The following is a 230,686-nucleotide window of genomic DNA, read 5'->3' as shown; positions in this document are numbered from 1 at the left end:
ATTAATGTCCACACAGCATGAAATTGATGGGGAGAAGCTGCTGTTAACCAAGGGCGGACCAGATATTGTCATTAACCGCAGCAGTCATATTTTGCTTGATGGCGAAGTGGTTCCTATGACAGAGGAGCACAAGCAGCTGATTCAGCAGCAGAACGAAGCTTTCTCAGAACGAGCTTTACGGGTTTTGGCCTTTGCTTACAAGTCATTAGCGGATCATGATTTAGAGTTTGAAGACGAACAAGAGTTGGTTTTTGTGGGGCTGTTAGCGATGATTGATCCTCCCCGTGAGGAAGTTTTCCAAGCCGTTATTGATGCTAGAAACGCCGGCATGAAAACCGTGATGATCACTGGCGACCACAAAACGACCGCCGTGGCGATTGCTAAAGAGATCGGAATTTTTGCTGAGGGGGATCAGGCGTTAACGGGAACCGAGCTGGATCAATTAAGTGAGTTAGAATTAAAGGAACGCTTGGAAAAAATTACTGTTTACGCTCGAGTTTCACCAGAGAATAAAATCCGAATCATCCGTGCTTGGCAAAACAAAGGCAAGATCTCTGCCATGACTGGTGACGGTGTGAATGATGCACCAGCCTTGAAGCAAGCCGATATTGGGATTGCCATGGGTACCGGAACTGACGTAGCGAAGGATGCTGCGGCGATGGTGCTAACCGATGACAACTTTGCCTCAATTATTAGTGCTGTAAAGGTTGGGCGTAACGTTTATGACAACATCAAGAAGGCGATTGCCTACTTGTTTGCCGGTAACTTAGGGGCGATTATTGCGATTGTGTTTGCTCTAGTTATGGGTTGGAATAATCCCTTTACTGCTTTGCAGCTGTTGTTCATTAACCTAGTGAATGACTCACTGCCAGCAATTGCTTTAGGAACAGAGAAGCCAGAACCGACGATCATGCAGCGGGCACCTCGTGATCCTGATCAAGGAATTTTCACTGGCAAGACTTTAAGCTCAGTAACTTATCGCGGCATTCTGATTGCAGCTGCTGTGATTTTTGCCCAATGGCTAGGCATGCAGGAATCAGTAGAAATTGGTGTTGCTATGGCCTTCTCTACCTTGATTTGGAGCCGGACCTTGCAGACCTTGCCAGCTCGTTCTAATACCCAGACTTCTTGGCAAGCTGGATTCTTAGAAAACAAACTGGTTTGGTTGGCGATTGTCGTATGTGGGGCTTTGTATAGTGTCACGTTGATTCCAGGCGTACGCGAAATCTTTGCCATTCCTCAAAACTTTACTTTAAGTCATGTTGGTTTGAGTATGTTGTTAGCCCTAGCAGCGGTACTTTTGATGGAGATTACTAAGCTGATCCTGTTGAAGGTGCAAAAAGATCCAGCCAAGGTTGGCAAGACTGCCGATGTTAAAGGGTAAGTGAATCTAGTAAAATTAGAAACAACCAAATAGGAATCAGGGGTCTCCTGGTTCCTATTTGTCTACAGTCTGAGATCCCCACGTTGATGGGGATTTTCTTTTGCTTAATGTTCCTGTGGAGGCAAGGTTTGCATAAGCGCGTAAAAGTGTTCTGGCTTGCCAATGCTGAAATAGTCATACCATGCTTCCACAGTATTCTCTTGAAAAACATCCAGTCGCTCGATCAATTGCTTTGCCCACAGCAAACCTCCAGTAGAACTTGCTGTAATGAGGTTGTTGTCTGCTACAGAAGGCTGATCTACATAGAATTCTTGTCCTTTATAGCTAGGAACAAACATGTCAAGAAATCCTGGACCATTACTGGTATGGGGCCGATTATCTAATAGTCCAGCATTGGCTAGAGCAACGGTAGCTCCACAAATTGCGCCGACTGTCGCACCCAAGGAAAGAAGCTCACTTGTTTTTTCGATAATTGCGCTATGCTTCGGATCACTCCAAGTATCTGCTCCCGGCAGCAATAGCACACTGGTCTCGTCCATGGAAATATCTTCAATCAGGCAATCAGGTACAATAGTCATTCCACCCATTGTTTTCACGGGTTCTCTGGAATAGCCGACTGTTTTGAGGGATACAGGCTGTGCATCCTTCTTAAAAAAGCGAGCGGAATTCAACTCGGCAGTAACATACCCCAATTCCCAGTCTGCTAAAGTATCAAGAATATAAACATAAATGGTAGTCATAAATTTCCTCCGATTTCCTTTTTATACCCTTAGTATACCTGGCAATTGTTGACACCTGTATGGCAACAATTCTACAATGGAAAAAAGAAATTTCGGAAGGCGGTTCTTAGATGAAGGTTGATCGGCTGGTTAGTATGATTATGATACTCCTAGAAAAAGAGCGGGTTGGGGCGCAGGAGCTGGCGGAAATGTTTGAAGTATCACCCCGGACTATTTATCGTGACATTGATTCCATCAACACGGCGGGGATTCCAATTCGCTCAACTTCAGGAGTCGGTGGCGGCTTTGAAATCATGCAGAATTATAAGCTGGATAAGAAGGTTTTTTCCACAACGGATCTTTCTACCATTTTGATGGGGCTGTCCAGTGTTTCCAACATGGTACGCGGGGAGGAGCTGGTCAATGCGCTTGCAAAGGTAAAGAGCTTTGTTCCAGCTGAGCAGGCGAAGGATATAGAGGTAAAAGCCAATCAGCTGCATATTGATTTGAGTCCTTGGATGGGGAATCGCAATATACAAGCGTATTTGGAATTGATCCAAAAGGCTTTGCTGAAAAGCCAGCTGCTTTCCTTTGAATACGCTGACAGCCACGGAAATAAAACCAGTCGAATCGTCGAACCCTATCAGCTAGTATTGAAGGGTGGACACTGGTATTGGCAAGGGTATTGTCACGAGCGAAAGGATTACCGTTTATTCAAGCTAACCCGCATGACGAACTTGCAATTATTGGAAAAAACGTTCGTTCCACGGGAATATCAAAAGCCCCAGTTAGAATTTAATGATGTTTTGGCCACGATACAGGTGGAAATTACGCTGCGTGTTCATCGATCTGTGATGGATCAGGTACTTGAGTATTGTGCGTATGAGAACTTCTCACCGGATGGCGAAGAGTATTATATCGCTCGTTTTCCGTTTATCGAAAATGACTACAGCTACAATATCCTGCTTAGTTTTGGGAATAGATGTGAGTGTTTAGAGCCAAAGCACATTCGAGAGGGAATGCGACGACGGGTGCAGGAGATGGTTGAGTTGTATGGGGATAAAGCTGAATAACCTCTGAAAATATTCAGTGGTAATCCTTGAAAGTTAACAAAAAACCGTATATATTTAAGGTGCAAGGTAAGTTAAAACTTATCAAAAAAGACGTGACTGTAATCACGTCTTGGGAATATAGTCAGCTACCTACTTAGAAGTAGGCAATGCTCTTCATTTCCAATACAATTGCTATATTAGAATGATTTGCATCAGTTTTGCAGACGTGTGCAAATCAATTCCGCAAAAATACTCATTTTAGTTAATGGGTATTTTTTTGTCCTTCAGTTTGGCTAATTCGTGTGCTTGTCATAAATCCTCCCAATCAATATCGTCAACGGCGGTAACGCCACTACCGTCCTTTTCACGAGCTCTAACGGTACCTAAAGTACCCGTTTGCTCAAGGAAGAGTGTTTCTTGAATAGATTTCCAATCAGATAAACTCACTAAAACGGCATTGTTGCCAGCAGCCTCATCAATAATTTCGACAATCATACGGATTTCATTTACTTCCTGTATAAGCTGTTCAAGATTATTTTGTGCTATAGCGGAAGTTACTGTTTTTTTAATCATCGCAGCCGATCCTTTCCTGTTAAATACATTATACCTTGTTTAGCCGATCTTGCTGCACAAAAACAGGAACCAGTCACACTGATTCCTGTCTCTTTGCTAGTCGTATTTTTCGCAGTGATTCGACTCATTTTTCCTGTTTTTAGAAAAACGAATCTCTTTATAAAGAGTTAGCTAGCTTATGCTAAGGAATCATCAACACCTTCAATTCCTCTCCATTCATCGCTAGCTGGAAAGCTTCCTCCCATTGATCCAAGGGCAATGTTTTGGTCACAATTGGTGTGAGATCGACCTTCTGCTCCTGAAGCCAAGCCAGAGATTGCTTCCAGGAAGTTGGCTTCTGAGTCCGAGAACCAATATACTCAAGCTCTTTATGAATCAACAAACTCATATTGATTTCGTTCATATCTTTGGCAAATAAACCTTCCTGAATTAAACGACCTTTTTTCTTCAAAATTTTCATCGCCTGCAGGACAGCGATTGGACTGCCTGAGCATTCGAAGACTTGGTCAACGCCATGTTTGTCAGTGTGTTCGCTGATATAGGTTTCCAAATCTTGCTGCTGACTATCTATAATGTGCTGAACACCTATTTGAGAAGCCAAGCTGAGTCGTTTTTGGTCTTTGGTAATCCCGATGAGAAAGACCTCGGCATCTAATGAGACCAGTACAGCAGCTAATAACATCCCAATCGGTCCTGGACCAAAAACAGCAATCTTTTCGCCTGGAATAATAGTAGATTTCTCCATCACCGCATGGACACAGCAGGACAAGGGTTCCATCATAGCAGCCACCTTTGTATCAATTTCTGGGGGGACTAGGTGACAGCGAGCAGCTTTGACAATAACATATTCGGCGAAGCTGCCATCCACCTGAGTACCGATTCCTTTTCGCTGGCTGCACAGGTTGTATTCTTCGGCTAAACAGTACTCACATTTTTCACAAACTTCAAAAGTGGTCTCACTAACTAATCGGTCTCCCTGTTTAAATGCTGTTACATTTTCTCCAACCTCGACCACCTCTCCCACAAACTCATGACCTAGAGTTAAAGGGATCTGTTTGTTATATTCTCCCTTGAGTGCATGGATGTCTGACCCGCATATACCGGTGGCAAGTACCCGAATCTTCAGTTCCCCTTTAGTAGGAGATATTTCGTTTAAATCAACAATTTCCATGTTTCCATAGCCTGGTTTTATTTTTCTCAATGCTTTCATATAAATAACATCCTTAATTTATTGTAGAGGGACATGTGTTATTCTATAGAGAGAAGCATTCATTGGTTTCAGCCTAACATGGCTGGCTTTTTTTGACAATAATTGTTCTAGTACAATTTTTTTGGACGCGCAGTAAAAAGGATTGGTCTTGTGAATAATCTGGGGAAAAATATAATGAGAAGTGTAGAGGTGATAGGTGTGAATCGAAGAATCAATAAAATTTTATTGGATATTTTGCATGAGAAGAAGCAAACATTGCACAGTTACGCGAGTTTATTCAAAGTTTCCGAGCAAACGATTCGTAATGACATCAAGGAAATCAATTTTCAATTAGAGAAGGACAATGATGCCCGCATCATTTTTGATGAAGGAGGGCATTTGCAGATTTCAAAGGAGGTTGATCTGAACGAACTGCTGAAAACGTACGGTTCCTTTCAGGATTATCATTTATCTCAGGATGAGCGGCGGACGATTTTAGCTTTGTTGCTGGTTACCAGCAAGGACTATGTAACCACGTATTATTTATCAGAATATGTTTTGGTCAGTCGTAATACATTGGTCAGCGACATTGAAGAGCTGAAGCTGTGGTTTGAACGGAATAACCTCACTTTATACTCGGCAGTCGGTAAGGGCTACAAGGTTAAGGGTGATGAACAAAGGATTCGGACAGCTATGACTAAGCTGATTATCTTTAATGGATTGTTTGACAATGACTATGATTATGCCTTTAGCAGTGAGAATAATATTTTCCAAAATCTTCTGCTGGATATCATTGACAAGCAAACCCGTTATCGTGAAGTAGGGCAGCTATTGTTGGAGGTGGAAAAGCATGAGGGCGTGGAGCTATCAGACTTTTCTTATCAGGAAGTGGTTTGTTACCTGTTGATTATGTTGGAACGTTTGCAGCTGGGGTTCCAGATTGCTGATTCCAACGAACTGCACCGCTTAAGAGAGAGCTCGAAGTACGGCTTTGCTCAGGCGATTAGTAGGAAGCTAAGTGAACATTATGCAACGACAATTAATGAAGGGGAGACCGACTATTTAGTCTCAATTCTTCGCAGCAAAAGTTACATCAAGAACAACAGTCGTAAGATCGATTCGATTGAAATGCAAATTTTAATTAATGAGTTTATTTTCAATTTAACCAAAGAGCTGGGTATTAAGTATTATTTGAACAGCGATTTGTTCGAATTATTGGAAAATCACCTCAAATTACTGATTTACCGTATCAAATTAAACAGCAGCGTGAAAAATGCTCTATATGATGAAGTTTATCACTCCTACACCGATATTTTTCCGCTGGTAAAAAAGCACCTGCAAAAAATTGAAGAGTATTTAGGCAAAGAGGTAACCGACGATGAATTGTCTTTCATTGTCATGTATGTCATGGCGATTCTGGAAAATACGATCAACTCTACGTTTCAAGGTCCGATTCGGATTCGTTTGGTTTGCAACTCTGGCAGCGGAACGGCCCAGCTAATCAAAGTGAAATTATTGGCGGCCTTTCCTCATTTGGAAATTGTCTCAGTGGATTCTTCCCACACGCTGCAGAAGATTCAGCCGGAAAATCAAGACCTGATTGTTTCCACGGTTCCTTTGCAGTTTAAAAAGTCGCCAGTAGTCTTGGTTCACCCGATTTTAACGGAAGAAGATATCGTATCAATACAAAAAGCAATTTATAAAATTAAACCGCAACAATTTATTGATCAGAATTATTTGATTACTAAGGAAGAGAAATTGATACAAAGTTTTTTACCGGTGATTGAGAAGTATGTAGATGAAGAAAATCAGCAAAACTTTCTGCGGGATTTGGAACAGTTTTACCGTTTGAACGAGCAGATGACCATGGATCCTCAAGAAGTAGTGCGGCTATCTTCAATCTTGCGTTTGGACCATATTGTGTTGGATCAAACAGCAACAAATTGGCAGAAAGCGGTAAGCCAGGCAGGAGAGATTTTGCAGAAGGATCACTACATTGATCCCGAATATATTGAGGGAATGATCGATATTATTGAGGGAAATGATCCATATATCGTCATCTCACCGGGGGTTGCGATTCCTCATGCGGAGGCCGCCCAGGGAGCACGACGAATTGGTGCCAGCTTATTGCGCTTGAAGGAAGCAGTTTGTTTTAACCACAAGCAAAACGATCCGGTGAAATATGTGATTGCTTTTAGTTTGCCAGAAGGAAAATCAATAGGCACTTGTTTGTATTATTTTACTGAAATACTGGCAACTGAGAACTTTTTAGAACGAATGGATCAATGCCAAACGCCAGAAGAAATCATGCTTGAACTAAAAAAAATGGAAGACAAAGTGATGGGATTCTCTTATGAAAAAAATATTATGTGATGAAAAGCAAAAGTATCTTTATTGTACTTTTGATGAAACCGACAAAGAAATGCTATTAAAAAAAATGAGCGACGTGTTGTACGATCACGGGTTCGTTAAAGCCAGCTATCAGGAAGCAGTGATTGAACGAGAGAAAAAATTCCCTACCGGACTGCCTACAGCTGGAATCTGTGTTGCAATACCTCATACAGATTCAGATCATGTAGAAAAGGAAGGCTTCTTAGTTGGGGTATTGAAGCAGCCAGTGACTTTTGAAATCATGGCCAGTAATCATGAGTATGTAGATGTCGAGCTAGTGTTCATGTTAGCGATTAAAGAACCCGAACAACAGCTGGTTATGCTGCAGCGGCTGATTGCTTTATGTCAAGATGAGAAGAATTTACACCTGTTGAAGCAAGGGAAACAAGTAGATGAAGTAGAGCAATTGTTAGAGACAATTAATTAGGGTTGTTACTAAGAATAAAAATGCCAGTCCAACTTTTCGCAGCAGACTAAGTACGAAGTGATCACTACAAATTTAGCTAAACAATAAAACGAACCACATAGTTGGATGGTACACGGCATGAAAATAGGACTATTTTTTGGAACAAAAAATAATTCATTAATAGGAATAAGGATGCCAGTCCAACTTTTCGCAGCAGACTAAGTACGAAGTGATCACTACAAATTTAACTAAACAATAAAACGAACCACATAGTTGGATGGTACACGGCATGAAAATAGGACTATTTTTTGGAACAAAAAATAATTCATTAATAGGAATAAGGGGATGAATGAAATGCTAGATATTATCAAAGGCGGGGTTAACTATATTTTGGATTTAGGAGCAGCGGCAATGCTGCCGATTATTTTAACAGTTTTTGGGGTTGTGCTAGGCCAAAAGCTGAGCCGATCGTTTCGAGCAGGTTTAACAGTTGGTATTGGATTCACTGGGTTGAATCTAGTTATTGGCTTGCTATCTGATTCGGTTGGTCAAGCCTCAACAGCTATGATTGAACGATTGGGCTTGCATTTAGATATTTTGGACGTTGGTTGGCCGATAGGGGCGGCGATTACCTTTGCAACACCGATTGCGGTTTTGCTAATTCCAACCATTTTTATCTTTAATATGGTGCTGCTGCGTTTTAATCTAACGAAAACAATGGACGTGGATATTTGGAATTATTGGCATTTGATTTTCCCTGGAGCAATGATTTATTATGCAACAGATTCGATTGTTATTGCCGTTGTTTGTGCATTGATTAATACGTTCGTCATCTTCAAGCTGGCTGACTGGACAGCACCAGCAGTGGAGCATTTCTACGGCTTACCTGGAATCTCGCTGCCGCATGGTGAGACGGTCAATTTTGCACCGATCACATACGCGTTAAATCGGGTATGGGATAAGATTCCTGGTATTAACAAAATTGATATTAATGCGGATAACTTGAAGGATAAATTAGGTATCTTCGGCGAACCGATGATGATCGGCTTGATTCTAGGGGTTGGTATGGGCTTCTTGGCTGGGTATGATTCACAGGCAATTATTCAATTAGGGATTCAAATGTCAGCGGTTATGATTTTGATGCCAAGAATGGTAGCGCTTCTAATGGAAGGCTTGTCTCCAATTGCGGAAGCAGCAAAATCCTTCATTCAAAAACGTTTCCCAGGAAAAGAAGTATATATCGGTTTGGATGCAGCGGTTGTTACGGCTCATCCAGCGATTATCACTGTTGCTTTGATTATGGTTCCAATCACTATTTTGTTAGCAGCCACTTTACCATACAACCGGTTGTTGCCATTTGCTGATTTAGCTGTATTGCCGTTTACTGTCATTTGGTCAATTGCCGCTTCCAAAGGAAATATTTTCCGCGGCTTGTTAAATGCGATTGTCTCTGTTTGTATCGTCTTCTTCATTGCGACTAACCTAGGTGCTTTGACTACAACAATGGCTCACGCAGTAGGCTTTGCCTTCCCAGAAGGAGCAACCATGATTTCAGGGATTGATATGAGCAGTCACATTACCTTGTGGATTATGCTGAAATTAATTGATCCATCCAATGTACCTGCTTTTGCTGCGGGTGTGATTGCTCTGGTAATGTATGGAGGACTTTGGTTCTGGACAAGAAATGATATCAAAAAACAATTCAACATTGAACCAGATAAAAAGAATGTAGAAGGAGTCGAGACAAATGAATAAAAAACATGTATTAATTGCTTGTGGAACTGGGGTAGCAACATCAACAGTGGTTTGTATGCGGGTGAAAGAAGAATTAGAGAAAAATAATATCACAGCAACTGTTGAACAATGCAAAGTAGCTGAACTGCCATCAAAAATTGGCAATGCCGATCTAGTGGTAACCACGACTTCTTATGAAAGCAACGACATTCCGGTTATTCGTGCCTTATCCTTTTTGACCGGTGTTGGCATGGATGAAGACATTAAAAAGATTATTGAAATTTTGCAATAAGGACGTGGACCTAGTGGAAAAAATGCAGGGAAAAGTTGCGGTTGTTACCGGAGCGGCTAAAGGAATCGGGCGATCTATTGCGGAAAAATTTGCGCAGGCCGGTGCACACGCTGTTATTGTTGATTTCGATCAAGCGGCTGGTGAAGCGACTGCCGAGCAATTAAGTCAAGAGTATGCTCAAGCAATGTTTGTTAAAGCAGATGTGTCTGCTGCAGAAGAATTACAACAGGTAAGGGAGCAGGTTTTTACGGAATTTGGGCGAATAGATGTGTTGGTAATTAATGCTGGGATAAGCTATCGTCATTCAGTTGAAGAGATTAGTATTGAAGAGTGGCAGCGAGTTCTTCACATCAATCTGGATGGTTCCTTTTATACTATCAAAGCTTTTTATGAAGACTTCCTGTCTAATCAAGGCAAGATTATTTTCGTCACTTCTGGATCGGCTATCACTGGAACAGGTGGAGGGGCTCACTACGCCTCTTCCAAGGCCGGTCAGCATGGTTTGATGCGCACCATTTCAAAAGAGCTGGGACCAAAGGGCGTCAATGTGAATGCCATCGCACCAAGGGTAATTCAAACAGAGATTTTGGACCATTTGTATCCCGACGAGGCTAGTCGAGCTGAGCTGTTGAAGAAGATTCCGATCTCACGCATTGGACAGCCGGAGGATATTGCCAATCTGGCTCTGTTTTTAGCCAGTCCAGAGAGCTCATATATCCATGGTCAGATCATTTTAGCCGATGGCGGCAGAACATATTAATGGAAAAGGAAGAATATGCATGAAGAATATTTTAGTAGCAGCTGGAACCTCCGATAACAAACGCAACTTTGCGGTCAATTTTATCCAAGACTATTTGACTCAAAAGGGTATAGAAGCAACGGTTACCGGAAAAAGTATTTATGAAGTAGAAGCACTAGACCCTTCAACTGATGCTGTAGTCGTAATTGGTCAGCCCCAATTTGCCATTGATGTGCCCAAAGTAGACGGGACTCCTTTTATTACTAAATTTGGGATGGAAACTTGTTGTGATCAGTTGATTGCGGCAATCCAGTAATAGATAGAAAGCATTCTGCAGATAAAGCCATTGAATCCAAACGATAGTAGACTGTCTTTCTAGTCAGCTCTACTGCGTGGATTCAATGGCTTCCTCTTGTCACTTTCGATATGCTACGTAACATATGTCACTAGACAATCTCAAAACAGAACATACTGTAAACATTTACATTGGCGTCATAATAGCGTTGACAGCAGACTCAATCCGACCTACTATTAACTTGTAACATATGTCACGGTATATCACATATGTTCGAAAGTGCACAAAGTTGGTAAATGCTGCTTAGTAAAAAGTTTTTTGGGGGTAGGACATGAGTTATTCAGATGATCGAAGGCTGTTGACAGAAATGGCATCAATGTATTACGAAGAAGGAGCCAAACAGTCTGAGGTAGCCAAACGGTTTAACATCAGCCGCTCGCTGGTTTCTAAATATTTAGCGAAGGCTCGTGGTTTGGGATTAGTAGAGATCATTATTCATGACGATATGGCTCATCCTTATCGAGGATTAGAAGAAAAAATTGCTGAAAAATTTAAGTTGCAGGAAGTCATTTGTATTGCCCCTACTGGTGTTGAGATGTTAAGTAAGCGCATTGGAATAACGGCCGCAAAATACCTGGCAAGAATTTTACAGCCTAATCAAACGGTAGGTGTGTCAGCAGGTACAGTGGTTCACGAAGCAGCCATGAACTTCTCGCCCAAGAGTCAATTGGAGTCAGTGAAATTTGTTCCATTGGTTGGTGGATTGGGCCAGCAGCATATGGCCTTACAAGCGAATGTTGTCTGTGAATTGTTCGCTAAGAAGTGTGATGGTATCGCAGTTGAGCTGCATGCACCGATTACAGTAGATTCTGCAGAAGCCAAGCAAGTATTCATGGAACAGTCCTTTATCAAACAAGTATTCGAGGAAGCGAAGGAAGTCGATGTTGCCTTGGTAGGTATTGGTGGTTTGCCAGCTTACTCGACCATGACTAAAACGTATTTGCTGGCTGATTCGGATCAGCTGCAGATAGAGCTGTCGGATCGCAAAGTGGCTGGAGATATTTGTTATAACTTTATTGATGAGTCAGGAAATTTAGCTGCTTGTACTTGGAATAACCGGGTACTGGCACTTGATTTGAAAGAGTTGAAAAAGATTCCGATTCGCATTGGTGTCTCGGGTGGAAAAGAAAAAATCGGTGGTATCCAAGCAGCTTTAAAGGGCAGATTGGTAAATGTACTGATTACCGACGAAGAAACAGCAAAAACTTTACTTAAGTAGAAATACAAAGAAGTCCACTTTGATTTTACTGGAATCAGTGAAATTGGTGATAGATGAATCAAGAAAAGGAGCGTAAATTATGTCAGAGACAAGTAAAATGTCCGTACCGAATCGTGCAGGTTTGACTGACGAAGATCTCAAAAAAGTATTCAGAACAATGTGGGAAATTCGTTACTTCGATGAAAAGGTGGATCAATTGTTTGCAAAAGGGTTAATTCACGGAACAACTCACTTAGCAGTTGGGCAGGAGTCATCCTCAGCTGGGAGCGGGGCAGTATTACGTAAAACCGACTGGATTACCGCAACACACCGAGGACATGGTCAAACGATCGCTAAAGGGTGCAACATCAACGAAATGATGGCAGAACTTTTCGGTCGAACAACTGGCACAAACAACGGCAAAGGCGGATCAATGCATATAGCTGATTTAGATACAGGAAACTTGGGCGCCAACGGAATTGTTGGTGGCGGCTTCCCGATTGCTACCGGTGCTGCCTTAACAGCTAAGATGAAGGGGCAAGACAACGTAGCCTTGGCTTATGCTGGCGATGGCTCTACCAATGAAGGAAGCTTCCATGAAGCAGTAAACTTAGCAGCCATCTGGGATTTACCAGTTGTCTATTTTATTGAAAATAACCAATACGGCATGAGCGGTCCATTCAAAACGATGATGAAGGTTGATAAATTATCTGATCGATCAAAAGCTTATGGTATTGAGGGGATCACAATTGATGGCAACGACCTAATCGAAGTGATCAACACAACTTATGATGCAGTAGAAAAAGCTCGTCGTGGAGAAGGACCAACCTTGATCGAAGCCATGACTTATCGTTGGAAGGGTCATTCAAAATCAGATGCTAAGAAATACCGTACTAAGGAAGAAGAAGAAGATTGGCGCAAAAATCGTGATCCAATCAAGCTGGCAAAGGACAAATTTGTTGCCGCGGGAGTGTTCACAGAAGAAGAAGCTGAAGCGATTCGCGTTGAATCCAAACAAGCAATCGAAGACGCGGTAAAATTCGCTGAAGAAAGCCCAATGCCAGAACTCGAAAGTATGTACGAGGATGTTTATTCGGATTAATCGTGCGTTCTTGAAATCAAAAGCTACGAGCTAAATGAGAATACGGGCTACTTAGTAGAATGGTATACGGCGTTAAAATCAGACTCATTTTTCAGAGAAAAATGATTACCTTAGTATTAACAAGGAGGAGCAAGTTGATGAGAGAAATCACTTATTCAGAAGCAGTAAGAGAAGCAATGTCTGAAGCGATGCGAGAAAACGAAGACGTTTTCTTGATGGGCGAAGATATTGGAATATATGGCGGGGCTTTTGGGGTTAGCCGAGGAATGTATGAAGAGTTTGGGGAAGAACGAGTTCGTTCAACACCGATTGCTGAGTCCGTTATTGCGGGAGCTTCTGTGGGAGCAGCCATGACTGGTATGCGTCCGATTTTTGAAATTCAGTTTTCCGATTTCATTACGATCGCTTTAGATCAAATTGTTAACCAAGCAGCGAAAATTCGTTACATGTATGGCGGTAAAGCTAAAATTCCTTTGGTTATGCGTACACCAGGCGGATCGGGAACAGGAGCAGCTGCTCAGCATTCCCAAAGCTTAGAGAACTGGACAGCTCATATCCCAGGATTGAAAGTTATCCAACCAGCAACTGCTTACGATGCGAAAGGGCTATTGCATGCGGCGATTGAAGATGATAATCCTGTGATGTTCTACGAGCATAAACTGTGCTATCGAACTACTTCTGATGTACCTGAAGGCAAATACACAATTCCAATCGGGGTAGCGGATGTGAAACGTGAAGGAGCCGATGTTTCTGTCGTAGCAACAGGAATCATGGTTCATAAAGCATTGGAAGCAGCGGATATTTTAGCTGAAGAAGGTATTGATATTGAAGTGGTTGATCCAAGAACCTTGGTGCCACTAGATAAAGAAACAATTGTTGCTTCTGTTATGAAAACTGGAAAAGCTGTTGTGGTTACTGAAGCGGTAAAACGCAGCGGTTTCAGTGCTGAATTAGCTAGTGTGATTGCTGAGGGCGAGTCCTTTGATTTCTTGGATGCACCGATTATTCGTTTGGCGGGGAAAGAAATTCCAATGCCTTATCATCCTGAACTAGAGAAAAAAGCCGTTCCGCAGGTGGAAGATATTGTTGAAGCTTGCCGCGGATTAATGTAGGAAGGGAGAAAAACGATGGCACATGAAGTACTAATGCCCAAATTAAGCTCGACGATGGACGTGGGAACCATCACCACTTGGCTGAAGGACGAAGGCGACTCAGTTGAGGTGGGCGAGGCAATTTTCGAAGTCATGACTGACAAAATTGCGATCGAAGTAGAAGCCTATGAAGAAGGAATTCTACTGAAGAAATACATTGGCGACGATGAAAGTGCGCCAGTTAACTCCGTGATTGCCTACATTGGTGAAGCGGGAGAAGAAGTCCCAGATGAAATGCCAGGCAGCACTGAAGAATCAGCGCCAGCCGAAGAAAAAGCGGTAGAACCAGAAAAAGTTGAAGAAAAGACTGTCGAAGCAGCACCAGTTGCTGCTAAAAATATTCGTGCGACTCCTGCAGCTCGTCGAATTGCCCGAGAAAAAGGAATCGATTTACAAAAAGTAGCGGGTTCTGGTCCAAAAGGCCGTATCCAGGCACAAGATGTTGCTAAGTATCAAGAAAAACCAGCAGTACCAGAAGCATCTGCTGAGACAAGCAGTGGTGAGTTGATTCCATGGAGTGGTATGCGCAAAGTGATTGCAGATCGTATGCTTAACAGTAAAACTACGATTCCACATGTCACCATGAATGCAGAAGTAGATATGACGAAGCTGAAAGAATTACGGGGGCAATTATTACCGATGGTGGAAGAACAAACCGGTAACCGTATTTCCTTCTTAGAAATTATCATCAAAGCTTCAATGGTTGCCCTGAAATCGTACCCTGAATTCAATGCTCATGGTTTGGATGAAGGTATCCAGCGATTTGACGAAGTAAATATGGGCGTAGCAGTAGCTGTTTCTGAAGGTTTAGTGGTTCCAGTGGTGAAAAATGCCAGCCGTATGGGCCTAAGCGAGTTAACTAAATCCGTCAAAGAAGTAACACAAAAAGCTCGCGACGGTCAGTTATTACCACAAGAAATGAGCGGCGGTACCTTTACAGTCAGCTCATTAGGTCGCAGTAAAGTTCAGACCTTCAATCCAATTATCAATGCACCAGAAGTAGCGATTCTAGGAGTTGGCGGAATGTACGACAAGCTTGCTTTAGATGCTTCCGGTGAAGTGAAGACCATTTCTGCCTTGAATCTTTCACTATCCTTTGACCATCGTGTCGCTGACGGCGCACCAGCGGCAGCTTTCTTGAGCATGATTGTAGAGATGCTGGAAAATCCGATGAGCCTATTGTTATAGGAAAGAAGACGACATTATGTGAATACGAGGAGTAAGCTATGACGAAAAAAACAGATACAGTAGTAATCGGAGCTGGTCCTGGCGGCTATGTCGCTGCGATTCGCGCCGCACAAATGGGACAGAAGGTAACCGTTGTCGAAGCGGAGCATGTCGGCGGTGTATGTTTGAATGTCGGATGTATTCCATCCAAAGCCCTGATCACAGCTGGTCACCGTTACCAAGAAGCGCAGCATTCCGACTTTTTAGGCTTGAAGACCAAGGAAGTAACCTTGGATTTTGAGAAAACCCAAAAATGGAAAAACGAAAAAGTCGTCAAAACCTTGACCACAGGTGTGGCGATGCTGTTGAAGAAAAACGGCGTAGAAACGATTGATGGCCGGGCTCGATTTGTCGGTAAAAATACCCTTGAGATCGAAACGAAAAAAGGCAAAGAAAAACTGGACTTCAAGCATACGATTATTGCTACCGGCAGTCGTCCCATCGAAATTCCTGGCTTCAAATTTGGTGGTCGGATTCTGGATTCGACTGGTGGGCTGAATCTGAAAGAAATTCCGAAGCGCTTTGCGATTATCGGCGGCGGAATTGTAGGCTCTGAATTAGGTGGAGCATATGCCAACCTTGGCTCAGAAGTAACGATCATTGAAGGCACCCCAAGTATTTTGCCTAATTTCGAAGCAGATATTCAGCAAATGGTTACTAAGAAATTCAAGCAAAACGGTATCCAGGTTCACACGGGCGCCAAAGCGAAAAGAGCCATTGAAAAAGATAACAGTGTGGTTGTTGAGTTTGAGGTTAAGGGGAAGACGGAAACGGTTGAGGTCGATTATGTTATGGTAACGGTTGGCCGCAGACCAAACACGGATGATCTTGGCTTAGACAAAGCAGGCGTTCAAGTTACCGAACGTAATTTAGTGAAGGTGGATGAACAATACCGTACTACCCAAAAGAACATTTTTGCAATTGGAGATATTGTTCCCGGTTTAGCCTTGGCTCACAAAGCCAGCTATGAAGCGAAGATTGCGGCAGAAGTCATCGGCGGCAAAAACGTTGCCAAGGATTACCGGGCAATTCCGTCCATCTGCTTTACCGATCCAGAAATTGCGACTGTCGGTTATACCTTAGCCGAAGCCAAAGAACAAGGCATCAAAGCTAAATCTGTCAACTTCCCAATGCAGGCCAATGGTCGAGCGTTGTCCTTGAATGCAACGGAAGGATTTGTTCGCTTAGTCTTTGAAAAAGATACCGAGCTGGTTCTAGGTGCTCAAATCATTGGAGTAAACGCCAGCGATCTGATTGCCGAAGTAACCTTGGCAATCGAATCCTTCTTAACCTTGGAGGATATTGCTTTAACTATTCATGGACATCCAACCCTATCAGAAATGGTAATGGATGCTACTGAAGTTGGTTTAGGATTGCCGATTCACATGTAGAATACAAAAGAGCGTGGACACTGGTTCATGCTCTTTTTTTCCGACTTGTATTGTTGCAGCAATTTTGGAATAATTGTGGGAAATAGGGAAATAGGGAAATAGGGAAATAGGGAAATAGGGAAATAGGGAAATAGGGAAATAGGGAAAAGGAGAAAATCCATGAAAATACGGGAAGATTACACTTGTCCCTTGGAAATCACCCACGATGTAATCAAGGGCAAATGGAAGCCGATTATTTTGTGGCAGCTAAGCAAAAAGACCTGCTCTCTTTCAGAGTTAAAGCAAGCAATTCAAGGAATTAGCGAAAAAATGCTGCTGGAACAGTTGGCTGAGCTGCAGGCTTACCAATTTGTCGGCAAACAAAGCTTTGGGGGTTATCCTCTTAAGGTATCGTACTTTTTAGAAGAACGAGGGCAGAAAATATTTGCAGCGTTAACGATCATGCAGGAGGTAGGCACAGAATTGTTAGAAGAGATACCCACAAAAAAGTAAGTAATGTACAGCCGGCAGGTCTCATGCTATCCTCAAAATAAAAATGGAGGAAACAGAAATGCGACGAATGATTGAAAAGCTGGTGCAAGAACAGGGTACTTGTTTTCTAGGTTCCATTACAGAAGAGGGCTACCCGATGATTCGAGCCATGCTTCAGCCGATTAAAATAGAAGAAAACTGTTTTTATCTTCACACGAATACTTCTTCCAACAAGGTGCAGCAATGGATTAAAAACGAAAAAGCTTGCCTTTATGTTTGTAATCCAACGACCTTTGAAGGTGTGTCGCTTTTGGGCGAAATGGACGTCTTGATTAAAGATGAAGAGAAGCGTCCGTTTTGGAAAGAAGAGTATCGAATCTACTATGCTAAGGGAGAAGGCCTGTCGGATTTTACAGTCTTGAAATTTGAGGCAAGCAGTGGGGAATATTATCAGAATTTCTCAGTTCAAACCTTTGATTACTAGGTAAATTCACAGTCCACGTGATGAATGGCAAGTGTCGTATCCTTCATAGCTAAAAAGGGAATGACTAGCAATTTCGATTGCCGAGTCATTCCCTCTTTGCGTCTATTTTTGATTCAATTCTAGGTCTTTTTGGATGGTCGCATCAATGCCCTTAATGACGGTTGAAATGAAGGCATTATTTTCTAATTCGACAATACCGGCTACGGTTGTTCCACCTGGTGAGCTGACCCGGTCGATGAGAGTCCAAGGATTTTCTCCACTGGATGCTAGCATTTCAGCACTTCCCAGAATTGCCTGGGTAGCCATTTCGAGAGCAATGTCCTTTGGCATACCATTCTTCACCGCTGCTCGAGCAATCGAGTCGATGAATAAGAAAGCGTAGGCAGGTGAACTGCCGGCAATAGCGGTGAAGATAGAGAAATAATGTTCATCTAGCGGCCAAGCTTTTCCAATCGCATTGAACAAAGCAATCACTTTGTCCACGTCTTCCTTCGCGGCATATGGATTCCCGCAAACAGCAGCAGCCCCTTGACCCACCATCGCATTTACATTCGGCATTACCCGAACAATGCGGATTGGCTGATCAGTTTCAAATACGTCATAAATAGCTTCTGTACTTGTTCCGGCTGCAATTGAAACAACCAATGGCTGATTAGTCAAAATTTCTTCTTTGGCTTCCAACAGTGCGCCTTTGATTACATTCGGTTTCACTGCTAGGATGACCATATCAACTGTTTGGATCAATTCCTGGGGATCAGCTACAGCATGAGCTCCTAATTTTTCACAAAAGGCCTGAACCTTTTCTGTTGCAATATCATAAAGATATAAATCCTCTGCTTTACTAAAGCCGTTATCCACGACGCCTTGAGCGATCGCAGAAGCCATATTTCCAGCACCGATAAATCCAATTTTCATAAGTAATCCCTCCAAAAAGTGTTTGATTCAAATATTCCATGTTATACTGATAGAGTTATTATAAAGTCTTTTGATCCGATGAGAAATAGTGTAGATAAAGTAAAAAGTGTTTGATTATAAGGTGGTGTAACCATGGCGTATTTCAATGAAGCTCATTATGAGGCGTTTTATCAATTTTTAGTAACCTTAGATTGTTACCTGCATGATAATAGAGCAATGGCCAAGGAAGTGTCTGACTTTGCTGATAATCCTAAGCGGGAAATTGCGGCGTTCGTTTCTCAGTATTCCCAAGGAGAAATCGAGGTTCCGCAAGGCTATACTCGGATTTTATATATTTTAGAAGGAGCTGCTCAGGTAGAAATCGATGGTATCGAGCACACCTATCAAGCAGGACATTTGTTTTTGAGCAATTCTCGTACGAAAATAACTTATAGAGAAAGTAAGGATACAGCAGTTGTTTGCTTCTATTTTAAAGACAGCTATTTTACCGATTCCCTGTTGACACAATTTGTCGAAGAACAGCGGCTCTATCGTTTTTTTGTTGAAGCGATTAGTGAAGAGTTCCAGCAGATCAGCCGCTATTTGATTTTTCATTTTGATCAGTTGACCGATGTTCATGTCTATTCGCTCCTGCTGTTGAAGCAGGTAGTTAAGATGTCTTATTTCAATAATAAAGTGACGAAGGCCGCCTTTGTTTTGTTGATTGTTGAGATCAGTCAGGGAGCAGACCAAGCCATCGTGAGAAAGGATCATTATGTTGCCAATGATCAGCTGATTGAAGAGGTGCTAGCTTATATAGATACGATGATTCGGGTCGTGAAGCTGGAGGAAACGGCGGCGTATTTCCATTTTCATCCGAATTATCTATCTGCTTTATTAAAGGAGAAAACTGGGCAGACCTTTACTGAGATTGTTTTACAAAAAAGGCTCCTGCTGGCACAGAAAAACTTGGCCCAAACCAATCTGTCTGTACAAGAAATTGTGGAACATCTAGGCTATAAGGACAAAGCCTTCTTTTATAAAAAGTTCAAACAAGTAGTGGGGATGACACCTCGTATGTACCGAATAAAGTGCAAAGAACAGGAGGAAGCATAAATGTACGAAGAAATTTTCCAAGAGCTTCATTTAACCGTGATTGAACTGCCCATTGAATGGGCGGCAGAAATTCCTGTGTATTCCGGCTATCTAAAGGAGCTGCCTTTTATTACAGGTGAAGGCCATTCGAAAAAGGAACTGTATCGGCAACTGATACAGCAGTATCAAACGTATCGGGCGGAGCAGGAGGAAGAAGAGGATGAGGAGACGTTACTGAGTGCTAAAGACTTTCTGCGCTATTACGACGGTGAAACACCAGATGATTTCTCTTGGTTCAAGCAGGAGGAAAATGAATGACCACGATTCAATTATATGTTCATGAAACACCAACACTAACCTTTGAAAAAGCCAGCTTACCCTTATTAGGAGAGCTGTTAACAGTTGAAGTAAACAAAAACTTCCGTTTAACTGAACGAGAAGAGCTATTTCAAGAATTAGAAAGTACCTGTGTAGAACTGCTTCAGCAAGGGCGTGAGCTTTTGGAAAGTATTGGTGAAGCTGAAGATTTTATCGATTTCGTCTATGTAAATTACGAAAATCGGCTTTCTTCACCGACTTTGAATCAATTGCTTCACTTTCCTTTTCAGCAGGTTCAAGCAATTTTGGAAGAGGTATTTAGTGAAGTAGTGGATGAGGTAGCAGATAAATTTTTTGAAGAACTGAGTAATCGTTTAGAAGAGGCTACCGATGATGAGCTGGTAATGGAGGCACATGTTGGTGAAAAAGAATTGCAGCTGGAGGTTTTTCTACCACGTAGTTTTACTGAGACGATCCTTCTAAAAGATTTGATGAATGATTATCGAGGTATGTTAGAAGAAGTTACTCGCTGGTTTTTAGAAGAATTAATGTAAGCGAATGGTTGGACAAGGTAGGTATTTTTTATAAGCAAGCAGAATCTATGATAAATCAGTTTTACAGATTGCCTATCAGTGATAGGAGCCATGGAAAGGGAGAAGATCGATGACCAGTATGGAGAAAGTCAATCAGTTCCGAGATGAGCGCAACTGGCGCCAGTTTCACAATGAAAAAGATTTAGCTTTATCTATTTCATTGGAAGCTGCTGAATTATTGGAACTGTTTCAATGGAAAACCTCCGAGGAGGCACGCAAAAAACCTGAACGTTTAAAGGAAGAGTTAGCAGATGTACTAATTTATTCTTATATGTTAGCTGATAATTTAGATTTTGATATTGATGAGATTATTACGGAGAAATTAGCTAAGAATGCACTAAAATATCCAATTTCCAAAAGTAAAAGCAGTAAACAAAAATACAATGAACTAAAGCAGTAGATGTTAGTTTGTTCGATGGTCGCAGGGAGTCCGGCTATCGAACAGACTGGGATCTGCTGATTTTTTTGTTTCAGTTTTTATTGAATGATCACTTATTCGTATAACAAGAATTCCATTATGATTGGCATGCAATATTTCAAAAATGGCGGTTTGGTAAATAATTTAGACTTTTTACACAAGTGAAATTTACAAAAATATAAAAACCTGATACTCTCAAATTGCAGGATAATTTAAAAGGGGGAGATAGGAATGGACTTTCGCGATATTCTTAGTACAGGTAATAAACGGAAGCTAAAATTGGTTGAACTCTTATATTATAAGCGAGATGGACTGCCCAGTGATCAGCTGCTGAGTGAACTGAATTGTTCACTGCCAATATTGTTAGAGGATGTCAGAATAATCAATGAACGTCTGGGCTATTTTCATATTGACAAGTATAAAGGACTTTATCGTTTAACGATGAAGGATAGGGTTAGTATCGGTAATTTGTACGCAGATATGCTTATCCGATCGCAGGAATTTCAGATTATTGAGCAGTTGCTGTATGAGGAATGCGACAATATCACAACTTTAGCAGAACGACTGTATCTAAGTGTGTCAAATACACAACGTTACTTGAAAAAGGTAAAGTATACACTGGAAAAGGCAGGAATGTATCTTCAATACCGTCCTTTAAGGATTGAAGGAAAAGAAAGTGTCATAAGACATTTTTATTATCGCTATTTTATCGAAAAGCAAAATGCCTTTGAGAATATTTTGCCTATGTTGAAGGATTACCAATTCAATGCTATCGAGCAGTTCGTGGTTGAGTTCATTGAAGAAAACAACCTGTATAAAAAATATATCTTTCAAAAGCGCCTGATTTATACGATTTATGTCAGTTTATGGCGTATAAAGAATCGCCATGCGTATCCACCATCAGAGTTACGTAAAACAGGTTTTGTTGTTCCAGCAAAGCAATACTATGATGCGCTGAGCAAGACAGCCTATGAGTTATTCCACATACGAATGACTGATGAAATTATGCAAGATTGTATGTGGCTGGTATATGCGGATGCGGTTGTTTTTAGTAATGAGCATCGAAAGCTAGCATTGTCTGACAACTTACTTTATCAGGATTTGTACGCCAAACATTATGAGCTGGCTGAAAGCTTTAACGAGCTGTCAGGTGGGAAAATGAGCAAGCAGCGGCTAATTAATATGGCTTCCGTATTATCGAATGACCATTATCTCTATGATCAAGCCGGTTCATTTATCTCGATTTTGCGTCGAAGCCGGGATACTTTCCTTGAGATGACAGCGATCATGTATCAAAAACCAATTGAGCGAGTGTCCAACATTGTTCAGGATTTTGTAGATAAATATAAAATGTATCGCGAAAAAGATTTTATCATGAATTATATCTATCTGCTTTTGACAGCAGAAGTAGATAGCTTACAGATGCTGGTCGAACAAGATCAGACCATTCGACTCCTGCTCTTATCCGATTTGACGCCGACAGAAGAATCGTTTTTAGCCAAGCATATCCGACGAATTGTTCATGGTAATTTTGACATTTCATACTTTGAGAACGTGGTCGATCATAAGCATGGAATGTATGAAGAAATGTTTCAATATGATGGACTGATTACTACGGGGTCAGTGGAGGGGATCCCTGATGATTTCCCGGTTATTGTAATGGACCCATATGTTACGCCAAAGGCTTTAGTAGTCATCCAAAATTTAGTAAATGATCTCTCCTTGGAAAAAGAATTAGGGAAGAAAATCGAATAAGGCCAGCAGCTTTTGCTGACTTTATTCATGTAATTCTAAAGGCAAGCCGTCAGGGTCGAAGAAGAAGGTCATTTTTTCACCAGTAAATGCATCGATGCGGATGGGTTCACAGGCGACTCCGCAGCTTTCTAAGTAAGCGATCGTTTCTTCAATGGCATCTGTTTTAAAAGCTAAATGACGTAAACCGCTAGCCTCAGGATAGCTTGGGCGTTTTGGTGGACCTTGCAGAGCAAAGATTTCCAATTCAGCACCATTAGCCAGCTGCAAATCCAATTTATAGTCCTGACGTTCCTCTCGATAGTTTTCTCTTAAGATGGGAAGCTTCAGAATATTCACGTAAAAGTTGCGAGCTTTTTGGTAATCAGAAACAATTATCGCAATATGATGGATTGTGGAAAATGTTGGCTCTTGCATAAAAAGCTCCTTTCTATGTGGTAAGGATAGCACAGCTTTTAGGATAAATCTGCTGAGATACCTGTTAGAATGAAAAAAATTATGCTATACTTTAACCACAATTTCATAAATAGAAACATTTGGGGTGCTGCAAAGCTGAGATTATACCCATGGAACCTGAAACAGTTAGAACTGGCGCAGGGAAATGTCGTACAACCATGAATCTCGCCCGTCCATTTATTTGGTCGGGCTTTTTTTAAGACTCCTCTTGCTTCTATTTAGTGAGGAGTCTTTTTTGTTTTTGAAGTTAAGGAAGGATGTTGAAGGTTGCAAAGAGAGAAGCTGCAGAAAATGATGTTGTTGGCAATGATGATTGCTCTAGATGTAGTTTTGTCGCCACTTTTCCGAGTAGAGGGGATGGCGCCGATGTCGAGTGTGATGAATGTGCTGGCAGGGGGATTACTAGGGCCTTTATATGGAACCTTGATGGCACTGTGCTGTGGAATTATCCGAATGTTGTTGTTTGGAATTCCACCATTGGCATTAACAGGTGCCGTTTTTGGGGCATTTTTAGCTGGACTGTTGTTTCGAATGACCAATAATTTATACGGAGCTATTTTGGGAGAAATTATCGGAACGGGAATTATTGGTTCGTTACTATCGTATCCAGTAATGGTCTTGTTTACCGGAAGTCAGCAGGGAATGTATTGGCTGATTTATACCCCTAGATTTGTCGGGGCTACCTTGATTGGATCAATGGTCGCCTACTTTGTATGGAAGCTTTTGTATCGGGTGCCTGTATTTAAAAGATGTCAGCAATTATTTTTGAGGAGTGATCAAGCATGAACGAACTATCTGAAATAGTAAAAACAGTGTTTCCATTGTCAACGTCGCCTTTAGTACAATGTATTACCAATGAAATTACCTGTGAGTCAATGGCGAATGCCTTGTTGTATATCGGTGCTAAACCGGTAATGGCTGATGACGCCCGTGAATTTCCGGCCTTTTTCCAGCAGACAGACAGCTTGCTGTTGAATTTGGGGCATATTTCACCACAGCGGGAGGCTAATATTTTAGAAGCCAGCCGTTTTGCTGAGGAGAATCATAAGTCGACGGTGATTGATGTGGTTGGTTTGGCAGCCAGTCCTTTGCGAGCAGAGCTGACGCTGCAATTAATGAAAAAGCAGCCTGAGGTAGTGAAGGGGAATATCTCTGAGATGCGGGCATTATGTATGTTGGAAAGCCATGGACGAGGAGTTGACGGGAGTTCGTTGGATCAATCGGAAGCAGTGCTAAAAGAATTAACAGCAGCGCTGGAAGTCTTAGCCGGTGAGTATCCACACACGACTTTTCTTGCTACAGGCGCAGTAGATGTGGTTGTAAATCAGACGACTAATTGTTTGCTGCAAAATGGTGTGTCTGAGCTTGACTGTTTTACCGGAACTGGAGATATCGTGGGGGCTTTAATTGCGGCATTATTAGGGATAGGATTAGAAGCTTTTCCGGCGGTTGCAGCAGCAGTAAGCTATTTTAATTGCTGCGGTGAAAAGGCGAAGGAGCTGGTGCCAGAGGGCTTGGCTGATTTTCGTCAAGCTACATTGAACCAATTGTCACTATTGATGAATCAGGAATGGTACAAACAAGTGAAGGGGATAATACGATGAAAAAAGAGCTGCTAACACTCTATTTAGTTACTGGACGTTATGATTTCACAGAGGAACAGTTTTTAACTGTCATTGAAGAGGCTTGTCAGAATGGAGTGACCCTTGTTCAGCTGCGGGAGAAGGAATTATCTACGTACAACTTTTATCAGCTAGCTTTAGAGGTAAAAGAAGTTACGTCACGCTATCGTGTTCCTTTGATTATCAACGATCGCTTAGATATCTGTTTAGCTGTCGATGCCGATGGATTGCACATTGGGGATGACGAGCTTCCTGTGTCGGTAGCCCGCTATTTATTGGGACCAGATAAGTTTCTAGGGGTATCAGCTAAGACATTGGAACGAAGCCTAGAAGCCCAGGCAGAAGGGGCTGACTATTTAGGAGTCGGAGCAATCTTTCCTACACAGACGAAAGATTCCCAGCTGACACCCATTGCTACGTTAAAAGAGATTACGAAGTCAGCGGCTTTGCCAGTAGTAGCCATTGGCGGGATTAACTTAGAAAATCTTTCAGTGCTGACTGATTCAGGGATTGCTGGTATATCAATAGTCAGCGAGATTATGAAAGCAAACAATGTCCCTCAAAGGGTTCAGCAGCTGCGAACTGCGGCGGAGGCATTATAAATTAGGAGGATGTCTCATGATTAGTTATCAAAAGGATCAAGTATTCCAACAAGTAGATGAAAATACTGAGCGCTGCGTAGTAACGCATAGTGAGGAAATAATGGTTGTTCGCGTTCGTTTTAGGAAAGTTGCTGAGGAGACTACCTTGCACAGTCATCCTGAAGAACAGGTAACATATATCGTAAAAGGAAAATTCAAATTCTTTGAAGGGAATCAAGAATATTTAGTAGGTCCTGGCGATTTCCTCCGATTTGAATCCGAGGTTCGCCATGGATGTATTCCATTAGAAGCTGGATCAGAATTAATCGATACTTTTACACCGATTCGCAAAGATTTTTTGTAAAACTGTTAAACACAAAGCAGTGAGAAAGACGATTTTATTTGTCTTTTTCACTGCTTTTTTTCAGATACTTCATCATAAAATACGTAGAACGTACCAGTGAATAACTGCAATTTGTTTATATTTGGTCTGAAAACGTATTCAAAAGGATGCGAATTTTTATTAGACTATGGATACACAAAGGGGGAGTAAATCGTGTTGATGGAGCAGCAAAGAAAACAAATTGTAGAGTATGGTAAACGACTGATTACTAGTGGGTTAACTAAGGGTACAGGAGGGAATATCAGTATTTATGATCCAGAGTTGGATTTAATGGCCATCAGTCCAAGTGGCATTGATTATTTTGAAACTTTGCCAGAAGATGTGGTGGTGGCAAAACTATCTGGTGAAGTCGTTGACAGCGAGCGCAAGCCATCTAGTGAACTAGACATGCATCGCATTTACTACATGCGACGACCAGATATACGTTCTGTGGTTCATACACACTCACCATTTAGTACAACGATGGCTACGTTACGTTGGGATTTGCCAGCGTCCAACTATTATATTGCTATCGCAGGTGGCAAGGATATTCGTTGTGCTGATTATGCATCCTTTGGAACGTGGGAGCTGGCAGAAAATTCTTATCAAGCAATGGAAGATCGTTATGCATGCTTTTTAGCTAATCATGGGTTGCTAACAGCTTCCTACGATTTACCAAATGCTTTTTCAATTGCTGAAGAAACAGAACGAATGGCAGAAGTCTATTGGCGAACAAAATCAGTGGGCGTACCAGTAATTTTGGAAGATGATGAAGTAGCATTCATGCTGGAAAAATTTAAGTCTTACGGTCAAAAATAGTGTAGTTAGGTGGAGGATGAGTTTGAGCTTAAATAAGATTTTGAGAGAAGATCTGATTGATTTATCTGTAGAAGCAACTAGTCGGACAGATCTATTTATGCATATATCTGATCATTTGTTCAACAAAGGATATGTTGTAAAAGAATATGGGCAGCAGCTTCAAAAGAGAGAAGATTCTTTTCCTACTGGTTTAGCGACGAAAACAGTTGAAGTAGCTATTCCTCATACAGATGCGTTGTTTGTCAAAGAACCTTTTATTTATGTCTTGAAGCCAGCGGAAAAAATTGTTTTTCACCAAATGGGAACTTTCCCAGAAGACAAAGTTCTCGTCTATCCAGAGTTAATTTTTGTTTTAGGATTCAGTAAAAACGATATGCAATTATCATTGTTGCAAACATTGATGAAGATTTTTAATAATGAGGCTGCCATGGATCAGTTGATGAAGGCAGATACTGAAAAGGAACTGTTTGAACTGCTAAGTAAACAAATTGGGTGTATCGGAGGAGAAGTAAAATGAAAACATTAAATATTGTCTCAGTGTGTGGGTCAGGGACTGTAACGAGTTCCATGATTGCCAACAAGGTAAAGGATTTGTTGGAGGACAATGGATTCAATGCAAAAACGGTAGAGGTGAATCCAGGGGGGGTAGATGGAGTGTTAAGCAGCGGATCATACGATATGATTGTTCACACTAGTCCGTTAATCAGCACTTATGATATTCCAACGATTAATGCGGTGGGATTTTTAACCGGGATGGGAGAAGAAGAGTTTATCGAAGAGTTGTTAGCTACTGCTAAAGATTTAGTGGGATAAGGGGGATAATTATGTTACAGGTATTATCAAATATTATGGACGCCTTTGGTGCATCGATTGTTGTTCCATTTGTGATTTTTATCATTGCAATGTTCTTAAAGGTAAAACCGAAACGAGCGTTTCAAGCTGCGTTGAATGCAGGAATTGGTTTGACAGGATTTAATATGCTGATTGGCGCGTATACCCCTATCGTTACGCCAGTAGTTAATAGAATGGTCGAGCATACAGGAGTGAACCTACGGATTCTAGATACGGGGTGGCAAGCAACGAGTGTAGTAGCTTATTCCACTCAAGTAGGAATGATCTTTTTAGGTTTTGGCTTGTTAGTCCAAGTACTTCTATTCTTATTAAAATTTACCAATATTTTTATGGCTTCTGATTTATGGAATAACTATTCATTTATGCTTTGGGGTTCTATGCTATATATCGTAACAAATAATTTAATCCTATCCATTGGATTAATGCTATTAGCAAATCTATTTACATTACTATTCACTGAGGTATTAGCAAAACGATGGAGTAATTACTATGGCTATCCAGGCACCACTATTGCAGCCCCCCATGATGTGACACAGGTTCCTTATGCAATTGTAATGGACTGGATTTTGAATAAGCTTGGGGCGAATAAAATAAAATGGAATCCTGAAAATGTTCAAAAACGTTTAGGATTTCTAGGTGAACCAGTAACACTGGGTCTGGTTTTAGGTTTGCTGCTGGGCTTGGCAGGGAATTTTATGCGCTTGAGCGATCTGGCAGCCTGGGGTGAAATTGCTAGTGTAGGAATAGCAACAGCTGCTATTATGGCAATTTTTCCAAAAATTGCTGGTATCTTTGCTTCAGCATTTACCAGTATTACCGATGCGACCAAGAAATCTGCGAAGAGTTCTGGCAAAGGCAGAGAATGGTATTTGGCTATCAATGACGCAGCTGGTTATGGAGAACCAGCTACTCTTCTAACTGGTTTATTGTTAATTCCAATTATCTTGATATTGGCTATGGCATTGCCTGGGAATGAGACCTTGCCAATGGTAGATTTAATCGCCATTCCGTATATTATTCAACCGATTATCGCGATTTCGAAAGGGAATATCTTTAAATCCTTGATTTCTGGAACCATCATTCTATCTGTTAATTTATATATCATTACTGCGGTTGCACCGATATTTACTGAAGTGGCCAAAAGTGTCGGGGTGTCTATCCCTGAAGGCGCGTTATTGATTGCTAGTTTTGTTGTGTTAGGAAATTATTTCTTGGGTTCACTGTTCTTGATTTTCTTAACTCAAAATCCTTTGTTTATCGGTTTGACAGTTGTGGTGTATGTTCTTTTGTTTATCCTAGTAAAAACGAAAAAGGAAAGCATTACAGACTATCTAGAACGAGCGGGTGAACTAAACGAAACAGAAAAGCTTGACACTAAACAAGAAATATAAAGGAGCTTGTGATATGAAAGTCGTTGTAATTGGAGATGCCCTGGTTAAAAGTGAAACATTGATTGAAGCAGTTAAAGAGATGGCGTTTGCTAAAGATCAAGCATTAGATATTGTTGTATATGAATGGCATTCTGAATTAAGTAAAGATGAATTTCAAGAACACATTTTGGCAATTGAACGTGGCGGCCCTGAAGCAGTAGAAATTCCAGAAGGCATATTAGCGGATTTACCTGAAGCTGATTATCTATTTTGCCATTATGCACCAATATCTAAAGCGATGCTTGAAGCGGGGAAAAAGCTCAAGCTGATTGGTACCTGTCGAGGTGGCATCGAGAATGTTCATGTAGAGACAGTCAGAGAGTTGAAGTTGCCCTTTCTACATGTAATTCGCAATGCTGAGCCAGTGGCCGATTTCACGGTTGGTTTGATGTATGCAGAAACCCGGAATATCGCACGAGCACATGCAGCGATCAAGAATGGCAAGTGGGAAAAAAGTTTTGCCAATGATCCTTACAAAACGATTTTGCCTAACTTAACGGTTGGGATTGTAGGTGTGGGGTATATCGGAAAACAAGTCATAGAGAGATTAAACGGGTTAAAGGTTCCAGTAATCGTCTATGATCCCTTTGTAGATCAGCAGCGAGTTCAATCAGAGGGATTAATTGTGAAGTTTGTTTCAGACCTTGCAGAATTGTTCCAGCAAGCAGATATTATCTCCCTTCATATGCGAGTGACAGAAGAGACAAAAGAGATGGTGAATCAACATTATTTGAAATTAATGAAGCCTGGCAGTTATCTGATTAATACAGCACGGGCAGATTTGGTTTGCAAAGACGATTTGATAAAGGTATTAGCTGAAAAGAAAATTGCTGGAGCAGCCTTGGATGTTAGTTGGACTGAACCAATTACGGCTGATGATCCACTATTAAAATTGGATAATGTCACGTTAACGCCACATATTGCGGGAGACACAATAGATGCGATACCTCGATCTCCCTTTTTATTAAAAAAAGTCGTTAATGATTATTTAGCTAAAGGATATAGTGATATGGAAGTGCGATAAATGATAAGCTAGGATAGAGTCTATTGACTTTATCCCAGCTTGTTATTGTTTTTGGAGGCGATACGTGATGAAAGATGAAACACTTGATATGTTAGCTGAAATTGTTCGTTCACCAGGTATTGGCTTGGGTAGTTTGCAGAAAAAGCTAGTCTTAGATACAGGAAAAAGTGAAACAATATTAAAGAAAATTAATGTGCTGTTAGAGGAGCATGGATACCCGCCGATTGTCAGGAAAAACAAACGGCTATGGGTCAGCTTAGATCTAGAAGAATTAGAGCAACTGGAGCATTCGGTGGAAACGGAACAGCTCTATGCATTGAGTCGGAAAACCCGGTTAATCTTAATGGCATTGATTATTTTTACACAAAAATACACTTCCTTGAACGTATTAGCAAATCAGTTGCATGTAAGTAAAAATACAGTCGTTAATGATTTGGCCTTAATTAAGGAGCAGCTAGTAAAAGAGGATATTCAAGTAGGGTATTCTAGAAAAACAGGCTATCATTTTTTAGGGAAAGAGATTGCTATTCGAATTATGCTGATTCGACAGCTCCATTTATTGATTGACGGAAAAGCGCAGGAAAAATTGTTGGTAACCTATACAACTATTGAATTGACTGAAATATACCAAGAAAAAGAAAAACTGCTTAAGCTGGAAAGGTTGCTGCACACACAATTTTCAAATCGACAATTGAAGCTGCTTTGTTTATTAATCCCTCTGTTAAGAGTACGATGTTTAAACTATCAGGAAATTTCAACTGGAGAATATCAAGCAATTATCCAAATTATAGCTGCCTCAGATTATCAAAGGATTACTCAAGCAATGGCTGGTGCGAATCTTTGCAATGAAGCATCTAAGAAGGAAAAAGCCTTTTTAGTCATTCAATTATTAAGTGCGAATGTTATCAAAAGTCGCGGAGAGAAAATGCCCCAGCTAGGGGAAGTGATTGATGCGGTAATTGAACGCTTCGAAAGACGGTCAGTAATCTTTTTCGAAGATCGAAAACGACTGAAACAAATGCTTTATCAGCATCTTGGTCCAGCTATCTATCGAATAAAGTATGGAATTCCTTATGAAGATCATGACATCGAACCAATAATTAAGGAATATCAAGCTGTTTTTCCCATGGCCAAACAAGCGTTGCGTCCCCTTGAAAATTACTACCAAATTCAATTTACTGAGATAGAAACGGTTTATGTTGGATTGATTTTCCAAAGTTTTTTAACTAAAGGATACTTAATGGAGCAGCAACAAAGAGTTCGAGCAATCGTCGTATGTGAGAATGGTGTATCTGTTTCAAACTTGCTTTACCAGACACTTGGTCAATGTTTTCCCATGATTGATTTTGTCTGCAATATTTCGGCCCGTGAATTTTATGAAAATCCTTTAGTTTATGAAGACATTGAAGTTGTTTTCTCCACCATTTATTTACGAACGACTAAGAAAATCTTTGTAGTGTCCCCCTTACTTACGCAAGAGGATCGGCAGCGTTTAATACGCATGGTTAATAAAGAGCTCTACAATAGAGAGCAAGGGATAAGTGTGGAAGACATTTTAACCCTAGTTAAGAAAGAAGTTCGTTTGCCGGATGAAGAGAAACTGAGAAGCCGATTGAATGAGTATTTCAATTTGCCAAAGAAACAAGAACAGTTAATCTTGGATTCAAAATTCCATCGTTTATTACCAGAGGAACGGATTAAGGTATCGAAGCGGCAATTTTCATTTAATGAAGCAATTCAATGTGTTGCTGAACCTTTGCTTAAGAGTCGTTTTATTGAACAAGCCTTTGTTGATAAGATTATTGAAAAATATGATGAACGGTTCCCCTATTTTGTCATCGCTCCAGGTGTAGCAATTCCTCATGCTGGCTTTAATGATGGCGTAAATGAGCTGGGATTTAGTTTGCTAAAGCTGGATTACCCAGTACGATTTTCGAATAAACTCTCTGCTAAGGTTCTGCTGATGATTGCACCAGTTGATAATTATCTTCACCAGACAGCAGTGCAAGCTTTTTATAACTGTATGCTGAAGGAAGAGTATCGGCAAGAACTATTCGGTTTGCAAACTGCAACGGAGATCAAACAATTTTTCCTAAAGAACATTCAGTAGGGAATAAATACTTGTCTAGAATCGGACAAACAAAAAAGACTTTGCCAGCATTTCTTCTGCTGGTTTTTGGGGTTAAAAGCCTTATAGCCCATTGTTCTGGCAATTGTAGCGTATAATGATTTTACACCAACGGCTTGCAAAGGAGTAAAATTATGTTAGAAAAAAAGGTTATCAACACAGGTGGAAAATCGCGAACCTGGCTGTCTATTATTGAACCAACGGAAGAACAAATTCAGCAATACACGGTCCAGTTCGATTTGCCAAAAGATATTTTTACGTTGCATCCTTTTACGGAAGAGGTCTCAAGAGCAGAAACACTTTCATCAAATGAGCTGGGGAGCTGTGTCAGTCTGGTATTGGTCAGCTATCAGGTTGAAAAAGATGCTTCCAATTCGGTGGAGGGCGCATTGCTGCCGATCTCTTTTTTATTCTCCGATGAGCTGATAATTACGGTGTCTTCTGGAAACTTTGAACGATTGAAGATCCAACGGATGTTTGAGGAGTGTGAAGGTGAAGTAGCTCCATTTATTATTTCCTATCTCCTTTACACCTATCACAATTATTTAGTCGCATTAAATAAACAAAAACGAATGATTGACGAAGTGAATGATGTATCAAAAAATAGTACAGAAAAAGAGAATTTAATCCTGCTGCGAGATATTGAAAAAAATCTCGTTTACCTGGAGCATACTCTAGATGATCAGAAGCAGACAACGGATCATCTTTTAGAAAACGAACAGATTATCAATCAGATTTCTAAAGATGTATTGAACGATGTCCGGATTAGCTGTCGGAGGGTAGAAAAACTGGTTCATTTGTATCGAGGCTTGGTTGATTCAACTAGCGGCATGGTTTCAGCGTTAATGGATAATACGTTAAATCACCTGATGAAATATTTGGATTCGGCAGCGTTAATTATATCCATTCCAACATTAATTTTCAGCTTGTGGGGAATTAATACGGGGGGATTACTTTGGAAGGACTCAATTTTAGGATCATTAGGCGTGGTTTTATTGGCAGTAATCGTTACAGTCATTGGCGTCATATTATTGCGACGTAAAGATTATATGGGCTAAGTTCAAAAATTTTTTTAAGTAAAAAAGAGAAACTTTATTTGGTAAAACAAGGATAACGTATTGTGGTAAGATGAAAGTGAGAAACAAAACAGGGGGAGTTTACTATGCTGTGGTTAGCTGTCGGCTCATTAATCATTTTTTTTCTTATCCTTATTTTGGTGCAGGGTAAAAAAATCCAACTAGCAGATATTTCTTTTTCTAGAAAGGTAATTGCACAAAGGCAAGATGGATTGACTCGGATGTTTCTTTTCTTTACCAAACTTGGAAAAGCTTTACCCACTATTTTTCTTTGTTTATTGCTGGTTCTTTTTACACGAACCCGGGAAACGGTCGCCTTAAATGTAGGGATTACCATTATGCTAACGACTGGACTTACTTATATAATTAAGCGAATTTTCAAACGTGAACGCCCCAGAGAAAATCGCTTAGTGGAAGAGCAAGATCATAGCTTTCCTAGCGGACACGCTTCTACAGCAGCGGCTTTTTACATGGGATTATTTCTTAATGGTTATTTATATGCGGGTGAATTTTGGTGGTTGGTTATTCCCGCTCTAATCATAAGTTTTCTAATTGGCTTTAGTCGAGTATATTTGGGTATTCATTATTTCACTGATATTTTAGGTGGTTGGTTTTTAGGTCTTGCGATTGTCTTTTTGGTTCCGCTCTTGATGAATTAGTTTATCTAAAATTCTTTAGCAGCAATAGGTAATCCTTTTGTGAGAAGGGTTTAAGTGTTTAGAATAGATTCCTCTACTTATAACAGAAGTAGAGGAATCTATTTTTTTGTGCTATTTAAAGCAGCTGCTAATTTACGGTTGGTATAGTTAGAATAGAAATAAAAGCCAATCAAATGACCAATCAAAGTAAGCAGCAAGACAGGGAAGAAAAATGATCGGATTTGGCTAAATAGCTCGACAGAATAAAGATAAACAACGGCGAAGCCGCAAAGCGTATTAAAAAGAGTGCTAAGCAAAATAGTTGTTCGTGCTTTGAAAATGGAATACTCCCATAAGTATGGATAAACAACACCAAAAACTAATCCAAATAAACTGCCAATGGCTAACAAGCGCCAAATAAAGGAGACGGGCACGGTTGGTTGATTAGTGAAAACCAACGTGAGAAAAGCGATCCAAACAGTGCTGCCAAATGCAGCCTGCATAAAATTATTTTTTAAGTGTTTGATCATTGTAATTGCTCCTTAACTAGTTTGGCATAATGACGACTGACAATATATGTTTGCTGATTTTTTGTGAATACTTCTAGCCGGGCATGCTGGCCAGCCGAGAATGCAGAGATCTGCTGAATATTTAGAATGGTTGAATTATTAATGCGATAAAAGCCGGATGCTTCCAGATAGGTAAGTTCCTTTAATTTCTTTTGCAGCCAAAGAACATCGCCAGAAAGCATGTGAATTTTGCTCATATGTCCCATGGTTTCAATCGCTTCTATCTCCTGCAAAGCTACCAGCAGAGTTCGCTGATTGGATGGTTGAATGGCTTGCAAGGTCGCAGCTTGCATCCACTGACTTTGCCAACGGGTCACTATTTCATGATTGATGGGATGACTAATAATGTCGATGCAGTCTTTTCCCTTTTGGTTATTCCAGATAATATTGAGTTTCATGTGCTCCTCCTTCTGAGATAAGCATAGCAAGTCTGCCTATTTAGCAATAGTACTATTTGTTTTGTTGCAAAGGAAGCAGTGTTTGTTGCAAAAAGCAGAGAAAAGAAGAAAAAAATCGATGCTTTTATACGAAACAGTCAAAGCGTCTTTTCACTATTGAGGTCTATCATTCCAATAATAGTTTGTCTACAGATTAATTTTCCAGAGCACCGTCTATTAGGGAATGATCTGCAGGCAGCTGTTTCAAACGGACTACTATTTTTCGTTTCGCGGAATCTTGTGCTGTGGACGTGGATTGGAAGGAAGCACTGAAAAGTCAGCGAATAAAAGAGAACTATGTTGAAATAACTTAAAATAGAAAGCCAAAGAAGAGTTAGCGGAAAAATGCTAGCTCTTCTTTTTTATGGAAAAAGAGCATTGGAGTGCAAGCCGAGGGGGAGATTATTGGGTATGATAAAAGAAAAAGCAGGTGATGAAATGACTTGGAAGAAATGTTTTCCGGCTAAGACTCAGCCAACTAAGGAGCAAATAGTTGCCTTCATTGATAATCCCCTTTGGATTCAATTCAACGATTATCTTCAGCAGGCCTATGAAGTAGAACCTAAGTATAGTTACAGTGGTTGTTCCATGCAGGCGGGCTGGAATATAAAGTATGTCAAATCTGGAAAGTCTTTATGTACGCTTTATCCAATGGAGGGCTATTTTATCTCATTAGTAGTAATTGGGAAAAAGGAGATGGCGTCAGCTGAGGAGCTAATGCCGCTAGTATCTCCTTATGTTCAAAAAGTATTTACAGGAGCCAAAGTAGGGCAGGGTCAAAAATGGTTAATGCTGGACATGAAAGAGGTGGCAGTTCTAGAAGATACGCTGAAGCTGATAGCTTTGCGTCAGGAGCCGCAGCATCAAATAGAATGGAGGATAAACAATGACGAGGATTAGCAAAATCATGGTGAAGCAGCTGCCGGAAATGCAACTACTTTCTCTTCGACGAACGATTCATTTCTTTGAGGAGTACTCGGACTTTGTGGGAGAAGCTGTGACGGAGATTTCTAAACTAATTGCTGAAGCCGACAGCTTTCCTAGTAGTGGCCCGATTGTTTGCTTTCACACGATTGATTTAGAGGAGCTAGACGTTGAAATTGGTTTTCAAGTGGCTGAAAGGATTGCGGGGACAGATAGGATTACAAGTGCCAGCTTGTCAGCTCGGACAATTGTTGCAGCTATTGACTTAGGTCCTTATGAGCAGTCAGATCCTGTAGTGGAGGAATTGATGAGCTGGATACCTGCTCATGGATATCAGCCAGCTGGTGGCATATACTATTACTACCTGAATGACAATGACCGGCCTGAATCGGAGCTTTTGACCGAAATGTATATTCCTATTACACAATAGAAAGAAAAGATAAATCCCTCTGTAATAAAGAAAGAGAGGATTTGTCTTTTTGCTATCTATTCTAAAGTGAAATCTATTTTACCGCTGAATGAACAGTTGCCTTAGTTTTCTCCTACTGAAAATTCTTTTTTTGCTAACAACCCATCAATAAGCTTCTGATGGGTTGTTTTATTGTCTTCCATGTAGGACGCCATTAATTCGACTGTTTCAATAGAAGTTTGAGAGGTAATTGGTAATAAATGGCCCTTTTTATCAATTTCCATAAGATAATCAGCATCTGTTAAGAGTACTTCTTTAGGAATTTTCACATAGAGCTGACCTGCGGAATCAAGTTGAGTTTCGCAGTGGTCCACTTTAGCAGCTAGAGTAAATTGATTTTTTAAGTAGAATAGATTCGCTGCATATACACGCGTGGTAGAAGCAAGATAAGTAATTTCTTTTTCAGTTTTTTCATAAACGGTTAGATACTCTTCATTAGGTGTCCAACCTTCTTGGGATAAATATTCATTATAATGATCGGCTTGTTTAGTCAAATACTGACCATATATCACATGAACCAAAAGAAGAATAATGGCGCCAATAATGATTCGTTGATAAATCCTTCCAGCTCTCAAATTTTTCGAGAGGTGATTTGTCATCTTATGATCCTCTCTCAGCAATTGATCCAGTGAAATATCCAACAGGTCGCTAAGTTGAACAATGGTTGTCAGATCTGGATAATTCCTCCCCACCTCCCAACCAGAAATTGTTGACCGTGAGACGTGCAATCGTTCAGCCAATTCTTCTTGGGTCCACTTTTTCTCGGTTCGTTTCTCTTTAATTTTTTCACCAATAATCATTTTCTCACTCCTCAATGTTAGTGTAGATAAAAAAGGAGAAAGATACTAGATGAATTATGTGTCTGAGGGAAAAAAAGCTGACACGTATCGTATCATTGCCAATAATCAACGAAAATAGCGAAGCACCTGCTTAATAAAGCAAGTTGCTTCGCTGGTTATGCTTTAGCCTTAAGATCAAAAGGACGAGTGCACCTTAGCTTAGCCGGTTAAAAGGCTTGAAGAAGCAGTAAGCTTGAAACTAAAATTGACAGGCATAGAACGAAAGAGCCCAGTAGAAAAAAGGCTTTTGGTTGTTTAGTAGCAGCCTGACTGGACGTCGGTTGGTCAAGGAAATACTATGAATATTAAAGCTGACTAGCACGTATCGCTCATTTTTTCTTAGCCGATCCCTGTTACAAAATAGAATAATTTATCGGCATAGGTTGGATCCTTCAGATCAGTTTTAATCGTCTGATTCAACAATTCCAAATTATCTGTCACAATACCATCCACTCCATAAAACATCATCCGAGTCATGGTGTCCTCGTCATTCACTGTCCAAGCAAAAACATCTTTGCCATCATCATGGGCAGCATCAATAAAGTTGCGATTCAAGGTGGTGTATTCCATCGTAAAAAAATCCACTTTGGAAATCGGAGGACCGACAATATTGAAAGGCATGATATAGCCAACATAAAATTCCGGTGCCTTTTCCTTCAATTGCGTGGCAACATTAAAATCTAGTGTCTGTAAAATAGAATGATGATCTAAAATCGCCTGCTTGTATTTTTCAATAAAACGATCTACCATATCAGGACTGTCCTGAGGAGTTGCCTTGATCTCGATCATCAAAGGTTGATTGATTGCTTCAGCCTCTGCCATATAATCGTCAAAAGAAACCAGTGGAGCACTTTGACCATTTTCTTTTACCTCAAGTTTTTCTAGTTCATTTAAAGTCAGTTGATTGGGCCGCTTGTTGACACCTGTCAAGGCTTGCAAATTAAAATCATGCATGACGACAAATTGCTTATCCTTGGTTTCTTGAACATCCATCTCAACATAAGAAGGGTGCAATTTCGCAGTTTTGCGCAGTGCAGTTAAACTGTTCTGGACGCCATTACCGTCAGAAACACCACGATGGGAAACTGTTTGAGGCGCCTTTAAGGAATAATTGCTAAGGTAGTTAGTATTGTAAGTACCAACACCGATTCCAAAGAGTACAGCCACAACAACAAATAAAGAAACTTTCCCAAAAGACCAGACTTCCTTAGGTGTATCCTGTTGAAACCAGTCAGGCAGCGTGTTTAGCAAATTGTTGTCATCCATGTAGGAAATTGTAATGTAAAAAATACCAACTGTTGAAAGAACAATATTCGCCAAGAAAATAAATTGCATTACTGTCATGGCAACCACTGCACTAGGTAGAGCATATTCAGGCAATTTCATCTCAATTAGGCTTAATACTAAGAAGACGGCACCATAACTAAGTGAGGCCAAAAGTACAACAGATGCACTAATCAAAAGGAATTGTCCCAAGATCCTCAGGAAATTCCAACCCTTAGTAGCCTCCCAGCTTTCCTTAACGGCTTGCTTAAACCGGCGATCTCTCAGAATCATTTCCGGTAAAGCAAAAATGAAACGAATTGAAAAGTAGATCAAGACTAGATAAGCTACTACTACTGAAGCAATGATGGCCACTCGATTAGCAAAAATATAATCTAAAATGAAGGCGGGAATTTTTACCTTCGCCAGCAAATCCGAATTAAAGTTCAATCCACTAAAGGGTAAAATCAACAGGAAATACACTAAGAAAAATAAGATTGTGGATACCCGAATTTTTTTTAGCTGAATTAAAGTACCGGTTAAAAGCTGCCTCAAGGAAATGGGTTCTTTCTTTTTAATAAAGAAAACACTAATCAGCAAAAAGGTAAATTCGAAAAATACCCCAATCAAAATCGCCAACAAGACGGCAATCAAGGAAACCAATACTCCCGGATGATCTCGAAAAATAATTCCCAAAGAATCATACGATAAATAATCAATGTGCCCGCGCCTTAAAATAAACTTAATTAGGCTGGTTAAAAAGGGCAAAAGTACAAACAGCATAAAGCCGTGCAGCAGCAGAACATCCCGAAAATAGGCCGTCGTATTGCGTAGAAAACGAAATAAGTGCAGAAAACTATTCTTTACATAAACCATTCAAACATCTCCAATTGTCATAAATCCAATCCATATTCTACTAGAATCCGTAGAACAAGTCCTCTTATTATAGCAAGGAATTCGATTTTTATTGAATATTTTACTTTGAGGAACGAAATCAGTTGACAACTGTTCGGTACCGAACTATAATGAAGAACGTTAAATAGTTCGGCACCGAACTAAAAAGGAAAGAGGAATCTATTATGAGTCAATTTACCGATAATTTAATGAAACAGATGCGTTTTATTAGTTCAGCAAGTAATGCCTTCATGGGTCAAAGAAAACAACACTTAACTGGACAGCTACGGGTTTTAGCTATTTTAGAAAAAGAAGATGGATTAATCCAAAGCCAGCTGGCTGAAATTTTAGATTTGCGTCCCAGCTCGCTAGCAGAGCTGTTGAAGAAAATGGAAAAAAGTGGCGATGTTGTTCGCAAAGAAGAAGAACAGGATCGCCGTTTGAAACGGGTCTTTTTAACTGATCAAGGCAGAGAAAAAATTTCTAGTTTAGCAGGCAGTGGTAAAGATCAAAGCGAAGATTTCTTTGCTGGTCTAACTGAGGAGGAAAAACAGCAGTTCAGCGAGTATTTACAGAAGATTGCAGCTGGCTGGGATAAAAAGTTTCAAGAACAAGCCGAGCGCTTTGTTGACCCTATGGACCGTTTGCGGCAAATGCAGGATTTCCGGGAACAGTTTGGTGATTTTGATGGTGACTGGCGCAATTTATCACGGGACGATCGTCGCAAATTCCGTGATGAGATGCGTAAGGAAATGCGAAACAATCCGTTTTGTGGGGGACGTCGCGGTGGATTCCCTAATGGTTTTCCACGAGGAGGCAAGCCTGAGTTTCCACAAGATTTCTGGGGCGGCGGCTTTGGTGGCGGCCCTCGTGGACCGAAGCCTTTTGACGAAGACCATCGTACAGATGAAAACGACGAATGGAAAGATTTTTAGTAGAGAAGACTTCTGGTGAATGGCTCAGAAGAGGAGGATTCAAGATGGATCGAAGGATTGAAGAGGTAACGGAAATGACGGGGAAACCCGCCTTTAAATTAAGAGATTTTATTCGCTTAATTAACAGTGTCAACCCTAAAAAGTTTTTATTCTTTTTGGGCATTGGCTTAAGCTTAGTCACGAGTGGTGCCAGCTTAATTGTACCGCAGCTGACTAAAGGACTGATTGATACTAGTGAGTTGGCCCGAATTGACAGTAAGATGCTGGTTGTATTGATCTTAGCCTTTGCTGCGCAATTGGGATTTGGAACGATTGGCGGTTTTTTATTGCGTTATGTTGGTGAAAGTGCTGTAAAGACTTTGCGAGAAAGACTGTGGAGTCATCTATTGAAATTACCAGTGGGCTATTTTGATGATCATAAATCTGGTGAAAGCAGTTCACGGTTAGTCAATGATACATCGGTAATTAAAGAATTGGTGACTTCTCAATTTCCTAACTTTATTACCGGAGCCATTCAATTAGTTGGATCCATGATTATTTTGTTTGTAATGGATTGGAAAATGGCAGCCTTGATGTTTTTGGCGGTACCAGTGATGGTTTTAATTATGCTGCCAATTGGTCGAATCATGATGAAAATAGGCAAGCAGCTTCAGTCAGCTACGGCAGATTTTAATGCTGAAGCTAGCGAAAAGCTGTCAGAAATCCGTTTGATTAAATCCAGTAATGGTGAAGAATTTGAGAAACGCAGTGGTGGCGAGTTTATCAATCGTATTTTTCGCCTTGGGGTAAAAGACGCTAAGGTAGAAGCTGTGTTGCAGCCAATCATGATGACTGCAATGTTGGGTTTATTCGTCGGAATTCTTGGCTATGGTGCGGTTCGGGTCCAAGCTGGTACTTTAAGCAGCGGTGAATTAGTAGCTTTCCTTTTATACTTGTTCAATATCATTATGCCAGCAGCCACATTTGCTACCTTCTTTTCACAGGTACAAAAAGCTATGGGTGCTACAGAACGGATTGAACAAATTCTAGAAACGTCAGTTGAACCAGTAGGTCAAGGCAAAGAAATCGTTGTTGCAGGAAAAAACATTGGGGCTGAAAACCTCTCCTTTGGTTATACTGCTGAACGTCCTGTTTTATCTAACGTTTCTTTTGAAGCCAAACCTAATACGGTGATTGCTTTTGCTGGACCAAGTGGGGGCGGAAAATCCACGATCTTTGCTTTGCTGGAACGTTTTTATCAACCAACCAGCGGGAAAGTGCTGATTGATGGTCAGGATATTCAGGAGCTTGATTTGACTCATTGGCGTTCTCAAATAGGGTACGTCTCTCAAGACAGCGCTGTTTTTGCGGGGAGTATCCGTGACAATCTGCAGTATGGATTAGAACGAACCTTGACCGATGAAGAATTGTGGCACGGCTTGTCTTTGGCTTATGCAGACCAATTTGTACGAGACTTTCCAGAGCAGCTGGAAACTGAGTTAGGAGAACGAGGCGTCAAACTATCTGGTGGTCAGAAACAACGGATCGCCATAGCTCGGGCTTTTTTGCGAGATCCCAATGTATTAATGCTAGATGAAGCTACTGCCAGCTTAGATTCCCAGTCTGAGGAAAAGGTACAACGAGCACTGGAACAACTGATGGAGGGACGAACAACATTAGTGATTGCTCATCGTCTTTCTACTATTGTAGATGCTGATCAGATTTACTTCATCGAAAAAGGTGAGGTTACCGGACATGGCTCTCATAGTGAATTGATGCAAACCCATCCGTTGTATGCTGAGTATGTAAAAGAACAAGTAGTGAACTAAACAAAAAGACCATCGTTTTCCCGTAGGGAGCGAAGGTCTTTTAAGCTGTAATCAAACACTTACAATAATATACAGAAATAACCCGCTAATACCTAGTAGCGCAATGCCAGCATAAATTAGAAATTTGTACTCTGTATTTTTCCACCCCTGCAGGCCTAAAATCAGACACAACAGCGGTAAAATTAAAACGGCAATATTTTTGGAAAGTGTGTAGTTGACGGAACCATCTGCTGCCCATTGCATCGGAACAGAGGTCGGTAAAAAGTACCAGAAGGTTCCTGCGAGAATCAACGTGCCAAGAATAATCAGAGCAAAGATCGTTCTATAGTTGGGATTCATGTCCTAAGCCTCCAATTGAATTATTTTGTGTTGATCCTATAGAAGCAAGCATAATAAAGGAGTATCCTTGATTCGACCATCCTTTTTTTGCTAGGATCAAAAATACTGCCAGCGAGCAAACGATGGTCTATCAGCCACTGGAAATCCCCTGCAGCAGAAGCTGCATTAAGCTCTGGGAAAGACCGAAAATGTCCCTACTTAAAAAAATGATAGGTGAAACCGAGAACGGTAAAAAAACTATCGTGGTTTGAAGACATCAAAGGTGGATCCAATAATCACCGCTTTAGTTAAAAGCAAACTTAGCAGCTAATGATTTGAGTCAGCATTTCCTTAAAATCGAAGGGAAATTAAAAAGAATAGCTTCGATTTTAAGGTTTTCAACTGCTTCAGCCTTTGATTTTAAAGGTAGTTAAAATTGTGAGAAGATCAAATCATTAACACCAATAAAATTGAGTACATATAGAAAAAGCACCAGACCGTATATAATAGTTGAGAAGAGGATCAGAGCATAGCGAATCGAAATATAGTGATAAGCCGGATTTGTTTGGATTTTGGCCGAGCGTTTTCCCTGATAGCTGAAGCTCATAACTAAAAGAATCAACGTGAACAGCACTTGGAAGACAATACCCAGTAGGTAAACACCGCTAAAGGGCAGGCGTAATTGCAGGAAATAGACAGCCGCAGTGATCAGATCAATCACGATCGCTAAAATAGGCATTCTGGAAACCTCGTTTCGTAAGTATTGACTCACAATATAGCATAAAAAGGCCGAAAAAAATACGAACAGAATTGTTCTCCTGTTTAAAGCTTAGAACTTATCCTGTGGATAAGTTGTGAATAAAATTCAGGGTTGCATCTCTTATCCTAGAATCAAAGATAATTCAACAGAAAAACTTTGATTCTAGGTCAAATTCAGCTTCTATATGTAGTTTTGCACATGTGGATAGAGAGAAAATGAGGAGGGATAGTGTGGATAGATAAGGTATTTTCCACAAGTTATTCACAGGTTATCCACAGTCGGTGGATAACCTGTGAATAAAAGGAAATCGCTTTGAATAACATACGAACGTTCCGAAGGCAAAAGCTCCAATAAATTTTTAGTATCCAATAAATTTTATCACCTAAGTGAAAATACAAATAAAGCCAATGCTAAGGCTGCTGCACCAAAAAGGCTAAATAGAACAATCAGCAAAGTTCGACCAGTTTTGTTAGGTATAGTAGTAGAAAGCTTAATGCCGCCAACAGAAAGCAGGACAATCAATCCAAACAAACTCATGCTAATGAGCGGGAAAAGTCCAACTTCCATTGAAAAATAAGCACCGACAAAAGGGAACAGACACTGAACCCCAATCAAAAATAAGATCAGGAAACTCACCAGCAGCAGATATTTAACGGTCTTATTTTTTATCGTCATGGCCGCTGCACCACCAATAAGACTTAGAACAACCGTTACGATCCCAAATAAGATTAATGAAGCAACAATTGCCAAAAGAACGAAGAGAATCAACGGCATTAGAACGAGTATGACATGAAACATCGAATCCACTCCTAGCTGAAAGATTTGTTAATAAAGATAGGTAAGCAGCAAAATAATCAGGAATCCAATGAAAAAGGGTGGGATATACTTGAGAATGAAATGGCTAAATTTTTTGCCAGCCTGTCGTTCAAGCTCATACTTTGGATCAGTGCTGTCTTTAATAAATTCATGGGGGAACCGAGCAAGAAAAAGTCCTTTGGTGATCCTTGTTAAAATAGCTAAGAGCAAGAGAATTCCCGTACAGGCAAGGCCTGCAAATACAATTTGTTGAATTGAATAGATATCCATGCTAATTACTATCCTTTATGTAGGTGAGAGATAAATGAGTTCTTTACTGATAGTATAAGAGAATAGTTGGTGAATGTATAGAGCGGGGGCGACTTTACCCGCCAGAAGATGTGGACTGCTTTTAGAAATAAGACTACTGAAAAAAACGATCTCTTTTTTAAGGCTTTGAAGTAGGGAGACTAAAGAGTGTAAAAGAGATTCTGAAATGAGAATCTAACATAAAAAAACCGATGTTGCTTTACCTGAAAAGGAATGCCTATAATAAAATGAATAGTTAGTGTCACGTAGAAGGAGGGACTGTGTTGGAGAATAATTTTTATGATCAGTTCATTAAGCGATTTGCGGCTGCTGGAAAAGAACGATCTGATTTAAATGCTGCTTATGTAATTGGTTCTCGCGCAAGAAAAGAGCATCCAGCCGATCAGTGGTCTGACTTGGATATTTTGCTGTACACGGATCAGCCAGAGTATTATTTGGAAGCAGCCGACTTTGTCTCTTCTTTTGGAACCATTTGGAGTTCTTTTTCTACTAAAACCTTAGGCAATGATGCGGAACGATTAATTCTTTTTGAAGGTGGTTATCAGGTAGATCTAGTGGTAAAAACGGCTGTAGAATTTGAACGCTACATTACCGAAGGGAAAGTTCCCTGGCTGTTTAAACGGGGAACACAAATAATTGTAGATAATACAGGGACAGCGGCTAAGCTTTTGCCAGAAAAAACAGTACTGCCGGAAAAGCAGCCGCTTAACCAGCAGAACTTCGATCAGGTTAATCAAATGTTTTGGTTTGTAACGATGTATATCGCTAAGCAATTGCTGCGAAAAGAGAATTGGTCGGCTAAGGTTCGTGAAATGGAATACAAAATGATTCTTTTGCAGGTAATTGAATGGTATGAACAGTCGTTACATGGTTTGGAGTACGATACTTGGCACGGTGGTCGGTTTCTTGAAAAGTGGGTCGAGCCAGACCTTTATCAGGCCATTGCTGGTACGTATGGAAATTTTGAATTGGCTAGTCTTTGGCAGGCTTTGATAGAATCTATGGAGTTGTTTACCCAACTGACACAGGCAATCTGTGCGAGAGAACAGCTGACTCTGGATAGTAATTTAGGTGAAAACATAACGAATTGGATAAATGGAAAAAGAGCAAAATAATTAGAAGGCTTCCTGATCAATCAAAATCAGGGAGCCTTTTTCTGAAACAGATTCCAAATACTGAAACGCATTCCTGTGTAAGCGTTATCCATATGATTTACAAAGTTTCTTCCCTATAATGAATCCATCAAAGACAAAAAAGGAGACAGTGAAATGAAAGCGAAGATAATGGATACCATGCAGAAATTTTCCAAGGCGATGTTTGTGCCCGTCTTGATTTTGCCAATTGCTGGTTTGTTGATCGCAATTGGGAATGTATTTACTAATCCGCGATTGATTGAGCAATTTTCATTTTTAGATAATCCAATCACGATGGGATTCGGCAGTATTTTATCAGCTTCTTTATTACCAATTTTAACGAATTTAGGTATTATATTTTGTGTCGGAATTGCCTTAGGTTTAGCTAATAAGAAAAAAGCAGAGGCAGCCTTTACTGCTTTATTGGGTTACCTAGTGTTTTTGTATGCTATGAATAAATTTATGGAGCTGCGAGGCATGCTGGTGGAACCAGATGTATTGCAAGGCTCTGGACAAGCGATGGTCTTAGGAATACAAGTGCTGGATATGGGGGTTTTTCTAGGAATCATTTTGGGGATTGTGGTGGCCTTAATCCATAATCGCTTTATTGATACGAAATTTAATAATGCTTTTCAGGTATACGGCGGTGCTCGTTTTGTCTTTATCGTATTGATTCCAATTTTAGTTTTGTCAGCGATTGCACTTTCTTTTATCTGGCCGATAATTCAGCAAGGAATTGACAGTTTAGGCGGAGTGATCAAAGAAACCGGCAATTTCGGAATCTTCTTATACGGTTCTTTAGAACGCTTGCTGATTCCAACAGGCTTGCATCACTTGATTTACACACCATTCCTGTACACTTCGTTGGGCGGAGTAGCAGAGGTTGGCGGACAAGTTTTCGAAGGCGCCCGCAACATCTACTTTGCGGAAATTGCCGATCCAGCTGTTCGGGTATTGTCTGGCAGCGTCATCTGGGATGCTCGCGGAATTTCGAAGATGTTTGGTTTGATTGGTGCGTGTTTAGCAATGTATCAAACAGCCAAGCCTGAAAATAAGACGAAGGTGAAAGCAATTTTGATTCCAGCAGTAGTTACTTCCTTCGTAGCTGGAGTTACAGAACCGATTGAATTCTCCTTTATGTTTGTTGCACCGATTTTGTTTGTGATCCATTCGGCTTTAAGCGGATTAAGTATGGTAGTACTAAACATTTTTGGTTCACGAGCAATTGGTCCCAACGGCTTTGTTGATTTCTTGCTTTACAATTTACCGTTGGGAGTAGAGAAGACCCGCTGGCCAATTTATATTGCAGTTGGCATTGCGTTTTTCTTTATCTACTATTTCACTTTCCGTTTGTTGATTACTAAGCTGAACTTGAAAACAGTTGGTCGAGAAGACAGTGGAAAAGAAACGAAGCTGTATTCGAAAAAAGAGTACAACGAAAAAAATGCGGCAGTTCCAGCTGGGGTATCCGCTGTTGCGTTAGAAGCAGCCGATACAGGAATCTCAGCAACGATTGTTGAAGGCTTAGGCGGCGAAGCAAATATTAAGACGATTGATAATTGCTACACTCGTTTGCGTTTGAAGCTGCAAAATCCTGAACTGGTAGATGAAGCCTTATTAAAGGATCAAACCAGTGCTAAGGGTGTCATCAAAAATGGTGAAAATGTTCATGTGGTTTATGGATTGACCGTACCACAAGTGCGAGAAGACTTAGAGAAATATTTAGGCAGAGACCCAGAAGGAGACGAATAAATGATGAATAAATTTTCAGTAGTAATTGCCGGTGGCGGCAGCACCTTTACACCTGGTATTGTGATGATGTTACTAGACAACAGTGATCGTTTTCCATTGAGAAAGCTGAAGCTGTACGATAATGATGGTGATCGTCAAGGGATTTTAGGTGAAGCCTTAGCGATTCTCTTAAAGGAACAGGCACCAGAAATAGAGTTTTCTTATACTACCGATCCTGAGGAAGCCTTTAGTGACATCGATTTCTGTATGGCCCACATTCGTGTCGGAAAATACGCTATGCGGGAAAAAGATGAGAAGGTGCCGTTGAAGCATGGTGTCTTTGGCCAAGAAACCTGTGGACCTGGTGGGATTGCTTATGGCATGCGCAGTATTACCGGCATGCTGGAGATCATTGACTATATGGAAAAATATTCACCTGAGGCTTGGATGCTGAACTATTCCAATCCAGCAGCGATTGTAGCAGAAGCCTGTCGTGTCCTGCGTCCTGCTTCTAAAGTCCTGAATATCTGTGATATGCCAGTAGGAACGCTGCGCCGAATGTCGCAAATTGTCGGTAAAAAGCCAGAAGAATTAGAAGTTCGCTATTTCGGGCTGAATCACTTTGGCTGGTGGACCAGTGTGAAGGACAAAGAAGGAAATGAGTATTTGGATCAAATTCGCGAGTACGTCGCAGAAAATGGGTACTTGACTCAGATTGAAGTAGACACGCAGCACACGGATCCAAGTTGGCAAGAAACGCACAAAAAGGCTAAAGATATTTTAGCTGTGGCACCGGAATATTTACCAAATACCTATTTGAAATACTACCTATATCCTGATTACGTAACGGATCATATGCAGGAGCATCCTGAATATACTCGGGCTAACGAAGTCATGGCAGGTCGGGAGAAAACTGTTTTTGATCATGCAAAAAACATTATTGAGAATGGCTCAGCAAAAGGAATTGCTTTTGATATCGATGCGCATGCGTCGTTTATTGTAGACTTAGCGCGAGCAATCGCCTACAATACTCATGAACGGATGGTTATGATCGTTGAAAATAATGGGGCAATTACCAACTTTCCAGACGATGCAATGGTAGAAGTACCATGTATTGTAGGCGTGGATGGACCTGAGCCGTTGACACAGGGCTATATTCCAGCCTTCCAACAAGCATTAATGTTCCAACAGGTTACGGTGGAGAAATTAGTGGTCGAAGCGTATGTGGAAAAAAGTTATCAGAAAATGTGGCAGGCTTTAACTTTGTCTAAGACCGTGCCAAGTGCTCAGGTTGCTAAAGAATTACTGGATGATCTCATTATTGAAAATGGCGATTTTTGGCCAGAATTAAAATAGAAGCGAAAAAGGCACGCCGCGGGCTGCCTTTTTTGAGATTGAAGGGTGAGCAAAGTGACAAAGGCTTTTTTAGGAATTGATGTAGGAACAACGGCAATTAAATTAGGAATAATTGCTGAAAACCAGCTGCTTTATCAGACGGCGATTAACTTGAAAACCTACGTAGAAGGACCGATAAAATATCAGCAGTCAGCTGAGCTGGAGCAGGCGTTTGTTCAGGGGATTAAAGAGATTCCCACTGAGCTGCGGCAACAGGTTGAAATGATCAGCTTTAGCACAGCAATGCACAGTGTCATGCCGGTAGTGGATGGTGTGAAGGGAAAGATTTTTATCTGGTCTGACGAACAGGCCAGTCAGGTGATCGAGGAATTTAAACCCACTGACTTGGCGAAGCATTTTTATCAAAGAACGGGTACACCCATTCATCCTATGTCACCGTTTGCCAAAATCCTATACTTTGGTCAACAAAAAAGCTACCCGAAAAATGTTCATTGGTGGGGGATTAAGGAGCTGTTGATGGAATACTTTACGGGAAAAGCTCGAGTGGACTATTCCATCGCCTCGGCCACTGGCTTGTTTAATTTGGAAACCCAAAAATGGGATTCGGAAATATTGGCGTATTTAGAGGTAGCTCCAAAGCAATTGGCAGAACTGACGGACACAACGGCGGCCTTTCCTATCCATTCAGCAGCTGCAGCTAATCTAGGTTTGCCTGCTGAAGCAAAGGTTATTACAGGAGCCAGTGACGGTTGCTTGACAGCCTATGCCAGCTTTTATCGTACCGGTAATACCAGCAGCTTAACCATCGGAACCAGCACGGCTGTCCGCAATATTACCGAGCAAGCTCATTTTGATGAGGAAAAGCAGAATTTCTGTTATTATCTGGATCGCAAGCATTATGTAATTGGTGCACCGTCTAATAATGGCGGCTGTGTTTTAGCTTGGGCAGCTCAAGCCATCGGTGAGCCAGCTACTTTTTATCAGCAGCTGCCGAAAACTTTGGCAGCCTCTCCTCTTGGAGCAAAAGGCTTACGATTTTTCCCTTATTTAAATGGGGAACGCGCCCCTTTTTGGTCATCGAATAAAAAGGCTGAATTTAAACATTTGACGATTGAACATACGAAGGCCGATATGATACGTGGAGTGTTAGAGGGCATGCTGATGAATGTTCGTATCCTAACTGGTATGGTAGGTGCCCGTGGTGCTTTATCAGTTAGCGGCGGATTTTTTCAAACGTCAGCTTTAACTCAGATGACTGCGGATCTTTTAGGTCTGTCTTGTATGTATGCGGAAGAAAACGAACCCCTTTTTGGTTTGTATTATTTGATTCAGCAGCCCGAGCGGATAGTAGAGGCAGGTAAGACCTTTGTGCCAGATGAGTCTTGTGCCAAGGAGTATCAGATGCTTGCAAAGGAATATTTTAAGGAGTAAAAGCAAAAACTTCCTACTGTTTTGGGGGTTCTTTCTGAAGTTGTGTACCAAAATTTCAGAAAGAACCTCTTGAGACAGCAGGAAGTTTTTTTAATAAACCAGCTCTACTTTATCATTCATAATTTCATTTACTCGATTGATGAAGTAGTCTCGTGACATGTCTTGTCCGTTGTAAATATGCAGCATGTGCTGATTAGCTAATTCATCTGTATAGTCCTTTAAAGCATAAACTTCATAAGTTTGATAGTTATCGCCGATATAGGTAATGGTTGGCCAAAAAGTGACATCTTGGAAGCTGACCTCTTCCGTGGCTTTGTTGTAGCTGATTTTCCCACGGGCCATCCCTCCTAGCATTTGGTCACTTTCGTTTTGAGAAGAAAGAAAATTACCTAAGGAATAGATTACTAAGGTTTCATTGCCGCTGCTGCCAGAGATATAATCCATCGGTTGAATTACGTGAGGGTGTCCGCCAATAATTACGTCTGCGCCTGCATCACTTAAAAGTTGTGCCAAGCGTTCTTGTTCGGCATCTTGAACAGACTGATACTCTTGGCCCCAGTGCATGCTGACTATTTGGACATCGCTGATTTGATTCAGCTCCTCCATGTCTGCTTTCATTGTTTCATCATCAATAAGATTCACCAAGTATTCTTTGCCTAAGGGCAGCGCATAGCCGTTCAAGCCATAAGTATAGGTGGTAAACCCAACTTTTACTCCGTTTATTTCTTTTACCTTCAAGCGGCTGTCCCGTGCCGATCGCTGCGAGCCGGTGACCGTCATATCCGGATAATTCTGTTCTAGATAATTCAACTGACTGACAACACCGTTTTCGCCGCGATCCATTGAATGGTTAGAAGCTGTTGCCAGCCAGTTAAAACCTGCGCCATGAACGGCATCCAAGATTTCTGTAGGACCATTAAAGGATGGGTAACCGGATAAACCTAGTGCTTCGCCGCCACAAATTGTTTCCTGATTAATGTAGGAAATATCAGCCTCACTGGTTAAATAGCGGGTTGGTTCGTACATATAATCAAAACGGTAAGTTCCGTCTGCATTCTGATTGTTTTTATAAATAAAATCGTTAATCAAATTGTCCCCAACTGCTGAGAAGTATATTTCTACGGGTTTTCCGTCACTTCTACTGTCAATCTGCAAGTCTCTTTTTTCAACCTTGCCTTTGGAACACCCAGACAAAACAATCACTAAGACAATAAATGCTAACAACTTTTTCATTTGCCAAAAACTCCTTGTTTTTTAATTAACCCAACTTCTCATTCCTGAACAAATTCCTGAACGATATATTCTAATAACAGCATCAACTTCCCAAAAAAACTGTTGTATTTTATATTTTGACTATCTAACGGTCGCTCATCTGCTACCTCAAAGCTGATAGTAGCCAATTGTTCCGCTCGTGAATGTAAATTGCCAGTAAAAAGAATATTGGGAATATTCCTTTCCTGACAGAAGGTCATCTTCTCAATTACCTTTTGAGTTTCACCTGATTTGGAAATACTGATGAGCATGCTGATATTATCGGTATTGTTGCTGATGATCCCCGAAGAATCTCCTGCACTGACAAACAATGTTTTGATCCCATTAACCAGCAGCTTCTTATGTAAGTAATCGGCAATAATACTAGAAAAGCCAGTGGCGTAGATAGTCACAAATTTATCCTTATTAAGGGCGTAAATTTCCTTCATTACGCGGATAGAAGGCTCGATCTTCTTAGTATCAATATTAAAGTCAATGGTCGCTGAAACGCCTTGGCTGCTAGGACGAAACTGATTTTTGAGAAAATAGAACAGCTCCAGATAGCCCGAAAATTCCAATTTTTGTGCCAAACGGACAATCGCTGCTGGTGAAGTGAATAAGCGTTGAGCCAGTTCACGTAAGGAAATTCCTTCCAACTGATCTACATGGCTGATCAAGTATTCAAGTATTTCCTGCTCATTGGCCGAAAGCTTTTTCCCCTTCATAATAAGGTCTAAATCCATCTTGCCCCAACTCCCTTAAAAATAAGTATAGCATAACAAGCATTATTGAATAGTAAAAAATAAGGGATCATCTGTGGGTAAGAAGGATTAATTTTTTATTAAGAAATGCTGAGACTAGCGTTATAGATAGGGTAAACTAGAGAGAAGGCAGAGGAGGAATTCCAATGATGAACTTGAAATTTGTATCTGAGAAGAAGCAGCTGCGTAAACAGCCGAAACGAAATACAGAACTGCTGACCGCGCTGCAGAGGGGAGAATAGCATGTCAAAAAAGCAACGTCCACCTACTTTTGGGAAAAATTACCGAGCTGTTTCATTCGTATACAACAGTTCTGCGAATTTTTGCACTCTTCGCAGCTGTTGGCTTCACAGCATCGCTTCTTATTCGGGCAACCATGAAACATTTAGGGAAGAAAAAGGCTGCTCAGAGCAATGAACTTCATAGAGTAGCAATGCATAAAGGAAAACAGTAGAAGGAGAGGCCTCAGAGTAAAATCTGTGGTCTTTTTTTTAGGGATGAGAGTCCTAAATTCTTCAGAAACAAATTAGAAGAGAGTAAATTCAGGCTAAAAGCTACAAAATACGAAAGGAATATATTCATTTTATAAAAAAAGCTGAAATCTGTTTATTTTGCGTTATATTTTGTACTCAAATAAAACGGACTAAAAAAATCTGGTAAGATTATACCTAAAAAAATTGAAAACGAGTAATTTTCATGTAAAATATAAATGGGAGAGAAAAAATGAAAATTGGAAAGAGGTTAATTATGAAAAAGAAAATGGTTTGTATTTTTTTTGCCACAGTAACAATGTTAAGTCTAACAGCCTGTACAGGCAACCCAAGAAGGGCATCTAGGCCCAAGCCAACGGAAGAAACTTCATCGACTGTTGTTGAGTCCACAAAGGAAACATCAAGCTCAGAATTACTAGAATCATCTAGTTCAGAGCTGCCAGAGACTGGAACTACCAGTTCATTTGGAAATTCTAGTAATTTCTCCCTAATGGTGGAAGCTGCCCAGTCGCAAGTTCCAAGTTTGATGCAGCAAGTAGGAGGCATGTATTCAGATATTGCTATTTCTGAGGGAGAAAATAGTACGCTTATCTATACGTATACCTTTGCGCAAGATCCAGGAGTTGAGGTTGATGGCGAAGCATTAAAGCCAACAATGGTAAAAGGATTGAAACCAGTAATTGATGGAATGAAGGGTATGTTCCCAGATGTCAAAGTGCAAGTAATCTATCTGAGACCTGATGGATCAGAGCTTGTGAACTTTGTTATTACTCAAGAGGATACCAATCAGCTAGCCGATGAGCCAGCATAAAGCAACTTTCTTAAATTGAGTTATACCAGATAGGAAAAGCCAGCAATATACAATAAATAACCAGACAGATTTTCTGTCTGGTTATTTATTGTATCTAGACTGTTTGTTTAAAGCTGGTTTACTTCTTTCATTAAAAAAAGTTTGTCGGATAAAATTGCTCAAATTTGAGCTAGTCACTTATTAACTACCTGTTTGTCTCATCTGCGGATAAAACAGCGAACAAAGCGAATGCAGGATAAGTCCTAGTAAAAGCATTGCAGGCATCCAAGGCAAAAGCATCATCAGCATTGCAGGTATAAGCAATCCGATAATCGCAGAACCTGCCGCAAGATTGAGTGTTGCTGAAATAATAATTTTCCAAGCTCTGTTCAATTTAGTACCTTCCCAAATTAACGGATAAAGAAGCGTGAGTACACTACTAGCAATCATTCCGCAAACTACGGTTGTTAGCAGAATTCCCAACAGTTGGTCTGTTCCCCTTACTATCACCATAATTCCCGTTAACCAACCAAATATACCTAACACTGCCTGTCCAAATTTCACACTGTTTTTTTTCATAATGAATTCCTCCAAATAAGTTTTTCTTTTGATTGAATTTAGAATAGCACGGGAAATTTAATGAGAATATCTATTTTTGATTTGTTGCAAGATTTGATACGTTTGTTGCAAGCAAAAGGAATACATTTTTTTAATCCTTTAAGGGGTCTATTTGATAGCCTTTTCTTAGATATCTAAGTTATTTAAATAAAAAGATAAGGAAATTCATTGACAAAGGTTAGGTACCTAAGTATAATTCGATTTATCAAAGGTTAGGTACCTAAGTAAATGAGGAGGAATCACTATGAGTGAGTATACAAAAGAATTATTGCAGCGGTTGTCCTATGTTGGTCAGGCTAGTCGTCGAGTGATGGATGCTGGAAAATGTGAGAAAAAAGCTCCTACACAACAGCTTATTTTAGATATTTTGGCAGAGGAAAATGGATTAACTTCAGGTGTTTTGGCAGAAATACTGGATGTTCGACCAAGCTCATTAACGGAAGTGTTAAACAAATTAGCAAGACGTGGGGAAATTGAACGACGCGAGGATGAAACAGACAAACGGATTAAGCGTGTGTATATCACAGACGAAGGTCGTAAGAAGGTCAGTCCTTCGAAGCAAAAAGAAGAACGATCAGAAAATTTCTTTGCTGGTCTAACGGTAGAGGAACAACATACATTGGATCAATTGTTGAATAAAGTAATTACTGGTTGGAGTGAAGAGTTTGGTGATGGTCCTGATTTCCCGAACAATCCTTTTGATGCCATTGAAGCCTTAAAAGAAATTCGGGTGCAATTTGATCCAATGATGAATGATTTCGGCCGCATGACGCCTCATGAACGACGTAAATTGAAACGAGCGTGGAAAGAAAAAATGCGCAATGAATTCCGGGGGCGGGGTTTTGGTCCTAATCACTTTGGGCCTTGGGACAATGATCCAAGAAACAATGCTTCTGACGATCAAGCCCCCCATGAAAATGATTGGGAAAACTGGTAAAAAGCAAGGAGGTTTAGTGGATGGAGATAAGAATTGCTGAACATTTTAGTAAAGAACATTTTGGTGCCGTGAAATTGCGAAAACAAGTACTCGGCAGCAAAATCGATTATAAACAAGAAGAAAAGTTGATTGTTTTTGTAGCAATTGAAAATGGGGAAGTCGTCGGTACAGCTTCTGTCCAGCTGTACCGCTGGCGGGTCGCCCGTGTGCGGCAGGTCGCTGTGTTACCAGAATATCAAGGCCAATCTATCGGTGATCAGCTGATGGCCAGTTGTGAAGCTTTTGCCAAGGCACACAATCATCCGAGATTGGTATTAACAGCTCGCAAGGTTTCAAGCTTGTTCTATTTGAAGAGAGATTACCATATTTTTCTATTTTCTTTCAAGCGACAAGCGATTGATTTCTTTTGGATGACGAAACGACTTGATACGCTGGAAACAATTGAAGCTTAAGGATTATTTGACTGTCAGTAAAGAATTATTCGTGCCCCTCCCAGTATTTGATCAGGAATAAAGGATATGAATGTCGATTTTTTCCGCACCCAACGATTCAAAAGCGGATTGTTTTCAACCAGAGGGCTTCGCGCTGAAAATCAAAGGTATCTTTTAGAATAAGCAGCGATTTTACTATCGGAGTAGGAGGAATTAATGATGAAAGAATTATTTGCACCAAAAAGAGAACAGCTTAAAGAAAACAAGCTGACGTTTAAAGAATTGGAAAAATTGAGGATCGAACTTGAGGCCAAATCTTGGCTCTTTGCCACCTCAATCGGATTGGTGAAATCCAATCGAGAGTATGACTTTGGATAAGAAAACATAGCGATTCGTCCAGACTTGTAAAGGTGATGGAGGGGTTGCTTTTTATTTTTTCGTACTGAAATTAATTTTCAAAGGCAAGACATCCCTATTCATCGATTTAAAGGGGCTTAAAAGTAATATGAGTTGAAATAAGTCCATATCCCATAGTAAAATCACGCAACCTTTTTTGATCTGTTTTTTTTAGTTCATCGAGGATGTACAGATATAACAGTCTATTTTCTTTCGGAAAACTCATAGGTACCATAAATTCTCATTATAGCTCTTATAAATGCGCGCACAAACACTCAGCTCATCAGAACCCTCATGCAGCATTTTTGCACTCTCCAAAAGGGTTTCCTTGTACTTTGCCGGCTGATTTGAGAGATCTTCGTTGTATGATTTATCAATCAATTCGAATAGTTTACTGTCTTTCAAATAAAAAACTTCCTTCCCAGAATTTATTTTTGACGTATATTTTGCAAGCCGCCAACTAGAGAATTGCCCCATTAATCTAAGCTTTCATTCCACGATTGGCCCCAATTAACGGTACAAGTATATTTTCCGCAGTTCACTCCATTGCCATAATAGATACCACCAATGATTTTTTGTGTTTCACGGATAGTTAATTTGTGTACCTTTTTTATAGATACTCACTTTCTTTCCTGCTAATTTTTTGATACAAGCTGATTATACGGCTTAATGTTTCCGTATAGTTAAAATAATCCTGAACCTATGAAGAATCAATCGTGAATAGTTTTTCGAATGATTGTACTTCCTGATAAATGAGTAAGATCCTTTCGGTAGATTTAGGTATAGGATGATTGATGATATAATTGTCTTGATCGATCACTGACAAGTTGCTTATCTAAAAGTGAAAGAGGAGTAGTATGAGAAAAAGGAATGGATTAATAGTTGTTGGTTTTATCGTATTTTTATTTATACTTTTTGGAATGAGCAGTATTGGAAAAGATTCTTCTGTGCCAGCCCCTAACCGATCATCTGGGTCTTCTTCAAGTAGCAGTGCTAATGGCCAGCCAGTTGAAAGCAGTTCTACATTGTCAGAAGAGAGTAGTTCTTTAGAAGGCTACTATTGGGAGGGTTACCTAGATCAGCGGGAAAAATTTCAGAATCCTTTAGAGGAAAAGGAGTACAAGGATATTCTATTTTCTAGTGAGTTAACGGATGCGATAGCAGGATCAGGGTATATGTGGTATAGAGTAGATGACGTGGTTACTGAGATTCCGGATGGTAGTTATGTGAAGGTTACTTATGAAGGACCCATATTGGAGGTATATCCAGCCATTTTTGCTAAGGTTGTAAAAGTAGAAATACTAGAATAAAAGACTGAAAAGCTGATCGTGCACTAGATCCGGCTTTTCAGTCTTTTTTGAATTTAACCAGCTAACAGTTTACAACATAGTATTGAAATTTTTGGTATTGGCCGGTTGTTTCCCAAGTTTGGGAAGAAGCAGTAGATCAAAAAAACTATGTTATATGATAGAAGTGGAAAGATCTTCTACTAGGGAGAGCAAGAAGTCTCTTATAAAGAATTTTTGGATGTGAATTATGAAGAAAAAGGCAGTCGTTTACTGTGTTACTGGGCCCCACATACAATTAGCTGCAGTATCAATTGCTTCAGTTGTACACAATTATGAGGGGGAAGAACCTCTGGATATACTAGTTGTTGTTAGTGAGCTGGGAAACCAAGAAATAATAAAATTGAAAAGTATCGCTAAATTTTATGGAGAGAAAAACGTATCTATTAGTATCTGGTATCCCCCTGAAATAGTAACAGGAATAAAAAATTATAGTAATTCGCGGTTTCCAGAAGTCACATTGTGGCGATTATTTCTGCCTTCATATTTTAGCAGCTATGACAGTATTCTGTATTTAGATAATGATACGATTGTTTACGGTGATGCAACTACCTTTTTTGAGCTTATATCCGAAGAAAAGGCGATTGCTGCAGTTCGAGATTTTTATTTTACGATTATTAGCGATAAAGAGGATAGTGCAGAGCATTTCGGTGTTCAGACGATGAAGAACTATTTTAATTCCGGGTTTATCCTTTTTAATGTTGCTAAGTTCAACGAGTTGATCACTCCTGAAGAAATTTTAAGTCTGATAAACAAAAACGAGTTCCTTTATTTAGATCAAACAATCCTAAATATTCTTTGTGAAAAAAGTGTTCGCTTATTGCCTTATGAGTATAACTATCAAAAAGACGATCGTTGGTTATTTAATTGGGCCCAAAGTACAAATCCAAACAAATTCTTAGAAATACATAAGGCTAGAGAACAGGTAAAAGTAAGACATTTTGTTGAATTTGAAAAACATTCGATGCCATGGGAGCATCTTTCTACACTGGATCAGTGGGAAAGAGATTTTTGGGATTATTTGTATCTTGAATTTACAATTTAAGTGCAACACATAAAAAATGACTCATAACGAATTTCCAACTAGAATAGGTCTGTCGAAGAACACTATCAGGAGGAATTCAATTATGAGCCACTACACCCATCTTACCATAGTCGAGCGAGAAAGGATTTTTCTGCTCCATGAAAATGGCTGTTCTCTTAGAGAGATTGGTTCTGACATCCATCGAAGCCAATCGACAATCTCTCGTGAACTGAGTAGAAATAGTGAAAAAGAATACTCACCTTCCCATGCGAATAAGAAATATAAAGTACGCAGAAAAAATTGTGGACGACATAAAATCCTAGATGATTCACGGATTTGGTCAATCGTCCGCCGGTTATTTGTCGATCTTCAATGGTCGCCAGAAGAGATTTCTAATCGATTAGCTTATGAGCAAGCCGATTTTCACATCAGTTTTGTGACGATTTATCGGGCAATTTATAATGGAACGTTTGACATCACTCCATTGTCTAAAGGAAATCGCGGTTTAGTTCGTTCTTTACGTCATAGAGGAAAAACGCGTCATACTAAGAACCATACAGAAACTCGTGGGAAAATCCGAATCACTCACTCTATTCACGACCGTCCTGAAACTGCTGAAAAACGGAGTGAAATTGGGCATTGGGAAGCTGATACAGTGGCTGGGAAAACAGGAGGTGCTTGTTTAGTGACGCTAACTGACCGGAAATCTCGTTTTCTTATAGCAGGGAAAGCACTCAAGAAAAATTCTCTTTACGTTTGCGAAAAGATGACAGAACTATTTAATACTGTTGATAGAGAGCTTGTCAAAACCATCACTCCAGATAGAGGAAAAGAATTTTCTAAACACTTCGATGTCACCCAGTCTTTGGAAGGCGTTCCGTTTTATTTTCCTGATCCTCATGCGCCATGGCAACGCGGAACGAATGAAAATACGAATGGATTGATTAGGGAATATCTACCGAAAACAAAAGAAATGGATACCGTGGAAGATACAACGATCTATCGAATGGTTGAAAAACTAAATAGCAGACCAAAAAAATGTTTAGGTTGGAAGACACCTTATGAAGTCTTCTTCAATAAAGTGTTGCACTTGATTTGACAATTCGCCATACAATAAAGAAAATGGATGAGGGGGCAAATAAGTCAAACCTCTGAGCTGATTAGGGAGAAAGCATGAGAACGATTGAAATCACCCCGGAAATTAGGAATTATTTTAAGAGAGAAGAAATATTTTTTTCAGTATATAAGCAGGAGGGTCTGGCAGATAGTCATTATTTAACAATTGATGAGGCTTTTTTTATGGAGAGTAATTGTATTTACACAGTAAATTCATTTGATAAAACATTACCAACTATGGGAATATACAGTTATTCCTCAAGTATGTTTCCTTCAAAAACTATCATTGGACGGTATTGTTCAATTGCTTCGAATGTTAAACTGATGTCCGCACAGCATCCACTTACTCGATTTACCACGTCGCCTGTAACTATCCCTAGAGAAATTATTGGTCAATCTTGGAATTTTGACCAAAAAGCCCAAGTCGGTGGCTTTTCTCAAACATCCTTTGATCAACAAAAAAGTAACGAAACAGGAGTAACTATCGAGAACGATGTTTGGCTTGGGGAAGATGTATTATTGAAATCAGGGATTTGCATTGGAACTGGCTCAGTAGTTGCGGCTGGTTCTGTAGTAACCAAAGATGTCCCTCCATACGCAATTGTTGGAGGAGTGCCAGCTAAAATTATTCGTTATCGGTTTAGCGAAGATATCTGTCATGCTCTATTGAAGTTAAGATGGTGGGAATATCCTGTCTGGAATTGCTCAGCTATTTCTGGGGATGAGCCTATTGAATGGTTTATTGAAAAACTTTCAACCTGGGTATGTCGAGAATCAATCGAAACGATTAAACCAAGGCGTGTTGATGCGGTAGATTTGATTGGTTTAGGTCAGAGACGTTAGAAGCGAGAAGGAATTTTAGTTAGGTATTCATTTTTCACAATTGTGAGATGACTGGAAAAATACACCTAATGTATTATAATGGAGTGAAAAAATCTGATCAGCTGAAACTAATAATTTAATATGAATTTTTCTGCATATCAGATTTTTACATTCTCTAACTGGAATAAACAAATAGGAAAAACACAAAGAGTAAAGCCTACTCAATCTGAGTAAGGCTTTTTCTGTAGACGTAGAACATTTTTTACTAAACAAAGGATGCTTTAAGATAAAGTTCTCTGGGTTCAGGATGGTTTTTCACGCGAACAAATTAGCTGTGATAAAGTACTTTTGTGCTAAAATAACTTGAAGGAGCATGCCGAAATATGCAAAACGTTAAAGAATTAAGTACTAAAGAACTGAGAGAAATAACTGGTGGAAAATACTACGGCAACGGTCTCTCCTGCGGGAAATATTCGTGCTCAGTAGATTGGGGCAAAGCGATTGGGATTATCGGGAACAATGCCGCAGCAAATTGGGCTACAGGTGGTGCTGCTGGCTGGAACAAAGGATAGCTGTGTGCAATTGAGATAGGTATTTTTTATAGGGATTTTAAGTGATAAAACAAGCAGTTTGAAGGAAGTGAAAGAGTATGAGCAAATTGAAATGGTTCTCAGGAGGAAAAGATCGAGGAGAACAAGCACTAGCTATCATTACCGACTTATTGAATGAATTAGCTGACAATTCAGACAATAAGTCCCTGCAGCAGGTGTTAGGGACCTATAAAGAAGAGTTAACCAAAAAAGAATCCTCTGTGCCCTTTATTTTGAGTCGGATGAATCTAGATATTTCAAATGCACTTAAAGAAGATGGAGTTACTTTATCGGCGGGTCAATCGAGCAAGCTGGAAAAATTATCTTCTCTATCGAACATTAGATATGGCTATTAATAAATTAGAGCTGCTAATCAGCATAAAAGCTAAACCTAACACACAGAGGTTTAGCTTTTTTTGTGATGTCAGCAACGAAGAATACCTTTATTTGCAACTGCAGATGTATGTTTTTAGAACTAAATCTACTACGATTAGACGGAGTAGATTTAGTATTGGTTTGGTGAAGGGACGACACTGATACACGACTTTTTGCTAGGAAAGTTCTTTATTTTCTAAGGGATCAATTGGATAATAAAGTTGTCGACTATTTTATTTTAATAAAATGAGCTTGATACTTTGTAGAATCAAAGATAGTGCATGTTTTATGCAAAGGTAAGGCCTCTTTAGTATAAGCAAAATGAGTAACCTCAAGAAGAGGAGAGTTCAGTGAAACCTTAAGATAATCGTGCAGTTTTTCATCAGCAAGAATTGCATGTACGATTTGTTGGCTATAAACTAGGGAAAAATTTCGTTCATCCTCGATGTATTTCATTTTTGATCCTGTAAGATTGGTTATAGTAAAATCGGGAAAGTATTTTGTTGGCATATAGCCATATTCGAAGCAATAAGGTTCCTCATCCGCAAACAGAATCCTCTCGTAATAAAAAAGGGGGTCCTTTTCTTCTAGATCCAACTCTTTTGCTAATTGATTTGATGCGAAAACCAATTCAAATTTAAGAACCTGAGCTGAGGGAATTTTCTGAATGCTGAGCATTTCCTCAGAAAAGGAACGAATTTTTGAAGAACGATCCAATGTTGTTTTTACAGGAGAGTAGGTCACATGACTGCCGCTTCCCTGTATTTTTTTTACATAATCATTCTCAGCTAGCAGCTGCATCGCCTGGCGAATGGTCACTCTGGAGACATTGTACTTTTTTCCTAATTTTGCCTCTGTCGGTAAAATATCTCCCTTTGAAAAAACCCCCTCTTCAATTTGTTTACATAGATCGTTAAAAATAGATTTATAGAGTGCTTCTGAAGTCATTGGTATCAATCCTTTCTTACTTTGTTAAGATGAATAGAGGGATCAAATAAGCAATTATAGGAAAATTTGTCTCATTTCTTTACAATTTGTATTATACCAAAAAAATTTATTGTATCAAAATGACCGTGACCTATTGTTATCGTTTTCACAGGGTGCTATATTTCAGGTGAAATCAAAAGAAGGAGGAAGTTTATGAATATCATTTATATTCATACCCACGATACAGGGCGGGTGATAAGTTCTTACGGTTATGGCGTGCATACGCCAAACTATCAGAGCCTATGTGAAGAGTCTCTTTTATTCCAAAATGCTTTCAGCGTTGCACCGACCTGTTCACCTAGTCGTGCGGGTTTGTTGACAGGGGTATTTCCTCATCAAAATGGCATGCTGGGACTTGCTCAGAGAGGCTTTAGCTTAGATAAGGAGCTGCATCTCGCACATTTGTTAGCAGAAAATGGGTATCGTACAGCGCTATGCGGCGTACAACATGAGATTGGCTACTATACAAGTCATGAAATGGCCATCGGTTCGTTGGGTTACCAAGAGGATTTGAGTGGGGATCATTCGAACTATTCTGAGAAGGATTTAATTTACTGGGATGAAGCCAATGCGGATAACTTGGTGAACTGGCTTGCTGCATATGACTCTGAAAAACCATTCTTCGTTTCTTATGGGATGCATGCAACACACCGAGCATTTCCAGATGAGATACACGAAGGGGAGGATCCTAATTACACCCAACCACCCATTAATATTCCTAACAATGAACTGACGCGAGAAGATTATGCCCGCTTTAAAACGAGTTTGAGAACGGCGGATGAAAATGTTGGAGCAGTAATAGAAGCACTTAAGAAAAACGGCTTGTATGATGAAACAATTATTCTTTTAACTACCGATCATGGGCTGGCTTATCCGTTTGAAAAATGTACATTGAATGATAGTGGAGTGGGCGTGCTGTTGGCTATGCGTGTGCCTGATTCCAAACAGAGAATGAAGAGCTTTGACGGCCTGATTTCTCATATTGATGTACTGCCAACGTTATGTGACTTAATTGGTCTGGATAAGCCCGAATATTTAGAAGGAGAGAGTTTTGCTCCATTATTTACAGGAGAGGACTACGAGGGAGACGATGCTGTTTTTTCAGAGATTAACTTCCATACGTCTTATGAACCCGTTCGTTCTGTAAGAACAAAGAGATATAAATACATTCGTTTTTTCGATACAGAGTATCTGAAGATCAATCGATCGAATATAGATAGCTCCCCAGTGAAAGAGTTTTATGCTGAGAATGGATTGGACGAAGTAACCAAAGACACAGAATGTCTGTACGATCTTTATTACGACGTTTATGAAAAAAATAATTTAGCAAAAGATGAGCAGCACAAAAATGAATTGCTCAAGATGAGACAACTGTTGAAGGATTTTATGGTCCGTACGAATGATCCGCTTCTAAAAGGACCAATTGAAGTACAAAAAGAATGGAGAGTGAACAAACGAGAAGCTTATTCAGCGGGATCAAAAAATGCAAATGATTATGATAGTTTCGGGGGTTAGAAAAGGGGGAGTTATATGAGAGCAATAGTTTTTGTAGGTCATGGAGATCTGCCTAAAGGGATGAAGCATTCCATTGAGATGATCACTGGCATGAAAGAACATATCTTTGTAGTTTCGTTGTCGCCGGAAGATGGGAAAGAGGAATTTCAAAACAAATTAGCCACTCTAGATTCTCAATTGACAGAGTATACAGAAATACTGTTTTTTGCTGATTTACTTGGTGGATCACCTTGTAACGGGGTTGTTGAGAGATACTTTGACAATGAAAAAGTGCAAATAGCAGCGGGAATGAATCTTCCAATGGCGGTTACGGCTGTACTAGGAGATTTGCCCATTGAACAGATTATTCAAGAAGGCAAGACTGGAATTAGTAATGTAAAAAATCCTCAGCAAACAGTACCAGTTCAAACAGAAAAACACCTTACTCAGTCAGCTCGGGCGAAAAGCGGAGAACCGTTTGAAGTTAAGAATGTCCGAATTGATGCACGTGGTATTCATGGGCAAGTTGCGACTGCTTGGACACCTAAACTAAATATTGATCGAATTATGGTGATTGATGATTGTGCGGTGAAGGACGAGATGCAGAAGATGGCGTTAAAAATGGCTAAGCCGAATTCAGTGAAGCTGTCGATCTTATCTTCTAAAAAAGCGGTGGAGCGTTTGAACAATAAGGATTCTTATCCTGGAGAAAAGTTATTGGTGATCCTTCAACGGGTTGAAACCTTGAAGAAGTTAGCGGAGCTGGGGTATCGCTTTGCGGATGTAAATGTGGGGAATGTACCTAACCGTCCAGGAACTACTTCTTATCGGAAGACCGTGCACCTGACGGAAGAAGAAGTAGCGATTATTAAAACGTTGATCCATGATGGCACGCATTTTACTGCTCAAATGGTTCCCAATGATGCGAAGGTCGATTTTGATGAAATTATCAATAAATAAAAAGGGATAACAGGAGGAGAAAAAATGGCATTATGGCAAGCACTTTTAATTGGGTTATTTGCTTATCTTGGACGTAATCAGGTACCGTGGTTGTTTGGTACAACGGGTGGATGGTATGGGATTGGCCGTCCGTTGGTAGCAGGACTGATTTGTGGGTTGATTTTGGGTGACGTGAAAGCTGGGGTCCTTTGCGGGGTAGCCGTGCAAGCCATTTTTATTGGACAGATCACACCTGGCGGAGCAGTGCCTTCTGATTTGAACCTTGCAGGCTTCATTGGGATTCCACTAGCGATAGCAGCTGGCGGTAGTGCTGAGACAGCAGTGGCTTTTGCTGTTCCACTAGGAGCATTGGGTGTAGCTTTACACAATTTTACTATGACTATTCAAGCGGCATTTTCCCACAGAGCAGACCGCTGTGCGGAGCAGGCTGATGCACGTGGGGTTCGCATCTCTAATATTATGGGAACATCGGTGTCCTTTGCTGAACGGTTTCTAATTGTATCTTTGACTTGTTACTTTGGCGCACCATTTGCTGAAAAATTATTGAATTCGCTGCCAGAGCTTGTTCTAAACTTTTTGCAAATTGGTGGACGTATGCTGCCGGCACTAGGTTTTGCCATTTTGTTGAAGCAAATTGTTGAGGAGAAGTGGATGATTTTCCTATTCATTTTTGGTTGGGTGTTTGCCTCGTCTTTCCAACTTACAACAACAGCATTAGTTTTTATAGCAATCGCAATTTCCTTGATCTATGTGATGGCCAGATACAACAAAAATGATAGTGGGACACAATCGACTTCGGCAGCCATGAATGATTCATTGCCGTTTTATCAAGACGAGGAGGGAAATTATGAAGACTAATGTGAAACTATCAAAAAAAGATGTGTCGGTTGCTTCATGGCGTTGGATGTTCTTTGCCCTAAGCTCTCATAACTATGAACGTATGATGGGAACTGGTTTTGCTCATTCACTTTCGGGGTCGTTGGAGAAATTGTACAAGGATGATAAGGATGGGCTGCGGACGGCACTTAAGAGGAATTTGGCGTTCTTTAATACTGAACCGCAACTTGGTGCAATCATTCCAGGAATTTCGTTAGCATTGGAAGAAACGTATGCGAACGATGATTCCTTTGATGAAGACATTTTAACGAGTACAAAAAATGCGCTAATGGGTCCCTTGGCAGGAATCGGAGACTCAATTTTAGTTGGAACCTTGAACCCCATTTTACTGAGTATTGGAATCGGTTTGTCGGCTAATGGTTCTGCTGTAGGTCCTTTGACCTTCTTGATTTCTTGGTTAGCGATCGTCGTCACGATGAAGTATTGGCTATTTGTGAAGGGCTACTCATTAGGATTGGATGCAGTGAAGGTACTGACTAATGAAGCAATGAAGGTCAAAATTACTACGGCTTTGACCATGATTGGGTTAATCGTAATTGGTGGAGTTGCTTCTAGCACGATTCAAGCACCTATTGCTTTTCAATACGTATCTGGGGACATGACGATCAACATTCAAGAGATTCTTGATAAAATCATGCCCAATTTAATGCCGTTAATCGTCGCACTTGTCAGCTATTTATTAGTTGATAAAAAAGGCTGGTCAACCAATAAATTGTTAGTGGGTATTTTAGTATTTGCTGCTGCCATGGTTGCGCTAGGTATTATGTAGGAGAAAGAGGATAACGAATGGACTATCAAGATTATATTACTGATTTGCACTTGAATCTTCATCCTGATCAAATTGAGCGATTGCCTAAGTGGTATGAACATAGTAAACGCGTAGTAGACTTCTTTACTCTCGCTTATTATCCGTATCATATGGTGCAGTGTCCTGGAGGCTTCAAGGCAGAAGAAGAGATTGATTCTGAGCTGATGAAAGAGCAATGGGATTTTATCAAGGACTGTCTGGGGACTAAAAATAAAACAGAAAATTATATCAGCTTTATTGGTTATGAATGGCAGGGAACTGGAGAAGATGGTGATCATAACATTTATTTTAAGAACGACCAGCAGGCGAATATCCAGTTATCCCCACGTTACCAGGATCTGGTAAAACTTTTTCAGGCTCAAGCGGTGATTGGTATTCCTCACCACTTAGCTTATTCATTAGGAAATCGCGGTAAAAATTGGCAGACACATGATGAGCATTTTTCTCCGTTTGTAGAAGTCTATTCGCACCACGGCAGTTCTGAACGAGACAGGACGAATCTAACGATGGAACGCCATATTCATATGGGACCGAGAATAGAAGACACATCGGTGGTCTCAGGCTTGAAGCAGGGCCAACATTTTGGCATCATTGCTTCTGGCGATAACCATGAGGTACCGGCAATGGTAAAAAATGGCAGAGCAGGTGTTTGGGCGGCAGAATATTCAAAAGAAGCGATCTGGGAGGCCTTCACTGAGAGAAGAACCTATGGATTTACAGATTCGAAAATTAGTGTCTGGATGCAATGTGACGATCATCCAATGGGAAGTATTTTTACTACTGATCAGAAAGAGCTGGCTCTGGACATTGCCACAGTAGCGAATGGAAAAATCGAACGAGTAGAGTTATACAAAAATGGTGAATTGGATCAGATTCATCTAGGAAAGCTAGCAACCCAGACGGATACTAATACTCCGGTTAGAGTGAAGTTTCGCATGGAATGCGGTTGGGGACCCAATATCAAATTTTTCCCTGAGTTTAATGAAAAGATTTGGCAGGGAGAACTTACGGTCGATGGCGACGTAATCTCTGTTGAGCAGGTCTATAGCAGTTTTGATAATTCGTATGAAATGCTTAATAAGCAGAAAGTCGCTTTTCAAGCAAAATCACAAAAAAATGGCGGCGATCATTGGATGAGAGATGCGGCTATGCGTAATGAAGGGTTTATCTTTGAAATTGAAGCACTCCCTTCGGCTAAGATGAGCTTAACGATCAATGGACGACAAGAAGACTATCTAATCTCTGACCTGCTTCGTACCAGTCATTTAATTGTTTTTGAAGATGAAGCGAAAGAATTGCTGAAGGAACATGTTGGATTAGAAAAGTACTATCGTAGCGACAGTTGGTATCATAATGCGTACAAAGTAAAGCTCTACCAAGCCGCTACTGAAGAACAATATGCAATCTCGGATCAATTTGTAATACCTATAACTAAAGAAGAAACCAGTTATTTTGCGAAAGTTGTTCAAAGCGATGGGCAGGTTGCCTGGGGATCACCGATCTGGATTTCCAAAGTGTAACAGGTACATTCAATTGTGAGCTACAAATAAGATGAGGCAGATTATTTATTAATAGTTAAGGTGAGGGTGCTGCACGGAACGGTGAGTACCTTTGCCTGTTTTTACAACCTTAGGGAGAATCGTACAGTCGAGTATGGAAAAGAATTAACTAGGAAGTTAGACAAGGGGAAACAAGATGAAGCACATTTCAGTTCTGATAAAGCCTGCATCATCCTTATGCAACCTGCGCTGCAGCTATTGTTTTTATGCTAATATTAGTTCGTTAAGAGAAGTACGCTCTTACGGAAGAATGAAGACGGATGTTACAGAAAGTATGATCAAAAACATCTTTGTTGATTTGGAAAATGGAGATTCTTTATCTTTGGCTTTCCAAGGAGGCGAACCCACACTGGCTGGCTTGGAGTACTTTAAGAATGTAGTGGCATTAGTGAATGCACAGGAAAAAAGAGTGCAAGTGAACTATGCGATACAGACGAATGGCGTCATTATTAATCGTCAGTGGTGTCACTTTTTGAAAGAAAATAATTTTCTGGTGGGTTTATCGATTGATGGTCATCCGCTTTATCATGATATGAATCGAGTAGATCCGCGTGGACGTGGAACCTTCATAAAGGTTATGCAGACTAAGGAACTATTCGATAAATATGGGATTGAGTACAACATCTTATGTGTATTAACGAAACCTTTAGCTAGAGAACCACAAAAAGTTTTCCAGTTTATCAAAGAACAAGCAATTGATTTTATCCAGTTCATTCCTTGTTTAGATGATCTGAATGCGACGAAGAGAAGCACGTATGCTTTGACACCAGAAAGCTTTGCCGATTTTTATCAACAGCTGCTGTGTTTGTGGTTGAAAGAATTAGAACAAGGCCATTACATTAGCATCAAGCTGTTCGATGACATTGTTAACCTGCTAGCAAGAAGTCAAGTAACGGCCTGTGGGATATTAGGAAATTGCCAGGTGCAGTATGTAATAGAAGCAGATGGCAGTGTTTACCCATGTGATTTCTATGTATTGGATGAGTATCGAATGGGCTATATTCAAGAAAGCACATTACGAGAGTTGTTTGAAAAGGATATCGCGCGCGAATTTTTATGTTCCCGAACAACGTTGCCACAAAAATGCACTACCTGCCCTTTTAAGGATCTTTGTCGTGGCGGCTGCAAACGAATGAAGGATGCAATGTATGTAGATGAAAGAACAGATTTTTGCGGTTATCAGGCTTTATTAAAAAGCTTTATTCCGCAGATTCCTAAAATAATGAAGTTAGTGGAAGGTGCTAAGCTATGATCGTTGGGTTGCTCTATTTCATTGTGATTATACTAGCCAATACAGTCGGGGCCATTTCTGGAATGGGCGGTGGTGTCATCATTAAGCCTGTCTTTGACTTTATTGGGGCTGATTCGGTAACAACAATATCGTTCTATTCGACTGTTGCGGTATTCACCATGTCATTGGTCTCTACATTCCGACAGATAGGGAGCGGCGTCAAATTCAACTGGAGTTTGATTGGCTGGATATCTGGTGGAGCAATCATTGGTGGTGTTCTAGGGAATTTAACTTTTGAATTTTTCCTGCAAGTCTTTGCAGATGAAGCACTAGTAAAATTGATCCAGATTATCTTGACGATCGTGACGTTAGTTCTAGCATTTTTGTACACGAAGTACGATTGGAAAAATTTCGAATTTTCTGGTGTTTTATGGTATTTAGCCTGTGGGCTGATTTTAGGATTTTTAGCCAGCCTGCTAGGGATTGGCGGCGGACCAATCAATGTAGCCCTTTTGATGCTGCTATTTTCATTGCCAATCAAAGATGCGACGCTTTATTCTATCGCCACAATCTTCTTTTCTCAACTGTCTAAGCTTGTGACAATTGCGGTTACTTCTGGATTTGCCCGCTATGATTTATCCATGCTGGCTTTTCTTGTCCCAGCAGCAATTATCGGAGGGCTATTAGGAAGTAAAGTTCGCACTATCCTATCACCAGAAAAAGTGACCTTGGTTTTTCAAGGAGTGATCATTTTAGTCTTGTTAATCAACTGTTACAATGGATGGCAAATTATTCATTCAATTTCTATGTGAGTATCCTAGTGATCAGTGATGTGACAGTCATGGATCGTGATAGGGTCTGAGAGGCAGGATCGTAACGTAATTTATTAGGCTCCTTCCGAGGACTTTATAAATAGCTCAATGATTCTCTTAAAATCCTCCTGAACCTGCAGAGGCGTTTTTCGAGGCGTCTCTTTGATCCACTGTTTGATATATTTTTCAAATCCTCCAAAGCTGAAAAGCAGCGTATTAGCGATTGTCATTTCTCCAAACTGCTCGAAGATTTCTGCTTTCTTCTTTTCGTAAATCAAAAGTATCTCTTCATACAGCCTATCGGTTAATAAGTAAAGAAGATTATTTCTTACCAATAACTCGATAAATAGAGCATGCTCTTCAGCTGTTGAGAATACCAATAGGACGACAGTTTCAAAGCTCAAATTTGTCGCTTCATTGATCCTTGAAATGTATGCCGCAACGATAGCGTCAACCTCTAATACCAACACCTCGATTTTAGAATCAAAATTTCTATAGAAGGTTTTTCTAGAAACTTCCGCCTGATCTACTATTTCCTTAATAGATATCTTCTCAAATTCTTGATTGCGCATGTTGTCAATTAACGAAACAAGAATTTGATTTTTAGAATAATCTGATTTCGCATTTCCTTTATTCTTCATTGGAGCCTCCTTTTAGCCTGCTAAAGTAGACACAAAATAAGCAATATGTATCTATTTCCCAATTTCCTTGAACTCACCATAAGGATACTTTATCATAATAGACACACTTGAGTCTATTTTGAGGGGAGAATATTATGTTAAGTAATTATTTGTGGTTGCCAATTTTGTTTGTCATTCATGATTTTGAAGAAATCATCACGGTTCCAAAGTGGGTGATGTCTCATAAGGAACAAGTCTTTTCTAAAAAAAGACCGCTTTTTGGAGGAGTTACGGACGGCTCAGTGCTGGCAATCGGAGTAGTAGAAGAACTTTTGATATTGGTTGGTGTTTCATTGTATAGCTCTTATGCAGGCACTAATTCGTTGTATTTTTATGTGATGATTGTTTATACTTTGCATCTGGTCGCACATTTGTTTTTTTGCCTGCAGTATCATACTTATGTACCGGGAGTAGTTACAGCAGTCATGCAACTTCCTTTTTTATTCGTAAGTATCCATCAATTATTTCTAGCAATTGAACCCACGCTATTTTCTGTGTTCTGCAATTCTTTTCTTCTGTTTTGTCTTCTGCTTTTAAATGTTTTGGTACTCCATAAAACAATGGATAAACTAGCAAGGCGTTTATTTCTGATTTTATAACTACTCGTAAGAATCTTGCAGCTACGACTTTAAATGCAGGATTCTTTTTTGTACCACACGCGTTTACCCTCTGAAAGACAATTTCCATGTTCCGATTATGACCCCACAAAAAATGAGACCGGCCAATAAAGCCGATCTCCCTCCATAAAAAGACCCTTACTCTTGATTTAACAAGATATCTCTAATCTTCTGCCAATAACTTTTCTTGCCGACAACTAAGGACAGGTCGCCAGTCAATCCATAACGAGTGATTGCCTGATCTTCGATGGAGAGTTGTCCCTCCACCTGATAGAAGGCGCCGTCTTTTGTCAGATCGCTGGTTTCCGCAATTCGCGTTAGTGTGCCATCGATACTTTTTTCAGAAACCCCTTTTTTATCTAACTTAAAGTGAACAGGCATCCCTATTTTGACATGACTCATTTGGTTCGCAGGAATTTGAGCAGTAAAAGCCATCGAGTCTTTTGGCTGATTTGGGTACAGCTCTGCCACCAGACTTCCCTTTGGCAGCTCAGAGATATTTTTACTTTCTTCGTTTAAGTGAAGAACACCATCTGAGGGAGCCAGCAATTGACTGTTTTTTAATTGCTCGTTTAGGGATTGCAGGCTGCTGTTGTTGTGAGCAATTGTTTCGGTAATTTCTGATAGTTTTTGCTTTGTCTCAGAGATAGCCTGCTCTTTGCTTTGGGTATTCTTAGTGGCTTGTCCATTGATCTCGTGTTCAGCCGATGGAGGTGCTGCTAACTTTCCTTGTTCCAGCTGCAGCTGTTCGATTTCATTTTTGAGCTGACTTAGCTGTGTATCGATTGTGCTTAAGATATTGGCCTTCTGCTCTTCCTTTTGTTCATCAGGACTAGCAGCCAGCTGTGCCTGCCAAGTCTGATATTTAGACGTGATGTCTGAAGGAAAGCCTGCCAAAGCTTGCTGGCCGGCCCAAGCAGATCGAACCTGCTGCCACTGGCTTTGTTCAGTTTGTCGTTTAGTTAATTGATCCGTCAACTGAGTATTGGTTTTGTTGAAGGCATCCTGTTGCTGCTGCTGATTGGTTCGCAGCTGTTGATTGCTTTCCTGAATTTCTTCCTTTGCTGCTAAATAGGCATTTACCCGATTGGCGTAACCGTAAGAATCTTCTGCCGCAAATAGATTTTTTTCCTGATTCAGACTGTCAATAAAGGTGTGAATCGCTTGTTGTTGCTCCTGTAAGGAAGTATTTTGCTGCTCCAGCTGCTGTTTTTCGATCTCGATCCCGGTTGTATCAAAGGACAGCAGCAGCTCGCCTTTTTTGACTTCCTTATTTTCAGTTAGATGATTTTCTTTTATTTTTGCATTTATTGGTGTTTGCAGCTTCTTTGTTTCTAAGGAGGTAATCCGAGCCTTGGCGCGGATGACTACCTCGGTCTTGCCAAGAAACAAAAACAAGCTGCCTAATACTAAGACCCCAATTACTGGATAGAGAATCCAGCGATAGAAGGTAGAGTGGTGTTGGGCATAGACGGTGGAATGATCCAACCATTGATTGTTTTGCATCACAGAGTCCTCCTATATTTCCCACAAGCGTTGATACATTCCATGATTGCAGCGTAATTCTTCATGGGTTCCTTGTTCCACCAGCCGTCCTTCATGCATAACCAGGATTTGTTCACAGGCTTTAGCTAAGGATAGGTGATGGGCAATGAATAGAATTGTTTTATCCTCCAACTGCAGTAAGCTTTGCATAATAGCATGCTCCAATAAGGTGTCCAATCCGCTGGTAGCTTCATCTAAAATCAGAATATCTGCATCCTGCAGCAGTGCTCGAGCAATCGCTAAACGTTGGCGTTGGCCACCAGATAAGTTCGCGCCGCCTTCCTCTAATAGAGTCTCAAAGCGTAAAGGCTGTTGATCGATAAAGGAAGTGAGCTGAACCTGCTCACATACTGCTAAAATTCGCTCAAAAGGCGGCAGAGATGCTAAGCCAAAGGTAAGATTTTCCAAGATTGTTCCGCTGAAGAAAAAAGACTCTTGGGGAACATAGGTCACTCGCTGCCGTAATTCTTGCGACTGAATATCCAGGATATTGACGTTACCAAAACGAATCTGCCCCTCACTAGGAGCATAGAAATTAACCAGCAGCTTCGCTAAGGTTGATTTTCCTGAACCGCTGACACCAACAATCGCAATTTTACTATTGGGTGGAATAGTGCAGGTAATATCTATTAAGGTAGGCAGCTTCATCGTGTAGGAGAAAGAAAGCTGGTCTAGCTGAATTCCTTGCTGGAAGATAGTAGAAGAGAAGTGTTTTGCGGCACCTTGTTCTTCCTTTTCAGAAGAAATAGCAAAGATTTCGTTCAACCGTTTGTTGGCAACCTGAGCTGTTTGCATTTTCACCTGCAGATTAATGATATTTTGCAGCGGATCAGTAAAGAAGACCAGTAGTGCGTTGTATGTAATCAGCTGCCCAATACTAATTGAGCCATCGATAACGTAGTAAGACCCTAGCCACAAAATCAAGGCGCTGCTCACCAACTGGATGGCTTGCTTGATTCCTTGTTGAACATTATCTAAAGTGACCGTCTTAAAGGAGGACTTCATCAATTGGATAAACTCCCGATCCACCCGATTATAGACTTTTTCTTCGCCATTGTAGGCTTTAATCGTTTCAATCCCCTTTAAACTTTCAATAATACTGGAATTCAAAACTGCACCAGCCGACATTTCTGCCTGATTCGCCTTCTCGTAGCTGCGGACAAAGGCTAAGATCGCAGCCAAATAAAAAGGAAGAGAGGCCAAGGTTATCAAAAAAAGCGGTCCGTTTTGAATCGCTAAGGTTGTTCCTACAATGAAAACCATCCCGATATCCAAAAATACTGATAATGTGGCACTGGCAAGCGCATCGATAATTTTATTTGCATCTAAAAAGCGAGAAATAATTTCCCCTGATTTCCGAGTAGCAAAAAAACTCATCGGTAAAGTCAGCACATGCTTAAAATAGCGGAGCATAACTGCCATACTCATTCGCTGCCCTAAAATCACCAACAGATAATTACGGCTGTACTCAAACAATACTTTAAACAAGTACACAGCGATTAATCCTGCTGAGACGATATTTAAGGTAGACATTGCTTGATTCGGAATAAAGAAATCAAGTATTCCTTGAAAATAATAAGAGCTGGCAATACCAAACAAGGTAATAAATAAGGCTGCTAGAACAATATGAAAAATAAGTCCTCTTTGCTGCCACAAAACCGGGAGAAAAGAGGTCAGGCCAGCGACTTTTTCTTTGCTCGGCTGATACTCTGCTGCTGGAGTCATTAGCAAAAGTACTCCAGTCCACTCATGGTCGAAATCGGTAATCTTCTTTTTAAGCTTTCCTTGACCAGGATCAGCAATGAGTAAGGTATCCCCTTTTACGCCGTACACGACAACATAGTGCATATATGTATCATCAATAATCACATGAGCAATTAAGGGAAAAGGCAGCTCTTTTTCCTGCCACACGCCTTGATCAGCTTGAATCGCCTGGCAGTCGAAATTCAGCTGCTCAATGCACTTTTTCAAGCCAAAGGCGGAGGTTCCTTCTAAATCGGTTCCCGACAGCTCCCGCAGCTTATGGATCGGGATTTCGGTTTTGTATTGCTTTAGAATCATGGCGATGCAGGCAACGCCGCAATCCTTTTCATCCTGTTGAGGAATAAATGAGATAGCAGTCATTTGAACAAGGCTTACTCCCTTCAATAAGTTACTTCATTTTTTCTAACCGTTCCTTTAGCTTCTTAGCTTTACCTAAAGCAAAGGTACGGCTTAACTCAGCATTGAAATGAATTGTACGGTTAGCAAAATCTATTTCTCGAGCCTTTGTTAAATTCACCAAACAAGAACGGCTGGCACGAAACAATGCGGGATAAGCTTTCTCCAAATCCTGCAGCTTGCCGTAGAATTCATAGTGGCCATTCACAGTGTACAAAACCACACGATGAGGAATAGTTGAAGGCTCTAGGAACAAAACCTCAGCCAAATTAAGGTTGAAGGTCTGAGTACCAATAGAAAAGGTAAAATTCTGACCCTGATCATTCTTAGCTGTCGCAATTCGCTCTTGAGCTACTGACAACAGCTCCATAATCTCCGTCCGATAATCCTCCAATGGTTGGTCCTTAGTAATGAAGCCTAATGCCTCCACTCGCCTTTTTAAAGTAAGGGGAGCCAGCTCCTCGTGAGTTGTAATAAAAATAATTTTCGCCTGTGCATCAGCATTACGAATGGTTTCGGCCAAGTCGATGCCATCAATCGTATGGTTCAAATCGATATCTAAAAAATAAACCCCGTTTTTTGGTTGAAATTGCTGCAGGTATTTCTTTACCTCCAGCGGATTCTGAGTCTTTAAGACTACCTCAAAGGGATCATTGTGAAACAACAAATAGTTTTGGATGATCGTATCCAGCTGCTGCAGCTGAATCAGTTGATCCTCACAAATAATAATTGGATAGCTCATGCAGCTACTTCCTTTCAAAAACGGTAATAATTTGAGTTGAGAAGGTATGTTCATCCTTTTCATACTGCACGTATAAGTTTGGATACTTTGTTTTAAGTTCTTGGATGTTGGAGAGCCCTAAGCCTAAATGATCTTGTTTGGAAGAGAATCCAGGCTGCATCAGCTGAGGAATACTTGCACCTGATTCCTGATACGTATTCTGTATCAAACATTCCAGCTGCTGATTGTCCTGATAAAGCAAAATGGAAAGCGCAGGTTTTTCAAGCCCTCGGGCCGCTTCAATCGCATTGTCCAGTGTAATTCCTAGAATACGAATAAAATCAAATACTGGAATCGGCAGCTCTTCAATTTCTTGTCGACATTCCAAAGTACAAGCAATCTGATGCTCCTGAATGACCGACAGTTTACTAATTAGCAAACTCTTCAGGTATGTGTTTTTTACGTTTTTCAAGTCATTATAGGACCAAGCAATTGAAGCAAAATACTTATCCGAATAATTCTCCAAGCTAATTACTTGTTGCAGCAGCTCCGTGTCTTTACTTGCGACAGAAGATTCTTTCAAGCTTAAGATTAGATTTTTATAGTCATGCTGAAACTTGCGCATTTTCTGCTGATTATCTTCTAATTGATCGGCGTATTCCTTAAGATCGGTTAGCTGCTGCTTGAATAATTGCTGCTCGAAGGTTTCCTTTTGGCGAGCTGTTTCGCGAGCAAAAACAATAAGCAGGAAAATGGTTTGAACCACTAAGAAAATGACCAAACCGACAACAAACCGATCAAAGGCTTCATAATAATGAGCGGCGTAAGTAATCAGTAAAGCTACTAAAAATAAATACCCTAAGAGAATGGAAGAAAACTGAGAACTGTATTTCTTGAGCAATCGTTCTGCTGAAAAGCGGAAAAGGGCAAAGAGAAGCACTAGTAAGGCAAGAATATCAAGAACAATCTCTCCTATCACCAATGTCCAGCCCTTTACTCCTGAAAATGAAATGAATGGAATTATTCCAGCAGAAACTAGGAGTGGAACAAAGTAGCTGAGCAGCATACTCAAAATGATTGTATTCAAAAGAATATAGTTTGTTTTTTTCTTCGATTTTAGCAGGTAGTAGCATCCAACGATTGTTAGTACATCAGAAAAATCACTGAATACTTCTACTAAAAAGGTAATTGGTAAAAGAACCAGTAACAAGATCATCTTTTTCTTAAGGGGTATTCCACGATATAGCCTGAAAAAGATGCCATAAAAATAGAACGAAGATAAAAACATCCGTAAAATGTACGCTTTCGTATCAATTTGTACCATTTGATTCACCTCTTGAATATGAGTATATCAGAGGCAGTAAAATCTAACACTTTCTAAAAAATGACCATAAACATTGTGCAGGATTACCCGAGCTTTTACCGAATTGTCCACGGTTTCCCCCTTGTACTTGCTTTAGTTGCTTTTCCGATAATTGTTGAACGTTCATAAGCTCACTCCTTTCATTGATTGAAATTAGTATGGCATAAAGCATTCCTGTATATAAAAATATGTCCTGAAGGTAGCCAAATGCTGTCTTGAACGGTTGATGAAGTAGAAAATAATCGTTTAGGATGGAAAAATACAGGTTCAGGATGTTTTTCTCAAGCTTCGAAAGAAAAGAAGTACGATAGAGGTATCAGATAAGGGGAGGTGAGAATATGGACAAGTATACACAATTATCTGCTGTGCAATTACGAGCAACTGTCGGTGGAAAAAGAACCTGGAAAAACTTTGTTAGCTACATGGGCAGCTATTACAAAGGATTGTGGGACGGCTTAGTCGGTTAAGTTTCTCAACAAGTAATTAAATCAAAAAAGGAGTGAAGAAGAGATGAACTATCAAGTACTTAATGAAAAGGATCTTCAAGCAATTACTGGTGGCGGTCAATACGATAAGACGGGTTACAAGATAGGAAAAACAGTAGGCACGATCGTAAGAAAAGGATTTGAAATCTGGAGTATTTTTAAATAATTTTCGCTTCCCCACATACTTAAACCCTAGGCAGACAATTCCCCAAGCTCTCCGTTGTCTGTCTAGAGTTTGAGCAGGACGAGCGTTTAGAAAGAGAGAACCAATGAAAAAAAGCCGCTATCTATTCGTTATCATCCAGTTTCTTTTTGCACTTATTCCCCAAATTTGGATTTATCTTTTTATTACTAAAATGGGCTGCAGCTTTACCTATGGACTTAGCGCATTCTTTGCTGCTGTGATTCTGATAAATCTCTACTTGGCGATCTATTTTTTTGAACAGATAACAGCTATCAAATTAACCATTAGAGGGATTCGCTTGAAGCAGCTGCTTTATTATACTTTTTTAGCAGTAGGGTTAAAGATTCTTTTTGGTCTTCTGGCGTATTGGGCTGGTTACACAACACCAGACAATGAAGAGGCAATTCAAGGATTGTTAGGAGAAATGCCCAAAGTAATTTTTACACTATTTGCCGTAATCAGCGGTCCTATTTTAGAAGAGTTGGCTGCTCGAGGATTCATCATGGGATACATATTTAAGCAGCATAAACCACTGGGCTTTTTAGTAAGTGTTGTCCTATTTACTGCGCTTCATCGCCCAACTAGCCTAGGCCAAGTATTGATCTACTTAGGTCCATCAATAGCCTTTTGCTGGATTTATTACGCCAGTGATCGACTGGAATATTCTATTGCTGCGCACGTTATAAACAACTTGCTTGTTTTACTATAGCTCTTAGACATGAATGGCTAAAAGATAGAGAGGAGGAATTCAGATGTTTTTATTGAGAATTCTGCTATTGATTGTACTGATTGGATTAATTGTCTATATCAACAATAAAAAGCAGACTCTGCCACGAAATTATAGCTGGCTGCTTATCGCCGCTATTATTTGTATCATCATTATAGAAATTGTCACCAGCTCTGTTGCTACCAGCTTTTTACAGGGATTAATGGACGGTCTAACTCAGTAAAGAGGGAAGAAAGGTGAGGCACAATTTTATACCAAAAGATTCAGAAATACGCCACAGGAATAGTCACTTTTTTCGGGATGGTGATTATTTCACAGGTGCCGGATATGGTTGCTTTACGCGCAAAAACAAGTCTTAAGGATTTGCTGGTACCGCTAATCGCTGCTTCACTTCTATGGATAATGATCCTCGTATGCCAAAGTCTTGGAATTTTTCAGCTCAGAGATTGGCGAGTTCATTTGTCTGATATAAAGCTAGTCCTAATCGGGTTCCTGATTTTTATCATCGTAAAAGCAGCCGGTGGGGCACTTCTGTTTCTACTGGGGGAGACAACGACTCATAATCAGCAGCTGGTGGAAAGTGCTTATGCTGCTCATCCTGTTTGGATTCAATTTTTACTGATCGCAATTGTGGGTCCGATTATGGAAGAATTTATCTTTCGAGGATTTCTGATTCATTACTATTTTTCTGCTAATTATAAGGTGGGGATAGTAGTTAGTAGTTTGCTTTTCGGTCTGTTCCATCAACCAACTGATTTAGTCAGCTTACTTATTTATGCATCAGGTGGTTGGGTACTGGGGATAATCTATCAAAGAACGAAAAGGATTGAGATTGTTATTCTTATCCATTGCTTGAATAATTCACTGATGTTTCTTCCTTACTTGTTTGGAGGGTAAAGGGATAATAGAAAGGTGAGTATCGTGAAAAATACTGATTACTTTAGTAATGTTTTGACACTAACTAAAACAACTTTGGAAGATTCTGATATCCAGAAAGATATAGTACTATGTAGTATTTTAGAAAGAATCAAAATGAGTGCTCTTAAGGAGGAGTTTTTTTATGATTACAAGAAAGAATTTCAACCAGCAGTTAGTAGATTTACGATTAGAAATGGATTTTCTACTCCCAAAGTGTTATTGGACTTGTTTTCTGTGATACATATGCCGAAAGCTTGGTCAGGGTTATAATCAAAAAGCTTTAAAACGTATCCAGTAGGTGAACGGCGTTTTAAAGCTTTTTTGCATAAATCTTTTTTTAGAGATAACTTATCAACTATGAATCTATGTTTTCACCTAACACACCTTTAACTAAACAGCCGTTTTTCCACGTAATTGACGTTTAGGGAAAACAATCAAAAAGACCATGTAGCAAACAGACAGAAGAGAGACCGCCCAGATGTTTTGCTGTAAAGAACCGCTCATAGACAATGAGGCCAAGATATTGAATGCTGCATGGAAACCGATGACTAAATAAAGTGAGCCAGTTGAATAATACATAAGCGAAAATACACCACCTAATAATAAAGCATTAATGATTTGCAGAATAACCAATACCGATGCTGTATCTGGATTCAATCCGCTAGCGATATGCAAAATACCGAAGATACTGCTAGAAAACAGTAAGTAAAACGTTGGACTTTTGTCTTTCAAAAAATAGAAAAAGATTCCCCGAAAGAGTGTTTCTTCTACAAAACCTACCAAAAGCATCTGAAGCCCAATCAATAAAATTGTTGAAGTCGATAAGGAACGATTGAAGCCCAAAATCACTGGTTGAATAAGTACGATCAGTGCGATGAAGCCTATCCAATAGATGGGCACGGTCCCTTTTTTAAAGCCAAACGGTTTCAGGCTAAGCTCTTTCTTCTTCATATAAAAAATTAAAAAGAGAGCGTACAATGCAAACGCCGCTATTTGAGACAGAATAATTCCGTTAGTATCCATTGCTAAAATCACACTTGCTGCTGAAAAAAAGCTGATAACCAGTGTTAATCCGATTGCTAAACCTACCAATTTAAAATATGTTTTACTCATTTTGTTCCTCCTGTAATTCGTTTTTTACACTATAGCATGGGCTTCTTAGTGAAATTCCGTTATAATTCCTGTATACAGGAATTATGAAATGGAGATAGCTATGTACGGCGAAATCATCAAGCAAATTCGGAAAGCAAAAGGATTTACGCAAAAAGAAGTTTATACCGGGATTGTTTCAAAAACCTTCTATAGTGATTTTGAGGCAGGAAAATATTCTGTGGAAATTACTAAGTTTGAAGGGTTCATCAAAAATTTAGGGATTACCTATCAAGAATTCGAGTATTTCAAGAAGCAATCACAAGAGGATGAAGCGAAAGTTTTAGAAGATAAAATTGATCGGCTTTATAAAAGCGGCAAATTTGAGGCACTTTATGATATTTACGAAGAATATAAGCAGCACCAAGCGATCGAGCTGCGCTATTTGGCGATTCAGGCCTACCTCTTAGTACTAATTACCAACACCAATTTTTACAAATTTTCCCGAGAACCCTTTAATGAAATTCTGGCTGAATTAGAAAATGCCAAGATGTGGACATTGAAAGAAATTAAGCTGAGCAAGCTGGTATTGTTGTCACTTTCTGAAAAGTACAAAGAAAAAGCTGCCGCGATCTGCCAGCGGATTGGGCAGGAATTGGAGAAATATCAGTCATTTGACGGCAAAGTTTACTATGAGGAAATGGGCGATTTGTATTTCAACAGAGTCCAAAGCTTGTTAATCACCAATGATGTTCCAGCTGCTCAAACAGTTTTCAATGAATACCAGCAAACGATCCAGCAGTCAGATAATCTGCATTTGATGATCCAGTTGAAGTTCAGTGAGAATCTGTTGCAGCTTTATGTAGATTATCCGGTTTATCAGCCTAAAATGAAAACCTTGCTGCAGCACTTAAGTGAGACGGCGACTTCGGAAACACATTTTTATGGAATCATTTTCCAAATTCATCAGGAAAAAGCTAAAAGTTATTATGCACGTTATCGGAAAAAGTAGGTCGTATGAAAAGTATCGCTTTATTATAAAAGATTTGTTAAAGTACCATGTCATAAAGATAGTACGAAATGAGCTGAGCGGGTACAGGTCTAACAGCACCTCCCTTTTAGGCAGCTGCCAAAGAATATTGCAGCATTTCTTGATAGGCAGTTTCTCTGTATTGCTCGCGGTTAGTGCTCATCAAAAGGTATTTTTTAGCTCACGGATGTTGAAAAGCTGTTTAGAGGACTTTTTAAGATGTTTTTTGTGACTATCCCTTGGTTATTCTTTCGTTATTTTTGAGCATTCAATCAGTCAATATCTTCTTGACAACTACTGAACATGAATGCTAATCTTTTTGGTAGTCGAAAGCGTTTTATTTTAATTAAAAAACGCTGATAAAAACATGAAGATATGAGGTGAGAAAATGATCTTGAACGTTGATTTCAATAAAACCATTCGTTATTGCTGAACAAGCACTGAAATCTTAGCGTGCTCTAAGTCAGTATGTAAAGAAGCATTTTCTCATTTTATTCTATCCGATAGATAAACCGTTATTCTCGGGGGATTTTTTGCGCCCATTTTTTCTAATGTCTTGTTTTTGGTGACGTTCCGTGAATGCTGGCTTTTTTTGATGTGTTCGAAAACCGTGTCTACTGAACGGCTTCGTCCACTGACTGGTTATTGAGAATAGATGAGAAAGCATGCTGTTGATTTGGGATGCTTTTTTCGTGCGCCAATAGGCCCTTAGAAAAGTAGATATTCTTGTGAATCAATATACTATGCTTCAGTCAGAGTTGTTTTTTTGTAATCAACCAATCTTTTAAATTACTTTACTAAGAATGAAAAATCAGAGGAGATGTTAGTGTTGAAAAAGTCAGTTTGGAAATATTTAGCTGTATCATTTTGTATGCTTGTACTATTAGCCGGTTGTGGTGGTTCCGGAGGGGATAAAACCGAAGGCAGCAAAGATGCAGCGTCTGCTAAAAAAGACGAGCTTCGTATTGCCGTGTCTGCGAATCCACCTTCTTTAGATGCTCAGATCGCAAACTCTAATATTACAGCTCAAATCGGGTACCACATTTTTGAACCGTTGTTTGCGATGGATGGGAATTTTGAACCCCAGCCAGTACTTGCTGATTCTTATGAAGTAAGCGAGGATGGCAAAGTGTACACGATCAAACTTTTGAAGGGTGTTAAATTCCATAATGGCAAAGAAATGACTGCGGATGATGTAGTGGCATCACTAAGTCGTTGGGTGAAAGACTCACAAAAAGCAAGCACCTTGATTGGTGGATCGACATTTGAAAAAGTAGATGATTACACAGTGAAGATGACTGCCAATGAAGCGTCATCGGATGTGATTACCGTACTTGCGAATCCAATTATGTTTGCGGCTATTTACCCTGCCGAAATTGTAGAAAAAGCTGGCGAAAAAGGTATCAGTGAATACATTGGAACCGGTCCTTATAAATTAGCCGACTGGAAGCAGGATCAATACGTTGAATTGGAAAAATTTGATGATTACAAAGTTAGAGAGAATGCAACTACTGGTTTAGCGGGCAAAAAGACAGCAGCTACCGATAAGCTTGTTTTTGATATTGTAACCGATGCGTCAACGCGAATTGCCGGTGCTAAGAACGGACAGTATGACATTGTAGAGGAAGTTCCTCAAGATAATTATGAAGAATTAGAAAAAGCATCTAACCTAAAACTAGATGTTACTAAAGGCGGAACTCTGAACCTGTTCCTTAACACTACAGTAGGAATCATGGAAAAACAGGATATGAGACAGGCTGTATTGGCAGCACTTAATATGGATGATATTTTGCTTGCCAGCTATGGAAACAAGAAGCTCTTTGAAGAAAATCCAGGCTGGTTTAATCCAGAGGATGCTCAATGGGGAAGCGAAGCAGGGAAAGAATACTACAATCAAAATGACCCGGATAAAGCAAAAGAGCTATTGAAAAAAGCTGGATACAACAATGAAAAATTGGTACTTGTAACGACACCAGACTATCCAGAAATGTACAATGCTACACTAGTTGTACAAGAGCAGCTTAAAAAAGTAGGAATAAATGCCGAAGTTGAAAGCTATGACTTCAGTACGTTTATGGAGCACCGAGCAGATCCTAACCAATGCAGTATGTTTATCACCAGCAACAGCTACAACGTTCTTCCGATTCAATTAACGGTACTAGACAAGACGTGGGCTGGGATGGACCGACCAGAGGTTACAGACGGAATTAAAGCAATGCGCTCAGCCAATTCCCAAGAGGAAGCAAAAGCAGCATGGGATGATCTACAAGAGTTTATCTATGAATATGGCGGCGCAACTGTCCTTGGTCACTTTACTGGGGTGAATGCGGTCAGCAATAATGTAGACGGCTACGAATATATGAGATTCCCAATCTTCTGGAATGCAACAGTCTCAGAATAAGCGATCGACGCGGTGAGCTGCTACGGCGGCTCGCCGTTTTTTAACAGAAGTATAGATAGGAGCACATTATGGTTTCTTATATAGTAAAACGAATATTGTCATTGATTCCGGTCTTGTTTATCGTATCAATTATTGCCTTTCTGATCGTTTATCTCATACCAGGTGGGCCAGCTACGGCCATTCTAGGGATGGAAGCAAGTCCTGAACAGATTAATCAAATGAATGCACAGATGGGCTTTGATCGGCCATTTCTCGTTCAATACGTGGATTGGTTAGGAGGCATCGTGCAAGGGAATTGGGGCGAATCGTTCTTTTTACGGCAATCGGTACTTTCTGCAATTGGCGAATATTTTGGACCAACGCTTAGTTTAGCTATTTTGGCTCAAATTTTAGCGGTTATCATTGCCATGCCTCTTGGAATATTGGCTGCTTATAAACGGGGAACGGTCATAGATGTGGTCTCAGTATCTGTGTCGCTTTTAGGCTCAGCTCTGCCGGGATTTTTGCTGAGTATGTTTTTAATGCTGGCCTTTAGTGTGTACAATCAGTGGTTTCCAGTTGCGGGTTATGCGGATCTTTCGGCAGGAATTGGCGAGCACTTGAAATACTTATTTCTTCCAGCTTTATCACTTGGTATCGTGCAAGCAGCGTATCTAACCCGGATGATAAGATCCTCGTTGCTAGAGGTCCTACATAAGAGTTTTATTCAAACTGCTCGTGCAAAGGGATTAAAAGAGAAGCGGGTCATCTTAACCTATGGATTGAAGAATGCGGCGCCTGTCATCTTGACAGCGATCGGACAGTCTTTCGGCAGTCTAATAACTGGAACAATCGTTACAGAAACCCTTTTTAATATTCCAGGACTGGGAATGCTCACAATGTCTGCCATCAATCGTCGGGATGTCTTTGTGATCCAAGGAGTCGTTTTATTTGTGACTTTATTATATGTATTCGTTAATTTGATCGTCGATGTGCTGTATGGATTTGTTGATCCAAGGCTGCAGCCGGGACGGAAGTAGGAGGTGAGAGCATGTTTTTAACAAGAAAAAGTATGTCTGAAGCAGGTATAGCGATTGTTAAGGAACAAAAGCAGCTTCGCAAGGAAAAATTACTCACGAATCCAGCTCTCATCATTGGACTGATTGGTTTTGCGGCCATTTTTGCAGCGGCGATGATTATTCCCATCATTAATAAGACCGATCCTAATGCCATGGCAGTGACGGAACGTTTTAATGCTCCCAGCGCTGCTCATAGATTTGGTACGGATGAATTCGGTAGAGATATTTTGATCCGCTTAATGTATGGAGCCAGAGTTTCCCTGTGGGTAGGAGGTTCTGTAGCAGTATTTTCTTGTGTGATTGGCACGATTATTGGAATATATGCCAGCTACTTTAAGCTGTTGGATCATATTCTGATGAGAATTTGCGATGCGCTGATTGCGATTCCCGGGATTCTGTTGGCCATTTCTCTGATTACGACTTTCGGCACCTCAAGCTGGAATGTGGTCTGGGCACTGACCATCGTATATACACCAAGTGTCGCTCGTACCGTTCGAGCCAGCGCGCTGGTTATTAAAGAACAGCCCTATATAGAGGCCGCTAAGGTACAAGGCTTCAGCAATTTTAAAATTCTATGGAAACTAATTTTGCCAGGGGTTATTTCGCCGCTGACAGTTCAAGCTTCCTTCATTTTTGCTCAAGCGATCATTGCCGAAGCCTCACTAAGCTTCTTAGGGGCAGGTATACCAGCACCTGCGGCAAGCTGGGGCAATATGTTACAGGATAGCAAGCCGGTCTTCTCCAAAGCTCCTTGGACTATGATTGCTCCAGGATTGGCAGTCATCATTTGTGTGCTGAGCCTAAACCTTCTAGGTGATGGGATTAGAGATTACCTTGATCCAAGGGTAAAAGGAGGGAACAAAAAATAGTGAATAAGCCAGCTGATAAAGCAACTAAAATACTAGAAATCAAGCAACTCAAAGTAAAGTTCCCGATTCATAAAAAGTGGCTTCCAGCAGTAGATGAAGTGGATTTAACGATTCATGCTGGAGAGATTATTGGCATCGTTGGCGAATCAGGTTCAGGAAAAAGTGTGATGTCCCAATCGATTTTGCGGCTGAGAGATCATGATACAGCAGTACAATATGAAGGCGAGATTCTCTTTGAAGGCAATGATTTATTGCAGAACTCACTGTCTCAGCTTAGAGAGATTCGTGGAAACGACATCTCCATTATTTTTCAAGATCCATTGAACTCATTAAGTCCGGTGCATACGGTTGAAAAGCAGTTAAGTGAAGTGATTACGCTGCATAAGCAGGTATCCAAGGATGAAGCCAAAAAGCGCAGTATTGAAATGCTAAATTTAACTGGGATTCCTGATCCGGCAGCCTGTTTAAAAAAATATCCCTTTGAGTTGTCCGGCGGCATGCAGCAACGAGTAATGATAGCCATGGCACTTGCCTGCGAACCAAAGTTGTTGATTGCAGACGAACCAACGACTGCCTTGGATGTAACGATCCAAGAACAAATTCTGCGGTTAATTAAAGAGTTGAACGAAAATCTGGGAATGTCGGTACTTTTTATTACCCACGATATGGGGGTTGTGTCCAAGCTCTGCCATCGGATTAAAGTAATGTATCTAGGGCAAATTGTCGAGGATGCCGCAACAGAAGAACTATTTGCAGAACCCTTGCATCCTTATACAGAGGGCCTAATTTCATGTATTCCTCATCTGGAAACAAAACGTGGAGAACCTCTTCCAACCATACCAGGAACGGTTCCGTCACTTTCAGAGATACCAAAAGGCTGTCACTTTTGTACCCGCTGCAAATATGCCGATGAACGTTGCTTCCAAGAACAACCGCCGATGATCGAAGCGCGGCCAGATCACTTTGTAAAGTGCTGGAGATATGACGAAGCTGCTAATGTAGGGGAGGGGTAGTGATGGATAATCATTTAGTAGAGATTAAAAACCTTCAAAAATCATTTCCTGTACGAAGACAAAAGGCTGCCCTTTTTGGTCCGAAAGAACAAATGCTGGCAGTGGATAACTTATCCTTCCACATAAAAGAAGGTGAAACCTACGGACTAGTAGGTGAATCAGGCTGCGGAAAAACAACGACCGGGCGAATGATTGTTGGGCTGGAAAAGCCCAGCAACGGTTCGATCATTTATGAAGGAAAAGACCTAGGCACACTTAATGACAAAGAATTTTTCCCATTGAGAAAAGATTTACAGATGGTCTTTCAGAATACCTTGTCAGCACTAAATCCAAGACAAAGAATCGGCAGTATTCTCGAGGATATTTTGAAAGTACATGGCGTATCGGATGCTGCTGAACGGCGAGATCAAGTGGTTGAAGTTTTGGAGAAAGTTGGTTTGTCTGAATATCATTATTTCAGATTCCCTCATGAATTATCCGGTGGACAAGTCCAACGATTGGGAATTGCCAGTGCCCTAGTGATCAAACCGCGATTGATTATCTGTGACGAACCAGTATCTGCGCTGGATGTTTCCATTCAGGCACAAATCTTAAATACTTTGATGGAATTACAGCAGGATCTAAACTTAAGCTTACTCTTTATTTCTCATGATATCGGAGTAATTCGCTATATCTCCGATCGAATCGGAGTAATGTATCTTGGGACTTTAGTAGAAGAAGCCGACACTGACGAACTCTTTAACAATCCTCTTCATCCTTATACCAAGGGGCTGTTTGCTTCTGTGCCAGATCCTTATATTCGAAAAGAGGAAACCCCTGACTTTAGTGGAGAACAGCCAGTTAGAACAAGTGATTTTAAGGGCTGTGCATTCTACAACAGATGTCCTTTTGCGATGGATAAATGTGTTGAGGAGGCACCGGAGTTTTTGGAGGTGTCTTCGGGACATAGGGTTGCTTGTTATTTGTATGAGGGTGAGTGAGGTATAGAAGTTTGATGTTTTGTTGAATGGTAGTTGAGTTAACTATAATGATGCTGTGAGATGTGAGAATTATGGAATCACTGCTTTAGCAGCAAACTAGATTAAACAAAAATACACTAATTTTCTACTGGAGACATTAACATGGTATAATACAAACGAAAAGAGGAGTTGCGACAACAACTCCTCGAGTGTAGACCCGTTTCAGAATGGTGGCTACAAATAATTTTATAGCTTGACCACCTAAAAACTCAGCGAAGAAGTGATTAGGTGGTTATTTTTTTTGGTTATGATTGTTTATCAGTAGTATCCATGTTGATAGCGTAATCATATGTTGCAACATTTGAGAGAAATGTGAATTGAGTAATGATATAATAATCATTGGACAGTAAAGGAATTATTTTAATGACGGTGGCTATCTTTTCGGAAGTGAGGTGGTTCGTATGAACATACTCCGAAAATCTGAAGAAAGGAGCAGCCTTTTGTCAGCATATGAGACAATTCAGGTCATTCTAGGCTTTGGTATGTTTACCATTGCCTTGGTTAGCTTGATTGTTAAGTTGCTAAACAACGACAAAAAATAGCCGTCACTTTAGCGGAGCCGACTATTTTTTGAATTTAAAGATTTAGTTTTCTGCCACCGTCTTTAACGGTGCTGTCTAAAGGGAGGTTGTTGACGCAACTTCCCTTTTCGTACTCATTATAGCATATATCCTCTATTTTTGGTGCTAAAAGTGTATCATGAAAATAAGACGTACAAACAGGGCAGTGGGAACAAGTGTAAATTCCACTACTTGTATAATGGTCAGGAAAAATTTTTCCAAGAGTTTAGGTATACTCTTCTGAGAATGCAATCACAATAAAATTTTATAGATGTTATGACTTAATGTATGTAGTTTTTTATAGTTCTAAGTTTATGATGAAAGAATAGCAATTAGGGAGAATGAATATGAAAAGATTTTTTATTTCTTTGCTACTTTTGATAGCTCTCACAGCTTGTAATAATCGTATTGATGACAGAGAAAACACAAACCTGGAAAGAGAATTTTCCAATTCTTCCAGTAACAAAACATTCATAAGCAGCAGTCAAAGTGATTCAGAAGATAATATTATTATCAACGCAAAACAAGAGCCTGATCAGATTGATCGGAGCACTATTGCTGCGAATGATTTTTGGGAGCATGTTTATCAGGACAACAGATTCTCGTGTCCTTTTGATGATTTCATTATTAATATTTATGAGAGGCAAGATACTACAGATGACTTTGCAACTTGGTATCGTAAAAATCCTGATGATACTTACGTTGATTTAGGTAACTTAAATTACCAAGTTCTTTCCACGCCTAGTTGGTTTGAATTATTTGGAGAAAGTAGTCGAGGTACAGAAACATTCAATTCATGGATACACAGAGTATATGATATTCAATATTCGCAACTAAATTTTGAGGAATGGTATGAAGATAATCCGACACCTGAGAATATTTCAATGTATCCATAAGCATTCACTATCATGTAAACGAGCAGCATACTGAAATGTATGCTGTTCGTTTACATGTGGAAAGCTTTATTCTTTGAATGTGAAAACCACATAAGATAAACAGGATTTAGTTACTTTCTAAGCCGATTAGGTGAAGTATAAAATAGCATCCTTATACTAAAAACGTTCGTTTTCCTGTGCAATCGACTCCATCAAAATTACAGTTCAATATATATTAATCATTCTTATATTTTTCTTTGGAAAAAACTTTAAATTCAGAGAACAACTTCTTGTTTTTGAATTCATTCGCGCCCAAAAAGACTATATCTTCAGATTCTTTATATGAGTGTATAAATTTGATGAAATCACTATAAATTTCTTCCATATCGGTTTTCACTTTATCGATGGATACGGTTCTGTTATTGCTCTCATCAGCGTTCTTAATAGCAATATTGGAATACTCCCATTTTGAAAAATCTGAGCTATCGTAGCTATTTTCTTTATAAATATATGTTGCTATCAAAAAGTATCGACCAAATTTACTCAGTGCATTTAGATCATCGGAAATTCTCGAATTATTTTTGGGAGTGGAGCTCTTTATTTTAACGGAATCTGTTACCTGTTGTAGAAATTGATCAGTTAGTATACTTTTCAATTTGAAGGCGAAATTTACTGGCTTATAGTTTTTTAAAAATGCTTCTTCAGAGTTCTCTCCAGATAATGTTTTGAAAATCGTTTGATCTTTAAATGCAATATCATCAGTTGAGTTTTCTGCTAATTCTCCTTTCAGTAAAGTATTTGCTCCACTAGATCTAGCACTGCCCGGATTTTCTGCTAGGTAAGCTTTTACTAGTCTAGCGAAAGTTATTAAAGAATACCTATGAGAGAGGATGCTTTCAGCTTCTCCACGTCTAACAAAGCGAAAGTTATATTCCTCGTTTTCAGGAGACAACTGTAAGTTATTACAATCAGAAACGAAACTGTAAGTATAAGCGATATCTTCTGTTTTAATTGGCTTTTGCCTATTTAATGCAACTGTGATTTCATCTAAAGACTTGTCTACTAGTTCCTTATTACATTCTTTTTCATCTCTTGAGAAAATGAATAAACGTAGTAATACATAAGGATCACTAGTTTTTATTAAGGCCTTCGAGCTGGCAGTAATAGTCTGGGCCCCGTTTATTATAGAAGGCAGTTTGTCTTTGTTTATCGTTATTTTTATTTTGTCATATATAGAGAAATCAACTTGACTAACATCGTTTATATATAAACTAATACCATTATTCAAAAACCAAAATTTTTCATTCTCTTGTTCAATCGTCTTTTTTATGGACTCATTAACTCCTAATTGTTCTCCAATATTAAATCTTAAGTTTTTTTCGAATAGTGTGTTCCCCAGGATATTATATAGTTCCAATATATCTTTTAGGCTGGCAGAAAAAACATATCCTTTTAACCGTACGCCATCACTAATTTTCATTTCACGTTCTAAGCTTTTTATCCTACTATCAATTGAAACATATATTGTTTCTTCATCGGGTATTTTGGTTATTACAGAAGAGCTATACACAATATTTCTTATATAAAAGGTTTCGCCATAACATTCACTTAAGAATTTTTGGACATTCTTTTTTATTTTTAAAATATCTTTATCTGATTTTCCTCGAGAAGTAACGGGTCTTTGTAGTACTTCAAAAATAATAAACTTTTGAAACTTCCTCTTTTCTTTAAAATTCACTTGAGATAGATAATCATAAATTTCTTCAAGTGATAAGTTTTCATTTATTACGATAAAGAAAATTTCTTCATTAGCGAGATCAATATCTTCGGATGTGAAAATATAAGGTTTTTCATTATTTAAAAAATATGCTGCAGAACTTTCAAATTTTTCTTTGTCAAATTCATCAATATCATATTGACTCAACCAATCGATCAACTGGGTAATCATAAATTTCCCCCTACTAGTTTTTTCAAATTATCTAATGACATTGTTGTCATGTTGGATGGTATTCTCTTGGATAACTCGTCTAAAAAATCACCAATTAATTTATAACATTTTGCGGATTGATCATTGAAATTATTAGCTTTGCAAGGTTTTGAGATTTCAATAACATCTTCAAAGGACTGCATGAATCCTAACAAATATAGTTCTATTTCAAGTATTTTATCCAACATAAATTTATTAGAGCATTTAGAATGCATTGCTTTTAATATTAAGGAATTAAAATATTCGATATTTTTTTCTAGTTCATAATAAATTTCACTGCTTTGATCTTCACTGTTTTCAACTAAAATTTCAGCTTTTTCTGTTAAGTACCCAACAAGGTTGTCAGCTTCGGGATAGATAGAGCCCATTGTTATACCAAATATTTTTTTTAAGTCCTTACGGATTTTTTGTTTGAAATTTTTGTCGATTATTATTTTCTTTTGTCTCCATTCAGGAATAGGTATGAATTGATTTCCTGAAAAAAGGACAAAGCCCCCCTGTTGTGATTTTATTCTTGAATTTATATCGCTGTGATCAATAAATTTATGGGCATAACCATTTATTCTGCTGGAATTTAATAAATTGTTGGGAGTAATTATATTTTCAAAGAATTTTTGTATTGTGGAAGAATTTGAAGAATACATTTTTTCGACCGCATATACTAAAACAACCCCGTCAGAATTATCTTGGCTATCAATGGATTTTGTAAAATGTGGAGTTGTTGCAAAAAATAGAGCGATTAATGAATTAAAGGTAGTATCTAGTAACCTACTAGGAAAACCGCCATGTTGAGCGTCCATGGCAGCCTGCAGATATATTTTATGTGAAGATAATTTATTCATAATAACTTCATCAATAACATTTTTCTCATATATAGGAGACTTTAGAATTTTCATGTAAGTATCATCCCTAAAGATATTTGGCATGCCAGAGGTTGAATAATTCTTTTGTTCACCTCGAAATACAAACATACGACAAGAAGTTGATCGTTCTAACTCGGAACTTCTTTTACTTATCTCTTCAATAAACTCGTGTATTGATGTTACTTTAATATCCATTTTTACACTCCTGTATTCTAAATACAATAATATTTTTAGTCTAGATAGGGAATTTGATAATGATAATTTAAAAATACTTACTATTAGATAATCAAACAAGAAGTTTATAGAAGGCACTATGATTAGAGTATCTAAAAAAGTAGAATAGCAACATGCTTGTGACGTATATATATTGGGATTGTAGCATATATATTCAATTTAATAAAATTTATTATTAGTGGTTTAGTAATTTGAAAGTTAATAGAATAGCTACAAGAATAAGAAAATTCAACTCGCATACCTCACCTATAGAGAAACAACGAATAAACATTGATTTATAGTTTCAAAATATAGAGATTTCGTTACAGTATAGTTTAGACGGTTGTGAAATAGTCTCACAGGTGTATAAATGATCTATTAAGGAACGATTATGATGTAACTGAATCTCGAAACTCTTTATATGGTAAAATAGTTATGTCCAGTTTCAGTTGATAGATATTTTTAGTTAAAAAATGAAGTGTTTTAAAATTCCTTTGTAAAAAACGAAATAACTAGGGGATTTTCGAACGTGTAAAATAATACAATAGTACTTAATATCTTTTAAAAGATATCAAGTACTCGAATTAAAGGCGGATTAGTGATGTACAAAGTTATAGATTTATTTTCAGGAGCTGGTGGATTGAGTTATGGTTTTCACCAGAATGTTTCTTTTAGAATTGTTGCTGCTGTTGAAAACAATAAATATGCACAGAAAACTTATGAAGCAAACCATAAAAAAGATTTTGAAATGTTGTCAAATATAGAAGATGTTAATTATAAGGCATTGATAAAAAAATTTGGGAATATTGACATAGTCATTGGCGGTCCTCCATGTCAAGGGTTTTCAAATGCAAATAGGCAAAAAACAGGGATAGTAAGTTCAAATAATAACTTGGTTAAAGAATATTTTAAGGCGATAAAACAATTAAAACCTAAAGTGTTTGTTATGGAAAATGTAAAGATGCTTAGTTCTGAAAAGCACAGATTTTATAAAGCAAAAGGCGACAAAGGAGAAGTAGATTCTTTTGGTATTGAGCTAAGGAATGAAAGAATTGTTATTAGTGAGCACAATATATTTAGATTTGATGTTTTTCTAATTGCTGAAAAACAGACATATAGGGAATACATAGTCGACGAAAAATTATTCAAATCTCTAAATACACTATGTAATAAAAGGAGAGATATAGAAAAGATTGAAAGGTTCTTAATCAAAAATTCCAAAATGCTGATAAAGTTGATGGGAGAGGAAAAGATAGGCTATTTCCAGCCGGAATTTGAAATATTTAAAAGAGCAATCGAAGGAAAAACATATTCCACCTATTTCTTTGAGACTTTAGAACAGTTTATACTTTTTGAAAAATCTATGAAGATCCTTGAGGAAATAGAAATTAATCGCTTAGTTAGAAAATATGGAGAAGATAGAAATACGGTGTACGCGGAGGTATCATCATACTCTGTAATTGAATATATTGATAAAATTTTAGGTGAAGAATATGTTCAAACTAAAAAGGTTATAAATGCTATCGACTATGGTGTTCCCCAAAAACGTCAACGATTTATTTTAGTAGGTGCAAGAAAAGATTTACCTAATACAAATATTTCGGGTTTCTTTGAATACGAGTTAGAAAAGATATTTACAGTTAGAGACGCTATAGAAGATTTGGAAAAATTGCCTATTAGTACATCTAATATTCCAGAGGAAACTATTCTTTCAAGTGAATATAATTGCATGCAAAACGAATATAGAAGGGATATTTGTGATTCTGAAATAATATATAATCATGTTGCTACTAAAACAACAGATGTAGCACTTCAGAGATTTAAGCTTTTAGGGGAGGGGCAAAATTTCCATGATCTTTCCAACGATATGAAAAGTACCTATACAACACCTGAAAGAACACAGAATACTATATATTTAAGAATTGTATATGATAAACCAGCAGGAACTGTTGTGAATGTAAGAAAATCAATGTGGATTCATCCTAAAAAAGATAGGGCAATAAGCATAAGAGAGGCTGCGAGGCTACAGTCTTTTCCTGATAGTTTCATCTTCAAGGGGACTAAGGATTCTCAATATCAGCAAATTGGAAATGCTGTACCGCCAAAAATTTCACAAATATTGGCTGATGAAATCCAAAAGATGTTATCTAAATGAAGGGGTTACAAAAATGAAAAAGTATTATAATTGGTCATTTCCAAGGTTAGATGGTGGTGGTGTGGAAGGACTCCACGATTCAGGAGTTGAAACTTTTAAAAATGATATATATGAAAGTTTAGCAAAAGAGGTATTGCAGAATTCTATTGATGCAAGACTAGATATGACGAAACCTGTAAAAGTAAAATTTGACCTAGCTAAGGTCGAGGCCCATTCATTTCCAGATTTCAAGGAATATAGGTATATATTGAAAGACTGCTTAGAATCATGGAAAGATAATCCAAAAACTAAAACCTTTTTTGAAAGAGCCTTAAAAAGTTTAGACAGTGATTTCATAAATGTCCTTAAAATTAGTGATTTCAATACAACTGGTTTGAAAGGATCTAAAGACTTAAAGGATAAGAATAGTAATTGGGTGGGGTTAGTAAAATCAATTGGAAATTCTAACAAGACAATGGGAGCTGGAGGAGCTTTTGGTATAGGAAAACACGCTCCATTTGCTTGCTCTTCAATAAGAACTGTTTTTTACAATACCTTAGATATTCAAGGGAATAGAGCATTTCAAGGAGTGACCAGATTAGTGAGTCGCACTTCCGAAAATCAAGAATATAGGGGTACAGGTTTTTATGGTGATTCTAGTAAAGATAATGCACCAATATATGATGAAGAGATTGAAGGGGTGGACTTCTACGATCAAGCACTTTTTTCTAGGCAGCAAACAGGTACAGATGTCTTGATATACGACTTTTTGCTCGACAAAAAATGGATTTCAAAAATTATTCAGTCTACTTTACGAAATTTTTTTGTTGCCATTTTTAATGGTTCATTGGTAGTTGAGGTTGGAAAAACAAGAATTCATAAAGGTAATATTTTGCAGATTATTCAAAAACAATCAACTAAAGAAACATATTTACCTTATCTATACTATTTAGCAATGACTGAGGGGAAAAAATTTCCTAAAGAAGGTTATGAGTACGGGGATGAATATGATGGCTTAGAACTATATCTCATAGAGGGGAAAGATTATCCTAAACAAGTGGCTATGTTTAGAAAAATTGGGATGAGAATATTTGATAAAAAAAGGTTCGTTGGAGCGACAAATTTTGTTGGTGTATTTTATACTAGTGGTTCTGATGTTAATCAAAAACTAAGTGAAATGGAACCAGCAGCTCACGATAAATGGGAACATCAAAGATCTAAAGATCATAAAGGCAGAGAAAACTTTAATTCACAGAAATATCTAAAGGGAATTTATGATTGGATGAAAAAATGTGTTCGTAGTTTAGTTGAATTATCTGAGGAAGATTCATTGGATTTTGAGGGAGCGGGACAATATTTACCTCTTGATAGAGAAACTGATGATATAAATAATAAAAAAGACAGGAAAGATATTTATCCTAAATTATCAAAAGACGATGTTCCAATTAAGGATGAAGGGTTAGACAAATTAGATTTAAAAGATTTCACAAAGGATGATAGCGAAAAAAGATTAGGTGAAAAAACAGCAAGAAATAGAAAAATGAGTGATGAACAACATGACAAAGGTAATGAGAATAATAAAAATGAAACTGATGAATTGGATGGAGAGTTAACACCAGTAGACTCTTATCATAATGTGATAGATGTAGCGATCAAAAGAATTATTTCCATCGACAAAAGAAAATACAGAATAAGTCTATACTCGAATGTACAAGGAAAAGGAATAATAGAGTTAAGCATCTCTGATGAGACCAATCGTATCCTAAAATATAATATTGCTAGAGCAAAAGATTTCTATGGTGGGAGTATTAGAGTCAGTAAAAATAAAATAGGACCGATAAAATTCAAAAAGGGAAAAACTACTACTATAGAAGTTGAGTTCGAAGAAGAAATTTTAGCAGCATTTGTTGCTATAGTTAGGAGTCCGTAAGATGATAATAAAAGAAAAACTTTATCCCTATCCTGTTCTAGCTTATTTTAATGACGATATAAATGGAAAATTTGAAATAACTACTATAGATGCTGCAATAACCATAGATAAAAATAAATACGTGGTTCAAGGGGAAACCTATTTATCCAATCCTAAAATTGAAGAGTTAATTCAATCGAGGTCAGCTAATATAATAGTACACATCGAATGTAGAAAAACGAGATATCGTCAAACTTTTAATATAGATAGCAATAAAGAATTCAAGTGTGAAATAGCTGCAACCAATTTAGAAGGAAATGTGGATATTCAATTAATAATAGTTGCTACAAAGAGATTGGCAGAATATAAAAATAACGATTGTCATCTAGACTTTGAAGGGTTAGTCTTTCCGATAGAAGCAGGACAGATTTTAGCGGTATGTAAACCTTATAGTTTTCAAGCACAACGTGAGCCAAGCAAAGTTAAGAACTTGCCATCTATTTTTATAGTAACTAGAAATTTAACTGATGAAGATAATCCACTTGAATATGAGCTGGGAAACGATCAAATAATCATAAAGTTGTCTAAAGAAAATTATTTAAGTTACAAGACTTTAATGAACAATACCTATGCTCAACCCATAATGTCTTCTATGATTATAGTACCTGTCTTAGCGAATATTCTGAACTCCTTTTCTGATGAGAAAGATTTTAATGAGTCTAGTAGTGAACAGTGGTTTATGAGTATAAGAAAACGAATGGAGGAGTGCCATTTAGTCTTTGAAGAAGTTGACTGGGAACATGAAGCTCTATCTGTAGCAAATCAGTTGATTGGAGATCCCATCACACTTGGATTAAAGAAAATACAGGAAGGGACTGATTAGAGGTGGGATTGAAAATATTTAAAGAAAGCGCGTTAATACAAATAAATGATTTTGTTGGTAGAGAAGATTTTGAATTATTGGAATTATCTGAAGATGTTAAATGGGCGTTGAATCTTTTTTCGGATTTTGACGAAAGTGATTACCTCTTCGAATCGAATGTTGTATTTGATACAAATATTATTCTGGAATCTAAAGTTGAAAGTGATTTTGATAACGCTATTTTACTATATGAAAACTTAGCATTAACAAATGTACAAGCTGTGGATGAGAGATTGTGGAGCTATCTTTCTCTTGTTGAATTTTGGAATTATACATTTAAAAGATGGATTGAAGGAAAAAAATCTTCAAAAAGAGTCATTCTGGATAGAGGTATACTTAAGTCTAACGAACAGACTGATAGAAGGTTTGTAAGAAATTGTATTTCGAGATTATGGTGGGGAGTTCACTCAACGATTTGTGACGATAAAGAAGATAAATATGAATTAACTAAATTGTTATTTTCTTATCAAGATATCCATCAGCAAGTTTTAGAACGTAGTTATAGTAAAAACCCTAGTATCATTAAAGCAGTATTAACCTATATAGGTATTATGGAGACTAAAGGGGAGTTAACAAGAAAGAATTATAGGTGTTTGCTAAAAGAAATTACTAGACTAAGTGGTGTTATTGTAATAGATGCAGTATCGCAAGATGAGCTACTTGAATTACTATTACAATCTGAGGATCTAAATAGAATTTTTTCTAAAGAAGAAATGGCACAGTAAGGTTACTTTATTAGGATAAATATTTTAATTAGAAGGAGTAGATTAATACTGAATGTTTTAGAAAGTTTGAATGATTTTTTTCTTAATACAGAAGAGCTTGAAAAAAAAAGATTTGACCCTATCTTGATAAGAGTTGCTGAATTCATCAATAAATATGAAGAGAGTGGAGACAAGCAAATAAGGTATGATATATTAAGGCTTCTCAATTTATATAGAGATGCGCGGGTTTCGGAGGATTCGAATGCTTCACTTGCAATTCTTCGACAAGATAAAGATATAATAAACGAGAATAATCTCTTGCATAAAAAAAAATATTTAGTGAGCACTTTGACAACCTCCTGTGATTTTTATGAGAAGATTGATAATGCTTTAAGCCTTATAGGTATATGCGTTGAAGGAATGATAAAGTTTCATTATAAAGAGATTTATCAATTGTTAGTACTAAAGAATAAGTCAAAAATTTTATCCGATAAACAATTGGCAGATATTAGGTTAGGTGTTTTAAATGATTATTTACTCATTAAATGTGGATCTGAATTAAAACACTTATTCCAAACTTCTCCTCCTTTAGAATATCGACTGAGTGATTGGAGAAATATGATTTTGCATAAAAACTACTTAGTTCAAGGAGATAGAGTAATTGTAACATTTAGTGCTGGTAAAACAGAAGCGAAGTTCAATCTTTCTTTCGAAGACGTGATTAAGTATTATGCAGAAATAAACAGGATAGCCACTGTATTACAAATTGTTAGGACTCTTTTTTTATCAGAAGAGGTTCTAATTTTGTCAGAAGATACTGCTAATTATGCATTTGAACAAGAAAAGAACAATCCCCAGATAAAGAATGAATTACTGATAAAGGATTTTGAAATAGTATTAGCTTCACTAAAAATTGATGTAGAGGCTTATATAGAAACTGAGGCTAATACACGAATAATTGTTAAATCTATGCTTAAAAAAACAAATCATGTTGAGGTGTTAGTTTATTTAATCCCCCTGTTATATAAAGCCTGGGAAATATCTAGAAAGAAGAAAATTCAGATTCTTTATAAAGAGAAAGATGGGGAAAAAATTTGCTTACTGGAAGCTGACAATTTGATATGTGCTGAAGTTGAACAGAAGAAAGATCTGGATATTATAAGGGAGAATTATAGTGTGAAATTTTATAAATGAGTTTGGTTGATGATTGCCACTTTTCAGGTAAGTGGCTCTTTTAGTGGTATTTCTTATCATGAACCCTCTTCAAGACTATTTCCACACACGCCTCTAGATCTTTCATCACTTGATGCTTTTCCCAAAAACGTAATACAGTCCAGCCTAGATCCTGCAACTCCTCATTTACAGTCTTATCTCTTTCCATATTCTTCTCAATTTTTGGAATCCAATAATCTCTATTTGACTTAATTCTTTTAACCTTTTGATTTTTCCAATCATAACCATGCCAGAATTCACCATCTACAAAAACAGCAATTTTGTATTTTGTGATCGCTATGTCTGGTTTCCCAAGGAGTTTCTTATAGTTCCTATAATATCTAACACCAGAGTGCCATAATGCTTTAGCTAATACAGTTTCGGCTTTGCCGCCAGTAGATCGTATTTTTGACATCATTTGTGATCGATATTCTTTTGATTCAACCATACTGATCCCTCCAATAAAGCTAAGATAGTTTAATTTTTAGCACCTTGTTGTAGATTTTATAAGCAAAACCCAACTATTCATTATACTTAACGGGTAAATGGCAAGGTTATTTTGAAGCGAGCACTTAAGATGTTTTTGAATAAAAAGAATTTTTTTTAGATAATTTGCTTTAGATAATTACATAGTTAGGAAATGGTGATGATCGACTGAAAGAGATCATCACCATTCTCTTTGAACGGTAAAGACGAAATGGTAAACAAACATCTATTTTTTCAAAATCACCTACCTAACTCCATCCATTCATCCTATAATATACATACAGAAAGGCAGGCAAACACTATGAAAGCATTTAAAATTCAAGGAAACTCTAAAAAGTATAAACTAACAAGAACCAATAATAACGGAACTATAACTCTGCCTTTTGATATAAAGAAACGAAGTGGACTGAAACTGGACGATGGTACAGACAATGTTTCAACTGACCGTTATCTTTATACTACAAAAAATATCAAGTCCATTAACTCAAACAGCATTGACACCATCATAGATGCGTCAATAGAACAAAATTTAGATGCAATAAAAGATCTTGTAGATTTATAATATTTTAGCGAAAATGCCTACTGTAGAAATTACGACATCAGTAAAGCTGCAACACTAAAACGATATTTTTCACACATGAAAAGAGGCTGTGACATAAGTCTTAAAAAAATGCCGGTGAAATGACGATTATCGTTCATTTCACTGGCATTTTTGGGTAAAATAAAAGAGTATAGGTGGCCGCCTATACTCAAACTTTAATCCTCGAAAGGACCAAAACACATGACTAATTATAACATGGCTCAGCTTACTTTGAATATATCTACTTCCTATGTTCCCAAAAAAGAGAATACTGCCTGGTTTATTCATGAATTAGTTGAGGCTCTTCAGTTCAAGGATCCTTATCTTTTTGGTAGACCTCGGGAGTACGATCTTAGTTTAATGCTAAAACTCGTTTTATTTGCTTATACTCGCAGCGTATTTACTAGTCGTAAAATTGAACAACTTGCGGAAGAAAGTTTGCCAGCACGCTGGTTGACGCAGGAACGTGTGCCTTCTTATCGCACTATTGCACGTTTCCGTATTTCCAACGATGTAGAAGCGTTAGTCAATCAAAGTCTGGAATCATTAACCAGCTATTTACGGGAACGTCAATTAATTGATGACGCCCTCTTTATTGATGGCACAAAGATTCTGGCCGATGCGAATAAATACAGTTTTGTTTGGAAAAAGAGCACACTTCGGTATGATCAAATGAATCGTGAAACGATCTTGGCCTTGATGACCGAGCTAAAGGAAGCCTATCAAGTAAAACATATTCCTGAAGGTTCAGACCTTACCTTGGACCGATTGGATGAAGTTCTAACACGGTTAGAGCTGCGTTTAGAAGAGGTAGAACAGGAAGTACAAGAGACCAAAAAGGTCTCACCTAATCCTGCAAAACAACAACGCCGAACAGTGAAATCACAAAAACGAAAACTAACGGAACGTCGCGAAAAAATGGCTGAGCATCACCTTCGTCTTACTCTTTGTGGAACTCGCAATAGTTATTCAAAGACGGATGTAGACGCTACTTTCATGCGGGTTAAAGAAGACCCAATGCGTAATGGCCAGTTGAAACCTGCCTATAATCTACAACTTGCCACTTGTAATCAATATATAGTAGGTTATGATGTTTATCAAAATCCGACAGACACAAAAACGTTACTTCCATTTTTAGACAAAATGAATTTGGTTGAAGAAACCGTGATTGTTGCTGATGCAGGATATGGGTCAGAGAAAAATTATCGACAATTGGAGGATCAGTACGCACAACATACTGCGTTAATTCCTTATGGAACAATGCTCAAAGAACAAAGTAAAAAATGGAAAACAGATGAACGAAAAGTCATGAACTGGACCTATTATGAAGAAGACGATTATTACGTGGATCTAAAGGGAGTCCGCTTCAATTTTCATGCCTACCGTCAACGAACGGATAAGGAAGGATTCGTAAAAGATTTTAAAGAATATCAAGCGGAGAAATATGATCAGAATAAACAAGTTATTCCAGCCGCATTAACACAAAAAGGATACACCAGAAAAATAAGCGTCAACCCTTCCTGGGAATATTTTAAAGCGAAACAAGTCACACTGCTTTCAACTCCTGAAACAGGAAAAATCTATGCACGAAGAAAAATCGACGTAGAACCTGTTTTTGGTCGGATGAAAGCTTGTTTAGGTTTCACTCGTTACCATGTTCGAGGTATGGAAAAAGTGAAGAGAGAAACCGGCCTCCTCGTGTTGGCCCTCAATAGGATGAAGTTGGCAGTTGCAGGACGAACTTCAGGACTTCTTACATAGAAAAATGCCCCCCTCACTGAAAATCATTGATAGATTTTCGGGAGGGGGGCATTTTTTGTTCGTTTAGAGACTACTTATGTCACAGCCTCTTTCTTGTAGCTGAGTGAAAACTGATTTGACGAGTTTCATGTTAGCTAAATACTAAATATATTTACAAAAGTTAGAGTTAAAACCTTTGACGATACATACTATAGGAATAGCAAGACATCCTATGCTTTGTAGACAATTGTCCTATTCTATAAAGCATGAGATTAAGAATGACAAATAGCAGGAAGTATGTCAGTTTAATAAATAAATGGCTTGTTTTATGTGTTATCGAAGAAACCTGACAGATTACCATGGCATCTAATAGCAGGTAGTCATTGAAAAGATGGAAAGAGGAACAGCTATCGACTAAATATAGGGAAAAATTATGTTGACAGTTCATTACTCCAAAAATTTATTCAGGACCAATTTTTCCTGCATTCAGGAAGTTTTTAACCACAACGAAGTTCGTTGTGGTAAGTTGGTTTCGTTCCAAAAATAAAATAGAAGGAGCGTGTTTAAACATGAAAGATGTGAAAGGACTAAGTGCTAAAGAAATGCAGCAAGTTCAAGGAGGAGCTACTCATAGCGGGAAGTATTATGGTAATGGAGTTTATTGCGGAAAAACTAAGTGTACTGTAGACTGGGCTAACGCTGGGACATGTATTGCGGGAATGTCTATTGGAGGGTTCTTAGGCGGAGCCATTCCTGGTAAATGCTAAAATGGAATTAGATTCTAAGATGCTTGTTCACCAACTTTATAATGATATAGCTAAAAATAATAATTCTCAATTTGGAGAAATTCTCAATGTTTTGCAAAAAGTTTTTATCAAACTAGATAATATCAGTAATGTTAATGATGAAAGTCCATTAATTAATAGACTAGTTAATTATCTATACTTTACTGCATATACAAATAAACTCACTTTTAATGAGAAGCAAGAAGGTTTAATAAGAGATTTATGTAAAATAGGAAGATATGCAGGATTAAATGGTATTTACAGAGGAGACTATGGAGATATCACTCAATTTTAGGTAATAGAATTACTTTTAAGACTTGCTTAAATCAGAGAGTTAGGATACAAATCGCTTTGTCTCCTTTTTAGTTGTGTGTCAAAAACTTAAAAATTTTTGAACGATTCTTTTTCTTGATAGAGTTGACTTTGTAAATCTCAAGTAAAGAGGGCAACATTCTTTTACCACAACCAACAGATTTACTTATGGCAGTAAATCTATTTCTCCCTACTTGTTTAGTCGCTATAGCAATAGTAACAAACTGACTGATATATCTGAATTAGCACTGCTCAGACACTGATAAAAAAGCGGAAAAGAAAAAATAAATTCGTGTTCTTCTCCGCTTTTTTGCGCTATTCTATCTTAAATTATTTTGAAATTTCGCTCTGTTCAAGATCAGACATTTTTGTTAGAGATTCGATTTCACTTAACAACCTATAGTAGCTTTCTTGTTGAGATTGCATGCATCACAGAATGAAAGAGAAAAACTAGAAATAGCCACTATCTTCTGACCACTCGTTCCTAGAATTAATCATTCCGGAAAATATGTACTTTTCGGAATAATGGGTAGATATCGAATGATGAGAACGACCTATTTCTTCGTTCAAGAAGAAAAAAACAGTGTTCAAGATAAATTTCGCTATGAACAAAATAGATATGTTACATTTTTTTTGTACATGTACAAAAAATGTTTATAAGGAGTGTGTTGAATCATGCAAAACGTAAAAGAATTAAACATTCAAAAAATGCAAAAAATTATTGGGGGTAATAGTTGTACTAATGGAACTATTGGCGGCGCTATTGGTGGTGCTCCTGGAGGTGCTTTAGGTATCTTAGCTGGAGCAGCCGGTGGTGCTGTAGCGGGCGGTTGTATTAAATTTGGTTATAATAAGACTCCAAAACATGGCTGGAATTAAAAGAGCTGTTCTCAAAGGAATAATCCAAATAATAATGTTCATGTTAATTATTTGGATTCTCCTGTCTAAGTCTTCGGATTTTTCGATGCAAACTTTCTTAGCAGGAACTCTAATTTTTACATTGGGTGTTATAGCAAATATTTACTCAGAAAATCTCAAATAGAAAAAGACTTACGCAACAGTAGTTTTGGATTTGGGACAAACGCAATTATATTATTAATTGCGTTTGTTTTGTATATTTACGAAAAGAGCCGTTGATCATTTTAAAAAGATAATTTTTTTCGGAATGATTAACTGTATAATATTTGTACTAGAAATAATGTTAAAAAGAAGTAGCAGCAAGCCCTAGGCTTTACTGCTACTTCTTCTTTCTGTTCTAATTATTCCCCCACATACCCCGTCAGCAAATCAACATACAAATCAATAAACTTCAGATACACATCCTTATTCACATATTCATCTACCTGATGGGCCATCTTGGTTTCACCAGGACCAAACATGATGAATGGGAAGTTCGCTGACTTGTCTCTTAAGAAGTTTGAGGCATCAGTTACACCGGGTGAAGCGGCAGTTTGGATTTCTTGGTTCAAGTGTTCTTGGCCTAGTTTGGCTGCGAGTGTTGATAATTTTGATTCTTTTGCGGCTAGGACACTAGGCAAGGACATGTAGATATCCAGTGACAGCTTGGCTCCGGTTTTGTTTTGGTCTGCCACGAGCTTTTCAAGGTCTTTGGCTACTTCGTCGTTATCGAATTCTGGAATGGTGCGAATGTTCATTTCCAACACAGCTTCTTCGGGAATCGAATTGACTTGATTACCGCCTTGGAAGATGGTGGTGTTCATGACTAAATCGCCCATAATGGCATTGGTTCTATCGGTAGTACGGAAGAAGTTGTTGGCTTCGTGTACAAATTCGATCAATGGATCAATGGCGTTGTAACCAAGCTGAGGCATTGAGCTGTGGGCAGCTTTGCCTTTTGATTGGATGCGTGCGTCCATCGAGCCTTTGTGAGAATAGATAATCGTGTCTTGGGATGGTTCCGCAATTACTAAGGCATCAACGTCTTTCATAAAGCCATCTTTATAGAAATGGTAAGCGCCTTGACCGCCGACCTCTTCACCAGTTGTTGCCATTAGGCGAATGGTGCCTTTTTTCAACAGCTTTTGTTCATGGATTTCGATCATAGCAATGACTAAAGCGGCTAAGCCGGATTTCATATCGGCTGATCCACGGCCGTAAAGGTTGCCGTCTCGTTCGGTTAATTGGAAAGGATCAGAGGCCCAGTTGGATTTGTCGCCGGCTGATACGACATCCATATGACCAGATACACCAATTACTGGTGCCCCTTGTCCGATTTCGGCAACGAGGTTTGCTCGGGTGTCGGTTAATTTAATCATTTTAGCCTCAATTGAATGGGCCTTAAATAGGTCAATTAAGTATTCGGCTACGGTTACTTCATGGTCGTTCACGGATTGGATCGCAACCAAATCAGCTAAAATTTTTACTTTTTCTTCATTATTCATCATTTTGCTTCCTCCATCTTTCTTGGGATAATCACTACAACTGAGACAATCGCTAACAGACAAAATAGAATATTAACAAACAAACCGCTGGTTGCGCCAGCAGCGAAGCTTGCGCTTTGGCTAAGGCCGCTGTAAATCGAAGAAGAAATTGCCACGCCTAAGGCACCGCCTAGAGAGCTGGCCATTTTGTAAATTCCAGAGGCAACGCCGGCTTTTTCCAGCGGCACACTGGAAATGGCGGTATCAGTAGAAGGGGTGGCATAGATGCCTAGACCGGTTCCGAAGAAGGAATAGCCGATAAAGACTAGTACTAAATAGGCAGTGCCTTGTACAAAGGTCAAAGACATTAGCAACACACCAAGGCCGGATAATAATGCTCCCCAAATCATTGGTTTTTTAGCACCGATGTTTTGCAGCAGCTTTTCACCGATCCGAATCGTGACTAGGACAGTGATCAGGTAACCAATGGATAAAAGGCCCGTTTTGGCGGCTGAAAGTCCTCGTCCTTGTTGAACGTAGGAGTTGATAATGATCAAGGTTCCGGCAACTGCGTTCAGTAAGAAGTTGGAAATAGTGGCACCTAGATATCCTTTATTTTCAAACAAGGAGAAATCCACGAAGCTGTTGTCTCGGCTGCGTTCGATTCGATAAAATAAGAACGTTCCTATCAACACAACGGCAATTAATCCAAGCGTGATAGGATTTCCCCAGCCTAATTCGGTTCCTTTTGAGACTACGATATTCAATGACAGCATCGAGATAACAAACAAAACCAGACCTAAACTGTCAAAGGCTTGCTTTTTGTTATCGGTTGAAACGGATTCTGGCGTTCCCAGCATCAGGATTGCGCTAAGGATCGAGATCACAATCGAGAACACGAAGACATAGCGCCAGCCTAGAGAGCTGTCGACTGCTCCTCCGAAGAATGAACAAAGACCAGAGCCGCCCCAAGAACCAATTGACCAATAGCTAAGTGCGCGTTGGCGATCTTTTCCATGGTAGTAGGATTTTACGATAGCCATGGTGGCTGGCATGATGCAGGCAGCAGAGAAGCCTTGCAGAACCCGGCCAACTAAGAACATGGCGGCATTGCCGGTCAGAATGAGGGCTAAAGAGCCTAGAATATTTAATAAAATGCCTAAATAGGTAACCTTCACTCGGCCGAATTTGTCAGCGAATCCGCCGGCAACGACGATGAAAATACCAGAAATTAATCCGGTAATGGAAACACCGATGCTTAAGATACCGGAGGAGATGCCCAAATCAGATTGGACATCTGGTGCCATATTCAACAGCGATTGGGCGAACAGCCAGTAGGTTAATACACTGAAAACAATCCCGATTAATAATCGATTGTTTCCTCTAAAGGATCCTTCTTGAGTCACACTTTCGGTTCTCATTTCGCCACTCCTTCAAACAAATAAGCTAAAACAGCACTAGCCATTGATTTTGCGGCAATTGGCAAGCAGTCTTCGTCAATTTGAAAGTTCGGATTGTGGTGAGGGTAAATCGGTGTGCCTTTTTCATGAGCACCGACAAAGAAAAAGCAGCTTTGTCGTTCCAGCGCGTAATAAGAGAAATCTTCTGAGGCAGTTTGTGGACCAGAATCTTCTACGCCTTCTACTTCCGGAATCTTCGCTTCAGTTACGGCATTTTTCACTAATTGAGTCATTTTTGGATCATTCATGCAGACGGGATAATCGTTTAAATAATTCAGCTCATAGGTAATATTGAAGGCTTGGCAAATGCCATCGAGAATTTGCTTGAATTCTTTTTCGATCACCGGACGTAAGTTTTCATTCATCATGCGGACGTCTCCCTGCAATTCGACGGTTTCCTTAATGACGTTCGCAGAGCCTTTGCCATCAAAGGAACCAATTGTTACGGTAGCATTGTCAAACGGACTAATCCGTCGGCTGACAATCGTTTGAACCGAAGTAACAAACTGAGCAGCAGCGACAATCGCATCGTTGGCATCTTGAGGTGCTGAGCCGTGTCCGCCTTTGCCGTGCATTTTAATTGAGAAGGTGGCCCGACCTGTGTGAACCGCTCCTTCATGGTAAAAGACCTTGCCTACATCCATCGTACTCATAACGTGAATGCCTAATACGTTGTCAATACCGTCCAAACAGCCGGCTTTAATCATGGTTTGTGCGCCACCGGGTGGTACTTCTTCAGCTGGTTGGTGAAGAATCCGGATGGTGCCAGGCAGTTCATCCTTAAACTCGATTAAGGTATCAGCTAAAATCATCATGTAGGCGGTGTGACCATCGTGGCCGCAAGCATGCATGACGCCGGGTATCTTCGAAGCAAAGGGAAGATTGGTTTCTTCTTGAATAGGCAAAGCATCAAAATCGGCCCGAATGGCTAAATGCTTTCCTGGCTTGCCTCCTGTAATGTCTACCCAAATCCCATTTCCGCCACCAACCTGAGTATGGACCTCACAATCCTTGCCTTGGTAAAATTCAGCAATAGTTTGTGCTGTTTTTGTTTCGTGGAAAGAGAGCTCTGGGTATTGATGGAAATGGCGTCGCAGCTGGATCATTTCATCCTTACGTTCATTAATCCGCTGGAAAATTTTTTCTTTTAATTGAGTCATTGTTCTTGCTCCTTTCTCTGATCACTTTGAATTTTAGAAGATATCGTTAGTTTTACAAGGGAGTATTTTTCAACTATTCAAACTATTCTTTTAATTGTCAATTTAAGAAAGAAAAGGATAGTAAAACGAACAATATTTTCAATAAAATGATAAACTAGATGAAAAAGGAGAGCTTATGGAGACCAAAACAACTTATTCTATCCGTTATCAACGACTGGCAGCGGCGGATCATTATTTCGCTGACTGTTTTACGCTGCTGATGCCGTTAAAAGGGGAAATGATGATCGAAGACGATGGACAGCCGGTTCAGCTGCATGCGGGCACAATATATTGTGTCAATTTGCATCATTTGCTCTCAATTGTGTCTGCGGAGGAAGACAATGTCGTGCTCTTTCTGCGGATTGACTCGATTTATTTTGCCTCGCAGTATCCGGCCTTCTTCAACAGTCTGTTTGCTTGTCCCTTTGAGCATAATCTGCAGGGGAAGCAGCAGGCAGTCGCTGAATTGAAAGCTGCGATGACCGAGCTGTGTATCAATGAATTCAATACCCAAGCGGAACACACGATTTATGAAACCATCAAATTAGAGATGATCTTGTTGTTGCTGGTGCAGCATTTTATGACTAGCAAGCACCAAGGAACCGTTCATTCTGAGAAGCATCAAATAAAAGAAATTATTGAATTTATTGCTGAGAATTGTACTAAGGGAATCACAGTGAAGCAGATCGCGGACCATTTCTTTTTTGCTGAATCGACTCTGTCGAAGCTCTTTAAGGAAGAAACCGGCGAGTATTTGTCTCAATATTTGAAAAAAATCCAGCTGCGCAAAAGTATGGATGATTTGACCCATTCCAAGAAAAGTATCGAGCAAATTGCGCTGGACAACGGGTTTAAAAGCGCGAAGGTTTATCGCGACCAATTTAAGCGATTATATACGATGACTCCGACTGCCTACCGCAACAAAGGCGAGCTGGAGGAACATCCTGTAAGAATAGCGTTGAATCCTGCGATGGACCTGACGTCTGGACAAATTATTCAGCTGCTGTACAGTGTGCTGCAGGAAAGTCCACCGGAACATGCACCTACTCATTTATTCAGGCAAACAAAAGAGCTGCTGATTCAGGAGGTCTCAGAAATCAGACCTCGCTCGGTTGCCAAGGTGATCATTCAAATTGGCAATCTAACTGATCTGGCTAAACAGAATATTCAAGCAGAGCTGCTGGAATTAAAGCAGATTCATGCATTGGATTCTATCAGCTGCTTCCATCTTTTCCCTGAGCTGCCGCTTAGCTATACCTTAGCCAAGCAGGCCAAGCTGAATTCTTTTCCAGCCTTTGCTGAGCTGGATCAGGCAATGGAGTTCATTTGTCAAAATAATTTGCAGCTGATGCTGACGCTGTCTAAGGAACGCTATGACAAATACGGCCCTCTGATCTATCTGCAGGTCATGCAACGAATGATTAATAAATTTGGTCAGCAGATTTTTTCATTGCTGTCGGTTAATTTCGAATGGAGCGCCAAATATAGCGAACAGGAACAAGCCCACTATTTCGCACTGCGGAAAAAAATCCAAAGCTTCTCAGCACAGTTTCGAGTAGGCTTTTGTTTTCCTTTGCCTGATCCTTACGAAGAAGAGGCTGTCCGGCAAACGGCTCAAGTGTTTTTAAGACAGATGGCCGGTCAGGCTGATTTCGTTACCTTTACGGTGGAGCCGAATGTCGTGTTGCATCAAAAGCACGACTTTTCAGAAGAAACCGCCTTTTATCATCAGTATGTTCAGGCCAAAACCCGATTTGTTTTGCAGCTGCTGAAGGAAGCGAAAATGAATGTGCCGCTTTATTTAATGGAATGGAACACTCTGACTGGTACGACAATCAACTTCAATGGGTTGTTCTTCCGAGGAGCGCTGATTGTGCAGGAATTGCTGCAGCTGGATCAATTAGTGGATGGCTATGGCTTTTGGTTGGATTTCTATCTCCATGAACAGAACCGGAATTTCGGTTCGACCGACAGCTCTGGATTGGATCTTTTTCACTTTCACGGCCATCGCCGACCGTCCTTTTTCTGCTTGCAGCTGACACGGCGGGTGACCGGCACCATTTTGTCTGAAGGGCCAGAGCATCTTCTAACCAAACAGGGAAGAAAATACCAGCTGCTAGTATGGAATACTAACTATTTTGATCCGCAGCTGTCTTCAGAAGAAGCGTTTTTAGCCAGCCAATCACTGGATCTCAGTGTGCAGCTTCGGCAGGTGCTGAACGGCCGCTTTCAAGTAAAACGGTTAGTCTTGGATCGAAATCATGGAGCACTCTTTTATGCCTATTCAAAATTTCAAGAAGCCCAGGAGTTGGACGAGGAAACGGAAGCCTATATTCACAAGACAAATAAGCCAAGCTTGCGCGTTTTTGATACCAAAATTACCGATACCTTTTCTTATTCCTTCCACTTGGATACAAACGCAGTGGTTCTCTTTGAATTTACACCGATTGTTTATTTGAACTAGGGTGTGTCTGAAAATTCAATAGAGATAGGGTAAGCTCTGATAAAAACGATTGAAGCAGGGTAATTAATGACACAGCCACGATGATATGAATTGAATGATGAGCAATGGGATCAGATTGTTGGATAAACTCACGATGCTGTTGCGATGATCCCAATGCTGGACCAATTTAAAATTGTAGTAACCCATATTTTGGGCGATAAAGCCTACGGATCAGAAACGATTCGTGACTGGATTTCTGCACAAGGCGGCGCCTATACAATCCTCTCAACAGAAAATGTCGAGAATCCGTGGAAAGTAGATTGGTTCTTGTACAAAGAGCCCCATTTAATAGAGTGCTTTTTCAACAAGATAAAACACTCTACTAAATGGCGTTACACGGTATGATAAATTGGCAAAGTCGTTTTTATCGTTTGTTTATGTGGCTGTCCTCTTTAAATTAACTCAGTAACAAGTTTTCAGACACGTTCGGTTTGTTTATCTTGGATAAGTCGTCCTAGATTCAGTATAAAAGACTTTTTTGTACATCAATAGTCATAGAACAAGGAAGTATACCGATTTGAATCTTTGAAATACTAATGAGATATTATATACTTAATAAATGCGTATTGAATGGAATGACTTAATTTTTAGGGAGGGACTGCATGGCGCAGCTTGAAATAATTTTTTTAGGAAATTTCTTTAACTTAATGCTAATTAACTTTTTTTCTTTGTTTCTAACCAATATGTTTTTAGGGCAAGTGTTTCTTTGGAAAAAACATAAGTGGCATTTCTTTTGTAACAGTCTGTTATTCTCTCTACTAATTTCTTTAGTTTCTCTGCTGGACCTGAGTGATCGAAATCAGGTTGGCTTTTTAATATACAGTATTATTTTAGCTATACAATTTATCAGTGGTTATTTATTGATCCGTTCATTTTATCCAATGATAAATTATGCTCAGAATGTAATGATTCAAACAATTTCAGCTGCTATTTTAGCTGTTTTCGAGTATGTACTACTAAGTCTTTTTCTTGGATATATCCAAAGTTTGCCTCGATTAGCGATTCTGTTCGCAAGTATTCCGATATCTTTCGTTCAAGTAGGAGCGGCAACTCTTTTTTGTTATATGGCACGAAGAAGTCAGGTGTTAATGGCAGTCAAAGGGATTCTAGACTATCCCACATTTATGTTGCTATTTGCTGGTTCATTTTACTTTAGTGACCTAATTGTCTATTTTCGCTTTTTTTTAAACAATGATGATCGACAGGTTAATTCATGGTTGTTATCATTAACCTATTTGATTCTATTAATTATTTTTGGACTATGGAATCTCACAATTGACCAGAAAAAGAAATGGGAAAATACCCAGCTTATGCTAATTCAACAGCAAAACTATCTGAGACAAATGGAAGAGGTTCAAAAGGAAATCAAAAGCGTTCACCATGATTATAAAAACATGCTTGCTGGTATTTATATGCATGCGAGCGAAGGAAATACTAAGGAAATTCAAAAATTTTTAACAGACAAATTTTTTCAACTTGATCATCGAATAGAAGAAAAATTAAAATGTCAGAATCAGTTATTGCTTATTGAGAACCCAGAGATTAAAGGATTACTAATTAGCAAACTAGCAAAAGCAGAGTCACAAGGAATTACTATACAGCTAGAGATATCGGATATCTTTAGAAATTTACCAATGGATGTTAGCGATCTGTTAAGGATTTTGGGTATCTTTTTGGATAATGCTATCGAAGCTGTAGCTGATCTTACCCAATCCATGAAGAAGATATCGATAGTGGTTATGCAAGACGATAAATATGTTGTTATCCGTATAAAAAATCCAAATGAACTTAAGATTTTGTTGCATGAGTTGATGCAGCCGAATTTTTCAACGAAAGGAAAAAATCGTGGGTTTGGACTTGCAAATGTTAGAAAGATATTGGCGAAATACCCCCACATTTTAAATGATATAGATACACAAAATGATCAATTTATTCAAACATTAACGATCAAAAAGGAGTGATCGTCTGTGGTTCCAATTTATATTTGTGAAGATCAGTCGGAAATATTGAAACAACTAGAAAAGAATATTCGAAATGTTAGTATGATCGAAGAATTTGATTTTGCTATCGCATTGGTGACAACATCTCCTGAAGAGTTACTTCGTTGTTTGAAAGAACAACGAACTCAAGGTATTTATTTTTTAGATATTGAATTTCCCAAAGAATCGATGAATGGCTTTGAATTAGGGAAAGAGATTCGAAAGTTAGATTCTAGAGGATTTTTGATTTATGTTACTACTCATAGTGAATTATTACCGGAAACTTTTACTTATCAATTGGAAGCACTAGATTATATTTTAAAGGATGATCCGGCCCAATTGATGCATCGTATCAGAAAGGCGCTGTTAACGATTCAAGGTTTATTAATTAATGAGTCATCTGAAGTGAAAGAACTATTTACTGTGGAGAGTGCCGCGCGTATCTTACATATACCAGTAAACACAATTGACTATTTTGAGACTACGTACAAAAAGCATAATGTCGCCTTAATCACTTCTAATCAATATATTGAGTTTCATGGGAACTTGACTCAAATTGAGAAACGTTTATCTCCCAATTTCATCCGAACTCATCAATCTTATTTAGTTAATCGATCAAAGATACAAACTATTGATAAAAGGCATCGTACGGTATTGCTAAAAAATGGCAGCACCTGTTTGGTTTCTCGCAGTAAGATAAAAGAACTTAAACAGCTTTATTAACCGAATAGGACAGAAAAAGTACCAAATAGTTTATAATTCTCATTCTTTTCATTTTATTGGTTATAGTAATAAAAAATGTGAAAAGGAAGATGATGATGGCTAAAGAAATCAAGATTTTAGAAAATTTGAAAGAGTTAGGTTTTCAACCAGTCAATAATACAGCGATTTTAGTGAAGTACGATGCACCTAATTTAAGTGCAAAAATTGTTGATTTTTTCAATTTTGAGTATTATGTTTTACAGATTTGTGCGACTGAATTAGTACTAATCCCATTTAGTAAGATGACTGGTTTGCTAAAAAAAGAGGTGACATTAGAGATCCCATTAGTTACCATCTCATCAGTTGAAGTTGAGACTAAAAGTTTAGATTATAAAATCACCATTCGTTCTCAGGAAGGGGATATCCGACTAACAACGCAGCAAAAAGAGTTGGCGGATTTTCGTATAAGCAGCAGTTATGCAAACGATAGTTTTTTAAGCCTTGGATCAAAGAACTGGCATAAAGAAAATCTTGAAAATACGTTAAGTAAACTGAAAGAAATCTAAGTAATAAACCAATTTTTTATAGACAATCGCTCTCTCCAACAGAATTTTATGCTGGAGAGGGTTTCTTTTTTATAAACGATCACTAGGACAGGTCTGAAAACTTGTTACTGAATCAAATGGAAGATGGCAGCCACATAAACAAACGATAAAAACGACTTTGCCAATTTATCATACCGTGTAGTGACACGACGAAAGTGTTTTATCTTGTTGAAAAAGCACTCTGCGAAATGCCACTCTTTGTACAAGAACCAATCTACTTTTCGTTATGTATAGCTGGGCGTAAAGGCGCAGCAAAGCCGATATTTAATTGTCAATGGACACAGGAGACAACCTGCGAATGGGCCCGATTCGCAAGTGTCAATTTTGATTGCTTCGTCATGGATCATGATCGTCTAGCCAGTGATTAACCACAGCGACAATCACCCCAACCAGAATTGGAGCTAAAATATACTGCACAAGAGGATGCATATTCATCACCTCCTTTCAGTGCTTGATCATGACCCAGACAAAGTTTATCTACCTACGCTGGTAAATGATCAGATAATCAAGAAGGGGTGTCAGGCGGATCTTTTCGCTTCTGACGCTCTTTTTCTTTGGCTTTCCTCCGCTTTCTCCGCAGGATCATTTCCTTCACTACATCGTAAGGACTTCCAGCAGGAGAAGAAGCAGTTGTTTCTTTCTCTAAACTGGCCTTCAATTCAACAGAAGGACAGTTGGTAGCAGTGCCCTCCACAGCCACACACTTTTCAGAGACAGCACGCAGAGTATCGTGTACCTTGCTTCTGATTGGTGAATCTAAGGATACTTCTGGAACTTTGGGTGCTTCCTGCCAGGTACAGCGAAGTGCTGTCAGCTGCTCCGGTTTTTCACCTCCTTCAGGTTTATCTTCTGGAGCAGGTTCCCCAAACAGTTCCTCGCCTTCGAAGATCGGCGTTTCAATCGTTTCGACATATTTTGCTTTTACGAGTTCTCTAAATAAGCCCACACCGTCTTTTTCAAAGAGGTTCAAGCTGGTTAATAAGGCCAGCGTTTCTTTGATCTCTTCCGGACTTTTCGCGGTATCAGGATCTTTAAAAGAAAAATTGTGCTTCTTGCCTTCACTAGTTAAGAAGGTGGAAACTAGTCTGATCATTTTATTCTTCCTTTCATTCATTTATTTGCGTAGGTGAGACAGACTGTAAGTATCATTTTCAGGTGGCTTCAGTGTCAGCTTCTATATGGAACAGCTTGGCAATTTGTATCTTGATAAAAGACTTGGCAGCTTTAAGAAAATTGCGGACAGGATCGAGTTTTAAACCCAATATCCGCAATTCACTGGTTTCAAAATAATCGGCAAAATACCAAAAGAAACGCTTCATGGTTTTCGTTGCTTTGGTATTCATAAATAAGTAACGAACTAAATCCTGCAATACCAGAGCGAACTCCTTTGCCCCAAGTTGATAACGTACACGTAAAGCAAGTAGTAGTTTGATGGTCATGGTGCCATTTTGGGTCTCCTGATAGTATTCCATGAGTCTTTGCTCGATGGTTTCGAGTTTGAGATGAAACAGTTGTTGGTGCGTAAAGGGTTGCTCTGACATTGTGATTCTCTCCTTGTAGTAGTTTTTTTACTTTAGGCGGGAATAGGTTCATTAAAGAAACTAGCCCAGATCCAGCTTAAGTATAGTAGCGAGAGAAGAGCGGCACGTCTGCCGCAGCTTCTCAGGAATTGATTAACGTGTAACAGGTTCTTCTTCAAAGATCGTTGTTTCAATCGTTTCAACATATTTTGCACTAACAACCGTTTCAAATAAACGAATGCCATCTTTCTGGAACAAATTCAATTGAGCCAAATCTCCTAATAGCCCTTTAATCTGTGAGGGAGTCTTAGTAGTATCTGGATTACTCAAGCTCCACGTCTGCGATTTGCCTGCACCATTTCTAAAAATAGAAACTAATTTAACGACTCGATTCATCCTTATTCAACCTCCTTCGTAATACGCGATTGGACAGTCATGATCACACTATCTAATGAGCTGCCTTGCTGGGATAGCTCTGCCATGATCTCTCCTAATTTCACCACATCTGCTTCTGGCGGATTATCAATCACGTTTGAAAAGTTCACTTTCTTCTGTTTGTCTTCCCCTGCTTGTTCGATTTGTACCTGTAATTTTGTGCCCAATTTCTGAATCATTTTTCAAATTCCTCCGTTTTCTGTTTTTGGTTTGTAATTTTTGTTGTTTCTTTTGTTTCCCGGCCGGTGACTAAAAGATAAAGCATTTTTTTCAAAAAGAAAAATGAGCTAATTTGTAAAAATACCCGCTACTTTGCAAGCGAAAAATAGAGAAGGCTGTTAAATCAACCTTTCCAAATTTCTCCTTGCAAAGTAGCGGGGGATTAGGAAATTTTTCTTTGCAAGAAGAAAAACATAAAAAAAGCCCTTGTATTCGGCAGAAATGCCTAGAATACAAGGGTTCAAACAGTTTTAGTAAGTTAAGTTTTTCTCATTTTATTTTAATAATTTAGAGAGGGTATCGTAGGATAAGGCGCCAGATTGTATTACTTTGCTGACGTTTAACACGTTTTTCAAGAATCGTTCATTATCATAATGGCGTTCAAAGGCTCCTAAAGGCAGAGTGAACTCTTGTAAGAGCGGCTTCTGACAGATGGAACGAATGAAAGGTGTATCTGGTAGAGACAGATAGTCTAAAGGAGTCTGTCCAGCCCCTTCTCTATGCAAGCGATCCTGACGATAAGCAGCCAAAATAGCCAATGCATTCGTCGCATGATGCTCAACGGTGCGTTTCCCGGTCTGAGTACAATAGATTATCCCACTCATCATTTTTATCTCGGTACAGGCTTTCGTTGTCTGAATTTCTTTAATTTCGACTGGATTGATCCAAACGGCATGCTGAGTGGAGCCGCCAAAGGGAAACAAGCAAGTCGTGGAGCTAACCATTGGAAACAATTTTTTACCAAAGCAGTTAAAGCGTTTAAGAGTTTGTGATAGGCAGGCGTAATCCAAAAACTTTTCTTCCTGAACATGTTTCTTCAAAGTAGGTAAGGTTTTTTTGGTGTAATGAACGCCTTTATCACGGTAAATAATCAGTGTCTCATCATGATCTGGAATCGGCAGAACCATGGAGAGGAGCTGCTTGTCCTGTGGTGAATCGGAGGTGTCTTTCTTCCAAATCCTTTCCCATTGACTTGAAAAAATTTCGGAATCTAACATAATAACGTTTTCAATTCTTTCTGCAACTATACTACTTTCACTTTTCATTCATTTCGTTCTCCTTTTTGTGCCAATGCCACCTAGACACTGTGGAAATATTCTGAAAATGACACACTGGCTGCCTCCTTTTAAGGCCTTTAAAAGCGGCGGCTCTTCCTAGCCTACAGAAAAATGATTAGGGGGACCCTCTTCAATAACTAAACACTATAAACATGTAGGGGAAGTTTACTATGTATCTTTTGCTCATTTCGAAGTATTTCCATACCAATAGCATTGACGAAATCATTCAGCCAAGCTAATAATCACTCTGATATCGAAATAATTATTATGATGGCCTGATACCAGTTTACTATATTAGGAAAGATTTTTCCTGATATAACTAAAATTTATTTTTCGAGCAAATTATTTTATGTTTTTTCTTAATAAAAATTATGTTATCATTGTTTTTCCAAGATAGGCTATTTTCCACTTAAGATTAAGGTTTATTAATGGATTTGTCAGAAAAAGGTCAAAAGAAATGGGTATTATAACAGGTGTTATTCTAAAAAGTGAATTTAAAGTAATTTTCTTGGTCTTACCTAGACTAGGTAGATTCCTTTAGGTTGAGGTTATATATTTTATTTCGTTGCATCCAATATTTATTTTCATTATAAGATAAGTAGAATAAATACGCAATATCTTTTAAAAAAATAACTAAAATGATAAATTGCATTTTCCTTCTATAATAGGACGCAATTTTCACCGGAATTAGGCATAAAAAAGTGGGAAAATTGAATGGTTCCAGAGACCGTCAAATTTTCCGTCAGACAGAAGGGACGAGAATAGATGCGCAGAGGCGAAAATATTTATTACCGGAAAGACAAACGCTGGGAGGGGAGATACCCCAGAGGCAAAAAAGCTAATGGTAAAACTAAGTATGGTTCAGTGTACGGCAAGACATTACAAGAAGTTCGTGAAAAGTTATATCCATTGAAATTGAAATATCAAATTTGTCAATCTACCCAAGGAGAATCAGCGATGTCATTGAATGAATGGGGGTATCGTTGGCTAAAGGAGGTTCAATCAGGGATTAAACAATCGACTTATGCAAACTACGAACATAAATTAGTTCATTATGTTTTGTCGACTATAGGCAAATACGGATTGAATGAATTGGATGAAGATGTCGCAGAAAAATTATTGGTTTCATTAGTAGAGCAGACTTTGAATCCATCGACGATCCAAGTAATCTTTCGCATTACAAAACAGTGTGTGAATGAAGCGATCCGAAAAAAATTAATCAAAGAAAATCCTTTTGTATTGATTCAATTGCCCAAGGTTTTGAAAAACAAAAATCAGGCACTAACTAAGCAAGAGCAAAAACAGTTGGAAACAGTGGCTTTAAAAGAAGAGAATGGCAAGGGATTACCTACTATACTGGCTCTTCGGGCAGGCATGCGAATTGGTGAGATTTCGGCTTTGATGTGGAAAGATATTGATTTTGACACGAATATGATCCATGTTAAATCCACTTTCCAACGTGTGCTTGGCTTGTACAATGGGAAGAGAACAGAGTTAATTTATTCCAGTTCTAAAACAACCTCTTCAATGCGTTCAATTCCAATGAGCCAGACCTTAAAGCAGCTGTTACTGTACCAAAAAGAACAGTCTTCTGGGGATTTTGTCCTTTGTAGAGAAAGTAAACCATTAGAACCAAGGCTTTTAACTGCACATTTTCATAAAATTCGTGAGAAAGCTGGATTAATCCAAACACACTTCCATCAATTACGACATACTTTTGCGACGCGTTGCCTAGAGAGCCAAGGTGATATTGTGAGTGTCAGTGCTTTAATGGGACACAGCTCGACTCAAATGACATTGGATACATATGCCAGTGCATTAGTTGAACAAAAGATACAAGTCGTCACACAAATGGAAAAAACAATAGTGTAAAACGTTTTCAAAAATGTCAAATACGTTTTTGGAGGGGTTTTTTTATTTTTTTGTTCACTGAGTAACTACTCAGTTATTAAAAGGTTTTAAAAGATTTCCAAGGATTTTTAAGCTTTTTTTCTTTTAAGCACTACAGATGTTATTTAATAAAAAAAGTTTCACATAATCATTTCTGCCAATTTTCCACCTGTTTTTAGACCTATACACCGTCTTATACCGTCGCAAGATGATTCCTTTTTGTTGTTATGACGGGGTTTTTAGACGTTTTCCTAGTCTAGGTAAGACCAAGATGAAGCAAACGGCACATTTGCTTGTTAAAAGTATAGAGGAATAAACAATATTTATCAAAGTATAGATAAATTGATAGAGGAATAGCATAGAGGAGGAAAGCCATATGTTCGGTTTTGGCAAGCAAAAGAGGGACGCCTATCAGGAATCAACCCAAGATGATTACTATTACGATGAATACGACAACGAAGGATATGAAGAAGACTACGGGTATGACTCGTATCAAAATGAAGGCTATGAACAGCGTCCAATGGATAACTATAGTGAGTACGATCGTGAAGAGCGACGATCTAGACGCCGAACGGCGGCACCTGTTGAAGAACGACAGGATGCCAGATACGAAGAGGACATGGAGTCCTTTCCAGCACAAAAAACTGAAAAAGAATCTCGGAAAGAACCAGATACTCAGCTGCAACAAGAAGTGGAACGCTTGGAAGAAACAGTTGCTCAGTTAAAGCATCAACTGGAAGTCAAACAAGCTGAAATGACTGGGATGGCTGCTACCTTAACAGAAAAGGATCAAGCACTTCAGGAGTATCAGACCAAGGCGGATCAACAATTAGAAGCTTTACGTGAAGAAAAAGAAGATGAGCAGAAGAAACTGCAGGCAGAAAAAGATCGTCAGATTCAAGAATTGACAGATCAAGTGGCCCAGATGAACAAGGAGCTGCAAGACGATCGAACCAATCAAACCGAAGCCTTAGTGCAAGCGCAACGACAAATTGAGTCACTGAAACAAACACAAAAAGAAAACGAAGAAATGAAGGCAGAATTGGCAACGATCCTGATCGAAACGAAAAAACAGGAACGGGCGACGTTGGAACGAGCAGAATACGAAGCCAAAGGGATTCGCAGCCAGGCTGAACAGGAAGCACATCAGGTGATTCACGATGCTTCCTTAGAGTTACGCGTAATGAAACAGGAAATAAGAAATTACCGAAAACGTCTGCGTTCGGTGCAAGAAGAAACGACCCAGTTTTTTGTACGTTTGTTAGCGACAAGCGACAACTTATTGGATGACGAATAGAAGAGGGGATGATTTTTGGTGAAGCAAGCACAGAATCAACTTGCCCTATATCCCACTCCAGCTCCGCTTATGCAGGAGGAGTTGCTCAAACAGCCAGTATTGGAAGAAATTGAACGTGCTTGTGAGTACCTATATGCGCCCCACGGCACCTTAAACGAAGACCAGCGAAAGAAAATTTATCAGCACTTTGAACAATTATTTCATTTCATGAACAGCAGCTATCATGTGGAGCTGTTGTTGCCAACTGGCTATTTTGACTGGTCTGGGTTCTGGCAGTCGCTGCATCAATTTTTTCCACAATTTGCTTGGATTAAAGCGCAAACGGAAGAACCAAAATATGGACGACGGATCTATCGCTTTGACTTCATTCCGTTGACCTTTCGCGAAGTTGGTTTTCCATTTGCGATCCACTTGGAGGACAGTCTGATGCAACAATTTCCATTGTCTGCCGAAGAAGCTTTGGAACGGGCGGAACAGTTATTACTGGAATTAGCTGGTCAACACTTGTCAGATGTGCCGCCTAAGTCGAAGGAAGCACCAGAAAAGCTCGCGACCGTTCCAGTTAAACAAGCAGAAGAACAGGTCAAGGAAGCGAAAGTATCTGTTGCAAGAGTCCAACAAGAAGACGTGAAACAGGAGAGTCAAAGCAAAGCCCGTTTGCGAGCTGTAAATCAAAAACTAGAGATGGTGATTGAAAAATTGGAGTTATCCATGCTCTACAGCGGGATTCAATATTTTGAACGGGAAAACAAAGAAGAGAACGATTGGGATAAACGAATCAAGATCAGTTTGCGGGAATATACGTACCTGCTTCAGAAGGCACGCTTTTTGGAGCAGATGTGGAACCTCAATGGCGAACTAGTAAATAAAACCGAAAAAATGACTGTATCTGGCAACAAGCTGGTGTATGAACGGGATCAAGTCAAACAAATCAAGGCCAATCTTTCAACCAGAGACATTCACTTTGTTTTATATGAATGCCAAGTAATTGAATCCCGAGCAAAGGTACATGCCCAGCCGTGGTTTAGAAAACCTTATGTCAAGTTGATGAAGATGGATTATGACAATTTATTGAGTAAATCTGCTTACTTTGATCTTTTGCAAGGAGAAAGTGCCTTGTTGGAACGAATGGTACGCGAACAAAAAGATGCACCAGTCAAAGAAGCTCAGGAGGTTGGCTGAGGTCGCAGATTCTCTCCTTTTTATCACTGGACACTTCCAGCAAAGGCTGGAGTTATCTTTGTCCTATGCTATCTGATTTTTTTCAGTTCTTTCCGTATGTACCACTGGATGTATCCAAAGTATTCAGTCAGTGGCGAATCAATGAATCCAACATTTAAGGAGCAGGAGGTGATTCAGATCATATCACATCGTAAACCCAAACGCTTTGATGTCGTGGTGCTGCATCCGCCAGAAAATCCAGAGGGTCTTTATTTGAAACGAATCATTGGACTGCCCAATGAACGAATTACTTATCGGGATGGGCAATTATACGTAAATAAGAAACTTGTTTCGGATGAATTTGCTAAAGAAACGGAAGACTTTGACTGGAAGGAGTTCTCCAGAGACAAGATTCCAGAAGGCTATTACTTTATTTTAGGTGATAATCGCGCCATTTCTAAAGATAGCCGCCATTTCGGTTTGATTACCGAAAAACAAATTTTAGGCGTCGTCAAAGAAGGAGTACGAATTGAATGAAGACATTGCAGGAAAAACTTGAATGGTACACCTTCTGGTATTGGGTCTATTGGCTTTTTTCATTGATAGTACTGCTAGGTGTGTTGATACTAGGCATTTTTTTCTATTTTACTGATTTTCAAGAAGTAGTCACAGTCAGCCAACTCTTCCTTTTGATGCTGCTGATGGTCTTGGCTTTGTATTTGCGAGTGACCGCATTGCATTACCACACGATTCTATTGAAGCTGAAGCAGTCAGCAGCCAGACCAAGAAGACCGAGGGAACGACCTCAGCCACGGCCTCAGAATAGGCGGAAGCAAGATGAAGGTTAAAGTCCTGATGGTAGGTGTACTTATTGCTGGAGGATTGATAGTTGGTTACCAATCACAGGGAAAACAAACGGTATCCGCTGAAACTAAAGAGCCGATTTCTTCTCAACAAGAAGCAACACCAATGCTAGAAAGTAGTTCAACCACTGCTAACCAAGCAAGTGAGGTACTTGAAGATGCAGAGTCCACAATGACTAAAGAATCGTTTTCTTCTATAGAAGAAAGCAAGAGTAGTGAAGCTGTTGTTTCAACTACTAAACAGAGTGAATCAGAAGAAACAACAGCAGAGTCGACAACAGAATCTACTGTTCCTGCCTCGGAAATTCCAGCAGCAGTTACGGTTCAAACAACCTTGCCAGCAGCGAAGGTAGAAGAAAACTATCAGTTCTCCGTGGTAAAAAATCAAACGACGGAAGAGTTTATCCAATCTATTGGAAAAGATGCTCAAGAAATTGCTTGGAATGAGGGAATTTATGCTTCAGTCATGATTGCACAAGCAATTTTAGAAACAGGTTCGGGCAATAGCCAATTGGCTCGCCCCCCTCATCATAATTTATTTGGAATTAAAGGAAGTTATCAAGGGAAAAAAGTGTCGTTTAACACGCAAGAGGATAAAGGAAATGGTCAGTTGTATACGATTCAGTCCGCTTTCCGTCAATATCCTAGCTACAAGGAATCATTGGAGGATTATGCAGCTTTATTGAAAAAAGGATTATCCGGCAATCCAAGTTTTTATCAAGGAACTTGGAAAGACTATGCAGGAACCTATCAGGAAGCTACAAAAGCCCTAACAGGTAAATATGCGACAGACACTTCTTACGATAAGAAACTAAATGCTCTAATTGAGACCTATCAGTTGACCTCCTTTGATCAGAAGCTTGAAGAAGAACACCTGAAAGAAGAAAAGCTGGCGGATGTCTCTGAAAAACAACCAGAAGTACAACCGGTCAATGAAAACTCAGCTGACACTAGTTCAACCAACGAGTCAAAAAAATCAGAAAGCACGACCTATCAAACAACACAAAAGGTACAACAAATCCAGCCGATTCCTCAACGTCCAGCAAAACAGGTAGCGGGAAATCGAATCGCGCAATGAAAGAAGGGGAATAATGTCGAGACCACGTGACTATCGAGAGCGAGAATATCATTTCGATGAAGAACCACCTTATCGAGAACATCCCCCTTCCAATCGGCGACCAGATAGAAGGGATTCTTACGAAGAACAGCGGTATCGAGACAGTGTTCGTGAATCAGTTCCTCGGCCAAAATCCAATCGACAGGACCGGGAGTATTCCCGCCATTACCGTGAGTCAGGGAACAGAGGGCGATATGAACAACACTATTCGCCAGAGTCACAATACAGAGAGCAGCGACCTCGTTCGCAACGACCGATGAGACCTGTCGCTCCGTCATATCGTGAGTCGCAGCCATTGCAACAAGCCAAAAAATCAACGAATCGTAAAATTTTTCTGTTCATTTATAACTTGTTTTTTTACACACTGACGATTGGTATTTTGCTGAGTTCGCTGATGTTTGCCTTTAGTGAGAAGTCTGATGCAGCTATTTTTGGCTATCGGTTCTATCAAGTGTTGACCGATTCCATGGCTCCCCAGCCGGATTCACCTTCAAAAGGATTCTATTCTGGGGACATTGTCCTGGTGAAAATGGCAGATGGCAGTCAGGTGAAGGAAGGAGATATTGTGACCTTTCAGGTAGGCGAAGGAGATCGCTACTTAACGCATCGAATGATCGAACGCCTAGAAGAACTTAACGGTAAACCAGGGGATTACATCGTGACCAAGGGAGATGCCAATAATACCGCTGATCCACCGATTGAGGCCAGTCGTGTTTACGGCAAAGTCACTTTTGTGATCCCTAAAATGGGCAGTATTTTAAACTTTGTCCAAGAAAATCTGTGGCTGTGTCTGGTGTGCGTGTTGTCCACTTTCGGCTTCTTCTTAGTGCTCAAAGCGTACTTTTTGCAACCGGAATCGGTCAATAGTTCAAGCAAAAGAAATGGTTATCCAAAAAGGGTATAACCACTTGTTCATACAAGTGTTTATATAAAAAAGAAAAAAGGATGTATAGGAGGAAAAGAAATGAAGAAGAATAGTAAGAAGAAAAAGCTGATGGCTGCCGCAGCAGCTTTAGCGTTAATCGCAGCCATCTCCGGGACGTTTGCCTGGATTACTGCGCAGGATCAACGAATCAATAGAGCCGAATCCGCAGCGGTGAATGACAACAGCGTAACAATCGTGGAAAAATGGGAACCAATACCTTTGGTTCCAGGATCAGAAGCTACAAAAGAAGTAAAAGTTACGAATACTGGCACTGCGAAGGTGTATGTTCGGGTCTCTTATGAAGAAGTGTTGAAGCATTTGACAGAAAAGGGCGCTGTAAAGTATGATCCTTCATCCGTTTCAGGTGCGAAATATACCTATGTTGCCGATGATCCTGGTTTGGCAAAAAACATGCCAGTGAGTGTAAACGGCACCCAACTTTTAAGTCCTGCAGGTGGATTTGTGGAAGTTCCGGCGGGCCAAATTACTGGATTAGAAGCTGACACGAAGTTGGTCGTTAAAGGAGGAAAAACTGTTCATCCGACGACTGGTGCAGTGACGAAAAGCTATGAAGCGAAAATGGTCCATGAATATGCACCAGGTAAATACCAATCCATGGAATTTGCTATTAGTGACGATTATCTAAATGAAACAAGCTTAGATGCGAAGGATTGGACCTTTACGGTTTCTAGTCTAAAATATGGCTACTATGAAAATGGGTATGAAAATACAGTCGTGAACTGGGCGAAATCTTCATTACCAGATAGAGCAGGCGCAGTGACTGGTAATGCCCTATTAGGAACAAATGGTTTACGTTATAGTGTGGACTACGACTATCGACTTGCCGCATTAGGCTTGACAGCTATTCCAGGAGAAACACCAGCAACGGTTGCAGTTCAAATTCCGACAGCTGCTGGCGAAAAGAATGTTCAAGCAGATACGAATGGTTTAGGAAAAAGTAGTATTCATATCAAATACAACGGTTCAGTAGTCGATGGTACTGGCTTAGCTGCCGCAACGGATAACTGGATTTATAACAAGGAAGATGGCTGGTTCTACTACACCCAACCATTATTGGCAGGTCAAACAACAGTGAACTTGTTAGACAGTCTAATATTTGACAGTGCAATGGGTGTTGAGTATACCAATGCATCGTATGATTTAGTGGTGAAAATGGAAGCTATTCAAGGAACTGCAGAAGCATTGACTGATAGTACTGGCTGGGGCATTACGTTGGACCCAACCCTTAAACCAGAAACCAAAGCAATTTATGATAAATTAACCAACTAATCGGTAGGAATGAATACCCATGAGAAAGGGAGGAGTGGAGACGATTGCGCAAGTTTAGACTAGTACTCTGCAGTTGGCTGTGCTTGTGGTTTTTCTTTGCAAGCACACCCGCTGCTGCGGCTGCCGATGCACTCCCTCCCGGCATGGTGATTGGTGATTCTGAGGGGCTGTATGCCACATCAGATGGCGAATATTACATTGACTTAGTCGATCTCCTACCGGGAGAAAAATATGAAAAAGAAATTACAATCCGCAGCTTGGACTTAGAGGAGCCTTTTTCTTTAGGCTTGCTGGTGGAAGAGGTGGAGAGTAAAGGTTCGATTGATTGGAAGCAGCACATTGAGGTTCGACTGGTATTGGATGGAAAAGAAATTTATCAGGGACCTTTATTAGGTGATGGACGTTTTGATTGGACACAAACGCCATTGGAACTGGGTGTTTGTGACTATGGAACAGACAAGGTCTTAAAGGCTACCTTTACTGTAGATTCCGGTTTAACCAACGAGGATTATAAGGATAATAGTCATTTGTATTTTTATTGGACGTTTGTGGGAACCAAGGATCAGCCGATCAAACCGACTGACCCAACCGAACCAACAAAATCGACCGAACCAACAAAACCGCAAGAGCCAACAGCACCTGGTTCATCAAACTCAGAGGAGCTGCCAAAGACAGGAACAGTACCACCTGTTGAGGATAATGGGAAACGTCTTCCGCAAACAGGCGAACAATTGGTGTATCAATTTCTTTCCGGGTTATTACTGGTATTGATTGCCTTATTTCTATGGCGAAACCGACGAGAGGAGGAGCAGGAATGAGTCAAAAAGAGAAGCTGCGTCACTTATTCCGCATCTTTGTTCGAAGTAAAAGCTTGTTTGCCTGCTTTTCCTTGTTGTTGAGTCTGCTTTTGATTGTTGGCAGTACGTATGCTTGGATTACCTCTTCGGATGAACGAATTAATCAGGCAGAAAAGAATACTCGCAGACTTTCTGCAGTCATTGAAGAAGACTTCACAGAAGTGTTTCATTGGGCACCAGGAACGGAACAAGAAAAGAATATACGTGTCAAGAATAATGGTGAGTTTCCTGCAATTGTTCGTGTATCTTTAAAAGAGTTTTTCTTGGGATTTGAAACGGATGTTACAGACAATCATGGTGCAGGTGATGGCAATGGGAATCTGAAAATTTACGGGCAATCCAGTACAACACCAGTTGATGTAAAAAATACGTCGACGTGGGTAGTTGGGAATACCTATGGGAGAAATGCCACTACGTATTATAAAGCAAATCTGGTACTTTTGGATCAAAGCTATACGTATAAAGGCACTCGCACCAAACCATTACCAGCGATTGTATTGAATTTCCAGGCAGGAAAGGTGTTTGATCAAACCGCACCACCTAGTGCTAGTGAGAAAGATTACTGGTATTACGAGGATGGGTACTTTTACTATTCTGAAACATTGACACCTAATGATGTGACTGAAAACCTGCTGGATAGTGTTTCGTTAGATGCAGCATACGCCAACCGCTATAAAGGTGCGTTGTATAAGCTGGTTCCCGAAATGGATGCGCATGATGTATCTCAGTCGTTGTTCTCAGATTGGGGTATTCCAGCAGGAAGTCCTATTCGTACGATGTACACACTTTATTAATCGAGGAGGAATGAGATGAATCGGCACAAGAAAGTAAAGCGACGAATTTTATATCTTATCGTTGCTGTCTGCTCAATCCTCCTATTGATTGGTGGTGGTTATTGGGTGTACGCGGCGATGACAGCGACAGATAGGAAGGAAAATGATTTTCAGATTGGACAAGTGGAAACGGAAATCATCGAGGTATTTGATGATACCCGCACAGAAGTAAAGCTGGATGAAGTGGTTCAAAAGGATGTTCTAATCAAAAATACAGGAACAATCAACCAATTTGTACGTGTAATGGTACTGGCAGAAGTACGTGCGCCGATTGTAGGCGATCCAGTCAATCAACAAATTCTTCCTTTACTGATTGGGACGGACTTGTTTTTGGAGAACGGTGCAACTGCGGACTGGATTAATGGTCAAGACGGCTATTACTATTATAAAAAAGAAGCAGTAGAACCAGGCAAAAGAACGAGCAAGTTATTTGAATCTGTCAGACTTTCGGATCAATTGGCTACACGGTATCAACAAGCGGATCTGTCGATTACCTTGAAAGTCGAAACAATCAATTGTTCAGAATTTGCTTACCGTGATGCCTGGTGGCAAGGCACTACACCCGTTCAAGCGCCTCTAAAGGATGTTGATGATCATTTAAAAGGCATAACTGACAACTAGGGATGCAGGTATTCTGTGTCCCTTTACTTAAAAGAATCAACACTCATGAGATGAGTGTTTTATGACTAAAGCATTGATTTGATGAGGGCTGAAAAAAGGAGTCGATAAGAATGAAAAAGAATCTGAAGAAACAATGGTTCAAAAAAAAGGGGCTAAAAATTGTAGGAATTGGCTTCCTAGCTCTTCTTGTGATAATTAGCGTTGCCATGAGTCTTACTACATTTCAAAAAAAAGACAGAGTAGCTGCACATCCTACCAATACAATTAAGCTGGATGAAGGTGGCGCTAATGAATATACGCTACCAACAGATGCAACAAGGCTGACTGAAGATCGTTTAATTAGTGATGTAGCTTTTAATGGCTATAAACAAAATGATGGCTTTCTACTAAATCCAACAAAGATCAATGTCAAGGCTTTCAGTACGGTGCAACCTAGACAATATTATGAATTCTCTGAGAAAACAGATAAGGATCGAGTTCTGGCGGCTGGTCTGGTATCAACGTGGGGAAATGGGGTTTCCTACGATTTTTCCACTACTTTTCTCTTTTTGTTAGATGAAAATAACAATCTACTTGATAGTCGTCAATTGGAAGGTACTTCGATAAATCAAACCCATGGTGGTTATGGTACTGAAATTTCGTATTTACAGAAAAAGCCAGATGGAACCTTCCTTATTTTGTCAGGAAATAAAACTGTCACTGTCAAATTGAATGCAGCTGAGACAAGCATTGCGTCAGTCACGCCCGGTTCTTTAACCTTTCTAGGCGCAGCTCCGAATGAAATGAGCTACAATTGTGTCCAAATCGGTCTTGATAATAAAATTTATTACTCAGGACATTGGTATCAAACAGCTGAAACACCAAGTACTGTAAACAACGGAAGAATGATTGGCATTTTAAATACCAACGGAAATGAGGAAAGGCGGGTACGACTGAAATATACGCAAGGTTCTTCTGTTTTCGCTGATCCAAACTTTATGCGAATTGAACAACTATCAGGTATGAAAAAATCACCTAATAACCAAGAGTTACTCGGTATAATGACATACATGTCAAAGGGAGGAACAAGCTATAGCAAACTAGTTACTTGGGATAAAGATGGAAATATGCTAAGGCAATATGTTCCTGCTGTAGGATCAGTAACAATTAAGCCGCTAAACAAAATTTCTTCTACCGATGAAAGATATTTTCTGGTAAAGGATAATTCAAAAAGTGAGATTGTCAAGTATACCGCTGCAACAGGATTCTTTACAAAAGTAGCTGAATTTCCAGCGAATACAGATATGGAGATTATTCGCCTAGGTGATGGATCGTATAGTGCTATTGGCTACTTAGCTACTGTTACAGGTGTCTTTTCGCCTTTTAATGAGTTTCTAAAGGTTGATTCAACTTTTGTAGCCAACCTTTCAAGCAGCTTTGCTATCAAATCTGCCGTTGGTATGGAGACCGGATTAAACAAAACTTTGAATATAAGGACTGCTTCTTTTCTAGATAATTCACGTTACTTTTTTAGTGGAACTTTTAGTGAATTGAATGTGAGCAGTATTCCTGCAACAAGTTTTATTGATGGCTTTCAAAGTGCTCTAGGGGCTAACGCAGCTTGGACGAATAAATCACCTGGGGCAACACACGGTGAGCAGAATATTTTCGGTATTTTGGAGACGAAACAAGATCATAAGCCAGCGATGTATGCACCAGACAACATTATTTACAATGTTGAAGATCGGACCTTGAATCAACCAAGTACTGTAAATACCCAATACAAGTGGTCTGTACGAGATAACTGGTTAATCACGGGAACTAAAAACGGTGCGTTGACTAGTCCGATGAGTATCAGAGTCTATGATGTCTATGACACTGAACTAAGCTTGAGTCCACAACCGAATTCATTACATTATAATCGTATAAATCGTAATCCTTTAAATGTGGCTAATGCAATGGAATGGACAAAGTTGGGACTTAATGAAAGCAATCCGGGTCCACAACTGTTAACCTATTTCGTCTCTGATACCCAAAGGCAGACGACGACTCGATCGCGATGGATAAATAAAATTACTGATGAAACAAAAAAACAGACGAGTACGCTCTAGACGCTCGAAATTTCCATGTGCCCTTGGAAGGAATAGGAAGTACCATTCCTGATGAGGCAGCGTTCAAAAAATTCGCTAAAACAATGGCTTGGAACTTAAAGAAGCATGAAATAGGCGACGGTGACCAAGGGTATGGGGTAGATGAAGATGGGACAGATGGCTCTAAGCTATCGGGGAAGGTTACAGTAGACGCTGCTCAGCTGAAAGCCCTCCGCGAAGCAACTGTTGCGAAGCCCTATCCTGTAGATGTCATTTATCGACCAGCTTCTGGAGTCAAGATTACGAACCGGGTTTGGGTATTCGCTACAGTGAAAAATACCTTGCCAAACAGTAAAACAACCCCTGCAGTGGGTCCAGATAAAACAAATGGTGTGGTTTATTATGCAGATGATTATGCTATGCCGTTTCGTCTGCGTCACGGACACACGGATGATGATGTGAGAAGTCGCGGGAATATTCGCGTCTATGATTATTATGATTATATGCATGAAACAGCTGCTGAGCTGCCGACTTTAGCAGATATGAGTAAGCCAGCTGATCGTCAAAAGCTGAAAATTCAAAGTATCAATCAGGTAAGGAATGCACCGCAGCCTGGAATAATTTCCCCACCAGTCAAAGTGAGCTACGCTTGGGAAAAAAATACGGATAATCATCATACCAAAGGGGTAAATACGATAGGTTCGTTAGATATCAATTTATTCAGTGACGTGCTGCTCCATGTTCGGCAAATCATTCGAGACCCATCTGATGAAATTGTAGTACCTGACGAAGGATATCTTACGATTAGAAACACGGTGAATAGAGGTGGTCTCGTTGTTGATCCAGATTATCACTCACAAGCAGTTGTGAAGTCTGGAAAAACAGAGAGTACGCTAGACTTTACTACGTTTGCGGTAGAAACAGATCATCTAAAAAATGCTTCAGAGGAAGTTAATTTAAGTGCAGTGATACCAGAATTTTATCAATACGAGGGTTTTCGTATGACAGATCAGGCAGCTGATCCAAATGGTACTTCTCACAAGACGGGAACACCGACAGCAACGTCTGGAAAAATTTCATTAAATCGGTCGACGATTGATAATAAAGAAGAATTCTGGCTGACTATTTATCTGAAACCAGTGAAAGAAAGCGGAAAGAGTACCAACAAAACTCCACAACCGTATAGTTGGGACTACAAACATAATGATTTAGGAAAGATTCAGCCTAAATAAGGGAAGGAAGGAAATAGTTAGTGATTTATTTCTTATTTCTCGTGTTCGGACTAATTTTGTTGGTTCACAGCTATTTGATGGTAACAATCCTCCGTACGCAAAAGGAACAATCAAGTTTGTTAAAACAAATAATTCGCGGTAAAAAGCGAAGTCAAAATCAGACAAGCACGAAAAAGACAGGACCATATCCAATCAATCATCCTAAAATTCAAAGAGAAAGAGGTCACAAACGATGAATTTGGGCTACGCACGCGGTTATCAAATTACCCAACAATTGGATATGCTGGAGGATTACCCAGTGGATGAACTCTTTTCCGATGGGCATCAAGAAGTGGAAGCATTAACTTCACCCACGAGTGAATTTCAGGCATTGCTAAACTTTGCCCAGGCAGGCGATCATCTAGTCATTTCATCGTGGGAAGTCATTTCACGCGACTATCGACAATTGTTGGTCTGCTTAGATCAATTGGAAAGTTCAGAAATTACTTTGGATGTTCTGAATTTGCCTCAATTAAGTATTGAAGAGTGGCGTCAGATTTTTCGCTGGTCATTGCGCAATGATCGCTTACTACATCCCTTTTTAGTCAAAGCTGGCAAAGAACGGAACCGCAGTAAGGGTGCGTATTCTTTATTTAGTAAAGAGCCAGAGGCCCGCAAACTCTATAGAGAAATTATCTGGCTGTTGGTAGAAAAGAATTCCGTTCGCCAAGTTGCCCAGCAAAAGCGAGTACCAATTGAAACAGCCTATCGTATCCAACAGGAATTGCGGCAGCTTCAATTGGCAATCATCTTAGTGATCTGTTTCCTGTTGGCGATTTTTAGTATCAAGCTGGCAGAATCCTATTTTGATCAGTTATGGATTCAAATTGCGATTTGTATTGTTGTGACATTGATTATTTTATGGAATGTGCTGATTGATACGGAAGAATCCGAGGCGAAAACGTCAACTAAAGAGAAGAAAGTATCAAAAACCTAAAGAGAAGGTGAATCCCTATGCAACATGTACTTATTTTAACTAAAAATCCCCTGACAGAGGAAACCATTGTCAATAAATTACAACGAATGAACTGCGAGATTCTTTGCTCGACGGATCTATTAAATCACCTGCAAAAAGGTACGATCAATCCTTTCGTTTTTTATTTCCGCTGGGTGATATTAAGTGAAAGTCTTTGTCATACAGAGGTAGAACAACTCTTAAACCTACTGCAGAATCAACCGCTGACGGTGCTGCGAATTGTTGAGAATTTTCCTAACGAAGAGGAACAAAATTACTGGAATGAATTGGGTCTTACAGATTGGCTGCATAAAGAAATAGGCTACGAAGATTTACGAGAAAAAGTCAATGAATTATCGCAGCAGCAGCAACAAAAAGAATTCGCCGATCAACAAATTCTTTCGTTCCCTTATGCAGAAGAACAGATGGAGCCAACCGAATGGAAGCTGTTATGGAAGAGCTTGTCTAAAACCGAAAAAAAAGTGTTTGAAAGTCTCATTAATGCGTATACAAAGACCGAGGCGTTGTCCCGAAAAGAGCTGTGTGACCAGCTATGGAGTGATGGAGATACCGCTTCTAATATGAGTCAACTGTCCTGTTTGATCAATAAACTGAAACGTAAATTTGAGCAGCATGGACTGACAGGAGAAACCATCACCACCTTATGGGGAAGAGGCTACCGATTCAGCGATGAATTGTATGAATACTGGTTAAAGGGTGCGCAACAACAAGAAAATTTGAAGTATGCGATGAATTAAAAAAGACAATAGCCTTCAATAAACTGGAAAAATTTAGAGAGGCGAATCTAGTTGGAGCGGTTGATACATATGTGTGATGCGATCGTAGTTTATAGGTTACATTTCTGTCAAGGATAGCGAATACTTGGAAGATCTCAAGAAAGTTGATGTAAACAATCTATTTACTACGTGCACATTGGATCATGATATATTTCATATCAATGATGGAGCAGAAGGTCTTATCGACTGGTTCAATGACTACGAAGAGAAGGAAACCGCAGTGACTAAAGAATAAAAATCAATTGAAAAAAATGAGAAGCAAAAAGGAGAAGTAAATGAAGAAGTTTATCGGGATGACCTTGGTTCTAATGGTTTTACTTACCGGATGTGGCGGAACAGCAGCTGACAAGCAAGAAAACGAAGAGAAATCAGCTAAGACTGCAGAAACTAAAAAAAAGGGAAGTACACAGGCCAAAAAGAGCGCTAAAACAACAGAAGAACGCCTTTCATTTCCTTTGAGTACAAGTCAAAATGATGCGGGTGAATTTTTAAAAGAAGACGAAATTACCAAGGATACATTTAAGCCAAGAGCCTATTTTCATTTAGGAAGTGATATGGAAGTTGGCACTCCTCGGTGGATTTTTTTTGACACAGAGGAGAATATGCTAAGAGAATACTCAAAAAGTGGCGGATTGCTTGGCTCAAAAGAAGCAATTGAAAGACTGGAGGCCATCCCTTCCTCGTATATGTTTTTAGTAAACGATAAAAAGGAAGGGTTTGGGGGATACATCCACATGTATGATGTAAAAGCGGAGAATGACTTTGAGAAAAACTTCCCTGAATACGATGGTCTGTACATGACAAAAGGTAATGTGGAAATTAGTAATAAACTTCCGAATTTAAAGGATCAGTTTAACTGGGAAGTAAAAGATATTGATAGTGGAGAAGGCAAGGCAGATGGTGTTCCTTATAGATATGCGTATGTCAATTTTATAGAGGAAGATAGTAAGGATGCGATGTTGTATATTACTTTTGACATAGATGAGGAAACTAAAATATTTATCGATGTGATGGATATTGATGGGAAGATAATGGCAAATGGCAATGTAGAAAAAGCAGTAAATCTATTCACAGATGGCTTTGAGCTGGTCAAAAAATAAATTTAGCCGAATGAAAGTTAACTAATCGATCATTGTCACACAGTTCTTTGAAGGTGATTGTGTTAGGTGGGGTGCTGATGAACTCATCATTAGTGACTTTGAAAGAAGAAAAAAGCGTGAAATAAATGCTATTGAAGAGAGCAACGACCAAAAATTATTTATAGGTGCAAGATATTGAAACGATAAAGAAACCACGAGCATTGAGTCTGCAGCGTTTTGGTTTAACAATGAGTGAACTAACTAGGTGTTAAGTTGGTTATTAGGAGGGGCAATGTGAGAAAAGCAGCGGTTACCCAACTTTATACGTCAAAAATTGTTCGATGGCAACGATTAGAGCGACGTATTTGGCTACTACCTGTTGGAGTGGGCTGCTATTTCTTGATTTATTTATTATTTACTTCTTCAGGACAAAAAATGATTCAACCAATAGCTTTGCCGAAAGATTGGCTGATAGTACTCGGTCTTTTTCTCTTTTATCTGTGTCTTTCTTTGGTCCTTATACTTCCGCTCATGATTTTGTTTAAGTGGTTCGTCCATACTGGTAAGAAAAAGGCTTTGGAGAATGCTGCTATACCTGTTCTCACTTATCTGCCCTATTTTAGAGAAACATTTCCCCAGTTGACACCTGCAATGATTAGCTTGCTGACGGATTTGGAACTGGAAGTGGAAAAAGATGTTGCGGCTTCGTTATTGTTTTATCAATTTTTAGAGGTTGTCACTATAGATGATCAAGGAAACATTCGATTATTGACTTTGGAGCACCCTCAACTGCAAGGGAGCGATCGAATCCTGCTAAAGAAATTGGTTCAGGGAAAAATCGATAAAGAAACGTTGAACAGATGGGAAAAACAGGCGACCCAAGAGGCAATAGATGCTGGATATATTAAATCGAGTCTGCCGAGCGTTGAGAAAAAATTGAGTTCTGGTGTTTTTTCTGGTTGTCTTCTGCCCTCAATTCTTTTAGTTAGTATTGGATTAGCAGCAAGAGAATCGTTTATCAGTACAAAACTAATTGAATTTCAGGAGTTGATCTCGCATGCACCAGAAGAGAATGTGGCATTGATGTTGCTGTTTTTTTCTGATCCCCAAAAACTGGGACTTTTGGGCTTAATATTAGGACTTGGCTTGATGGCCTTTTTGGCTTTTTTCCTACCAGTAGGAACGATTATTCAGTGTAGTATCAAAAAGAAGAACCAAAATAAATATGTACGCACATTAAAAGGAGAAGCGTTAACCGAGCAGCTTTACGGGATGAAGCGCTTCTTGCATGATTTTTCAGAATTGTCCTATGCACAAAAGGAACAGTTGATTTTATGGGAAGAATTTCTCATCTATGCGGTTGTACTGGAAGAAAATCAGCAGATTGTTGATGAATTAACGGCGTTGTATTTTCAAAAGAAAATGAAATAAAAAGGATGAAAGCAATGATTGGAGTCATTTTAGGACTATTCATTATAGGTGGAATTGCGGCTTTTTTGATTCGGGTTCGGAATTCATTGGTAGTGCTTCGAAATCGTGTAAAGGATCAAAAAGCTCAGATTGATGTTTGTCTAAAACAACGTTACGATACTCTCCCAAATTTATTTGAGACGACGAAGGCTTATGGCGAGTATGAAAAGACTACTTTGGAAACAATTGTTAATGAGAGAAGGAAATTAGGTCAAACAGCTAATACTCAGGAAGCGTTGACTGTGAATTCGGAATTAACAAAACAGCTGGGCTATTTTTTTGCAGTCAGTGAGCAGTATCCTGAATTAAAAACTAGCCAGCACTTTCAAACCTTACAGAAGGAACTGAAAAGCTTGGAGAACAAACTTTCAAAAGCTCGCCAATTTTATAACGACACAGTATTACTCTACAACAACCAAGTGATGCAGTTTCCCAATAATCTGGTGGCTGTTTTATTTGGATTTCAAGTAGAAGAATTTCTGAAAACTGCCTCTGAGGAACAAAAGGTACTATCTATTCAAGCAAAACAGTTTCAAAATAGCAACAATCATAAATGAAGGAATAAGATAGGAATAAAAAACGATTAAATAAACTAAAGTGTGCCCAGTATTTCAAAAGAATCTTCTCAAAAGACGACAGAGGATAAACAACAAGCATTTCTAGAGAGCAGGAAAAACAGTTGTTTTACTTATTCTGAAATGGAAGACGGCGGTTATAATGGTGAAGTAAACGATGGTAAGATTCCTAAGATGTTGGGAGGCAAACCTGTCATTGGCGGTAATCATGCCTTTGGAACGAACGATCTAATCACCAGTATTGGGATTTGGGAAACGGCATGTTTTATAGGGAAAGAAGCATTTATGTTTTGTGAAAATTTGAAAGCCGTGACCATAAAAGACGAAGGGCTAGAAGAAATGAGCGAATCAGTTTTTTATGGTTGCGAATCGAGTTGGCAGATACTGTAAACTAAGATAGCATAAGTATAAGGAAGTAAAAAAATATCAGTCATACCCTTTAGTTAAAAAAATAGCGCAACCTAACAAGAAAGAATGCTCCACGAATCTGAAAGAAGGTGACCGGCGATGGTCAAAGTGATTCAACTTTTCCTATCCGTTTCAATTATCGGTTTTTATTTGTGGCTTTTAGTGATCCGAAAAGGACCGGAATACAAAAGATACAAAAAGATGGAACGAGAAGGAAATAAGACTACAGCGAAGTGGTACACAAGCAAGACGTACAGTCGGGATATAGATTCAGGATCTACAGAATACTATTCAAAAAATTACTATGAATATTTCGTAGCAGGAAAGCGATACACCTTTACTCAGCATGCCAACATTGATGATCCTTCTATCACGAGAATAGAAATCTATTATGACAAGAATAAACCGAAGAGACATGCACAGGTGAATTCTGAGAAAACCTTGCTGCAAAGCAAACGGACTTTGGGGTGTTTTTTAACGGTGGTATTAAGTGCCGTGACGATCCCCGCAGTGTATATATTGTTGAATATGATTTTTGGAATTGATCTTGGATTATAAGGGGAGAAAGCAGGTCGGGATTTGATTCAGGATAAAAAAGTTTCCTCTCTTGAGTTTTTGTGGATGGGATTGTACGCATTTGCAGGGTTTAGTTTGGAATTAATTCTTAGTTTCGGGGCTAGGACTTGCTCCGCTGAGTGTATCAGTGAACGCGCTGCTTACTGCCTGTCTTTGGTTTGGTTTTGTTTGGCTATTAATCACTTATTCTAAAAAGACAGTTGGTTTTGATCCTCGGGCGAATCGGCAAATGATTGAAAAAAGAGCTCTTTATGTTTCTCTGCTCTTGTGTCTCATGATTATTATTGTTTCTACCATAGGATTTGGAGGATTTAAACCTTTAGTGGAATTTAATGGAAGCTTGAATAGGAGTATTCTTGCTCTTTTCTCTCGGATCGTTTATTATTTTGCTGAAACAGCGTTGATCGTATTGACGATTATTTTTGGTCAAGAATTTTGTAAGCGGCAGTTTTCTATCCGTACTAATGTTCCTGACGGAAGATTTTTCCTGGCGTTAACTTGGGGATTGATGCATTTTCTTTTGAAAGGAATTGCAGGTGGGTTTTATACGATGTTCTTTTCGATTGTCTCGGGAATCATTTCCATTCTTTTTAGAAAAAATTCGTTTATCAGCTTTCTGGTTATTTCTGTTGCGTTTATTTTGTAAGGTATAAAAAAGGAGAAATATGTGTGGAGATAAATAAAGTAGAACAACTTACTGATATTCACAATCAATTATTATTGCTCGCTGATCCCAATCAACTTCTAGTGGATGATTACGCTCAAAGAGGAACAGTTTATGAAGCAACTGAAGATGAAACGTTAGTTGGTATTATGGTCTTATTACCTACTCGACCAGAAACTATTGAATTGGTGAATATTGCTGTTGCTGAAGTTCATCAAGGCAAGGGGATTGCTCAAGAGATGATTGCATTTGCTCTGCAAACAGCTAAACAAAGCGGCTTTCATACTATTGAAGTCGGAACAGGAAGTATCGGCTTTGAGCAACTGTACCTTTACCAAAAATGTGGATTCCGAATGGTTGCGATTGATCGGGATTTTTTTGTACGGCACTACGAAGAAGCAATTGTTATCGAAAACGGTATGGTGCTTCAAGATATGGTGAGGTTAAGCCAAGACTTATAAGATAGTTCTTGGATGCAGGCGGATGATGAATAGTTACTTTCGTTCTGCGAGATGAAGAAGCACCAATAACTTAATCGTTTACAAAGGAACAAAACAGCAAATTTGTAAAATAAGCGTTTTCAGCGTATAACCGACGTAGAAACGCTTATTTTTTTGCACCAAAAAAGACTTTATTACAGGAAAAAGGAGAATGATCGGTCATGGAAAAAGAATACGATGTTGTGTTTATCGGCAGCGGTCATGCGGCTTGGCATGCAGCAATGACCTTGCGAGGAGCAAACAAAACAGTAGCGATTATTGAAAAAGAAAAGATCGCAGGGACATGTACCAACTTTGGATGTAATCCCAAGATTTTACTCGATTCACCTTTTGAGTTGATTGAACGTTTGGAGCTGTACAAGGGCATTGGTATTAACGAAGTACCGCAGGTTCAATGGAAGGATCTGATGAATTATAAGCATGGAGTCATTAATCCGCTAACAGAGCTGATGGAACAAACCTTCAAAAAAGCACAAATTGATATTTACAAAGGCAGCGGAAAATTCATAGATGCCCATGCTGTTCAGGTCAATGATGAAGTAATCAAAGGCGAAACCATCGTGATTGCTACTGGTCAACGATCCAATCGTTTGCCGATTCCTGGAAAGGATTATTTGCATACGAGTCAGGACTTTTTAGATTTGACTGAGATGCCAAAGAGAATCGTCTTCATCGGTGCCGGGCTGATTTCCTTGGAGTTTGTTTCGATGGCAGCGAAAATGGGCAGTGAAATTCATGTAGTCGAATTTTCAGACAAGGCACTGCCGGCTTATTACGACAAATATGCTGAAAAAATTGTTGAAGGCTTGAAGCAAGAACAGGTACAATTTCATTTTAATACGGAAGTCGTTGAAGTGACGAAGGATGAAACAGAGTACAGTGTCAAAACGAAAAATGGTCAAATTATCAAGACGGATTATGTCTTGGATGCGACCGGCAGAATTCCGAATGTGGAAGATCTGGGCTTAGAAGATATTGGTGTCACTTTTAATAAAAAAGGGATCGAAGTCGATGACTATTTGCGTACCTCTGTACCGAATATTTGTGCTAGCGGAGACGTGATTGATAAAGCCATTCCACGTTTGACACCAACTGCCACCTTTGAATCAAATTATTTAGCAGCTCAATTTTTAGGTCATACTGAAAAAATCGCCTATCCTGTGATTCCTTCGGTGGTGTATACTTTGCCGCGAATTGCTCAGGTAGGTGTTAGTCAAAAAGAAGCACAAGAATCAGATCGCTACCATACTGCAACCTTGACATACGGCAAGATGTTTGTGTTTGAAACCAAAAACGAAACAGAAGCTGAAGCAACAATTGTCTTAGATGAAGAAAACTATTTAGTAGGTGCAGATGTCTACAGCAACGATGCCGCGGATTTGATCAACTTATTTACTTTAGTGATTAATCAACGAATGACTGCTTCACAGCTGAATCAGATGATCTTTGCTTTTCCGACAGTGTCGATTGCTTTGATTCAATTGATGATGCCAATGCTTCATCAGTAATAATGATTATGAGCGCAGAACGTTATCCTGTGCTCTTTTTTTACATATCTACTTCAAATTGGATTGATCTTAAAGAACTTAGTATAAAGTAATAAACCACAAAAATGTTTAGTCAATTGAACAACGAAATATCAGTGATTGCAGTGGAGAACGATTCAAAGTTTCGACGCACAGTGAGGCTTATAGACAATTTCTGTTTAAAATGGGATGAAGAATGGACTAAAATGTAAGGAATAGTAAATAAATGAAAAGAGGCATCTGCGAATGAAAAACTTGCAGATGCCTCTTTTGCATGTAGACAAAAAAGTCAAACAGTAAATGACTTAGTTCTGTCGAAAATAACTTTCATCAATTTTTTTGCTATACCTAATAAAAAATATGTTTTTATAGGCCAATAGAAATATATAATGTATAGGAACGTTAGTATTGTTCGTAAGTTTAGAAAATCGTTAGAAAAATGTTCCTGGTTAGAAAAATTATTTTTATTTCTTAGTCTAATGAAGACTAAGAGATTCTTTTGTTAAGATAGCTGTATTTTTTAATTTGTTGTTTATTAACAATTCTAATTATAGATTACGAAGAATAAATACGCAATATATTTTAAAAAAATAATTAAAATGACTTCTTGTTTTGTTCTCGTAACGATCGATGTTGGATGATGTGCTGAAAAAAGTCGGAATAAAAGGCAGTTCTATTTACCGTCAAAAATTCCGTCATTATATAGAAAGGAATTGATAGTATGCGTAGAGGTGAAAATATTTATTGGCGTAAAGACAAACGCTGGGAGGGGAGATATCCCAAAGGAAAAAAAGCAAATGGAACTACAAAGTATGGTTCGGTGTATGGCAAATCGCTGCGGGAAGTCCGAGAAAAGCTCTATCCCTTGAAAGTAAAATATCAGATGATTCAGCAGGATCGGGGAGAATCTGCCATTTCTTTACGAGAATGGGTTTATCGATGGCTTCACAGTGTCCAACCAACAATTAAGCAATCAACCTATGCAAATTATGAACACAAATTGGTTCATTATGTTTTACCAGAGATTGGAGAGTATGGGTTAAATGAACTGAATGAGCAAGCTGCAGGAGAGCTGCTGGAATCTTTGCAGCTAAAAAAATTGAAGCCCTCCACTATTCAGGTCATCTTTCGGATTACAACTCAGTGTATAAATTTTGCCATTCGCAAAAAGATGATGAAGGAGAATCCATTTAAGTTGATACAGCTGCCGAAAGTGGTAAAGAAGAGGAATCAGGCACTTACTAGACAAGAGCAAAAACGCTTAGAGGCAGCAGTGACAAGTGAAGAAAATGGGAACGGACTGCCTGTTTTGTTGGCTCTTTATGCGGGATTACGGATTGGAGAGATAGCAGCACTTGCTTGGAAAGACATTGATTTTGAAAACAATTTGATCCATGTTCATTCGACGTTTCAACGAGTTTTTGGCGTTGTAGCAGGTAAGAAAACGGAGTTGATTTATACTAGTTCTAAAACAACTTCCTCGATTCGATCTATCCCGATGAGCAAGAGACTCAAGCAAGTTTTGATACGTCAAAGAAAAAAAGCAACGGGCGAATTTGTTGTATCTAAGAGAGAGCAGCCTTTAGAACCACGGCTTTTGACGTATCATTTTCATCGGATCAGAGAGAAAGCGAAGTTAAAAACTACCCATTTTCATCAGCTTCGTCATACCTTTGCGACGCGCTGCTTGGAAAGTAAAGGGGATATTGTGAGTGTTAGTGCGATAATGGGGCATGGATCGACACAGATGACCCTAGATACTTATGCGAGTTCTTTGATGGAGCAACAATTCCATGTTGTTGCGCAAATGGAGAAAGCAGTCGTGTAAAACGCTTTCAAAAAAAACGATTCTCACGCTTTGGAGGAGTTTTTTTGCCTTTTTAATAGTAAGCGCTTACTGTGAAGAGCGGTAAGTTAGTCAGCACTTTTTTCTTTATTTTGGTAGTGAATCAAGTGATCGAGAGGTTGCTTTTGCTGCTTACAAACGCTTATTCCGTCAAAGGCCGTCAAAGGACAGTCTTTTTTTATTGTCTGAATAGGCTTCTCAAAAGCTTTCTTAGTCTTCATTAGACCAAGAAAAAAGAGGAATTTTTTGTGCTTTCTAAAAGTATAGATGAAATCAATCAAATATTCAAAATTCAAACTTATGAACTAGGCAAATAGAGGAGGAGTAGGCATGTTCGGGTTCGGAAAACAAAAGAAGGATGTATATCAGGAATCAAACCAAGATGATTATTATTACGACGAATACGACAACGAAGGATATGAAAAGAATTACGGCTATGAGCCGTATCAAGAGGAAGGCTACGAACGTCCGACGGAGAATTACAGCGAGTATGATCGTGGAGATCGCCGATCCAGACGGCGAATGGCAGCGCCTATGGATGAACGTGCTAGATATGAAGAAGATGCTGAGCCATTCCAGGCATCAAAAACAGAAGAGGATTCTAGGCAGCAGCAAGAGTCCCAGTTGCAGCAAGAAGTCGACCGTTTGAAGGAAACAGTTGCCCAACTAAAACATCAGCTGGAAGTGAAGCAAGCGGAAATGACTACGATGGCAACAACTTTGACTGAAAAAGAACAAAGCCTTCAGGAGCAGAAGGCCCAATCAGAGCAACAAATACAAGTGCTGCAAACAAAAAATCAACAGAAAATACAGGAGCAGCTGGCGGATAAGGATCAACAAATCAAAGAGTTAAAGGAACAAGCTTCTCAACTGAAAGGTGACTTACAAAGAGATCAAACCAGTCAAAGCGAGGCCTTGGCTCAAGCCCAACGGCAGATTGAGGCATTGAAACAAACGAAAAGAGAGAACGAAGAAATGAAGGCGGAACTGGCTACGATCCTGATTGATACAAAAAAACAGGAGCGAGCTATTTTAGAACGAGCAGAGTATGAAGCCAAAGGCATTCGCAGTCAAGCCGAACAGGAGGCTCATCAGGTCATTCATGATGCTTCGTTGGAGCTGCGAGTAATGAAGCAGGAAATTAAAAATTATCGTAAACGGTTGCGTTCGGTACAAGAAGAAACGACCCAATTTTTTGTACGTTTGTTGGCAACGAGCGACAACTTATTGGATGACGAATAGAAGAGGGGTGTCTTTTGGTGAAGCAATCTCAGAATCAACTCGCCTTGTACCCTACACCAGCTCCTACCATGCAGGAGGAATTGATGACACAGCCTCTGCTAGAGGAAAGCGAACGAGCTTGTGAGTATCTGTATGCGCCGCATGGAACGTTGAGCGAAGAGCAGCGGAAAAAGATTTACCAGCATTTTGAACAATTATTTCGTCTGATGAACAGCAGCTATCACATTGAATTATTAATGGTGCCGGGAACATTGAATCTAACTGCTTTTTGGCAGTCGTTGCATCAGTTTTTTCCTCAATTTGCTTGGCTGAAGGGGCAAACAGAAGAGCCTAAGTACGGAAGACAGGTCTATCGATTTGACTTTGTTCCATTAGTTTTTAGAGAATCTGGCTTCCCGTTTGCGATTCATTTAGAAGATAGTCTGATGCAACAATTTCCAGCAGCAGATGATGGAGCGTTGGAGAGAGCAGAACAGCTGTTGCTTGAGTTAGCAGAACAACATTTTTCTGAAGGTATTGTGAAGGAACCGCGATTAACTTCGATCGAGGAAACGAAAACCCCAGCACAAGAATCTGCGGTATCCGTAGATCGAGTGCAGAAAGAAGAAGTGAAACAAGAAAGTCAAAGCAAAGCACGTCTTCGAGCAGTCAACCAAAAGCTGGAGCTGGTGATTGAAAAACTGGAGCTTTCAATGCTTTATAGCGGCATTCAGTATTTTGATCAGGAGAGCAAGGAAGAAAGCGATTGGGACAGACGAATCAAAATCAGCCTTCGTGAGTATACTTACCTGCTCCAGAAAGCGCGTTTTTTGGAACAAATGTGGCACTTGAATGGTGAGTTGGTGAATAAAACTGAAAAGATGACGGTAACTGGCAATAAGTTAGTTTATGAGCGAGATCAGGTGAAACAAATTAAGGACAATTTGTCTGCTCGTGATATTCACTTTGTACTGTATGAGTGCCAGGTGATTGAGTCTCGAGCGAAAGTACATGCTCGGCCTTGGTTCAGAAAGCCTTATGTGAAATTGATGAAGATGGACTATGACAACTTATTAAGCAAGTCGGCTTACTTTGATTTACTGCAGGGGGAAAGCGCCTTGTTGGAAAGAATGGTGCGGGAACAACGGGACACACCGGTCAAAGAAGCTCAGGAGGTTGGTTGAGGTCGCAGACGATGGAATCAATTCCCAGTTATTTCAAAACTAATTGGCGCCTTTATCCTGACGTACTTATTGTTTTTAGGCTTATTTCGCGGCTATTACTGGCTTTATCCCAAATATTTTGTTAGCGGCGAGTCCATGAATCCGACCTTCTGGGAACAAGAAATTGTTCAAGTGAAGGCACATCACGATCCAAAACGCTTCGATGTCGTGGTCCTCCATCCACCAGATGATCCGCAAAGCTTGTACCTTAAGCGTGTGATTGGATTACCGGAAGAGCGAATCGACTATCAGAATGGTTGTTTGTTTGTAAATGGGAGACCGATTAAGGATACCTTTGCTGATCAGACCGAAGATTTTGTTTGGACGCAGATTACTAGCAAGCCAATTCCCAAAGGTTATTACTTCGTATTAGGGGACAACCGAATGATCTCGAAGGATAGCCGCAGCTTTGGGCTGGTTTCGGAAAAACAAATTTTAGGCATCGTCAAAGAGGGGAACACAAATAAATGAAGACACTGCAAGAAAAAATCGAATGGTACACCTTTTGGTATTGGGTTTATTGGCTCTTCTCTTTGGTCATACTACTGGGAGTACTGATACTGGGCATTTTTTTCTATTTTACTGATTTTCAAGAGGTTGTGACAGTGAGTCAATTGTTTCTTTTGATGTTGCTGATGGTATTAGCGATATATCTGAAAATGACTGCTTTGCACTATCACAATGTTCTTATGAAGTTGAAGCAAGCGGCAGCTCGATCAAAAAGGCCAAGAGGACGCCCGCAGGAAAGGCGGAAGCAAGATGTTAAGTAAATTCTTGCTGGGCTGTCTGGTTCTAGGTGGAGGTCTAATTACTAGTTATCAAGTACAAGTGAAACCATCTGTTTTAGCTGAAACGAAGGAGTCAATAGTTTCTCAACAGGAAATGACTTCAAGTGTAGCAGCTAGTTCTACTGGTAGCAGCATGGAAAGTGAAGAGTCAACTATACCTTCAGAATCTTCTTTCCTAGAAGAAATCACGAGTAATGAAACAGGACATTCGGCTTCGTCGGTGACTGAATTCGTTGAACCAATAAAGGCAACAGAGGAAGCAACAGAAGGTTCCGCAGAAAAAGCTATTGTTTTTGAAGCAACCGTGCCGGAAGTAGTTTCTCAGGTCCAAACCCCTGTGCCGGCTGCGAAAGCAGAGGAAAATTATCAGTTTTCGGTAGTAAAGAATCAAACCACCGAAGCATTTATACAAACAATCGGAGCCGATGCTCAGACGATTGCCTGGAATGAAGGACTCTATGCCTCGGTAATGATCGCTCAAGCAATTCTGGAAACGGGGTCGGGCAACAGTCAGCTAGCACAACCGCCGCATCATAATTTGTTTGGTATTAAAGGGAGCTATCAAGGAAAAAATGTGTCATTCAATACCCAAGAAGACAAAGGAAACGGTCAGTTGTATACGATCCAATCCGCTTTCCGACAGTATCCTGGCTACAGAGAATCCTTAGAAGATTATGCAGCTTTGTTGAAGAAAGGTATTTCGAGTCATGCTGGTTTTTATCAAGCAACTTGGAAAGAAAAGGCGCCAACCTATCAAGCAGCAACTAAAGCATTAACAGGAAAATATGCCACAGATACTTCCTATGACAAAAAGCTGAATGCATTGATCAAAACTTATGGCTTGGATGCTTGGGATCAAGAACCGAAGAAGGAAACTATTGAACCCTCTGTGGAAGGTCAAGCCGCTACTGTCGATTCAACTACCGATTTCGGTGAAGATAAGCAATCAATTACTTTCAATTCTGAAGCACTCGAAAAACAAGTGAAGATAAATAAAACGAAGCAAAGTGTGCAAAAAATTCCTGAAGCAGCACAACGACCTGCCAAGCAGTTAGCTGGCAATCGAACCACACAATGAAAGGAGGGGAACCATGACGAGATCGCGGGAATATCGGCAACGAAATGATGATTTCGATCAGCAACCACCTTATCGTGGGCGTGCCCCCTCAAACCGGCGACCACCGCAGAGATACGACGATTGGGAGGAGGAACGATCTGTTCGGTACCGAGAATCTAATCGTCCACCACAACAACGAGGATACGATCCGCACTATGATCACCCGCCACAGCGTTCGCGTGATTCAAGAGAGGGTCAGTATCAGAGGCCATTACCTAATAATCAAAGAATGGCAAGACCGGAAGCATCTTATGGTGGTGAGAGTCGAGAGTGGATGCCACCACCACGACAACGTCCCCCTCGGCCAGTTTCCGGTTATGGAGCACAACCCTTGCAGCAAGCGAAGCAGTCGACCAATCGAAAAATCTTTCTGTTTGTCTATAACTTGTTTTTCTACACGTTAACGATTGGGATCCTGCTTAGCTCTTTGATGTTTGCTTTCAGTGAGAAATCTGATGCTGCGATAATGGGGCATCGTTTTTATCAGGTTTTAACCGATTCCATGGCACCGCAGCCGGATTCTCCTTCGGGCGGATTTTATGCGGGGGACATTGTATTGGTAAAAATGATCGATGGCTCACAGGCAAAACCTGGAGATATTGTTACTTTCCAAGTTGGTGAAGGCGATCGTTACCTTACCCATAGAATGGTGGAACGGTTGGATCAATTGAATGGACAAGCAGGGGATTACATTGTCACCAAAGGAGATGCCAATAAAAGCAATGATCCGCCGATTCTCGCTGAACGTGTGCGAGGAAAAGTGATGTTCGTTGTCCCTAAAATGGGTAGTTTCTTGAACTTCATTCAAGAGAATCTCTGGCTATGTATTGTGTGTGTGTTGTCGACCTTTGGCTTCTTTCTAGTGCTGAAAGCTTATTTTCTGCAACCAGAACCAGCTAAACGACCAATGAAAAGAACTGGGTATCCCACTGGGTATAACCGCTCGTAAATTTGAGTGTTTATATAAAAAGAAAAAAAGGATGTATAGGAGGAAAAAGGAATGAAGAAGAACAGCAAAAAGAAAAAGCTGATGGCTGCAGCGGCAGCTTTGGCGTTAATCGCAGCCATCTCAGGGACGTTTGCCTGGATTACTGCGCAGGATCAACGGATTAACCGGGCAGAATCAGCAGCAGTCAATGATGACAGCGTGGTATTGAAGGAACAATGGGAACCAATGCCATTAGTTGCAGGGACGGAAGCGAAGAAAGAAGTGTCTGTTTCTAATACAGGGAACGCTAGTGTATTTGTACGGATTTCTTATGAAGAAGTACTGAAGCATTTAACTGAAAAAGGGGATGTTAAGTATGATGCAGTAACTGTAGCTAATGCAAAATATACTCATGTGGCTAATGATCCTGGTTTAGGTAAACACATGCCAGTGAATGCCAATGCAGCCTCTATGTTCAGTGATGGGTACAAAATTGTTCCAACCGCACAAGTGACTGGTTTAACTGCCCAAGACAGCAATGTGAAATTGTTAGCCAAAGGTGGAAAAGTAGTTGATCCATTGACTGGATCTATTAGCAACAACTTAGAAACAAAAATGGTTCATGAGTACTACTCCGATCCTTCCAACGCTGGTTTGAATCCTGGAGATGTAGGCTTTGATGCAACAAAAAATAAATACCAAGCAATGACTTGCGATATTAATGTAACCAATGAAAACGGCAGTAATGATGGAATGGATTGGGATTTCACAGTATCAAACGTGAAATACGGCTACTACGAAAATGGCTACAAACATACCGTAGCGAACTGGGCAAAATCTACTTTACCAGATGAAGCAGGAGCTGCTTCTGGGAATGCCTTGCTAGGAACTAACGGTGTACGTTACAGCGTAGACTACAACTACACGAATACAGCAGCTGGTTTGGGCGCTGGATTTACGATTCCTGGACCAACTCCAGCAACCGTTGCCGACCAAAAGCCAATTGTTTCAACTACTAATTACGGCTTACAAGCAGATACGACTGGTTTAGGTAAAAATCATATCCGTGTAGGCTATGGTGCAGACATCACAGATGTTGGGACTTTAGCAAACAGCAAATGGGTATACAACGAAGAAGATGGCTGGTTCTACTACACTGTTCCGTTGAAATCTGGTGAAACAACTCCAGACCTATTGAAAAAATTGGTTTTCGAAAGTGCGTTAGGTGTTGAGTACACCAATGCTTCCTTCGATTTAGTTGTGAAAATGGAAGCTGTACAGGCAACCAAAGATGCCTTAACAGACAGTGCCGGCTGGAACTTAGGTAATGGTGCTGCACCAACAGGTGACACCGCAGCAATCGTGACTAAACTAGTTGCTGGTATTTAACTTGATGAGCTTTTAAGCAAGGAGGGAGTGAATGAACATGCGCAGAATACTTATTGGAATACTTAGTCTCTTCATTCTGTTCAGCGGTTCTCCAGCTGCTGAGGCAGCCAAAACACTTCCTCCTGGCTTGGTGATTGGTGATTCTGAAGGCATGTATGCTACTTCTGAGGGAGACTATTACATTGATTTAATGGGTATTCTCCCAGGAGAGGTGTATGAAAAGGAAATTACCATCCGTGGCTTAGACCTGGAAGACCCCTTTTCTCTAGGCCTGTTAGTGGAGGAAGTGGGCTCTAACGGATCTATTTTTTGGAAAGAGCATATCACCTTAACCCTCATTTTGGATGAAAAAGAAATCTATCAAGGCCCTATTTTGGGCGATGGCAGTTTTGATTGGTCAAAAACCCCGTTGGAACTGGGCGTATGCAAGTACGGAACAGATAAACTATTGTTGGCACGCTTCACGATGGATGCACATTTAACCAATGAAGACTTGCGAGAACAAAGCAAACTGGAGTTTTATTGGACCTTTGTTGGAACTAAGGATCAACCGAAAGAACCAACGAAGCCAACAGAACCCACAACACCAACGCAACCGTCTGAACCGACAATTCCAAGTTCGCCCAGCGGATCAGGCAAGTTACCATCCACTGGTCAAGGAATACCTTCTAATCGGAAGCTGTTGCCGCAAACCGGTGAGCAAATAGTTTATATGTTCTTAAGTGGTTTATTACTGGTAATGATCGCGTTGTTCTTATGGAAAAAACGGCAAGAGGAGGAGCAGGAATGAACCAAAAAGAAAAACGGCAACATCTTTTTCGTGTATTTCTCAAAAGCAAGCTGCTTTTTGCCTGCTTCTCACTTGCTTTGAGTCTACTTTTGATTGTAGGCAGTACGTATGCTTGGATTACATCTGCAGATGAGCGAGTGAACCGCGCCAACGCAAATCACAAGACCTTGTCTGCAATGATTGAGGAAGACTTTAATCGAGTTTACGATTGGGCACCCGGAGTAACGAAAACAAAAAAGATAAAGGTAACCAATAATGGAGAGATTCCGACAATTGTTCGTTTATCTTTGACGGAATTCTTTGTCAGTTTTGAAGTAGATACTTCAGATAATCATCGTCTGGATGCCAATCCACAAAACAATCTGAATGGTAATGGGAATCTGAAAATTTTTGACAGCTTTACAACTCTGATTGATGTAAAAAGAACCGAAACATGGGTAGTGGGTAACACCTATGAAGTAAATTCCAATACTTACTACAAGGCAAATACGGCATTAATCGATCAATCTTATGTATATGGTGGAGCGCGTACGCTGCCTCTATCCGCATTTAAATTGAACTTTACTGCGAATAAGGTTTTTGATACACCAGCTGCAACAAGTGGGAAAGACAACTATTGGTATTACGAAGATGGGTATTTTTACTATTCAGAAATTCTGCAGCCAAAGGAATCCACTACTGATCTGATGGAAAGTGTTTCACTGAATGCAGGATATGCCAATCAATACAAAGGGGCATTGTATAAGCTGGTTCCGGAAATGGAAGCCCATGATCTTTCCAAAGATCTGATTGCTGATTGGGGAATCAATCCTGCAAGTGATCATGCCTACAATCTTTATAAAGATAAATTAGCCAAGTAAAGGAGGAGCAAGATGAAGCAGCGAAGAAAAGCTCGTCGCACGTTATACCTTGTTATTGCATTCAGCTGTCTCCTCCTACTAATTGGTGGAAGTTATCTAGTGTATGCAGCAATGACAGCAACGGATCGCGAAGAAAACGATTTTCGCGTTGGTCAGGTAGAAACAAAGATCATAGAAGATTTCGAATTCCGAACGGAAATACCTAAAGATGTTTCGATAAAAAAAGAAGTCTCAATCAAAAATACCGGAACTATTAATCAGTTCATTCGAGTAATGGTTTCTCCACAGGTACAAGCAGAAATAGCTGGTGATATCCAAAACAAGCAGATTCTACCATTGAAAATTGGAACAGATTTGATTCTAGAAGAAATGACTGCATCGGATTGGCTAGATGGTGGAGACGGTTATTACTATTACATTAAGGAAGCCGTTAAACCTGGAAAAGAAACCAGCGAGTTATTCAAGAAAGTAAAGCTTTCAGATCAATTAAGAGATCAGTACCACGGTTCCAAATTGATGATCATTTTGAAGGCCGAAACGATTAATTGTGCAGAGTTTGCTTACCGTGATTCATGGTGGCAAGGAAACACACCCACCACAGGTTCACTAAAAGATGTAGATGATGCACTAAAAACAAAGGTTGATAAATAGGGATACAGTTTTCTGTGTCCCTTCATACAAAAGTGCAGCACTCATGAGATGAGTGTTTTATCAAGTAGAACATTGATTTGATAAGTGTTGAAGGGAAAGGGATTGATAAGAAATGAAAAATAGGGCGAAAAAAAGAACGAATTATCATTCTCGGATCGTTTTAGGGATTTTAGTATCAATGATCGCTGTTGCTGGACTATTGGCATTGTTTACTAGTAAAGATACGCCTAAAAAAGAAACGATCAAAGCTTCTGAAGTAGTAACTGCTGGAGATTTCCGGTTAACAGCAGACAATCGATGGGATGGGACCGATAAAAAGAGCTATGCGGAGTTGAAATGGGATGATGTTCCTGATTTGAGTTCAGAAGGGTATCGCCTATATCAATCAGAGGATGGAACTACTTGGGATATGCGTTCTACTAGGTATGGGGATGCGATTAAGGTGTTGAATATTTATCCTGATGTTTATCCTAATGATATTCGGGACTGGATGAGTGATCCGACAGTGGGATTAGGATTGATCGATGTTACACCAATTTCTCTCACTGAGTTTAACACCAATTCCAATAATGATCCCCTTGGCTATTTGAAAAATGCTCAAGGAGAATATCAGTATGATGTCGTTTTTGTAGGGACCGCAAATGCCAATAATAATGTTTCCTTTAATAAAAATGCTGTGGATAGGCTTATTGAATTTATTGATGCAGGTAGGGGACTATTGGTAGGGCATGATGTACTATCTGGAAATACCAGAAATTGGGCAGGTGTTACTGCTGATTTGACCCAAAATAATCGTTTAGCTCCTTATCTAGGTATTGGACTTAGAAATCAACATACTCTTGGTGAGGCGTATCCGGGATCAGATACCGTCATTGTTAATAATAATGGATATTTGATGAAATATCCTCACGAATTAGAAAATGATCAAGAACTTTCTGTGCCTTACACACATTCTTTTGGTCAAGTTGCTGGAAGCGCGCACAACGGAACTATTTGGCTCAATTTTAAAGATCCTGGAACTTGGGGGTTAAGTAATATCTATGATACACCAACGTCTACGACTAACTTCTATCTAGTTACAAACGGGAATGCTGGGATGATTCAAACCGGGCATAGTAGTGAAAGCACAGATCGTTCTACACTTGATGAACGAAAAATAATCGCTAATACTCTCTATAATCTGGCACAAATTACATTAGAATCAAGGGCCAACGATTACACGGTGCTAGATAATGAAAAACCTGAAAAACCAAAATTTGTCATTCGATGTGGAGACGAAGAAAACGTAAATGTTCGAGTGGACGCTACGGACAAAGGAAAAGAATATCAATGGTACATTGAAGCGAATACGAAAAGTAGTGGAGTAAAAACTTCAGATAAAGTAAAAGAAACGATTACTAGTAACATTGCAGGCTATTTCTATGAAGTTTCAAACTCTTCTGTTTCTACTTTAGCCGCCCAAGTAGAAGCAAAAAAGGATGCTTTTGGCCGAATAGATCCCAGTGATTTCGATCTATATGTAGCTCCAAATGATGACTCAGTGAAGTATGAAACGGCAACAAGTTTTACACTATCAGAGAAAAATACTTCCGGAAAATATGTCCATGTACTTGCAGTAGATCGTGCCAACAATGTGGGAACTGTTTCCAGCCAGCAAATTAAAGAAATGATTCAACCAGTTGACTTTGAAATCGAACGAACCGGTAATGAAGCAAAATTAGTGGAGATGGCTGTCGATCCTACAATGGATAACAAGATGAAATCAATTGAAGTTCAAATTCCGAAAAATACAGAAATTAAAGATTTCTCTTCGTTAACTTTACCAACGAATTGGTATTCTTTCGAGAACAGTGAAACGGCTGACTACTATTCTTTCAGTTTTGCGATGGAAACAAATAATAGTGCCGCAACTATTCAAACATTTCTTGAAGGGTTACGATTTACGATAAAAAGTCCGGTGAATTCTTCCGGAAATATTAAAATAATTCTCCATGAAGAAACCTATACGTATTGGATTGATCCTAGTGGAAAGCGGCATTACTATGCATTTATTCCTGAGGTGAATACTTGGATAGAGGCCTATAATCGAGCCAAAACGATGTCTTATCGCGGGTTAACAGGTTATCTTGCTACTTTGTCCTCAGAACAAGAACATGATTTTGTTTATGATAATATCGGAAAAACCTTTGGCTGGTTAGGAGGTACTAGGCTGAGAATGACCACACCTACAGCTAAACGGATTGATGATGAATCCTATCTCTCTCCTAATATCGCTCACTACACTTTTGCAGCTGGTACAGCAAGTGACTGGTATTGGGCGAATGGGCCGGAAAAAGGAACGGTTTTCTTTGATAAGGTAAGATTCATTGACGGTGGGAAGTCCCCTGTGGGTACGTATAATGGATTCAATAATGTAGATAATAATCCGGGAACTCCTAGGACCGAACCAAATAGTGGGGGAACAGGAGAATACGTTTTACAGTTTGCTCAAGCAAACGAGACAAAGTATTGGAATGACATACCGCATGATGGAACTACCCATGTGGCCGGCTTCTATATCGAATTCTCTGAATATGGCAGTCAAACAGAAGGGGACGAAATTACAGATGTTTGCTGGAATGCAGCAATTCCGCAAAAAATCTCTTTAAAAGCCTATGATGAGCAAGGAACGGCTTTAACTGATGGAGATATTATTTTTGATCAGCGATTAAGACTCGAACAAGCGGTCACTGTTCAACCAAAAAGCTTAGAATTTTATAGTTTTATTGAAGCGCAGGAACTAGATAATACACCTAGAGGGTTGAACTATACGGTTTCTAAAACATACCAAGAAGGAAAACTTATATACTCCTTGCGCAAAGCTATTTTACATGTTCGTCAGGTAATTAATGGTCCACTGAACGAACTAGTTGTTCCTAGTGAAGGCTATGTTACGGTACAGAACAATTTGTACAATAGCGGATCACCTAGCTTGGATGCCAATTATAAAGCAGATATGACTGTTCCTTCAGGAAAACAGGGCGACAATCCTAATTTTAGCAACTGGGCCATTTCTACGAATCACCTGACGAGTGTTCAAGATGAGGTTCATTTATCTGTTACTGTTCCGGAGTTTTATCAGTATGAGGGCTGCTATTTAACGGATGAGGCCAGTGATCCAAATGGTGCAAGTCATGTTAGCAATAGTTCAAAAACGACTGGAATTGTATCGTTGGGGCGTGGAACCATTGATGCTCAAAAAGAATTTTGGCTGACGTTGTATCTTAAACCGACGGAAGAAAATCAAGGGAAGCCTCAGCCCTATAGTTGGGATTATAGCCATAATGACTTAGGAAAAATTAAAACCAAATAAGTGAAAGAGGCGAGGCATAGAATGGTCTATCTGTTATTACTTATCTTAGGCCTGATCGTATTAGTCCAAAGCTATTTATTGTTCTCGCTGATGAAAGATCAACGAGACTTGCAAGGGAAAGTTAATCGACTATTAAGAAAACAGCCACGGTCAGCAACGACTGTGGGGAAAACTCCAACAGAAAGAGGAAGGACACGATGAATCTTGGCTATGCACGTGGGTACCAGATTACCCAACAACTGGATATGCTGGAAGATTATCCGGTGGACGAACTTTTTTCTGACGGGCATCAAGAGGTCGAAGCCCTGGATTCGCCAACAAGTGAGTTTCAGGCGCTGTTGAATTTTGCTCAACCTGGAGATCATTTGATTGTTGCTTCATGGGAAGTAATTTCCAGAGATTACCGTCAGTTATTAGCCTGTCTTGGTCAGCTGGAAACCTTAGAAATGACCTTAGATGTGTTGAACTTACCGCAGTTGAGCATTGAAGAGTGGCGACAGATTTTTCGCTGGTCACTGCGGAATGATCGTTTGCTGCATCCGGTCCTGGTTAAGGCGGGTAAGGAACGCGAACGCAGCAAGGATGCGTATTCTTTGTTCAGTAAAGAACCGGAGGCACGCAAATTGTATCGTGAGATTATTTGGCTGCTGGTGGAAAAGAACTCTGTTCGAAAAGTAGCTCAGCAGAAGCGAATACCGATTGAAACAGCTTATCGTATTCAACAGGAATTAAAACAGATTCAACTAGCGATCATCCTAGTTATTTGTTTCCTACTGGCGATTTTTAGTATCAAATTAGCAGAATCATATTTTGAGCAGCTATGGATACAAATTGCTATTTGTGTAGTTGTGACGTTGGTTATTTTGTGGAATGTCTTAATCGATACTGAAGAAATTGAAGCCAAACCACCCATTAAAGAGAAAAAAACTTCAAAAACCTAAAGAGAAGGTGAATCCAATGCAACATGTACTTATTTTGACGAAAAACTCATTGGCAGAGGAAACTATAATTAGTAAATTACAACGGATGAATTGTGAAATTTTGTGTTCGACCGATATGATTTATCGACTGCAGCAAGGCTCCGTTAGCCCTTTTTTATCTTATTTTCAATGGGTTATCTTAAGTGAAAGTCTTTGTCATTCAGAGGTTGAGCAAATTCTAGGTCTGCTGAAAAACCATCAGTTGATGATTTTACGGATGGTGGAGAATTATCCTAATGAAGAAGAACAAGCTTATTGGCAAGAGCAAGGAATTTCGGAATGGCTGGGCAAAGACATCAGCTACGAAACCTTACGGGAAAAAGTAAATGAATTAAATAAACAGCTGGAATCAAAAGCGTCTGTAGGAACTCAAATTCTTTCTTTTCCTCACCAGAGCGAACTAGTTGAACAGAATGATTTGAAGCTGCTGCTGAAGAGTTTCTCGAAGACCGAACTAAAAGTGTTTGAACGCTTGATTGAAGCCTATCCGAGGAGTGGAGTACTCTCCCGCAAAGAATTGTGTGAACATCTTTGGCGAGATGGCGACACCCCATCAAATATGAGTCAATTGTCTTGTCTAATTAACAAACTAAAACGCAAATTTGAATTGCATGGGATTTCTGGTGAAACCATCACTACACTCTGGGGAAGAGGTTATAAATTAAGTAGTGACTTTTATGACTATTGGCTGCTAGGATCACAGCAACTAGAAAATTTACGCTACGCAACGATTTAAAGCTGTGGGGACGCTCAATCAATATTTGATTGAGCGTCTTTTCTAATATGAACAGCATGAACTTATACATAGAGTTACTCCTCCTTATAAACAAAGTATTGTCAGATCCAGCAGTCTATAGTGATTTGAAATGGAAGAAGGTTTAAAGACTAAGTAATATCTGGGAGTGGGAGTATATTACTTAAAACGGTTTCGATTATAGCGAAGTGTTTGGCTAAAAGGGAATTGGAGCGTATTTTGAGATAATTTGGACAAGTTAAGAAGATTTCAATTAGTCATGTTTAGTGAGAGGACTTAAAATTTCGAAAGCAAACAGTTCTTCAGCTACTAAGATAATAGCCATAGCTGCTGTTGTTTTAAGACAATCAAATAAATAGAAAGTAGGAGTAATCTAAGGATTCGTAATAAATCTGTTAGAGTACTCCTAATTTGTTGCATAAGTATACTATTGTCAATAGTGAATGTAATTTTATAATTGTTTTAATCAGGAATAACATGTGAAAATTATGCCTCAAAGGAAAGAAAATAATTATTAGAAATTATTCCTTTAACCTCTTATGAAGAGTTATGATAGGGATATCTTTGAATTGCATAAAACAAGAAAAGTAGATAGGAATAAAAAATAAATTGATATGCGAAATAAACTTTTTATCGATTTCATTAAAAATTATAAAAGAAAAGAACTGGAAAAGCAACGTTTAAATTGGAAAAATATTTAGGAAAGTAATCGAAATCTAAAAAACGAAAAGTAACTTGATACAACACAGGGGATTCATCGCGTGTCATTGTTTTTTTCAAACCGTCATTTAAGACCGTCAAAAATTTGAAAGGAGACAGTTATTTTATGCCAAGAAGAGGCGATAATATCTATAAGCGTAAGGATAACCGTTGGGAAGGACGCTACCATATTGGACGTAAACAAAATGGAAAATTGCGCTATGGATATATATACGGAAAAACCTATCGAGAGGTGAAGGAAAGACTTGAACCGTTAAAAAAGAAAATAGCTTTGTTAGCTCATTATCACGTAGTCGGAGGAATGACCTACAAAGAATGGATGAATCAATGGATTGATGAGATTCGGGACACAGTGAAGGAATCTACTTTCGCCAGCTATAGCTACAAAGTAGAACACTATTTATTCCCTCATTTGGCTGACGTACCGCTACATCAAATCACGGATGAATGTTTGCAGGAGATGGTGCAACAATGGGTGTCAGAAGGCTTGTCTGCAAGCAGTATCAAGCTAATTATGGGCCTATTAAGCCGTTCACTAAAATCAGCTGAGCAAAATGGAAAGGTTGCTAAAAACTCTTGCTTAACTGTCAAGCTTCCTAAAGTCAAACGAAAAAAAGTACGGTCATTATCTAAACAAGAACAGAAAAAATTAGAAAATGCAGCAGCTAAAGATCAAAGTGATCAGAGTCTGTCAGCAATACTGGCAATGCATACAGGAATGCGAATTGGAGAGATTGCTGCTCTGAAATGGGAAAATGTATTGTTTGATCAAAATCTGATTCTGGTTGAAAATACCTACCAACGTGTATTATCTACTGCCACTCAGCAAACTGTCTTGAACTATGGTACGGTTAAAAGTATATCGTCTTATCGGGTAATTCCGATGTCCAGTAAAATTCGCAAAGAGCTGCAGGAGCAAAAAATGAAGTCGCAGGGGGAATTCGTTTTTTCTGTTAATGGCAAGCCTTGTGAGCCACGTCTGTTGACCTATCATTTTCACCGCATTCGTAAACGTGCAAGGCTGGAAAAGGTGCATTTTCATCAGCTTCGCCATACGTTTGCGACACGCTGCTTAGAAAGTGGAGCGGACATACCTTCAGTCAGCGCCTTGCTGGGACATTCGTCAACTCAGATGACGTTAGATATTTATTCTGACTCAATGCTGGAGCAGCGAATAGCGACTATTTCTTCGATGGAACGAGCACTAGCATAAGCGAAGGATAAATAACAAATATTAAAAAAATTTTCATCATTTTCGATCGGGAAGGAATTTTTTGCTCATTCCGAGAAAACGCTTACTTTTAAAAGCTCGATAGAACGATACTTAGAAATCATTTTATGACATAAAGCAGCCAGCTTTTTGTTATGGAATGATTTTTTTACGTGTCCCAAAAGCCGTCAAAAAAAGCCGTCGCACTGTGAAATCCAGCCGTAGCAAGCCGTCTTGCTCCTGTCTTGTTTTATGCAATTCAAAGATAGATGGAAAAAGGGAATCACCTACTAGTTTAGCATGCTTTAAGCAAAAAAATTGGTTTCAGTCACCGATTGAAACAAGTTTTTATGAATTGAGATAGACGAAAGATGCAATTGAGGAGGAAAACAGACATGTTTGGATTTGGCAAGCAGAAAAGGGACGCTTATCAAGATCCCCATCAGGAAGATTATTTCTACGATGAATATGACGAAGGGTATGAGGAGGACTATGGTTATGAAACGTACCCAGATGAGGGCTACGAGCGACCAGATGACAATTATACTGACTACTCTCGTGGAGAGCGCCGATCACGGAAAAGACCGAATCCACTAGCTGAGGAACGTTTCGATGAGCAGTACGAACGGCGTTATGATGAGGAACCAGAAGCAGTTCAGCCTCCGGTGCGTGAGGAGAGGGAACCGGTTCGTCAGGAAGAACCTTTGCAACAAGAAATTGAACGGCTAGAAGAAACAGTTGCCCAACTAAAACGTCAGCTGGAAGTTAAGCAGACAGAAATGACCGGAATGGCAACAACACTGACAAAGAAAGAACAATTGCTGCAGGAGCAGCAAGAAAAGCAGGCAACTAAGGAAATTGAAACGAGAGAGCTTGAACAGCAGATTAAGCAATTAAGGAATCAAGTTCAAAGCAGCCAGCAAGAGCAGTCGGAAGTCTTAAAACAATCTCGCAGGGAAATTGAGGAATTAAAGCAAACTCAAGCAGAAAACGAAGAGATGAAGGCGGAATTGGCAACCATTCTGATTGAAACTAAAAAGCAGGAACGGGCTATTTTGGAACGGGCGGAGTATGAAGCCAAAGGTATTCGCAGTCAGGCGGAACAGGAAGCGCATCAAGTGATTCATGATGCTTCTCTGGAGTTGCGAGTAATGAAGCAGGAAATCAAAAACTATCGTAAGCGGCTGCGCTCTGTTCAAGAAGAAACCACACAATCTTTTGTTCGTTTACTTGCCAATAGTGATGCGTTGCTGGAAGACGAGTAGGAGAGGGGTGGATCGCAGTGAAGCAATCCAATAATTTAGTTGCCCTGTATCCTACACCGGCACCTGAAATGACCGAGGAGTTAATCACTCAACCGCTGCTTACAGAAATTGAACGCGCCTGCGAATATTTGTATGCTCCGCATGGGACCTTGAGTGCTGAGCAACGGGAAAAGATTTATCAGCATTTTCAGCAATTATTCCAGTTTATGAACAGCAGCTATCACATGGAGCTGTTGTTGGTTCCTGGGAAATTTGAATGGTCGACTTTTTGGCAGGCGTTGCACCAGTTCTTTCCTCAGTTTGCTTGGTTGAAGGTGCAAACTGAGGAACCAAAGTATGGTCGACAGGTTTATCGCTTTGATTTTGTTCCTTTAGTTTTTCACGAAGCTGGTTTTCCTTTTGCAATTCAGTTGGAGGAAAGTCTCATGCAACAATTTTCTTTGCCGATTGAAGAGGTTTTGGAGCGGGCAGAGCAATTATTGCTGGAATTAGCTGGTCAGAATTTTGAAGCAGGGCTCATTGCAGAGACTCCTGCACCACCAGCTAAAGAAGTATCGTCGGCTGTTGAGCTCACAGCAGCTCGTGTACAGGAAGAGAATGTGCGTCAGGAAAGCCAAAGCAAGGCGCGCCTTCGAGCTGTGAATCAAAAGCTGGAAATGGTCATCGAGAAACTTGAGCTGTCCATGCTTTATAGCGGTGTCCAATATTTCGACCGCAGCCAGCCAAAAGAAGAGAGCGATTGGGACAAACGGTTAACGATAAGCTTGCGAGAATATACCTATTTGTTGCAAAAGGCTCGTTTTTTAGAACAGATGTGGCATTTGAATGGTGAGCTGGTGAATAAGACAGAAAAGATGACGGTGACTGGAGACAAGCTGGTCTATGAGCGGGATCAGGTAAAACAAATAAAAGCTAATTTGTCAGCACGAGACATTCACTTTGTATTGTACGAGTGTCAGGTCATTGAATCCCGGGCAAAAGTCCACGCGCGACCTTGGTTTCGTAAGCCTTATGTCAAATTGATGAAAATGGACTATGACAATTTGTTAAATAAGGCTGCCTACTTTGATTTGCTGCAGGGAGAAAGTGCAACGCTGGAGAAGATAGTACGAGAGCACAAGGATGCACCAGTTAAAGATGCTCAGGAGGTTGGTTGAGGTCGATTTATTCAAAGGTCGGTATTAACGAAATTCACAGCAGCTGCCGCCTGTTGCTATTTACTTTTCTTCGGAGCATTTCGCATGTATTACTGGTTATACCCCAAATACTCAGTCAGTGGAGAATCCATGAATCCGACGTTTTGGGAGCAGGAAGTTGTTCAGGTTAAGGCCCATCATAAACCAGAACGCTTTGATGTAGTGGTACTGCGTCCGCCAGATGATCCGGATGGACTATATCTGAAACGGGTGGTGGGCTTGCCGCAAGAGAAAATCGATTACCAAGGTGGACAATTATTTGTTAACGAAAAATTGGTAGGGGATAGATTTGCGTCAATTACGGAAGATTTTGAATGGAATAGCTTTAGTAATCGAGCGATTCCCGCTGGCTGGTATTTTGTTTTGGGAGACAATCGCACGGTTTCTAAGGACAGTCGAATTTTTGGGCTAGTTCCAGAGAAGCAGATTTTAGGAATCATCAAAGAGGGGAACACGGATAAATGAAGACATTGCAGGAAAAAATTGAATGGTACACCTTCTGGTACTGGGTCTATTGGCTTTTCTCTTTGGTGGTGTTGCTAGGTGTGGTCGTATTAGGCATCTTTTTCTACTTTACCGATTTTCAAGAGATAGTCACGGTCAGCCAATTGTTTTTATTGCTGTTATTGATGGTACTGGCACTTTATTTACGAATGACTGCGTTACACTATCATTCCGTTCTTCTTGATTTGAAGCGCCTGGCTGCACAAGGAATTAAACGACCGAGAGGACGGCCGGCGGATAAACCACAGGAAAGGCGGCCCACTCAATGAAAGGTAAGGTATTTGGATTACTATTGGGCTGTTTAGCATTCACTGGCTCTCAAATCCAGGAAAAGCAGGCGGTGTCTGCGGAAGTTCAGCATTCGTCAACGGTGCAACAAGCAACTTCGTCAAGCGATACTAGCAGTTCTGTCGTTCCAACGATAAACAGTCAAGAAGTATCGGATACAGCAACAAGTTTCATGCTTGGAGGTTCAGTTAAGGAAACTGACAGCTTCACCGAAACGAGTGAAATGGCTGTACCAGAAGTTTCTTCTAGCAGTGAGGAAGTTCAGTCGGCTGTGAAGGAGATTCAGATGAGCTCGTCTTTGCCAGTGGAAAAAGTTGAAGAAAATTATCAATTCTCAGTGATAAAGAATCAAACGACTGAAGAATTCATTCAAACAATTGGAGAGGATGCTCAAACGATTGCCTGGAACGAAGAGTTATATGCCTCAGTGATGATTGCACAAGCAATCTTGGAAACAGGCTCTGGCAACAGTCAGTTGGGGCGTCCACCTTATCATAATTTATTTGGGATTAAAGGCAGTTATCAAGGTCACCAAGTGTCCTTTAGCACACAGGAGGATAGAGGAGACGGTCAGCTTTACACGATTCAATCCGCTTTTCGTCAGTATCCCAGCTATAAGGAGTCCTTAGAAGACTATGCGGCTCTCTTGAAAAAAGGAATTTCAGGGAATGCTGGTTTTTATCAAGGAACCTGGAAGTCAAATGCCGCAACACACCAAGAAGCAGCAAAAGCTTTAACCGGGAAATACGCGACCGATACAGCTTATGACAAGAAATTGATTGCGTTAATCGAAGCGTACAATTTAACTTCTTATGATCAGGAACCGACCGAAAGCGTTGAAGCAGTGCAAGAACAATCGGCGGAGTATCCAATCAAATTAGAAGCCAGTTCGGAAGAAAAACAACCAGCTGAAGCATCTAGCAAAAGCAGCGAACAGGAACTTCTTGTCAATCAAACCAAGCAACCAGTAATTGTCGTCCCACCAGCTGCGCAACGACCAGCTAAACAGTTATCAGGTAATCGAATTATCCAATGAAAGAAGGGGAGATATGTCGAGACAACGTGAATACCGAGATCATGACTATGATTTTGACGAACTACCGTATCGCGAACGGCCCCCTTCTAACCGTCAACCGCCTAGAAAAAATGACTATTACGAAGAAGAATATGACGATAGAAGAAGGTATTCATCGCAGGGGTCACGAAAGGGTGATTACCCACGTCGGTTTCGAGAGTCGTATCCACCGCGTAGGGCGCCAAAAGATTTTGAGAGTAAGCGACCCAATAGTTACGGCTTTGAATGGGAGCGAATGGCTCCGCCGAGACAGCGACCTCAACGGCCAAGACCAACTCAACAGGGAACACCACCTCTACAAGAGGCGAAAAAGTCTACAAATCGCAAGATATTCCTGTTCGTGTATAACTTGTTTTTTTACACACTGACGATTGGAATTTTACTCAGTTCCTTGATGTTTGCCTTTAGTGAGAAGTCTGATGCGGCGATCTTTGGCTATCGTTTCTACCAAGTCTTGACCAACTCAATGGCGCCACAACCAGATTCGCCTTCAAGAGGCTTCTATGCGGGAGATATTGTATTGGTAAAGATGGCGGATGGCAGTCAGGTCAAGGAAGGCGATATTGTCACATTCCAAGTAGGTGAGGGAGATCGCTATCTGACCCATAGAATGGTAGAGCGGTTAGACGAACTAAACGGGGAAAAGGGTGATTATATTGTCACCAAAGGGGACGCCAACAACAGTAAAGACCCACCGATTTCTGCGGATAGAATCTACGGAAAAGTAGCCTTTGTGATTCCCAAGATGGGCAGTGTTCTGAATTTTGTCCAAGAAAATCTGTGGCTGTGTCTAGTGTGTGTCGTATCTACCTTCGGTTTCTTCCTGGTTCTTAAGGCCTATTTTCTACAACCAGAACCAGTGAGACGACCAATGAAACAAAGGAATTATCCAAGAGGGGTATAACTGCTTGTTCATACAAGTATTTATATAAAAAGTAAAAAAAGGATGTATAGGAGGAAAAAGGAATGAAGAAGAATAGTAAAAAGAAAAAGCTGATGGCTGCAGCAGCAGCTTTAGCGTTAATCGCAGCCATCTCGGGGACGTTTGCCTGGATTACTGCACAGGATCAACGGATTAACCGGGCGGAATCAGCAGCGGTTAATGACAACAGCGTAACGGTGAAAGAAACATGGGAACCAAAACCATTGGTACCAGGAACCGAAGCAACCAAAGAAGTAGCAGTCTCAAACACCGGTACTGCCAGTGTATTTGTCCGGGTTTCTTATGAAGAAGTGTTGAAGCATTTAGACAAATTAGGTGCAGAAAAGTATGACCCAAGTTCAGTTACGGGAGCGAAATATACTTACGTAGCGAACGATTCAGGTTTGAATAAGCATATGCCAATCAACTTTAATGGAGATCAAACCTACAAAGATGGCTTTATCCAAGTACCTGCTGGTCAAATTGCCGGTTTAGTATCACCAGCTGATGACAACGTGAAGCTATTGGTTAAAGGTGGAAAAACCATTGATCCAATCACGAACGTTGAAAAGATCAGCTACGAAGCCAAATTGATGCACGAATACTTCACCCATGCAGATAACACTGGGAAAAACCCTGGCGATGTCGGCTACGATGCAAGTAAAAACAAATATCAATCAATGACTTTCGATATTACAGTTAGCAATGAAAACAGCAGCCTTGATGCCAAAGACTGGAATTTTGCGTTAACTAATGTGAAATATGGCTACTATGAAAATGGTTATAAGAATACGGCAGTCAACTGGGCAAAATCTTCTCTACCAGATGAAGACGGTGCAGCGACTGGACGTGCATTGCTTGGTACTGACGGTGTTCGTTACAGCGTGAACTATGACTATACCTTTGGTGGTTTAGGTTATGCTAGTGCCGCTGGTCTTCCAGCAGTAACCCCAGCAACAGTAGCAGATCAAATTCCAACAGCAACAGGCAATAAAGGCGTTCAAGCAGATACAAATGGTTTGGGTAAGAACAATATCCGTATAGGTTATAGCACGGATGTAACAGATACAGCTACTTTGACTAACAGCAAGTGGGTCTACAATGAAGACGATGGCTGGTTCTATTACACAGTACCGGTGAAATCAGGCGAAACAACCAAGAATCTATTAGAGAAACTAGTCTTTGAAAGTGCAATGGGTACAGAGTATACCAATGCTTCATATGATCTAATTGTGAAGATGGAAGCTGTTCAAGCTAATGCCGATGCATTGACTGATTCAGCAGGTTGGCACCTAGGCGATGGCTCAGCACCAACTGGCGATACTTTACTAATTGTGAACAAACTTAAAGCCGGCATTTAGTTGATGAATACACCATGAAATGAAGGGAGAAGTGGCAGATATTGAGAAAGCTTACAACAGTATTAAGCAGTATCCTGTGTTTCTGTTTCTTCTTTTGCGGCATGCCCACCGTGCAAGCGGCAAGAGCACTTCCTCCCGGCATGGTGATCGGGGATTCCGATGGCATGTATGCTACATCCGAGGGAGAATATTACATTGATTTAGTGGATATTCTCCCGGGTGATGTCTACGAAAAGGAAATTACGATTCGCAGCTTGGACTTGGAAGAACCCTTCTCATTAGGGATGCTAGTAGAAAAAATCGACTCGAGTGGTTCAATAGCTTGGGAAAATCATATTACGATGACCCTAACCTTAGATGGAAAAGAGATTTATCAGGGTCCGCTATTGGGGGATACCAGCCGAGATTGGACGAAGATACCCTTGGAATTAGGTGTATGCAAGTATGGGACAGATAAATTGCTGGTTGCTAAATTTAAAGTAGATTCGGCTCTGACTAATGAGAATTTGCGAGAGAAAAGTACGTTGAACTTTTACTGGACGTTTCTAGGAACAAAGGATCAACCGACCGAACCAAGCTCCTCGACTGAACCATCTTCTTCAGGGAAACCGATAGCTTCAGCCGATAGCTCTAGGCAATTACCGCAGACAAAACCAAGTACACCAGCATCTTCTGGTTCCAGCGGTAAGCTTTTACCGCAGACAGGTGAAGAAATTGTTTACCTGTTTCTGACAGGTTTGCTGCTGGTGTTGATTGCCTTGTTCTTATGGAAAAAACGGCAAGAGGAGGAGCAGGAATGAATCAAAAAGAAAAACGCCAGCATTTGTTTCGTGTATTTCTCAAAAGCAAAGGCTTATTCGCCTGCTTCTCTATCGTTTTGAGTCTACTTTTGATAGTTGGAAGTACCTATGCTTGGATTACGTCAGCGGATGAGCGAGTCAATCGAACCGATGCAAATCATCGGAAGCTGTCGGCGATTGTGGAAGAGGATTTTAGTCAAGTCTTTCACTGGGCACCTGGGACTACGAAGGAAAAGAATGTCCGTGTTCGCAACACGGGTGAAGTACCGACAATTGTTCGTATTTCCTTAAAAGAATTCTTCGTAGGATTTGAGACTGATACAGCTGATAATCATGTTTCTGGTGACGGCAATGGGAATTTGAAAGTATATGGACTACCTAGTGCTACAACGATTGATGTGAAGAAAACTGATACATGGGTTGTTGGGAACACATATGGTGTGAATACAGATACCTATTACAAAGCGAATATTGCTCTATTGAATCAGATGTACCCTTATAAAGGTACTAGATCTGAACCTCTGTCTAAGATTGAAATGAATTTTGAAGCGGGAAAAGTCTTTGATCAGAACAGCCCGCCAGCGGTTAATGAAAGCAGCTATTGGTACTTCGAAAAAGGCTATTTCTATTATTCGGAGGTCCTTCAACCGAATGAAGTTACACCAAATCTATTGGATAGTGTCTCCTTGAGTGCAGCTTATGCGAATCAAAACAAAGGAGCGTTATACAAGTTAGTTCCTGAAATGCAGGCACATGATTTAACCAAAGATCTGCTTTCAGATTGGAGTATCTCCAACGGTGATTATGCCTATAAGATGTACCAAAATAAACTAGATGTCCCCAAATAGGCGAGGAGGAGCGAGATGAAGGTACAGAATAAACAAAAACGGCGTGCTGTCTACCTCGTGGTCACGTTAGGATTGATCCTCCTGCTAATTGGCGGCAGCTATTTTGTGTATGCGGCAATGACAGCGACGGATAAAAAGGAGAATGACTTTCTAATTGGACAAGTGGAAACCAAGCTGGAGGAAGTATTTGACGACAGCTTAACCGAAATTCCTAAAAACCAATCGATTGAAAAGAAGGTTACGATCAAAAATACGGGAACGATCAATCAATTTGTTCGAGTAATGGTTCTGCCAGAGGTTCGAGCTGAAGTAATCGGTGATTCAGTAAACAAGCAAGTTCTACCCTTGGTCATCGGAACGGATTTAGTGTTGGAAAATTTAAACGTAAATGAATGGAAAGATGGTGGGGATGGCTATTACTACTATGTTAAAGAAGCAGTGAAGCCGCAAAAATCTACTACCAGTCTGTTTGATTCGATAAAGTTATCTGATCAGTTAGGTAATCAATATCATGAAGCAACATTTTCCTTATCATTGAAGGTTGAAACAATTAATTGCCAGGAAGCGGCCTATCGCCAGGCTTGGTGGCAAGGAGCCGTGCCAACTGACCAGCCGCTAAAAGCCATCGATGATTCCTTGAAGACTATGACGGACAACTAGGGGTACAGATTTTCTGTATCCCTTACTATTAAATGATCAACACTCATGAGATGAGTGTTTTACCAAGTGGAACATTGATTTGATGAGTTTTGAGAAAAGGAGTCGAGAAGAATGAAGAAGAAAAACAGGGTTCGTTTTCTTTTATCGAAAAATAAGCAATGGAAAAGAATGCTGACATTTGTAGGTTTGATTGTTTTGGTCGCTGCTGGTGTAGTTGCAAGTGCCCATTTACGGCAGAAGAAGGAGTCGGTATCAGCCCATCCAACCAATACGATTAAATTGGATGAAGCCGGAACAAATGAATTTGAGGTTCCAGTGGACGGTCAAACAAAATTAGAATATCAAACTGGTTACGATCTTTTTCGCCAATATGACATGAATATTCCTTCTCTAGGGAAGCAATTGTCAGAGACGGAAACGGCAAAAACTAAGCTATTTAGTAGTCAGATTCGGAATTATACAACAAAGAGTTACATTACTAGCAAAGGGAATGTAATATCTATGCAGATTTTTACTACTTATCCCTATGGAGCTGGGTACAGCAATATTAATCAGACAAGAATCATTTTGCAGTCCCGGACTGGAGAGGTTCTAGATACTAAATGGGTGCATGAAACGCCAAATAATATTAATCAATCCAGTGGGAATAAGCAAGTGGTTTATAATACGTTTTTCCAAAAAAGCGGAACAGAATTTATGGCTTTATACACAACAAGTTCATACAGCATCAATACAACTACCTTTGTGGATGAGGGAACCCATCTGTCTATATCTCCGTTAGATAATAAACGAGCTGTTGATACAAGTACAGTTGATATGAAAAGTCAGGTTATTCAGGGCTGTTGGATTTCAAATTCCGGTACCAATGTGAGTACACCAGTCATCTATCCAACTTCTGCTGATAAGAGCGCATTTATTAGCATTGAACATTTTAATGGTCAGTTATTGAATAGAATCGAATTTGAGGCTTCACCAGATGTCGCAGCGGAACTTCACGGAGCAAATAGTCGTAATTATGCAGGAATTAACAATATGTATCCGATCAGTGACACGGTTGTGCTAGGCACAGAAACAACTTCTACTGAAATGGGCGGTTACGTAACTAGAATTTGCCGATGGGAAATCAATCCAACAACTAAGAAGGCTAGCCGAACGGAGATTGCTCGTTACCCTAACTCGACAGTAGGGTTTCAACCAGATATATCTGATAAAAACAAAATAATTGCTCAAGTCTATAGAAATAGTGCAGTAGGCGAAACACAAGTAGAGATTATTGAATTAGATGTCACTACATCAACAATAAAAAACTTAAAGATATTTCCTAAGGGAACTAGATTCCGCTTTTCAAAACAGGGCTCAGGCTATTTTTATGCTGGTCAAGTAAGCAATATTGAAGGAGCGTTAGAAAACATTGGAAATCAGCCAGGAATATACAGTGGCTATATGGACGCAGACTTTAATTGGAAAAGTGCTTCTTCGATTCAATTAGAATTTCCAGAGACAACTTCAGTGATTGAAATAAATAATTTTGTTGGGGATGAGGATTTGTTCGTTCTTTCGGGGGCTTTTACTACACGAGAAATCAATTTCATCGATGAGGTAATTTATGGGAATTTCCCTGGTGAGGTAGCCAGCGGATCGAATAAAGAGTGGTCCTCTCAGGCACTTTCTCCAAGTAAGGGAAATGCTTTTGTTTCTATTCTGCGTAAAACTGATGATTGGTCACCCTTAATTAAAGCTCCTGACCCATTTATCGTTGATCTAGATGATCCAGCAGTGAATCAACAGGCAAGTTTGGATCGCTGGCTGTTAACCGGGTCGAAAAACGGAGTGATAACTGATACTAAAGCTACGCAGGTTTATGACACGATGGATATCGATAAAGGGCTGTTTCTTTATGATATTTCCTGGTTGAGAGAAAGGATTAATAAAAATCCTAATTCGCTGGTTTATGAAGCGGATGGCACAACACTGAAATCCTCAGATCCGATTGACTGGGCGAAATTAGGCTTCGATAAAAATAAATCTGGTCCACAGCTGTTGACCTATTTTGTTTCAGACAGTCAGAAGCAAACATCAACGACCTCTACTTACATTAATAATGTGACAGACGAGACAGTGATTGATGAAAAGGATGAATATGCATTGGATGCAAAGAATTTTCATGTTCCACTGAGCAGCGTGGCGACTGATATGGCAGATGAAGCAACATTTAAGAAGTTTGCCAAAACAATGGCTTGGAATTTAACTAAACATGGCAGCAGTGACGGCGATTATGGAAATGGTTTGGATGAGGATGGGACAGATTCAAGCAAGTTATCCAGCAAGGTAACTGTGGATGCTAATCAGCTAAAAGCATTACAAGAGGCAACGTTTGCGAAGCCGTACCCTGTGGATGTGGTATACAAACCAAAAGCTGGTGTAGAAGTCAAAAACCGCGTATGGGTATTTGTAACGACAAAGAATACTATTCCAAATAGTGAAACGAATCCAGCGATTACACCAAAGGATACCAACGGAGTAGTCTACTATGCGGATGACTATTCAATCCCATTTCGACTGCGCGGAACACAGGACCGGGATCAAGTGCTGACCAAAGGCAAGGTGAGGGTGTACGATTATTTTGATTCTACCCATGAAACAGCTGCAGAATTGCCAACATTAGCAGATGCTGGAAAGAATGCAAATAAATTGGTAGTTGATTTGCCAACCATTCAAAATGCTCTGGAGCCTGGAGTAGTCAGGCCATCTGTCAGTTATACGTGGGATGGAGCCACCGATGGCAATCACACGGCGGGAACGGCAACCACTGGCTATTTGGATATCACGTTAACGGGTCATGCACTGTGGCATGTGCGTCAGGTAGTGTTAAATTCTTCAGCAGAAATTGTTATTCCAAGTAAAAGCTATTTTGATATACAGAATATTTTAGATAATAGTGGCAGTCCAGCAATCGATCCTAACTATCAGGCCAACCTTACTGCTAATTCTGGAAAAGCTGCAGATCATTCTGCATTCACTGAAGTATCGATTCCAACGGATCATTTGGCAAGTATAAATGATCAAGTACAATTGTCACTAATTACACCAGAATTTTATCAGTACGTAGGGTATTATTGCACGACTCAGCAAGGGGATCCGCTGGGCGCAAGCCATAACGGAAATACTTCCTATACGGCAGGGAACCCTCAGATAGCCAAAAATACTTTAAATAACGATGGCGAGTTTTGGATAACCATGTATGTTAAACCGAATACAGATGATAAAGGGACGACTAAGACACCGCAGCCGTACAGCTGGGATTACGAGAAAAATGATTTAGGGAAAATTAAAACCAAATAGGAGAAAGAGGCGAGGCAAACCATGGTCTACTTGTTATTACTTTTATTAGGCCTAGTAGTGCTGGTTCAAAGCTATTTGTTGTTCTCGCTGATGAAGGGTCAACAGGAGTTGCAAAAAAAGATGGCTCGGTTATTGCGAGATAAGCAGCGACCGGGGGCAATACAACGAAAAACTCAGGGAGAAAGAGGAAGGACACGATGAATCTTGGCTATGCACGCGGGTATCAACTGACCCAACAATTGGATATGCTGGAGGATTACCCAGTGGATGAACTCTTTTCTGATGGCAATCAGGAGGCAGAGGCATTGGATTCACCTACTAGTGAGTTTCAAGCGTTAATGAATTTTGCCCAACCAGGGGATCATCTGGTGATTGCTTCCTGGGAAGTCATTTCTCGTGATTATCGCCAGCTTCTGACCTGGCTGGATCAAATGGAAGTATTAGAGGTTACACTTGATGTGATTAATTTACCACAATTAAGTTTAACAGAGTGGCGGCAGATTTTTCTTTGGACGCTGCGCAATGATCGACTGCTGCACCCGATTTTGGTCAAATCAAGCAAAGAGCGTGGTCGCAGCAAAGACGCCTATACTCTTTTCAGCAAGGAACCTGAAGCACGGAAGCTTTATCGTGAGATCATTTGGTTGTTAGTTGAAAAGCGAACGATCCGTCAAATTTCCCAGCAAAAACGCGTGCCGATTGAGACAGCATATCGCATTCAACAAGAATTGAAACAAATTCAGCTAGCTATTGTTTTAGTAATTTGTTTCCTGTTAGCTATTTTTAGTATCAAGTTGGCAGAAACCTACTTTGATCAATTGTGGATACAGGTAGCTATTTGTATCGTGGTAACACTGGTAATACTGTGGAATGTACTAATGGATACTGAAGAAATAGAAACGAAGACACCCATCAAAGAGAAAAAAATTCCGAAAAATTAAAGAGAAGGTGAATGCCATGCAACATGCACTAATTCTAACGAAAAATACCTTAATTGAAGAGGAAACGATTCATTATTTACAACGACTAAATTTTGAGATTCTATGCTCAACTGATTTATTCTATCGTTTTCAAAAGTATGAGAACAATGCCTTTCTTTCCTATTTCCGTTGGATTATCTTAAGCGAAACTTTATGTCATGAGGAGGTCGAGTCACTTCTTAAGCAATTAAAATCTTATCCATTAGTGATCTTACGGATAGCTGAGAAATATCCCTCAGAGGAGGATCAAGCCTATTGGAAAGAGTTGGGTTTAACGGACTGGTTAGTAAAAGGAACCAGCTTTAGTACATTGAGAGAGCAAATTAACCAAGTGCAATCACGGACACAAAAGGAAGCAGCAGCAATGAACCCGGTTCTTTCTTTTCCTGCCAAAAGCGATATTCCTGCGAATCCTAATAAGGAATTACTGATAAAAAGTTTTTCAAAGACTGAGAAGAAAGTATTTGAACAATTGCTGGGGGCTAATGAGAAGGGGCAGGTGCTTTCACGGCATGAGCTTTGTGATTATCTCTGGAACGAAGGTGGCACGCCATCTAATATGAGTCAGTTGTCTTCGTTAATTAATAAGATGAAACGTAAATTCGAGTTGGCAGGAATAGCTAGCGGAACGATCACGACTCTATGGGGAAGAGGTTATCAGTTGAGCAGTGAATTTTATGATTATTGGACGCAGTGTACAGAATCAGAAGGTTCTTTATTGTCTTACACACTATCTAATTAAATAAAGAAGCGCCGCTCAATCAAGTGCCTTGATTGGGCGTATGACTACATAGTAATAGTTTAATCATCAAAAACTCAAGAATAACTCTTAAACTAAACAACTGCCGATTTTTGAGTTTGCTTATTAACTTTTCAGCGGATTCCATGTATAGTAACAGTATCAAAGGATACAAAGGAGTCCCTCCATGAAAAAACGCGAATTCATTGTGCAAGATTTGCTTAGTAAAATATATCAAGAAGAGTTTAAAAACGGTAAGCTGCCGAATCAGCGGGATTTAGCACAGATTTATGGAGTGTCGCGCTTTACTATTCAGCAAGCCGTAAAAAATTTGGAGGAAATCGGGATTGTGCGGGTCGTTCAAGGCTCGGGGATCTTTGTCCATGAGAAATGGGTCAAGAATCCGTTGATTTTTAACTCGTTGACTCGGACACCCTATGATCGAATTGACTCTAAAATGATTGAGTTGAAAAGGGCACCAGCAACCTTGGAGGAGCAAAAAATTTTCCAAATTGGTGCAGAAGATGAAATCTGGACTTTTGAGCGGATTCGAATTGTCAATTATAAGATTGAGCAGCTGGAAATCTCTAAGCTACCGGTTTCAATGTTTCCTGAGTTTTCACAGGAGGCAGTGGAGCATTCGATCCAAAATTACGTGGAAAAACAGGGATACCGTATCTCTCATTACATCACCAGCTATGATCCGATTACTACCAATAAGGAACAATCGCGCCTGCTTTTATGCAAGCGCGGAACACCAGCGATGCAGATCACGAATCGGGCAATCTTAGAAGATGGTCAGGTCTACGAATACAGCAGTATTATTGCGATTGATTACTCAGTGACCTATATCCGACCTTTTGACCGTGAAATTCATCGTTCACGAATAGACTAAACCTCACGAATCTCAAGTAAATGTCTTGAGATTCGTGAGGTTCTTTTTTGTTATGGCGTTACAATTGTTCCGTCGGGTGTCCGGCTTTGTGTCCATTCATGAGGACGGTAAACGACTGGGTGCTCTTCAGCTAATTCTTCATTAAAGGTTACACCGATTCCGCTTTGTTCAATCGGATAGAAGAATCCTTTTTCTGGTGCTGGAATATTGCCGAACAGGTTGCGAGTATTTTCGGGAATATCAATGTTTTCCTGAATCGCAGCATTATGCAGGTGAATGTTCAAATGAGTATTCACCGCTAGACCAACTGGGCTGATATCGGATGGCGTATGCCAAGCAATTCGGACGCCCATTGCCTCACAGAAATGAGCCAGTTTCAATGCGGGTGTAATCCCGCCAATTTGAGAAACGTGTGCCCGCATAAAGTCGATTTGACGGTTGCGTACAAGTTCTTTCCATTCCATCGGGTTGTTGAACAGCTCGCCAGTAGCAATTGGCGTTGCCGATTGGTTGCGTAATTGAGCCAACCATTCATTTTGATTTGGCGGTAAAATATCCTCTAAAAAGAATAGATTGTATGGCTCAGTTGCTTTAGCAAATTGAATCGCTTGATTCGGATGTAGACGTTCGTGCACATCATGCAGCATTTGAAACTGATTGCCATATTTTTCTTTCACAGCTTTAAACATTTTTAAGGTTGTTTGCATATAATCCTCTTGGTCGAAGTAAGAACCTTTAATCGGCTGCTCTGGTGTTTGAAGATTCTCAGGATTACCGCCGTAGAAGCCTAATTGGCAACGGATATAACGATAACCTTCTGCTAGAAATTTATCGATTTCTCCATAAAGGTCGTCCAAATTGTCTGCAACTGCATGAGTATAAGCTGGAATAGCAGTACGAGCTTTTCCACCTAATAGTTGGTACAATGGCATATCAGCCAATTTGCCTTTGATATCCCACAAAGCCATATCTACACCAGAGATTGCATTGTTGGTGATAGGCCCATTGCGCCAGTAAGAATTCACGTTCATTACTTGCCAGATGTCTTCGATTTGATTGGAATCGCGACCGATTAGCAGCGGCTTCAAGTATTCTTCTACCACTGTTTGAACGGCCAACGGTCGGAACTGAAAGGTGCCGCAGCCTAGACCGGATACCCCTTTGTCGGTTTCAACTTTGACCACTAATAGATTGTGGCGATCTGGTTTGATCGCAAAGCTTTTTATATCAGTAATAATAGTTGGTGTCATTTTAATCACTCCAATTTTGTAATACGAATCATTTCCACACTCATTGAAACATGGATACCCAAGCGGTGTCAATTTGGTCTAAAAAATACCAGCTTGACAGTATAAAACCAGTCCAATTTTTCTTAAAAATATTTTAAAACGTTGATATATAGCGGTTTTTAATATAAAAATAGTAAAAAGGACTGGTTTTACAAGTTGGGAATACCATGCTACTATGTGAGGGTGAAAACGGAATCACAATTCTCAGGCGAAGTTGACTAGTCCGAGCCTGAATCACTTGTTCCGTAAGAACTAAGGAGGGCTACTAAAAATGAAACATGAAGATATTGCAAAACAGATTATAAAAGATGTCGGCGGAGCAGATAACATCAATAATGCTTGGCATTGTATGACCCGCTTACGCTTTAACCTAAAGGATGAGAAGAAGGTCGATTATGCGGCTTTAGAAAAGATTCCTAAAGTAGTAGGAACCAAATATCAAAGTGATCAATTACAGGTAGTTATTGGAACGGACGTAGCTGATTACTTTGCTCCGCTTGCTAAAGAATTAGGCTTGGATGAGAATAGCCAGCAAGAAAATACTGAGAAAAAAGGCGCAGTTTCCTTGTTTATGGATACTGTATCAGGGGTATTCGGACCAATCGTACCTGCGATTGCCGGTGCTGGAATGATCAAAGGATTGATGGCAGGGTTAGTTGCGTTAAATGTCATCTCGAACCAAACAGATACTTATTTAGTGATTGATATGATTGCCAGCGGCGTATTTACATTCTTGCCATTTTTCGTTGCCGCTTCTGCTGCCCGAATTTTCAAAACGAACCAATATTTGGCGATTGCGATTGCAGCAACCTTACAGTTTCCAACGATGACTAATGCGGTCGCTGAAGGAAATGTTTCAGCTTTCCAATTGTTCGGGTTAGTCCCAGTTCCGGTCTTTAACTATGCAGGAACGGTTATTCCGATTATCTTTGCAGTGTTGGCCTTAAGCTACATTTATCGTTGGGTAGACAAAATCTTGCCGCAAGTTTTACGAACGGTATTTACCCCAACAATTTCCTTGTTCGTGGCTGGTTTAGTTACGTTAACAGTTATTGGACCAATTAGTATCCATTTAGGAAATCTGTTGGCTGCAGGTGTTGCTGGTCTGTTCACGATTTCACCAGTGTTAGCAGGGATTGTCGTAGGTGCGATTCGACCAATTGCCATCTTTACTGGTTTACACCATGCCATGACACCAATTGCTTTGCAGAATTTTGCGAACCAAGGTTATGACATGTTGATGCCTATGATGTTTATGGCAAATATGGCGATTACTGGTGCCACAGCAGCTATTTACACAAAAGTAAAAACCAAAGAAGAAAAATCAATCGTTTTATCTTCTGCAGTATCAGGAATTTTAGGAATTACCGAGCCAGCTCTATTCGGTATTTTATCAAAATACAAAAAAGCCTTTATCGCGGCCACTATCGGAAGCTCAGTTGCATCAGCATTTATCAGCTTCTTCGGGGTTCGGATTTATGGCTACATTTTATCAAGTATTTTCAGCTTGCCAGCTTACATTGGGCAATACTTCATCTTTGCAGTGTTAGGAATCATCATTGCATTGGTTCTGTCTTTTGCCCTAACTTACATGATGGTACCAAAGGAAATGGATGAAGATGCTGAGTTAACCAATGAAGTTGATCTACATGCCGTTTCAAAAGGTGCATATGTTCCTTTAGAAGATGTACCAGATGAAGTTTTTTCAACTAAAATGATGGGTGAAGGTTTTGCTATTAAGTCAACTGATGGTGCGGTGTTCTCACCAGTTTCCGGTACAGTGACCACCGTTTTTCCTTCAAAACATGCAATTGGAATCAAAACCAGCAATGGTGTAGAGGTTTTAGTTCATATGGGAATTGATACAGTTGCTTTAAATGGTCAAGGCTTTGAGGTATTTGTCAAAGAAGGCGACCAAGTATCGATTGAAACAAAACTGGCACAAATGGATTTAGCTTATATCCGCAATCAAGGAAAAGAAACAATGATCATTGTTGTGATTACCAATATGGATCGTGTCCTGTCATTTTCAGGTATGCGGGATCTAGAAGGCCAGCATCCAGCAGGAACTTTGTTGGAACGGGCAGTTCTTAATTAATAGACTGGAGACGTTTGAGTATGAAACGAGTAGAAATTTTATCACGTTTAGAAAAAGCTGGAGTCATTGCTGTCGTACGGGGAAAAGATCAGGCTGAAGCTGTAAAAGCTAGTCATGCGATTATTGAAGGTGGCGTAATCGGGATCGAAGTAACATTTACGGTGCCGAACGCTCAAGCAGCAATTCAGGAGTTAGCGGATGCGTATCGTGGACAAGAGGTTGTGATCGGAGCAGGAACAGTATTGGATGTTGTGACTGCCCGTTTGGCTATCATGGCGGGGGCGGAATTTATTGTCAGCCCTAGCTTTAACGCTGAAACTGCTGAGCTATGCAACCTTTACCAAATTCCATATCTGCCAGGCTGTATGACGATTACTGAAATGCAAACAGCTTTAAAGAGCGGTGCGGACATTATTAAGCTGTTCCCAGGTAGTGCTTATGGTCCAAGTATTGTGTCAGCAGTCAAAGCACCATTGCCGCATATTAACCTGATGCCAACAGGCGGCGTTAGTCTGGAAAATATGGCTACCTGGTTTGAAGCTGGTGTAGTGGCTGTGGGAGTTGGCGGCAATTTGTTGGCACCAGCAGCTGAAGGTGACTTTGCCAAGGTAACGGAGATTGCTCAGCAATATGCTGCAAAGCTGGCTGAAATTAGAGGAATTACTCATGGCTAGAATCGTTTGTCTAGGGGAAATTATGATGCGCTTATCCGCTGAGGTCGGCACACGCTTGAATCAAACCAATCAGCTAGATGTTTTCTATGGTGGTGGTGAGGCAAACGTAGCCGTTTCTCTGGCAAACTATGGTCATCACGTCCAATATGCCAGCAAGGTAGCAGATAATGCCTTCGGACAAGCTGTAGAAAGGCATTTGCACAGCTCCGGTGTTGCTACTGACTTTTTATTAAAAGGATCTGGTCGGCTGGGTACTTATTATGTGGAGCAAGGGATTGGTCAGAAGGCGACTAAAGTAGTGTACGATCGTCAAGGTTCAGCTTTTGCTTTGATGGATAAACTTGAATGGGCTGTGCATGATTTGTTTGCGGATGCGGATGTCTTCCATGTTTCAGGAATTACACCAGCTCTTTCTGAAGACTGGAGCAAGTTGACAATTCAATTGATGCAAGCAGCTAAAGCAGCAGGCTGCAGGGTCAGCTTTGACAGCAATTATCGTCAAACATTGTGGACACAACAAGCAGCAGGTGAGTTTTTGCAAAAGGCTTTGCCTTATGTAGATTATTGCTCAGCTGGCCACATGGATGCGATTCATTTGTTGGGAATTGAAGAGGAAGCAGAAGCTGATGTAACACACTACTATCAAGCGATGCAAAAGCTTTTCCCAAACATCGAAGTCTTCTTTTCGACTAAGCGGACAGTTCATTCGACTAGTGTAAATGAATTACAGGGAAACTTATGGATCAAGGGAAAGTGCTACACATCGAAAAACTATAACATCAATCCCATTGTTGACCGAATTGGCGGTGGCGATGCCTTTACTGGTGGGCTGCTGCACGGCCTATTAGCCAAGATGAATCCACAGGAAACAATTGAGTTTGCGACTGCTGCCGCTGTATTGAAACACTTCGTCAAAGGAGACTGCAACCAATACAGTGAAGACGAAGTAGTGCAGTTTATGAATAGTGACAGTGCGAAGATTAGTAGATAAAAAATACAGCAACCAGTTACTTTCGATTGAGAGTAACTGGTTGCTGTTTTTAGTAACAAATCTTGCAAGGTGTAAGATTGCCTACGCTATCAAGTGAGACTTCTTCAACCGAATTGGCATTGCTTAAGCCTCGGCAGCCTGAATTTGAATGGTATTTCGTTCCTGATTGAGGTGCAATGAAAACCGTTTGAACCTGTGGCTGCGCTTGGGCTTGAGCAGCCGCTTGTTGGGCTTCTGCTTCGGCCTGCTGTTGGGCAGCGAGAGCTGCTTGTTGCTGGGCCGCAGCCGCCTCTTGAGCGATTCGTTCTTGCTCCGCTTTTTGTGCTGCTTCCTGAGCTTGTTGTTGTTCTAAAGCAACGCGCTCTGCTTCAGCCTTTTGCTGTTCTTCAATCTTTTGCGCCTCTTCAGCTTTTCGTTGTTCCTCGGCTATTTTTTTCTGTTCTTCTTTTCTTTTAGCCTCCGCTTGTTTTTCTGCTTCCAGTTTTGCTTTGCTAGAGGAAGCGGTGGTCTTTTTGCTTTCTTTGGTTGTTTGACTAGTTGATTCTGAAGTGGAAGAAGCACTTGTTTCTTTTGTACTTTTATCCACTGCGGCTATCTGTTCCTTAGTTGCAGAATTCTCGCTGGCAGGAAGCATTGCGAAACCAGCGATGGTTACCGCAAAGGCAACAGCTGCGGTGACAATTGCTTTTTTAGCCTTACGATTATCTTTTTTTATTAGGAATAAAATCATCGCACCAACTGCTCCGATAAAAGCAGCTAGACCTGCTAAGATGATAAAGACACTCCCTAAAGCGAAACACAATCCAATCAGAATAACTCCTGCAACTATTTTCCCCGTATTCTTTTTCATCTTCTTTCCTTTCCTTTCTTTGAACAAAAATTCTCGTTAAATAGTTCAGCATTTCCCCAAATGCGTACTTAATAAAATAATACTATATTTAATAATAAAAGATAAAGTAGAATTTGTCTAAGCAAATAACGGATTGGGATTATTTAGAAGTTAAGACTAAGAAAGAAATGAAATTATTAAGCTCTACTTTTAAGTGGAAATCACTAATTCTTAGCTGATTCATTTGTTTGAATTGCCAGGAATCATTAAGAATTCGGGATTTTTTTATGATCTTTTTGAATGAACTGCTTTTATAGGCTGATTTTATGGCATACTAATCAGAAAATGTCGCAGAGGAGGGATAAAGATGACGAAGCTATTGATTGTGGATGATGAGGCAGATATTCGGGAGCTGGAAAGAATGCTGCTGACATCTTATGTAGATGAAATTATTGAGGCGGAAAATGGCCAAGAAGCTTTGTCTATGGTAGATCAAGAGGTGGCTCTGATTATTATGGATTATATGATGCCTAAGATGAACGGTGTGGATGCGGTAAAGGAAATACGCAAGACTTATTCGGTTCCAATTCTTTTTATCTCTGCAAAGGGTCAAGAATACGATAAAATTGTTGGTTACTCCGCGGGGGCAGACGATTATTTAGTTAAACCTTTTTCTCCTCAGGAATTGCAGTTGAAGGTTCAGGCAATGCTGCGGCGTTACTTAAATTATAGTAGTTCGCAAACTCAAACGAATCAGTCAATTAATATTCGAGATATGGTATTGCATCCGGAAACACGCAAGGTTATTTTGGCTGATCAGGAAGTTACCTTAACAGGAAAAGAATTTGATATTCTACAGCTGCTGGCAGAGTCGCCAGCACATGTTTTTTCAGCGGAAGCGATCTATGAGGCTGTGTGGCAGGAACCCTATTTTTACAGTTCCAGCAGTACGATTATGACTCATATAAAAAAACTGCGGCAAAAAATTGAAAAGGACCCGAAAAAACCTCAGTATATTTTAACCGTGTGGGGAGTGGGGTATAAGATTGAACAATAAAAAAACCACCTTTCCTAAAGAAATTTTTCGCTATCTGATTCTAAGTATCTTGAGCGGTGCAATCCTATTCTTGCTGCTGTTTTTAGGCAATCAAGCGTTGTACCACCAGGTGATTCAACCACAAATGGAAAAGAAGGATTTTTCAGAAGCGACCACCGAGTTTCAAGAATTTGTAAGTCAGCAAGAGGCGGACAGCTTAGGCCGGTTTACTTGGCAATCCTCAGACGGAACGGTCTTTTACTTACGCAATGACTCCGAAAATAGAAATGAACCGAAATTCCATAAAGAACCAGCAGGGCCAATGGAGGAACGGCGGCCATTAGGGACAGAAAAATCCGCTGCAATTACTTATTCGGATGGGGAAACAAAAACAACCTTTTTAGTAGTTGAGAATCGGTGGCCGATGTATATCGGGATTGTAGCAGCAGTAGTTTTGGGGCTGCTCTTTGCGATCGTCTTGTTTTATCACCAATTATTGAATAAGGCGAAATACATGCACCAAATCGAAAAGGGAACAATTATTTTGGAGGCGGGTGATCTGGACTATCGAATTGCCGAAGAAGGGCATGATGAACTGACACAGATTGCGGCCAGCATTAATCGAATGAGTGAATCTCTTAGCGAGAAGATCGTTCTGGAAGCAAAAGCTACCCAAGCGTCACGAGAAATGATCAGTGACCTAAGTCATGATATACGTACCCCGCTTACCATTTTAAGCGGCTATCTGCCGGTGCTGCTAGAAACCGAATTAACTGAAGAGCAGCGAAAATATTTGAATTTGATTCATAAAAAGACCCAACAGATGAATACTCGAGTGAATGATCTGCTGGAGTATGCAACGATTTTTTCCGGTCAACGTCCATTAGAGCTGCAAACGATCGACAGTCGGATGCTGTTTGAACAATTCATTACGGAGCTGCTGCCGATTGCAGAGGTCAGCTACGAACTGACTATTCCCCCACAGGTTAAATTGGTGGGAGATATGAGCTTGCTGGAGCGCTTGTTCGACAATCTTATTTCTAACATTAACCAGCATGCTGATCTTGAGAAGGAGGTCAATATCCAGATTCGTGTTCAGAATGAACAGCTTTTGGTGACAATCAGAAATGCCATTGGCGGATCAGATTCAAGTATTGGAAAGTCCTTAGGGGTGAAAATTTCTACGATGATCGTAGAGTTGCATCAAGGGCGCATGACCAGTAAAACACTCGGGGGAATCTATCAAACGGAGATCATTCTTCCTGTAAAGTGGGTGAACTAGCTGAGTAGGAATTTGAATAATGTTAATTACCTAGTAAGAGCAGTCAGTGAATGGCTGCTCTTTTTTTGTTCTTTTTCAAGCTTCAGATTTGTTCAGATTTACTTCAGAAGGAGTTCAGATTCATTGGGTATGATACATACATCGCTAATAAATGGACCTGCAAGGAGGAATACCCGTATGGCAAAAGCAAAAGTTAAGAGCGGCGAAATATTTGAGCGCCGAGAGAAGAAATATCTACTGACACCAGAGAAGTATGATCTGCTGCTAACTCGTTTGCAAGAATATATGACGATTGATGAGTATGGGCTGCATACCATACACACGATTTATTACGATACAGAAGATTTGGCAGTCATTCGTCATTCGGTAGACCAACCCAAATTTAAAGAAAAAATGCGGCTGCGCAGCTATGGCTTAGCAACCAATCAATCCACTGTCTATCTAGAATTAAAAAAGAAGGTAGCAGGTGTGACCTACAAACGCAGAACGGCTATGACGTATCAGGAGGCGAAAAATTTTCTGAATTATGATGTGAAGCCGCAAGTACAAAAGCAAATCTTCAAAGAGCTTAATTGGTACACCCAGCAACAAAAGCTTCAACCAACAGTTCTAATTAGTTATGACCGCATTGCTTTGAAATCTAAGAAGGACGAAAATTTTCGTATCACCTTTGATCAGAATATTCGTTACTCTTTGGAGCATTTCGAATTGGATCAGGTGGATCAACATCCGCAAAAACTATTAACAATTGAACCGACTGTCTTAATGGAGGTCAAAATTTTTGAGGCTTTTCCGTTAGAAATCAGCCGACTCTTCTCTGAATTACAAATTTTTCAAGGGAAGTTCACGAAATATGGCAATGTTTATCATTGGGTGTTGTTCCCTGAATGGGAACAACAGCATATTCGTCAAAGAAAACAAACGATCAAAACAATTGAGCGAGGGGAATCAATTTATGCTTGATAGTATTCTTAGCAACAACGTCAGTGAGATGACTGTTACGTTGACTCAAATCTTATTAACTATTTCATCTAGTCTTATTTTAGGCTTTATCATTGCGATGGTTCATAAATATCATAACAGCTATTCCAAAAATTTTATGTTCACTATCGCACTGCTTCCGGTTTTGGTTTCTTCGGTCATTATGATGGTCAATGGGAACTTAGGGGCAGGGATTACGGTAGCCGGCGCCTTTAGTCTCGTACGTTTTCGCTCTGCTCCGGGAAATGCTCGTGAGATTACCACTATCTTTTTCTCGATGGCCGTTGGGTTAGCGATTGGGATGGGGTATATCGTTTATGCGACGATCTTCAGCCTATTTGTCAGCTTAGCAATGATTGTTTATACCAATTTGAAGTTTGGCGAGGCTACGGAGAATGCTCGCCAAGTACGTATTACAGTTCCTGAGTACACCAATTATATGAAGGATTTTGATCCGGTGTTGAAAAAATTTACCAGTTATCATCAGCTGGATCAGATCAAGACGACCAACTTAGGCAGTTTGTTTGAAGTATCCTTCACGGTTCATGAGAAAAATCCTTATCAGGAAAAGGAATTCTTAGATGAGCTGCGTTTAGTAAATAGTAATTTACCTATTGTTGTCCAGCCAGCAGGAAGTGGGAAAGACTTGTAGTCCACAGAAAGAAGGGGGCTCTTATGCTGATCTGTTTAACCGCCTTATTGGGCTTAGTATGGATGTTAATACCTGAGAAACAATAAATTAAAGTTTGCCACAAAGCAAAGAGAGCCAGCAGATAAAAAACAGGAAATTTGCTGCTCTTCTCATGCCACAGCTTCAGCGAAGGTATAAAAATGTCAGACTACAAATTACTATCTATGCTGAATGCTTAAAGTTGAAGAAAAGAGAGGAAGAAACTGATGAAAAAGAGACTATCCATTGCATCGCTGCTATTAGCGCTAGCATTAACCGGCGGCATCGTCTACAAAGTAACTGCTAGTCAGACTGAGGAGGCCAGTACTACCACCAATTTGACTGGTTCTTCTACCGGTAATAAAACCAATTCTACCGTTTTGGCAACAACCGGTGAGTACGATGAAGAGGATAAGGCTACGACCTATTCTGAAAGCACAGCTACACAGATCACCTTAAAAGATGCGGGATCCATTGTTAATGGGGAGGGAGCAGAAGTTTCAGACAATACTGTCACAATAACTAAGGGGGGCACCTATGTAATTTCTGGCACACTGACCAATGGACAAATTGCCATTAACAGCACCGATTCAGAAACAGTCCGAATCGTACTTAATAATGCAAAAATCACTAATGAAACAACTGCTGCAATTTCAGTTGCACAAGCTGAAAAAACAGTAGTAACCACGGCAGAAAATACATCGAATCTGGTAGCTGCAACGGCTGAAAGCTTTGCGGAGACCGAGGAAGCGCAGGCTGCAATCTACAGCAAGGATGACTTAACCCTAAACGGTTCTGGCACATTGGATGTGCAAGCAACGGCGGGACACGGAATTCAAAGCAAAAATGATTTAAAGATAACTAGTGGGACGTATACCATTAATAGTGGCAATGAAGGGCTCAAAGGAAAGGATTCTGTTCAGATTTTAGATGGAGATTTTACGATCAATGCAGCGAATGATGGGATTCAATCCACTAATGCTGAAGAGTCAGATAAGGGCTACATTGTTTTAGATGGCGGGACCTATACGATTAGTAGTGAGAATGATGGAATTCAGGCCGAGACATACTTAATTGCTAACAATCCAACCATTGATATCACCTCGAATGCTAGCGGAACATCTGACTCTACTCAAAGCTATAAAGGGCTGAAGTCTGGTGGTGATCTGACAATCAATGGTGGAACTTACACAATTGATTCAGTAGATGACAGTGTTCATTCCAACAGCAATGTAACCATCGCCGGAGGAACTTTAAATCTAACGACTGAGGATGATGGGATTCATGCCGATGCTACTACAACGGTTTCTGCTGGAGAAGTAAATATTTTAAATTCTTATGAAGGAATTGAAGGAGCAAACGTTGTTCTATCAGGCGGTAATATAAACGTTGTTTCTACGGATGACGGCATTAATGCTGCGGGAGGCTCGACTACAGATGAAGGAACTGATGCTGCTGAGCCAAATTCATTTGGTTCCGATTCCTTTAAGGAAAACAGCAGCGGTGATTATACCATCACCATTGAGGGTGGAACTATTCAGGTTGATGCAGAAGGGGATGGATTGGATTCCAATGGCGACATTACTATGACAGGTGGCCAGATGACAGTTTATGGTCCAGTCAACGGCGGAAATGGTGCCCTTGATTACGATGGCACCTTCGATATAACTGGTGGAACTCTTTACAGCTTTGGTTCTTCGGATATGGCACAGTCGACTAGTGCTACTTCTACCCAGCCAAGTATTCAGATTTGGTTGGACAATGAGCTGCAGGCTGGCGAAGGAGTTACGTTAAAAGATAGCCAAGGTAATGTAATTAGCGAAGCAGCTTCAAGTAAAACTTTTGCTAACGTAGTGATTAGCGATCCAGCAATTCAAACTGGTAAAACCTATACTGTTGACTTTTCTAGTGGAAATTCAACGACTATTGCCGTTGATTCCGCAGCAACATCGGTTGATTCATCAGGTACCGCCGTAGAAGCTAACCAGGGAATGATGGGCGGCGGAGGTCCTGGCGGAAGTCCTGGAGGCAACGAAAACGGTCGGAAATAGCAGGTAAGGAAGGTATTTTCCTTCTTTACCTTTTCAGAAAGGAGCCAATTCTATGACAGTAAGTATTATAATTCCAGCCTACGAACCAGAGTCTCGCTTTTTGACTTTTTTAACGACTTTGCTCTGCCAAACAGATCGACCAATCATTGTGATTGATGATGGATCGGGAGCTGCGTATCAAGCTGTTTTTCAAGAGGCCAAACGAAAAGGAGCCATTCTGTTGAATCACTCGCAAAATTTAGGCAAAGGAGCAGCGTTAAAAACCGCCATGCGTTTCCAGTTGCTGCATCTGCCAGAGATCGAAGGCTTGGTGACTACTGATAGTGATGGGCAGCATCGAGTAAATGATATTTTAAAAATTGCCAGTTTAGTTGAGAAGAATCAGGATACGCTTTTCTTAGGAACACGCCAATTTGATCAAGACCAGATACCTTTCAAAAGCCGTTTTGGGAATAAGCTGACTGCGTTGATGTTTCGCTTTTCCACTGGGATACCTTTATCGGATACTCAGACTGGTTTGCGGGGAATTCCCCAAAGTCATTTAGAACAAATGCTGGAGATTCCTGGAAAACGATTTGACTATGAAATGAATATGCTCATTCAGGCTAAGGACATCAACCTTTCACTAGAAGAAGTACCAATCGAGACAGTCTATTTTGGTAACAATGAACATTCTCATTTTCGAAGTGTAATCGATTCAATGCTGGTTTATATGCCCTTTTTTAAATTTATTGCCAGTTCTGTTTTATCGGCTGTAGTTGATATCTTATTTTTTGTTATTCTGCTGAAGCTGGTTTTTCCAAGGGCCTCTAATGCCTTATTTGCCGCCACTGCAATAGCTAGAATCAGCAGCGGGTTTCTAAATTATCAGCTAAATCGACATCTTGTTTTTAAAACTGACCATAAACAAATCAGTGAAGCGGCAAAATATGCTTTACTTTTTATGAGTCAATTGCTATTAAGCAGCTTACTAGTTCAAGGTCTGGCAGAAATATTTCAACATATTGTCTTAATTAAAGTGGTCGTTGATTGTGGAATCTTCATTCTTAGCTTTTATATTCAGCGACGTTTTGTTTTTAAAAGAGGGGGAATCGAAAGTTGATCAAACATAGAAAATTTCCTTGGTTTTTTGCAACGTTATTCTTGTTAGCCTGCTTTACTGGTTTCATACTTTTAGATACGTTTGTTGTTCCTAAAACTTATTCGGCTATTGCCACCAATGAGACAATAGAAACGACTGAAGCAACAAGAGATTCCGATGAAAGTTCCGAAGCAGTCATTACAGAAAATAGTTATCAAGACGACGACATGACGATCACTATCTCGACGGAACAAACAGCAGATACTACCTATTATGTTGCCGATATTCAGGTAACAAGCAGCGATCAATTGAAAACCGCCTTTGCCAATGGTACCTATGGCCGTAACATTAAGGAAACGACTTCTGCTATGGCCTCTGAGAATCAGGCAATATTAGCAATCAATGGTGATTATTATGGTTTCCGAGACACAGGTTATGTGATTCGCAATGGGAGTTTGTACCGAGATACAGCGGAGGAAAGTACGGATGCTTTAGTCATAGATGCAAATGGGAATTTCTCAATTGTTAATCAGTCGGAGGTATCGGCTGAGGAGTTACTGAAGGAAGGGGCCACGCAAGTTTTTTCTTTTGGACCTGTTTTAGTTGAAAAGAGTGAAATAGCGGTGTCCAGTGAAGAAGAAGTTGCCCAATCGATGTCCAGCAATCCCAGAACAGCAATTGGGCAGATTGGTGAAAACCATTATATGATCATTGTGTCGGATGGTCGGACAGCTGAAAGTGCTGGCTTGTCATTATATCAATTAGCTGAGATTTTTGAGAGCAAAGGAGCAACCGTTGCCTATAATCTTGATGGCGGGGGTTCTTCCACCATGGTGTTTAACGGGCAAGTGGTGAATACTCCGGTCGCTGGAGCAAAAGGTGATTCGGGCAGCGAACGTTCGGTCAGTGATATCATTTATTTTTAGAAAAGGGTGGTTTTATGCAGGTCAACCGATGGTTAGTTAGCTTAGCGTTAGGTTCTGTGTTTCTTTATAGTTTCAAAACGATCTATAATTACTTTGGTCACGGTGTAACCAGTGAAGCATTAGACAGTATCTGGTGCTGGCCGTTGATTTTGATCGTTTTCCTGTTAGTCATTAGAACAGGAAAACCGGCGATAATTAAGATGCACCGTATGAGAAACTGCAGCAGCTGCTATTTATTGGCAGTGATTAGTATCGTAATTGGACGAGCCTTGACGGGTATTTTTGAAATTGCCGGGACTTCCTCTGAGTATGTCCGCATTTACTATTGGGCAGCGATAGTTTTTATATTTTTAGGCAGCTTCCATTTCATAGCTGCAATGAGAGCTCAGATCTTAAAACAGTCGAATACGTAAAGAAAAAGCGATCCTTTTATGCAAAGGATCGCTTTTTTTTGGAATTACTTAGTGCTGCTTTTTTCTAAATAATGGTTCATCTTTACTTTTGTAATAATCGGGGTTGAATTCTTCATCATACTTAACACCTAACAAAGATCCAAACATAGGACTGAAGCCAAAGATACCTAAAATAATCGAAATAGGAACATAAACTATTTTTTTATAATACCATTTTTGCTTTTTTTGACTAGACATTCTTAATCCCCCTCTTCATACTAAGTATAACAGATGTTTTTTGTGGATAAGAGAGAACGGTTGAAGTTTTTCCACAGGTGGGTAAATGGAAGATCTGGCAATTAGTATGTTGGAGGGGGAGTTGAACAAATGAAAAGACAGTGGAGAAATGGTTTGATTAGTGCTGGGGTGGTACTAATCTGTTTAGTTGCAGGCATGCTTATTTTCCTTGGATCTAGGGATATGGAAGATGTCGAGTTGGGTGTGCCAGAAATTGAGGTGCGATCTACTTCGATCACTCAGGAAGGGAAGCTGTTGTTAACTTGTGGATCAGATAAAAGAAAAAATGATCCAGCTGGGGATAATCAAAGTCCTCAAGTTAGTTGGAATCAGGTGATGGGCGCCAAAAATTATGTGGTAGTGATGGTGGATGAGGATGCCAGTTGGATTCACTGGTATGTGGATAATTTAACTGCAACCGAGTTGCCGTTGGGAACGTATAATCAAGAATACGTGGGGCCCTATCCCCCTGCGCTTTTAGGCAATCGACATAACTATCGAATTGAAGTATTTGCCTTACGCCAGAAGCCAGATATTGTGACAGTAAAGCTAGATAAAAGAAATTCGTATCCTGAAATCATCAACGATCTGGACACAGCCAAAGGAGAAAGGCGAAATATTTTGGCTCGTGGACATATTGTGGGAAGTTATCAACATGGGGATAAAACGGAATAAAATATACTGGGTGTGTATTGTTTCCTACTTCAAAAAGTCAAATAAGCACCACTAAAATTGCTTATTTCAAGGTATAAGCTTGCTAAACCGAATGCATTGTTCGATTATACTACGATACATATTTTTCCTGAAAAAATTTAGAAATTCAAGGATAAGTTGTTTAGTATCAGATGTAATTGATAGCTTTTTAGTTGGGAGGATCGGCTATGCGGAAAAAATTCGACTAACGTAATAACATCGAATGTCCACATAATCAACTATATGTTTAAAAGTTAGTTCAAGGCTATGTATGTATTTCTAACAACTGAATTATAAATTGATCAAAACTGCTTTAGGGCCTATTAATAGGGTACTGGAGTAGTTTTTTTCTATTTCCAGTCAGAGATAGTTAGCTTAAGAAATTAAGCGATACGAATTTTTATTAAAGCTAGGATGGGGAGATATAAAATGCTGATTGATGATTTATTGAGATATGTTTCTGAAAATCGAAAAAATAATCTTTGTTTATTTTTAATGTCGATTTATCCAGAAGAAATAATAATATTCAGATATAATCTCTATTTTTTTGTTTTAATCAAAAAAAATAGGACAAAACTTGAAAACTATTGTATGAAAAAAAGGTGACAAAAAGTTATAATGGAGTTAATTTGATTGAGAAAGGAACGAATGATGTTATCGAATGATTTTTTAATGGAGGAGGATCGCTATAAATTATACTTGCTTCAATATCTAGAATTAAATAAAAGTTTTTATTGTTCAATTGAACAGATTAGTGATTTGTTGGAACTTTCTCGCTATAAGGTGGAAAAATACCTGAATGAACTGAAAGATGATTTAAGAGAGCAAGCTCTTCCCGGAGAAATTGAAGTAATTGAGAGCGGTGAAATTCGAATTAGTGAATTGTCTCATATGATTGTAAAAAAAATGCGCTTGTTCTTTATTGAAAAAAGTCGGTCTTTTCAAATCTTTCATCAATACGTAACGAAAGAAAAAAGTCTTGATCTACAGATCGAAGAACTTCATTTGAGTCGATCTAGTACTTATCGATTATATAAGAAGCTGAAAATATTACTTAAAGAAGAAGGTATACAAATAAGAAAAAATCAGTTGGTTGGTTCTGAATTTGTTATTCGTAGTTTTTTATTGAATGTTTATTACGAAATTTTCAACGGACTACATAATCCATTTGATGAAATAATTCAGAATCAAACTAAGGAACTTATTCACTACCTATATCACTATTTAAATCTTTCTTTACCCAAAACCCAGGAACATAAATTGCTGTTTTTTATTAGTATATGGCTAATCCGAATAAAGAATGGTCATTGTATTGATGAGGTTTTTATTGAATATCAGGATAATTCATTGACTAGATATCTATATAAGTGGCTAAACAATCATACTGAGTTAACTAAAGAAAATCAACAGAAAGAAATTGCGGGATTACTTTTATTTCTCCAAACAATTGAAGTAGTTTTAGACCCACCTATTTGCTTTGTTGAGCGGAAGGAAGATCAGCAGGCTCGAAAGTTAGCTGATGACTTTTTGCAGCATTTAGCAAATCACTCCGTGTTTACGTTTTCCTATTTAATCCAAAATAACAAATTAAATTTGGGGTTGTTGACAATTAACCGAAGGTGGTTGATTTACCATTTTCGAGAGACCACTTTCGTAACCAAGGTTCAACGACGTTATTTTCAAGAGATTAATCCAAAACTGGATCGAATTATTCAGCAGTTTATTGAAAAAGTAGATCGACAAGAGTTATTCCACACAGAACTAGAGAAGAATAAATTGTATTATGATTATTTGTTTTTTTTAATGGGAGAAATTTCTGTGGAAGAGTTGGAAGATCCTGTTTTTGTGTGTATTGATTTTTCTCATGGGAGTAATTACAACCAGTATATACAAAAAATTCTTTCCTCGTTGCAAAGCATGAATATTTGTTACGAACAAAAATTAAGCGCAAAAACTCAAATTTATTTATCCGATTTTTTGATTAATAAATTACCTTGTCATCAAATGATTTGGAGACGCCCTCCAACTCCAGAAGATTGGTCAGAATTTGGTCAGTTATTATTAGATGTTAAAGGAGAAGGCAATGAATAAGCATTTAATAATAGCATTTGCACTTCCGTCTATGTTGTTTTATCAATCCAATGTACCAATATTATACAGTGAGGTTCTATTGATTCATCAAGTCACTGAGGAACAAAGTATCCTTGAATTTGATTTGGGAGAATCTGGTAATGAAGTAGTTGTTTTCAATGAGCCTAAAGAGACTAGCAATTTTGAAGAAACCACGGAATCTGGAAAATCAAATGATCCAGAAAAAACAACTGTCGAGGCAGAAGGCGAGAAGCCTTCAACAAAAAAGGATGAAAAGCTTAATGAAGAATTTTCTAAAAACGTTAAGCATGAAGCTAGTTTCTTTTCTAACATTGAGCAAAAGTTTGTTGATTTGCCATCCAATCTATCTACAAACAACAAGAGCGACAGTGAATTGGCCAGAATGCTGGGAAACATGTCTGGCACCATTGTTTATGGAATAAAGATTAACACTGTTAATAGAGAAGATTTTATATTTTTTTAAGGGGATGAACAAAAATGAAAGAGTTAAAAAAATTTTGGTCACTTGCAGCGATTATCAGTATTTTAGTAGGAATGATTCCACTGCAAGTGTTTGCTGAAACAAATAATGAAGTAGGAATAGCTATCGAGAATATCGAATTTGATAACATGGAAGGTCAAAAGATTACTGCTGAAAATCGTATTAAAGAAAAAGATTTGATTCAAGTTAAGATTGATTGGAAGTTGTCTAAAGCGACCTTGATAGAAACAGGAGCGATGGCGATTGTTCAACTACCCTCCAATCTTTCCTATAACAATCAAACTGGGACAATTCCTGATGTAGGAGATTATCAAGTAAGTAATAATCAACTAATTTTCACTTTTAAACAAAATTATGTATTAGATGAACGCAATCAAGCACCAGATTTTCATAGTGCTAGGCTATATCAAGGAACGATCTCTTTAGAAGCACAAACGAATAGTGAAGATGCAGAGAAAGAGACTGTTGATTTTGGCAACGGCATGGTAAAGACCTTGTACTATGACAACCAAGCTGATTCAGCAAAAGCTGCATTAAATAGAATTGACAATGAAGTAGTTGTTCATGAACCAAGTCTAAATACTCGTGGGATTGATCTTTTCACAAACATATCAATTACTGATTTCGATGGGAATTCATTCACAGATACGAATCCTGCATTGAAAGATGCCAATATTAAGATTCATTTTGATTGGGTTTTGGCTGATGATGAAGTGATTAATAATGGGGATTATTATACGTATCAATTGCCAGATTATTTTTCTATTCATAATACAGTCACTGATACGCTGAAAAACGATGGTGGGGATATTTTAGGTTCCTTCACTTTGGACTTAGATGGCACTCTGACAGTTACGTTTAATGGCAAAGCTGAGAATTTAAATGAACGTCAGGGAACAATTGATTTGAAAACAGAGTTGAATCTTACCACTGAAAGTGAAATAGTAGAAATTCCAACAAACATCAAAGATGATTCAGGAAATGAAATCACGATAGTTTTACCAATTGTTAAAGCTGATATCAGCAAAAAAGGTATAATTGAAGCAGATAATTCAGTGACCTGGACCATTATTTTAAATGAAGAGAGACGAAACTTACGAAATGTAGTAGTAAGAGATACCCTTCCGGAAGGGATGAGTTTTTTGGATTCTTCTTGCTACGTTATGAATGACGAAGAAGAATGGGAATCAGCCTCTAGTGGATTTGTTAGTGCCTGGATGGAATCTGCTGGAACCTATGTCTACAAGTTTACGTCAGACATTATGAATCAACCAGTGAAGATTGTTATTAGGATGAAAGTAGAGGATAAAGAGAAAAAAGATTTTGTAAATAATGTAACTATTACGGGCAATAATTTTTTACAAAATTCTTCAGAATCTAGCGTATCTTTCAATGAAAAGGACAATTATAAATATTGTACAGATTACGATGTGAATACTGGTATCTTCAACTGGGAAATCAAAGCGACCTACAAAAATAAAAATGGTGTGTTTAAGGATTGGATGTATACTAAAAATGATAATCCTAACACTGCGAAACATTATCTCTTGAAAGATACAATTAAGGTTTATGATAAAAATGGTGCCTTGGTTCCAGCAGCTAAATGGTCATTTTCGATAAATGATACAGACTTTGAGCAAAAAGATGGGAAGTATGTTCACTTTACCTTGAAATTTGAGGAAGCAGGAGTTTATCGAATTACTTACTCCACTCAATCTTTCGAAGTGCCCGTACCTATCAAATCAGAGTTAGTAAATACAGCTACAATTATAGATGGAACTAACAGCGAAAATATTTCTGGAGGAGAAACAACCAATATTGATAGCTCCTTAGGGGTAGATAAAGATATTTTAAATAAAGATTCTTCAAAGAATACTTTTACTTGGCAAGTAAGAGTTAATAAAAATCGAATCTTAATGAAGGATGCGGTCATTACCGATTCGTATACTAATCTAGCTGGAAATAACCAGAGTGCATTACAATTAATTGAGTCCTCGTTGATAGTCACTGCGAATGATGGAATTATGAATACTACTCTAAATAAGGGTGTCGATTATGTATTAGAAAAGTTAGAAGGGGATTCTGATTATTCAACTGGTTTTAGAATAAAGCTGATTGGAAGCTATGCCGCAACAGACAATCAAATTACTCTAAAATATTCAACAAATTATTTTGTTGATAAGCAGCCGCAAACTTCTACGGGCGCTTTGCGACGATTTACTAATAGTTCAGTAGTAACCTATACGGGAGAAGATGGTAAATCACGTACGGATGGTGCTGAGAGAGCAACGTGGGTTGAAACAAATTATGCATATAATGGGATAAAATATGGAAAATATCTCGCCAAGGAAACAAATATTTCTTCTGCTTTTTCACACGACAACCCATTTACGGAATCTTCGGCTTCAGAAAGTGGTGTTTACTGGACAGCGCTGTTTAATACGTGGAAAACGAAAATTCCTAAAAATACGACAATTACAGAAGCTTTAGGTGAGGGACAGGTATTGAAAGAGCTTGTCATCTATGATGTGACGCTAGCAACCTCCAAAGTAGATGTTGCTAGCTTGGGAACCAAATGGGTAGAAAATACTGATTATAAATACGAACTAGTTGATGGGGTTCCAGTCATTACTTTACTAAAAGATAAGACCGATACGTTTGCGGTTTTTGTTTCAGCTGAGGCATCTGATGAGCTGCCTAAGTACAAAAATGTAGCAACTATGAAAGCTGAGAATATGGATCCTTTGAAGGTTGAAGGAACTGTTGAGAAGAGCGCTAAGGATTCTTGGATTACAAAAAACGGAAAGCAGGGAGCCGGTGATGACTACCGATTAGTTAATTGGTCAGTTGTTTTGAATACGGATGGACGAAAAATAGTTAATCCGGTAGTTACTGATACGGTTAGCATCAACGAACAATCGTTTATTTATGATGAAGCTGGCAACGTCATGGTCGACGTGTATAAGGCCAAAGATGATGGAACGGGAACGTTTATAAAAGATGGAGAAGCCATTGAATTTTCGGAGGAGAATAAGCCAGTAGTGAGTCTAAATTCTGTTGAAGGGACGCAGACTTTAACTATTGATCTTGGTGATTCAATAGAGACATCGTATATTATTGAATATCAGACACTCTTAGATCCGGGAATTCAAAACAATGAGGTAATTAGCAATAATGCTTCACTTTATGGAAAGGATATCCAATATCATGAAACGACAACCGAAGTAATCATTAAATCTACTGATGGTGAAGGAACCTCTAGTGGTAAAAATGGAAGCCTGAAATTCAGAAAATTGGATGAGAATGAGGAACTAATTACATCAGCTTCTGCCTTCTTTGATTTGTATCGTCGTGATACTGTTGGAAATTTAACCCTGTTGATGCAAGATATCGAAGTAAAGGGTGATAAAATTATTCAGAACGGTACAGCGGTTGAACAGTTGTCTAATCTTCGTTATGGCAACTATACAATTATTGAAAGTAAAGCACCTGCTGGTTATATCAAAGACGAAGCTCAACATGATTTTACTATTTCTAAGAATGCCATTGAACATGTATTCAGTTTAAAGAACAAAAAAGAAACACTTATAACCGCTATCGATCTGAAAGCAGAGAAAATTCTAAGTGGTCGTAAATTAATTGTTGATGAGTTTGAATTCAGGCTAATAGGCAAGGATGATAATGTTGAACAAAGAAAGAAAAATACAGCGGATGGTGAAATAACCTTTGATCCGATTAGCTATGATAAGGCGGGAGTGTATACTTACACAATTTCTGAAGTAATTCCAACAGAAAAAGCAATGGGGATTACCTACGATAAAAACGTCTATGAAGTAACTGTAAAAGTAGAGGAGAAAGATAGTAAGTTAACCGCTAGTGTTGTTTATCAGGGATTGGCAAAAGGAGAGATTCCTACTTTCGAGAATACCTATCAGACTCCTAAAGAAGAAGTGATCTTAAAAGCGAAGAAAAACTTAACTGGCCGTGAATTGGTAGCTGATGAATTTGAATTTGAGTTAACAGGTAGAGAAGACGGGGTTAATCAAAGAAAGAAAAATACAGCGGATGGTGAAATAATCTTTGATCCGATCAGCTATGATAAGGCAGGAATTTATAAGTATGAGATTTCTGAAATAATCCCTTTCAATCAGGCAGTAGGAATGACTTACGATAAGACAGTTTATGAAGCAACCGTGATCGTAGCTGAAAAAAATGGGAAGTTAATTGCTGAGGCAACCTATGAAGGTGTGGCTGCAGCTGAAGTTCCTGAATTTACTAATACGTACACTCGAACACAAGAGCCAGCTAAGGCAAAAGTCGATTTGGCGGCTAAGAAGATAGTAAAGGGTCGTAAACTGAGGGCTGATGAATTTGAGTTTAAGCTTCAGGGGAAAGCAGACAAGGTAGAACAAACCCAAAAGAATGAAGCTAATGGAGAGATTCACTTTGACGAAATCAGTTACGACAAAGCAGGTGTTTATACGTATACAATTTCTGAAGTAGTTCCTTCAAGAAAAGTTACCGGCATGATGTATGATACAACGGTTTATGACGTAACAGTTTTAGTTGAAGAAAAATCAGGGGAACTGAAAGCTGTCCCAACCTATAAAAACATATCTGAAGGAGAGCTTCCAGTTTTTACAAATGTTTATACTCCGAAAGAGAAGGCTAAACTTGGTGAAATTCTTTTGAAAAAAGTAGACAGTCAATCAGGGGAAACATTGGCGAATGCTAAATTTAAGGTGATGGACGATAGTGGAAAAATTGTCCAAAAGGGTATCATTACAGGAGAAGATGGAACTGTTTTAATTACTGGTTTATCTGATGGAGCCTATCAGTTGATTGAAACCAAAGCTCCTGAAGGATATCAATTGGATGAAACACCGATCCGTTTTACAGTGATAAACAGTCAAGCGGATAAACAAGAAGTTGAAAAGCGAAATATCCGAGTAGGACTACCAACAACAGAAGGTAGTGCTTCAAGCAAGTTAGACAGCCATACAGTAAGCAGCAATAGGGGACGACTGCCTAAGACTGGAAGTTCTAATAATACTAGTTTGGTAGTTCTAGGATTATTTTTCTTAGTTATAATTGCCTTTGTATTGATAAAAAGAGAGTCTATTTAGATGAGCAAGCCTGCATCAAGAGTTTGAAAACAGCTCTTGATGCAGGTTTTTTGTCTCGTTGATGAATTAAAAAGATTTAAACGTCTAACTCTTCAAAAGTCTTTCTGTTCATTCTTCACGAATCTCTTTCAACAGCTTGACATAGTTAAACACTGCCATAGCAATGATTTTAAAAATACAAATAACTATAATTATTACAATAGGTGTTGATCTTATCACTTTACTGAGAGGTATCGACGTAAGATTGAGAGAAAAACCATAGGGATGGTTAGTTTTTTTCTTGAAAGGTTTCTTTAGTATAAGTATACTAGGGCCTTAAGTAGATAACTATTATTAATGATAGAGCTGTAACTAAAATGAGAATGTTTAGGTGGATAAATGACGAGAATACATAATTTTTTGAAGAAGGATCTGCTTTTCACGCTTTCGGGTTTGTTGGCGCTGGCGGCTTGTTTAATTGGAAGAGGATCAGCGGGTTTTATTGACTTTCATGTAATCTTTACACTTCTAGGTTTGATGGGGGTCATAAAGGTTTTTGAACGTCTAGGTGTATTGGATTATTTTGCTGAAAAACTGATTCGGATGTCTGATACCAATCGAAGCTTGATCCGAAATTTGACCTTTTTGGCTTTTTTCTCCTCCATGATTTTAACTAATGACATTGCGATTTTGACTCTGCTGCCGGTATTTTTGAAGATTGTGCAAAAGACACCGCAATTTAAGGCAAAAATTGCTGGGAGTACGTTACTTATTGTTGCCGCCAATCTAGGCAGCAGCTGTCTGCCTTTTGGCAATCCACAAAATCTATATTTATTTGAACATTATCAGCTGAGCTTCATTGACTTCTGTGTCTTAATGCTGCCTTTTTTCTGTCTTTCGGTTGCAGCGCTCGTGTTGGCCTGTCAGTTTATTCCAGCTGAACGATTAATGATTAAAGTGGAAAATAATCCATCATTGAATATGAAAAATTTGGTGCTGCCAATTGCAGCTATGCTGGTGATGATTTTATCGGTTTTACATGTTCTTCCTTACGAAGCAGCTGTAGTAATTGCAGTTGGTTTAACGTTTATTGCGGATAAGGGTGCATTAAAAGAGATTGACTATCGCCTGTTAGGTACCTTTGTGTTCTTCTTTTTGATTGTTGGGAATCTTAGTGAAGTCCCTGCTTTTATTGCAGTAATCCAACAAACGATGGGTAATTTTTTATCAGTATTGCTTAGTTCAGCGGTACTTAGCCAGTTCATCAGCAATGTTCCGGCAGCCTTGCTGCTGGCTCCTTTTACGGATCAGGGCAGTGCGTTGATTTTAGGGACAAATATTGGTGGGTTGGGTACTTTGCTGGCTTCTTTAGCCAATTTAATTGGTTACAAAGTATTCGTGAGCTATTTTCCCAAAGAGAAGAAACGGCTGTTTCAGCTGTTCACGTTAATTAATCTAGTTTTTTTAGCAGCCTTTATCGTATTTTTTTATTTATGGTATCGGATTGGCGGCTAAATTAAAGAGGCAATGATAACCTGTGAATTTTTCAAAAATAAATTGTTTGTCTTTGTTTTACTGACAGCCTTTCTGTTGTACTCTACACAATCGGCGTATACCTTGGTGCTTTTTCTTTCTTTATGGTTGAGGTCTATCCTGTAGGTTTGGATTATTTATCCCAGCATGCCTAGCCGAAGTCTTAGTTATCGGTGTTCACCATTTTTGCTAGAAAACAGCTGAAAGCAAAACAATAGTCTAGGCAGCATTCCTGAATTTTTCAGGAGTGTTTTTTTTCGTTTCAAGCAAAACAAGAGCTGCGATCAAAAAAAGGATCGCAGCTCTTGTTGAGTCTACACGAAGAAATCAGAGTAGTATTTTTGCAAGAAATCTTTCAGCTTTTCAGAAGGTACAGTGCTAATTTCTTTGGCAAAATCTTCGCTGATCAGCTTTCGCTGGGAGTTCAGTGAAAAATTCAGCTTCATTAGATATTTCCGGTCCTCTTCGTGAAGATAGTAATTCAATTTGATATTAGGGTAGCTGCTCTCAGTGAGAATGGAAGAAATCCGATTAGAAAAGGTAATTAAATGATCAAATTTGAATGCACTTAATCGATGGATTTCATGTAAATTTAGATACCCAACTACTTCTGTATCAAAATAGTAGCTGAGCTGCTGGGCGAAGAAATCACTTTTTTCTTTGGCCGAATTAGTGACAATCATGATTTTCTTTCGGTTGCGTCCCGCAATCTTATTTTTTAGTACATGTTCCCTAAACAATAGAGTCAGTGTACTCAGCTGGTGCTCATCCAGACGGAAGCTGGCAGCCAGTTGGGTTTCGTAAAAGTATTCTACTAATTGAAACAAAAAAGAGAATTCCAGCTTCACATCGTCTAATTTATTGTCATAAAAATCAAAATTCAAGCGGTTGCGAAAAAGACATTTGGATAAATAATGCTCCAGCTCCTGAATCAGACTTTCTTTTGTGTAAAAGGTAGTCAAAATACGTTCTTCTACATAGTCTGCCAATTGAGTAGCAAGCTGATGAATAAAGGAATTGGTCTGGCAAATCGCTTGCTCATCATTGTCCAAGCTGGCTAACACCCAGCTGAAGGCTTGATCCTCCAGCTGGGTTTGGAAAAAGTGATAAACCGGCGGAGCAACGATAAATTCGTGTATTTCTTCAATGGTGTGCTCTCTAGTTAATCGCTCAGTGCTCAAGTAAGTGTAAGTAAACAAAAATTTTGTTGCTGTATAATTAAATTGAAGCTGCTGCTCCTTTAGGAAAGTTGTTAAGGGACTAGCGTTATCCTGCCAAAGTTTTTGAGCTTCTGCGAAAATAAGATTTTGCAGCGGCGTATTCGCCTGTCTTGGGATAATTTCGCTTTGAGCGTTGATTTCAATTGTCTTGCTTAAAATTTTGGTCACTAAAATACGGAAAGCCAGCTCATCACCAACAATTGTGGTTCCTTTTCCCCGTAAGGCTTCTAATTGCAAGCCGTGTTTGTCCAAGGTCTCTTTAAAAAAGATGCGGTCCTTTTTCTTAGTGGACTGACTAACCTGGATTTTTTCGTAAAGATTGGAAAGATTGACTGAAGGATACAAAATACTCAAGGTTAGGAAGTACTCAAAGCGTTCTTCGACACTGGCAGCAAAGTCCATCAGCTCCAGGGATTGAATAAACTGAATTAAGGTATGGTAGCTAAGCTGGCTGACTACTGTCGAATCAGTAATCAGAAATTGATCCTCTTTTGGTAAATACTCATTGATAGATTGAACGGATCGCCGAATAGTAGCAGGTGAACGTTCTAATTTTTTTACCAGTTGATCAATAGTCATACGCTGCTTTTCTTGGATACGATTGGCCAAATATAAATCAAATGAGTTAATGGTCATAGTTGGACCTCCTTTGTCGTCACTGCCAGTATAGCATGGTCAATTCTTGAAAAAAACTAGAATCAGATGATGACCTTGTTGCATAATCGGTTACCGCTTACACTATGTTTGTAAAGGAAATACCTGAGGAGGAAAAGAAAATGAAAGATCAGATGAAGAAGGGGATTCAAAAGTTTGGCCGATCCTTGCTGCTGCCGATTGCGGTAATGGCACCAATCGGAATGGTAATGGGATTAACCAATGCCTTATCGCAAAGTTATATGATTGAGCAGGTTGCTTTTTTAGGAGATCCTGCAGTACAAGCCGTTATTAATAGTTTAAAAACCATAACCAGTGTTGTTTTTGAAAATATTCCGTTGCTGTTTGCGATGGGTGTCGCGTATGGAATGTCAAAAGTGGACAAAGGGATTGCAATTTTTTCAGCTGTGTTAGGCTATGTGACACTATTGGTTGTTGTAAATGTTTATCTGACTTTAACAGGCGCGTTAGCTGATGCTGAAAATATGGCAGCCGTTGGTCAGGGAATGGTTTTAGGCGTTCAAACCTTGAAGCTGGATGCAGCTGGCGGGATTATTGCCGGCTTGGTTGCAGCCAAGTGTACCGATAAATTTTATAAAACCCAGCTGCCTTTGGCTTTTGCCTTTTTCGGCGGCAAGAAATTTGTACCGATTGCGACGTTTTTCTTCATGATTCCGTTGGGTTTTGTTATTCCGGTTATTTGGGGGTTGTTCACAAAATTCCTGATTATGATCTCACCAATCTTTATGAATGATGTGTTTGGGGTGGGTGCCTACTGGGTAGCGCATCGTGCGTTGATCCCTTTTGGTTTGCATCATGTGTTAGCCTCGATTGTTCGTTTTACTGAAGCAGGTGGGGTGTATATGATTGATGGTCAGCAGTACATCGGAATTTTAAATGCTGCCAATAAAGTCTTGTTTGATCTTGGACCCGATAATCCGGCGTGGAGTCTGGCACCTGATTTGTTTAAATATTTAGCCACAGGTCAAATGCTGACCACGCTGTTCCGCGTACCAGCGATTGGATTGGCTATGTATCACACAGCGTTTGCTGACAACAAAAAGATTGCTAAAGGGGCAATTCTGACCGTTGTATTGACGGCTTTTCTAGGGAATATTACGGAACCGCTAGAATTCTCCTTCCTATTTATTGCACCGCAGCTGTTCGCAGTTTATGCGTTGTTGTGCGGCGTGATGGCGATTCCGTTGAATTTCTTAAATATCGGAATCGGTTATATCCGCGGAACGATTTTTGACTTTGGAATTTTTGGCTTGATGTATGAGAATACTAACTGGATCAATTTGATTATTTTAGGAGTCATCAACTTTGTGGTCTTCTACTTTGTCTTTAAATTTGCTATTAAGAAATTTAATCTAGAAACCTTGGGTCGAGAAAAAGGACTGAAGGACAACACCTTGTTAGCTGAGAAGAAATTTGATGAAATCGCCGGTATTGTGCTGCCCGCACTTGGCGGCAAAACCAATATTAAAAATGTTGACAATTGTGTGTCTCGTTTACGAATTGACTTGGTTGATCAATCCAAGGTGAATGTGGAGGAGTTGAAAAATTCAGGTACCTCTGGGGTTTTCTTCCCACAGGAAAATCATATTCATGTTGTTTTTGGACCGTATGTTGAATTCGTCAGAAATGCTGTAGACGAAGCGTTGAAAAAAGGATAGGTGACTGTTGATGAGAGCACTCTACGATTCAAAAAGTAAAACCCTAGATGATAAGGGAATCAAGCAATTGTTTAGTCAAGAAGAAAAATATCAGGCGTGGCTTCAGGTGGAAGCGGCGCTGGCCCAAGCTCAAGGAGAGTTAGGGGTTATTCCAAAAGAAGCTGCTGAGCAAATTAATTCTAAGGCGCGAATTGAAAATATTGACCTAGAAAAGATGGATGAAATCTATCAAAGAGTTGGACATGGCTTTGTTCCTTTTTTAAAAGTTTTCGTAATGGCCTGTGATGAAGAAAGTGGAAAATATATCCATTATGGAGCGACAACGCAAAATATCCAGCAGACTGCACAGAATGTATTAATGAAAAAAATTCATCAAAAATTTCTCGCCTATGTGGTTGAGATTGTGGGAAATCTAAGCAACTTAGCGGAAAAGCATGCCGATACGGTAATGGCTGGCAGAACCCACGGAAAACATGCGATTCCCATTACTTATGGTTATAAGGTATCTGTTTGGATTTCTGAATTGCTGATGTCTTTGGAACGGATGCAGGAAGTCGAAAAACGTGTTTTCACCGCGATGATGGGAGGAGCAGTAGGGGCCTTTAATTCTACAGGTGAGGTCGGTATTGCTGTCCAAAAACGAGTAGCAGAAATTTTGGGCCTTGAGCCAATGCTGATTCCGTCACGTACGATCAGTTCACCAAAAATTGAGTATATTAATACGCTTCAGCTGCTGGCAAATAATCTTCATAAGGTTGCCGAAGAGGTTTTCCAAACTTCTATTGAAGAGTTCGGTGAAGTAGCAGAAGGATTTACTAATGGAACGGTCGGCAGCAGCACGATGCCTCACAAAATCAATCCTAAACTGTCGAAGGGGATAATTGCCAATGCACAAATGCTGTATTCTCTTTCTACCGTAGCCTATTGTTCGTCTGCCCGGCCTTTTGAAGCAGATAGCACCTCTAATATGTTGTTTGATGGTGTAATGGATCAGGCATTAGAGCTGATGACGGAAATTCTAATGCGAGCCGAAGAATTATCCCGTACTTTGACTATCAATGAAGAACGGATGAAGGCCAATGCAGCGTTGAATCAAGGCTTAGACAATAGTGAATATATCATGATGCAGCTTGCACCGCATATTGGTAAAGATCAAGCTCACGAGCTGATTTACGAGCTGGCGATTGAAGCTGAGCTGACTAATACAAGCTATCGAGAGCTGTTGTTAGGCAATGAGTTGATCCGCAGTTTCTTTTCTGAGAAAGTAATTGAAGAGCTGCTGCAGCCGAGTAATTATACTGGACTATCTGCCCAGCTAGCTCGCCAGATGGTGAATCAAGCCGCAGCAGTGATTCAGCAATACAAAGCTAAAAGCAAGGAGAAGGTTTATGTTTAAGAGATTCAAGAAAAATAAAAGAGAAATCTATTGTCCGGTAAATGGTGAAGTGATTGCAATTGGAGCAGTTAGCGATCCAGTCTTTGCTTCCAAGGCAATGGGAGACGGTTTTGCAGTAGAGCCATTAGATGGCGCTATCTACGCCCCGATGACCGGCAAGGTAACTTCTATTTTTCCTACGAAGCATGCAATTGGTTTAGTGACAGATGATGGATTGGAATTATTGATTCATATCGGCATTGACACGGTTGCTTTAAATGGGGAAGGCTTTGACATTCTGGTAGCAGAGGGGGATGCTGTGACTGCAGATACGCAATTGGCTAAAGTGGATTTGGAGCATTTACGTCAGAAACAGAAACCGACGACGACCATGGTAATTTTTACTAATTTGGCAAATCAACCTTTTAAGGTTCAAACAGGAATAAATGCAACCAAGGCTGTGATTGGAAATCTATAAAAATAAGAGCCTCTCTGTTGAAATTCTAGCAGAGAGGCTCTTCACCCTTAATTGTTGTCAAAGAAATCTATTAAATGAGGATAAAGCAAATCCTGATTGATAATATAGCTGGCATGGTCGTGACCATTCATAATTTTCAAGGTCGCATTTGGTAAAGTTGCCAATAAATTGATATAGGTTTCTGGTTTGAAAATATCATCATCAGCTCTTACCAGTAGAGTTGGCGTGTGGACTGTACGAACCTCCTCTAATTCAATATTGGGCTGTTCCAGCATTAATTTGAAGAGCGGGTCTTTAGTTTCTTCATAGGTTTCTTTTACAAATTGATAGCTTTCTTCAGTAAAATCTTCTGGCTTCAGATTAACTCCCAGCAGGGCCAGCTTCTTAATTATCGTTGGGTCCTTCATGGCCAACATCAATCCAATAATTGCTCCATCACTAAAGCCAACTAAATTCACTTGACCTAAATCCAACTCCTTAATGAAGCTGTAGATATCCTCAACCATCGTTTCATAAGCATAATTCTCGGTTTTCTGACTTTGTCCATGATTGCGGCTGTCAATCGCATAGAGTGTATAGTGTTCGGAAAGCTTTGCGGCTAGTTCAGTAAATATTTGATGATCTTCACCATTTCCGTGGAGCAAAAGCATCGGTTCGCCGCTGCCGCTTACTTGGTAGAAAAGGGAGATGCCGTTTATTTGAATCTGCATGTGGAGGCTCCTTTCTGAGGTGTCGCTGGATTCAATTATAGAGGAATTTTTCAGGAAAAGGAATAGGATCAAAAAAGTAGCAGCAGAGTTTTACCGGACTTGCTGTATGGTAAACATGAGAGTTGACGAAAATCGTAAGAAGCCTAAGCTGAATTGAGAAGTGTCTTCTTGATTCAGCTTAGGCCTGTTAGCCGTACTATTTAATTAGATGCTTTCTTCATTAATTATTTTATTTTCCACGAGGGTGCTTTTTATCTTTTTTTCCTCATTGCTCTGTTTTTCAGGAGGCATATTGCCCTTCAAGGTCAACAAGTAAGAAGACTGGCGGAAGAGCTCAATGAAGCACCAAGCAGTTGGAATAGTCATGAGAATACCTCCGATGTTCAGCAACCCCTTCACTGAGTCCATGCCTCCAGAAGAAACCAGCAGGTAAGCGATAGATGTAACAATTACTCCCATCAAAATCTTAATATTTTTGGGTGGTTCATCATCAATTTGCATTGTGCAGACACACAGTGAGGACAAAACTGAGCACATGGGATCCGCTAAAGTACAGAAGGAACAGATGACGGCGATCAGAAAAATAAAGATGGCAATCTGTCCAAAAGGCAAGGTAGTCAATACTTGATAAACAGTGGTTTGCATGCCGCTTGTATGAATCATTTCCCAAATATCCAGCTGTCCAGAGGTTTGAACGTGCATGGCCATTCCGCCAAATACACCAATCCAAACAATACAGAAGATCGATGGCACTAGGATATTAACCAGCAAAAATTGACGAACCGTTCGTCCCTTAGCCATGCGCGCCAGAAACATACCGATGACAGGCGCATAGATAAAGAAAGAATTCCAAATAGTAATGCTCCACTCATTGGCCCATTGATCTTGAGGTGCTAAGGTATTGTTGCGGGTGATCATGGTGAAGAAATTGTCAAACATATAACCAACTGATTCAGTACTTATTTTGCCAATAAACTGAGCATCGCCAGCAAACAGGATATAAACCAGCAGGCAGGCAAAAATGGCCATGGTGATATTGGATAGGTTTTTTAAGCCCTTCGACATGCCGGCAATACAAGTTAAAATGAAAAACATACCTACTCCAACAGCTAGAATCAACCAAATCAAGGGTCCTTGCTGAATGTTAAAAATACTTTCAAAGCCAGCTCCTAATTGCAGCAAACCTGCCCCCATCGAATTGGAAACAGCACTAGCAAGACAAAAGATAGCGATGATGTGAACGAGTGCATTTAACCATGGGATGCGACGCTTGAAGGTACACTCAATTAAGGAACCAAAGGAAAGATTCATTTTTAAATTGTAGGAGATCAGTGCAAAGACGACGCCACATAAAGCATAGAGACAATATTGAACAAAGGTCCAATCAAACATCGCTTGACTGACAGCAAAAATTGCCGCTCCTCTTGAACCGGCTTCCACTCCAGCAGATACAGGCGGAGTCATAAAGTGGAACATTGGCTCCCCTAGTGCCCAAAATAGAACACCGCAGCCGATACCGCCGCAGATAGCCATGAAGCACCAGTTATGAAATTTGAAATCGGGCTTGGCATCTGGCCCGCCAATTTTGATGTCGCCAAATTTGAACAGGATGAACGCTAATGCAGTGAAGATGGAGACCACTGACAAAGTGTTGATAAACCAGCCAAAGTTGTCACCGACAAAATAGATGGCATTGTTTAGCAGAGAACCGAACTGCTCCTGAAAGAAAATGCCGAAAATAATTTCGACTAGCAAAATGGCCATCGCTGGGAAAAAGGCTACCTTGTATAATGTGTATTTAGGTTTCTTATCCATATGTACCTCATTTCAATTTCTTGTATTTTATTTCACATGAGCGAATAGACAGAGTTGAGGATGTGGACAGTACTTTGATATGCAGTGCTCTTTTCAACCTAGCTTAAAGAAGGGATAATTGCTTAAAAGTGCAAGGCAACGCTTTGCGAAACCTTGCACCTATTAGTATATCCGATTTTGTCTTAAAAAAAGTGGAAAAAATGAATTATAATTTACCCAAGTTTTTCGCTTGAGCGACACACGCTTTGATTCCTTCAGACCAAGTATCGTCAAAGCCTAGTTCAACCATTTTGTTGATGGCAGCAAGGGTAGCTGCGCCTGGCAGCAATAATTTTTTCTCTAAATCTTTTGGACTCTCCTCTGAAGTCATCAGCATTTCAGCACTGCCCTTCATTGTTTGAGCAAAGATTTGTAAAGCTGTGTTGCCGTCGATCCCCATGCTGACTGCTTCTTTGACGATCACATCAGCAATATGATAGAAGTACGCAGGAGCTGCGCCGCCAAATGGAATGATGTCATCAATCAGATCCGTGGGCATTTCTTCAACAATTCCGCTGCTAGTTAAGAAGCGGTAAGCTTTTTGATAGTCTTCCTCAGTTAAGGCTTTTCCGCGTGCGACTGCGTAAGCCCCCATTCCAACCTGAGCGGTTAGCGTTGGTACGCATTGAACAACCTTGGCATCTTCTCCTAAGTTTTCGCTGAACCATTCAGTACTAATACCAGCGGCTAAGGTAATAAACACGTTTTTATCTGAATAAACGGGTTTGACCTGCGGCATAATGGAACGAATGATTTGCGGCAAGACGGCCACCACTACAACTTCGGAGTTCTCCACTAATTCTTCAATAGAGTCATAGGTTTGATATCCTTTTGAACGATAGTCTGCTAAAACATCGGCATTGATATCAAAAATTCCAATTTCATTTGCTTGGTAGTTTTTACTCAAAGCTGTTCCTGATAGAATGGCTCTGACAATATTTCCTCCACCAATACATCCAACTTTTGTTCCCATACATAAATCATCCCTTCTTTATAAATAGTGGGAGAACCAGCTCCCAATAATCCCCAAATTATTGTGTAATATCTTTTACAATCGGTGTAACAACTTCTTTGTTTCTTTTTGATAAATTGTTCATGCTGGCTGCGTCGCTTAAGTTCATGTCCTTGGTTTCAGGAGCCATCACAATCGACAGGATTAATCCTGCCACTGAAATCCCAGCACAAATATATAAAGAGGTTTGCAGTCCTAAGTTTTCTAAAACGACGGGTGTAAAGAATGTCGAAACAGCTGATAATATTCGGGTCAATCCGGTAACAAAGCCAACGGCAGTCGCTCGGATCTGCGTAGGGAAGAGCTCGTTAGGATAAACGAATTCGTGAGAGCCGCCTGCTGTATTGGAAGCACCAAACATGACGAACAATCCCAATACCATCCAGAACGGCAAATTGGTATTAGCTGTAAAACCAAGAACAGTTAAGGCAATTGTACAAATTAAGAATGAAGCAATTAAGGTTGGGCGTCGGCCGGCTTTATCCATGTACAAGAAAATTGGAACCAAACCAATCAAATATAAGCAGTTGATAATTGCAGAACCTAAATACTGCAGATTACCGTCAGCAAAACCCATTTGTTCCATAATCGTCGGCAGGTAAGTGCCAATCGCGAAGACGGGAATGATTTGCATTGTCCAGAAAGCAGCCACGAAGAAAACCCATTTGCCATAGCCGTTTTTGAAAATATCTGTAAAGGAAGATTTTTCTGGTTCGATGGTGGGATCGCAGTCCAAAATGACATTATCGCCGAGCTTAGCCAAAATCGCTGGTACTTCATCGCCGCGCCCTTTATTAGTCAACCAACGAGGTGATTCAGGCATATTGCGAATAGCGACTGACCAGCCAAAAGTTAATAGTGCACTGCTGATCAGCATCCAACGCCAAGCCCCATCTCCCAGCGGTAACATGAGGTAGCAGACGACATTTGATAATGCGTAGCCGATAAACCATAAAGCGTTTAAGAAGCCGACAACATTCCCACGATTTTTTTGCGGTGCGAATTCAGCTAGATAAGGGCCAGCGATGGAGAAGGTTGCTCCAACCCCTAATCCTAAAACCAGGCGCAGGATAAAGGCCTGCATAGAGTTAGTGATAAAAAATTGCAAAAGAGCAGCGACTGTTAAAAATATGAAATCATACATGTAGATTTTTTTGCGCCCGATTAAATCGGTTAGGTAACCACCGATGATACTTCCGAAAACCATGCCGAGCAGTGTGCCCATCCCAATCAAGCCAGACATAACCGGTGTCATTGAGATTTGTGTGCCCATTACTGATAAAGCGATGGTTACTGATCCAATCACATAGCCAGTTACCAGCGGGCAGCCCGAACAGTAGGCGATTAATTTGAGATGGTACTTATTAAAAGGTACTGCATCCATTGTTACTTCATTGGTGTTCATAGTGTCCTCCTATTGATTACTTGATTTTCCAACGAGCGCTTGTTACAAGACAGTATCTACATAGTTTCGCAGGATCGATAGGCAATGCGTCATATGCTCAGCAGATGGCGGCATCAAATCAGCTAAGGGATAGGTGCGGCCTAAGCGTTTGTAGGTTTCAGTCCCCAATCGATGATACGGAAGCAGTTGAACATGGTGAAGATGCTTCAGCTTAGTACAAAAGCTACCGATACCTTTCAATTCTTCATCTGAATCGTTGATTCCCGGAATAATTGGAATACGCACGATCAGGCGAAATTGGTGTTCCAGCTCATTGGTTTTCAGCAGATTATCAAAAATCCGGCTGTTGTCGCCGCCGATGTATTTTTTATGTCCTTCTTTTGAGAACATTTTTAAGTCAACAAAAGCGGTATCGACATAAGGCATAAGGGAGCTGACAGCCTCCCAAGGTGCATAAAAGGTGGTTTCAATTGCTGTGTTGATGCATTCTTCCCAGGCTGCTTTTAACAATTCACGAGAAAAATCTGGCTGAGAAAGTATCTCGCCGCCGGAAATGGTCAAGCCGCCACCGGAATGGAAGTAGCAGCAGGAGTCTTTGCGGATTTCCTTCATGACATCTTCAACGGACATCACTTGACCATAGGTACAATTTTGTGCGTGCTCAACTTTAAATGATTGGCTTTCTGGGGTAGAGCACCAGAGACAACGCAGCGGACATCCTTTAAGAAAGACAACTGTACGAAAGCCGTCGCCGTCATAAACTGATCCGCGTTCGATTCGCAACACCATTCCGGTTGTGCTTGCCTGTTCTTTAGTCCTTTTTCCTGCTAGTTGTTCAATCATGATGATGTCCCCTTAAAATAAATTTAGCTAACCCAACCGCCAATAGCTGTCCGGCCGATAATTTCGTCTTGGACCTCTTTTCCAAGTTCAATGTAAAAGGCAGTATAGCCTGCTACACGGATTAATAATCCCCGGTGATTTTCAGGATGCTTTTGTGCATCGATTAGAACTTCTCGGTCCACTACATTAAACTGCACGTGGTAAACATCTAAGGTACACAACGTTTTCAGCAAGTTCATCATGTGTGAAATGCCCCGTTGCCCTTCTAAAATCGATGGTTCCAGCTTCATGTTTAACTGAGTTCCCTGCGTGTAACGAGCATGTGGAATATGACTCACCGATTTCAGCAAAGCGGAAGGACCGTTTTTATCGGTTCCGCCAGTTGCACCAATCCCATCCGTTAATGGTGTCCATGCTTTACGGCCGGAAGGTAAGGCACCCACCCAAGCCCCAATTGGCGTATTTCCTGATACCGGCAGCATGCCAGTGGTCATTTTGCCAAATTTTGTATCGTATTTTTCAAATTCGTCGACAACATAGGTGAAGACTTCGCCTACGATCCAGTCAGCACGTTCGTCGTCGTTTCCGTACTTAGGAGCTTCTAGGCACAACTCTTGAATTTCTTCGTAGCCTTCAAAGTTTGCTGCTAGTGCTTGGCACAACTCGTCCATGGAAACTTTCTTTTCATCAAAGACCAGATTGCGAACCGCTGCTAAGGAATTGATGATGTCAGCTTGACCAACCGTGATAACACCGCCGCCGCAGTTGTATTTTGCGCCGCCCATGCTGTAGTCAGTTGCTGATTCTAAACAGTCAGGGAATCCTAGTGATAGAACAGGAACTGGGCGATAGCTCATGCTCAGATAGTCCAGTAATTGATTTCCTGAAACAATTACATCAACGAAATAGCGAATATGGGCTTTAACGGCTTCAAAGAAATCATCAAAGGTCTTAAAGCTTTTCGCATCCCCCGTTGAAACCGAAACGCGTGCTCCTGTTTTACGACTAACTCCGTCGTTTAACGCCATTTCGATAATACCGCCCATATTCACATCGGCCATGTCAGTGTATTGCTTCATCCGGCCAGAAAGGTTAGTTTCTACACAACCGCAGGGGTTCCAGTCCCATGCTTCGCTCAATGGCACACCTTTATTCAACATCATACGAATACCAGCGTCGTCATGATAAACAGCTGGCATGGTAAGACCCATCCGGTTGGCTTCGCAGGCTTTTTGCAGGAAGGAATCTGGATTTTTCGCAATGCTGTAACGGACAGACATGTTTGGTTCTTTTAACTTCACATCCATGGTTGCTTGAATGACCATGTAAGATAATTCATTTACCGCATCATTACCGTATTGATCAATACCACCAGCAGTAACTTGAATGGTCACGCAATACCCAGCTGCAAATTGTGCAGTCACTTCGTCTTGGAATAGGCTTAATTCAGCGATCTTGATCCATAAGCAGTCCAATAATTCCTGCGCTTCGTCTTTGGTTATTACTCCGTTGTCGATATCGGCTCTGAAGTAAGGGTACAAGTATTGATCGATCCGTCCTAAGTTATAAGATGAAGCATTTTGCTCCATGTAAATCGCGTATTCATAAAATAAAATGCTTTGCAAAGCTTCATGATAAGAAGATGCTGGATGCTCGGGTACACGACGGCAAACTGCCGCAATTTTTTCTAATTCAGCCTTACGAATAGGGTCTTCACAATCTGAAGCCATCAACTCAGCTAAATCTGCATGACGATTAGCTAAGGTGATAATCCCGTCGCAGACAATAATTTCTGCTTTTAAGAATTGCATTTTTTCTAAATCGCCAACCTTGGCATCGTCTAGCTTGGCTAAAGCCGCCACCGCTTTTTCGCGAATGCCGCCAATTCCTTCAGAGAGAATCAAGTCCCAGGCAGGAGTTGTTTCGCCGTACCCGCGAACAGCTTTACGGTCGATGTAGATCATGCCGTTATCTCGCAATAATTTCATGTCATCAGGAGCCATCGCTTGCCAACGATCTAAGACACAACGGTTTTTCCAGTAATCAGAAACTTCTTCTTTAAAGACCTTTTTGCCTTCTTCGCTAAGATAAAACGGGTCAAATTCTCGGGTACTGATGGTATCCAGTTCCCGATCCAAAATGGAACATGAACTGTCTGCACATAAAATTCCGGCCCGTGGTTTGAAGCCAGCACCGCCGACCAATAGCTCGTCGTCTAAAATATAAATATTTTTCTTCTGGCATTGATGTAAGTAGCCTGTCGCCTTTTGAATAATCCAAGGCTGACCTTCTGTTTCCTTGAAGCCTTCTGTTAAGTACTTGGCATTGTAGACATCCATGTCCACTCGTGTATTTAAATAGCGTTCCCGCAGTCGATCGATCCGATCCATATAATTACTCACGGTTAAAACTCCTTTTTATTGTTTTTTTCCTTAGGTTTCTCACAGATCAGCTAATCTGTGAGAAACAAAGGATGAAATATATACGGTTGTTGCTTGGGACAACAACGCTGTTACGCTTTTGCGTGAACAGGTTGGTTTACTTCACGCACACCAACTTTTAAGGTATTGCGCAGATAATCGATACTATCTAGACACGCTTGCATTTCTTTTTCGCGAGCTACTTCTAGCGTTTCGTCGCCGATTTCGTACTCTACTTCAAAGGTGATCCGATCAAGCGGTGCATTTTCTCTTAATGTACGCAAGATTTTCGCACAGTCTAAATCACCTTTACCAATGGAGGTACCATAAGAATGGACACCATCAGGATCGACAACCAATTCGATATCACAGAAGTGGCAGCAGTTAGCATACGGAGCCATTTTTTCAATGCAGGCTTCTGGTCCTTCAAGAACGTTCATAGCGTTCATGGTATCTACACAAGCACCAACCTGTGGGTGATTCAATTGTTTCACTAGCCAGATTACTTCATCCGCATAAGCATCACAGTGATTTTCGATCGATAAGGTTAAGCCTAGTTCTTCTAATAATGGTAGGTTTTCTTTGAATTCGTCGTAACGAACAGCCAATTGGCGCATTACATCAGGATGCATACATGTGCCGTAAAGTGGACGAGGACGTTCGATATCCAAGCTGAATTTCACTAAGTCAGCACCCATTGCTTTTGCGTTAAGCAATGCATCCTTGACTGTTGAGTTAACACGAGGATCACAGGGTGCATCAAAGGAAACGTTGTATTCTAAGTAAAGATCATGATCTTCTGCAGCCGCTTTTACTTCAGCTAAACGTTCTGGTTCCAAAGTAACCAAGTCAACGTTGGTAATATGCAGGCCGTCTAACCCCCATTCAACCGCCAAATCCATCAATTCTAATAAGTTAATGGATTGTTTAAACGCGTGGTCTTCTTGGAAGCCCCAGCTTTCACCTAATCCGCTTAAGTGAAGTGTGTACGTGTGCATTCCTAATTTGATTGGTCTGTTTGTGTCTTTCATTGTTTGTAGCCCCTTTTTAATTTTTTTATTTTTTCAGGCTGTTTACTTCTTTTCCTATTTAAAAGGAAAACAAAATTGCCTGAATTTGCGTAACTTAGATTTGAAACAATTTCACAAGTACAGGTGGTAATAGTTGATGGGAAAAATTGGCACACTTGTTTTCTTTTCACTTGATTAAGGAACTTGTTCCTAGTAAATAATTAATTTGAAACTATTTCACAAATGAACGTTTAAGTGTTTTGGTAATTTTCTTTTCACTTTAATTAAAAGCAAGTAGCGTGCCAGTTTTATAAAATGATCCGATTTGCTGTTAAATCAACGTTATCGTGAGTGGATTTAATGAGTTATAAGAAATAAGGTGCAAAAAGTGCAAAAAAGAAGTGCCAATTTTTTTGCTTAAACAGAAAAAGTGCAAAAAAATTTGCTTTACTTTGTGATGTAATGTCTATAATATAGTTTGTGAAAGAGACAGGATGCAGGAGCGATTGAAAAAAATTGGTCTATTAGATAAAAAAAGAAAGGATGGAGGAATCTGAATGAATTGTGAGGAAGCACTACGTGTTATTTCTCAGTGTGGATTAGGTGCGGTGCTGGTGTCTAAAGACAGAACAATCCTGGCAATTAACGAAATGGGGGATCGTTTATTGCATGGGGAGGGAAAGCTTTTAGGGCGGACTCTGCCAGAAAAAGCAGCAATTTTATATGATGAAACTGAGTCACCGAGTTACGCTAATATTGCTTTTGGCGAGTATTTATGCCGCTGTACAACGCCAATATTGGCAGACCTGCCAATCGACAGTGAACTAATTGTTTTTCGAGTGGCAACCAATGATGCCTGCCATGATATGTTGATTACAGTATTGAACGGTATTAGTGAATCAGTTATTCTATTTGATGCTGATGGGCGAATTTATCTGTTGAATGATGCGGCAGTCGAGTTGGATTCAATCGTCACTTCGGATGTTTTAGGAAAGCATGTTACAGAGATTTATCAGGTGGAGGAAGGACAGTATCTCAAGATTCCGCAAGTAATTGAGGAAAGGCAGCCAGCCATGAACTTTCGCCAGCGTTACAAAACTTGCTTCGGCAAAAAGGTGGATATTGTTGCGAATGTCATACCGATTGTGCAAAATAGTCAAACATTGGGTGCCTTCAATGTTATGGAAGATTGGTCTGCTACCAATGAGCTTCATAAGCAAATTATTGATTTACAAGATAAGCTGCTGGTCAAGCCAAAGCTTTCTAAGAGCAAAGGTAAGCAAACCTTAACTGCTAAGTTTCATTTTAAGGACATCATTCATATTAGTCATGTAATGAATAAGATGGTATCGCGCTGTAAACAAATTGCGCATTCGGATTCTTCGGTGATGATCTATGGTGAAACTGGAACAGGGAAAGAACTTTTGGCCCAGAGTATTCATAATGCCAGCAAACGTGCGCAAGGACCATTTTTGGCAATCAATTGTGCGGCAATTCCCGAGAATTTGTTGGAGGGATTGCTGTTTGGAACAGAGGAAGGGGCCTATACAGGGGCTGAATCACGATCGGGACTCTTTGAACAAGCCAATGGCGGAACGTTGTTACTTGATGAGATCAACTCCATGAGTATTATCCTGCAGGCTAAATTGCTGCGAGTGCTGCAGGATGGAATGGTTAGACGAGTAGGAGGAATTGAGGAGACTCACGTAGATGTGCGAGTGCTGTCTAATATCAATATTCCGCCTTATCAGGCAGTGGAGCAAAATATCATTCGTCAGGATTTATTCTATCGTTTGGGCGTAATCAATATTAGTATTCCTCCGCTGCGGGAACACAAGGAGGATATTCCGCTGCTATCGAAAAACTTCATTCACCGCTTTAATAAGAAATTGGAGCGTAATGTCCGAAATATTGATCAAGCGACTCTGGATTATTTCAATGCCTATGATTGGCCGGGAAATATTCGCGAGCTGCAGCATGCTATTGAATCCGCGATGAATATTTTGCCTAACGATCAATCGTTGATCACGGTCGAATATATTCCTGAGCATATTGTCCAGTCCGCTAAAGTAGCGCCGCATGCTGAACATAAAATAGAAGCGGCCGGCAGTTTACTGAATCATACGCTGCAAAACATTGAATTTCAGATGTTTCGTAATGCATTGCTGGCTAATAAAGGCAATATTTCAAGAACTGCCCGTGCGTTGGGCGTCAGCCGGCAAACGTTGCAATACCGAATCAAGCGTAGTGGTATTGACGTGAAGGAGCTGTTGAGAGAAGAACTGGAGAAATCGTAGAGTGGATTAATAAAAGCGAATAGGTAAAATTTAGAGGAACGATTTTCTTTTGGGTGAGGAAACATCGTTCTTTTTTTGCGTATATTAGGCGGAAGGAGATTTCAGATAGAGGGTGATTTAAATGGAGCAATAGAGAATTCATGAAATATGGAGCAATCTTTCACTTATTATATTCTCCAAAAATATATACTTTTGGAGAATTGAAATTCATTATGAACGCTTGTATAATAGTGCTTATAATGATTTTGTTTTAGGAGGTATATACATGGCTGTGAAAGATAAAATAAAAAATCGAGTTAGGATTGCTCCTAGAGGAAAAGTTTTTGTACTGTCTGATTTCGCCACACTAGGAAACTATAAAACAATTCAAAAACAAGTCAATTTATTGGTCCAAGAAGGAGAATTGCGCCAGCTGCACCGAGGAATTTATCAGAAACCTAAGTATAACGAATTGGTTCAACGAATTGTTCCAGCTTCTGCCGAAGAAATTGCAGCAGCATATGCTCGAAAAAATCGCTGGAAAATTAGTCCAGCGGGTGATCTAGCATTGAATAAAATAGGCCTTTCAACTCAAGTTCCGGTTCAATATCATTATGTCAGCAGTGGACCTAGCAAAGAAATTGAACTTGAAAATGGACGTAAAATTACTTTTCGCCACGTAACACAGCGAGAAAGTGACATGCATCCAGTATCCGCAACCGTAATTGAAGCATTGAAAACGCTAGGAAAAGAAAATGTGACAAATAGAACAATGAAAAAAATTTCTAGCCGATTGGATGCTAAACAATATGAAAAACTAAAAAGAGACAGCGTAAATGCCCGAAGCTGGATCAGAGATTTAGTTAATACAATGGAGGAGTATAGATGATCAAATTTTTGAGTCTTTCAGAAAATGAACAAGCGGACTTGTTTCGGATTGTGGCGGAAGATATGAGTATAAGCGAAGCGGTCATTGAAAAGGATTTTTGGGTGGTGCTAATGTTGGATATCTTATTCCATCATTCAAAATTTGGGCCTTATTTGGCATTCAAGGGTGGAACTTCTCTATCGAAAGCATATCAGGTGATTTATCGTTTTTCTGAGGATATTGATTTGATTTTAGATTGGCGTTTGCTAGGGTACAATAAGGATGAACCTTGGTTGCAGCGCAGTAAAACAGCTCAACGGAAATTTAATGATCAAGCAAATCAAAAGGCTGCTGAATGGATTAAGAATGAATTGATTCCTGAGCTTCAGCTTCAGTTTCAACTATTAAATATTCCCACTATTGAATTCCAAGTTGCTGTAGATGACGCTCAAACAGTTGAAATATTTTATCCGCGATATCAAGAGGACCAGAGTCTCTTGCAAGTGATTCGTTTAGAGATTGGTCCTTTAGCAGCATGGACACCATGTGAAAACAAAGAAATTTTAACTTATACGGCAGGGCAGTTCCCTCAGCTTTTCGAGCGTCCAAGTACAGAGATACCTACTGTGGCAGTAAAGCGTACTTTCTGGGAGAAAGCAACTATTCTTCATAAGGAGGCAAACCGAAAAAATAGCCGAGTGCCGGAAAGATATTCTCGACATTATTATGATTTATATGAAATGAGCCATACTGGGATTAAAGATCAAGCTTTCAATGATCTTGAGTTATTGCAACAAGTAATTTCCTTTAAGGAGAAGTTTTATGCGGACAACTCGGCTAGATATGAAGAAGTTTTTACGGGAGGTTTGAAACTCGTGCCTTCACAAGAGCAAAAGGAATTACTGAAAGAAGATTATCAAAAGACACAGGATATGCTGTTTGGTGATTTTCCCAGCTTTGCTGAAATTTTGACAGGATTGGAGCAGCTAGAGAATGAATTTCGAAAAGCAAATGATGGACAATTATCCTAGCTAAAATGAGTACTTTGAGTGGAAATGAGGATTTAGAAATTAGTCTAAAGATACCATTTTTTGGATTACTTATACTTGGTCATTCAGTAAACTGTATGCTCAGTATTTTATGAACCTGAAACACCCCCTCAACAGGTACCTTGCCAGAATAACTGTGGTATGATAAATGAAGTAAAAACTCTGAATAAAGCCAATATGTTGATGAAGACAGGAGGTCAACGATGAATGAGCAGCAAGCTTTAGAAACTATTATGGGATTAATTATTTATAGTGGAAATGCGAAAAGCGATGCCATGGAAGCTATCGCAGCGGCGAAGAAGGGAGATTTCGCTCAGGCAGAGGAGAAGATTATTCGTGCGGAGGAATCTTTAGTACAAGCTCACCGCACTCAAACCGATCAGCTGACAGAAGAGGCCAATGGGAATCATATGGAGGTCACTTTGTTAGCGGTGCATAGTCAGGATCATTTAATGACAGCGATGACATTTATTGACTTAGCGAAAGAGATTATTGATTTGTATAAGCGAATCAATTAAAGGAGCATGGAGATGGATCACTGTCTCCAGGTTCTTTTTGTGTGTTTAGATGCTATACTGGAAAGTGATAAAAACTGGGAGGTTGGCAAATGAAGGTGACTATTCGCAATGAAGAAGAAAAAGATTATCGGATTGTAGAGGAGATTACTCGGGAGGCCTTTTGGAATTTATATGCACCAGGAGCTGTGGAACATTTTATTGCTTACAGCATTAGAAAGCATCCAGATTATCTTCCTGAATTATCTTTTGTGATTGAGTTGGACGGTAAAATTATCGGAAGCATTATATACACAAAAGCTAAGGTTGTTGATTCAAAGGGCGTCGAGCATCCGTTAGTATCGTTTGGTCCTGTCAGTATTTTGCCGGAGTATCATCGTCAAGGCTTTGGGCGGAAGCTGATTGAACATTCGATCAATGAGGCGAAAAAGCTTGGCCATAAGGCAATCATTATAGGTGGTTTTACCTATCATTATCATCCTTATGGGTTTGTCGGTTCGAAAAAATACAACCTAGCGATGCCTGATGGAAAGTTCTACACTGGAATTATGGTGCTTCCTTTGTATGAAGGTGCTTTAGATGGGATTAGCGGGACGATCCATTTTTCTGACGCTATGTATCCCGATGAATCAGCCTTTGCAGAATACGATGCGACGTTTCCTGAAAAAGAGAAAAAGGTACTGCCTTGCCAAGCCAAGTTTGAAAAGGCGGTTAGTGAGATTGATACGACTAGTTATGAATAGAGTATTCGAGAAGAGACAAGAATCAATCAGGATTCTTGTCTCTTCTTTTGGAGTAAATATAAAATTAATCCCTAATCTCCCAATCCTTCCTTCACACTCTGCAGCCATTTCTCGATAGCCTCAGCTAGGATAACCTGCTGCTGCAAAACGGCCAGCCCAGTTTCAGGAATTTCGGTGCTATGCTCTTTAGCAGCTTGGTTTTCGGCTAGGTAATTCTTCAGATTAACAATATTTTCTTCGATATTAGCGATACATTTCCTTTGTTCTTCAGGAGCTAGGCTGGTTAGGTTGACCATGACGGCATTAAAGTCTAAAAAGATTTGAATCGGCTGCTGGGAAATTTCCTGCATTAGCCGCTGGAATTCGCTCTGTCCAGCATCGGTTAAGTCATAAATCGCTTTTTCAGCTTTGTTGCCTTCTTTAATCAAAGTGCTTTTAATATAGCCTTTGTTTTCCAGCTGAATAACTTTTTTATAAATAGAGGGAGTACTGATTTTTACCCAGCGGGAAATGTTGCGGTATTCGACTAGTTTTTGAATATCATAGGCACTTAAGGGCTGCTGCTTGACCATGCCTAAGACAATTAAATCGATGGTGGCCATAAAATCCTCCTTTGAGCTGTTTGACAACTACTATAAATTATAGTAATATTCTCTCGTTGCTATAATTTATAGTAAAGTTGTTTGTCTGCTGTGTCAATAGTAAGGAGTGTATGAAATGAATAAAAAGATGGAATTGTTAGCGAATGTCCCTGTGCCTAAGGCCTTGTTGGCGATGGGGATTCCGACGATGATCGGAATGATGATTAATGCCTTGTATAATATAGTTGATGCTTACTTTGTAGGCGGCTTAGGAAGCAGCCAGATGGGCGCTATTTCGGTGGCTTTTCCACTAGGACAAGTAGTTGTGGGATTGGGTTTGTTGTTTGGTAATGGGGCAGCCTCGTATATTTCTCGTTTGCTAGGCAATGGCGACAAGGAGAAAGCGAATCAGGTAGCGAGTACAGCCCTCTATAGCAGCGTGATACTGGGAGCGGTTGTAATTGTTTTAGCAGTGATTTTCTTACAACCGCTGTTAATATTTCTTGGCGCAACGGAAAGCATCTTGCCCTATGCCTTAAGCTACACAAGTATTTATGTGGTATTTTCGATCTTCAATGTGTTCAATGTTACCATGAACAATCTTGTGACCAGTGAAGGTGCTGCTAAAACGACCATGGGGGCTTTGCTGATTGGGGCATTTCTGAATATCTTTCTGGACCCAATCTTTATTTACACCCTAGGATTGGGCGTAGCAGGAGCTGCGATTGCGACAGCTATTTCACAAATTGTTTCTACCTGTATCTACTTCATCTATATTCTTCGAAAGAAAAGTGTTTTTACCTTCAGTCCACGTTTGTGCCGCTGGTCTAAGGAAAATATGGCAGAAATTCTAAAAATCGGCATTCCTACGTTAATTTTTCAGGTATTGACCAGCCTTTCGATTTCTTTGGTTAATATGGAGGCTCGGGGATACGGCGACTCGGTGATAGCTGGTATGGGCGCTGTAACTAGAATTGTTTCCTTAGGCAGCATGATGATTTTTGGGTTTATCAAAGGATTCCAGCCGATTGCCGGCTACAGCTATGGTGCCAAGAAATATACGAGGCTGCAGGAGGCAATCAAAACCTCAATTCTTTGGTCAACATCCTTTTGTGCCCTCTTTGGACTAGTGATGATCCTGTTTCCTGGGGGGATCATTCGTCAATTTACCAGTGGGGACTATCAGCTGATTCAGATGGGTGAACAGGCGCTGCGGGCGAATGGTTTTTCCTTTCTGTTGTTTGGGTTTTATACAGTTTATTCTTCATTGTTTCTAGCTTTAGGAAAAGCGCAAGAAGGATTTATTTTAGGTGCTTGTCGTCAGGGAATTTGTTTCATTCCGATGATTTTGCTGCTGCCCGTTTTTTTCGGTTTAAGTGGGATTATTTATGCTCAACCAGCAGCAGATGTTCTTTCTGGAGGGATCGCTTTAGTGATGGCACTTCATTTGCATAAAGTGTTGGCAATGGAACAAACGGAAACTGTTTCAATAAAAGAATCATAAACTAGTTCAGAAACGCTCACTTTTTGGTGGGCGTATATTTTTGTAGTTTTATAAAGATAAAAAAATGCTTAAAGTTCATAAAGCAGCCCGAAAAGTTTAATACGGTGGTAAGCGAACGAAAATTGACGAGCTCTCGAAAAGGTTAGCTATCGGGGATGTACTTCCTTATTTTTGTCTGTTGGTTATAATTGAGAGACACCGTTCAATTTTTTGTCCGTTGCAACGGTCAAAAACGAGTGAAGCGTTTTCTGAAATGTCAGGTATGATAAAATCAACAAAGGAGGGGATAGCCATGGGTTCAAAAGCGGATCGCCAACAACGGCTGTTGCTGCTTCTATCGAAAAGACAAGATTACGTAACCTCGGATGAATTGGCTGAGTTTTTGGGTTTATCACAAAAAACCATCTATCGGTTAATAAAAAAAATTAACGATGAGCATGCTGCAGGGGATTTAATTGAGTCTGAGAAGGGGCGAGGCTATAAGCTGAATTATGAAAAATACATTGGTCAGCAGGCGGCCCAGCCTAATCAAAGAAGCCAGTATTCACCTACGGAACGTCGCAATCGTGTGGTAGAAGAACTGCTGCTTTCTTCACCCCATACCAAAAATGTCTATGATCTGTTTGAAGAATATTACGTAGGAGATTCGGTAATATTTAGTGATGAACAGCTGATAGCCGAATACCTGCAGACGTACAATTTGACGCTGGAGCGAAAAAAACGTACTTTAGCTGTGAAAGGTAAGGAGTCAAATATTCGGCGAGCCATTGCCGAGCTGATTCAAATGCATGACATTGTGGATATTAATGATTTGAAGCATGATCAGGAATTGAATTTCAATCATTATGATGTGCTATTCATCCTAGATCAAATCAAGATCATTGAGAAGCAGTTAGAGAGTGATATTCCTTATCCCTACAATGTAAATATTTTCTCTCATCTATATATTTTAATTAGTCGTTTACGTAAAGTAGGGAAAATTCCAGCTGCTGAGTTGAATCATCTGACTGCCAAGGAAGAAAGTGAGCTGCAGCAGGACCAACAGTTGTATCAAGTGGCTAAAGCGGCCATTGCTAATGTGGAAAATTACCTGCATGATCCGTTGCCTGAAATAGAAGTCTACTATTTATATCAATATTTGACCTCCTCAAGAGCACAGCGTGCCATCAGCAAGGTCACTAAATTCTCTCCGGAAGTAGCGGCCATTACCCAAGCATACTTGGACGGCATGAGTCAGCGACTGAACATTCCGATAAAAGGGGAGTTAATTTTCCTAGATTTAGCGAATCATATTAAGCCGATGCTGAATCGTTTGGAGCATCAAATTCGAGTGAAAAACAGCTTATTAAATCAGATTAAAATGACCTATGATGAAATTTTTTCCTTTGTAACGGAGGTCTCTCAGGATGTTTGCCAAGAGTACAAATTATCGCCAATTAACGAGGATGAAAATGGCTTTATTACTTTGTATTTTGCTCGTATTATTGAGACCAATCAACTGCCGATTCGTACGGTAATTATGTGTACCACTGGTTTGGGAACTTCAGAGCTTTTGAAGGTTAAAGTAGAGAAAAAATTTCCAGAGCTGGAAATTGTTGACGTAATTGCTTCACGGGATTCCAAGGAATTTCTGAAAAAGTATCCTGATGTGGATTTGATTTTGTCAACGATTCAGCTAAAAGAAGAGTTGCCGCTTCAATTTTTGCTGGTGAGTGCGATATTCACAGCCGATGATCAGAATCGATTGCAAAAGAAGATAGAGGAGATTTATGATGAACGATAAGTTAATTCGGGTCTTTTTTGATAGTTCGTTGACTAGCAAGACAGAACTGTTTGAACTGATTGCTGAGCAGGCCAATCCGGAAAAAAAGGCAGAACTGTACAAATTATTGCAAAACCGTGAAGCTGTGGGCAGCACACTGATTGCAGAAAAGGTCATCCTACCCCATTTGGAAAGTGAAGAGGTGCTGGAAAGTCAGATTCTCTTTATCAAGCTGCGTCAGGAAATTGACTGGGATGAACAAACTGGACCCGTTCAACTGGCGATTGTGATCATCCTGAAAAAAAATGAGGAACAGGCAATCAAAGTAACGATCAGTCAATTTACTCGAACCTTGGCGGATGAGGAATATTTAGCACAACTGCTTTTAGAAAAAGAAGCGGGCCAATTTGAGCAAATGATAAGGAGAAACAATTTGTCGAAGGACAACCAGACGGATAATCAAAACAGATAAAAGCGAGAAGCTCTTTTCGTTTTAACTTGAAAACTTCGGATCGTTAAGGTCCGTTTTTTTTTTTGCACAAAGCCCCTTCGCTGCCGCAAGAGATCATAATGTAGTCAATGCCTTCAAAATATAGTGGCAGTCACTGAAAAAGGCAGCTTTGTTAAAAAGCTGGAAGACAAGCGGAATGGCTTTGAGATGGGTGAAATTTAAAGATGCTGCAAAAGCTGAACGGCCCTTCGCAAGAAGCGGCTGTTCAGCTTATTTTATAGCTAAATGGACTATTAATAGGAGAAAACGGTATGATAGAATAAGCTCAAGGGTGATATTCCGAAAACAGGTCTACCTTGCTGGCTAAGTAAGGGGTTGCTGAAGAAAGGGAGAGTATTATGAATATTCAGTTGAACAGTGCAAGCTCAACGCCTTTGTATATACAATTGAAGCTTTCTATCCGGGAAAAAATTTTGACTGGTGAACTGCCGGAGCAGTTTAAACTCCCCTCTGAACGGCAACTGGCTCAGCGGCTTCAGATACACAGAAATACTGTAGTAAAGGCCTATGAAGCCTTAATCTCCGAGGGGCTGGTCGCTTCTTCTCAGAAGCCGCGAGGTTACTTTGTGCTAAACCCCTTCAATGAGCAGGGAACAAAAAATAATGAACCGACTTTCTTTTCTTCTGCTGACAAAAATTTCAATTATCGGTTTACCAATGAGCAGAACAGCTTTGAGGTATTGTATCGTTCTTCGCATACAAATGAAGGAATTTCTTTTGGCGGTGTATTAATTAATCGTGAAGTCATTCCAGTAAAGTATCTGAAGGAGCTTATGCAGGAAATTATTGACGGTGAAAATTTGGAACCGTTTTGGTTTTGTGATTCTCAGGGTACTGAAGTGCTGCGCCAAAACATTGCAGAAATGCTTTTTTCCCGTAATATTTATGTCAAGTCTCGGAATATCCAGGTTATCGGTGAAACCTATGAAGCGATCCATAACATCGCCTTGATGTATTTAAACCCGGGCGATCATGTAGTTATTGAAGAGCCGGCTCTTCCAGCAATAGTAAACATTTTTTTGCATGTTGGGGCCAAACCGCTTTTTGTTCCGATTAAGCAAGATGGGGTTCAAATAGATGTACTGGAAAAGCTTGTCCGTCAATATAAGCCTAAATTGATTTATACGATGCCTAATTATCAGAATCCCTCGACTTGTACGATGGACATCGATAAAAGGAAGCGCCTGTTGAAATGTGCTCGTAGTTATAATATTCCCATTATTGAAGATGACTCGCTGCATGAATTCAATTATAAGGATGCAAGAATTCCTAGTCTTTTTTTCATGGACAACAGCAACTCAGTGATTTATTTGGATACTGCCGGCTTATCCTTTTATCCGGGGGCGCGGTTAGGTTATTTGGTTGCGCCAGATAATGTCATCAAAACCTATCAGCGGATTGTGAATAAGAATCAGCTTTTCTTAAACAGTACCAGCCAATATTTATGGGCGAAGTTTTTTGAAAAAGGCTTTTATGAACAGCATGCTGTATTTTTAAAAGAGTATTATCAGAAAAAACGGGACTTGATGTGTCGTTGTTTGCAGGAAGTACCTGAGATAACCTTTACAATACCAGAAGGCGGGCTGTGCGTCTGGGGTGAATTGGAAAGAGAGCTGAATGATACCAAATTTGCAGCACTTTGTGAAAAGATGGGGCTTCAAATAATGCCAGGCAGTTTTTTCTTTTCCCAAGGCAATGTAGGTAAAAATTACTTGAGATTATCTTTTTCTTCTGCTTCTGATGAAGAAATTGTGGAAGGGGTTAGTTTACTGAAGAAGGCCATCGCAGCTTTCAAATTCAGAAATGGCCCGTCAGCTTAAGGTAGGTTTTGAACAAAATCGAAGAAAATGGTACACTTCTTAATTTTAAAATGGCCCCTAAAATACGCCAAAAAATCGTGATAAAAATAAAATTACAGTCTTTTCTTGCCTTAAAACGGTAAGAAAGGACTTTTTTTGTGCTCAAACGAAAAAAATGGCCTAATCAAATGAACAGCTTTGGAACTTTGTTCAACCAAATTTGTGGTTTAAATTATAGACAGACAAAAGGAAGGAGCTTTTTTATGGAAACAGTGGGAACAGAGGTTAAATTAAAGAAAAATTTAGTGACGTTATTGGTCTTAACGCTATCGGGGTCATTTATTTACACATTGCCTTATTTTCGCTCTTATTATTATGACGGATTTATGAAAGCGTTTAATTTGACGAATGCTCAAATGGGACTTTGCAGTGTTTGTTTTGGTGGGATCGGGGCAATCTCTTATTTGTTTGGGGGGATTATTTCCGACCGCTTTTCCATTAAATTATTGATTCCGACTTCGATGATTTTGACGGGAACATTAGGCTTTTGTTTATTATTTTCACCGCCGCCTGCTATTGTGATACTGATTCACGCCTTATGGGGACTGACTTCCTTAATGATGTTTTATCCAGCATTGATGAAAAGTATTCGTGCCTTGGCAGGTTCCACTGAACAAGGAAAAGCCTTTGGGTTTTTCGAAGGTGGCCGAGGAATTTTTAATGCAGGGTATTTAACCATTGCGGCGGTGATTTTTGCCAGAATGGTTGCAGCAGGCAGTGAAAGTTTAGGGATACGTCGAATTATTCTATTTTATGCGACGGTAACAACTTTACTTGGGGTTCTGACTATCTTTTTATTACGGGATTTGCCGGAAGAAAATTCTGGAGAAAAGAAAAGCTTTCAATTAAAACTGATTGCAAAACCAGCCAAAATTCCGGAAGTCTGGCTAATGATCGGCATTATTTTTTCAACCCTTACCGTTAGTCAAGGCTATTATTACATTTCGCCTTATGTAACCAATACTTTTACGGTAAGTGCAGTCGTAGGGGTTATCTTAACCTCGGCCTCTCAATACATCCGACCTTTTGCTTCGATGGGAGCAGGTTTTTTAGGAGATCGAATCAACAGTTCAAAAGTCATGCTAATTGGACAGGTTGGCCTTTTTATTGGGGTAGCAACAATTCTAGTCTGTAATTCCATGGGCATTATCCCGGTAGTGATTGCCTCATTGATCATTTTTGTCTGTATGTATTTTTGTGTGAGTATGCATTTTGCTATCATGGAAGAATTTGATTGTCCACCTGAGTGGGAAGGTGCAGCGATCGGATTGATTTGCTGTTTAGGATATATGCCGGAAGTAACTAACCATTTCATTGCTGGTCAGCTTTTGGACCATTTTCCTGGAAATACCGGCTATCGCTTGTTCTTCATCTATATGCTGGTGGTGGTAGCAATCGGCATCGGGTTAACATTGATTTGGTTCAAACGGACGAAGCAAAAACGAATGAATATGTTGAAAAATAATCAAAAGCTAAAGGAACTAAAGGAATAGTCGGTTATTCATTTTTTGCAACAGACCTAGGAAGGAATGGAAGCTAATGAAAAAAAGAAATCTTAAATATAAAAGTGCCTTCGACATTATCGGTCCAATTATGATTGGTCCCTCCAGCTCCCATACTGCTGGGGCTGTACGTATAGGCAAGACAGCTGGGGAACTGCTACAAGATCAAGTAGAAAAACTGATTGTTACTTTTTATGGCTCTTTTGCTGAAACTTACAAGGGGCATGGAACGGCGGTCGCAATTGTTGCAGGGATTTTAGGTTATGAACCATCTGATGAACGAATTCCACAAGCTCTTGTATTGGCTGAGAAAAACGGCATGACGATTGAATTTCTGACTAGTCAAAAAAAGATGCCGCATGCGAATACTGTTAATTTGGAATTAATTGGTCAAGTCAATCAGCTAAACTTGACTGGGGTATCTATCGGTGGTGGAAATATCCAGATTACAGAACTGAATCATTGCTCGATGGACTTGCTGGATGATCGGCTGAATCCATTAGCAATTTTAAGCAATGACAAAGAGGTAATTCAGAGTTTAAAAGAAGAATTGAGGGATTTTCATGTTGTGACAACCCAGCAATCAAGAGAAAGTACATTATTCATTATTGAGACTATGCAGGAAATAACCCAACGAATATTAAAAAGGATTCGAAATATTCCCGGCATTGCTGCTGCCGTTCCAATTAGAGGTTAGGAGGAGACCTATGTTTGAATCAATTGAGGAACTGCTTGCTTTGACGGATGCCAAATGCAGTAAGATTTCAACGATTATGATTGATCAGGAGATCCGTTTTTCGGAAAGAAGCTACACTGAAGTCATGCAACAAATGGAACTGAACCTAATTACGATGGAAACAGCAGCTGAAAAAGGGATGCAAGGAGTTCGGTCATACTCTGGATTAACAGGCTATGATGCAAAACGTTTAGTAGAGTATCAAAAAAGAGGAATAATTCTAACAGACCCAACTTTTGTGGAGGCCTTAACCATTTCGATTGCTACAAACGAAGTGAATGCTGCAATGGGAATGATTTGTGCAACGCCCACTGCCGGCTCTGCTGGTGTAGTTCCTGGAGTTTTACTGGCCTTTGCCAAAAAAATGTCAGTATCAAGACAAGAACTATTGGAAGCATTGTTTACAGCGGCGGCGTTTGGCTTTATAACAGCCAATAACGCCTTCATCTCTGGAGCAGAAGGCGGCTGTCAGGCTGAGATTGGTTCTGCTGCAGGAATGGCTGCTGCTGCACTAGTAGAGCTTGTTGGAGGGACACCTCTGCAAGCAAGTCATGCCTTTGCTATTGCATTGAACAATATGATAGGGCTAGCCTGTGATCCGGTGGCTGGGCTGGTGGAAATTCCCTGCATTAAGCGGAATGCGGGTGGAACAGCTAATGCGATATCTGCTGCAGAGCTAGCTTTAGCAGGAGTAATTAGCGAGATTCCTCCTGATGAGGTAGTTGAAGCGATGTATCAGGTTGGCAAAAAAATGCCAATAGAAATTAGAGAAACTGGAATCGGCGGACTGGCCGGAACGAAGACAGCTCACCGGCTGGTTAAGGAATTGTTTGAGAGTGAAAGGTAAAAGGAAAGAGGACGAAAAATGAATGCCAAAGACGAAATCGTAAAGATTATTGAAGAAAAACGACAACTATTTATCAGTGCTGCAGATCGAATTTGGTCGACGCCAGAAACCCGCTTTGCCACAGAAAAATCCGTTGCTAACTTTTATCCTATTTTAGAAGAGGAGGGCTTCTGTATTGAAAAAGGTTTGGCTAATATGGAGCATGCATTTGCAGCAACCTATGGCCATGGAAATCCGGTGATTGGAATTCTGGCAGAGTATGATGCCTTAAGCAATTTGAGCCAGGTAGCTGACTTAGGAAAGCAGCAAGCGGAAGTGGAAGGCGCTAACGGGCATGGCTGTGGGCATAATTTGTTGGGGATGGGGTCCTTAGCTGGGGCAGTTGGCATTAAAACTTATATGGAGCGTCACAATATCCAAGGAACGATTAAATTATTTGGATGTCCAGCAGAAGAAAGTGGGTATGGCAAAGCATTTATGGCTCGAGATGGTGTATTCGACGATCTAGATGTAGCTCTTTCCTGGCATCCCATGGATACCAATTCTGCTTGGGCCTTGAGCAGTTTGGCAGTTTATCAAGTGTATTACAATTTCAAAGGAATCCCTGCCCATGCTGCAGCTGCTCCTGAAAAAGGGCGAAGTGCACTAGATGCTGCGGAGCTGATGAACATTGGTGTGCAATTTTTACGGGAACATATTGTTGATGAAGGGCGTGTCCATTACGCTTTTATGGATGTGGGTGGAGAGTCAGCTAATGTTGTTCAATCAACAGCCAGTCTCTATTATTTTATCCGAGCGTTAAAGATTGAACAGGCGGAAGAAATTTACAAACGGGTAAACAAAATTGCGGAAGGTGCTGCCTTGATGACAGAAACGGAAGTAGAAATCGTTCTGGATTCAGCTTGTGCCAACTATCTGCCGAATCAAGCTGCCACGACAGCTATGTATGAAAATCTAAAAGAATACGGGACACTAAATCTAACTGAAGAGGATCAAGCGTATTGCCAACAGTATTATGATAGTTTACCTGCTGTGGTGAAGGAGGGATTTGCTAAAAGAGCGAGACTTTCTCACCCAGAGGCCAGTGAAGAAGAGATTCAGCGGCTGGCTTCTCTGCCGATTTTAGATAGTGTTGAACCATTAAGATTCTCTGAGGATACTTCTGGCTCAACCGATGTTGGAGATGTTAGTTGGGTCTGTCCAACCGCTCAGGTGATGATCGCCTGCGAACCTCAAGGTACACCAGCACATTCCTGGCAATGGGTGGCAAATGGGAAATCTGCTGTAGCCCACAAAGGACTGCTTTCAGGTGGAAAGGTAATTGCTGCTACCGCTTATGACTTATTAACGAAGCCAGAATTAGTAAGGCAGGCTAAAAAAGAGCATCTGGAAACAGTTGGGGGAGCAAAGTATAAATCAGCGATTCCTAACGATGTTTTCCCGAAATAAAAAGATTATAAATGACCAAAAGCGTAACCGCCTTTTACAAAAAGGGGCAGTTACGCTTATTTTTTTATGATCATATTGATGGCCTGTTCCATTTTTTCGGCCTGTTCGGTTGGGTTATCAATGGGATTCTCTAAGCAATGCTTGAGGTTATCGGCAACAATCATGCCCATTACTCGGTCGATGCTGGAACGGATGGCGCTTAGCTGGGTGATGACATCAATACATTCTTTTTCCTCTTCGATCATTTTCTGAACCCCGCGGATTTGACCTTCGGCACGTCGTAAACGATTGGTAATTTTCTTTTGTTCCTCTTCCATGGGACACCTTCTTTTCTTTCCTTTGAATAAAATATACCACGGGAGGTATTTATGGTTCAAGTAAAATGTTTGGCTTAATGAAGCCAACTTAGTTGACAATCCTGTTCTAATGCTTTTTAATATACCCCGTAAGGTATTTTAGAATAGGAGAGAAGTCATGTTCAAATTTTTAAAAGGAGTATCAGCTATTTCAACAACGGAGTTATCAGAGCGTTTATCAGGAGAAATTGAGCTTTTAGATGTTCGCTCACCAGCAGAATACCGGTCGGGGCATATAAATAAAGCAGTCAACATACCGCTTGATAAAATTAATACCTATAATGGTAAAGAAAAGCAAGTATATGTAATTTGCCAATCGGGGATGCGCAGCAAGAAGGCCGCTAAGCTTTTGAGTAAAAAAGGGTATGAAGTAACAAATGTCCGTGGGGGTATGTCTCACTGGAGTGGAAAGGTCAGAGGAGGTAAATAGGATGAAGATTGTAATCGTTGGTGGTGTAGCTGGTGGAATGTCAGCGGCTACGCGTTTGCGTCGTTTGATGGAGGATGCTGAAATTGTCGTATTTGAAAAAGGACCGTTTGTTTCTTTTGCTAACTGCGGTCTGCCGTATTATGTGTCCGGTGAAATTGCTGAAAGAGATCAGCTGCTGGTTCAGACACCTGAAGCTTTGCAAGCGCGTTTTAATTTAGATGTTCGGCCAATGCACGAGGTAATTGAAATTATCCCTCAAGAGCGCAAAGTGAAGGTGCAGCATGGGAGTGTGGTATTGGAAGAAAGTTACGATAAGCTGATTCTGTCACCTGGTGCCAAACCGTTTATCCCAGCAATTAAGGGAATGGATCAAGCGGAGAATGTTTTTAGTTTGCGTAATTTGCCAGATTTGGATCGGATCATGGCGGCCATTACGGATCAGGCGAAAGAAGCTGTAGTGATCGGGGCTGGTTTTATAGGTTTGGAAATGGCGGAAAATTTGAGTAAACGTGGCTTAAAAGTAACCATCGTTGAAAAGGCGCCGCATGTTTTGCCGCCACTGGATGAAGAAATGGCGGCCGCTGTGCAAAATGAATTATTAAAACAAGGAGTAAAGGTGATCGCTTCTCAATCAGCTGTGGCTTTTGAATCTCAAGGGAAAAACGTTGTTCTGGAGGATGGCACAGAGCTGGTCTCGGATTTAACGATTTTATCAGTAGGTGTGCAGCCGGAAAATACATTGGCTGAGCAGGCTGGTTTGGAATTGGGTTTGCGCGGCGGCATCGTTGTGAATGAAAACTATCAAACCAGTAATCCGGATGTTTACGCGGTTGGAGATGCCATCGTAGTCAAGCAGCAAATCTCCGGCGAAGAGGCCCTGATTTCGTTGGCATCGCCAGCTAATCGTCAGGGTCGCCAAGCAGCGGATGCTATTGCTGGTCTTAACCGAAAGAATAAAGGCAGTATCGGTACAGCAATTGTTCGAGTGTTTGATTTGTCGGCAGCTTCGACCGGCTTAAGTGAACGAGCAGCTAGGCAAGCAGGTTTGGATATATCGGTTGTACATGTTATCGGCAAAGACCACGCTGGTTATTATCCTGGCGCGACAGATATTAGTTTAAAAATGATTTTCAATGCCGTAACTGGTGATATTTATGGTGCACAAGGTGTTGGTGCTAAAGGAGTAGACAAACGGATTGATATTTTGGCGACAGCGATCAAGGGCGGGCTAACCATTTTTGATTTGCCGGAATTGGAATTTACCTATGCACCGCCTTTTGGTTCGGCCAAGGACCCAGTAAACATGATAGGCTATGCAGCGATGAATGTAGCAGAAGGGTTGAGTCATTCTATCCAATGGCATGAGTTGAAGCAAGAGTTGGCTAGTGGAAAAATGTTGCTGGATGTGCGGAATGAAGCAGAATTAAGCAATGGACGTTTCAAGCAATCTGTGAATATTCCGTTGAATCAATTGCGGGAACGAATTGGCGAATTAGATTCGAATCAAGAGTATATTGTCAGCTGTCACAGTGGCTTGCGCAGCTATATAGCCGAAAGAATTTTGGTGCAAAATGGCTTCAAGGTGCAAAATCTCGATGGAGCGTTTTCTCTTTACAAAACGGTTCGGCCAGAGGAGTTAGTGCATGTATAGATCAATAATTATGGATGAGTTTTATAGTAGCGATGGACCGATTATTGATGTTCGCGAAGCACATGAATATCAGATGGGCCATGTTCCTGAAGCAGTTAACCTACCGTTAAGCGATCTTAGGAAAAATTTTCAGCAGTTGGATTCAACGAAAGAATACTACGTGATTTGTCAATCGGGGGCACGTTCGAAAATGGCTTGTGATTTTTTGAGCAGCAAGGGGTATCAGGTAGTCAATGTTATGGGCGGAACCTCAGCTTGGAAGGGGAAGCTGGTTTTATAGAAGGAACAGTCTAGTTAGAGAGCAATCATCTAACTAGGCTGTTTTTATTTTGAAGGCAAGACTAAGTCCTCTCAAACATCCTTCAACAGAGTTAGTTTTTCCAAATTTACGTATTCAAGAAAACGTTCAACAGCAGGTGATTTGTACCGTGAAGGGTTTTGCGCCAAATAAATAGTTTGGAAAAGAAAAGGTTCATTAATGCTGATTTCTTTAATTCCAAAATTATTTAGAATACTTGATTTAGGAAAAATTCCAATGCCCAGGTTCTTGCTGGCAAAGCTGAGCAGTGTCA

226 protein-coding genes, 3 pseudogenes and 1 riboswitch (2 of these 230 running past the window's edge) are annotated in these 230,686 nt (G+C 39.9%); of the genes and pseudogenes, 176 read left to right on the top strand and 53 right to left on the bottom strand.

Features of this window, described 5'->3' with window-relative positions:
- A protein-coding gene (locus IGI49_RS13330) for a cation-translocating P-type ATPase (protein WP_429964883.1) crosses the window boundary here: on the top strand, nt 1-1,384 show its 3' portion. Its footprint begins 1,298 nt before the window's first position; 1,384 of the gene's 2,682 nt are visible here — the last part of the coding sequence; its start codon lies beyond the left edge, outside the window; it ends in the stop codon at nt 1,382-1,384.
- 104 nt (nt 1,385-1,488) lie between these two features.
- Here the strand turns inward: IGI49_RS13330 and IGI49_RS13325 are convergent, their stop codons facing one another.
- Nucleotides 1,489-2,124 (bottom strand): type 1 glutamine amidotransferase family protein, encoded by a 636-nt coding sequence (locus tag IGI49_RS13325; RefSeq protein ID WP_429964882.1) that lies wholly within the window; start codon nt 2,122-2,124, stop codon nt 1,489-1,491.
- Between the two features lie 110 nt (nt 2,125-2,234).
- On the opposite strand from IGI49_RS13325, the gene IGI49_RS13320 reads away from it, so the two are divergent.
- A complete protein-coding gene (locus IGI49_RS13320) occupies nt 2,235-3,176 on the top strand; it encodes a helix-turn-helix transcriptional regulator (protein WP_429964881.1) in 942 nt (313 codons plus the stop codon).
- A 288-nt stretch (nt 3,177-3,464) separates the two neighbouring features.
- On the opposite strand, the gene IGI49_RS13315 is transcribed toward IGI49_RS13320, so the two are convergent.
- Together IGI49_RS13315 and IGI49_RS13310 are read right to left on the bottom strand one after the other, a co-directional pair.
- Nucleotides 3,465-3,728 (bottom strand): type II toxin-antitoxin system prevent-host-death family antitoxin, encoded by a 264-nt coding sequence (locus IGI49_RS13315; protein ID WP_429964880.1) that lies wholly within the window; start codon nt 3,726-3,728, stop codon nt 3,465-3,467.
- Between the two features lie 181 nt (nt 3,729-3,909).
- The gene (locus tag IGI49_RS13310) at nt 3,910-4,938 is read right to left on the bottom strand and encodes a zinc-binding dehydrogenase (protein ID WP_429964879.1); all 1,029 of its coding nucleotides are present in this window, start codon (nt 4,936-4,938) and stop codon (nt 3,910-3,912) included.
- A 174-nt stretch (nt 4,939-5,112) separates the two neighbouring features.
- Between IGI49_RS13310 and IGI49_RS13305 the strand changes: the two genes are divergently transcribed.
- The 13 genes from IGI49_RS13305 to IGI49_RS13245 all read left to right on the top strand — a co-directional run bounded on the left by IGI49_RS13305 (nt 5,113) and on the right by IGI49_RS13245 (nt 17,858).
- Nucleotides 5,113-7,290, top strand: a complete 2,178-nt coding sequence (locus IGI49_RS13305) for a BglG family transcription antiterminator (RefSeq protein ID WP_429964878.1) — start codon at nt 5,113-5,115, stop codon at nt 7,288-7,290.
- Nucleotides 7,271-7,735, top strand: a complete 465-nt coding sequence (locus IGI49_RS13300) for a PTS sugar transporter subunit IIA (RefSeq protein WP_429964877.1) — start codon at nt 7,271-7,273, stop codon at nt 7,733-7,735. Before IGI49_RS13305 ends, IGI49_RS13300 begins: the two co-directional genes overlap by 20 nt.
- Nucleotides 7,736-8,059: 324 nt before the next feature.
- Entirely contained in the window at nt 8,060-9,469 is a 1,410-nt protein-coding gene (locus tag IGI49_RS13295) for a PTS galactitol transporter subunit IIC (protein ID WP_429964876.1), read from the top strand.
- Entirely contained in the window at nt 9,462-9,740 is a 279-nt protein-coding gene (locus IGI49_RS13290) for a PTS sugar transporter subunit IIB (protein WP_207700749.1), read from the top strand. The genes IGI49_RS13295 and IGI49_RS13290 overlap by 8 nt, the downstream gene beginning before the upstream one ends.
- Nucleotides 9,741-9,762: 22 nt before the next feature.
- Nucleotides 9,763-10,500 (top strand): SDR family NAD(P)-dependent oxidoreductase, encoded by a 738-nt coding sequence (locus tag IGI49_RS13285; protein ID WP_429965006.1) that lies wholly within the window; start codon nt 9,763-9,765, stop codon nt 10,498-10,500.
- Nucleotides 10,501-10,519: 19 nt separating this feature from the next.
- The gene (locus IGI49_RS13280; protein ID WP_429964875.1) at nt 10,520-10,795 is read left to right on the top strand and encodes a hypothetical protein; all 276 of its coding nucleotides are present in this window, start codon (nt 10,520-10,522) and stop codon (nt 10,793-10,795) included.
- A gap of 310 nt (nt 10,796-11,105) precedes the next feature.
- Complete coding sequence (locus IGI49_RS13275) at nt 11,106-12,053, top strand: sugar-binding transcriptional regulator (protein WP_429964874.1); 948 nt, start codon at nt 11,106-11,108, stop codon at nt 12,051-12,053.
- 79 nt (nt 12,054-12,132) lie between these two features.
- Complete coding sequence (locus IGI49_RS13270; protein ID WP_429964873.1) at nt 12,133-13,134, top strand: thiamine pyrophosphate-dependent dehydrogenase E1 component subunit alpha; 1,002 nt, start codon at nt 12,133-12,135, stop codon at nt 13,132-13,134.
- A gap of 137 nt (nt 13,135-13,271) precedes the next feature.
- Nucleotides 13,272-14,246 (top strand): alpha-ketoacid dehydrogenase subunit beta, encoded by a 975-nt coding sequence (locus tag IGI49_RS13265; RefSeq protein WP_429964872.1) that lies wholly within the window; start codon nt 13,272-13,274, stop codon nt 14,244-14,246.
- A 15-nt stretch (nt 14,247-14,261) separates the two neighbouring features.
- Nucleotides 14,262-15,473 carry a dihydrolipoamide acetyltransferase family protein gene (locus IGI49_RS13260; RefSeq protein ID WP_429964871.1) on the top strand — a complete coding sequence of 404 codons (1,212 nt, stop codon included), beginning with the start codon at nt 14,262-14,264 and terminating at the stop codon, nt 15,471-15,473.
- A gap of 38 nt (nt 15,474-15,511) precedes the next feature.
- Entirely contained in the window at nt 15,512-16,903 is a 1,392-nt protein-coding gene (lpdA, locus tag IGI49_RS13255) for a dihydrolipoyl dehydrogenase (protein ID WP_429964870.1), read from the top strand.
- Nucleotides 16,904-17,062: 159 nt separating this feature from the next.
- Nucleotides 17,063-17,395: a winged helix-turn-helix transcriptional regulator gene (locus tag IGI49_RS13250; protein WP_429964869.1), complete on the top strand. Its 333-nt coding sequence runs from the start codon at nt 17,063-17,065 to the stop codon at nt 17,393-17,395.
- 58 nt (nt 17,396-17,453) lie between these two features.
- Nucleotides 17,454-17,858, top strand: coding sequence for a pyridoxamine 5'-phosphate oxidase family protein (locus IGI49_RS13245; RefSeq protein ID WP_429964868.1), 405 nt, complete (start codon nt 17,454-17,456; stop codon nt 17,856-17,858).
- Nucleotides 17,859-17,960: 102 nt separating this feature from the next.
- Here IGI49_RS13245 and proC read toward each other — a convergent pair whose 3' ends face one another.
- Nucleotides 17,961-18,773, bottom strand: coding sequence for a pyrroline-5-carboxylate reductase (gene proC, locus IGI49_RS13240; protein WP_429964867.1), 813 nt, complete (start codon nt 18,771-18,773; stop codon nt 17,961-17,963).
- A gap of 132 nt (nt 18,774-18,905) precedes the next feature.
- On the opposite strand from proC, the gene IGI49_RS13235 reads away from it, so the two are divergent.
- The 5 genes from IGI49_RS13235 to IGI49_RS13215 all read left to right on the top strand — a co-directional run bounded on the left by IGI49_RS13235 (nt 18,906) and on the right by IGI49_RS13215 (nt 22,931).
- Entirely contained in the window at nt 18,906-19,868 is a 963-nt protein-coding gene (locus tag IGI49_RS13235) for an AraC family transcriptional regulator (protein WP_429964866.1), read from the top strand.
- A complete protein-coding gene (locus IGI49_RS13230; RefSeq protein ID WP_429964865.1) occupies nt 19,869-20,165 on the top strand; it encodes a hypothetical protein in 297 nt (98 codons plus the stop codon).
- Nucleotides 20,162-20,719 carry a hypothetical protein gene (locus tag IGI49_RS13225; protein ID WP_429964864.1) on the top strand — a complete coding sequence of 186 codons (558 nt, stop codon included), beginning with the start codon at nt 20,162-20,164 and terminating at the stop codon, nt 20,717-20,719. Before IGI49_RS13230 ends, IGI49_RS13225 begins: the two co-directional genes overlap by 4 nt.
- Nucleotides 20,720-20,828: 109 nt before the next feature.
- Nucleotides 20,829-21,158, top strand: a complete 330-nt coding sequence (locus IGI49_RS13220) for a nucleotide pyrophosphohydrolase (RefSeq protein WP_429964863.1) — start codon at nt 20,829-20,831, stop codon at nt 21,156-21,158.
- A 249-nt stretch (nt 21,159-21,407) separates the two neighbouring features.
- A complete protein-coding gene (locus tag IGI49_RS13215) occupies nt 21,408-22,931 on the top strand; it encodes a helix-turn-helix domain-containing protein (RefSeq protein ID WP_429964862.1) in 1,524 nt (507 codons plus the stop codon).
- A 21-nt stretch (nt 22,932-22,952) separates the two neighbouring features.
- Here IGI49_RS13215 and gloA2 read toward each other — a convergent pair whose 3' ends face one another.
- The gene (gene gloA2, locus IGI49_RS13210; RefSeq protein WP_429964861.1) at nt 22,953-23,345 is read right to left on the bottom strand and encodes an SMU1112c/YaeR family gloxylase I-like metalloprotein; all 393 of its coding nucleotides are present in this window, start codon (nt 23,343-23,345) and stop codon (nt 22,953-22,955) included.
- Between the two features lie 110 nt (nt 23,346-23,455).
- Nucleotides 23,456-23,545, top strand: a riboswitch (TPP riboswitch).
- Between the two features lie 106 nt (nt 23,546-23,651).
- Here gloA2 and thiW point away from each other — a divergent pair.
- The 12 genes from thiW to IGI49_RS13150 all read left to right on the top strand — a co-directional run bounded on the left by thiW (nt 23,652) and on the right by IGI49_RS13150 (nt 33,957).
- Complete coding sequence (thiW, locus tag IGI49_RS13205) at nt 23,652-24,170, top strand: energy coupling factor transporter S component ThiW (protein ID WP_429964860.1); 519 nt, start codon at nt 23,652-23,654, stop codon at nt 24,168-24,170.
- Nucleotides 24,167-24,988 (top strand): hydroxyethylthiazole kinase, encoded by an 822-nt coding sequence (locus IGI49_RS13200; RefSeq protein WP_429964859.1) that lies wholly within the window; start codon nt 24,167-24,169, stop codon nt 24,986-24,988. The genes thiW and IGI49_RS13200 overlap by 4 nt, the downstream gene beginning before the upstream one ends.
- The gene (gene thiE / locus IGI49_RS13195) at nt 24,985-25,608 is read left to right on the top strand and encodes a thiamine phosphate synthase (RefSeq protein WP_429964858.1); all 624 of its coding nucleotides are present in this window, start codon (nt 24,985-24,987) and stop codon (nt 25,606-25,608) included. Before IGI49_RS13200 ends, thiE begins: the two co-directional genes overlap by 4 nt.
- A 16-nt stretch (nt 25,609-25,624) precedes the next feature.
- Entirely contained in the window at nt 25,625-25,951 is a 327-nt protein-coding gene (locus IGI49_RS13190) for a cupin domain-containing protein (RefSeq protein WP_429964857.1), read from the top strand.
- Between the two features lie 192 nt (nt 25,952-26,143).
- The gene (locus IGI49_RS13185; RefSeq protein ID WP_207700730.1) at nt 26,144-26,788 is read left to right on the top strand and encodes an L-fuculose-phosphate aldolase; all 645 of its coding nucleotides are present in this window, start codon (nt 26,144-26,146) and stop codon (nt 26,786-26,788) included.
- A gap of 22 nt (nt 26,789-26,810) precedes the next feature.
- Nucleotides 26,811-27,305, top strand: a complete 495-nt coding sequence (locus IGI49_RS13180) for a PTS sugar transporter subunit IIA (RefSeq protein WP_429964856.1) — start codon at nt 26,811-26,813, stop codon at nt 27,303-27,305.
- Nucleotides 27,302-27,601: a PTS sugar transporter subunit IIB gene (locus IGI49_RS13175; protein WP_207700728.1), complete on the top strand. Its 300-nt coding sequence runs from the start codon at nt 27,302-27,304 to the stop codon at nt 27,599-27,601. The genes IGI49_RS13180 and IGI49_RS13175 overlap by 4 nt, the downstream gene beginning before the upstream one ends.
- Before the next feature lie 11 nt (nt 27,602-27,612).
- Nucleotides 27,613-29,031 (top strand): PTS galactitol transporter subunit IIC, encoded by a 1,419-nt coding sequence (locus tag IGI49_RS13170; protein WP_429964855.1) that lies wholly within the window; start codon nt 27,613-27,615, stop codon nt 29,029-29,031.
- Nucleotides 29,032-29,044: 13 nt separating this feature from the next.
- The gene (locus IGI49_RS13165; protein WP_429964854.1) at nt 29,045-30,094 is read left to right on the top strand and encodes a 2-hydroxyacid dehydrogenase; all 1,050 of its coding nucleotides are present in this window, start codon (nt 29,045-29,047) and stop codon (nt 30,092-30,094) included.
- Nucleotides 30,095-30,161: 67 nt separating this feature from the next.
- Nucleotides 30,162-32,204 (top strand): BglG family transcription antiterminator, encoded by a 2,043-nt coding sequence (locus IGI49_RS13160; protein WP_429964853.1) that lies wholly within the window; start codon nt 30,162-30,164, stop codon nt 32,202-32,204.
- 152 nt (nt 32,205-32,356) lie between these two features.
- The gene (locus IGI49_RS13155; protein WP_429964852.1) at nt 32,357-33,280 is read left to right on the top strand and encodes a magnesium transporter CorA family protein; all 924 of its coding nucleotides are present in this window, start codon (nt 32,357-32,359) and stop codon (nt 33,278-33,280) included.
- 104 nt (nt 33,281-33,384) lie between these two features.
- Nucleotides 33,385-33,957, top strand: a complete 573-nt coding sequence (locus tag IGI49_RS13150; RefSeq protein WP_207700723.1) for a phosphatase PAP2 family protein — start codon at nt 33,385-33,387, stop codon at nt 33,955-33,957.
- A 98-nt stretch (nt 33,958-34,055) separates the two neighbouring features.
- On the opposite strand, the gene IGI49_RS13145 is transcribed toward IGI49_RS13150, so the two are convergent.
- Both IGI49_RS13145 and IGI49_RS13140 read right to left on the bottom strand, forming a co-directional pair.
- Entirely contained in the window at nt 34,056-34,466 is a 411-nt protein-coding gene (locus IGI49_RS13145) for a hypothetical protein (RefSeq protein WP_429964851.1), read from the bottom strand.
- Nucleotides 34,463-34,903: a LytTR family DNA-binding domain-containing protein gene (locus IGI49_RS13140; RefSeq protein ID WP_429964850.1), complete on the bottom strand. Its 441-nt coding sequence runs from the start codon at nt 34,901-34,903 to the stop codon at nt 34,463-34,465. The genes IGI49_RS13145 and IGI49_RS13140 overlap by 4 nt, the downstream gene beginning before the upstream one ends.
- 450 nt (nt 34,904-35,353) lie before the next feature.
- Here IGI49_RS13140 and IGI49_RS13135 point away from each other — a divergent pair, with 450 nt between their 5' ends.
- Entirely contained in the window at nt 35,354-35,842 is a 489-nt protein-coding gene (locus tag IGI49_RS13135) for a DUF3788 domain-containing protein (protein ID WP_429964849.1), read from the top strand.
- Nucleotides 35,829-36,296: a GyrI-like domain-containing protein gene (locus IGI49_RS13130; RefSeq protein WP_429964848.1), complete on the top strand. Its 468-nt coding sequence runs from the start codon at nt 35,829-35,831 to the stop codon at nt 36,294-36,296. The genes IGI49_RS13135 and IGI49_RS13130 overlap by 14 nt, the downstream gene beginning before the upstream one ends.
- A 101-nt stretch (nt 36,297-36,397) precedes the next feature.
- Here the strand turns inward: IGI49_RS13130 and IGI49_RS13125 are convergent, their stop codons facing one another.
- A complete protein-coding gene (locus IGI49_RS13125) occupies nt 36,398-37,135 on the bottom strand; it encodes a helix-turn-helix domain-containing protein (protein WP_429964847.1) in 738 nt (245 codons plus the stop codon).
- Between the two features lie 378 nt (nt 37,136-37,513).
- Nucleotides 37,514-39,313 (bottom strand): glycerophosphoryl diester phosphodiesterase membrane domain-containing protein, encoded by a 1,800-nt coding sequence (locus tag IGI49_RS13120; RefSeq protein WP_429964846.1) that lies wholly within the window; start codon nt 39,311-39,313, stop codon nt 37,514-37,516.
- Between the two features lie 203 nt (nt 39,314-39,516).
- On the opposite strand from IGI49_RS13120, the gene IGI49_RS13115 reads away from it, so the two are divergent.
- A complete protein-coding gene (locus tag IGI49_RS13115) occupies nt 39,517-40,266 on the top strand; it encodes a MarR family winged helix-turn-helix transcriptional regulator (protein ID WP_429964845.1) in 750 nt (249 codons plus the stop codon).
- Nucleotides 40,267-40,310: 44 nt separating this feature from the next.
- Nucleotides 40,311-42,074, top strand: a complete 1,764-nt coding sequence (locus IGI49_RS13110; protein WP_429964844.1) for an ABC transporter ATP-binding protein — start codon at nt 40,311-40,313, stop codon at nt 42,072-42,074.
- Nucleotides 42,075-42,125: 51 nt separating this feature from the next.
- Here the strand turns inward: IGI49_RS13110 and IGI49_RS13105 are convergent, their stop codons facing one another.
- The 4 genes from IGI49_RS13105 to IGI49_RS13090 all read right to left on the bottom strand — a co-directional run bounded on the left by IGI49_RS13105 (nt 42,126) and on the right by IGI49_RS13090 (nt 44,238).
- A complete protein-coding gene (locus IGI49_RS13105; RefSeq protein WP_429964843.1) occupies nt 42,126-42,413 on the bottom strand; it encodes a DUF1648 domain-containing protein in 288 nt (95 codons plus the stop codon).
- 409 nt (nt 42,414-42,822) lie between these two features.
- Nucleotides 42,823-43,131 (bottom strand): hypothetical protein, encoded by a 309-nt coding sequence (locus tag IGI49_RS13100; RefSeq protein WP_429964842.1) that lies wholly within the window; start codon nt 43,129-43,131, stop codon nt 42,823-42,825.
- A gap of 399 nt (nt 43,132-43,530) precedes the next feature.
- Entirely contained in the window at nt 43,531-43,950 is a 420-nt protein-coding gene (locus IGI49_RS13095) for a hypothetical protein (RefSeq protein ID WP_429964841.1), read from the bottom strand.
- 27 nt (nt 43,951-43,977) lie between these two features.
- Nucleotides 43,978-44,238 carry a hypothetical protein gene (locus tag IGI49_RS13090; protein ID WP_429964840.1) on the bottom strand — a complete coding sequence of 87 codons (261 nt, stop codon included), beginning with the start codon at nt 44,236-44,238 and terminating at the stop codon, nt 43,978-43,980.
- A 302-nt stretch (nt 44,239-44,540) separates the two neighbouring features.
- On the opposite strand from IGI49_RS13090, the gene IGI49_RS13085 reads away from it, so the two are divergent.
- From IGI49_RS13085 to IGI49_RS13070, 4 genes are all read left to right on the top strand, one after another.
- The gene (locus tag IGI49_RS13085) at nt 44,541-45,392 is read left to right on the top strand and encodes an aminoglycoside 6-adenylyltransferase (RefSeq protein ID WP_429964839.1); all 852 of its coding nucleotides are present in this window, start codon (nt 44,541-44,543) and stop codon (nt 45,390-45,392) included.
- Between the two features lie 153 nt (nt 45,393-45,545).
- The gene (locus IGI49_RS13080) at nt 45,546-47,162 is read left to right on the top strand and encodes a PTS transporter subunit EIIC (protein ID WP_429964838.1); all 1,617 of its coding nucleotides are present in this window, start codon (nt 45,546-45,548) and stop codon (nt 47,160-47,162) included.
- A 3-nt stretch (nt 47,163-47,165) separates the two neighbouring features.
- On the top strand, nt 47,166-48,497 hold the full coding sequence (locus tag IGI49_RS13075; protein WP_429965005.1) for a 6-phospho-alpha-glucosidase: 1,332 nt from the start codon (nt 47,166-47,168) through the stop codon (nt 48,495-48,497).
- Between the two features lie 45 nt (nt 48,498-48,542).
- The gene (locus IGI49_RS13070; RefSeq protein WP_429964837.1) at nt 48,543-49,928 is read left to right on the top strand and encodes a gluconokinase; all 1,386 of its coding nucleotides are present in this window, start codon (nt 48,543-48,545) and stop codon (nt 49,926-49,928) included.
- A gap of 90 nt (nt 49,929-50,018) precedes the next feature.
- On the opposite strand, the gene IGI49_RS13065 is transcribed toward IGI49_RS13070, so the two are convergent.
- On the bottom strand, nt 50,019-51,161 hold the full coding sequence (locus IGI49_RS13065; RefSeq protein WP_429964836.1) for a CapA family protein: 1,143 nt from the start codon (nt 51,159-51,161) through the stop codon (nt 50,019-50,021).
- 38 nt (nt 51,162-51,199) lie between these two features.
- Nucleotides 51,200-51,922, bottom strand: a complete 723-nt coding sequence (locus IGI49_RS13060) for a MurR/RpiR family transcriptional regulator (protein WP_207700692.1) — start codon at nt 51,920-51,922, stop codon at nt 51,200-51,202.
- Nucleotides 51,923-52,687: 765 nt separating this feature from the next.
- Between IGI49_RS13060 and IGI49_RS13055 the strand changes: the two genes are divergently transcribed.
- Entirely contained in the window at nt 52,688-53,242 is a 555-nt protein-coding gene (locus tag IGI49_RS13055) for a hypothetical protein (protein WP_429964835.1), read from the top strand.
- A gap of 180 nt (nt 53,243-53,422) precedes the next feature.
- On the opposite strand, the gene IGI49_RS13050 is transcribed toward IGI49_RS13055, so the two are convergent.
- Nucleotides 53,423-53,800, bottom strand: a complete 378-nt coding sequence (locus tag IGI49_RS13050; RefSeq protein ID WP_429964834.1) for a hypothetical protein — start codon at nt 53,798-53,800, stop codon at nt 53,423-53,425.
- A gap of 283 nt (nt 53,801-54,083) precedes the next feature.
- Between IGI49_RS13050 and IGI49_RS13045 the strand changes: the two genes are divergently transcribed.
- The 3 genes from IGI49_RS13045 to IGI49_RS13035 all read left to right on the top strand — a co-directional run bounded on the left by IGI49_RS13045 (nt 54,084) and on the right by IGI49_RS13035 (nt 55,585).
- On the top strand, nt 54,084-54,776 hold the full coding sequence (locus IGI49_RS13045) for a MarR family winged helix-turn-helix transcriptional regulator (protein WP_207700689.1): 693 nt from the start codon (nt 54,084-54,086) through the stop codon (nt 54,774-54,776).
- 20 nt (nt 54,777-54,796) lie between these two features.
- Entirely contained in the window at nt 54,797-55,228 is a 432-nt protein-coding gene (locus IGI49_RS13040) for a GNAT family N-acetyltransferase (protein WP_207700688.1), read from the top strand.
- Between the two features lie 198 nt (nt 55,229-55,426).
- The gene (locus tag IGI49_RS13035) at nt 55,427-55,585 is read left to right on the top strand and encodes a hypothetical protein (protein ID WP_207700687.1); all 159 of its coding nucleotides are present in this window, start codon (nt 55,427-55,429) and stop codon (nt 55,583-55,585) included.
- Between the two features lie 240 nt (nt 55,586-55,825).
- Here IGI49_RS13035 and IGI49_RS13030 read toward each other — a convergent pair whose 3' ends face one another.
- Nucleotides 55,826-56,008 carry a hypothetical protein gene (locus IGI49_RS13030; RefSeq protein WP_429964833.1) on the bottom strand — a complete coding sequence of 61 codons (183 nt, stop codon included), beginning with the start codon at nt 56,006-56,008 and terminating at the stop codon, nt 55,826-55,828.
- Nucleotides 56,009-56,079: 71 nt separating this feature from the next.
- Nucleotides 56,080-56,163 carry a leucocin A/sakacin P family class II bacteriocin gene (locus IGI49_RS13025; RefSeq protein WP_429965004.1) on the bottom strand — a complete coding sequence of 28 codons (84 nt, stop codon included), beginning with the start codon at nt 56,161-56,163 and terminating at the stop codon, nt 56,080-56,082.
- A gap of 297 nt (nt 56,164-56,460) precedes the next feature.
- Here IGI49_RS13025 and IGI49_RS13020 point away from each other — a divergent pair, with 297 nt between their 5' ends.
- The 6 genes from IGI49_RS13020 (at nt 56,461) to IGI49_RS12995 (ending at nt 60,857) form a co-directional block, all read left to right on the top strand.
- Nucleotides 56,461-56,913: a hypothetical protein gene (locus tag IGI49_RS13020; RefSeq protein WP_429964832.1), complete on the top strand. Its 453-nt coding sequence runs from the start codon at nt 56,461-56,463 to the stop codon at nt 56,911-56,913.
- 226 nt (nt 56,914-57,139) lie between these two features.
- Complete coding sequence (locus IGI49_RS13015) at nt 57,140-57,994, top strand: glycosyltransferase family 8 protein (protein WP_429964831.1); 855 nt, start codon at nt 57,140-57,142, stop codon at nt 57,992-57,994.
- An 82-nt stretch (nt 57,995-58,076) separates the two neighbouring features.
- Nucleotides 58,077-59,072, top strand: coding sequence for an IS30 family transposase (locus IGI49_RS13010; protein ID WP_429962504.1), 996 nt, complete (start codon nt 58,077-58,079; stop codon nt 59,070-59,072).
- Between the two features lie 74 nt (nt 59,073-59,146).
- The gene (locus IGI49_RS13005) at nt 59,147-59,932 is read left to right on the top strand and encodes a CatB-related O-acetyltransferase (RefSeq protein ID WP_429964830.1); all 786 of its coding nucleotides are present in this window, start codon (nt 59,147-59,149) and stop codon (nt 59,930-59,932) included.
- 362 nt (nt 59,933-60,294) lie between these two features.
- Nucleotides 60,295-60,483 carry a leucocin A/sakacin P family class II bacteriocin gene (locus IGI49_RS13000; protein ID WP_429964829.1) on the top strand — a complete coding sequence of 63 codons (189 nt, stop codon included), beginning with the start codon at nt 60,295-60,297 and terminating at the stop codon, nt 60,481-60,483.
- A gap of 77 nt (nt 60,484-60,560) precedes the next feature.
- Nucleotides 60,561-60,857, top strand: coding sequence for a bacteriocin immunity protein (locus IGI49_RS12995; RefSeq protein ID WP_429964828.1), 297 nt, complete (start codon nt 60,561-60,563; stop codon nt 60,855-60,857).
- Nucleotides 60,858-61,104: 247 nt separating this feature from the next.
- Here IGI49_RS12995 and IGI49_RS12990 read toward each other — a convergent pair whose 3' ends face one another.
- The gene (locus IGI49_RS12990; RefSeq protein WP_429964827.1) at nt 61,105-61,824 is read right to left on the bottom strand and encodes a GntR family transcriptional regulator; all 720 of its coding nucleotides are present in this window, start codon (nt 61,822-61,824) and stop codon (nt 61,105-61,107) included.
- Nucleotides 61,825-62,016: 192 nt separating this feature from the next.
- On the opposite strand from IGI49_RS12990, the gene IGI49_RS12985 reads away from it, so the two are divergent.
- From IGI49_RS12985 to IGI49_RS12955, 7 genes are all read left to right on the top strand, one after another.
- Complete coding sequence (locus IGI49_RS12985) at nt 62,017-63,378, top strand: sulfatase family protein (protein WP_429964826.1); 1,362 nt, start codon at nt 62,017-62,019, stop codon at nt 63,376-63,378.
- 15 nt (nt 63,379-63,393) lie between these two features.
- Complete coding sequence (locus tag IGI49_RS12980) at nt 63,394-64,317, top strand: PTS mannose/fructose/sorbose transporter subunit IIAB (protein ID WP_429964825.1); 924 nt, start codon at nt 63,394-63,396, stop codon at nt 64,315-64,317.
- Nucleotides 64,318-64,341: 24 nt separating this feature from the next.
- Nucleotides 64,342-65,175 (top strand): PTS mannose/fructose/sorbose/N-acetylgalactosamine transporter subunit IIC, encoded by an 834-nt coding sequence (locus tag IGI49_RS12975; RefSeq protein WP_207700665.1) that lies wholly within the window; start codon nt 64,342-64,344, stop codon nt 65,173-65,175.
- Nucleotides 65,165-65,983 (top strand): PTS system mannose/fructose/sorbose family transporter subunit IID, encoded by an 819-nt coding sequence (locus IGI49_RS12970; protein WP_429964824.1) that lies wholly within the window; start codon nt 65,165-65,167, stop codon nt 65,981-65,983. The genes IGI49_RS12975 and IGI49_RS12970 overlap by 11 nt, the downstream gene beginning before the upstream one ends.
- 17 nt (nt 65,984-66,000) lie before the next feature.
- On the top strand, nt 66,001-67,542 hold the full coding sequence (locus IGI49_RS12965; protein WP_429964823.1) for a hypothetical protein: 1,542 nt from the start codon (nt 66,001-66,003) through the stop codon (nt 67,540-67,542).
- 175 nt (nt 67,543-67,717) lie between these two features.
- Nucleotides 67,718-68,833 (top strand): SPASM domain-containing protein, encoded by a 1,116-nt coding sequence (locus IGI49_RS12960; RefSeq protein ID WP_429964822.1) that lies wholly within the window; start codon nt 67,718-67,720, stop codon nt 68,831-68,833.
- Nucleotides 68,833-69,624, top strand: a complete 792-nt coding sequence (locus IGI49_RS12955) for a sulfite exporter TauE/SafE family protein (RefSeq protein WP_429965003.1) — start codon at nt 68,833-68,835, stop codon at nt 69,622-69,624. The genes IGI49_RS12960 and IGI49_RS12955 overlap by 1 nt, the downstream gene beginning before the upstream one ends.
- Before the next feature lie 74 nt (nt 69,625-69,698).
- On the opposite strand, the gene IGI49_RS12950 is transcribed toward IGI49_RS12955, so the two are convergent.
- Complete coding sequence (locus IGI49_RS12950) at nt 69,699-70,265, bottom strand: TetR/AcrR family transcriptional regulator (RefSeq protein ID WP_207700661.1); 567 nt, start codon at nt 70,263-70,265, stop codon at nt 69,699-69,701.
- Between the two features lie 134 nt (nt 70,266-70,399).
- On the opposite strand from IGI49_RS12950, the gene IGI49_RS12945 reads away from it, so the two are divergent.
- Complete coding sequence (locus IGI49_RS12945) at nt 70,400-70,903, top strand: HXXEE domain-containing protein (RefSeq protein WP_207700660.1); 504 nt, start codon at nt 70,400-70,402, stop codon at nt 70,901-70,903.
- A gap of 156 nt (nt 70,904-71,059) precedes the next feature.
- Here the strand turns inward: IGI49_RS12945 and IGI49_RS12940 are convergent, their stop codons facing one another.
- Genes IGI49_RS12940 through IGI49_RS12920 form a run of 5 tightly spaced genes read right to left on the bottom strand, consistent with a single transcriptional unit; the run spans nt 71,060 to nt 76,837 of the window.
- Nucleotides 71,060-72,427, bottom strand: a complete 1,368-nt coding sequence (locus IGI49_RS12940; RefSeq protein ID WP_429964821.1) for a bacteriocin secretion accessory protein — start codon at nt 72,425-72,427, stop codon at nt 71,060-71,062.
- A gap of 12 nt (nt 72,428-72,439) precedes the next feature.
- Complete coding sequence (locus IGI49_RS12935; RefSeq protein WP_429965002.1) at nt 72,440-74,590, bottom strand: peptide cleavage/export ABC transporter; 2,151 nt, start codon at nt 74,588-74,590, stop codon at nt 72,440-72,442.
- Between the two features lie 28 nt (nt 74,591-74,618).
- Nucleotides 74,619-75,368 carry a response regulator transcription factor gene (locus IGI49_RS12930; RefSeq protein ID WP_207700658.1) on the bottom strand — a complete coding sequence of 250 codons (750 nt, stop codon included), beginning with the start codon at nt 75,366-75,368 and terminating at the stop codon, nt 74,619-74,621.
- 4 nt (nt 75,369-75,372) lie between these two features.
- Nucleotides 75,373-76,671 (bottom strand): sensor histidine kinase, encoded by a 1,299-nt coding sequence (locus IGI49_RS12925; protein ID WP_429964820.1) that lies wholly within the window; start codon nt 76,669-76,671, stop codon nt 75,373-75,375.
- A gap of 43 nt (nt 76,672-76,714) precedes the next feature.
- A complete protein-coding gene (locus IGI49_RS12920) occupies nt 76,715-76,837 on the bottom strand; it encodes an EntF family bacteriocin induction factor (RefSeq protein ID WP_207700656.1) in 123 nt (40 codons plus the stop codon).
- A 211-nt stretch (nt 76,838-77,048) separates the two neighbouring features.
- On the opposite strand from IGI49_RS12920, the gene IGI49_RS12915 reads away from it, so the two are divergent.
- The 6 genes from IGI49_RS12915 to IGI49_RS12890 all read left to right on the top strand — a co-directional run bounded on the left by IGI49_RS12915 (nt 77,049) and on the right by IGI49_RS12890 (nt 79,294).
- Nucleotides 77,049-77,177: a hypothetical protein gene (locus tag IGI49_RS12915; protein ID WP_010758554.1), complete on the top strand. Its 129-nt coding sequence runs from the start codon at nt 77,049-77,051 to the stop codon at nt 77,175-77,177.
- Nucleotides 77,178-77,220: 43 nt separating this feature from the next.
- Nucleotides 77,221-77,361 carry a bacteriocin gene (locus IGI49_RS12910; protein WP_010758553.1) on the top strand — a complete coding sequence of 47 codons (141 nt, stop codon included), beginning with the start codon at nt 77,221-77,223 and terminating at the stop codon, nt 77,359-77,361.
- Between the two features lie 103 nt (nt 77,362-77,464).
- On the top strand, nt 77,465-78,088 hold the full coding sequence (locus IGI49_RS12905; RefSeq protein ID WP_429964819.1) for a CPBP family intramembrane glutamic endopeptidase: 624 nt from the start codon (nt 77,465-77,467) through the stop codon (nt 78,086-78,088).
- A gap of 43 nt (nt 78,089-78,131) precedes the next feature.
- Nucleotides 78,132-78,329 (top strand): hypothetical protein, encoded by a 198-nt coding sequence (locus IGI49_RS12900; RefSeq protein ID WP_429964818.1) that lies wholly within the window; start codon nt 78,132-78,134, stop codon nt 78,327-78,329.
- Between the two features lie 104 nt (nt 78,330-78,433).
- Nucleotides 78,434-79,003: a CPBP family intramembrane glutamic endopeptidase gene (locus IGI49_RS12895; RefSeq protein ID WP_429964817.1), complete on the top strand. Its 570-nt coding sequence runs from the start codon at nt 78,434-78,436 to the stop codon at nt 79,001-79,003.
- A 24-nt stretch (nt 79,004-79,027) separates the two neighbouring features.
- On the top strand, nt 79,028-79,294 hold the full coding sequence (locus IGI49_RS12890; RefSeq protein WP_429964816.1) for a bacteriocin immunity protein: 267 nt from the start codon (nt 79,028-79,030) through the stop codon (nt 79,292-79,294).
- Nucleotides 79,295-79,414: 120 nt separating this feature from the next.
- Here IGI49_RS12890 and IGI49_RS12885 read toward each other — a convergent pair whose 3' ends face one another.
- Nucleotides 79,415-80,137 (bottom strand): CPBP family intramembrane glutamic endopeptidase, encoded by a 723-nt coding sequence (locus IGI49_RS12885; protein ID WP_429964815.1) that lies wholly within the window; start codon nt 80,135-80,137, stop codon nt 79,415-79,417.
- A gap of 88 nt (nt 80,138-80,225) precedes the next feature.
- Between IGI49_RS12885 and IGI49_RS12880 the strand changes: the two genes are divergently transcribed.
- The 8 genes from IGI49_RS12880 to IGI49_RS12845 all read left to right on the top strand — a co-directional run bounded on the left by IGI49_RS12880 (nt 80,226) and on the right by IGI49_RS12845 (nt 88,959).
- On the top strand, nt 80,226-81,125 hold the full coding sequence (locus tag IGI49_RS12880; RefSeq protein ID WP_429964814.1) for a helix-turn-helix domain-containing protein: 900 nt from the start codon (nt 80,226-80,228) through the stop codon (nt 81,123-81,125).
- Between the two features lie 838 nt (nt 81,126-81,963).
- A complete protein-coding gene (locus tag IGI49_RS12875; protein WP_429964813.1) occupies nt 81,964-83,544 on the top strand; it encodes an ABC transporter substrate-binding protein in 1,581 nt (526 codons plus the stop codon).
- A 68-nt stretch (nt 83,545-83,612) separates the two neighbouring features.
- Complete coding sequence (locus tag IGI49_RS12870) at nt 83,613-84,563, top strand: ABC transporter permease (RefSeq protein ID WP_429964812.1); 951 nt, start codon at nt 83,613-83,615, stop codon at nt 84,561-84,563.
- A gap of 11 nt (nt 84,564-84,574) precedes the next feature.
- Nucleotides 84,575-85,471, top strand: coding sequence for an ABC transporter permease (locus IGI49_RS12865; RefSeq protein WP_429964811.1), 897 nt, complete (start codon nt 84,575-84,577; stop codon nt 85,469-85,471).
- Nucleotides 85,471-86,484 carry an ABC transporter ATP-binding protein gene (locus IGI49_RS12860; protein WP_429964810.1) on the top strand — a complete coding sequence of 338 codons (1,014 nt, stop codon included), beginning with the start codon at nt 85,471-85,473 and terminating at the stop codon, nt 86,482-86,484. The genes IGI49_RS12865 and IGI49_RS12860 overlap by 1 nt, the downstream gene beginning before the upstream one ends.
- A 2-nt stretch (nt 86,485-86,486) precedes the next feature.
- The gene (locus IGI49_RS12855) at nt 86,487-87,464 is read left to right on the top strand and encodes an ABC transporter ATP-binding protein (protein WP_429964809.1); all 978 of its coding nucleotides are present in this window, start codon (nt 86,487-86,489) and stop codon (nt 87,462-87,464) included.
- 440 nt (nt 87,465-87,904) lie between these two features.
- The gene (gene pepG1 / locus IGI49_RS12850) at nt 87,905-88,045 is read left to right on the top strand and encodes a type I toxin-antitoxin system toxin PepG1 (protein ID WP_429964808.1); all 141 of its coding nucleotides are present in this window, start codon (nt 87,905-87,907) and stop codon (nt 88,043-88,045) included.
- Nucleotides 88,046-88,410: 365 nt separating this feature from the next.
- Entirely contained in the window at nt 88,411-88,959 is a 549-nt protein-coding gene (locus IGI49_RS12845) for a hypothetical protein (protein ID WP_429964807.1), read from the top strand.
- A gap of 214 nt (nt 88,960-89,173) precedes the next feature.
- Here the strand turns inward: IGI49_RS12845 and IGI49_RS12840 are convergent, their stop codons facing one another.
- A complete protein-coding gene (locus IGI49_RS12840) occupies nt 89,174-90,886 on the bottom strand; it encodes an AIPR family protein (RefSeq protein ID WP_429964806.1) in 1,713 nt (570 codons plus the stop codon).
- Nucleotides 90,883-91,983 carry an FRG domain-containing protein gene (locus IGI49_RS12835; RefSeq protein WP_429964805.1) on the bottom strand — a complete coding sequence of 367 codons (1,101 nt, stop codon included), beginning with the start codon at nt 91,981-91,983 and terminating at the stop codon, nt 90,883-90,885. The genes IGI49_RS12840 and IGI49_RS12835 overlap by 4 nt, the downstream gene beginning before the upstream one ends.
- Before the next feature lie 619 nt (nt 91,984-92,602).
- Between IGI49_RS12835 and IGI49_RS12830 the strand changes: the two genes are divergently transcribed.
- The 5 genes from IGI49_RS12830 to IGI49_RS12810 all read left to right on the top strand — a co-directional run bounded on the left by IGI49_RS12830 (nt 92,603) and on the right by IGI49_RS12810 (nt 98,864).
- Entirely contained in the window at nt 92,603-94,156 is a 1,554-nt protein-coding gene (locus tag IGI49_RS12830) for a DNA cytosine methyltransferase (RefSeq protein ID WP_429964804.1), read from the top strand.
- Nucleotides 94,157-94,169: 13 nt separating this feature from the next.
- Nucleotides 94,170-96,065: a hypothetical protein gene (locus IGI49_RS12825; RefSeq protein ID WP_429964803.1), complete on the top strand. Its 1,896-nt coding sequence runs from the start codon at nt 94,170-94,172 to the stop codon at nt 96,063-96,065.
- A gap of 1 nt (nt 96,066) precedes the next feature.
- Nucleotides 96,067-96,927 carry a hypothetical protein gene (locus tag IGI49_RS12820; protein ID WP_429964802.1) on the top strand — a complete coding sequence of 287 codons (861 nt, stop codon included), beginning with the start codon at nt 96,067-96,069 and terminating at the stop codon, nt 96,925-96,927.
- 8 nt (nt 96,928-96,935) lie between these two features.
- Nucleotides 96,936-97,691 carry a DUF6339 family protein gene (locus IGI49_RS12815; protein ID WP_429964801.1) on the top strand — a complete coding sequence of 252 codons (756 nt, stop codon included), beginning with the start codon at nt 96,936-96,938 and terminating at the stop codon, nt 97,689-97,691.
- Between the two features lie 66 nt (nt 97,692-97,757).
- Complete coding sequence (locus IGI49_RS12810) at nt 97,758-98,864, top strand: hypothetical protein (RefSeq protein ID WP_429964800.1); 1,107 nt, start codon at nt 97,758-97,760, stop codon at nt 98,862-98,864.
- A gap of 40 nt (nt 98,865-98,904) precedes the next feature.
- Here the strand turns inward: IGI49_RS12810 and IGI49_RS12805 are convergent, their stop codons facing one another.
- Nucleotides 98,905-99,330, bottom strand: a complete 426-nt coding sequence (locus IGI49_RS12805) for a very short patch repair endonuclease (protein ID WP_429964799.1) — start codon at nt 99,328-99,330, stop codon at nt 98,905-98,907.
- Nucleotides 99,331-99,669: 339 nt separating this feature from the next.
- On the opposite strand from IGI49_RS12805, the gene IGI49_RS12800 reads away from it, so the two are divergent.
- From IGI49_RS12800 to IGI49_RS12780, 5 genes and pseudogenes are all read left to right on the top strand, one after another.
- Nucleotides 99,670-99,930 (top strand): hypothetical protein, encoded by a 261-nt coding sequence (locus IGI49_RS12800; protein ID WP_429964798.1) that lies wholly within the window; start codon nt 99,670-99,672, stop codon nt 99,928-99,930.
- Nucleotides 99,931-100,149: 219 nt separating this feature from the next.
- A pseudogene (locus IGI49_RS12795) lies at nt 100,150-101,685 on the top strand (IS1182 family transposase); the annotation flags it as partial.
- 572 nt (nt 101,686-102,257) lie between these two features.
- Nucleotides 102,258-102,455 (top strand): class II bacteriocin, encoded by a 198-nt coding sequence (locus IGI49_RS12790; protein ID WP_429964797.1) that lies wholly within the window; start codon nt 102,258-102,260, stop codon nt 102,453-102,455.
- A gap of 1 nt (nt 102,456) precedes the next feature.
- On the top strand, nt 102,457-102,768 hold the full coding sequence (locus tag IGI49_RS12785; protein WP_429964796.1) for a bacteriocin immunity protein: 312 nt from the start codon (nt 102,457-102,459) through the stop codon (nt 102,766-102,768).
- A 692-nt stretch (nt 102,769-103,460) separates the two neighbouring features.
- Nucleotides 103,461-103,664 (top strand): Blp family class II bacteriocin, encoded by a 204-nt coding sequence (locus tag IGI49_RS12780; RefSeq protein ID WP_429964795.1) that lies wholly within the window; start codon nt 103,461-103,463, stop codon nt 103,662-103,664.
- Nucleotides 103,665-104,044: 380 nt separating this feature from the next.
- Here the strand turns inward: IGI49_RS12780 and IGI49_RS12775 are convergent, their stop codons facing one another.
- From IGI49_RS12775 to IGI49_RS12765, 3 genes are read right to left on the bottom strand one after another with little or no spacing between them, the layout of a single operon-like run.
- Entirely contained in the window at nt 104,045-105,190 is a 1,146-nt protein-coding gene (locus IGI49_RS12775; protein ID WP_429964794.1) for an ArgE/DapE family deacylase, read from the bottom strand.
- Nucleotides 105,187-106,587, bottom strand: coding sequence for an MFS transporter (locus IGI49_RS12770; protein WP_429964793.1), 1,401 nt, complete (start codon nt 106,585-106,587; stop codon nt 105,187-105,189). Before IGI49_RS12770 ends, IGI49_RS12775 begins: the two co-directional genes overlap by 4 nt.
- A complete protein-coding gene (locus IGI49_RS12765; RefSeq protein ID WP_429964792.1) occupies nt 106,584-107,786 on the bottom strand; it encodes a M20 family metallopeptidase in 1,203 nt (400 codons plus the stop codon). The genes IGI49_RS12770 and IGI49_RS12765 overlap by 4 nt, the downstream gene beginning before the upstream one ends.
- A gap of 175 nt (nt 107,787-107,961) precedes the next feature.
- Between IGI49_RS12765 and IGI49_RS12760 the strand changes: the two genes are divergently transcribed.
- The 5 genes and pseudogenes from IGI49_RS12760 (at nt 107,962) to IGI49_RS12740 (ending at nt 113,575) form a co-directional block, all read left to right on the top strand.
- Complete coding sequence (locus IGI49_RS12760; RefSeq protein WP_429964791.1) at nt 107,962-110,289, top strand: helix-turn-helix domain-containing protein; 2,328 nt, start codon at nt 107,962-107,964, stop codon at nt 110,287-110,289.
- Nucleotides 110,290-110,427: 138 nt separating this feature from the next.
- Nucleotides 110,428-110,673, top strand: a pseudogene (locus IGI49_RS12755) (hypothetical protein); the annotation flags it as partial.
- Nucleotides 110,674-110,930: 257 nt separating this feature from the next.
- Nucleotides 110,931-112,289 (top strand): sensor histidine kinase, encoded by a 1,359-nt coding sequence (locus tag IGI49_RS12750; protein ID WP_429964790.1) that lies wholly within the window; start codon nt 110,931-110,933, stop codon nt 112,287-112,289.
- A gap of 6 nt (nt 112,290-112,295) precedes the next feature.
- The gene (locus IGI49_RS12745) at nt 112,296-113,030 is read left to right on the top strand and encodes a LytR/AlgR family response regulator transcription factor (RefSeq protein ID WP_429964789.1); all 735 of its coding nucleotides are present in this window, start codon (nt 112,296-112,298) and stop codon (nt 113,028-113,030) included.
- 95 nt (nt 113,031-113,125) lie between these two features.
- Complete coding sequence (locus IGI49_RS12740) at nt 113,126-113,575, top strand: hypothetical protein (protein WP_429964788.1); 450 nt, start codon at nt 113,126-113,128, stop codon at nt 113,573-113,575.
- Between the two features lie 104 nt (nt 113,576-113,679).
- On the opposite strand, the pseudogene IGI49_RS12735 reads toward IGI49_RS12740, so the two are convergent.
- The 7 genes and pseudogenes from IGI49_RS12735 to IGI49_RS12705 all read right to left on the bottom strand — a co-directional run.
- A pseudogene (locus tag IGI49_RS12735) lies at nt 113,680-113,829 on the bottom strand (IS5-like element ISSoc13 family transposase); the annotation flags it as partial.
- A 121-nt stretch (nt 113,830-113,950) separates the two neighbouring features.
- Nucleotides 113,951-114,043 carry a type I toxin-antitoxin system Fst family toxin gene (locus tag IGI49_RS12730; protein WP_207701418.1) on the bottom strand — a complete coding sequence of 31 codons (93 nt, stop codon included), beginning with the start codon at nt 114,041-114,043 and terminating at the stop codon, nt 113,951-113,953.
- Between the two features lie 76 nt (nt 114,044-114,119).
- Entirely contained in the window at nt 114,120-114,707 is a 588-nt protein-coding gene (locus IGI49_RS12725) for a DUF2922 domain-containing protein (protein WP_429964787.1), read from the bottom strand.
- 58 nt (nt 114,708-114,765) lie between these two features.
- Nucleotides 114,766-115,155: a hypothetical protein gene (locus IGI49_RS12720; protein ID WP_429964786.1), complete on the bottom strand. Its 390-nt coding sequence runs from the start codon at nt 115,153-115,155 to the stop codon at nt 114,766-114,768.
- A gap of 132 nt (nt 115,156-115,287) precedes the next feature.
- The gene (locus tag IGI49_RS12715) at nt 115,288-115,530 is read right to left on the bottom strand and encodes a DUF2922 domain-containing protein (RefSeq protein ID WP_429964785.1); all 243 of its coding nucleotides are present in this window, start codon (nt 115,528-115,530) and stop codon (nt 115,288-115,290) included.
- Nucleotides 115,531-115,532: 2 nt separating this feature from the next.
- Nucleotides 115,533-115,748 carry a hypothetical protein gene (locus IGI49_RS12710; RefSeq protein ID WP_429964784.1) on the bottom strand — a complete coding sequence of 72 codons (216 nt, stop codon included), beginning with the start codon at nt 115,746-115,748 and terminating at the stop codon, nt 115,533-115,535.
- 315 nt (nt 115,749-116,063) lie between these two features.
- Nucleotides 116,064-116,834, bottom strand: a complete 771-nt coding sequence (locus IGI49_RS12705; protein ID WP_429964783.1) for a hypothetical protein — start codon at nt 116,832-116,834, stop codon at nt 116,064-116,066.
- A gap of 777 nt (nt 116,835-117,611) precedes the next feature.
- On the opposite strand from IGI49_RS12705, the gene IGI49_RS12700 reads away from it, so the two are divergent.
- The 54 genes from IGI49_RS12700 (at nt 117,612) to IGI49_RS12435 (ending at nt 172,294) form a co-directional block, all read left to right on the top strand.
- Nucleotides 117,612-118,718, top strand: coding sequence for a tyrosine-type recombinase/integrase (locus IGI49_RS12700; RefSeq protein WP_429964782.1), 1,107 nt, complete (start codon nt 117,612-117,614; stop codon nt 118,716-118,718).
- A gap of 394 nt (nt 118,719-119,112) precedes the next feature.
- The gene (locus IGI49_RS12695) at nt 119,113-120,033 is read left to right on the top strand and encodes a hypothetical protein (protein ID WP_429964781.1); all 921 of its coding nucleotides are present in this window, start codon (nt 119,113-119,115) and stop codon (nt 120,031-120,033) included.
- 18 nt (nt 120,034-120,051) lie between these two features.
- On the top strand, nt 120,052-121,215 hold the full coding sequence (locus IGI49_RS12690) for a hypothetical protein (protein ID WP_429964780.1): 1,164 nt from the start codon (nt 120,052-120,054) through the stop codon (nt 121,213-121,215).
- Nucleotides 121,216-121,287: 72 nt separating this feature from the next.
- Complete coding sequence (lepB, locus tag IGI49_RS12685) at nt 121,288-121,731, top strand: signal peptidase I (protein WP_429965001.1); 444 nt, start codon at nt 121,288-121,290, stop codon at nt 121,729-121,731.
- The gene (locus IGI49_RS12680) at nt 121,728-122,042 is read left to right on the top strand and encodes a hypothetical protein (RefSeq protein ID WP_429964779.1); all 315 of its coding nucleotides are present in this window, start codon (nt 121,728-121,730) and stop codon (nt 122,040-122,042) included. Before lepB (IGI49_RS12685) ends, IGI49_RS12680 begins: the two co-directional genes overlap by 4 nt.
- Complete coding sequence (locus tag IGI49_RS12675) at nt 122,032-123,135, top strand: glucosaminidase domain-containing protein (RefSeq protein WP_429964778.1); 1,104 nt, start codon at nt 122,032-122,034, stop codon at nt 123,133-123,135. Before IGI49_RS12680 ends, IGI49_RS12675 begins: the two co-directional genes overlap by 11 nt.
- A gap of 13 nt (nt 123,136-123,148) precedes the next feature.
- Nucleotides 123,149-124,078, top strand: coding sequence for a signal peptidase I (locus IGI49_RS12670; protein ID WP_429964777.1), 930 nt, complete (start codon nt 123,149-123,151; stop codon nt 124,076-124,078).
- 60 nt (nt 124,079-124,138) lie between these two features.
- Entirely contained in the window at nt 124,139-125,389 is a 1,251-nt protein-coding gene (locus tag IGI49_RS12665) for a hypothetical protein (RefSeq protein WP_429964776.1), read from the top strand.
- Between the two features lie 44 nt (nt 125,390-125,433).
- Nucleotides 125,434-126,207 (top strand): LPXTG cell wall anchor domain-containing protein, encoded by a 774-nt coding sequence (locus IGI49_RS12660; protein WP_429964775.1) that lies wholly within the window; start codon nt 125,434-125,436, stop codon nt 126,205-126,207.
- Nucleotides 126,204-127,040 carry a BsaA family SipW-dependent biofilm matrix protein gene (locus tag IGI49_RS12655; RefSeq protein WP_429964774.1) on the top strand — a complete coding sequence of 279 codons (837 nt, stop codon included), beginning with the start codon at nt 126,204-126,206 and terminating at the stop codon, nt 127,038-127,040. The genes IGI49_RS12660 and IGI49_RS12655 overlap by 4 nt, the downstream gene beginning before the upstream one ends.
- Nucleotides 127,041-127,055: 15 nt before the next feature.
- A complete protein-coding gene (locus tag IGI49_RS12650) occupies nt 127,056-127,700 on the top strand; it encodes a hypothetical protein (protein WP_429964773.1) in 645 nt (214 codons plus the stop codon).
- Between the two features lie 110 nt (nt 127,701-127,810).
- The gene (locus IGI49_RS12645; RefSeq protein WP_429964772.1) at nt 127,811-129,790 is read left to right on the top strand and encodes a hypothetical protein; all 1,980 of its coding nucleotides are present in this window, start codon (nt 127,811-127,813) and stop codon (nt 129,788-129,790) included.
- Between the two features lie 17 nt (nt 129,791-129,807).
- Nucleotides 129,808-131,001 carry a hypothetical protein gene (locus tag IGI49_RS12640; RefSeq protein ID WP_429964771.1) on the top strand — a complete coding sequence of 398 codons (1,194 nt, stop codon included), beginning with the start codon at nt 129,808-129,810 and terminating at the stop codon, nt 130,999-131,001.
- Nucleotides 131,002-131,233: 232 nt separating this feature from the next.
- A complete protein-coding gene (locus IGI49_RS12635; protein ID WP_429964770.1) occupies nt 131,234-131,977 on the top strand; it encodes a recombinase family protein in 744 nt (247 codons plus the stop codon).
- 17 nt (nt 131,978-131,994) lie between these two features.
- Complete coding sequence (locus IGI49_RS12630) at nt 131,995-132,753, top strand: winged helix-turn-helix domain-containing protein (RefSeq protein WP_429964769.1); 759 nt, start codon at nt 131,995-131,997, stop codon at nt 132,751-132,753.
- Nucleotides 132,754-132,877: 124 nt separating this feature from the next.
- Entirely contained in the window at nt 132,878-133,027 is a 150-nt protein-coding gene (locus IGI49_RS12625; RefSeq protein ID WP_429964768.1) for a hypothetical protein, read from the top strand.
- Between the two features lie 40 nt (nt 133,028-133,067).
- Nucleotides 133,068-133,892, top strand: a complete 825-nt coding sequence (locus IGI49_RS12620; RefSeq protein WP_429964767.1) for a hypothetical protein — start codon at nt 133,068-133,070, stop codon at nt 133,890-133,892.
- 273 nt (nt 133,893-134,165) lie between these two features.
- On the top strand, nt 134,166-135,302 hold the full coding sequence (locus tag IGI49_RS12615; RefSeq protein WP_429964766.1) for a DUF2207 family protein: 1,137 nt from the start codon (nt 134,166-134,168) through the stop codon (nt 135,300-135,302).
- Nucleotides 135,303-135,316: 14 nt separating this feature from the next.
- Nucleotides 135,317-135,898 (top strand): LemA family protein, encoded by a 582-nt coding sequence (locus tag IGI49_RS12610; RefSeq protein WP_429964765.1) that lies wholly within the window; start codon nt 135,317-135,319, stop codon nt 135,896-135,898.
- A 42-nt stretch (nt 135,899-135,940) separates the two neighbouring features.
- Nucleotides 135,941-136,306: a leucine-rich repeat protein gene (locus IGI49_RS12605; protein ID WP_429964764.1), complete on the top strand. Its 366-nt coding sequence runs from the start codon at nt 135,941-135,943 to the stop codon at nt 136,304-136,306.
- Nucleotides 136,307-136,423: 117 nt separating this feature from the next.
- On the top strand, nt 136,424-136,882 hold the full coding sequence (locus IGI49_RS12600; RefSeq protein ID WP_429964763.1) for a hypothetical protein: 459 nt from the start codon (nt 136,424-136,426) through the stop codon (nt 136,880-136,882).
- Nucleotides 136,883-137,027: 145 nt separating this feature from the next.
- The gene (locus tag IGI49_RS12595) at nt 137,028-137,546 is read left to right on the top strand and encodes a hypothetical protein (protein WP_429964762.1); all 519 of its coding nucleotides are present in this window, start codon (nt 137,028-137,030) and stop codon (nt 137,544-137,546) included.
- A gap of 23 nt (nt 137,547-137,569) precedes the next feature.
- Entirely contained in the window at nt 137,570-138,025 is a 456-nt protein-coding gene (locus IGI49_RS12590; RefSeq protein ID WP_429964761.1) for a GNAT family N-acetyltransferase, read from the top strand.
- A 200-nt stretch (nt 138,026-138,225) separates the two neighbouring features.
- On the top strand, nt 138,226-139,572 hold the full coding sequence (locus tag IGI49_RS12585; protein ID WP_429964760.1) for a dihydrolipoyl dehydrogenase family protein: 1,347 nt from the start codon (nt 138,226-138,228) through the stop codon (nt 139,570-139,572).
- A 739-nt stretch (nt 139,573-140,311) separates the two neighbouring features.
- On the top strand, nt 140,312-141,418 hold the full coding sequence (locus IGI49_RS12580) for a tyrosine-type recombinase/integrase (RefSeq protein ID WP_429964759.1): 1,107 nt from the start codon (nt 140,312-140,314) through the stop codon (nt 141,416-141,418).
- Nucleotides 141,419-141,766: 348 nt separating this feature from the next.
- The gene (locus IGI49_RS12575; protein WP_429964758.1) at nt 141,767-142,678 is read left to right on the top strand and encodes a hypothetical protein; all 912 of its coding nucleotides are present in this window, start codon (nt 141,767-141,769) and stop codon (nt 142,676-142,678) included.
- A 17-nt stretch (nt 142,679-142,695) separates the two neighbouring features.
- Nucleotides 142,696-143,841: a hypothetical protein gene (locus IGI49_RS12570; protein WP_429964757.1), complete on the top strand. Its 1,146-nt coding sequence runs from the start codon at nt 142,696-142,698 to the stop codon at nt 143,839-143,841.
- Nucleotides 143,842-143,910: 69 nt separating this feature from the next.
- Complete coding sequence (lepB, locus tag IGI49_RS12565; RefSeq protein ID WP_429964756.1) at nt 143,911-144,351, top strand: signal peptidase I; 441 nt, start codon at nt 143,911-143,913, stop codon at nt 144,349-144,351.
- Nucleotides 144,348-144,650, top strand: a complete 303-nt coding sequence (locus IGI49_RS12560) for a hypothetical protein (protein ID WP_429964755.1) — start codon at nt 144,348-144,350, stop codon at nt 144,648-144,650. The genes lepB (IGI49_RS12565) and IGI49_RS12560 overlap by 4 nt, the downstream gene beginning before the upstream one ends.
- Nucleotides 144,640-145,746, top strand: a complete 1,107-nt coding sequence (locus IGI49_RS12555) for a glucosaminidase domain-containing protein (protein WP_429964754.1) — start codon at nt 144,640-144,642, stop codon at nt 145,744-145,746. Before IGI49_RS12560 ends, IGI49_RS12555 begins: the two co-directional genes overlap by 11 nt.
- A gap of 13 nt (nt 145,747-145,759) precedes the next feature.
- Nucleotides 145,760-146,734, top strand: coding sequence for a signal peptidase I (locus tag IGI49_RS12550; RefSeq protein WP_429964753.1), 975 nt, complete (start codon nt 145,760-145,762; stop codon nt 146,732-146,734).
- Nucleotides 146,735-146,785: 51 nt separating this feature from the next.
- The gene (locus IGI49_RS12545; protein ID WP_429964752.1) at nt 146,786-148,102 is read left to right on the top strand and encodes a hypothetical protein; all 1,317 of its coding nucleotides are present in this window, start codon (nt 146,786-146,788) and stop codon (nt 148,100-148,102) included.
- A gap of 31 nt (nt 148,103-148,133) precedes the next feature.
- Entirely contained in the window at nt 148,134-148,892 is a 759-nt protein-coding gene (locus IGI49_RS12540) for an LPXTG cell wall anchor domain-containing protein (RefSeq protein ID WP_429964751.1), read from the top strand.
- Entirely contained in the window at nt 148,889-149,752 is an 864-nt protein-coding gene (locus IGI49_RS12535) for a BsaA family SipW-dependent biofilm matrix protein (protein ID WP_207701446.1), read from the top strand. Before IGI49_RS12540 ends, IGI49_RS12535 begins: the two co-directional genes overlap by 4 nt.
- Before the next feature lie 12 nt (nt 149,753-149,764).
- Complete coding sequence (locus tag IGI49_RS12530) at nt 149,765-150,403, top strand: hypothetical protein (RefSeq protein ID WP_207701447.1); 639 nt, start codon at nt 149,765-149,767, stop codon at nt 150,401-150,403.
- A gap of 112 nt (nt 150,404-150,515) precedes the next feature.
- Nucleotides 150,516-153,755, top strand: a complete 3,240-nt coding sequence (locus IGI49_RS12525) for a hypothetical protein (protein ID WP_429964750.1) — start codon at nt 150,516-150,518, stop codon at nt 153,753-153,755.
- A 197-nt stretch (nt 153,756-153,952) separates the two neighbouring features.
- Complete coding sequence (locus tag IGI49_RS12520) at nt 153,953-154,696, top strand: recombinase family protein (protein ID WP_429964749.1); 744 nt, start codon at nt 153,953-153,955, stop codon at nt 154,694-154,696.
- Between the two features lie 16 nt (nt 154,697-154,712).
- Nucleotides 154,713-155,471 (top strand): winged helix-turn-helix domain-containing protein, encoded by a 759-nt coding sequence (locus IGI49_RS12515; RefSeq protein ID WP_429964748.1) that lies wholly within the window; start codon nt 154,713-154,715, stop codon nt 155,469-155,471.
- A gap of 844 nt (nt 155,472-156,315) precedes the next feature.
- Entirely contained in the window at nt 156,316-157,422 is a 1,107-nt protein-coding gene (locus IGI49_RS12510) for a tyrosine-type recombinase/integrase (RefSeq protein ID WP_429964747.1), read from the top strand.
- A gap of 392 nt (nt 157,423-157,814) precedes the next feature.
- Entirely contained in the window at nt 157,815-158,684 is an 870-nt protein-coding gene (locus IGI49_RS12505) for a hypothetical protein (protein WP_429964746.1), read from the top strand.
- 17 nt (nt 158,685-158,701) lie between these two features.
- Nucleotides 158,702-159,841 (top strand): hypothetical protein, encoded by a 1,140-nt coding sequence (locus IGI49_RS12500; RefSeq protein ID WP_429964745.1) that lies wholly within the window; start codon nt 158,702-158,704, stop codon nt 159,839-159,841.
- A 9-nt stretch (nt 159,842-159,850) separates the two neighbouring features.
- A complete protein-coding gene (gene lepB / locus IGI49_RS12495; RefSeq protein ID WP_429965000.1) occupies nt 159,851-160,345 on the top strand; it encodes a signal peptidase I in 495 nt (164 codons plus the stop codon).
- Nucleotides 160,342-160,653 (top strand): hypothetical protein, encoded by a 312-nt coding sequence (locus tag IGI49_RS12490; protein WP_429964744.1) that lies wholly within the window; start codon nt 160,342-160,344, stop codon nt 160,651-160,653. Before lepB (IGI49_RS12495) ends, IGI49_RS12490 begins: the two co-directional genes overlap by 4 nt.
- Complete coding sequence (locus tag IGI49_RS12485; RefSeq protein ID WP_429964743.1) at nt 160,650-161,708, top strand: glucosaminidase domain-containing protein; 1,059 nt, start codon at nt 160,650-160,652, stop codon at nt 161,706-161,708. Before IGI49_RS12490 ends, IGI49_RS12485 begins: the two co-directional genes overlap by 4 nt.
- A gap of 13 nt (nt 161,709-161,721) precedes the next feature.
- Complete coding sequence (locus tag IGI49_RS12480; RefSeq protein WP_429964742.1) at nt 161,722-162,651, top strand: signal peptidase I; 930 nt, start codon at nt 161,722-161,724, stop codon at nt 162,649-162,651.
- Nucleotides 162,652-162,713: 62 nt separating this feature from the next.
- The gene (locus tag IGI49_RS12475) at nt 162,714-164,030 is read left to right on the top strand and encodes a hypothetical protein (protein WP_429964741.1); all 1,317 of its coding nucleotides are present in this window, start codon (nt 162,714-162,716) and stop codon (nt 164,028-164,030) included.
- A 41-nt stretch (nt 164,031-164,071) separates the two neighbouring features.
- Nucleotides 164,072-164,830 carry an LPXTG cell wall anchor domain-containing protein gene (locus tag IGI49_RS12470; RefSeq protein WP_429964740.1) on the top strand — a complete coding sequence of 253 codons (759 nt, stop codon included), beginning with the start codon at nt 164,072-164,074 and terminating at the stop codon, nt 164,828-164,830.
- Nucleotides 164,827-165,678 carry a BsaA family SipW-dependent biofilm matrix protein gene (locus tag IGI49_RS12465; RefSeq protein WP_429964739.1) on the top strand — a complete coding sequence of 284 codons (852 nt, stop codon included), beginning with the start codon at nt 164,827-164,829 and terminating at the stop codon, nt 165,676-165,678. The genes IGI49_RS12470 and IGI49_RS12465 overlap by 4 nt, the downstream gene beginning before the upstream one ends.
- A gap of 15 nt (nt 165,679-165,693) precedes the next feature.
- Nucleotides 165,694-166,338, top strand: coding sequence for a hypothetical protein (locus IGI49_RS12460; protein ID WP_429964738.1), 645 nt, complete (start codon nt 165,694-165,696; stop codon nt 166,336-166,338).
- A 111-nt stretch (nt 166,339-166,449) separates the two neighbouring features.
- Entirely contained in the window at nt 166,450-169,680 is a 3,231-nt protein-coding gene (locus IGI49_RS12455; protein ID WP_429964737.1) for a hypothetical protein, read from the top strand.
- A gap of 21 nt (nt 169,681-169,701) precedes the next feature.
- A complete protein-coding gene (locus IGI49_RS12450; RefSeq protein ID WP_429964736.1) occupies nt 169,702-169,881 on the top strand; it encodes a hypothetical protein in 180 nt (59 codons plus the stop codon).
- Nucleotides 169,878-170,621, top strand: a complete 744-nt coding sequence (locus IGI49_RS12445) for a recombinase family protein (protein ID WP_429964735.1) — start codon at nt 169,878-169,880, stop codon at nt 170,619-170,621. Before IGI49_RS12450 ends, IGI49_RS12445 begins: the two co-directional genes overlap by 4 nt.
- A gap of 16 nt (nt 170,622-170,637) precedes the next feature.
- Entirely contained in the window at nt 170,638-171,402 is a 765-nt protein-coding gene (locus tag IGI49_RS12440) for a winged helix-turn-helix domain-containing protein (RefSeq protein WP_429964734.1), read from the top strand.
- Between the two features lie 184 nt (nt 171,403-171,586).
- Complete coding sequence (locus IGI49_RS12435) at nt 171,587-172,294, top strand: GntR family transcriptional regulator (protein WP_429964733.1); 708 nt, start codon at nt 171,587-171,589, stop codon at nt 172,292-172,294.
- Nucleotides 172,295-172,344: 50 nt separating this feature from the next.
- Here the strand turns inward: IGI49_RS12435 and IGI49_RS12430 are convergent, their stop codons facing one another.
- Nucleotides 172,345-173,544, bottom strand: a complete 1,200-nt coding sequence (locus tag IGI49_RS12430; RefSeq protein ID WP_429964732.1) for an enolase C-terminal domain-like protein — start codon at nt 173,542-173,544, stop codon at nt 172,345-172,347.
- Nucleotides 173,545-173,854: 310 nt separating this feature from the next.
- On the opposite strand from IGI49_RS12430, the gene IGI49_RS12425 reads away from it, so the two are divergent.
- Genes IGI49_RS12425 through IGI49_RS12415 form a run of 3 tightly spaced genes read left to right on the top strand, consistent with a single transcriptional unit; the run spans nt 173,855 to nt 177,346 of the window.
- A complete protein-coding gene (locus IGI49_RS12425) occupies nt 173,855-175,681 on the top strand; it encodes a glucose PTS transporter subunit IIA (RefSeq protein ID WP_429964731.1) in 1,827 nt (608 codons plus the stop codon).
- A 20-nt stretch (nt 175,682-175,701) separates the two neighbouring features.
- Nucleotides 175,702-176,355, top strand: a complete 654-nt coding sequence (locus tag IGI49_RS12420; protein ID WP_207700916.1) for a bifunctional 2-keto-4-hydroxyglutarate aldolase/2-keto-3-deoxy-6-phosphogluconate aldolase — start codon at nt 175,702-175,704, stop codon at nt 176,353-176,355.
- Complete coding sequence (locus tag IGI49_RS12415; protein WP_429964730.1) at nt 176,348-177,346, top strand: sugar kinase; 999 nt, start codon at nt 176,348-176,350, stop codon at nt 177,344-177,346. Before IGI49_RS12420 ends, IGI49_RS12415 begins: the two co-directional genes overlap by 8 nt.
- 49 nt (nt 177,347-177,395) lie before the next feature.
- On the opposite strand, the gene IGI49_RS12410 is transcribed toward IGI49_RS12415, so the two are convergent.
- On the bottom strand, nt 177,396-178,196 hold the full coding sequence (locus IGI49_RS12410; RefSeq protein WP_429964729.1) for a hypothetical protein: 801 nt from the start codon (nt 178,194-178,196) through the stop codon (nt 177,396-177,398).
- A gap of 346 nt (nt 178,197-178,542) precedes the next feature.
- Here IGI49_RS12410 and IGI49_RS12405 point away from each other — a divergent pair, with 346 nt between their 5' ends.
- From IGI49_RS12405 to IGI49_RS12370, 8 genes are all read left to right on the top strand, one after another.
- Nucleotides 178,543-179,232 (top strand): response regulator transcription factor, encoded by a 690-nt coding sequence (locus IGI49_RS12405; RefSeq protein WP_429964728.1) that lies wholly within the window; start codon nt 178,543-178,545, stop codon nt 179,230-179,232.
- Nucleotides 179,222-180,493, top strand: a complete 1,272-nt coding sequence (locus tag IGI49_RS12400) for a sensor histidine kinase (protein WP_429964727.1) — start codon at nt 179,222-179,224, stop codon at nt 180,491-180,493. Before IGI49_RS12405 ends, IGI49_RS12400 begins: the two co-directional genes overlap by 11 nt.
- Before the next feature lie 177 nt (nt 180,494-180,670).
- Entirely contained in the window at nt 180,671-181,456 is a 786-nt protein-coding gene (locus IGI49_RS12395; RefSeq protein WP_207700911.1) for a polyphosphate polymerase domain-containing protein, read from the top strand.
- A complete protein-coding gene (locus IGI49_RS12390; protein ID WP_429964726.1) occupies nt 181,449-182,126 on the top strand; it encodes a DUF4956 domain-containing protein in 678 nt (225 codons plus the stop codon). The genes IGI49_RS12395 and IGI49_RS12390 overlap by 8 nt, the downstream gene beginning before the upstream one ends.
- Nucleotides 182,127-182,371: 245 nt before the next feature.
- Nucleotides 182,372-184,195 carry a carbohydrate-binding domain-containing protein gene (locus IGI49_RS12385; protein WP_429964725.1) on the top strand — a complete coding sequence of 608 codons (1,824 nt, stop codon included), beginning with the start codon at nt 182,372-182,374 and terminating at the stop codon, nt 184,193-184,195.
- 52 nt (nt 184,196-184,247) lie between these two features.
- Nucleotides 184,248-185,297: a glycosyltransferase gene (locus IGI49_RS12380; protein WP_429964724.1), complete on the top strand. Its 1,050-nt coding sequence runs from the start codon at nt 184,248-184,250 to the stop codon at nt 185,295-185,297.
- Entirely contained in the window at nt 185,297-186,202 is a 906-nt protein-coding gene (locus tag IGI49_RS12375) for a phosphodiester glycosidase family protein (protein WP_429964999.1), read from the top strand. Before IGI49_RS12380 ends, IGI49_RS12375 begins: the two co-directional genes overlap by 1 nt.
- Before the next feature lie 14 nt (nt 186,203-186,216).
- Complete coding sequence (locus IGI49_RS12370) at nt 186,217-186,615, top strand: hypothetical protein (protein ID WP_429964723.1); 399 nt, start codon at nt 186,217-186,219, stop codon at nt 186,613-186,615.
- Between the two features lie 48 nt (nt 186,616-186,663).
- On the opposite strand, the gene IGI49_RS12365 is transcribed toward IGI49_RS12370, so the two are convergent.
- On the bottom strand, nt 186,664-186,852 hold the full coding sequence (locus IGI49_RS12365) for a hypothetical protein (RefSeq protein WP_207700906.1): 189 nt from the start codon (nt 186,850-186,852) through the stop codon (nt 186,664-186,666).
- Between the two features lie 129 nt (nt 186,853-186,981).
- On the opposite strand from IGI49_RS12365, the gene IGI49_RS12360 reads away from it, so the two are divergent.
- The 5 genes from IGI49_RS12360 (at nt 186,982) to IGI49_RS12340 (ending at nt 196,797) form a co-directional block, all read left to right on the top strand.
- Entirely contained in the window at nt 186,982-187,566 is a 585-nt protein-coding gene (locus tag IGI49_RS12360) for a hypothetical protein (RefSeq protein ID WP_207700905.1), read from the top strand.
- A gap of 651 nt (nt 187,567-188,217) precedes the next feature.
- Nucleotides 188,218-189,675: a helix-turn-helix domain-containing protein gene (locus IGI49_RS12355; protein WP_429964722.1), complete on the top strand. Its 1,458-nt coding sequence runs from the start codon at nt 188,218-188,220 to the stop codon at nt 189,673-189,675.
- Nucleotides 189,668-190,159: a hypothetical protein gene (locus tag IGI49_RS12350; RefSeq protein ID WP_429964721.1), complete on the top strand. Its 492-nt coding sequence runs from the start codon at nt 189,668-189,670 to the stop codon at nt 190,157-190,159. The genes IGI49_RS12355 and IGI49_RS12350 overlap by 8 nt, the downstream gene beginning before the upstream one ends.
- Nucleotides 190,160-190,173: 14 nt before the next feature.
- The gene (locus IGI49_RS12345; RefSeq protein WP_429964720.1) at nt 190,174-195,303 is read left to right on the top strand and encodes a Spy0128 family protein; all 5,130 of its coding nucleotides are present in this window, start codon (nt 190,174-190,176) and stop codon (nt 195,301-195,303) included.
- A gap of 378 nt (nt 195,304-195,681) precedes the next feature.
- Nucleotides 195,682-196,797 carry an SLC13 family permease gene (locus IGI49_RS12340; protein ID WP_429964719.1) on the top strand — a complete coding sequence of 372 codons (1,116 nt, stop codon included), beginning with the start codon at nt 195,682-195,684 and terminating at the stop codon, nt 196,795-196,797.
- A 332-nt stretch (nt 196,798-197,129) separates the two neighbouring features.
- Here the strand turns inward: IGI49_RS12340 and IGI49_RS12335 are convergent, their stop codons facing one another.
- Complete coding sequence (locus IGI49_RS12335) at nt 197,130-198,671, bottom strand: hypothetical protein (RefSeq protein WP_429964718.1); 1,542 nt, start codon at nt 198,669-198,671, stop codon at nt 197,130-197,132.
- Nucleotides 198,672-198,811: 140 nt separating this feature from the next.
- Between IGI49_RS12335 and IGI49_RS12330 the strand changes: the two genes are divergently transcribed.
- Genes IGI49_RS12330 through IGI49_RS12320 form a run of 3 tightly spaced genes read left to right on the top strand, consistent with a single transcriptional unit; the run spans nt 198,812 to nt 202,221 of the window.
- Complete coding sequence (locus tag IGI49_RS12330; RefSeq protein WP_429964717.1) at nt 198,812-200,368, top strand: PTS transporter subunit EIIC; 1,557 nt, start codon at nt 198,812-198,814, stop codon at nt 200,366-200,368.
- Between the two features lie 10 nt (nt 200,369-200,378).
- A complete protein-coding gene (locus IGI49_RS12325) occupies nt 200,379-201,764 on the top strand; it encodes a class-II fumarase/aspartase family protein (RefSeq protein ID WP_429964716.1) in 1,386 nt (461 codons plus the stop codon).
- Nucleotides 201,757-202,221, top strand: a complete 465-nt coding sequence (locus tag IGI49_RS12320; protein ID WP_429964715.1) for a PTS sugar transporter subunit IIA — start codon at nt 201,757-201,759, stop codon at nt 202,219-202,221. The genes IGI49_RS12325 and IGI49_RS12320 overlap by 8 nt, the downstream gene beginning before the upstream one ends.
- A 47-nt stretch (nt 202,222-202,268) precedes the next feature.
- Here the strand turns inward: IGI49_RS12320 and IGI49_RS12315 are convergent, their stop codons facing one another.
- From IGI49_RS12315 to IGI49_RS12285, 7 genes are all read right to left on the bottom strand, one after another.
- Nucleotides 202,269-202,931: an alpha/beta fold hydrolase gene (locus tag IGI49_RS12315; RefSeq protein ID WP_429964714.1), complete on the bottom strand. Its 663-nt coding sequence runs from the start codon at nt 202,929-202,931 to the stop codon at nt 202,269-202,271.
- Between the two features lie 204 nt (nt 202,932-203,135).
- Nucleotides 203,136-204,746: a BCCT family transporter gene (locus IGI49_RS12310; RefSeq protein ID WP_429964713.1), complete on the bottom strand. Its 1,611-nt coding sequence runs from the start codon at nt 204,744-204,746 to the stop codon at nt 203,136-203,138.
- Nucleotides 204,747-204,951: 205 nt separating this feature from the next.
- Entirely contained in the window at nt 204,952-205,758 is an 807-nt protein-coding gene (locus tag IGI49_RS12305; RefSeq protein ID WP_429964712.1) for a pyrroline-5-carboxylate reductase family protein, read from the bottom strand.
- A gap of 58 nt (nt 205,759-205,816) precedes the next feature.
- On the bottom strand, nt 205,817-207,202 hold the full coding sequence (locus tag IGI49_RS12300; RefSeq protein WP_429964711.1) for an MFS transporter: 1,386 nt from the start codon (nt 207,200-207,202) through the stop codon (nt 205,817-205,819).
- A 42-nt stretch (nt 207,203-207,244) separates the two neighbouring features.
- Nucleotides 207,245-208,045, bottom strand: coding sequence for a glycyl-radical enzyme activating protein (locus IGI49_RS12295; protein ID WP_429964710.1), 801 nt, complete (start codon nt 208,043-208,045; stop codon nt 207,245-207,247).
- Nucleotides 208,046-208,068: 23 nt separating this feature from the next.
- Nucleotides 208,069-210,447 (bottom strand): glycyl radical protein, encoded by a 2,379-nt coding sequence (locus IGI49_RS12290; protein ID WP_429964709.1) that lies wholly within the window; start codon nt 210,445-210,447, stop codon nt 208,069-208,071.
- A 110-nt stretch (nt 210,448-210,557) separates the two neighbouring features.
- Nucleotides 210,558-211,496 (bottom strand): sugar phosphate isomerase/epimerase family protein, encoded by a 939-nt coding sequence (locus IGI49_RS12285; protein ID WP_429964708.1) that lies wholly within the window; start codon nt 211,494-211,496, stop codon nt 210,558-210,560.
- Nucleotides 211,497-212,032: 536 nt separating this feature from the next.
- Between IGI49_RS12285 and IGI49_RS12280 the strand changes: the two genes are divergently transcribed.
- The 5 genes from IGI49_RS12280 (at nt 212,033) to IGI49_RS12260 (ending at nt 216,926) form a co-directional block, all read left to right on the top strand.
- Nucleotides 212,033-213,772: a sigma-54 interaction domain-containing protein gene (locus tag IGI49_RS12280; RefSeq protein ID WP_429964707.1), complete on the top strand. Its 1,740-nt coding sequence runs from the start codon at nt 212,033-212,035 to the stop codon at nt 213,770-213,772.
- A gap of 265 nt (nt 213,773-214,037) precedes the next feature.
- Nucleotides 214,038-214,640 carry a DUF6088 family protein gene (locus tag IGI49_RS12275; RefSeq protein ID WP_429964706.1) on the top strand — a complete coding sequence of 201 codons (603 nt, stop codon included), beginning with the start codon at nt 214,038-214,040 and terminating at the stop codon, nt 214,638-214,640.
- Nucleotides 214,637-215,650: a nucleotidyl transferase AbiEii/AbiGii toxin family protein gene (locus IGI49_RS12270; RefSeq protein WP_429964705.1), complete on the top strand. Its 1,014-nt coding sequence runs from the start codon at nt 214,637-214,639 to the stop codon at nt 215,648-215,650. The genes IGI49_RS12275 and IGI49_RS12270 overlap by 4 nt, the downstream gene beginning before the upstream one ends.
- A gap of 221 nt (nt 215,651-215,871) precedes the next feature.
- Nucleotides 215,872-216,186, top strand: a complete 315-nt coding sequence (locus tag IGI49_RS12265; RefSeq protein WP_429964704.1) for a PTS lactose/cellobiose transporter subunit IIA — start codon at nt 215,872-215,874, stop codon at nt 216,184-216,186.
- An 89-nt stretch (nt 216,187-216,275) separates the two neighbouring features.
- Nucleotides 216,276-216,926 carry a GNAT family N-acetyltransferase gene (locus IGI49_RS12260; protein WP_429964703.1) on the top strand — a complete coding sequence of 217 codons (651 nt, stop codon included), beginning with the start codon at nt 216,276-216,278 and terminating at the stop codon, nt 216,924-216,926.
- A gap of 71 nt (nt 216,927-216,997) precedes the next feature.
- Here IGI49_RS12260 and IGI49_RS12255 read toward each other — a convergent pair whose 3' ends face one another.
- A complete protein-coding gene (locus IGI49_RS12255; protein WP_429964702.1) occupies nt 216,998-217,528 on the bottom strand; it encodes a PadR family transcriptional regulator in 531 nt (176 codons plus the stop codon).
- 115 nt (nt 217,529-217,643) lie between these two features.
- Between IGI49_RS12255 and IGI49_RS12250 the strand changes: the two genes are divergently transcribed.
- The 8 genes from IGI49_RS12250 (at nt 217,644) to IGI49_RS12215 (ending at nt 227,677) form a co-directional block, all read left to right on the top strand.
- Nucleotides 217,644-219,011 carry an MATE family efflux transporter gene (locus IGI49_RS12250; RefSeq protein WP_429964701.1) on the top strand — a complete coding sequence of 456 codons (1,368 nt, stop codon included), beginning with the start codon at nt 217,644-217,646 and terminating at the stop codon, nt 219,009-219,011.
- Between the two features lie 292 nt (nt 219,012-219,303).
- A complete protein-coding gene (locus IGI49_RS12245) occupies nt 219,304-220,794 on the top strand; it encodes a BglG family transcription antiterminator (RefSeq protein WP_429964700.1) in 1,491 nt (496 codons plus the stop codon).
- On the top strand, nt 220,784-221,245 hold the full coding sequence (locus IGI49_RS12240; RefSeq protein WP_429964699.1) for a PTS sugar transporter subunit IIA: 462 nt from the start codon (nt 220,784-220,786) through the stop codon (nt 221,243-221,245). The genes IGI49_RS12245 and IGI49_RS12240 overlap by 11 nt, the downstream gene beginning before the upstream one ends.
- 377 nt (nt 221,246-221,622) lie before the next feature.
- On the top strand, nt 221,623-223,104 hold the full coding sequence (locus IGI49_RS12235) for a PLP-dependent aminotransferase family protein (protein WP_429964698.1): 1,482 nt from the start codon (nt 221,623-221,625) through the stop codon (nt 223,102-223,104).
- 242 nt (nt 223,105-223,346) lie between these two features.
- A complete protein-coding gene (locus IGI49_RS12230; RefSeq protein ID WP_429964697.1) occupies nt 223,347-224,636 on the top strand; it encodes an MFS transporter in 1,290 nt (429 codons plus the stop codon).
- 46 nt (nt 224,637-224,682) lie between these two features.
- Complete coding sequence (gene sdaAB / locus IGI49_RS12225; RefSeq protein WP_429964696.1) at nt 224,683-225,342, top strand: L-serine ammonia-lyase, iron-sulfur-dependent subunit beta; 660 nt, start codon at nt 224,683-224,685, stop codon at nt 225,340-225,342.
- Between the two features lie 10 nt (nt 225,343-225,352).
- On the top strand, nt 225,353-226,228 hold the full coding sequence (gene sdaAA, locus IGI49_RS12220) for an L-serine ammonia-lyase, iron-sulfur-dependent, subunit alpha (protein WP_429964695.1): 876 nt from the start codon (nt 225,353-225,355) through the stop codon (nt 226,226-226,228).
- An 18-nt stretch (nt 226,229-226,246) separates the two neighbouring features.
- Entirely contained in the window at nt 226,247-227,677 is a 1,431-nt protein-coding gene (locus IGI49_RS12215; protein ID WP_429964694.1) for a M20 family metallopeptidase, read from the top strand.
- A 56-nt stretch (nt 227,678-227,733) separates the two neighbouring features.
- On the opposite strand, the gene IGI49_RS12210 is transcribed toward IGI49_RS12215, so the two are convergent.
- Nucleotides 227,734-227,994: a metal-sensitive transcriptional regulator gene (locus IGI49_RS12210; RefSeq protein WP_429964693.1), complete on the bottom strand. Its 261-nt coding sequence runs from the start codon at nt 227,992-227,994 to the stop codon at nt 227,734-227,736.
- Nucleotides 227,995-228,151: 157 nt separating this feature from the next.
- On the opposite strand from IGI49_RS12210, the gene IGI49_RS12205 reads away from it, so the two are divergent.
- The 3 genes from IGI49_RS12205 to IGI49_RS12195 are packed head-to-tail and all read left to right on the top strand — an operon-like array spanning nt 228,152 to nt 230,394.
- Nucleotides 228,152-228,463, top strand: coding sequence for a rhodanese-like domain-containing protein (locus tag IGI49_RS12205; protein WP_429964692.1), 312 nt, complete (start codon nt 228,152-228,154; stop codon nt 228,461-228,463).
- 1 nt (nt 228,464) lies between these two features.
- Complete coding sequence (locus IGI49_RS12200; protein WP_429964691.1) at nt 228,465-230,114, top strand: FAD-dependent oxidoreductase; 1,650 nt, start codon at nt 228,465-228,467, stop codon at nt 230,112-230,114.
- Nucleotides 230,107-230,394 carry a rhodanese-like domain-containing protein gene (locus IGI49_RS12195; RefSeq protein ID WP_429964690.1) on the top strand — a complete coding sequence of 96 codons (288 nt, stop codon included), beginning with the start codon at nt 230,107-230,109 and terminating at the stop codon, nt 230,392-230,394. Before IGI49_RS12200 ends, IGI49_RS12195 begins: the two co-directional genes overlap by 8 nt.
- Before the next feature lie 71 nt (nt 230,395-230,465).
- On the opposite strand, the gene IGI49_RS12190 is transcribed toward IGI49_RS12195, so the two are convergent.
- A protein-coding gene (locus IGI49_RS12190) for a LysR family transcriptional regulator (RefSeq protein WP_429964689.1) crosses the window boundary here: on the bottom strand, nt 230,466-230,686 show its 3' portion. It continues 688 nt past the right edge of the window; the window shows 221 of its 909 coding nt (coding positions 689-909); its start codon lies beyond the right edge, outside the window; the stop codon is at nt 230,466-230,468.

The sequence above is a fragment of the Enterococcus sp. AZ071 genome (genome assembly GCF_050499065.1).
Classification (GTDB): Bacteria; Bacillota; Bacilli; order Lactobacillales; family Enterococcaceae; genus Enterococcus_A; species Enterococcus_A ferrettii.
Note: the sequence above shows the minus strand (reverse complement) of the source record. Positions and strands in the feature narration are given on the sequence as shown.

Bases quoted from the DNA above. Each gene is read 5' to 3' on its own strand.
- IGI49_RS12440 (WP_429964734.1), top strand. From the start codon at position 170,638: ATGCAACATGCACTAATTCTAACGAAAAATACCTTAATTGAAGAGGAA.
- IGI49_RS12650 (WP_429964773.1), top strand. From the start codon at position 127,056: ATGAATCGGCACAAGAAAGTAAAGCGACGAATTTTATATCTTATCGTT.
- IGI49_RS13170 (WP_429964855.1), top strand. From the start codon at position 27,613: ATGTTACAGGTATTATCAAATATTATGGACGCCTTTGGTGCATCGATT.
- IGI49_RS12420 (WP_207700916.1), top strand. From the start codon at position 175,702: ATGAAACGAGTAGAAATTTTATCACGTTTAGAAAAAGCTGGAGTCATT.
- IGI49_RS12215 (WP_429964694.1), top strand. From the start codon at position 226,247: ATGAATGCCAAAGACGAAATCGTAAAGATTATTGAAGAAAAACGACAA.
- IGI49_RS12535 (WP_207701446.1), top strand. From the start codon at position 148,889: ATGAACCAAAAAGAAAAACGGCAACATCTTTTTCGTGTATTTCTCAAA.
- IGI49_RS12275 (WP_429964706.1), top strand. From the start codon at position 214,038: ATGGCTGTGAAAGATAAAATAAAAAATCGAGTTAGGATTGCTCCTAGA.
- IGI49_RS12195 (WP_429964690.1), top strand. From the start codon at position 230,107: ATGTATAGATCAATAATTATGGATGAGTTTTATAGTAGCGATGGACCG.
- IGI49_RS12245 (WP_429964700.1), top strand. From the start codon at position 219,304: ATGGGTTCAAAAGCGGATCGCCAACAACGGCTGTTGCTGCTTCTATCG.
- IGI49_RS13215 (WP_429964862.1), top strand. From the start codon at position 21,408: ATGGACTTTCGCGATATTCTTAGTACAGGTAATAAACGGAAGCTAAAA.
- IGI49_RS12950 (WP_207700661.1), bottom strand. From the start codon at position 70,265: ATGAAGAATAAAGGAAATGCGAAATCAGATTATTCTAAAAATCAAATT.
- IGI49_RS12845 (WP_429964807.1), top strand. From the start codon at position 88,411: ATGAAAAGATTTTTTATTTCTTTGCTACTTTTGATAGCTCTCACAGCT.
- IGI49_RS12710 (WP_429964784.1), bottom strand. From the start codon at position 115,748: ATGATTCAGAAATTGGGCACAAAATTACAGGTACAAATCGAACAAGCA.
- IGI49_RS13325 (WP_429964882.1), bottom strand. From the start codon at position 2,124: ATGACTACCATTTATGTTTATATTCTTGATACTTTAGCAGACTGGGAA.
- thiE (WP_429964858.1), top strand. From the start codon at position 24,985: ATGAAAAAAGAGCTGCTAACACTCTATTTAGTTACTGGACGTTATGAT.
- IGI49_RS12985 (WP_429964826.1), top strand. From the start codon at position 62,017: ATGAATATCATTTATATTCATACCCACGATACAGGGCGGGTGATAAGT.
- IGI49_RS12310 (WP_429964713.1), bottom strand. From the start codon at position 204,746: ATGGATAAGAAACCTAAATACACATTATACAAGGTAGCCTTTTTCCCA.
- pepG1 (WP_429964808.1), top strand. From the start codon at position 87,905: ATGAACATACTCCGAAAATCTGAAGAAAGGAGCAGCCTTTTGTCAGCA.
- IGI49_RS13160 (WP_429964853.1), top strand. From the start codon at position 30,162: ATGAAAGATGAAACACTTGATATGTTAGCTGAAATTGTTCGTTCACCA.
- IGI49_RS12645 (WP_429964772.1), top strand. From the start codon at position 127,811: ATGAAAAAGAATCTGAAGAAACAATGGTTCAAAAAAAAGGGGCTAAAA.
- IGI49_RS13230 (WP_429964865.1), top strand. From the start codon at position 19,869: ATGTACGAAGAAATTTTCCAAGAGCTTCATTTAACCGTGATTGAACTG.
- IGI49_RS12600 (WP_429964763.1), top strand. From the start codon at position 136,424: ATGGTCAAAGTGATTCAACTTTTCCTATCCGTTTCAATTATCGGTTTT.
- IGI49_RS12900 (WP_429964818.1), top strand. From the start codon at position 78,132: ATGTTTTTATTGAGAATTCTGCTATTGATTGTACTGATTGGATTAATT.
- IGI49_RS12580 (WP_429964759.1), top strand. From the start codon at position 140,312: ATGCGTAGAGGTGAAAATATTTATTGGCGTAAAGACAAACGCTGGGAG.
- IGI49_RS12490 (WP_429964744.1), top strand. From the start codon at position 160,342: ATGAAGACATTGCAGGAAAAAATTGAATGGTACACCTTCTGGTACTGG.
- IGI49_RS13105 (WP_429964843.1), bottom strand. From the start codon at position 42,413: ATGAATCCCAACTATAGAACGATCTTTGCTCTGATTATTCTTGGCACG.
- IGI49_RS12260 (WP_429964703.1), top strand. From the start codon at position 216,276: ATGAAGGTGACTATTCGCAATGAAGAAGAAAAAGATTATCGGATTGTA.
- IGI49_RS13035 (WP_207700687.1), top strand. From the start codon at position 55,427: ATGAAAGAATTATTTGCACCAAAAAGAGAACAGCTTAAAGAAAACAAG.
- IGI49_RS12880 (WP_429964814.1), top strand. From the start codon at position 80,226: ATGGAGATAGCTATGTACGGCGAAATCATCAAGCAAATTCGGAAAGCA.
- IGI49_RS13260 (WP_429964871.1), top strand. From the start codon at position 14,262: ATGGCACATGAAGTACTAATGCCCAAATTAAGCTCGACGATGGACGTG.
- IGI49_RS13020 (WP_429964832.1), top strand. From the start codon at position 56,461: ATGAGAAAAAGGAATGGATTAATAGTTGTTGGTTTTATCGTATTTTTA.
- IGI49_RS13040 (WP_207700688.1), top strand. From the start codon at position 54,797: ATGGAGATAAGAATTGCTGAACATTTTAGTAAAGAACATTTTGGTGCC.
- sdaAA (WP_429964695.1), top strand. From the start codon at position 225,353: ATGTTTGAATCAATTGAGGAACTGCTTGCTTTGACGGATGCCAAATGC.
- IGI49_RS13175 (WP_207700728.1), top strand. From the start codon at position 27,302: ATGAAAACATTAAATATTGTCTCAGTGTGTGGGTCAGGGACTGTAACG.
- IGI49_RS12855 (WP_429964809.1), top strand. From the start codon at position 86,487: ATGGATAATCATTTAGTAGAGATTAAAAACCTTCAAAAATCATTTCCT.
- IGI49_RS13150 (WP_207700723.1), top strand. From the start codon at position 33,385: ATGCTGTGGTTAGCTGTCGGCTCATTAATCATTTTTTTTCTTATCCTT.
- IGI49_RS12905 (WP_429964819.1), top strand. From the start codon at position 77,465: ATGAAAAAAAGCCGCTATCTATTCGTTATCATCCAGTTTCTTTTTGCA.
- IGI49_RS12525 (WP_429964750.1), top strand. From the start codon at position 150,516: ATGAAAAATAGGGCGAAAAAAAGAACGAATTATCATTCTCGGATCGTT.
- IGI49_RS13140 (WP_429964850.1), bottom strand. From the start codon at position 34,903: ATGAAACTCAATATTATCTGGAATAACCAAAAGGGAAAAGACTGCATC.
- IGI49_RS12480 (WP_429964742.1), top strand. From the start codon at position 161,722: ATGTCGAGACAACGTGAATACCGAGATCATGACTATGATTTTGACGAA.
- proC (WP_429964867.1), bottom strand. From the start codon at position 18,773: ATGAAAATTGGATTTATCGGTGCTGGAAATATGGCTTCTGCGATCGCT.
- IGI49_RS13135 (WP_429964849.1), top strand. From the start codon at position 35,354: ATGATAAAAGAAAAAGCAGGTGATGAAATGACTTGGAAGAAATGTTTT.
- IGI49_RS12835 (WP_429964805.1), bottom strand. From the start codon at position 91,983: ATGGATATTAAAGTAACATCAATACACGAGTTTATTGAAGAGATAAGT.
- IGI49_RS12415 (WP_429964730.1), top strand. From the start codon at position 176,348: ATGGCTAGAATCGTTTGTCTAGGGGAAATTATGATGCGCTTATCCGCT.
- IGI49_RS12445 (WP_429964735.1), top strand. From the start codon at position 169,878: ATGAATCTTGGCTATGCACGCGGGTATCAACTGACCCAACAATTGGAT.
- IGI49_RS12705 (WP_429964783.1), bottom strand. From the start codon at position 116,834: ATGAAAAGTGAAAGTAGTATAGTTGCAGAAAGAATTGAAAACGTTATT.
- IGI49_RS12380 (WP_429964724.1), top strand. From the start codon at position 184,248: ATGACAGTAAGTATTATAATTCCAGCCTACGAACCAGAGTCTCGCTTT.
- IGI49_RS12210 (WP_429964693.1), bottom strand. From the start codon at position 227,994: ATGGAAGAGGAACAAAAGAAAATTACCAATCGTTTACGACGTGCCGAA.
- IGI49_RS13310 (WP_429964879.1), bottom strand. From the start codon at position 4,938: ATGAAAGCATTGAGAAAAATAAAACCAGGCTATGGAAACATGGAAATT.
- IGI49_RS12270 (WP_429964705.1), top strand. From the start codon at position 214,637: ATGATCAAATTTTTGAGTCTTTCAGAAAATGAACAAGCGGACTTGTTT.
- IGI49_RS13115 (WP_429964845.1), top strand. From the start codon at position 39,517: ATGAGTCAATTTACCGATAATTTAATGAAACAGATGCGTTTTATTAGT.
- IGI49_RS12970 (WP_429964824.1), top strand. From the start codon at position 65,165: ATGAAGACTAATGTGAAACTATCAAAAAAAGATGTGTCGGTTGCTTCA.
- IGI49_RS12230 (WP_429964697.1), top strand. From the start codon at position 223,347: ATGGAAACAGTGGGAACAGAGGTTAAATTAAAGAAAAATTTAGTGACG.
- IGI49_RS12995 (WP_429964828.1), top strand. From the start codon at position 60,561: ATGAGCAAATTGAAATGGTTCTCAGGAGGAAAAGATCGAGGAGAACAA.
- IGI49_RS13220 (WP_429964863.1), top strand. From the start codon at position 20,829: ATGACCAGTATGGAGAAAGTCAATCAGTTCCGAGATGAGCGCAACTGG.
- IGI49_RS12785 (WP_429964796.1), top strand. From the start codon at position 102,457: ATGGAATTAGATTCTAAGATGCTTGTTCACCAACTTTATAATGATATA.
- IGI49_RS13190 (WP_429964857.1), top strand. From the start codon at position 25,625: ATGATTAGTTATCAAAAGGATCAAGTATTCCAACAAGTAGATGAAAAT.
- IGI49_RS12485 (WP_429964743.1), top strand. From the start codon at position 160,650: ATGAAAGGTAAGGTATTTGGATTACTATTGGGCTGTTTAGCATTCACT.
- IGI49_RS12335 (WP_429964718.1), bottom strand. From the start codon at position 198,671: ATGACCATTAACTCATTTGATTTATATTTGGCCAATCGTATCCAAGAA.
- IGI49_RS12315 (WP_429964714.1), bottom strand. From the start codon at position 202,931: ATGCAGATTCAAATAAACGGCATCTCCCTTTTCTACCAAGTAAGCGGC.
- IGI49_RS12990 (WP_429964827.1), bottom strand. From the start codon at position 61,824: ATGACTTCAGAAGCACTCTATAAATCTATTTTTAACGATCTATGTAAA.
- IGI49_RS12505 (WP_429964746.1), top strand. From the start codon at position 157,815: ATGTTTGGATTTGGCAAGCAGAAAAGGGACGCTTATCAAGATCCCCAT.
- IGI49_RS12455 (WP_429964737.1), top strand. From the start codon at position 166,450: ATGAAGAAGAAAAACAGGGTTCGTTTTCTTTTATCGAAAAATAAGCAA.
- IGI49_RS12510 (WP_429964747.1), top strand. From the start codon at position 156,316: ATGCCAAGAAGAGGCGATAATATCTATAAGCGTAAGGATAACCGTTGG.
- IGI49_RS13280 (WP_429964875.1), top strand. From the start codon at position 10,520: ATGAAGAATATTTTAGTAGCAGCTGGAACCTCCGATAACAAACGCAAC.
- IGI49_RS13245 (WP_429964868.1), top strand. From the start codon at position 17,454: ATGCGACGAATGATTGAAAAGCTGGTGCAAGAACAGGGTACTTGTTTT.
- IGI49_RS13120 (WP_429964846.1), bottom strand. From the start codon at position 39,313: ATGGTTTATGTAAAGAATAGTTTTCTGCACTTATTTCGTTTTCTACGC.
- IGI49_RS13015 (WP_429964831.1), top strand. From the start codon at position 57,140: ATGAAGAAAAAGGCAGTCGTTTACTGTGTTACTGGGCCCCACATACAA.
- IGI49_RS12635 (WP_429964770.1), top strand. From the start codon at position 131,234: ATGAATTTGGGCTACGCACGCGGTTATCAAATTACCCAACAATTGGAT.
- IGI49_RS12865 (WP_429964811.1), top strand. From the start codon at position 84,575: ATGTTTTTAACAAGAAAAAGTATGTCTGAAGCAGGTATAGCGATTGTT.
- IGI49_RS12965 (WP_429964823.1), top strand. From the start codon at position 66,001: ATGGACTATCAAGATTATATTACTGATTTGCACTTGAATCTTCATCCT.
- IGI49_RS12330 (WP_429964717.1), top strand. From the start codon at position 198,812: ATGAAAGATCAGATGAAGAAGGGGATTCAAAAGTTTGGCCGATCCTTG.
- IGI49_RS12540 (WP_429964751.1), top strand. From the start codon at position 148,134: ATGAACATGCGCAGAATACTTATTGGAATACTTAGTCTCTTCATTCTG.
- IGI49_RS13090 (WP_429964840.1), bottom strand. From the start codon at position 44,238: ATGGATATCTATTCAATTCAACAAATTGTATTTGCAGGCCTTGCCTGT.
- IGI49_RS12740 (WP_429964788.1), top strand. From the start codon at position 113,126: ATGGCTAAAGAAATCAAGATTTTAGAAAATTTGAAAGAGTTAGGTTTT.
- IGI49_RS12450 (WP_429964736.1), top strand. From the start codon at position 169,702: ATGGTCTACTTGTTATTACTTTTATTAGGCCTAGTAGTGCTGGTTCAA.
- IGI49_RS12780 (WP_429964795.1), top strand. From the start codon at position 103,461: ATGCAAAACGTAAAAGAATTAAACATTCAAAAAATGCAAAAAATTATT.
- IGI49_RS12300 (WP_429964711.1), bottom strand. From the start codon at position 207,202: ATGAACACCAATGAAGTAACAATGGATGCAGTACCTTTTAATAAGTAC.
- IGI49_RS12765 (WP_429964792.1), bottom strand. From the start codon at position 107,786: ATGACTCAATTAAAAGAAAAAATTTTCCAGCGGATTAATGAACGTAAG.
- IGI49_RS12240 (WP_429964699.1), top strand. From the start codon at position 220,784: ATGAACGATAAGTTAATTCGGGTCTTTTTTGATAGTTCGTTGACTAGC.
- IGI49_RS12820 (WP_429964802.1), top strand. From the start codon at position 96,067: ATGATAATAAAAGAAAAACTTTATCCCTATCCTGTTCTAGCTTATTTT.
- IGI49_RS12460 (WP_429964738.1), top strand. From the start codon at position 165,694: ATGAAGGTACAGAATAAACAAAAACGGCGTGCTGTCTACCTCGTGGTC.
- IGI49_RS13225 (WP_429964864.1), top strand. From the start codon at position 20,162: ATGACCACGATTCAATTATATGTTCATGAAACACCAACACTAACCTTT.
- IGI49_RS12940 (WP_429964821.1), bottom strand. From the start codon at position 72,427: ATGCAAAACAATCAATGGTTGGATCATTCCACCGTCTATGCCCAACAC.
- IGI49_RS13155 (WP_429964852.1), top strand. From the start codon at position 32,357: ATGTTAGAAAAAAAGGTTATCAACACAGGTGGAAAATCGCGAACCTGG.
- IGI49_RS12235 (WP_429964698.1), top strand. From the start codon at position 221,623: ATGAATATTCAGTTGAACAGTGCAAGCTCAACGCCTTTGTATATACAA.
- IGI49_RS13010 (WP_429962504.1), top strand. From the start codon at position 58,077: ATGAGCCACTACACCCATCTTACCATAGTCGAGCGAGAAAGGATTTTT.
- IGI49_RS13265 (WP_429964872.1), top strand. From the start codon at position 13,272: ATGAGAGAAATCACTTATTCAGAAGCAGTAAGAGAAGCAATGTCTGAA.
- IGI49_RS13305 (WP_429964878.1), top strand. From the start codon at position 5,113: ATGAGAAGTGTAGAGGTGATAGGTGTGAATCGAAGAATCAATAAAATT.
- IGI49_RS12805 (WP_429964799.1), bottom strand. From the start codon at position 99,330: ATGGTTGAATCAAAAGAATATCGATCACAAATGATGTCAAAAATACGA.
- IGI49_RS12610 (WP_429964765.1), top strand. From the start codon at position 135,317: ATGATTGGAGTCATTTTAGGACTATTCATTATAGGTGGAATTGCGGCT.
- IGI49_RS12630 (WP_429964769.1), top strand. From the start codon at position 131,995: ATGCAACATGTACTTATTTTAACTAAAAATCCCCTGACAGAGGAAACC.
- IGI49_RS12620 (WP_429964767.1), top strand. From the start codon at position 133,068: ATGAAGAAGTTTATCGGGATGACCTTGGTTCTAATGGTTTTACTTACC.
- IGI49_RS13080 (WP_429964838.1), top strand. From the start codon at position 45,546: ATGAAAGCGAAGATAATGGATACCATGCAGAAATTTTCCAAGGCGATG.
- IGI49_RS12930 (WP_207700658.1), bottom strand. From the start codon at position 75,368: ATGAGCTATCCAATTATTATTTGTGAGGATCAACTGATTCAGCTGCAG.
- IGI49_RS12725 (WP_429964787.1), bottom strand. From the start codon at position 114,707: ATGATCAGACTAGTTTCCACCTTCTTAACTAGTGAAGGCAAGAAGCAC.
- IGI49_RS13065 (WP_429964836.1), bottom strand. From the start codon at position 51,161: ATGAAAAAGTTGTTAGCATTTATTGTCTTAGTGATTGTTTTGTCTGGG.
- IGI49_RS12280 (WP_429964707.1), top strand. From the start codon at position 212,033: ATGAATTGTGAGGAAGCACTACGTGTTATTTCTCAGTGTGGATTAGGT.
- IGI49_RS13050 (WP_429964834.1), bottom strand. From the start codon at position 53,800: ATGAAAAAAAACAGTGTGAAATTTGGACAGGCAGTGTTAGGTATATTT.
- IGI49_RS12370 (WP_429964723.1), top strand. From the start codon at position 186,217: ATGCAGGTCAACCGATGGTTAGTTAGCTTAGCGTTAGGTTCTGTGTTT.
- IGI49_RS12430 (WP_429964732.1), bottom strand. From the start codon at position 173,544: ATGACACCAACTATTATTACTGATATAAAAAGCTTTGCGATCAAACCA.
- IGI49_RS12295 (WP_429964710.1), bottom strand. From the start codon at position 208,045: ATGATTGAACAACTAGCAGGAAAAAGGACTAAAGAACAGGCAAGCACA.
- IGI49_RS12760 (WP_429964791.1), top strand. From the start codon at position 107,962: ATGGAGACCAAAACAACTTATTCTATCCGTTATCAACGACTGGCAGCG.
- sdaAB (WP_429964696.1), top strand. From the start codon at position 224,683: ATGAAAAAAAGAAATCTTAAATATAAAAGTGCCTTCGACATTATCGGT.
- IGI49_RS12775 (WP_429964794.1), bottom strand. From the start codon at position 105,190: ATGATGAATAATGAAGAAAAAGTAAAAATTTTAGCTGATTTGGTTGCG.
- IGI49_RS12350 (WP_429964721.1), top strand. From the start codon at position 189,668: ATGAATAAGCATTTAATAATAGCATTTGCACTTCCGTCTATGTTGTTT.
- IGI49_RS13290 (WP_207700749.1), top strand. From the start codon at position 9,462: ATGAATAAAAAACATGTATTAATTGCTTGTGGAACTGGGGTAGCAACA.
- IGI49_RS13095 (WP_429964841.1), bottom strand. From the start codon at position 43,950: ATGTTTCATGTCATACTCGTTCTAATGCCGTTGATTCTCTTCGTTCTT.
- IGI49_RS12700 (WP_429964782.1), top strand. From the start codon at position 117,612: ATGCGCAGAGGCGAAAATATTTATTACCGGAAAGACAAACGCTGGGAG.
- IGI49_RS12885 (WP_429964815.1), bottom strand. From the start codon at position 80,137: ATGAGTAAAACATATTTTAAATTGGTAGGTTTAGCAATCGGATTAACA.
- IGI49_RS13075 (WP_429965005.1), top strand. From the start codon at position 47,166: ATGAATAAATTTTCAGTAGTAATTGCCGGTGGCGGCAGCACCTTTACA.
- IGI49_RS12830 (WP_429964804.1), top strand. From the start codon at position 92,603: ATGTACAAAGTTATAGATTTATTTTCAGGAGCTGGTGGATTGAGTTAT.
- IGI49_RS13285 (WP_429965006.1), top strand. From the start codon at position 9,763: ATGCAGGGAAAAGTTGCGGTTGTTACCGGAGCGGCTAAAGGAATCGGG.
- IGI49_RS12520 (WP_429964749.1), top strand. From the start codon at position 153,953: ATGAATCTTGGCTATGCACGTGGGTACCAGATTACCCAACAACTGGAT.
- IGI49_RS13000 (WP_429964829.1), top strand. From the start codon at position 60,295: ATGCAAAACGTTAAAGAATTAAGTACTAAAGAACTGAGAGAAATAACT.
- IGI49_RS12980 (WP_429964825.1), top strand. From the start codon at position 63,394: ATGAGAGCAATAGTTTTTGTAGGTCATGGAGATCTGCCTAAAGGGATG.
- IGI49_RS12770 (WP_429964793.1), bottom strand. From the start codon at position 106,587: ATGAGAACCGAAAGTGTGACTCAAGAAGGATCCTTTAGAGGAAACAAT.
- IGI49_RS13145 (WP_429964851.1), bottom strand. From the start codon at position 34,466: ATGATCAAACACTTAAAAAATAATTTTATGCAGGCTGCATTTGGCAGC.
- IGI49_RS13130 (WP_429964848.1), top strand. From the start codon at position 35,829: ATGACGAGGATTAGCAAAATCATGGTGAAGCAGCTGCCGGAAATGCAA.
- lpdA (WP_429964870.1), top strand. From the start codon at position 15,512: ATGACGAAAAAAACAGATACAGTAGTAATCGGAGCTGGTCCTGGCGGC.
- IGI49_RS13300 (WP_429964877.1), top strand. From the start codon at position 7,271: ATGAAAAAAATATTATGTGATGAAAAGCAAAAGTATCTTTATTGTACT.
- IGI49_RS13165 (WP_429964854.1), top strand. From the start codon at position 29,045: ATGAAAGTCGTTGTAATTGGAGATGCCCTGGTTAAAAGTGAAACATTG.
- IGI49_RS13045 (WP_207700689.1), top strand. From the start codon at position 54,084: ATGAGTGAGTATACAAAAGAATTATTGCAGCGGTTGTCCTATGTTGGT.
- IGI49_RS12475 (WP_429964741.1), top strand. From the start codon at position 162,714: ATGAAGAAGAATAGTAAAAAGAAAAAGCTGATGGCTGCAGCAGCAGCT.
- IGI49_RS13005 (WP_429964830.1), top strand. From the start codon at position 59,147: ATGAGAACGATTGAAATCACCCCGGAAATTAGGAATTATTTTAAGAGA.
- IGI49_RS12675 (WP_429964778.1), top strand. From the start codon at position 122,032: ATGAAGGTTAAAGTCCTGATGGTAGGTGTACTTATTGCTGGAGGATTG.
- IGI49_RS13295 (WP_429964876.1), top strand. From the start codon at position 8,060: ATGAATGAAATGCTAGATATTATCAAAGGCGGGGTTAACTATATTTTG.
- IGI49_RS13270 (WP_429964873.1), top strand. From the start codon at position 12,133: ATGTCAGAGACAAGTAAAATGTCCGTACCGAATCGTGCAGGTTTGACT.
- IGI49_RS13125 (WP_429964847.1), bottom strand. From the start codon at position 37,135: ATGATTATTGGTGAAAAAATTAAAGAGAAACGAACCGAGAAAAAGTGG.
- IGI49_RS12425 (WP_429964731.1), top strand. From the start codon at position 173,855: ATGAAACATGAAGATATTGCAAAACAGATTATAAAAGATGTCGGCGGA.
- IGI49_RS12945 (WP_207700660.1), top strand. From the start codon at position 70,400: ATGTTAAGTAATTATTTGTGGTTGCCAATTTTGTTTGTCATTCATGAT.
- IGI49_RS12255 (WP_429964702.1), bottom strand. From the start codon at position 217,528: ATGGCCACCATCGATTTAATTGTCTTAGGCATGGTCAAGCAGCAGCCC.
- IGI49_RS12365 (WP_207700906.1), bottom strand. From the start codon at position 186,852: ATGTCTAGTCAAAAAAAGCAAAAATGGTATTATAAAAAAATAGTTTAT.
- gloA2 (WP_429964861.1), bottom strand. From the start codon at position 23,345: ATGCAAGAGCCAACATTTTCCACAATCCATCATATTGCGATAATTGTT.
- IGI49_RS13320 (WP_429964881.1), top strand. From the start codon at position 2,235: ATGAAGGTTGATCGGCTGGTTAGTATGATTATGATACTCCTAGAAAAA.
- IGI49_RS13060 (WP_207700692.1), bottom strand. From the start codon at position 51,922: ATGGATTTAGACCTTATTATGAAGGGGAAAAAGCTTTCGGCCAATGAG.
- IGI49_RS12265 (WP_429964704.1), top strand. From the start codon at position 215,872: ATGAATGAGCAGCAAGCTTTAGAAACTATTATGGGATTAATTATTTAT.
- IGI49_RS12555 (WP_429964754.1), top strand. From the start codon at position 144,640: ATGTTAAGTAAATTCTTGCTGGGCTGTCTGGTTCTAGGTGGAGGTCTA.
- IGI49_RS12875 (WP_429964813.1), top strand. From the start codon at position 81,964: ATGTTAGTGTTGAAAAAGTCAGTTTGGAAATATTTAGCTGTATCATTT.
- IGI49_RS12325 (WP_429964716.1), top strand. From the start codon at position 200,379: ATGAGAGCACTCTACGATTCAAAAAGTAAAACCCTAGATGATAAGGGA.
- IGI49_RS12465 (WP_429964739.1), top strand. From the start codon at position 164,827: ATGAATCAAAAAGAAAAACGCCAGCATTTGTTTCGTGTATTTCTCAAA.
- IGI49_RS12405 (WP_429964728.1), top strand. From the start codon at position 178,543: ATGACGAAGCTATTGATTGTGGATGATGAGGCAGATATTCGGGAGCTG.
- IGI49_RS12655 (WP_429964774.1), top strand. From the start codon at position 126,204: ATGAGTCAAAAAGAGAAGCTGCGTCACTTATTCCGCATCTTTGTTCGA.
- IGI49_RS12545 (WP_429964752.1), top strand. From the start codon at position 146,786: ATGAAGAAGAACAGCAAAAAGAAAAAGCTGATGGCTGCAGCGGCAGCT.
- IGI49_RS12825 (WP_429964803.1), top strand. From the start codon at position 94,170: ATGAAAAAGTATTATAATTGGTCATTTCCAAGGTTAGATGGTGGTGGT.
- IGI49_RS12395 (WP_207700911.1), top strand. From the start codon at position 180,671: ATGGCAAAAGCAAAAGTTAAGAGCGGCGAAATATTTGAGCGCCGAGAG.
- IGI49_RS12895 (WP_429964817.1), top strand. From the start codon at position 78,434: ATGGTTGCTTTACGCGCAAAAACAAGTCTTAAGGATTTGCTGGTACCG.
- IGI49_RS12530 (WP_207701447.1), top strand. From the start codon at position 149,765: ATGAAGCAGCGAAGAAAAGCTCGTCGCACGTTATACCTTGTTATTGCA.
- IGI49_RS12840 (WP_429964806.1), bottom strand. From the start codon at position 90,886: ATGATTACCCAGTTGATCGATTGGTTGAGTCAATATGATATTGATGAA.
- IGI49_RS12410 (WP_429964729.1), bottom strand. From the start codon at position 178,196: ATGAAAAAGAATACGGGGAAAATAGTTGCAGGAGTTATTCTGATTGGA.
- IGI49_RS13235 (WP_429964866.1), top strand. From the start codon at position 18,906: ATGGCGTATTTCAATGAAGCTCATTATGAGGCGTTTTATCAATTTTTA.
- IGI49_RS13110 (WP_429964844.1), top strand. From the start codon at position 40,311: ATGGATCGAAGGATTGAAGAGGTAACGGAAATGACGGGGAAACCCGCC.
- IGI49_RS12800 (WP_429964798.1), top strand. From the start codon at position 99,670: ATGAAAGCATTTAAAATTCAAGGAAACTCTAAAAAGTATAAACTAACA.
- IGI49_RS12790 (WP_429964797.1), top strand. From the start codon at position 102,258: ATGAAAGATGTGAAAGGACTAAGTGCTAAAGAAATGCAGCAAGTTCAA.
- IGI49_RS12200 (WP_429964691.1), top strand. From the start codon at position 228,465: ATGAAGATTGTAATCGTTGGTGGTGTAGCTGGTGGAATGTCAGCGGCT.
- IGI49_RS12935 (WP_429965002.1), bottom strand. From the start codon at position 74,590: ATGACTGCTATCTCATTTATTCCTCAACAGGATGAAAAGGATTGCGGC.
- IGI49_RS12870 (WP_429964812.1), top strand. From the start codon at position 83,613: ATGGTTTCTTATATAGTAAAACGAATATTGTCATTGATTCCGGTCTTG.
- IGI49_RS13275 (WP_429964874.1), top strand. From the start codon at position 11,106: ATGAGTTATTCAGATGATCGAAGGCTGTTGACAGAAATGGCATCAATG.
- IGI49_RS12750 (WP_429964790.1), top strand. From the start codon at position 110,931: ATGGCGCAGCTTGAAATAATTTTTTTAGGAAATTTCTTTAACTTAATG.
- IGI49_RS12515 (WP_429964748.1), top strand. From the start codon at position 154,713: ATGCAACATGTACTTATTTTGACGAAAAACTCATTGGCAGAGGAAACT.
- IGI49_RS12585 (WP_429964760.1), top strand. From the start codon at position 138,226: ATGGAAAAAGAATACGATGTTGTGTTTATCGGCAGCGGTCATGCGGCT.
- IGI49_RS12205 (WP_429964692.1), top strand. From the start codon at position 228,152: ATGTTCAAATTTTTAAAAGGAGTATCAGCTATTTCAACAACGGAGTTA.
- IGI49_RS13200 (WP_429964859.1), top strand. From the start codon at position 24,167: ATGAACGAACTATCTGAAATAGTAAAAACAGTGTTTCCATTGTCAACG.
- IGI49_RS12250 (WP_429964701.1), top strand. From the start codon at position 217,644: ATGAATAAAAAGATGGAATTGTTAGCGAATGTCCCTGTGCCTAAGGCC.
- IGI49_RS12360 (WP_207700905.1), top strand. From the start codon at position 186,982: ATGAAAAGACAGTGGAGAAATGGTTTGATTAGTGCTGGGGTGGTACTA.
- IGI49_RS12720 (WP_429964786.1), bottom strand. From the start codon at position 115,155: ATGTCAGAGCAACCCTTTACGCACCAACAACTGTTTCATCTCAAACTC.
- IGI49_RS12915 (WP_010758554.1), top strand. From the start codon at position 77,049: ATGGACAAGTATACACAATTATCTGCTGTGCAATTACGAGCAACTGTC.
- IGI49_RS12320 (WP_429964715.1), top strand. From the start codon at position 201,757: ATGTTTAAGAGATTCAAGAAAAATAAAAGAGAAATCTATTGTCCGGTA.
- IGI49_RS12730 (WP_207701418.1), bottom strand. From the start codon at position 114,043: ATGCATCCTCTTGTGCAGTATATTTTAGCTCCAATTCTGGTTGGGGTG.
- IGI49_RS12925 (WP_429964820.1), bottom strand. From the start codon at position 76,671: ATGGTACAAATTGATACGAAAGCGTACATTTTACGGATGTTTTTATCT.
- IGI49_RS13315 (WP_429964880.1), bottom strand. From the start codon at position 3,728: ATGATTAAAAAAACAGTAACTTCCGCTATAGCACAAAATAATCTTGAA.
- IGI49_RS12680 (WP_429964779.1), top strand. From the start codon at position 121,728: ATGAAGACATTGCAGGAAAAACTTGAATGGTACACCTTCTGGTATTGG.
- IGI49_RS12920 (WP_207700656.1), bottom strand. From the start codon at position 76,837: ATGAACGTTCAACAATTATCGGAAAAGCAACTAAAGCAAGTACAAGGG.
- IGI49_RS12390 (WP_429964726.1), top strand. From the start codon at position 181,449: ATGCTTGATAGTATTCTTAGCAACAACGTCAGTGAGATGACTGTTACG.
- IGI49_RS12550 (WP_429964753.1), top strand. From the start codon at position 145,760: ATGACGAGATCGCGGGAATATCGGCAACGAAATGATGATTTCGATCAG.
- IGI49_RS12670 (WP_429964777.1), top strand. From the start codon at position 123,149: ATGTCGAGACCACGTGACTATCGAGAGCGAGAATATCATTTCGATGAA.
- IGI49_RS13055 (WP_429964835.1), top strand. From the start codon at position 52,688: ATGAAAAAGAAAATGGTTTGTATTTTTTTTGCCACAGTAACAATGTTA.
- IGI49_RS12715 (WP_429964785.1), bottom strand. From the start codon at position 115,530: ATGAATCGAGTCGTTAAATTAGTTTCTATTTTTAGAAATGGTGCAGGC.
- IGI49_RS12910 (WP_010758553.1), top strand. From the start codon at position 77,221: ATGAACTATCAAGTACTTAATGAAAAGGATCTTCAAGCAATTACTGGT.
- IGI49_RS12285 (WP_429964708.1), bottom strand. From the start codon at position 211,496: ATGAAAGACACAAACAGACCAATCAAATTAGGAATGCACACGTACACA.
- IGI49_RS12385 (WP_429964725.1), top strand. From the start codon at position 182,372: ATGAAAAAGAGACTATCCATTGCATCGCTGCTATTAGCGCTAGCATTA.
- IGI49_RS12305 (WP_429964712.1), bottom strand. From the start codon at position 205,758: ATGGGAACAAAAGTTGGATGTATTGGTGGAGGAAATATTGTCAGAGCC.
- IGI49_RS12575 (WP_429964758.1), top strand. From the start codon at position 141,767: ATGTTCGGGTTCGGAAAACAAAAGAAGGATGTATATCAGGAATCAAAC.
- IGI49_RS12665 (WP_429964776.1), top strand. From the start codon at position 124,139: ATGAAGAAGAATAGTAAGAAGAAAAAGCTGATGGCTGCCGCAGCAGCT.
- IGI49_RS12340 (WP_429964719.1), top strand. From the start codon at position 195,682: ATGACGAGAATACATAATTTTTTGAAGAAGGATCTGCTTTTCACGCTT.
- IGI49_RS13100 (WP_429964842.1), bottom strand. From the start codon at position 43,131: ATGCCTATTTTAGCGATCGTGATTGATCTGATCACTGCGGCTGTCTAT.
- IGI49_RS12975 (WP_207700665.1), top strand. From the start codon at position 64,342: ATGGCATTATGGCAAGCACTTTTAATTGGGTTATTTGCTTATCTTGGA.
- IGI49_RS13250 (WP_429964869.1), top strand. From the start codon at position 17,063: ATGAAAATACGGGAAGATTACACTTGTCCCTTGGAAATCACCCACGAT.
- IGI49_RS12345 (WP_429964720.1), top strand. From the start codon at position 190,174: ATGAAAGAGTTAAAAAAATTTTGGTCACTTGCAGCGATTATCAGTATT.
- IGI49_RS12435 (WP_429964733.1), top strand. From the start codon at position 171,587: ATGAAAAAACGCGAATTCATTGTGCAAGATTTGCTTAGTAAAATATAT.
- IGI49_RS12960 (WP_429964822.1), top strand. From the start codon at position 67,718: ATGAAGCACATTTCAGTTCTGATAAAGCCTGCATCATCCTTATGCAAC.
- IGI49_RS12560 (WP_429964755.1), top strand. From the start codon at position 144,348: ATGAAGACACTGCAAGAAAAAATCGAATGGTACACCTTTTGGTATTGG.
- IGI49_RS12695 (WP_429964781.1), top strand. From the start codon at position 119,113: ATGTTCGGTTTTGGCAAGCAAAAGAGGGACGCCTATCAGGAATCAACC.